The organism is Tardiphaga sp. OK246, assembly GCF_900188215.1.
GTDB lineage: Bacteria > Pseudomonadota > Alphaproteobacteria > Rhizobiales > Xanthobacteraceae > Tardiphaga > Tardiphaga robiniae.
In genome coordinates, this window is record NZ_FZOX01000002.1 from 793,200 (window position 1) to 1,017,038 (window position 223,839).

Genomic DNA, 223,839 nt, shown 5'->3' on the forward strand with positions numbered 1-223,839 from the left:
CCGACGCTGCAGCGCGTGCTGGATTCGATGGAGTTCAGCGCCGCCGTCGTCCGCAACGCAACCTGGGACATCGTGGCCTGGAATCGCGCCGCGCTGGCCGTGCTTGGCGACTATCCGAACATCGCGCCCGAAGACCGCAACGTCCTGCGTATCCTGTTCTGTCGTCCGAATGTCCGCGCCAAGATGCCTGACTGGGAGAATGATGCACGTTTCGCCGTGGCGGCATTTCGCGCCGACATCACGCGCAGCGGCGCATCAAAACGCGCCCAGACATTGATCGATGAACTGTGCCGGATCAGCCCCGACTTCGCAGCCATGTGGCATGACAACGACGTCAGCAGCTATGGCGAAGGCAAGAAGCATGTGAACCATCCCGAGGTCGGGCCATTCACGATGAGCTATTCGACATTTTCGGTCGATGGCCAGCCGAATTTGGGCATGGTGGTCTATACGCCGGAGACGGCTGCAGATGCCGAGCGGATGAAGGCGCTGATCGCGGCGAAAGGCCCATAACTCGTCATTCCGGGGCGCATGCGGCGACAGCCGCGGGCGAACCCGGAACCTCGAAGTGTGACTCACAATGAGATTCCAGGTTCGCGTGCGCGAAAGTGCGCCCGCGCCCCGGAATGACGAGTTTCTTGCTACGGATATTTCGGCAGCAACCCATGCGCGGCGAAGCCGCCATCGACATTGAGAATGTGGCCGGTGACGAAGCTCGACTTGCTGTCATCCAGCAGGAACATCGCGGCACCAGCGACCTCCTCCGGTTCGGCATAACGCCGCTGCGGCACCACCTGCATCCAGCCTTCCCGCGTTGCCACCGTATGCATCTCCTGCACCATGGGCGTCTCGAACGGGCCCGGCGCAATGGCGTTGACGCGGATCTTCAATGGCGCCAGTTCGCAGGCCATTACCTGGGTCAGCGTGACGACGCCGCCTTTGGATGCGCCATAGGCCGAGCGCTCGATATTGCCGCGCAGCCCCGACACCGACGCCACATTCACGATGGCGCCGCCGCCATGAGCCTTCATCAGCCGCGCAGCTTCCTTGGCAACGGCAAAGGTGCCGACCAGATTGATGTCGAGGATCTCGCGAAACAGTTTCACCGAAGTCTCAAAGAACGGCACCTGACGGCCGATACCCGCAGAATTCACCAGGCCACGCACCGGGCCGAAACCGGCTTCGCAGTCCTTCAGGCCAGCCATCACGGCGTCTTCATTGGCCACATCCATGACAACGGTTTTGGTCACACCGACTTTGATGGCGTCGACCTGGGCCTTGGCGGCATCCAGAGCAGGCTGGGTGAGGTCGGCAAGCAGCACTTTCCAGCCCTCACCCACGGCCGCCTTGGCGATTGCCAAACCGATTCCCGATGCGCCGCCGGTGATGATCGCTACGCCGTGATCCCTATTCATATGCTGTCCTTGCGTTTCCTCCACCGGTCCTGGCTGCCGGCGGCTTCAGTCGCGCGATGCTTCCCACAAATTCGCGCGGCGCAAAAGCCGTGCGCGGGCGTCCTCTATTGGGCCTTGGCCTTTGGTCGCACGGCGAAAAGGCTTGACCGGGCAGCCCGGGCATGATGACCAGACGGCAAGGGGCCCTTGGGCCTCACAAAGGCAAACAAAGAAGTGGTTGGGAGAAACAAAATGACGATTTCACGCCGGACATTGCTGAAGGCATCGGCCGCCGCGACCGCGTTTGGCGGCGTCAGCATGCCGTTCATCGCGCGCGCGCAGCAGGCCGAATACATCTACAAATACGCGAATAACCTGCCCGATACGCATCCGATGAACATTCGCGCCCGCGAGATGTCGGCGGCGATCAAGACCGAGACCAATGGCAAGGTTGATCTGCAGGTATTCCCGAACAACCAGCTTGGCTCCGACACCGACATGCTGAGCCAGATCCGCTCCGGCGGCGTCGAGTTCTTCACACTGTCCGGCCTGATCCTGGCCACCCTCGTCCCCGCCGCCTCTATCAACGGCATCGGCTTCGCCTTCCCGAATTACGACACGGTCTGGAAGGCCATGGACGGCGATCTTGGCGCCTATATCCGCAAGGAGATCACCAAGGCCAATCTCGTGGTCATGGACAAGATCTGGGACAACGGTTTTCGCGAAATCACCTCGTCCTCCAAACCGATCAAGAGCCCGGACGACCTGAAGGGCTTCAAGATCCGCGTGCCGGTGTCGCCGCTCTGGACCTCGATGTTCAAGGCGTTCGACAGTGCGCCCGCCTCGATCAACATCAGCGAAGTCTATTCGGCGATGCAGACCAAGGTGGTCGAAGGTCAGGAAAATCCGCTGGCGATCATCTCGACGGCGAAGTTCTACGAAGTGCAGAAGTTCTGCTCGCTGACCAACCACATGTGGGACGGCTACTGGTTCCTGGCCAACCGCCGTGCCTGGGAGAAGCTGCCGGCCGATCTGCGCGACATCGTCGCCAAGAACATCAATGCCGCCGGCATGAAGGAGCGCGAAGACGTCGCCAAGCTCAACGCCAATCTGCGCGGCGAACTGGAATCCAAGGGCCTCGCCTTCAATGAGCTCGAGCCCGGCCCGTTCCGCGACAAGTTGAAGTCGGCCGGCTTCTACAAGGAATGGCAGGGCAAGTATGGCGACGAAGCCTGGGCCATCCTTGAGAAGGCCGTCGGCAAGCTCGGCTGATCGGAACCATTATGGCCGTGCATGACATCTCCGCCCTCGAAAGCGGGGCGTCCAGCGTGGAGAGGGTGCCCCTCTCCCGCCGCGACGCCATCCTGACATCCATCGACCGCACCCTCGGCCATCTGGTCGAGATTCCCGCGGCGCTGCTGGTGGTGGCGGAGGTGATCATCCTGTTCATTGGCGTGGTCGCCCGTTACGGTTTCCACCGTCCGCTGATCTGGTCGGACGAACTGTCCTCGATCCTGTTCCTGTGGCTCGCCATGCTCGGTTCCGCCGTTGCGTTCCGGCGCGGCGAGCATATGCGGATGACCGCGCTTGTGGCGTCGGTCGGTCCCCGGATGTGGGCCTTTCTCGACGTCGTCGGGACCTCTGCGGCGCTCGCGTTTCTCCTGATGATCGTCGCTCCGTCCTTTGAATACGCCTATGAAGAGAGCTACATCACGACGCCTGCACTGCAGATCGCCAACAGCTTCCGCGCGGCCGCGCTGCCGGTCGGCATCTCGCTGATGATCGTCTTCGCGCTGCTGCGGCTTGTGCGCTACGGCCAGGTTCGCACCGTGCTGACGGCGCTCGGCACCGTGGTGGCGATCATCGGCCTGTTCTGGCTCGCCGAGCCGCTGTTGCGCACGCTCGGCAATCTCAACCTGATCATCTTCTTCGTCGGCGTCGTGGCGCTGTGCGTGTTCGCCGGCGTGCCCATTGCCTTCGGTTTTGGCCTCGCGATCTTCGGCTATATGGCGCTGACCACACGGACGCCGATGATGGTGCTGGTCGGCCGCATGGACGAGGGCATGAGCCATCTCATCCTGCTGTCTGTCCCGCTGTTCGTGTTCCTGGGCTTGCTGATCGAGATGACCGGCATGGCCCGCGCCATGGTCGCGTTCCTTGCCAGCCTGCTCGGCCATGTCCGCGGCGGCCTGCATTATGTCCTGATCGGCGCGATGTATCTCGTCTCCGGCATTTCCGGCTCCAAGGCCGCCGACATGGCCGCCGTGGCGCCGGTGCTATTCCCGGAAATGAAGGCGCGCGGCGCCAAGCCGGGCGATCTCGTCGCCCTGCTCTCGGCGACCGGCGCGCAGACCGAAACCATTCCGCCAAGCCTCGTGCTGATCACCATCGGCTCGGTCACCGGCGTCTCGATCTCGGCGCTGTTTACCGGCGGCTTGCTGCCGGGCGTCGTGCTGGCGATCACACTCGGCGCGTTGGTGTGGTGGCGCTATCGCGGCGAGGACCTGAGCCATGTGAAGCGGGCGTCCGGGCGCGACATCTTCAAGGCCTTCATTATCTCGGTGCCGGCCATCGCGCTGCCCTTCGTGATCCGCGCTGCCGTGGTCGAGGGTGTGGCGACCGCCACCGAGGTGTCCACCATCGGCATCGTCTATGCCGTGCTCGCGGGCCTGTTGATCTATCGTCAGTTCGACTGGAACCGGCTGAAGCCGATGCTGGTCGATACGGCCTGCCTCTCCGGCGCAATCCTGCTGATCATCGGAACCGCGACCGGCATGGCCTGGGGCCTGACCCAGTCCGGCTTCTCGCGCTCGCTGGCCGCGGCCATGACGGGCCTGCCGGGCGGCGGTGCCACCTTCATCGCGGTCTCCATCGTGGCCTTTGTGATCCTTGGCAGCGTGCTCGAAGGCATCCCCGCCATCGTGCTGTTCGGGCCGCTGCTGTTCCCGATCGCGCGGCTGGTCGGCGTCCACGAGGTCCACTATGCGATGGTCGTCATCCTCGCCATGGGCATCGGACTGTTCGCGCCGCCCTTCGGCGTGGGCTACTATGCCGCCTGCGCTATCGGCCGTGTCGATCCAGCAGAAGGCATCCGGCCGATTCTTGGTTATCTGCTGGCGCTGCTGATTGGCCTGATCATCGTCGCGATCTTCCCATGGATATCGATCGGATTCCTCTAAGTGACGTCAAATCAGCGTGTTGAAGCCTCAACCTCATGTAATTTTAGAAGATCATTCCTGCGATAAACTGATAAGTGAGATATTCGTTACAACTCACTGATCCAAATACGAGAGGGCCACTATGATCCCGGATCAAGGCGCCTACAGCGTCGGCCTCGACCAGACTCCGGCCAACTTCGTGCCGCTGTCGCCACTGAGTTTTCTCAAACGCAGCGCGGCGGTTTATCCAGACCTCACCAGCACCGTCTATGAGGGACGCCGTTTCACCTGGGCGCAAACCTATGAACGCTGCCGGCGCTTTGCCTCGTTCCTGACGGGGCGCGGCATCGGACGGGGCGACACCGTCGCGGCGATGCTGCCGAACCTGCCGGCGATGAACGAAGCCCACTTCGCCGTGCCCATGGCCGGCGCCGTCCTCAACGCCTTGAACATCCGGCTCGACGCCGCGGCCATCGCGTTTCAGCTCGACCATGGCGGCGCCAGGCTGCTGCTGGTCGACCCTGAATTCTCCGGCGTGATCACCGAGGCCCTCGGCCTGATGACCGGACCGAAGCCGTCCGTGATTGACGTCGACGACGCGTCGTTCGCCGGTGGCCAGCGAATCGGAGAGCTCGAATACGAGACCGCCCTTGCCGAAGGCAGTCCCGATTTCACCAGCGCCTTTCCGCTCGACGAATGGGACGCCATCGCGCTCGGCTACACCTCGGGAACCACCGGCAATCCGAAAGGCGTGGTGACCCATCACCGCGGCGCCTACCTCAACGCGGTCTCCAACATTCTCGCAGCCGGCCTCGGCCAGCATCCGGTCTATCTCTGGACCCTGCCGATGTTCCACTGCAACGGCTGGTGCTTCCCCTGGACGGTCGCGGCGAGTGCCGGCGTCAATGTCTGCCTGCGCAAGGTCGACCCGACCAAGATCTTCGCGCTGATGCGCGAGCACGGCGTCACCCACATGTCCGGCGCACCGATCGTCTACAACACGCTGATCAATGCGCCGGATGCGCCGATCTATTCGGGCGGGCCTCTCGTGCAGGGCTCGATCGCTGGCGCACCGCCGCCGATGGCGGTGCTGTCGGGTGCCGAGAAGATCGGCATCAAGCTGACTCACGTTTACGGCCTGACCGAGGTCTATGGCCCCGCCTCGGTCTGCGCCGAGCAGCCCGGCTGGGACGTCCTGCCCGCGGATGAACGTGCCAACCTGAAGCGCCGCCAGGGCGTGCCCTATCACCTGCAGGAAGCCGTGACGGTGATCGATCCCGAAACGATGCTGGAAGTGCCGCACGACGGCGAGACCATTGGCGAGGTCATGTTCCGGGGCAATATCGTGATGAAGGGCTATCTGAAGAACGAGAAGGCCACCAAGGAGGCCTTCGAAGGCGGCTGGTTCCACACCGGCGATCTCGGCGTGCTCGACGCTGCCGGCTACGTGACCATCAAGGACCGCTCCAAGGACATCATCATCTCCGGCGGCGAGAACATCTCGTCAGTGGAAGTCGAGGACGTACTCTACAAACACCCGGCCGTGCTGTTCGCGGCCGTGGTCGCCAAGCCCGATGCGAAATGGGGCGAAGTGCCGTGCGCTTTCGTCGAGCTGAAGACCAATGCCGAGGCGACGGAAGCCGACATCATCGCGTTCTGCCGCGCGCAAATGCCGGGCTTCAAGACGCCGAAGGCCGTGGTGTTCGGCGTGATCCCGAAAACGTCGACAGGCAAAATCCAGAAGTTCCTGCTGCGGGATCAGGTGAAGTCGACGGGATCGTTCAGCGCATAAACTCGTCGTTCCGGGGCGCGGACGCCGTTAGGCGGTAGCGAACCCGGAACCTCGGCATGGGAGTCTCCGTGGAGCCAAGCGACATCGAGATTCCGGGTTCGCTCGCCGCCGGCGAGCACCCCGGAACAACAGTTTGGCGCTACCAAGAGGTCGCATCCATGACGCAGAACTTCGCCGCAATCATTCTCGGCGGGACCGGGCAAGTCGGTGGTGCAGCCGTCGCGGAACTACTGGCAATTCCCCAGTGCCGGGAAGTGGTGATGATCACCAGACTGCCCATCACCGCGCGATCGCGAGTGCGCAACGTCGTTCTCGATACCGGCGCTGCTGACTTTGCTGAGCGCACTGCCGCCCTTGCCCGTGAAGTTTTAAGCCAGGGTCCCGTCAGCGCCGTGAGCTGTGTGGGTGTCGGTTCGGGATCGATGCGGTGGAGCGAAGAGGAGCTGAAGCGCCTTGAACTCGGCGTTGTCGGCGCCTTCGCGCGTGGCTGCCGTGACGCCGGCATCGCCCAGTTCTGCCTGCTGTCTGCAGTAGGAAGCACAGCTCAAAGCCGGTTTCGCTATGTCCGCGTCATGGGTATGAAGGAAGACAATGTGCGCAACGTCGGTTTTACCCGCCTCGCGATCTTCCAGCCCGGCATTATTGTCGGCAACGCGCATACCCCGGCCTGGGTCGGTTGGCTGGGACGTCTCGTGCCTGGTCGGTTTGGCAATGTCGATCAGCGTGACATCGGCCGTTCAATCGCTGCCGAGATCGCCCTGCATCACCGCGAGACCGGCGTCGTGATCCTTGAGAACGCCGCCATGAAAGCGCTCGCTGCTCAAATTACTCCACCGTCAGTCTGATCCCGTCATAGGCGGGGACCACACTCTCCGGCAGTATCGCCTTTACCGCCTCGTAATCCACATCCGCCGTCATATTGGTGATCACCGTCCGCTTCGGCTTGAAGCGGTCGCGCCAGCGCAGCGCATCACTGATGCTGAAATGGCTGGGATGCTGCGTATAGCGCAGCCCATCGACGATCCAGAGATCGAGACCTTCGAGCGCCGGCCAGCTCTCTTCCGGGATGTCGTTGAGATCAGGCGTATAGGCGGTGTTGTCGATCCGGTAGCCCAGCGCCGGGATGTTGCCATGCTGGACCAGGAACGGCGTCAGCGTCAGGTCGCCGCCCTTCCCGGTGATGGTTCGGCTCTCACCAGCCTCGATGCTGACGCGGTCGAGGATCGGCGGATAGTCGCTGCCGGGAGGCGACTGAAAGCAGTAGCCGAAGCGCAGCATGATATCCGTCGCCGTCGAGGCGTTCATATAGACCGGGATACGCTTGCGGCGCTTCAGCACCACTGAGCGGAGGTCGTCCATGCCGTGGGTCTGGTCCGCATGCTCATGCGTCAGGAAGACTGCATCGATGTCATCGACATCGGCGTCGATGAGCTGCTCGCGCAGGTCCGGCGAGGTGTCGATCACAACGCGCGTGACGCCCTCGGGCCCGATCCGCTCCGCCATCATCGAACAACGACGGCGACGATTCCTGGGATTGGCGGGATCGCAGGCGCCCCAGCCCAGCGCCGGGCGCGGCACACCCGCCGAGGATCCCGAGCCGAGAATGGTGAGCACCAGCGTCATGCCGGCACGCCAGTGCCAGGGCCGCTCCCGGCGGACGCCTTGCTGAACAGGCGAAAGAAGTTCTCTGTGGTCTGCCGCGACAGTTCTTCGAGCGACACGCCTCGCGTTTCCGCGAGCACCTTCGCCGTCTCGACCACATAAGATGGCTCGTTGCGCTTGCCGCGCCATTTGCCGGGCGCCAGATACGGCGCATCGGTTTCGACCATGATGCGGTCGGCGGGCAGCTCTGCCGCGAGATCGCGCAGCTCCTGCGACTTCTTGAAGGTGATGATGCCGGTGAAGGAGATCGACAGACCCATGTCGATGGCCTTCATCGCCAACTCCCGTCCGCCGGTGTAGCAATGCAGCACCGCCTTGAACGCGCCCTTCGCCATCTCCTCTGCGAGAATGGCGCCGCACTGCTCATCCGCCTCGCGGGTATGGATCACCAGCGGCAGACCGGTCGCACGCGCCGCGGCGATATGGGCGCGAAAGCCGCGCTCCTGCGCGCCGGACGATTCATGCTCGTAGAAATTATCGAGCCCGGCTTCGCCGAGAGCAATGACCTTCGGATGTTTCGTCAGTTCGATCAGTTCTTCGGCGGGAATGCCGTCTTCCTCGTCGGCATTGTGCGGATGGGTGCCGACCGAGCAATAGACGTTCGGAAAGCGCTCCGCGATCGCGAGCAGCGCCGGCAGGCGGCGCACCCGCGTCGAGATGGTCACGAGCTTGCCGACGCCGGCGGCTTCGGCACGCGCCACTATACCGTCGAGATCTTCGGCGAAATCGGGAAAATCGAGATGGCAGTGGCTATCGACAAGCATCGTTGAACTCAGGTCGCAGCGGCGGGCTCGACATAGCGCGGGAATACGCCGGTCGGAGTCGGCAGTTGCGTTCCAGCCTTGATGCGGTTGGCCAATGCCGTGAAGTCGCGTTCGCCATCGGGGATGCCAAGCACATCGAGTAGCTTCGCACATGACGCCGGCATTACCGGCTGCGCCAGGATCGCGACCTGCCGCACGACTTCGGCGGTCACGTAGAGCACCGTGGCCTGCTTCTTCGGATCGGTCTTGGCGAGCGCCCACGGCGCCTCGCCCGCGAAATAGCGGTTGGCTTCGGCGACCACGGCCCAGACCGCATTTAGCGCCTGATGGATCTGCTGCGTCGCCATCGCGGTGCGCGCGAGCTCCAGCATGCCGTCGGCCTGCGCCAGGATGGCCTTGTCGTTGTCGCTGAAGTCGCCGGGCTCGGGCAGCACGCCGCCATACTGCTTGGCGATCATCGACAGCGAGCGCTGCGCGAGATTGCCGAGATCGTTGGCGAGGTCAGCATTGGTGCGATTGACGATGGCTTCGTGATTGTAGCTGCCGTCCTGCCCGAACGAGACTTCACGCATGAAGAAATAGCGCATCTGATCGACGCCATATTGCTGCGCCATGCCGATCGGATCGACCACGTTGCCGACCGACTTCGACATCTTCTCACCGCGGTTGAGCAGGAAGCCGTGACTGAAAACGCGATGCGGGACGTCGACGCCTGCCGCCATCAGGAATGCAGGCCAGTACACCGCGTGAAAGCGAACGATATCCTTGCCGATCACATGCAGATTCGCAGGCCAGTAGCGCTTGAAGCTTTCGCCATCGACATCCGGATAGCCGGCTGCCGTGATGTAGTTGGTCAGCGCATCGATCCAGACATACATCACATGGCCGGGCGCACCCGGCACCTTGATGCCCCAGTCGAACGTGGTCCGCGAAATCGACAGATCCTGCAGGCCGCCCTTGACGAAACTCGTCACTTCGTTGAGACGCTCGCGCGGCAACACGAAGTCCGGAACGCGCGCGTATAGATCGAGCAGCTTGTCCTGGTAGGCGGACAGACGGAAGAAATAAGTTTCCTCCTCGGTCCACTCGACCGGCGAGCCGAGCGGCTCACGCCGCACGCCATCGTCGCCGAGCGTCGTTTCCGCTTCGTCGAAATAGGCTTCCTGGCGAACCGAGTACCAGCCGGCATATTTGTCGAGATAGATGGCGCCAGCCTTCTCGAGCGCGACCCACAGCGCCTGAACGGAGCGCTCATGGCGCTTCTCGGTGGTGCGAATGTAGTCGTCATAGGAAATGTTGAGCGCGACATCCATCTCGCGAAAACGCGCCGAATTCCGGTCGGCCAGTTCGAGCGGGGTCAGGCCTTCCTTGACGGCGGTCTGCTGCATCTTCAGACCATGCTCATCCGTTCCGGTCAGGAAACGGACGTCGTAACCGTCGAGCCTCTGGAAGCGGGCAATCGTGTCGGTCGCCATGACCGTATAGGCATGACCGATATGCGGCACGCCATTGGGATAGAAGATCGGCGTTGTCAGAAAATACGCCGGTCGGGTTGCATCGGTTGCAGATGTCATGGCTGACTTTACGGACCTTGAATAAGACGATCTTGGTGAAGCGCGGATCGGCTGAAACCAGTCTCGCAGCGATCAGCGCGTTGCTTCCGCGAGCAGTCCAAACACCGAGAAAACCAGCGGTTTTCGCTCGAGATTGTAGGATTCGGTCTCGCGCGCGGCTCGGTTGATCTTTTCCCATACCTCCGCCAACCGCGCAAGGCGGGGCAGATTGGCGTTGGCATTGGCATCGTCCGCCCGCATGCGCTCGCCGATCCAGCGGTCGACACTGTCGACAAAGGCGCCGAGCGCGACACGGTCACTGGTCCCCAGCGCATCCCCCAGCGCATGCAGCTCGCGTGGATCGACATGGGGCAGCGTATTCAGCAGCGAGGCGGTGCGCTGGTGCAGTTTCAGCGCGCCGCCGCCGAGTAGATTCAGAGCGCGCGACACACTGCCTTCGGAGGCTTCAGCGACCTCTTTGAGCAAGGGATCGCTGGTTTCGATCTCGCCGGCCTGCGACGTGGCGCGGGTCACGTCGGCAACGGAAAGCGGACGCAGCGCCAGCTTGCGACAGCGCGACTGGATGGTCGGCAACACGCGCGCCTGCGCATGTGTCACCAGCAGGAATAGCGAACGCAGCGGCGGCTCTTCAAGCACCTTCAGCAGCGCGTTGGCAGCGTTGGCATTCAACTCGTCGACTGTATCGACGATACAGACACGCCAGCCGTCAACGGCGGCGGTCGAGCCGAAGAACGATACGGTCTGCCGGGTCTCATCGACAGTGATGACCGTGCGCATCACGCCCTTGTCGTTGAGCGAACGTTCCAGCGTCAGCAGGCCGCCATGGGATTCGGCGGCGACCTGGCGCACGACCGGATGCATCGGATCGAGACCGAGCGATGTTGCGGATTGCACTTGCGGCGATGTGGGATCGCGATGCGCCAGTACGAAACGCGCCATGCGATAGGCCAAAGTCGCCTTGCCGATGCCCTGCGGACCGCCGATCAGCCAGGCATGCGGAATGCGGCCGCCGCGATAGGCGTTGAGCAGCGTGGCCTCGGCATCCTGATGACCGAACAGCGCGGTTGTTTCGCGCGGATGGGGAACCGAGATCGTCTGCTCGGATGACTTTGCGCTCATGCCGAAGTGACCTCGTGGTTCGACGGCGTCAGAAGGCGTCGGCGCAACACGCCCCAGATATTGTTCGATACGATCTTTGGATCTGCATTGGCGTCGATCAGTATGCAGCGTTGCGGTTCATCGGCTGCGATCTGCCGGAACGCGTCACGCAGCCCCTGATGAAAGGCGATGCCCTCGGCCTCGAACCTGTCGGGCACATCATTGCCACGCCGCGCTGCTGCGCGCCGCATGCCGATCGACACCGGGATATCGAGAATGACAGTAAGATCCGGTTTGAGCCTCCCGATGGTGACGCGCTCCATCGCATTGAGCAGTTCCGGCGAGACATGGCCGAGCCGGCCCTGATAGGCGCGCGTCGAATCCGAGAAGCGATCACACAGCACCCAGATGCCCTGCTCCAGCGCCGGCGCAATCACCGCATGGACATGGTCGTCGCGCGCCGCGGCAAACAGCAGCGTCTCGGCTTCGGGGCCGAGCAGTTTGCCCATGCCCGAGAGCACCACATGGCGGATGATCTCGGCACCGGGCGAACCGCCGGGCTCGCGGGTGACGATGACGCGCTTGCCTTCCGCCTCGAGCCGGTCAGCCAGAATCTTGATCTGGGTCGATTTGCCGGCGCCCTCGCCGCCCTCGAAACTGACGAAGCGCCCGCGCGGCGGCGGTGTCGTGGGCGTGTCCGTCATGTCAGAGCTTCTCGGCGCCGGCGCGGAACAGTCCGATCACCAGCTCACCGGCGCCGTCCACGGCGCGCCGCATGGTCGATCCCGTGCCGACCGCGGCCGCCGTATAGAGCGGCGTCTCGACGGCGATATTGGCGCCGCGCCAGACCTTGATCACGCCGACCGGCTGACCGGGCTCGATGGGCGCACGCACGGGGCCCTTGTAGACGACGCGAGCGATCAGCTTGTCGGTGCCGTTCTTCTGCACCATCACCTTGACCGGCTCCTTGGCCGAGAGCGCGACCGAGCGGCTCTCGCCGCCAAACACCTTGGCGAAGCCGACGGTCTGGTCGGCTGCGAACAGCGTGCGGGCCTCGAAATTCTTGAAACCCCACTCCAGCAGCTTCTTCGCCTCGGTCGCACGATCGTCCGGATCGTCCAGACCGTTGATCACCACGATCAGCCGCATGCCGTCGCGGATGGCCGAGCCGACCATGCCGTAGCCACCATCCTTGGTGTAGCCGGTCTTGAAACCGTCAGCGCCGTCCAGCGTCGCCAGCAACGGATTGCGGTTCTGCTGGCGGATCTTGTTCCAGGTGAATTCGCGCTCGCCGAACAGTTTGTAGAATTCGGGATAGGTGCGAACGATATGTCGGGCGAGCAGACCAAGCTCGCGCACCGTCATCTTGTTGCCAGCGTCCGGCAGACCGTTGGAATTGGCGAAGGTGGATTTCGGCATGCCCAGCGCACGCGCCCGTGCCGTCATCTTCTCGGCAAAGGCCGCCTCGCCGCCTGCAATGCCCTCCGCCAGGATCATGCAAGAGTCGTTGCCGCTCTGGATGATGGCGCCGCGCAAGAGATCAGCGACCGGCACACGGCTGTTGATGGCAGCGAACATGGTCGATGCGCCTGCCGGCGCGCCGCCCTTGCGCCAGGAATTCTCGCTGACGCGGTATTCGTCCGTGAGCTTGATGTCGCCGCGGGTCAGCGCGTCGAACACCAGTTCGACGGTCATCAGCTTCATCATGCTGGAGGGCGCGCGGAGCTCATCCGCATTCTTCTCGAACAGCACGCTGCCGGAGCCGGCCTCGATCAGGATCGCGGTCGGCGCATCGGTGTCGTAACCGCCGTCCTCGACGACCTTCTTGGCGCCCTGCACGCTCTGGTTCGCAGCCTGCGCTGTTGGGCCGAGGACGACGCCAAACGCCACCAGCGCAGCCAGCAGCGTCCGCCAGCTCCGCGCGGCGAATTGCGGTCGTTTCAAGGGGATGGAGCCAGATGCCATGTGCTGTCCTGAGTGCTCAGGTCTTAACAGGATCACCGATGGCAAACAACGCGAAGGTGCAACGCAGATCAGCGCGCCATACTGCGCCCGTCTGGTGTCGGTCGTGAACGACGAACCGGCTTAGTAGAGACCGCGGCCGGACAGGATAGCCTGGGCGCCGCGCGCATCGACCGTGCCGTCATCCGGCTCGGCAGGCGCCGCATATGCGGCGTTGCTCTCATAGGACACCGCGCGGTGGTTCTCGCTCATCCGCGGTGCCGATGCCGTGCGCATGCGGCTCGACGCCGACATTTCCGACGTCGAACGGATCGACGCCACATCGGCCGAGGTATTGCCGAGCGAATACGGGCGGCCCTCCGGCAGAGGGACATCGCGCGAGACAACACGACCACCCTGCATGTCGGGCACGAAAGAGCGCGCCGAGGCGACACGCACCAGCGATGGCGACGGTGCCGGCTCACCGGTGCGCAGAGTGGCAACGAGCTGGCGATCGTCCGACCCTTCCAGCGGCGCGCGGCCGACATATTCGACGCGAACCTTGGCGGTGCCGTTACCCTTGAATTCGAGCAGTTCGGCGGCCTTGTTCGAGACGTCGATCAGGCGGTTGCCGTGATACGGGCCGCGATCGTTGACGCGAACGATCAGCGACTTGCCGTTATAGACGTTGGTCACGCGGGCATAGCTCGGTATCGGCAGCGTCGGATGGGCCGCGGTGAGCGAGGCCATGTCGAACACTTCGCCATTGGCTGTCAGACGGCCATGAAACGCGTCGCCATACCAGGAGGCGATGCCTTCAGCGCGGTAATTGATGTTCTCTTCCGGCACATAGAGCTTGCCGGCGACGGTGTAGGGCTTGCCGACACGGTAGGTGCCGCCGCCTTTGGGAACCGGCTCGCCCATCCCGACGACCCGAGGACTGCTCGAGACGCCATATTTCGGATCGAGGCGGCTGAAGCTGGTGGTGGAGGAGGAACAATTGGCCAGCGCCAGACAGGCGCTGATGGCCGCTGCTGCCTGAACAGCCTGGCCGAGTCGGTTTGACCCACGAATCCCCATACGCCCCAATACCATTCCAGCGGCCGCCTGCCCATCTCCGGGCATCCCCACGGCCAAAATCCCGATGCAGCCCACTTCCGCATCAAGTGGTGAATATATCGCAGCCGGATCGCGGCGGAAATGGGGAGAGCCCCGGTATGGTAAACAGAGCATGTGGGTTTTCAGCCCGCACGCCGGGTGTCGCTCGCACCGCACACGTCGCGCTAGAAGTTCCTCTTGCGATCGGTGAGATGGCACCGTGATTGTGTTCAACCACTTCAGAACACGCGCATTTTTTCCGGGATCGACGCTTACATATTTACCCCGGATTCAGACGAGCTTCGTAGCGTGCACCACTATGAAAAACCTCATCAAGCGATTTATCGCAGACGAAACCGGCGCCACGGCCATCGAATATGGACTGATTGCCGCCGGCATTGCCCTCGCCATCATTGCCGTCATCAACGGTATGGGCACCAAACTCAATGGCAAGTTCACATCGATCAACTCGTCACTGAAGTGACGACCTGACGATCCATTCTCACTCCCCGCGCCGCCACGGCGCGCGGAGTTCTCCCTCAAGTTACGTCTCGCACGATCAATCGTACCACTCGCGGCGGATATACGGGCCGTACAACACGTCCTGACGCCAGCGATAGACCTGCACCAGCAGGCCGCCGACACCGGCAACAACACTCAGCAACAACAAGGTCTCAATCACCACAAAGCCCCCGGCATTCTCGTTGGGCACAGCGATACATGGTGATTTTTAAGATCCCCGCTGCGGTTTGTTTTGAATTTGCGGCCCGCCGCTAACGGAGATTAATTTCCGCAACTCGCTCCCCCGTCCGTTTCAACTATTTGTTAGTTGAATGATCACGCATGATTTGGATTTGATAGCGGAACGCGCTGACGCGATTCCTGGCGGGACTCTTGCGGCGGGATGTTGGGGATGGAGATGGACGTTTCAAGGACGGACTGCGGCGGGATCACCGGTGCAGGAGAGTACAGGTTTCGCGATGGCCACCTGATCGTGACGCTCTACCAGATCGCGATCTGGGCCGAACATCCCGAAGCCATCTTCACCGTTGTTACATCGCGCTTCCACAACAGCATGAAGCTCTATGTGCTCGGGTCATGGCGCCTGCCGAATGCTGCAACGTCGAGTGAGCAGCCACCTGCTCCCGCTAGTGCGGAAGGAATGTCGCTGCATTGATCACGGTGACGACCGCGAAAGCCATCACCCATAGCGGCCAGACGGGCGCCTGCGCCCGCGGGCGGAACTGTCGGGGAACGCCGAAATTGCGTGCCATTGCCTGCTCCATTGCATCGACCGAACGACACTGAATGTGAGCATGCATTCTGTTAAAATTGCGTCGTGGCTTCGGCTATAATTTGTGCGTCCACGGCAAGCATAGCCTCGGCGCGCGACGCTTCGTGGCGACGCGGAGTGAGCTGGCAGCGAAGCTGGACCCCATCGCATCGTGACGATGGATACCTGCCGACTATCAGACGCACATGCTGCCGGTAAGGTTGATTGGTTAGGTTAAACCGGTAATTGCATTGACCGCACCTGCAGCCTTGCTCAATTGCCGGCATGATCGACGATGACGACAGCTATGAGTTGAATGACCAGGGCATCCGGGTACTGATCGGGCTGACTATGGAAGAGACTGCGGAATTCACCCGCCTCGACGGCACCATCGGTCACGGCCGCCCGCCTGGGATCTCGCTCGAACAATGGGCCCATGCCGAAGACCGGCGCTGGCTCGAACTCTATCAGAAACACGAAAATGCGCGGCAGCCGTTCCTGCAGGCCGGCAAGACCAGGCACTGAGCGCACGGAAGCGCTATTCTCCGACACCGCAAACTAGAAGCCTAGGCAAATTAAAAGCCGCGCCAACCCGAAGGTTGACGCGGCCATGGCCGTTCTGTTGCAAGGTGGACCTACCCCGAACGGTTACGCCGCGAGGCGCACTTCGTTCATGCGAACGTTATCGTTTGCATTTAGGTTTTGACCCGATAACGGCGGTATCATGCCGAGCACAATTCACAACTTCTTCGCGGCCATCGATCCTGTTTCGCCCCCGCCTGAGCAGCCCGTGCATTTCACCATCCGGCGAAATCGACCTCACCTGGATGAGATCGCGAGCTGCTGAGGTGGAGGCGCCGGGTACTGCCCCCGGGTCTGCCCGCAGTCCATTGAGAGGTTCAGCGCCATCGTCTTGCGACGAACCAGATATAGGCGCGATCTCAGGCGAAATCTAGGCTCGGTCCGCCCTGCTTTCCGGGCGGAATGCCGCTGGCCGCTAGCCCTTCTTGGCGGAACTCTTTTTGGTAGCGGTCTTTTTGGCAGCGCGCTTGGCCGCCTCTGCCTTGGCCGGCTTTTCTTTAGGTGCCGTGATCTTTGCGGGTTTGGCTTCGGCAACCGGTGCTTCGACCGGCGGCAATTCCACAGCCTGAGGCCCTGAACCCTGTGTCTCGACGGTCAGAAGCTCGACCGCCGGCTTCCCGGCAGGCTTCGCAGCAGCCACCTTCTTCACCGCAGGCGCAGGCTTGCTCTCCGCGGGCGCGGCAGCCTTGCCGACCTCCTTGATCAGCCGCTGCGCGGCTTCGAATTTGGCCTCGCGCATCGCACGCAAGGCGTCGGCGCGCGGCGTCGGGTTTGCCATGTTGGTCTCCGTCCTCAGAATCGTCAGGCTTTGCTTAGCACGCCCGGCGCCCGGCACCGACCGGCCCTAGGGAATCCCCGTGTTTGATGATTTCAGCCCCGGACAGCCGCCCCGGCGCAATCCTCTCTTTCCCTCGGCAGGCCGCTTTGCTAAGCGCTGTCCCACGACGGAAAGGTGGCCGAGTGGTTTAAGGCAGCGGTCTTGAAAACCGCCGTGCCTGCAAGGGTACCGTGGGTTCGAATCCCACCCTTTCCGCCAAACACCTTTTCAACCTGCTGATATAATTGATAAATATAGAGATTCTTCTTTCTGCCCTAATATGTGCCCCAAACATCTGCATTAAGTGGGAGCCGCGATGTCCACTCGATTTTTCATGGTCGGAGTGTTGTTAGCGTTGCTGATTCCAACGCCGACCTTTGCTCAAGAACAACCGCTGGTCCGGTTGCCACCGAAGCTCACTAGCCCAACTCTCGGCTATAAGAACGGCACTCTAGGCGATACCGGCCGCGATATGAATGTTGGCGGGTGGCTAGTATTGAATGGCGCGGTTTTTCTAAACTCAGAATACCCTGACCTCGCAGCTACACTGAGGGAAGCTTACGCTTCAACCGGGTACACGCCGCCCGATCCTGACAGAACCATGCTGGTTAATGAACCTCATCAAACGAAGCCAAATGGAGAAATTGTGCGCGGCGCGGCGATATGCCCCTCGCGGGCCCTCTGCGGCGACTACGTCGGCACTATTCAACCGTTCGACCTCGACGCTTCGCTCTAAAGAAGAGAACCCGCCGGGGACGAATCAGGCGGAAAGTATGCGAACGTACGACTACGAACGATTCAAGGGAGAAAGCCATGGCGAAAGCGCCAAACGATGTCACTGGTCGAAACGTGTTCGAGAGCGCGCAACGCATTATGTCTGAGGGTACAGGTCAGGCTCGCGCTATTCCTGACGCCGTAATGGTCGAAAGTGTTAAGCAGCCCAACATCGAACCATCGCCCTCAAATCATGAACTGCTGACGCGCGCGTTAGATCTGCTCCAATCCATTGATCGACGCCTCGCAAATATCGAGAAGCAGGGCTGAATAGAAGAGGCCCGCCGGTTGGTCCCGGCGGGCGCCTGCCTATTGCTGGAGCGACTTAGGCCGCGATCGTCGTAAGCGTCTCGAAGTTGCGATGGAGAAAATGCTCCCAAGGTTTGCCCATGCGCACCTTGCCGGCTTTTGTGTCCGCAAGATCAACATCATCCAGGAGACCGTCGGGCCAGCGGCGCGGCAGCGGTCTCATTGCTGCCTAATGGCACAATCCGAATTGAGATCCACGCTGTCCCGATGGAGAAGCGATATTGGGATGATGGTGGCGACGATGAAGAGATCGCGGTCATCTGATCCAGTTTGCACCTGGCGCGCTGTCGCGTGCTCATCCCTGCCTGTTTCAACAGCCGTAACTGAGGATTGAGAATGGAGAAACAGTCAAAGGATCAGCCATCGAGAGGCCGTCCGTCTTGGATCAATTTACGCTCAATCGGAAACTCTGGACCGGCTCGGGCCGCTATTCTGGTGCCCGTGATCGGCTATCTAATCATTCTCAACTCCACACTGGTCGAATATTTGCGATTACACGGGATTGAACCAACCGGGTCTCTAACCATCTCGGACCGACTTTGGGACAGTAAAATATATCTCCTGTACTTCGGCCTGACGTTCTTCGGCATTGGCTCAGCAATTTATCAATGGAAATGTCCGCATTTCGTGAAGAAGTATGCGGACTGGACGGAGTATGTCGCTGGCACACGTCCGCATATCGAGACCGGTAATATCGGAACCTGGGCAAAACTAGTCGGCGCAGACTTAAACACTGATCGCACTAGAGCATTTTCGCGATCAGATGATGAACTGCTTAAACGCTACCTACAAACAAACTTTCTCAATATGTCATTCGCGCATCCATTTTGGCGGGCTGTGGTTGCAAGTTGCTTTGTTATTGGGTTCGCACTCTTGACTATACCATCAGCAATGACAGCAGCGCGGGTGGCGGGGGCGCTTATTTCTTCGATGACTAGGTAATTTTAAGCGCTTCGCGCACCTATCTACTTGCGGTAGCATCTGATTCCAACCGGGAGTCAGTGATGTCCGACAATCCCTATGAAAAATCGATCGAGGAAGGCGCGAAAGCCGCCGGCAAGTTCTTGGACGTCGTGAAAAGCGTTTCACCGGCTGTTGGAGATCTCTACGGGTTAGCAATCGGAGATCGTGTTCACGGATGGCGACAGCGCCACATAGATGCTGTTACCCGCAAAACCAAACGTATTCTAGAAGAGCGTGACGTCGAAGCTCAGGAGATACCGGAGCAAATAGCTCTTCCTCTCATAGAGGCAGCGCAAGGGGAGCCCCGAGAAGAACTTCAAGACTTGTACGCGAGGCTACTAGCGAACGCTATGGACCCTGCCAGTGCTGACAATGTGAGGCCAGAGTTCATCCAAACGGTGAAAGAACTACAACCAATCGACCTACGCATTTTATTGGGGGTCAGCACCTACAAAAGTCCGAACGAACAGCTTCCGCTAATTAATGAAATCTCGAAGGGTCTAGACCTGAGAGAGGCTGCTGCGGCGCTAGCTATTGCAAACCTTGAGCGGCTCAGTTGCGTGAGGCGGGTTGGCGGAGGTCAATATCTAGCCCTTTCTGAATATGGCCGCGAGTTTCTGATTGCAGTAAAAGCTTGAGCTTGGCTCACCAAAATGCCCTCCGCGCGATTCACGAGTCGCAACAAATCAATGTGACGCCGGACCTTCTCGCCCCTTAACGATCGGATAGCCTCGCGCGTCATGCGTGAGGCTCACTTTTCGGGCCGCGTTCGCCTCGCCGCACTCATCGCGAAATTGCTGCTGGATCACCTCTATTTCGAGGTCGTCGTCATCCGTGTGATTGCCAGAGAGGATCGCAGTGTGCTGGCGCGCTATAGCGTCGTATAGGGTGTTCTGCCATTGCTGAGCATGCTTGGCGTTCTTCCAGCCGGGCTTGTTGGCCTCGATGTAGCGTTTAGCGCACTCTGAGAACGTCAGGCCTGCGTCGGTATTGGGGCGGGTCTCAATTGGGTCTAGGCCCTGCGCAACGTTCTGACGGGCATCCGCGGCCAATTCGCGGGCTTTGGCTAACGAGACGCTGGTGAAACTACCCAGCCCCATCTCCCGCGACCGGCCCCGGAGCTTGAACAGGAAAACCCAGCGCTTGCCGCCATTGTCGGAAATCGAGAGATATAGCCCGCCGCCATCGCCATGCCGGCCACTGCGCTTCTCAGCCGCGACACCCCTCGCACTTAGCTTGTTCAGCGTCCTCGCCATCTCTGCCCCAAATCATGCCCCAAACGATAACCGTGATTTGGAGGCACACCAAGGGGCAAACAGAAACAGTCAGAAGTTTATGCCCTTGTATTATAGGAGCTTTATGGGATGGCCCGGAGTTTGAGGAAGCGTTAGGAAAGACACCTTAGGGTGACACCCCTTCCGCCATTTGCCGTATCATCCTCTGTCGGACGACATGATCGATCAATCCGAGCCAACGACGCCCGCTGAAACACTCGGCGCTCTCAAGCCGCCGCGCTGCGCGATGTGCAGGGCGCGGATGACATTGCTGGCTAGCGAGCCGGATAAAGCCGGCGGCGACAGATGCACTTTCGCCTGCCCGAAATGCGAATTCGTGAAGACCAAGATCGTCGGCGGCGCGCCCGATCTCAGCCGCCACAGGCCGCCCAAAAAAACACGACAGCCCCAGACACGTTAGGCCGCTTGAGGGATCACCGCGGCGGCTGTGTTGCTGCCGGGAGCGGAGCGCCGCCGACCGAGATGGCACCGACGGGACGATCGGCTGGACGCTTCCGCGGCGCCGTGGGTGCCGGGCGCGCGGCCACTGGCGCAGCCGGAGCTGCGGCCATGGGCGCTGGCGCCGCAGCGGCTGGAGCCGGAGCTGCAAGAACGCCCCTGCCCTGCAGCGTATCGATCTTGGCGGTTAGTCCGACGACCTGGGTCGTGAGGCCCTGGATCTGATCGGACAGGCGCTTCAACTCTGTCTGCTGCGCCGTCAGCAATTCGGTAGCAGCCTGGATCGAGCTTCCGGTCTGCTGCTGGAACGCCGCGAAATCAGTCGCGCTGACGCTGCCCTCCGCCGCGCTCGCCAACACCGGGGCGCTATCTCTGGGGCCAGTGCTTCCTGTCACGGCCTGTGCCATGTCGGTCAGTGCGTCGTGGTAGTTCAGCCAGAGATATCCACCGCCGCCAGCGAGGATCAACAGCACGACGATAACTCCGAACGGGCCGAACGACCTGCGCTTGCGCAGCGGCACGGGGGGCGGCCCGACATTGATCTCGTTATTGAACGTATCGGCCACTGGAGATCCTCACTTGCGACGTCCGATCCTGCGGCTCGGGGAGCGAGACAACCGGCGCGATTCCTTAGAGGCGTATGTAAGCAAAAAATCCACTGAGGTGAACTGCTGCGACTCGGTCATCCCCCATGTCGCCTCATCATGCCCGCGCTGATACGCCTTCAGCGCCCGTTAACCCTGCGCCGGACTGGCGTCGTCTCGCCGGCGCCGCATTGTCATCGCCGTTGCGCCGCGATCGCTCCGCGCAACTGCGTAAAATGTTGCAACGACGCATCACTACAGCTCCGAATGAAAAGCCGACCGCGAATCTCTTTGACTGTGCGGCCCCCCGTGCCGTCTGTAGTTCGCGGGGGAATAAGGACCACCACGATGATTGAGACCGTCACTGCACTCTTCGGATTTCTCAGCGCCGGCATTCTGGCCGCTCACGCCTATGACGGTTACCGCGCCCGCTTCTAAGCGCGCGACGATTTCGCGACACGGCCGCTCAGCCACCTCGCAACTCGGCTAGTTGGTGCGCCTGCAGCCACTGCGCTGCTCTGATCGAGACATTCGGCTTCGATGAAAGCTGTCTCCGACGAAACAAGACTGAAACACGATTCTCCAGAACCGCTTTGAACGCGCCCGACGAGGGCAGCGACTGATGGGCAGGGACACAGCAAAGCGCTCGCGCGCCCACCCAATGGAGAAGATCTATGTTTCGCAAAGTTACCCTCGGACTGATCGCTGCAGCCTCGCTCGGTGTAGCCGCCCTCGCCCCCAGCGCTGCATCGGCCCATAGCTGGCATGTCGGTGGCTGGCACGGTGGATGGGGTGGCTACGGTCACCACGCCTTCTACGGCGGCCCGACCTTCTATGTCGGCGGCCTGACCGATGGCTGCCTGCAGCGCCGCGTGGTGGAAACCCGCCGTGGGCCGCGCGTCCGGACGGTCAACGTCTGCGCCTACTGATCACACCAAGTTACGCAAAGCCCGGCCGCCCAACGGCCGGGCTTTTTGCTGCCGTACTCAGGTATTGTTCTGCTTCTGTTGCCCACCGGTGACAGCCAAGGTCAGCGTTTCCAGCTAAAGCTTGTGTCGAATTCGCTCAATATCTTCAGAGCGATGGAAGGTCCTGGATGCGAACCCTTTGGCTGGCCGCGATCATCGCAGCGTCGGGCGCGGTGAATGCCGCTGCCGCCGACCTGCAGTCGCGCGTCTGGACCAAGACGCCCGCGACGACCGAAGCAGGCTATAGCTGGGGCGGCTGGTATGTCGGCGGCAACGCCGGCGGTTCCTGGGGCCAGAGCAACGTCTCCAACGCTTTCGTCAATGGCACCGCGCCGATCGCAAACCAGCAGGCAATTGCGGCTGCCTCGCCGCGGCTCAATCCCGATGGCTTCGCCGGCGGCGGTCAGGTCGGCTACAATCATCAGGTGGACCGCTGGTTGTTTGGCGTCGAGGCCGACGCAAACTATTTCGGCCTGAAGCAGTCGCGCGGTTTCACCGCGCCCTTCCCGGCCGGCGGTTCGTTCAGCACCACAAATTCCGTCACGAGTGATTGGCTGGTCACGCTGCGCCCGCGCGTTGGCTACACGGTCGATCGTACGCTTTTCTACGCAACCGGCGGCCTCGCGCTCACCGAGTTGAATTTCGCCTCCTCGCTAACCGACACGACTGGCCAGAACGAAACCGCGTCGCTGTCAAAGACCGTAGCGGGATGGACGGTCGGCGCCGGTATCGAACACGCGTTCACCAAAAACTGGTCGGCGAAGGTCGAATATCTCCATACCGATTTCGGCAAGCAATCGGTCTCGGCTCCGACCTTCACCGGACCAGGCGCTGCCACCGGTATCATTGCCCACGATATCGACCTGAAGACCAATACGGTACGCGGCGGACTGAACTATCATTTCGGCGGCCCGTCGGTCGCGCGCTACTGATCGCTGCAAAGATCTCTAAACAAAAGGCCCTCGCTAGCGAGGGCCTTTTGTTTGGAGATGCGTGCGCCGGTCAGCCGGTCATCGCCAAAACGCGACTTTCGACCGGATACGGCTCCACGGTGATCGTCCAGCGCAGTGGCCAGCAGGTCAGATCCGGACGAACGGCGTGAACATAGCCGTTGACGAAAACGCTGTCGGCATCGTCGCTGAATCGCTCGTCGATCAACTCGCCATGAAGATGCGCCATCCGGCAGCGGCGCATCTGCGCGTATTTCGTCGTTTCGTATTTGGCCAAATCGGGCCTCCCCAACGTCGCAATGTCCCCATCGGGAACTTTGGGCGACTCGCGGTTAACAAAGCCTCAAGCGAATCCGCGACGGTATCGGGCTGGAGTGCGCGTATCAAAAATGCGCAAAGCCCCCGACTTTCGTCGATTCGATTCACGGCTGCTTCAAGAATGCAGAACAGTGTGGCGCCAATATTATTGGAGCGTCCCATGTTCATGATCGCGAGCATTCTGACGGTCGCTGCCGGTGTGTTTTACGCAGCGAGTATCAACAACAGCGGATGGGCGATGCAGGTGTGCCGCTACGGCGACATATTCTGCATGAACCCGTCATGGCTTGTCATCGCCGCCGTCCTGTCCATCATCTGGGCATTCTTTTTGCGCGTCGATCGACTGTAACCGTTCGATCAGCAGACGACCTGGTCCGCAACGAGTTCAGCGGGCTTGAGGTGTTGCCGGCGCGGCGCCAAACGCAGCGATTTCGACGCGGCACAATGTGGACAGCCAAAGGTGCGAATTTCACCACCCTCGTCGTCCGTCTCGATCTTGATCAGATAAACTTGGGTCCTGCAGCCCGAACATTTCAGATGTTCGGTGCGAATGTTATCGTTCAGATGAACTCTGCGGGTGCCGGACATCTGCAGTCTCCGAAAACCGATGACAGCCTGCCCAGATTATCGCGTTTTCACGCAATGCCGAGCGCCGAAACAGACAACCTGTAATTGCTCAAAAGAATCTCTGCGCCCTTAAGGAATCGCCGCCGTATTGAGCTACCGTGTTCCGGCAGGATTATCCAGATTGCGGGTTCCACGCGATACGTCTTTTCACGCAGTTTAGAGTATATCTAAATTCTTCGATTGCGGTTCATCGTCACACAACTATAGATATTGATGGATCGATCTGCTCGACGACCCTGGAATGTCGCAATGCACAAGCGATATCAGCCGCTCAATATCCCCATCGAGATCGTTCGCACGGTGGTGGCGATCGCGGAAACCGGCAGCCTGACCAAGGCTGCCGAACGGCTGGGCCTGAGCCAACCCGCTGTCAGTTCCCAAATCAAGCGCATTCAGACCATGGTGGGAGGCAACCTCTTCACCAAAACGGTCAACGGCACGACGGCTACCCAGCTCGGAAAGCTGGTGCTGCATCAGGCGAGACGGATTCTGGAAGCCAACGACCAGATGTTGCGTATTGGCGGCGTGGCGCATCTTCCGCAACCTATCCGGTTTGGATTGAGCACCCTGTTCGTGCAGGATTTCTTCAGCCATCAGACCTCCCAAAGCCTGGCCGATCTGGTCATTCACACTGACAACTCGGTGGGCATCACCAAAGGCCTGATCGACGGCTATATCGATATCGCGTACATTCTCGAAAATCCGGAAATGAGCAGCGAGATATCGCACCTGATCGTCAACGAGGCCGATGAGGAGTTCGTTTGGGTGCGCGCAAAGGACTTCGTCCTCAGTTCGGGCGCGCCGATCCCCATTCTGACATGGCCGGGCGATGATCTGATGATCCGGACCCTGACGCGCCACGGTCTGTCCTACAAGATCGTATTCAACAGTCCCGACTATCACGCCAAGTTGGCGGCTGTGGAAAGCGGCATCGGCATCACCGCGATCCCGAAGCGGATGATTCCGCCTACACTTGTCTGGGCGCAGGAATATTACCTGCCGCACCTGCCGCCCGTCAAAGCGTTGCTGTGCGCGCGTTCGAACCTGGAAACAATGCAGAGCACGGAATTGCTCAACGCGATCTCGTCACGCTTTTTCAAATCGCCGGCCATGGTGAACCTGTAGCTCAACCATGATCGTGAGCCCGGCCGCAATCCCATCCGCAGTCAGCGTGGCACGAGATAGTGTTCGTCCCATTCGCTGCGCGGCACCTCGGTGCCGAGCTGATAGGCGAAGGATTTGACGTCGAGCCCGTCAGGCGTGGTCTCGCAGACATAGGACAGCCTGTACCACTTGCCCCCGCTGCGGATGGCGCCGCCCGGCGCTTTGATCTGGTTGCCTCGAATGACCGGATCGGCAAACGCGTAGGCAACGAACTCGTCCGGCTTGTATCCCTTGTGCTCGCGGCCCACGGAGCCCATCGCACGCGCATCGCAACGCTGCTCCAGACGGGTTTCCGGCGACAGTTTGAGCATCTGATCGGTCCGGGACGACGCTGCATGTAGGGGAGATTGGGCAGCGATGCCGATAAAGGCAATAACTGCGAACACTAGTTTTCTCATTGCCTTAGGCCAGTTACCTTATTTGACTTGCGAGGTTTTTGTGGCGCGAACCTATCATGTTCGCACGTGCAAAAAACCCCGCTCGTGTTACCGGCGGGGTTTCAAATTCGGGATCGTCAGCCGATCCGTTTGAATGTCAGCAACTGATGAAATTCCGAGGGCGAGAACCGGCGGCCGCCGAGACCGGAGATACTGACCCGCCAACCCGCATCGTTGAGCGTCCGGGCCTGCGCGACGGCGACGTCCGGAATGATCCGGTGCGTCACCATGCTCTGATCATTGCGCGTCGCGTGGATGGTGAAGATATCGCCCCGCCGCGAAGCCGCAGGGATATCGGCTGCTTCAAGATCACTGTCAGAGAACACGGTCGCCAACGCCAGCCTCCATCATCAGTCAAAGCCCGATGTGATTGTGCAGCGCACGTGGTTAACCAATTATTACAACAGCGCACGCGCCGTCAGGATTTGAAGACGCCCGTGATCTTGTTCCAGAGCGATGAGCCGTCGTCGTTATCGTGTTTCGACCGGTCAGGCTGCGTCACACTCACAGGATCCGAAGCCGGGAAACTGTCCTTCAGGCCGGTCTTGAGTTCCTCAGACGTTTTGCGATCAGCACGCGCTGCCTCCTTCACGCCAACAGCGTATTTGTCGTGGGGTGCGGGATCGAATTTCTCAGCCATGATCGTCTCCTTCATCTGAAGAAGGAAAAACGTCCCCGTGGCCAAGAGGTTCCTCTCTGCGGCGATTAGTCGAGACCGCGCTCGCGGCTGAGGCCGACCATCTCCTGAATGAACAGAGCCTTCTGCTTGTCATCCAGCGTGGCGAATAGCGGCTCCGCGGCATCGGCAACGGCGCGCTGATCGACGGCCCGGTCGTTGAGGAACTGAGCCTCGTTGCGCATCTGCTCGATGATGTCATCCGGCGGATCGCGCTTGGCGCGGGCAATACGCAGTTTCAGACGCTCCGCGCCGTTATTGCCGAGCGTATGCATGGCGTTGCTAAAACCGGCCCAGTTCTTTTCCTGCTCCGGCGTCAGGTTGAGCGACGTCTTGATACGGCTAGTGTTGGCGTCGCTACTCGCGACGATCTGCTCGGCGGTCAGTTCCGGCTCCGCCGCGGGTTGAGAGCCCTTCTTGCCCTTCTTGGCGGCCTTGGTTTGTTTGGCGCTCGACTGCCCGCCCACGGGACCGCGAACATTGTTCGAGGGCACGCCCAGGACGCCGCCAACAACGCCCACGACGCCGCCGATCGCACCACCCAAAACACCGCCGATCGGCCCAGCCGCACGATTGCCGTCTCTTGCACCCTGCTGCACGCCCTGCACCAGCCCCTGCGCATGGACCGCTGCGGAATTTCCGAGCAGCAGAACGGCGGCGACGCACAGCACATGGCGCAGCGGTCGATGCGTGCGCTTGGGCAAATTCATTCTGGTCATCATCGTCTCCTCACCGCAATTTCGCGGCGCAGCAAATCACTTGTGATCATCAGCAACCATAGTGGCTTCAACACGGCCAAGTCCACACGCCACGTCTCCGCCAATGGTAGACCTCATCGAGCCAAGCCTGTTAGATAACGCCCGCGTGGCCACTGGCGGGTGCGCAACAACGTAGAATGCTTCAAGGGGTGGAAATGGCGACCAACAAGAAGAAACTTCTGATCACCGAGTCGATGTCGACCCAGGGAATGGACCTGTTCAATGCACGCGATGACATCGAAGTGGTCAAGTTCAGCAATCTGATTTCCGCTGCCGACTACATCAAGCTGATTGAGCAACACGCACCGGTGCACGGCACCGCGCTCGGCGCCACGCGGTTCGGCGAGTCCGAACTCGAAGCCTGCAAGGACATGAAGGTGGTGGCGCGCATCGGCGTCGGCTACGACGCGGTCGATGTACCGGCGCTGTCCAAGCGCAAGGTGCCGCTGATGATCGCTGGCACCGCCAACTCGCCCTCGGTTGCGGAACAGGCGCTGTTCATGATGCTGACGCTCGCCAAGCGCGCAGTCGAACTGCACGCCATGGTCAAGGAAGGCAAATGGGCGTCGCGTTTCGGAGCGCTGCCATTCGACCTGTTCGGCAAGACCGTGCTGGTGGTCGGCTTCGGCCGCATCGGCACCCGCACCGCCAAGCGCTGCCAGGCGATGGAAATGAATGTGCTGGTCTATGACCCCTATGTCTCGGCCGATACAATCAAGGCTGCCGGCTGCGAGCCTGTCAGCGATCTCGACGCGGCCCTGCCGCGCGCCGATTTTGTCAGCCTGCATTGCCCGAAGACTCCGGAGACGACCGGCCTGTTCAACGCTGCGCGGATCGCCCGCATGAAGCCGTCGGCCTATCTCATCAATACCGCGCGTGGCGGCATCATCGTCGAGGCCGCGCTGCATGACGCGCTGGTCTCGGGCAAGCTCGCCGGTGCCGGCCTCGATGTGTTCGAGGCCGAACCGCCGCCGCTCGGTCATGCGCTGTTCGAACTGCCGAACGTGATCATCGCGCCGCATGTCGCCGGCGTGACGCGTGAAGCACTCGACCGCATGGGCGCGCAAACCGCGCGCAACATGCTCAGCGTGCTCGACGGCGAGCCGATCAAGCAAAATGCCGTCAACGCGGACGTGTTCGGCTGAACCGTCGATTGCTGGCGCGGATGATTGATCCGCGCTAGCACTGCCGCAGTCCTCACCAGAGTACCCCGCGATGGCATTCAAGGAATACGGCGATCACGACGCGCTCGGCCTTGCCGGGCTGGTGCGCAGCAAGCAGGTCAGCCCGCGCGAACTGCTCGATGAGGCGGTGGCGCGCACCGAGCGCGTCAATTCCCGGATCAACGCTGTCGTGGTGCGCCATGAGGACTATGCGCAGCGCCAGATCGACGAGGGGTTGCCCGACGGGCCGTTCACCGGCGTGCCATTCCTGCTGAAAGATCTCGAACTCCTCGACGGCACGCGCACGACCTTCGGGGCCAGTCTCTACAAGGACTTCGTCGCCGATCACACCGGCACCCTCGCCCAGCGCTTTCTCAAGGCCGGCCTGACGATATTCGGCAAGAGTGCGAGCCCCGAATTCGGGCTGATGCCGACGACGGAATGCCGGCTGCATGGACCGACGCGCAATCCGTGGAATACCAATCATGCATCGGGCGGCTCGTCCGGGGGCGCGGCAGCTGCCGTGGCTGCACGGATCCTGCCAGTCGCCCATGCCAGCGATGGCGGCGGTTCGATCCGTATTCCAGCCTCGGCCTGCGGCGTGTTCGGTCTGAAGCCGACCCGCGCTCGCAATCCGACAGGTCCTGACAAGGCCGAAGGCTGGGGCGGCTTTTCCTGCGGCCACGTCGTCAGCATCAGCGTACGCGACAGCGCCGCGATGCTCGATGCTGTTCACGGGCCCGAACTTACCAGCCCCTATATGGCGCCCGCACCGGAACGTCCCTTCCTCCATGAAGTCAGCCGTGGTCCCGGCAGGCTGCGCATCTTCTTCACCGACAAGTCGCCCTATGGCGATGCAATCGATCCCGAAGTCGCCGCTGCCGTCCGCGATGTCGCCAGGTTACTCGAAGCACAGGGGCATCATGTCGAAGAACGCGCGCCGGTGTTGCCGCTCGACCCTGCGCAAGTGATTGCGGCGATCGTGTCGGCCAATACGGCGGTTACCGTGCAGTTCGCGGAGAAGAAGTTCGGCCGCCCGATGACCTCGGATGATTTCGAGAAACTCACACTCGGCAGCGCACACAATGCCCGCAAGGCAAGCGCAGTCGACTACGTGACAGCACTGCAGAACGCATTCCAGATCTCCCGCAGCGTCACCGAATTCTTTACCGGCTGCGATATCTTCCTGTCGCCGACGCTCTGCACACCGCCGATCAGGATCGGCGAGATCGACACGATGTCGGACGATCTCGGCCATGTGGCGCCTTTGCTGCGCCGCTACATGCCAGGCACCAGTATGGCCAATATGACCGGCCAGCCGTCCATGTCGGTGCCCCTGGCCTGGAGCAGCAAAGGCCTGCCGATCGGTATGATGTTCACGGCGCATTTCGGCGACGAGGCCATGCTGTTCCGTCTGGCCGGGCAACTCGAGCAGATCCAGCCCTGGAAAGACAGGCGCCCGCCGATCTCTGCCTAAAAACAGCCACAGCGATTACCAAAATGAAACCACAGCCGATTACATATCGGCCTATGTGGACGTTGCGTAATTGCGGGGAGGCGCATTTCAATGACCCAGAACGATCCGACCGATCACGCCCTCGCGGCCATTGCGAGCATTCTCGACCGCAAGGAAGCGGAATCGCAAGTGGCCGAACACAGCGACACCGAGCCCGCTTCGATTACCGTCGTCACTGAAACCGTGGTCACCGAGACTGTATCCGTCATGGTCGCCGCCGAGCCCGAAGCGCCGCTCGTCGAACACGAGTCACCCTCCACGGCTCCCGAGGCCCTCGAGGTCGATGGCTACTCCCGTCTCGGTCCGGGTCCGCTCGATGCCATCCGCTTTCGCTGGACCGCACGCCGCGACGACGATGGCCAGTATTTCGTCGATGAAACCATCGGCAGTTCACGTCCGATTTCGTCAGGCCCGATGCCGCGTGACGAAATCATCGATTTCATCGATGGGCGCGAGCGCGCCGCCCGCGATCGTTTCGAGACGCTGAAGAGCCAGATGACCGTGGGCAGCAGCGCCTCGCGCTACAGCGACTACTGACGAAAGCCAGGCTTCGGGCGACGCCGCCGCCAAGCGGCGGCGTTTGGCTTGTCAGGCAGCCTCAAGCAGAAGATGTCCGGCGCAGGATTGAACCACTTCTTCAGTCGGCGCCACACACCAAAGCAATTGCAATTCCCCCTAAGTGACGCGGATCAAGCGTTCGGGCGCATCCGCGGCTCGGTTCAGGGTCAGGATTTCAACCGCTTTGGAGGACACATGAAGCCGCTCTTCGCCCTCGCCGCCATCCTGCTGACCAGCACCGCCGCTCAGGCTGGCGACAGCTACTCGTTCGACATCGGTGGCCGCACCATTACCATCGAAGCGCCAAGCGACTGCAATTCGACGGACTGCATCTCGGTTTCCATTCCCGGCGTCTACGAATATGGCACCAAGCGCAGCAAGCGCGAGCGTGACCGCGAGACGCGCGAGCAGGCCCCCAACACTCCGCGATCCGAACAGACGGCCAAGCCTGTGGAGACGCAGAAGCCCGTTGTCGCCCCAAAGGAGGCGGCAGCTCCGGCGACACCTGTCACGCCATCCGTCGCGGTGGTCCCGCAGCCTGCCCCGGCTCCCGCGCCTGCCGAGAAATCTGCGCCCCCTACGGTCATCGCCAACGCACCGCCCACAGATCCAGTCAACAAGCAGGATGCGCCCGCACCGGTTACGTCTGCCGCCGCGGCAACGCCGCTCGGCATCTGGATGACCGAGAAGAAGGAAGGCAAGGTTCGCATCGAACAATGCGGCGCCAATCTGTGCGGCTATTCGATGAATGCCAAGACCGAGGCCAATGGGGAGAAGGTGCTGATCAACATGAAGCCCGGCAACAACAAATGGGCGGGAAAGATCTTCGATCCGAACAGCGGCAGCACCTACGAATCGACCATCGCTCTGAAGGGCAGTGACACGCTGCGTGTTCAGGGCTGTGCCTTCGGTGGCATGTTCTGCGGCGGACAGACCTGGACGCGGGTGAACTGATCCCAGCAGACGCGCTCGTCGATTGAAAGGTCCGACATCCCCTGTAAGCTGATCGTAACGCGGTGCGCCCCTGAACGGTGCGCTCCGCGATACAAACGGGGGAGACGTCATGATCCGGATCATCGCCGCCTGGCTGGCGGCCTGTCTGCTGCTTGCCGCGCCCTTGCAGGCACAGACGCCGACCCCTGCGCCCTCACCGTCCCGCCTCGACGATATCATTGCCCGGGGGACGCTGCGTATTGGATTGACCGGCGACTACATGCCGTTCAGCGCGTTCGATCCTGTCACGACATCGTTCAAGGGCTTCGACGTCGAGATGGCGGAGGCGCTCGGAAAAGCACTCGGCGTCAAGGTCGACTATGTGAAGACCAGCTGGCCAAAACTGTCAGCGGACTTTGCGGCAGACCAGTTCGATGTGGTGATGGGCGGCGTGTCGATCACCCTGGACCGGCAGAAGAAGGGCATGTTCTCGATACCCATCATGCGCGAGGGCAAGACGCCGATCGCGCGCTGCGCCGATGCAGGGAAATTCGGCACGCTCGCGGAGATAGATCGGCCAGGTATCAAGGTGATCGTGAATCCGGGCGGCACCAATGAGCGCTTTGCACGGACGCATATCAAATCAGCCGAGATCACCGTCTTCAACGACAATACCCGCATCTTCGACGAGATCGCACAGGGCCGTGCCGACCTGATGATGACCGATGCGTCTGAGACCCGCTATCAGCAGAAGCTGCATCGCGGCGTGCTCTGCGCTGTGCACCCGGACACGCCGTTCGATTTTGCCGAGAAGGCCTATTGGCTCCAGCGCGATGTGGCGCTGAAGGCCTTCGTCGATCAGTGGCTGCACATCATGCAGGAAGACGGCAGTTTCCGTGCGACCGTCAACCGCTGGTTCGAGTGACCGAAGGCAATCGGCGCGCCGGACACTAAGCCGGCACACGCGATGTGACGGCACTATCCATTACGGAACGCGTAACCGTATCCATTCAGCGCCGGCGCGCCGCCGAGATGTGCATAGAGCACCTTGGATCCTTCAGGGAAGTAACCCTTCTGCACGAGGTCGATCATCCCCTGCATCGATTTCCCTTCATAGACTTGGTCGGTGATCATGCCCTCCAGACGCGCGCAGAGACGGATGGCGTCCTTGGTCTCTTCCGATGGTACGCCATAGACGGGATAGGCGTAGTCCTCGATCAGCACCACATCATCCTCGACGAGGTCTTTGCCTAATTTGACCAGCTTGGCGGTGTTCTGCGCGATCTCAAGTACCTGCGCCTTGGTCTGAGCCGGTGTGAAAGAGGCGTCGATACCAATGACCCTGCGCTGACGATCGTCCTTGGCGAAACCTACCAGCATGCCTGCATGGGTCGAACCTGTAACCGTGCAAACGACGATGTAGTCGAACGCGAAGCCGAGTTCCTTCTCCTGCGCCCGGACTTCTTCGGCGAAGCCGACATAGCCGAGCCCACCGAATTTGTGCACGGAGGCACCGGCCGGAATGGCGTAGGGTTTGCCGCCCTTGGCCTTCACATCTTCGATCGCCTCTTCCCAGCTATGGCGGATGCCGATGTCAAAGCCTTCGTCGACGAGCTGCACATCCGCCCCCATGATCCGGCTGAGCATGATATTGCCGACACGGTCGTAGACGGCGTCCTCATGCGGCACCCAGCTCTCCTGCACCAGCCGGCACTTCATGCCGATCTTGGCTGCAACGGCCGCGACCATGCGCGTGTGATTGGACTGTACGCCGCCGATCGATACCAGCGTATCGGCGTTCGACGCGATGGCATCGGGGATGATGTATTCGAGCTTGCGCAGCTTGTTGCCGCCATAGGCCAGACCGGAATTGCAGTCCTCGCGCTTGGCGTAGAGTTCGACCTTACCGCCGAGATGGGCCGAGAGCTTCTCCAGCTTCTCGATATAGGTGGGTCCAAAGGTGAGCGGGTAGCGTTCGAAGCCTTCGAGCATGTGACACCTGTTGTCGTGAAAACTGGCGGTACAGCTAGCATTTTCGGTGCGGAAGGTGCTTTCAAAGATATGGCTGTGCTCTGCTATATATCGTACCATATCCATCTAAACTGGAAGTAAGACGCATTAAATTCTAAAACTTCGGAAGATTCTTTCATGGCAGAAAATCTGGATAAAATTGGACTTCGCATGCTGCATTTGCTGCAGAAAGACGGGCGTCTGAGCAATGCTGATCTGGCGGCCAAGGTGAATGTCAGTCCCGCCACCTGTCATCGCCGCACGCAGCAGCTGTTTGACGAAGGCTATATCAGGAACACACGTGCCATCATTGCGCCCGAGAAGGTCAACCGCGGCGCGCTGGTCATGGTCGGTGTCGTGCTCGATCGCTCGACGCCGGAAAGCTTTGCAGTGTTTGAAAAGGCGGTGGCCAAACTGAAATTTGTTCTCGATTGCCACCTGGTCGCCGGCGACTTCGACTATTTCCTGAAAATCCGCGTCGGCGACATGGCCGATTTCAATCGTATCCACGGCACGCAGCTCATCGCACTGCCCGGCGTCCGTCAGACCCGGACCTTTTTCGTCATGAAAGAGGTGGTGGACAATGCGCCGCTAGACTTTTGAACCCGGCGTCGTCCTCGTACCCGGCAATGCCTAGCCGTGCTAGCCGACCGGCTTCGCATATTGTTCGTCGCTGACCTTTTCCATCCAATCCGCGGTCTTGCCGTCGAGCGCTTCCTGCATGGCGATATGGGTCATGCCAGTGGTCGGCGCCGCGCCGTGCCAGTGTTTCTCGCCCGGTGGAATCCAGACGGTGTCGCCCGGCTTGATCTCGACGACCGGCTCGCCTTCGGTCTGAAAGCGCCCAACGCCCGCGATGACATAGAGCGTCTGCCCGAACGGATGGGTGTGCCAGGCGGTGCGTGCGCCGGGCTCAAAGCTGACGCGGAATGTCACCAGCCGCGCCGGCGCTTCGGCGACAATGACCGGGTCCTGCCAGACCGTGCCCGTGAAGTATTCCTCTGGCGCCCTTTTGGTCGGGCGCGAACCTGCGGGGAAAAGCTTCATGGCACGGTCTCCAATCTCTGGCCCTCATGGTGAGGAGGCGCGCAGCGCCGTCTCGAACCATGAGGGATGAACACTCCCTCGCCCTTCGAGACGCGGCCAAGCGGCCGCTCCTCAGGATGAGGGTATTGAGTTGGTTGATTACTTCTTCGACGCGGCGTAGCGCGCCTTGGTCTCGGCATTCATCGGATACAGGCCGGGCAGCGTGGCGCCGTTATTCACCTCGTTGACGATCCAGGCTTCCATGCGCTCCTGCTCTGCGCCTTCGGCGAGAATGAGATCGAGGAAGGCCTTCGGGATCACGACAGCGCCGTCCTGGTCGGCAACGATGACGTCGTCCGGGAAGATGGCAACGCCGCCGCAACCGATCGGTTCACCCCAGCCGACAAAGGTCAGACCGGCAACCGACGGCGGAGCGGCATAGCCGTCGCACCAGACCGGTAGATTGGTGCCGAGCACGCCTTCGATGTCACGCACCACGCCGTCGGTGATCAGCGCAGCAACGCCGCGCTTCTGCATGCGGGCGCAGAGAATGTCGCCGAAGATGCCGGCATCGGTGATGCCCATGGCATCGACCACAGCGATACAGCCTTCCGGCATGGCTTCAATGGCGGTGCGGGTCGAGATCGGCGACGACCATGACTCGGGCGTGGCGAGATCCTCGCGTGCCGGCACAAAACGCAGCGTAAAGGCCGGACCGACGAGACGGGGCTGACCGGGGCGCAGCGGCTTGGCGCCGCGCAGCCAGACATTGCGCAGGCCCTTCTTCAGGAGAACGGTGGTGATGGTCGCGGTGGTGACCTTCGACAGGGTGGCAATGGCTTCGGGTGTCAGGGACATACGCAGGGCTCTTCAGGTCAGAGGGTGCAGGACGTTGGACTTACGGCGGCGCATCTTGCGGTGGAATGCCAGCGCGTCAAGGGCTGCTGCTTCAAAGCGCCATGCAATGTGATGAAACCTCTGCGATCAGTACGGCTTATCGCCAACATGCGTATTAATTTATTGAAGATGCACGGCTATTTTCAGATTGCGAATTCCACTCGCTGGTAAAACGCGCTATGCATGGTCGTCCAATACTGACGTTGTGAGGCCATGGTCGCAGCTCTCTCCCCGCCCCGCATCCTCCCCAGTGGCGATGCTGCCATCACCGTCGAATTCAGCCGCACCATCGACGAGGAAGCCAACCGCCGGGTGCTGGCGCTCGACAAACTCGTCGCGTCGGCCGGCCTTGCTGCCGTCACCGAAACCGTGCCGACCTATCGCTCCCTGCTGGTGCATTACGATCCGCTGCAGATCGGCTTCGACGCTTTGGGTGAGAAACTGACCGAACTGGCGCTGCAGCCGCTGCCCGAGGCCAAGGCGGCACGGCGTTGGCGCATCCCCGTCGCCTATGGCGGCGAAAACGGCATCGATCTCGAAGACGTCGCAAAGGCGCTCAACATCACGCCGGACGAAGTGGTCGCACGCCATGTGGGCGGCGACTACAAAGTGGCGATGATCGGCTTCACGCCGGGCTGGTCCTATCTCAGCGGGCTGCCGAGCTCGATGCAGATGTCGCGCCGGCAGAATCCCCGGCTGCTGACGCCGCCCGGCACGATCTCCATCGGCGGCATCCAGACCGGCGTGCAATGCCTCGCCGGCCCGAGCGGCTGGCATCTCTTAGGGCGGACCGCCGTGCGCACTTATCAGCTTGGCCGCGATCCGACATTTCTTCTGGAGCCTGGCGATGCCATCACCTTCGCCGCCGTCGACGAGAAGACCTTTGCCGAGCAGGACCGCGCAGCCGAAGCCGGTGCATTCGTCGCGGAGCTGATCGCGTCATGAGCAAGCTCATCGTCACATCAGTCAGTCCCGGCACGTCGGTGCAGGATGTCGGTCGCTTCGGCGCGCAGCGCTATGGTCTGGTGCCATCGGGCGCCGTCGATCGACTGGCAATGGCCGCCGCCAATGCCCTGCTCGGCAACACGCTGTTCGCCGCCACCATTGAACTCGGCCCGCTCAATTCGATCTTCACGGCCAAGGGCGGCGCCGTGCGTGTGTCGCTGACCGGCGCAACACGGCCGGCGGATATCGCGGGCACGCCCTTCAACGTCAATACATCCGTCACGCTGGCCGATGGCGAGAGCCTCAATCTCGGCGTCGCCCGCGCCGGCACCTTCGGCTATCTCGCGATCGAAGGCGGCGTGCGCGGCGAGCCGATGTTCGGCAGCCTGGCCGTGAACGCCCGCGCCGGTCTCGGCAGTCCCTATCCGCGCCCGCTGCAGGCCGGTGACGAATTGCTGGTGGCGGCTGCGAGCAGCGCCAACGAGAAGCGCATCGATTTGCCTGCGCCGGCCGAAGGTCCGATCCGCGTGGTGCTTGGACCACAAGACGATGAATTCGGTGACGCCAAAGAATTGTTCCTCAGCAGCGAGTGGAAGATCTCGGCGACCAGCGACCGTATGGGCTATCGCCTCGAAGGTCCCGTCATTAAACATCTGCACGGGCACAACATCGTTTCCGACGGCACCGTGAACGGCTCGATCCAGGTACCCGGCAACGGCCAGCCCATCGTGCTGATGCCCGACCGGGGCACGTCGGGCGGCTATCCGAAGATCGCCACGGTGATCTCGACGGATCTCGGCCGGTTCGGCCAGACCCAGCCGGGCCGCGCTTTCCGCTTTAAAGCCATCACCATGGCCGAGGCGCAGGCGGAATATCGCGCCTTCGCCGAGCTGCTGCAGAGCCTGCCCGGTCGTGTCCATGATTCCAACATCCTGATGTTGGACATCAAGGCGCTGCTGTCGTCCAATGTCGCTGGTGTCGCCGTCAGTGCAACCGATGACAATACGTGGCAGGCACCGCAGACGGCAGACGCGCAAGACTGATTTCGAATCCTACTCACGAAAGAGCACGACTATGGCGACCATCGATCTGAACTGCGACCTCGGCGAAAGCTTCGGCATGTGGGAGATGGGCAACGACGCCGCGATGATCGACCTCGCGTCCTCCGTGAACATCGCCTGCGGCTATCACGCGGGCGACGCCGATGTGATGCGCAAGACGGTGCAGCTCGCCAAGGCGCGCAACGTCAAGATCGGCGCGCATCCCGGCTATCGCGACCTGCACGGTTTCGGCCGCCGGCCTATCGTCGGTCTCACCGCACTCGAGATCGAGAACCTGATCGCGTACCAGATCGGCGCCTTGCAGGCGATCGCCGCCATGGAAGGCTACAAGGTCACCCATGTGAAAGCTCACGGCGCGATCTCCAACGTCGCTTGCGAGGACGACATGACCGCCCGCGCCATCGCCGCCGGCATCAAGGCCGTCAACCGCAATCTGACCTTCGTGGTGCTGGCGAATTCCAAACTTGTAACTGCCGGCGAAGCCGCCGGACTCCCTCTGGCACATGAAGTATTCGCCGACCGCGCCTATGAGGACAACGGCAATCTCGTCTCGCGGAAGAAGCCCGGCGCGGTACTGCATGATCCGGTGATGGTTGCTAATCGTGTGGTGAAGATGGCACAGACCGGCGAAGTCATCTCGATCACTGGCAAGGTGATCAAGATGAAGATGGACACCGTGTGCATTCACGGCGACACGCCGGGAGCCGTCGAACTTGGACGCCATGTGCGAGATGGGCTGAAGGCGGCGGGGATCGATGTGGCGCCGTTCAAGACGGCGCTTTAGAACTCCATCGTCATTCCGGGGCGCGTGCGACTTCGCACGCGAACCCGGAATCTCGAGATGAGACCGTCTCTCGGCCGCACGCTACGTCGAGCCGATGAACATATCGGGATTCCGGGTTCGCCCGCGCAAGGTGCGCGGCCGCCCCGGAATGACGAGATTGGGGCTACCAATCGTTCAACATCCCCTCATGTGGCAGTCCCTCGATCGGGCATTCCTCCACACCAACCGTCGGCCGCGTGAAGGCTTCGACATTCTCCCGCGCCTTGTCGGGATTGTTGACCCAGTTTGCATAGAAATCGAACGGACACGCCGCGACACCCTTGTTGCTTTCGCCGGAATTGATCGTGCCGGTATAGCCGCGATGCAGCAGCTTGAAGAGATGGTTCTCCGACTGCCCGGTGCGTCGCGCGTCGCGGATCAATGATTTCGACAGTGCCGCATATTGAATGCCATAGTCTTCTTCGCCGCATTCGCCGAGCGTGCGGCCATCGAAACCGATGATCGCCGAATGGCCGAAATACGAATAGACGCCGTCGAAGCCTGAGGCATTGGCAACGGCAACATAAGTATTGTTGGCCCAGGCCATCGCCTTGGCCATCAGCACCTGCTGATCCTTCGCTGGATACATGTAGCCTTGGCAGCGCACGATCAGTTCGGCGCCCTTCATGGCGCAGTCGCGCCAGATTTCGGGATAGTTGCCGTCATCGCAGATGATCAGCGAAATCTTCAGGCCCTTCGGCCCCTCGGAGACATAAGTGCAATTGCCGGGATACCAGCCTTCGATGGGCACCCATGGCATGATCTTGCGATATTTCTGAACGATCTCGCCCTGATCGTTCATCAGGATCAGCGTGTTGTACGGCGCCTTGTGCGGATGCTGCTCATGGCGTTCGCCGGTCAGCGAGAACACGCCCCAGACCTTGGCCTTGCGGCAGGCCTCCGCGAAAATCTCGGTTTCCTCGCCGGGTACGATCGAGGCGGTCTCGTACATTTCCTTGGAGTCGTACATGATGCCCTGGGTCGAATATTCCGGGAACACCACCAGATCCATGCCGGGCAGACCGATCTTCATGCCGACGATCATGTCGGCGATCTTCTGCGCATTGGCCAGCACCTCGGCCTTCGTGTGAAGCCGCGGCATCTTGTAATTCACGACGGCGACGCCGACCGCGTCCTTGCTGGATGAAATATCGCCGTGATGCATCTGCGCTGGTCTCCGTTGCCGGGCGATGGTGGGCCGACGGAGGGAGACCGGGAATACGTGGATTTACGGATGTGCGGGTTGTGGCTCTGGCGACAGCGAGACGTCCTCGATGCAAACACCGTCATGGCCGGGCTTGTCCCGGCCATCCACGCCTTTACTGCTTGCGGCACAGACGTGGATGCCCGGGACAAGCCCGGGCATGACAGAGTTTAAGTAGCAATTTCCGGGTCTGGATCGAGAGTCTACAGCCCCGCACCCTTCCCGATGGCATCGTTGAACGATCGATCCACGATCGCATTGGCATCGAGCTTCTGCTTGATCAGTCCGCTGCGCAGATAGAGATCGATCGTCTTCTGCTCATCCGCGGCGACGCCATCGTCGATCGGTGCGATGCGGATTTGTGCGCGGGTCAGCCAGTTCAGCGGCACCGACGGCGCCACGTTCATCAGCTTGCCCCAAGTCTGCGCATAGGCGTCCGCGTTCTTCAGCGCCCAGGCGCGGGCTGCGGTGAGGCGGCGGAGATAGTCCTCGAGCTCGGCATGCTTGTCGCGGATCGCATTCGGCGTCGCCACGACAAAGCTCAGCCCCGATGTCAGGCCTTCGGCATTGAGCAGGACGCGCGACTGGAACAGCACCTCTTCCTGGCTCACATAAGGCTCCCAGGTCGACCACGCATCGACCGAGCCGCGGGTATAAGCGACCTTGGCATCCGACGGAGCGAGGAACACGATCTGCACATCGCTCGCCGTCCAGCCCTTTTGTTCCAGCGCGGCGAGAATGAGCTGATGCCCGATCGAGCCGCGGCCGGTGGCGATCTTCTTGCCCTTCAGATCGTCGAAGCTCTTGATCGTCGAGTCCTTCGGTACCAGCACGGCGAGACCGTCGCCGGTCTGCCGGATCGCGCCGATTGCCTTGACCGGCACATTGGCCGCCGCGGCAAACGTAAAGGGCGCATCGCCGACCAGCCCGCTATCGAGCGCGCCGGCACCGAGCGCTTCCAGCAGCGGCGCTGCCGCGGCGAATTCCTTCCACTCGATCTTGTAGGGCACATCCTTGAGCACGCCGGATGCTTCCATCACGGCGCGCGCATTGCCTTTCTGGTCGCCGACGATCAGCGTCGTCTCGGCATGCGCCGAAGATGCGAAGGCCGCGAGGATCAGGCCGGCGGCGAGGATGAGCCGTTTCATGCTGCGACAACTCCCTTGGCGGCATCACGCGCCGCAATCAGTTCGCGGGTGCGCGGGATCAGTTCGCGGCCATAATCGATGGCGTCGATCAGGGGATCGAAGCCGCGGATCAGGAAATGGCTGACGCCGAGATCGTAGTAATCGGCGAACACTTCGGCGACCTGCTCAGGCGTGCCGACCAGCGCGGTGGTGTTGCTGTTCGCGCCGGTGAGCGCCGCCATCTCGGTCCACAGCCGCTTGTCGATGCGGGTGCCCTGTTCGGCCAGCGCCAGCAGGCGCTTTGCGCCGGCAGTGGCATGGCCATCGGCCGGCTTGCGATAGCCGGTCTTGTCCTGCAGCGCGGTGGCGCGGGCGAGAATGTCGTCGGCCTTGGCCCAGGCCTTCTCCTCGGTGTCGGCGATGATCGGGCGCACCGACAGGCTGAAGCGCGGCGCCGGACGGCCGTATTTCGCAGCAGCAGCACGTACGCGGCCAGTGACGTCGCGGACTTGCGCATAGGATTCCCCCCACAGCGCGAACGTATCGGCATGCTTGCCCGACACGTCAATTGCCGCGTCCGACGCGCCGCCGACGAAGACGTGGATCGGCACGGTCGGCTTCACCTGCGAGAAGCCGCCCTCGACCTGATAGTATTTGCCGTTGTAATCGAATGGTTTCTCGCTCGTCCATTCCTGCTTGATGATATCGAGCCATTCGCTGGTGCGGGCGTAACGCTCGTCCTTGTCGTCGAGCGTATTGCCGTCCTGCCGCAGCTCCTTGGCATTGCCGCCGGTGATGACATGCAGCGAGACGCGGCCGTTGTGGAAATTCTCGATGGTGGCGAGCTGGCGCGCCAGCACCGTCGGCGCGGTGAAACCCGGACGCTGCGCGATCATCATCTTCAGCTTCTCGGTGACGCCGAGCGCATGCTGAGCAACCTGCAGGCCGTCCGGTATGGTCGAATGGAAGGCGAGCAGCGCGCGATCGAAGCCGGCGAGCTCATGCGCCTTCGCGACGGTTTCGATATAGCTGGGATCGAGCACCGGGCCGGAGCGCACGCGGGTCTCGGATGCGTCATTGTTGGTGATGAAGCCGATGAATTCGACGGACATGGTTGTCTCCACTTCCTGCTGTTGTTCAGATGCCGAGCGCGATGCGTCCGGCGGAAATCCTGGTGCTGTCGTCCTGCGGCGTGTGCACGCGGCCACACAGCACGTCGCGATAATGCCGCTCCAGCGGATTGGCGCGGGTCAGTCCGTGATTGCTGGTCAGCGACAGCGCGTCCTCGACAGCGGCCACGGCATTATTGGTCACCGTGAGTTTGAGGATGTTCGCCTCGATCGGCGTCAGTGCGACGCCGTCATCGATGTCCCGTGCGAAAGTGTCGAGCAGGCGCGCATTGACTGCGAGCTTTGCCTCGATGCCGCCCACGATCTCCTGCGCCCGCGGCAGAGTCGCCAGCGGCGCGCCGAGGCTTGAGGGCGTGCGGGTCTTGAGAAAGTCGATCAGCCAGTCGCGAGCAGCGCGTGCAACGCCGTCATAGACGGCGCCCACCAGCACAGCCTGGATGGTCGCCTGCGACACATCCGGCGCACCCCAATCACCGGGACGGCGCAGATCCACTTCATGGTCGAGCGGAAGGAGCACGTCGTCGAACACGACGTCATGGCTGCCGCTGGCGCGCAGACCGAGGTGATCCCATGTCTCGACGATCTCCGTGCCTGGCAGCCCAGCCGGCACAAGGAAGATGCCAACGCGCACATCCGGCTCGTCTGTCTTCGCCCATACAGTGTACCATTTGAGGATCGGCGCACCGGTCGAATAGATCTTGCGGCCGGTAATGCGCCAGCCTTCGGCCGTGCGCTTCGCTGTGGTTTGAGGCAGACCGCCCCGCGATGGCGATCCCTGATCGGGCTCGACGCGCAACGCGTTGATCAGCGCAGAGCCATTCACGGCGTCGCGCGACACGCGCTGCGCCAGATGCGCAGGCCAGTTGCCGTTCCGCGTGATGACCAGATGGTGGATATAGTGCATCGCCAATACAAGCGCGGTCGCGGCATCGGCCTTGCCAACCGCGTTTACGACGCGCGCAGCCTCGCGCACCCCGGCGCCCACGCCGCCCAGCGCCTTTGGCACCGGCAGCGCCAGAAGGCCCGCCTCGGACAGTTCCTGAAAATTCTCGAATGGAAAACTTGCCGCACGATCATGCGATGGCGCACGTTCCGCAAAGCCCGGAACGAGCAAATTAACTCTGTCGATAATGCTGGGAACCGCGTCCATATCGTATTGCTTTCGGCTTCTCTAACCCTAGAGAATGCCGTTCGGCAGGCGTTACAAGCGGTACCCGGAAATAACGACAGCGGGACTGATGGGCCTCAGGCCCACAGGTGAAAATTCTCCCCGGCGACCTTAGGCGAGAATTTTATTCGCGCGATTTTGAAGCCCGATTCAGGAATCTGCCGCCTTGCCCCGACTGCCGGCGATATGGCTCGTGAGCTTCTGCGTCACCTCGCGCCGCAACGCGTTGAATTCGGGCGATGCGACATCGCGCGGACGCGGCAGATCGACCTCGATTTCGCAATCGATCCGGCCCGGCCCCGCCGACATCACGATGACGCGATCCGCCAGCATCACGGCTTCCTCGACCGAATGGGTCACGAAAATCACCGTGAGGCCGGTGGTACGCCAGATCTCGACGAGTTCCTCCTGCAGCTTGCTGCGCGTCAGCGCATCCAGCGCGCCGAACGGCTCGTCCATCAGCAGCACGTCGGTGTCGTTGCTGAGCACGCGCGCGATGGCGACGCGTTGCTTCATGCCGCCGGAAAGCTGGTGCGGATAGCGATCGGCAAAGGCCGTCAGCCCGACCATGGCCATGAACTTGTCGGTGAGCTCGCCCACGACCTTGCTCGCGACACGGCGATGTTTGGGGCCGAAGCCGATATTGTCGCGAACCGTGAGCCATGGAAACAGCGCGTAATCCTGGAACACCATGCCGCGATCTGGCCCCGGCTTGTCGACCGGAAAGCCGTACATGGTGACCGAGCCCTCAGTCGCCTTCTCGAAGCCGGCGACGATACGCAGCAATGTGGATTTGCCGCAACCGGACGCGCCGAGCAGGCAAACGAACTCGCCTTTGCGGATGGTCAGATTGACAGCGCGCAACGCCTCGACCGGACCGTTGGAGGCTTGATAGATTTTCCTGACGTCGCTGACCTCGAGGATATCAGGCGCAATTGTCGTCGGTCGATCAAGCATGATGCTGCGGGCTCCACCGGAGGAAGTAGTTGCTGAGCATCAGCAGGATGCGATCCGACACGAATCCAGTGATGCCGATGATGATCATGCCGGTGATCACGAGATCGGTGCGCGACAGTGTGCGGCCATCCATGATGACAGCGCCGAGCCCTTCGGGCACGCCGGTCATTTCGCCCACCACGATCAGTATCCAAGCGAAACCGGCACCGAGACGAAGGCCGTTGAAGATGCTCGGTAGCGCTGCCGGTAAAACGACGGAGCGGAACTGCTGCGCGCCGCTGCAGCCGAGCATTTCCGCAGCCTCGAACAGCCTGACATCGACGGATCGCACCCCGAAAACCGTATTGAGCAGGATCGGAAAGAACGCGCCGAGAAACACCAGGAAGATAGCCGCGCGCGGACCTAGTCCGAAGAAGATCATCGACAGCGGCAGCCATGCCGTGACCGGGATCGGCCGCAGCAGCGACAGCGTGGGATCGAGCAGCTTGCGCAGCAGCGGCATGCGCCCGATCATCAGCCCGAGCGGAATGCCGACCGCCGCCGCACAGAGAAAGCCGCCATAGACACGCTGCACGCTTTTCCAGAAATGGATCGGCAGGCTGGCGCTGTAGGCGTCGTCATAGATTCCGCCGAAAGCGAAATCCCACATCATGATCGCGACGCCATATGGTGACGGCACCAGCCGCGTGCCGGTCCAGCGCACCATGACGTCCCAAATCACCATCAAGCAGACCGGCACGATCAGCGCGAGCGCAACTGTGCGCGCCCGCTGCACGCCCTGCCCGCGCTTCCCGGCCGCAGGCACCGGCGGGATTTCCGCTGCCGGCGCAAGCTGTACGCTGTTGGACGTATCGTCCATCGTGCTTTGCAGGCTCACAACGCGCTCACGTGGCCGCCAGCGCCTTCACGAAGCTCGCATCGATGAAGGTCTTGTAGTCAGGCAACTGCCGGATCTGCTTCTTGGACAGCATCTGGCCGCCGTAATATTCCGCCTGCTTCATGAACTGGTCGTCGATATTCCAGGTCAGCTCCACATTGGGTGCGGCCTTCTCGATCGACGGCTTCTGCTGGCCGAGCTTCTGCATGGCGATGGCGATGAAGGCCTCGCGGTCCTTCATAGCATATTCGCTGGCCAGGCGGTGGGTCTTGAGCAGCGCCTTGACGAGGTCGGGGTCTTTCTCGATCAGTTCGCGGCGCGTGGCCAGTACCATGTTCAGCGAACCGGTCGGCGTGGTGTAGGGATATTCAACGATCTGACCGACGCCATTGGCGAGGCTGATGCCCGGACCGGGCTCGGCGCCCACATAGGCGTCGATGTCGCCTCGGGCGAGCGCCGGCGCCATGTCGCTGAACGACAGACGGACGGACTCGACGTCCTTCACCGTCATGCCTTCGGCGGAGAGACGATCGAGGATCACGACTTCCTGGGTCGAGCCCGGCAGGATCGCGACTTTCTTGCCCTTCAGGTCCTTGATCGTATTGATCCCGGAATCCTTCTTGGCGACAACCGCCATGCCGCGATTGCAGGCAGACGCGATGACGACGACCGGCTCGCCATTTGCGCCGCCGAGCGTCGCCGCAGCAAAACCGAAGATGCCGAAATCGACAGTGCCGGTCACGACGGCGTTCTTGCCGTCGGTCGGGGTTTCAAACGGGATCACCTCGAACTTGACGCCATCAGGCGCGAATTTCTCGTAGAAATACGGCGTGACGCCGTGAATGAGCTTCAGCGTTCCGATCTTGACCACGCGGTCAGCGGCGAAGGCCTTGATGCTGGTCGTGGACAGCGCCGCGGCAATGGCCGTCAGGCGGATGAAATCACGTCGGTTGGTGCTGTACATGTCGTTCCCTTGGGCTGAACCGTGTGTCAGCTCAAAAGGAATGCAATAACCATGCCTCGTATACAGCTATCGGTGGAGCGTGCCCTCGCCCGCAACGGACCATATTCGGGAGGAGCTCACCACGTCGCGTCCAGCCCGAGCAGTCCCAGGATCTGCCGTCGCAGCTCAGCCAGATGCGGATCGCCGCGATGGCGCGGATAGGGCCGGTCGACCGTGATATCCGCCGTTACCCGCGCGGGACGATCGCTGAACACGATGACGCGGTTGGCGAGAAACAGCGCCTCCTCCACGTCATGAGTCACCAGCAGTGCCGTGAAGCCGTTGCGCTGCCACAGCGAGACCAGTTCGGCCTGCATGGTGATGCGCGTCAGCGAATCCAGTTTGCCGAGCGGCTCATCCAGCACGAGGATGCGCGGATCGTTGACCAACGCCCTTGCAAGCGCGACACGCTGTGCCATGCCGCCCGAGAGCTGATGCGGATAGGCCTTCCGGAAGGCTCCGAGGCCGACGAGGTCGATCGCCGCATCGACGCGGTGACGCTGCGTCTTGAGCACGCCCTGCGCTTCCAGCCCGAGCGCGACATTGTCCCAGACCGTCCGCCACGGAAACAGCGTCGGATCCTGAAACACCACGACGCGGGACGGATACGGTCCGGTGATGGCGACGCTGTCTTCTTCCAGCGTGCCGGCACGCGGCGGCTCGAGGCCCGCCACCAACCGCAGGAGGGTAGACTTGCCGCAGCCGGACGGGCCAAGCAGCGCCACGAACTCGCCGGGTGCGACGGATATGCTGACGTCGTCGAGCACCGGCAACACGCTGCCATCGATGTCGAAGGCGTGGCTGACACCCTTGATGTCGAGCGACGCGCCGGTCGCTACGGGCTGAAACGGCTTTGCCAGCGCTACCATTTGACGACACCCTTCTGCCAGACCAGCAGGCGGTCGCGCACCTTGAACAGCAGCGTGATGGCGCCGGAGCAAAGCAACGACATCACGATCAGCGCCGCATACATGTTGTTGTAGGACGCCCAGCCCTGCGCCCATTGCAGATAGAAGCCAAGCCCGGCCTTGACGCCGATCATCTCGGCCACGACCAGCACGGCGAAGGATGCGCCGAGCCCCATGAACAGACCGACAAACACATGCGGGAGCGCCGCGGGGATCGCAACCTTGGTCACCAGGAAAGACGGTTTTGCGCCAAGCGTTCGTGCGACGTCGTAATAGGCGGTGCTGACGCTGGCCACGCCCGACCAGGTCAGCACTGTCACCGGAAAGCCGGTGGCCAGCGCGATCAGAAACGTGCTGGCGCTCCAGGCGGACGGGAACGTGAAGAACGCAATCGGCAGCCAGGCCGTCGCCGGCAATGGTCCGATGAAGCGCAGGATCGGATGCACCCAGTAACCCGCGAGCCGCGACCAGCCGATGGAGACGCCGGTAAGGAAGCCTACGGCGGCGCCGATGAAGTAGCCGCCAAGCTGCAGCTTCACCGAGGCGAAGGCGCTGTCCAGCAGTTTCGGCAGGTCGTCGGTATAGACCTCGACGATCGACTGCGGCGGCGGAAAGAACGGCAGCGGCAGCCAGCCGAATTTTGCCGTTGCAAGCTCCCACAGCGTCAGGAACGCTCCCAAGGCAAACAGCCAGGGCGCGCGCCGCTGCACGCCATCGCCGAATTTGCCGAGCGCTGCCTGCGCCGTGGTCGCAATCGCGATGCCGCCAGCAATCGCGAATGCCGTATAGGCTACAGCCTCGGTGCGTGGCCAGTCGCCGATATCTGGCCATCGCAGGCACGACAGGCCGAAAGCCAGCCAAGCGAGCCCTGCCCCGATCCCCGTGATACTGAAACGAAGCTTGCTGACGAATTGAAGTCCACCATCGCCAGCAATCAGCGCGGTCTCGCGGTCACCGCCAAGCGATGCGATCTCAGACGCGGAATACGTCGGCATAGATGCGCTCCGCGAATTTGGTGGTGTCGGTTGACGGCTTGAACACGGAAACCGTCTTGAGATCGTCAGCGTAGGATTTCAGCTCGCGCTTCAGCGCATCGCCGACGGGATGGTGATGATGGGTGTGATACTTCACCATGCCCAGCAGATCTTCGATGGTCGCATTCTTCGGCGCATAGGGCTGGAACGACTTCGCAGCCTTCTCCGGATTCTGCGATGCGAACATCGCAGCATCGAGCAGCGCCTGCGTCAGGCCGCGCGCGACCAGTGGATCGTCACGCAGCAGGCTGCCGCGCACGCCGACGATGCAGCAACTGATATCCTTGTAGGGGCCATCGAGATTGGAGCCGACTTCCTTCAGCTCGCCGTCCTTGAGCCAGAGATAGGCCAGCGGATCGGAGGCGAGCCCGATCTGTGCTTCGCCCTTCTCCACGGCGAGCCGCACCAGGTTGCCGGGATATTGCCGCCACTCGACGTCCTTGTCCGGATTAAGTCCGGCTTTCGCGAGCTGGATCGAGAAGAAGTTCTTGTCGGGGCCGGCCATATCGCCGACGGCGATGGTCTTGCCCTTGAAATCCGCAACGCTCTTCACTTCTGACTTCGCCGGCGCCAGCGCGCGCAGGCAGCCGCCATGGGTGCCGGCGACGATCTTGACGTCGAAGCCCTGTTCCAGCGGCTTCAGCCAGCGCAGCGCCATACCCAGGCCCGCATCGGATTTCCCGGTGGCAATAGCTTCGAGAAGCTGGTCCGTCGAGCCGCTGTAATTGACCAACTCGACGTCAAGGTTCTGCTTCTGGAAGAAGCCATGATCGATGGCGACCGGCAGCGGCGCAAGGCAGACCGCGCCGGCATTCCAGGAGAGCTTCAATTTGCGCGGTGCACCGGTGAGCACGGGCGCCTCCGATGCGGTCCTGCAGATCGGAAATTCGGAAAAATCGATGGGTGGCGCCTGCCGAAACGGAAACGCCTGCGCGCCCCATACGCCGAGTGGCGCGGCCAGTGCGGCTGCAGCGCCGCCGCGCAGCAGCGACCGGCGATCCATCAGCGGCTTGCGGTTGTGATCATCGTTCGACATCTGGTCTCCTTGCGATCGGCGCAGCGCTGCCCATGGCCGCAACGCATGGTGTTGCGGCTCGCGCTGATGCGATGGTCAATGTGTTGAGTGGAAGCTCAGCCGTGAGAGTCCGACGACTCCCGCCCCTGTGATTTCAATGGTACGAGGATGCGCAGCGCGGCGGCTTCGGTCAATAAAATGGTATTTTGAATGTCGCGCAGGATGGAGAGATTATCTCCAATGAGAGCAGCGCCGGGAGAGAACGCAATTTATCGCTGAGGAAGCGTTCTACTGATGACGCAGTTGAAGCAAAACAGTTCTCTCGCAAACGCGCGCTCCCCTCATGGTGAGGAGGCGCGAAGCGCCGTCTCGAACCGTGAGATGCCGGCGCTCAGAGTCTGCGGCCATCCTTCGAGACGCCCGCTAACGGCGGGCTCCTCAGGATGAGGGCTAGAGATATCAATATACGTCGAGCTGAAATCGTCCCTTCTTCTTCAACTCACTGACGAACATCACCGCTTCATCAGTCGAACGCGCGCCATGCTGGGCGGCGATATCGACCAGTGCCCGCTCCACATCCTTGGCCATGCGCTTGGCATCGCCGCAGACATAGACATGGGCGCCTTCGGCGAGCCAGGTCCAGACATCGCGGCCGACCTCGCGCATGCGGTCCTGCACGTAGAACTTCTCGCCGGCGTCGCGCGACCAGGCCAGCGACAACCGTGTGAGGAAGCCTTCGGTCTTCATGCCATTGAGCTCGTCGGCATAGAAGAAATCCGAGGCGCTGCGCTGATGGCCGAAGAATAGCCAGTTCTTGCCCGGCGCCTTGGTGGCCTTGCGGTCGTGCAGGAACGCCCTGAACGGCGCGATGCCGGTGCCCGGCCCCACCATAATGATCGGTGTCTCCGGATTTTCCGGGAGCGCAAAACCATGCGCCTTCTGGACATAGACCTTGAGCTCGTCGCCGGGCTGGATGCGATCGGCGAGGAAACTCGACGCAAGACCGTGACGCTTGCGCTTACCGACCATGTAACGAACGATATCGACGGTGAGCGACAGCCGGCCCGGCGTCGCGTTGTGCGATGACGAGATCGAGTAGAGCCGCGGCTGCAGTGGCTCCAGCGCCTCGATGAAAGCTTCCGGATGCGGACGCACGCCGGAGAATTTCTGCAGCGCCGCCATCACGTCGAGCGTCGCGGCATCACCATCGGGGTCCTCGCCCTGGGCCAGTGCGCGTGCCTTGGCACGCTGCGCCCCGCCGGTGAGATAGGACATCAGCTCGAACAGGCTATCCGGTGCCGGGGCCAGCGAGACGTCGTATTGCAGCACCTCACGCAGCGTCTTGCCGCGCACTTCCGTCATATGCGACGCGCCGAGCAGAGCGATGATCTGGTCGACGTGACCGAGATCGTTCGACGCAAAGATGCCGAAACTGTCGCCGACGACGTAATCGAGCCCACAGCCCGACAGATCGAAATCGATATGCCAGGTCTCTTTCTCCGAGCCTTTGCCATTGAGCAGGCGGCGGCCGAGAAACACGGCGGGTGCGGGATTGTCGCGCGAGCGTCCGAGCGTCGACGGATCCGGCGCAGCAACTTCGACCGGCTCCGCAGCAGCAGTCGTCGCTGCTGCCGCGGGCGCAGCACCCGCCGGTGCCTTGTCGAGCTCTTCATAGAGCGACTTCAGCATCCGTGCGGTTTCCTTGCCGCCGGGCACGCAGAGATTCAGCCGCGCCTCTGCCTTGGAGGCGATTGCGTCGGAATAGTCGTTGCAGTTATAGCCGCACTGGCCGCAATCCTGCTGCGCCATCGCCGCCATCATCTTGCGACGAACCGGCTTGCCCTCGGCGAGCTTCATGCGATCGGCGATCGGCATGGTCTGATCATGCCACGGCGCACCGTCGTCCTCTTCCATGATGGCGGCGCCCTGCTCGGCCGACAACGGCGCTGGGCCATCGGACAAAAGCCCGGCGAAGAAGCCGTTCAGCCAGGAGCGTTGTGCTTCCGAGAACGGCGCAGACGCAGGAATGATCTCGAGTTTGGGCGGCGGCGTCATCTGGTTCATGCGGACACCTGTTCATCAGCGAGCTTGCGCAACGAAGCCGCGTCGTGACGGCGCGAGAAAGTGAGGAAAGTTTCATCCGGCGACGCGCGGTGGGCGAGATAGGCTTTCAGCAGCCGCTCGACGACGATAGGCGCGTCCTCGGACTTCACGTTCTGATAGACCTCCTGCCCGACATCGGCCTGCGGGCCGAAACCGCCGCCGGTGAAGATGTGGAAGCCATCCAGCGTATCGTCGCTGTCATCGACGGGGATACGCGCGCCGATCATGCCGATGTCGCTGATGTAATGCTGCGCGCAGGAATGATGGCAGCCGGTGAGATGGATGTTGATCGGCGTATCGACCTCGACGCGAGTATCGCACCATTCGGCGATGTTTGTTGCCGTGCGTTTGGTATCCGCATTGCCGAATTTGCAACCGGCGCGGCCGGTGCAGGCGATCAGGCCGGCGCGGATCTCGGTGGTCTTGATGGCAAGGCCGAGCGCTTCGATGGCTGCAGTCGCCAGCGCAACATTCGCGTCTTTCACACCGGGGATCAGCAGATTCTGCCACACCGTGAGGCGGATATCGCCGTCGCCGAGATCGGCCGCAATCTTCGAAAGCCCCCGCATCTGATCGGTCGTCACCTTGCCCAGCGGCAACACGACGCCGATCCAGTTCAGGCCATCCTGCTTCTGCTTGTGCACGCCGATATGCGCCGTGCGGTCGAAGCTTGGGCGCGGCAGCAACGCGTCCGCCGGAACGCGGGTAAACGGCGCGCCGAGCTTCTCCTCGACGATGGTCAGAAACTTCTCCATGCCCATGCCGTCGATCACGTATTTCAGCCGCGCCTTCAGCCGGTTGGTACGGTCGCCGAGATCGATGAAGACGCGCACGATGGCGTCGGAGACCTTGGTGGCGTCCTCCGGTCTTACGATGATGCCGGTATCGGTGGCGAAATCCTTGTGGCCGGTGATGCCGCCGATGCCGAGTTTGAACCAGACGCCGGGCGCGACGCCGAAGCCATCCTTCACTTCGACTGCCTGAAAGGCGATGTCGTTGGTGTCTTCCAGCACGGCGATCTTGCCGGCGCCGTCGAAGGCGACATTGAATTTGCGCGGCAAGCCATAGAGCGTGCGGTCATTGAGGATGTGATAGTGCCACTCGCGCGCATAGGGCCGCGTGTCCAGCAGTTCCTGCGGGTCGATGCCGGCGGTCGGCGTGCCCGTGACGTTGCGGATGTTGTCGGCCCCGGAGCCGCGTGAGCACAGACCGAGATCCTGGATGCCCTCGATCAGCTTCACGGCATTTTTCGGCGGAATCTCGCGCACCTGCAGATTGGCGCGCGTGGTCACATGGGAAAACGGACCGCAGAGCTCGTCACTGAGATCGGCAAGACCCGCAAGCTGCCAGTGCTTCATGATGCCGTTCGGGATCCGAAGCCGGCACATATAGGAGTCCTGCGTCGGCCCCACATAGAAGATGCCGTAATAGCGCCACCGAAAATTGTCGGCCGGCGATGGCCGCGCATCGATGGCGGCCTGATCGCGCAGCCGCGGATAGGCGTCGAACGGATGTTCCTCGCGCTTCCATTTCTCCTGCTCAACCAGCTTCTTGCCCGATGCAATCGTGCGATCCTGCGCCTTGATATGCGGCGCATCCGGTCCGGTCGGCTCCGCATTGGCTTTGGCTGACGCGCCGCCGCCGAGACCCTTGCCGACACGGTTGATCTGCAGGCCGGTCGAGAAGCCTTCGAGGTAGCGCTTCTGTTCGTCAGTAAAGTCGATGGAGAGCGTTTCAATTTTCATGCGGGACGAAGCTCCTGCGGGCCACAGCGTGGCTTCAACGGGGATAAGGATCGCGGACCGCACAGGCTCAGGTCGGCGCGTCGCGCCGGCTTGAATTCTGGAAGCGATCCGATCAGCCTCGTTGCTGCGGAAATCCATCTGAACTGGCCGGCGGGCATCAGCGAACGCCGGTTGGCTAGAGACATTCAAGTCTCGTGCCAGACCGTCATCGGGAGAAAAATATCAATAAATCAGGGGATTGAGGTCGGGGTCGGTTGGAACAGGACCATTCGGTGCCAGCGTTTGTGCACCGCACGCTCAATAATTAGACGGCGGGAACGTCAATGGCAGCTATCGTTGCGAAGGGCCCGCGCGACGAAGCCATCCAGCCTGGGCTCGTGGCCATTCGGATTGCCGCCTCGGTAAGAGGAAAGCTGGCGAACCAGCTTTCCTTGACCTCATCATGAGATGCAAAAGTGAGCGCGGGCCTAGGCGGCGTGGACAAATTTGAGCCAGCATCTGGCGGTGGCGAGATGGACCATTCCGAGGAAACTGCTGGCCAGTTGGCCTTAGCGGGTGGCGATGGCGCGGTTGACCTTCAGGTGACCGAACATGCGTTCGATGCGATTGCGCTGCTTGCTGGAAACGCAGTTCAACCGGACGAACCGGTGCCCACACAAAAAACTGCTTGACGATAACAAGACGACCGGTCATATATTTACTCATGCCTAGACCAGCCAATCTTGAAACGCGATCGCGCCTCCTCGAAAAGGGAGGAGACCTTGTGAGCACCCGCGGCTTCAACGCCACGGGCGTGCAGGAGATCACCGCGGCAGCCGGCGTGCCCAAGGGGTCGTTCTATAATTACTTTGACAGCAAGGAAGCCTTCGCCGTCGCGGTACTGACCGAATATTGGGAGGCGGTTGTCGCTGAGTATGGGCCCATTTTGAATCAACGCCGGACGCCGCCCTTGTCGCGCATCGCGCGCTATTTCGCCGGGCTTGCCGAGTTTCACGAGCGCCGCCGTTACGCAGTCGGCTGCCTGATCGGGAACATGGCGCTGGAGGTCACGCCGACGAGCGAGGATGTACGGATCAAGCTTGCGGCGATCTATCGCGAGTGGTCGGCCGCGCTCGCCTCATGCTTGCGGGAAGCGCAGGAGAAAGGAGAATTGTCGGCCGGAAAGGATCTAGGGCAGCTCGCCGTCGCGCTAATCGACACGTTCGAAGGGGCGGTCATGCGGGCCAAGGTCGAACGCAGCCGGGCGCCCTTCGACAGCTTCGAACGCTTTGTTTTGCCCTCTTTTCTGACTTAAACATTTTGACCAATTTATAGACGACTGGTCATTTTTATTTACCGGATCATTGCTGGAACGCCGCGCCAGCGAGCGATGACTCTCATCCGCGGCTAATTGAAAGGAACTGAACAATGCCTACGATCACTACTACAGACGGCGTGAACATCTTCTACAAGGATTGGGGATCAGGTCAGCCGATCGTTTTCAGCCACGGCTGGCCGCTGTCGGCGGACGACTGGGACGCCCAAATGACCTTCTTCCTTCGCCACGGCTACCGGGTGATCGCCCACGACCGGCGCGGCCACGGCCGGTCCGACCAGCCCAGCACCGGCAACGACATGGACCACTGGGTTGCCGACCTCGCGGCGCTGACTGAACACCTCGACCTGCGCGACGCTATCCATATCGGGCACTCGACAGGTGGCGGTGAGGTGGCTCGCTATGTCGCGCGCCACCAGGAGCGCGTCGCGAAGGCGGTGCTGGTCGCTTCACTGACGCCGAACATGTATCGGAGCGAGGACAACCCGTCCGGTCAACCGCCGGAGTGGTTCGAAGCGATCCGGGCAGGCGTGCTCGGCAACCGGGCGGAGTTCTTCCGTTTCGTTCCTGAGAATCCGTTCTACGGCTACAACCTAGACGGGGCCAAGCCTTCTGAGGCAGTCATCGCGAACTGGTGGCGCCAAGGCATGGCCGGCGGTGCCCTCGCTCACTACGCGACTGTCGACTCTTGGCTCGAAGATTATACCGAAGACCTCAAGAAGATCACCGTGCCGGTGCTGGTGATGCATGGCGAGGCTGATCAAGTCGTTCCGTTCGCAAGTTCCGTGCCGCGTGCGGTCGACGTGCTTAAGCAGGGGTCGCTGAAGACTTATCCCGGCTACCCCCATGGCATGCTAACCACACATGCGGATGTCCTCAACCTCGACCTGCTCTCTTTCATCAGGTCTTGACGACATCTCTGATCCATCATCGTCTATAGTAGCATGTCGGTTTATAAATTGAGGAGGGTTCGGGTTTCGTCGTAGTGACGAAGGAACGAAAAGGAAGCTCGAACCCTCCTCGAAAATTCGTCGGCCAAGGCCCCTATCGAAGCGGCGGCCCTGGCAGCGTTGCTCGGCCTTGACGGAGGTCCACTCCACCGTCGGCTTTGCGCCCCCTGCCCGCCCAGGGGCGCTTGAAGGGCAAACGTGGCATGTGGGATTTGTCCACGCCGCCTAAGCCGTTAGACCGCCTCGAACGCCGCCAGATGAGCGGCTCCGTCGTCCAGCACTTGCGTCTGTCGCAGCATGTCCTCGATGCCATCTATCGCGCGCCCCACATCGACCGTTGACGTGTCGATCCGCAGCTCGACCGTCTCCGGCGCCTGATAGTCGTTGGCGATACCGGTGAAGCCCGGCAGGTCGCCGGCGCGGGCCTTGGCGTAATGCCCCTTGGGATCGCGCTGCTCGCAGATCTCCGCCGGAGTCGCGACATAGATCTCGCGAAATGCAGTATCGACCGCACTGCGGGCCTCGGCGCGGTCGCCGCGCGAGGGTGAGACTGCCGCGACGATGGCGATATGACCGTTGCGAGCGAGATGGCCGGCCATCTCCGCCAGCCGCCGGACATTCTCGCTGCGATCGGCAGCGGAGAAGCCGAGGTCGCGATTGAGTCCGGCGCGCAGCGTATCGCCGTCGAGCAGGATCGGCGAACCACCTTTGGCGAACAGACGGTGCTCCAGCGCGCGCGCCAGCGTCGACTTGCCCGATCCCGGCAATCCCGTGAACCACACCACCGCGCCTTGATGGCGGTAGCGCGCCGAACGTTCCTCAGGCTGCAGTGCCGACTGCACCGGCACGATGTCCGATGACACGACGCGTTGGGCAGCATCGATGGACAGCACGAGACCGCCACCGGCGATCCGGCCGCCGACCTCGATCACGAGACGTCCGGTGCGCGGATTGTCGACATAGCGATCAGCGGCGACCGGTTGCGACAGTGCGATCTCGATTTCACCGACGTGATTGCGGGCGATCTGCTTGGTTTCGACACTGGCCAGTTCGCCGGGATCGATCGCCTTCTCGATCGCGACCACACGGCCGCGCACTTCGCGCACGCCGAGCCGCACCAGGATCGACGATCCCGCTGTCAGCGGCTGGTCGTGCAGCCAGAAGATCCGCGCCCGCAGTCGTCGTGTATCCGATGGCACCGCGCCCACATGCGCGATCACGTCGCCGCGCTCGACGAACAGTTCGCGGTCGAGCGTGATACCGACGGATCGCCCTGCCCCGTGCTCGCCTTCCAGCGGCATCGCCGACCAGCGCTCCACGCTCTTGATCTTCGCTCGCTTGCCAGCGGGCATGATCACCACGTCGTCGCCGACAGCCAGATGACCGGCCTCGATACGCCCGGCCACGATGCGCCGGTCGTCGAACTTGTAGATCGCCTGTACCGGTAGCCGCAGCGGCAATTCATCAAGCGCGAGTGCCGGCTTCAGCGCATCGAGCGCCCCCACGACGGTCGGCCCGCGATACCAGCCAATACGGTCGGTATGGGTGGCGACGCCATCGCCATCGCGCGCCGAAATCGGAATCACCGCAGCAGGCGTGACGCCGAGTTCGATGAGATGCGCCGAAATTTCGTCGCTGATCGCCTGAAAGCGCTCGGCGCTGAAATCGACGCGGTCCATCTTGTTGACGACAACGGCAACCTGCTTCACGCCCAGGAGATGCAGGAGATAGGCATGGCGTCGGGTCTGATCGCGCACGCCTTCCAGCGCATCGACGATCAGCACGGCGCCATCGGCCTGCGATGCGCCGGTGATCATGTTACGCAGAAACTCGGCGTGGCCGGGCGCGTCGATCAGAATGACGTCGCGCAATTTGGTGCGGAAGCGGATCTGCGTGGTATCGATGGTGATGCCCTGGTCACGCTCGGTCTGCAGCGCATCGAGCAGAAACGACCATTCGAACGGCATGCCGCGCCGGGCGCTCACCGCTTTCAGCATCTCCAGCTTGCCATCCGGCAAGCCGCCGGTCTCATGCAGCAGGCGACCGACCAGCGTCGACTTGCCATGATCCACATGACCGACGATGACGATGCGCAGTTGCGGGCGCGTGGTGCCGTTGGGCATTCCGAGCGAGGTCGGATTGACGGGTTTGGTCATGGCATCACCTCTACAGATAGCCGGCGACGCGCAGTCGCTCGAAGGCGTCTTCGGTCTCATGATCGAGTGCGCGGCCGGCGCGCTCGGGAATCGTGGTGCCGTCGAGCTCGACCAGGATTTCGGCAATCGTGCTGGCGGTGGATGCGACGGGATTGGTGATGTCGGCATCACCCAGCGAGCGGTAGCGCTTGCCGTCTTTGGCCAGATAGAGCGGGATGATCGGGATGTTTTCCCGCGCCGTGTAGGCCCAGATGTCGGCTTCGGTCCAATGCAGGATCGGATGAATGCGCAGATGCGCACCGGGCGGCGGCGATGCGTTGAACTGGTCCCAGAATTCCGGCGGCTGGTCGCGCACGTCCCATCCGCCCTCGACGCCGCGCGGCGAGAACACACGCTCCTTGGCGCGGGTCGCCTCTTCGTCCCGCCGAATACCGGCGATCAATCCGTCGAAGCCGTGCTTCGCCAACGCAAGTTTGAGGCCTTCGGTCTTGCGCGCTGCGGAGCGCGCCGCCGGCGGCAGTGTCGGATCGACACTATCGATCGACGGGCAATATTCGACGGTGAGGTCGAGTCCCCATTCCTTCGAATAGTGATCGCGGAAGGCGTACATCTCCGGAAACTTCTTGCCGGTATCGACATGCAGCGCGGGGAACGGTACGTGACCGAAGAACGCCTTGCGCGCCAGCCAGATCATGACGTTGGAGTCCTTGCCGAGCGACCACAGCAAGGCCAGCTTCTTCAGCCGGGCGAAGCCCTCGCGCAGGATGTAGATGCTCTGCGCTTCCAGTTGATCGAGGTGGTCCATCGATACCACGTCCGATCGGACGCGTTCGAGATTGGTCGACGTCATACGCCTTCTCCAGGTCCTCAAAACCGCCGTGAGATTCGCCGTTGCTCACGAAGCGGATACGCTCGGAGAAAGTGCATCTCTGGAACTCGATTTATGGGGTCAAAAAATCTAAACTGCGCTTCTCAAATAGAAAGAATATTTTTCTATTAAGAGGCGACAAACAACTGATATATAGAATCTTATTCCAGTCAAGCTGGATGTGTTGAGGAGTTCGAGATGCTGTCGCCCGGAGCCGTCGCAAGTGCTGTCCAATACGATCAGGCGCTGCAATCCGCCTCGCCCGCCGAGGTGATTGCTGCGGCACTTGATGTCGTCGGCCGCGATAGACTCGCGCTGGTATCGTCGTTTGGCACGGAGTCTGCGGCGTTGCTGAAGGTGATGGCCGATGTCGATCCCGCCATCCCCGTGCTGTTTCTCGACACCGGCTGGATGTTCGAGGAGACACTCGCCTATCGCGACCAACTGATCCTGACGCTGGGCCTGCGCGACGTCCGAACGATCCGCCCCGCAGCGGAAGCGCTTGCCGCTCACGACAGCGACGGGGATCTGTGGTCGTCCGATCCCGACACCTGCTGCCGGATCCGGAAGGTCGAGCCGCTGGCGCAGGCGCTGACGCCGTTCAGCGCCTGGATCAACGGCCGCAAACGATTTCAGGGCGCATCGCGCGCCGTCATTCCCGTCGTCGAGGACGATGGTTCAAAATTGAAATTCAATCCATTCGCCAATGTCACGCCGGACGAGATCGGGCTGATCTATGCGTCGGCGAAGCTGCCGCCACATCCGCTCATAGCCTCAGGCTTTGCGTCGGTCGGCTGCATGCCCTGCACGTCCCGCACCGCGCCTGGCGAGGACCCCCGCGCCGGCCGCTGGCGCGGCCGCGCTAAAACGGAATGCGGCATCCACACATCGGCGAACTGACGCCGCCGCTACGACTTCATATGCGCGATCTCGAACGCAGCGAGATGGGCAGCGATGTTGCTCGGATCGAATGGCGGTCCAGCGAAGGCGCCAACCGCGTCGGGCACATCAGTCAGAGCGCTGCCGGTGATACCGAGCGCGGCATCGTAGAGGTCGGGGCGGAACACACCCTGTGCGATCTTCAGCGCCTCGGGGCTGATCGCGGCCTGTCCCCAGCGCACCATCTGGGTATAGAGCCAGGCAGCCTGAACCGGATCGGGACGCCCGGCTCCTTCGCGGCCGACCAGCAGATAGCGCCCGCTCTCGCGCATGGTGCCATCCGGTGAAATCTTCAGCCGGCCATCCAGCGTCCGCAGCAGGACCTCCGGCGAGACGCCGATATATTGGGGCTTGGCGAGAATCGCCGCGATCTCATTGCGGTTCTCCGGGGCCTCGATGAAGGCAGCCGCGCTCACATGCGCCCGGGTGAGTGCCGCCACGGTGTCCGGGTTCTTCTCCGCCCAGTTCTGCCTCATCGCCAGCACCTTCTCGGCAGCGCGCAGCAGGATGTCGGAGACGAAATGCAGAATATGGCCGACGCCGAGATCGACCGCGACAGAATTCCAGGGCGCGCCGACACAGAACGCATCGACGTGACCGTTGGCAAGACTGTCGACCATGTAAGGCGGCGGCAGCACCACGAGACGGACGTCCTCATCGGGATCGACGCCGCCAGCCGCCATCCAGAAACGGAGCTGGTAATTATGCGTCGAGAACGGAAACGTCATGCCGAAGGTTAGGGGATCGGCGCCGGCACGGGCACGCGCGACGACCACGCGGCGCAGCGCCTGCGCGGTGGCCATCGGATCGGTCGGGTCACCGTCGAGTTCCGACATCAGCGCCGCATGTAACGCCGGCGAGACGGTAATGGCATTACCGTTGATGCCGAGATTGAACGACGCCACGATCGGCACTTTCACGTGCCCAAGCCCGAGGCTGGACGCGATGGCAACGGGCGCCAGCAGATGCGCCGCTTCGAACAGGCCGATATTCAGCTTGTCGCGGACATTCGACCACGACACTTCCCGGACCAGTTCGACGTTCAGCCCCTCGGCCTTCGTGAATCCCTTGTCGACCGCGACAATCAGGGCGGCGGCGTCGGCCAGCGGGATGAAGCCGATGCGAAGCGGGTGGTCGATCATTTCAGCAACTCCGCTGCGGTGATGATCGACTGCGCGATCTCACCGATTTTCTTCTTTTCACGCATCGCCGTGGATCGCAGCAATACGTAAGCCTCTTCTTCATTGAGGCCCTTGAGCTTCATCACGATGCCCTTCGCGCGGTCGATGATCTTGCGCTCCTCCAGCGCCGACTTGGTGCGCTCGAGCTCGTCCTGCAGTTTGGAGAAGGCATTGAAACGGGAGATGCAGAGATCGAGGATCGGTTTGATCCGCTCCTTCTTCAGCCCGTCCACGATGTAAGACGATACCCCCGCCTCGACCGACGCCCGCGCCGACTCGGCGTCGCTCTGGTCGACGAACATGGCGACCGGCCGGCGCACCGCGCGGGACACCTGGAACATTTGTTCCAGCACGTCGCGGCTGGGGTTTTCGAGGTCGATGACGATAACGTCCGGATCCAGGGCATAAATCCGGGCCAGCAGGTTATGCATCTCCCGGATATGCTGGACGTCCACATAGCCAGCCTCCCGCAGCCCTTCCTCAAGGATCGCGGCCCGGATCGGGCTTTCGTCGACGATAACGATTTTGGGCGACTGGTCGGCAGGCATCGGGCACTCACATGGATGCAGCATACCCATAGCACGCCCGCGCACGGCTTAAAGCCTTGTAATTATGGGCAAATGGGACTACCTGCTGCCTCTCAATCAGGCAGATCGAATATGCAACAGGCCGCCGCGCCCAAAATCTCCTTTGTCTCGCTGGGATGCCCGAAGGCCCTGGTGGATTCCGAGCGCATCATCACGCGCCTGCGGGCCGAAGGTTACGAACTCGCCCGCAAGCACGACGGCGCCGACATCGTCATCGTCAACACCTGCGGCTTTCTCGACAGCGCCAAGGCGGAGTCGCTAGGCGCCATCGGCGAAGCCATGGCGCAGAACGGCAAGGTCATTGTCACCGGCTGCATGGGCGCCGAGCCCGAGCAGATCGAAGCCGCCTATCCCAACCTGCTGTCGATCACCGGGCCGCAGCAATATGAAAGCGTGCTCGACGCCGTGCATCGGGCGCTGCCGCCGGTGCACAATCCGCACATCGATCTGGTACCTCCGCAGGGCATCAAGCTGACGCCGCGGCACTACGCCTATCTGAAAATTTCCGAAGGCTGCAACAACCGCTGCACCTTCTGCATCATCCCGAAGCTCCGCGGCGATCTCGTTTCGCGTCCCGCCAATGAAGTCCTGCTCGAAGCCGAGAAGCTGGTGAAGGCCGGCGTCAAGGAATTGCTGGTCGTGTCGCAGGACACCTCGGCTTACGGCGTCGATATCAAATATGCGACGAGCCCGTGGAAGGACCGTGAGGTCCGCGCCAAGTTCTATGATCTCGCCAAGGAGCTGGGCGAGCTCGGCGCCTGGGTGCGGCTGCAATATGTTTACCCGTATCCGCATGTCGACGAAGTCATCGGCTTGATGAATGCCAACAAGAATGTGCTGCCCTATCTCGACATCCCGTTCCAGCATGCCGCGCCGGACGTGCTCAAGGCGATGAAGCGCCCGGCCGCGCAGGACAAGACACTCGCCCGCATCAAGACGTGGCGCGAGGAATGCCCCGATCTGACATTGCGCTCGACCTTCATCGTCGGCTTCCCCGGCGAGACCGAAAGTGATTTCCAGTATCTGCTCGACTGGCTCGAGGAAGCGCAGATCGACCGCGTCGGCGCGTTCAAATACGAGTCCGTAGCGGGCGCGACCTCCAACGCCATCGCCAATGCGGTGCCTGAAGAAATCAAGCAGCAGCGCTGGAATGCGTTGATGGAGCGCCAGCAGAAAATCTCGGCGCGCCGCTTGAAGCGTAAAGTCGGAACGCGCCAGCAGATCATCATCGACGAGGTCGGCCCGACCGTGTCGAAGGGCCGCTCGAAGGCGGACGCTCCCGATATCGACGGTTCGGTCTACATCACGGCACGCCGGCCGCTGAAGGTCGGCGAGATCGTCACGGCCAAGATCGAACGCGCGGATGCGTATGATCTGCACGGGACGGTGGCAGGGTTCTGAACGCGTAACTAAAACACCGCCATGCCCGGGCTTGTCCCGGGCATCCACGTCTCTACTTCCTGGTGGCCAAGACGTAGATGGCCGGGACATCTAGCGAAGCCGCGCTTCGCGCTTTGCCCGGCCATGACGAACGTTAGCAATGAGACTGTGGCAAAGCCACCCGCCTCACACCTTCAAGATCACCGCGCCGGTGGTCTTGCGTGCTTCCAGATCCACATGCGCCTTGGCCGCATCCTTCAGCGCATAAGCGTGATTGATCGGCACATGCAGCTTGCCGTCGATCACAGCCGAGAACAGCGTGTCGGCGCCCTCCAGCAATTCAGAGCGCTTGGCGACATAGTCGTTCAGCTTCGGACGCGTCGCGAACAGCGAGCCGTGATTGTTGAGTTCGGCAATCGCGAATGGCGGTACAGGGCCAGAGGCATTGCCGAACGACACCCACATGCCACGCGGCTTCAAGCATGACAGCGAGCCCGGATAGGTGGTCTTGCCAACGCCGTCATAGACGACATCGCAGAGTTCGTTACGGCTGATCTGCTTCACGCGATCGACGAAGTTCTCTTCGTTGTAATAGATGACGTGATCGCAGCCATTGGCCAGCGCCAACTCGCCCTTCTCTTTCGAACCGACGGTGCCGATCACATGCGCACCCATGGCCTTGGCCCACTGGCAGGCGAGCAGACCGATGCCGCCCGCTGCGGCGTGGATCAGCACGCGGTGATGCGGCTCGACCTTGAAAGTCTTGTGCAGCAGATACCAGACCGTGAGGCCCTTGAGCATCAGCACGGCACCCTGCTCGTGGGTGATGCGATCGGGCAGCTTCACCAGCCGGTCGGCGGCAAACACGCGCTCGGTGGCATAGCTGCCGAGGGCCGAATAATAGGCGACGCGGTCGCCGGGATGAAAGCCGGTGACGCCCGGACCGACCTCGATCACTTCGCCCGAGGCCTCATTACCGGCAATGAACGGCAGCTGCGGCGCCTTGTAGAGGCCGCTGCGGAAGTATGTATCGATAAAATTGACACCGATGGCATGCTGGCGGATGCGCACCTCGCCCGCAGCCGGTGCCGGGACCTGCACGTCTTCATAAGTGAGGACTTCGGGTCCACCGATCTCATGGACGCGGACGGCTTTGGTCATCGTTCAATCTCCCTGAGTGACTTTGGTCTCAAGCGATAACCGACAGCCGCGTGATGTCAACCTGTGCCCGGCTGGGCCCGCTTTCGGCGGTTGCGCTTCGCCAGCACGTTGAACAACTCGACCGCCGCCGAGAACAGGATGGCGAAATAGATGTAACCGCGCGGGATGTGGAATTTGAATCCATCCGCCATCAGCGAGACACCGATCAGCACCAGGAAGGCCAGCGCCAACATCTTGGTAGTCGGATATTGCGCCACGAAGCGTGCCACGGGTCCGGACGATACATACATCACCGCACAGGCGATGATGACGGCGGCAACCATGATCTCGATGTCCTGTGCCATGCCGATCGCAGTGATGATGGAGTCGAGCGAGAACACGAGATCAACGACGATAACCTGCAGGATCACCCAGGCAAAGGCGTTCGGTGCCGGCTTCTCGTTGCCGGGTCCCTCGCGCGCCTCGACCTCGGCATGAATCTCGTGCGTTGCCTTGGCGATCAGGAACAGACCGCCACCGATCAGGATCAGATCGCGCCAGGAGAATGCGAGGCCTCTCACCGTGATGACGGGTTCGGTCAGGCCGATCAGCCAGACGAGGACACTCAGCAGGATGATGCGGAACACCAGCGCCAGCGCGAGACCGATCTGGCGTGCGCGGGTGGCCTGCGGCTCCGGCAGCCGCGACACCAGCACTGACAGGAAAATCACATTGTCGATACCAAGTACGATTTCGAGCGCGGTCAGCGTCAAGAGCGCGGCCCAGGCTTCGGGGCTGGAAAACAGTTCGATCATGATTTGGAGGGCCTCATGAGGCGGATGACGGCGTCACCGCAGACAATGTAAAAAGCGATCGCGCAGAGCGCTACCGTAATAGGCAAAGCAACAGCGAAGTTCTGTATCAGCGTGATGACGGCCAGCACAGCCCATATCGCCATCAGCGACAGGTTCAACCGGCGCAGACGCGTCACGCGAACGGGATGCAGCACATGCACCGGCACAAAGGTCAGGACAATCAGCGCCAGCATCGCAAGGCTGGCTATGACGGGTGATGGTTGCAGCAGGAACAGATAGAACGCCGCCCCATTCCACAGTGCCGGAAAACCGCGAAAGTGGTTGTCGTCGGTCTTCATGCGCTTGTCGGCAAAATATAGTGCGCTGGTGATGACGATCCCGGCACCGAGCAACACCGCCGTCCACGGCACCAACAGACCGGAGGCCGCGATCGCATAGGCCGGCACGAACACGTAAGTGAGGAAGTCGACCACGAAATCGAGCGCATCGCCCGACCAATCCGGCAACACGCGGCCGACGTCGAAGTGTCGGGCGATCGGGCCATCGAGCCCGTCAATGATCAGCGCCAAACCGAGCCAGCCGAACATCACAGCCCATTCGCCGCGCACGGCGCTCATCATGGCAATGAGTGCCACGCCGGCACCGAGCGCAGTAAAGATGTGAACCGAGAACGCCGCCGCGCGCGCGGATCGTGATGACGACGGGAGTTGGTCCGGACTCGAAGCGGTCATGTGCCAGGAATTGCTAGCAGGAATCCGCCCGATTTGCACAGGCACCGATGCGGCACTCGGCCGCCCGATCACGCGGGAACGATTCCGCGGCGCGTAAGGCTTGAAAATACCGGGCCAAAGGCCGATGGTCCGGCCATGACCGAGACCCCTGTTTCCACCTCCATCTATGATGTCGCCGTTGTCGGCGGCGGTCCTGCCGGCCTTGCTGCAGCCCTCGCGCTGGCCGAGACCGGCGCCCGTACCGCCCTCGTCGCCCGCCGCGTCCCCTATGGCGACAACCGCACCACCGCGCTGCTGGGCGGCTCCGTCGCGTTTCTGGAAAGCCTCGATGTCTGGTGCCGCTGCGCCGACAAGGCGGCTGCGCTGACGACCATGCGGCTGGTGGACGACACGGGCCGGCTGATCCGTGCCCCCGAAGTCAAATTCGTCTGCAGCGAGATCGGCCTCGAGACCTTCGGCTACAATATCGAGAACCGCGAATTGATGATCGCGCTCGAAGCGCGCGCCGCGGAATTGACCAATCTCATTCGCATCGATGACGAAGCCGATACGGTCTCGCCGGACGAGATGCAGGTTCAGGTCCGCACGCGACAAGGCAAGGTCCTGGTGGCGCGGCTGATCGTCGGCGCCGATGGCCGCCAATCCCTGTGCCGCGAGGCAGCGGGCATTTCAGTCAAGCGACGCGCGCTTGACCAGACCGCGCTGACCTTCAACATCACGCATAGCCGGCCGCACAAGAACATGTCGACGGAGTTTCACACCCCCGCCGGTCCCTGCGTGTTCGTGCCCCTGCCCGGCAATCGCTCCAGCGTCGTCTGGGTCAACAAGCCCCGGGATGCCGAGCGCCTGATGGCATTGAGCAACGAGGCATTGTCGGACGCCGCCGAGAAACAATCGCATTCGATCCTCGGCCGGGTTCAGGTCGAGCCGGGTCGACACACGTTCCCGCTGGCAATCGAGCAGCCCGCACAGCTAGCAAAGAACCGCATCGTACTGGTCGGCGAAGCCGCGCATGTGGTGCCGCCGATCGGTGCGCAGGGTCTCAATCTTGGCCTGCGCGATGCCGGCGATATCGCTGACGTCGTTCGCGATGCCGGCATGAATGGCGCGGATATCGGGGCAGCGCCGGTGCTGGCGCGTTTCGAGCAGATACGCCGCAGCGATATCTCCTCGCGTACCTTCGCTATCGATATGGCTAACCGCTCGCTGCTGAGCGATCTCCTACCGATGCAGGTGATCCGCGCGGCCGGCATGCATGCGATGGGGTCTATAGGCCCGTTGCGCCGCCTTGCGATGCGCGAGGGCCTGTCGCCATCGTGGCGCAAGAGTGCTTCCTAGAGATCTCGCGCGTCCTAAGGAAACGCGATCTGGCCGGTCTTCAGGAAATACATCACCGAGGTCAGCGTCAGCACGGACACGAAGGTGCCGAGCAGCACCGCGACCGATGCAGGCTCGATCCAGCTGTCATATTGCCGCGCGATCACGAACACGTTCAGCGCCGGCGGCAAGGAGGCGAGCAGCACGGCCGTCGCGGCCCATACCGGCGGGAACGGCCCGAGCAGCAACATCAGGCCGAACACGATTAGCGGATGGATGAGCAGCTTGATGAAGATCAGACCAGGCACCTCCCACGGCACGCGCCCCAGCGGCCGCAAGGCAACCGTCACACCGAGCGCGAATAGCGCAACGGGCGCAGCAGAATTCTGCAGGAACAGCAGCATGCCGTCGATGGCGACCGGCATCTGGATGTGAAACGCCGCGACGAAGGCGCCGAGATAGGCTGCGACGATCAGCGGATGCAGCACGATGTGCTTGATGACGATGCCGATGGTCGGCAGCAGCGGACGCTTGTCGCCTGAGGTCAGCGCCATCATCAGCGGCGCGATCGAGAACAGGAAGATGCTGTCGAAACAGAACACCAAAGCGGTCGGCACCGCCGCTTTCGGCCCGAGCACCGCCAGCGCGAGCCCCGGTCCCATATAGCCGATATTGCCGTAGCCGCCGGCGAGCCCGGCCATCCCGGCCTCGCGCATGGTCAGCCGGCCCAGGAATTTACCGGTGCCGACCGACAGAAAGAACGCCGTCGCAGTCGCCAGCGTGGTCCCGATCACAAAGGGCAGATTGTTGAGTTCCTCGAACGGCGTCTTGGCCATGATCCGGAAGAACAGTGCCGGCAGCGACACATACAGAAGGAAAAAATTCATCCAGGCGAGGCCCGTTTCGGGCAGGTTCTTCACCTTGCCGCAGGCGAAGCCGATGAAGATCAGCCCGAAATACGGCAGTGCAAGATTGAGGACGTCCATCATGTCAGGCGTGTTTTTCTTGGTTCTTGGCCCGGCGGGCGGGATAGCGGGGAGCGGCCTGCGGCTGTCTTAATTCCGTCGTTTGCCTCTAGCATCGGCCACAATCCTGGTCTATTCGACCAGAATGATTAAAGCGCGGACCGCCAAATTCCAGATTGGACAGATCGTCCGCCACCGGATCTTTTCGTTCCGGGGGGTGGTGTTCGACATCGATCCGGAATTCAACAACACCGAAGAATGGTGGCTGTCGATCCCCGAAGACGTTCGTCCGAACAAGGACCAGCCATTTTACCACCTGCTGGCCGAGAATTCTGAGTCGGAATACGTCGCTTATGTCTCCGAGCAGAACCTGCTTCCCGATGAATCCGGCGAGCCGATCCGGCACTCCCAGGTCGCCGAGATCTTCATCAAGGACAAGTCCGGCAGCTACCGGCCACGCAATCCGTCGCTGAATTAGCCCGCTTAACGTTTCACGCCTCTCCCTCGTCCGTCATTGCGAGGAGCACTTGCGACGAAGCAATCCAGCTTTTGGCTTGCTGGATTGCTTCGCTGCGCTCGCAATGACGTGGATGGGTCAACACCTCAACCCAACAAAAAAGGCGCTCATTTCTGAGCGCCTTTTCGTTTGTCTGTTGAACCAGCTTACTTGGCGGCTGGATTGGCCGGGGCCGCCGGTGCTGCACCAGCTGCCGGCTGCTGGGCTTCGAGCTTGGCGCGGGCTTCCGCAGCGCGCTTCTGCAGCTCTTCCTGCAGCTTCTTCTGGGTTTCTTCGAACACCTTCGGATCGGTCGGCGGGCCGTCATAGGCCTTGGCGAATTCGGCCAGCGGCAGCGGCAGCGTCAGCGGTGCGCCGTTGGAGTTGATCGCCTGCACGATCAGGTTCTGGCCCTTCTTGAGATTGGCCAGGAGCTCCGGGGTGACTTCGTAATCCGACATACAGCCGTTTGCGAAGCAGATCACATAGGGGCTCTGCGCCGGGGCATTGCTGTCCACGATCACGCGGGTGCCGTGCACGAGCTGCATGCCGAGCGGCAGCGTCACGCGCAGGATCTTCTTCGGTTCGCCTTCCGGCTCGATGATGACGGCGGCGATGACGGGCTGGCCCGACTCGATGCGGCCGTCCTTGCCGGTGAAGCAGACCTGCTTGGCATTGGCGTCCTGGCCCTTGAGGCAGAACTTGGTCCACGGCGCGTAGATCAGCTGAACCTGCTGATCGGCCGGCGGCGCGCCTGCGGCCGGCGCCTGGGCGGCGGGAGCGGCCGGGGCAGCAGCCTTCGGAGCGGCCTTCGGGGCAGCCTTGGGCGCAGCAGCCTTCGGCGCTGCGGCAGGCGGCGCAGCAGGCGCGGGAGCCTGCGCATGTGCAACCGGAGCGATCAACGTGGCGGTCAAGGCCGTCGCCGCCAGAAGCGCGAAGCCCCGCCCGCGCGGCAGAACCGACGCAGCCAAGAGACGGAAATTCATTTCGGAAAACCCTTTCTGAACGGAGGCGCTCATATCCCGGAGGCGGCGCTGACAGTCACCCGTTGGCGGGTGTCTCGGTGCCAATTAAGGCCGTTACGTGACAGGCCGCGCCGTCCTCGTCAATTGTCCGCTTTCAATACAGCGGCCGACGAAAAGATCAATGGCGCCAGCCCTATTTGATGCATGGCACAGGTTCGGGGTGGGCAGCCATGGTAAAGTTCCTCTGTGAAATCAACCGAATCAAATCGCACACATGCACGGGGTCTTTCGACCCTGTCCAAAGTGATCGCGGCGCTGGCCTGCTGGATAGCTCTGGCCGCCCCAGTGGCCGATTCCGCACAGGCCGATCCCGGCCACGCGATCGCCATGCACGGCGCCCCGGCCCTGCCACCCGATTTCAGGCAGATGCCCTATGCCAATCCCGACGCGCCGAAAGGCGGCCGCATGGTCCAGGGCGTGCTCGGCACTTTCGACAGTCTCAATCCCTTCATCGTCCGGGGCATCGCGGTGCCGCAGATGCGCGGCTATGTCATCGAAAGCCTGATGACCCGCGGCCAGGACGAGGCCTTCACGCTTTACGGCCTGCTCGCCGAGAGCGTCGAAACCGACGATACCAGAAGCTTCGTCACCTTCCGGATCAATCCCAGGGCCCAATTCTCCGACGGCAAACCCGTCCTGGCTGCAGACGTGCTGTTCTCCTGGCAGCTGCTGCGCGACAAGGGCCGGCCCAATCACCGGCAGTATTATTCGAAAGTGGCCAAGGCCGAGGCGCTGGATGAGCGCACGGTCCGCTTCGACTTCGGCGGCCAGGCGGATCGCGAATTGCCGCTGATCCTCGGGCTGATGCCGGTGCTGCCGAAACACGCCGTCAATCCCGACACGTTCGAGGAAACCTCGATGGCGCCGCCGCTGGGCTCCGGGCCCTATACGGTGACGGGTGTGAAACCCGGCGCGGCGGTGACCCTCACCCGCAATCCCGCTTATTGGGGCCGCGATCTGCCGATCAATCGCGGGCTGTGGAATTTCGACGAGATCCGCCTCGACTACTATCGCGAGGCCAACACCCATTTCGAAGCCTTCAAGCGCGGCCTCTACGACTTCCGCGTCGAGAACGAACCGCTGCGCTGGCACGACGGCTACACATTCCCCGCCGCCACGTCCGGCGAAGTGATCCGCGACAGCATCAAGACCGGCCTGCCGAAGCCGTCGGAATTTCTGGTGTTCAACACGCGGCGACTGATGTTCGCCGATATTCGCGTACGTCAGGCGCTGACGCTGCTATTCGATTTCGAATGGATCAACCGCACCTACTTCTTCGGCCTCTATGCCCGCTCGGCCGGTTTCTTCGCAGGCTCGGATCTCTCCGCTTATATGCGCGCCGCGGATGATCGCGAACGGACCCTGCTGCAGCCCTACGCCTCAAATATAGCCGCCAATATTCTCGATGGCAGCTACCGCTTGCCGGTCAGCGATGGCTCGGGCCGTGACCGTCCCGCGCTGCGCACTGCGCTGGCGTTGCTAAAGGATGCCGGCTACGTGCTCGATAACAACGTGCTGCGGCGGCAGTCGGACAAAACGCCCCTCGCCTTCGAGATCCTCGTCACCACCCGCGATCAGGAACGCATCGCGCTGGCCTATGCACGCGATCTCAAGCGCGCCGGCATCATCGCCAGTATTCGCTCCATCGATTCCGTGCAGTTCGACCAGCGCCGCATCAATTTCGAATTCGACATGATCCAGAACCGCTGGGACCAGTCGCTGTCGCCGGGCAACGAGCAGTCATTCTACTGGGGCTCGGAAGCCGCCGACAATCCCGGCACCCGCAACTATATGGGCGCGAAGAATCCCGCGGTCGACGCCATGATCTCCGCCATGCTGGAGGCCCGCGACCACGGCCCCTTCGTCGATGCCGTCCGCGCCATGGACCGCGCACTGATCGCAGGTTTCTACGCTATCCCGCTCTACTATGTCGGCGAGCAATGGATTGCCCGATGGAATCGGATAGAACGACCTTCGACCATCGCACTCTCCGGCTATTTGCCGGAGACCTGGTGGGCCAGAACGCTGCCAGCTTCGCCGCCGAACCGGAAGTGACACCGTGACCTCACCCACGCCGAATGCCTCGCCCACCCTCGACGGCCTGTTTCGTCGCATCCTCAGCCGGCAGCCGCAGGCGCTGGCGCTGGTCGACCCCGCCGACAAGCTGCGCATCACCGCAACCGAGCCGCAGCGGCTGACCTTTGCGGACGCCGACCGGGCGATCTCGGCGCTGACGGCGCATTTCATGGAGGCCGGCCTCCCCGCCAATTCGGTCATCGCCGTCCAGCTGCCGAACACCGTTGAATTCGTGCTGACCGTGCTGGCTGCACATCGCGCCGGCCTCGTCGTCGCGCTGCTGCCGCAGCTCTGGCGCCAGGCCGACCTGACCATGGCCCTGAATCGCTGCAGCGCGCGTGCGCTAGTGACGTCGAGCAAGATCGATGGCGTCAGCCATGCCGACCTGATCATGAACGCTGCGGCTGAAGCCTTCTCGATCCGCTATGTCGGTGGCTTCGGCAGCGATCTGCCGGAAGGCATGACCCCGCTCGACGCCGTATTGACCGGCGAATTCGCCGAACCCACGCCGGTGACGCAGGACGCCCGCCGCGCGGCCATCGTCTCCTTCGATGTCACGTCCGATGGCTTCCGCGCGGTGCCGCGCACGCATCTCAATCTGATCTCCGGTGGTCTTGCCGTGTTCCTGGAAAGCGGCATGCCACAGGGCGCCACGATCATGTCGGCGATGGTGCCGTCCTCTTTCGCCAGTATCGCCTCGTCGCTGGTGACCTGGCTGCTCTCCGGCGGCGTGCTCGCTTTGCATCATCCGTTCGACAATGCGGTGCTGGAACGTAGCATCGCTGCCAATGCCTGCGACGTGCTGCTGGCGCCCGCGCCGCTGGCGCAGCGTCTCGCCGAAGGCGGATTGCTGGATCGTTCGCCCGTGCTGCGCTACGTGCTCGGCCTCTGGCGCGCGCCTGAACAGGTCGCGGCTTCGCCGGCGTGGCCCGGCTCGCAGGCCTCGTTCACCGACGTCTATCTGTTCGGCGAAGCCGGCCTGTTCGGCGCCGTCCGCGGCGACGACGGCATGCCCGTCGCCATCATGCCGGGCCCGCACGGCGCACCGCGTGCCCAGCAAGGCTCCTCCATTGCCGGCGATATCATGCTGACGCCCAGGGGCACGCTGGGCCTCCGCGGCCCGATGGTACCGGTGCTGGCCTATACGGCCCAGGCCGACGCCAGCAACGCGCTGATCCCCGCCCAGCCGCTCGATTATGTCGATACCGGCTATATGGCCCGGCTCGACCGCGCGACCGGCGCGATCAATATCACCGCTCCGCCCTCGGGCATCATGGCCGTCGGCGGCTATCGCTTTCTGGCGCAGGACCTCAACGAATGGGCCAAGCGGCTCGGCGAGAATGCGATGCTGACTGCGCTGCCAGATCGTCTCAGCGGCTACCGCCTCGCCGGCCGCGCCAGCAATAACGGCCGCGCCCGCGACGCCCTGACAGAACTCGGCCTCAATCCGCTGATGGTCGAAGCCTTCCGCGACCGTGCCGCAGCCGACTGAGCGAGCAAAAGCGATCCTGAAAATGCGAGCGATCTCATTGACTCTGCATTAAGGACGTCGGGCTAGCCTGCCGCGATCAGTTTCGCGTAGAGGTTCAGCTCAAGCATGTCCGACCAGGCCACGATCGTCGCCGTCTCCAACCAGCAGCCGGCCGCGTTTGCGACAGCCCTGGCGGAGAGCAACATCTTCCCGGTTGTCGATGCGACATGGGCCGAGGCGCTGGATGCAGTGGCCCGGGTCCAGCCGGCCGCCGTCGTGGTGTCGGCCTCCGCTGGCGACATGCCGACCTTCCAGGCGCTGGCGAAGCGCCTTGGCGCCAAGCAACCTTACGTGCCGCTGATCGCGATCGATCCCGCCACGGACTTGCCGGGCCATGCGATCCCGCTCACGCAGACTGACGGCAATTTCGATCGACTCAGCGCGCGGCTGCGCAATGCGCTGCGTGTGCGCACGCTGCATGCCACCGTCATGCGACGCCTGACCGCCGAAAACCTGCATCGTATGTCCCTGCAGTCGGACCCGCTGGACGATGCGACGGTGATGCTGATCGGCCGCGGCGGGGGTTATGCCGCGCTGTCGGTTGCGCTCGGCGAACGCGTCGGCGTGGTCGGCGCGCTCAGCATCGAGGCTGCCGCCAAGCATCTCAATGCGCGCGACCTCGACGGCATCGTCATCGGCGAGGGCTTCAGCACGCGCGTCGTTGATGCGTTTCTCACTGTCCTCACCGAGGACGCACGCTTCCGCAATCTGCCCGTTGTCGTCACCGTGCCCGGCCTGACGCCGAGCTACGATCTCGCCAATCTCGAAATGGTCGCCGGAGACGCCGACACCGTCGCGGCCACGGCGCTGCCGCTGCTGCGCCAACACGCCTTCGAGGCGCGTCTCGGCCGCACCTTGAAGTCGATCGAGTCCGACGGGCTGCTCGATCCCGCTACCGGCCTGCTGACGACGGCAGCCTTCGAACGCGATATCGCAACCGCCGTCTATCACACGCAAACCCGCGGCGGCGGATTGTCGATGGCCCGGTTCTCATTCGACAATATCCCGCTACGTGCGCAGCGCGACGCTGCGCGGATCATCAGCCGGCTGATGCGGCGGATGGACTTCGGCACGCTGCAGAGTGACGGCTCGATCGTGGTCGCTTTCGCCGAAACCGACCAGCGCAACGCCCATATGATCGCCAGGCGGCTCTCCAGCGTGATGAAGCACACCATGCACGGACCCAAGCGCGATGCGCGCAACGATCCCCACGTCACGGTGATCACGATGGAGCCAACGGATACCGCGAAGTCGCTGCTGGCGCGCCTGCATGGCGAGGACGCGCAGCGCGTAGCGTCTTAGTTCCAGAAATAAAATCAGGAACGAAGTATCGAACGTCGCATTGTAGGTGCATCTGCAATGGAGACAACGATAATGAAAAAGCTCGCACTGATCACCGCTTCCCTCGCCCTTCTCGCCACGCCGGTTCTGGCGCAGTCGGCAGTCACGACAGGCGCTGCACCCGCCGAGGCAAAGTTCTCGACCGTCTCCAAGGAGGAGATGTTCTCGTCCAAGCTCAAGGGCCTGAACATCACCAACCAGAAGGATGAGACGATCGGCGAGATCAGCGATCTCGCAATCAAGAACAATCAGGTCGACGCGCTGATCCTGTCGGTCGGCGGCTTCCTCGGCATGGGCGAACACTATGTCGCAGTCTCGCCGGCTTCGGTGAAGGTGAGCCTGAACAAGGACAACAAGTGGGTGGCGTCGATGAACACCACCAAGGAGGCCCTGAAGGCCGCTCCGGAATTCAAGTATCCGAAGTAAGCGTCGCGTAGTTCAACGAACGGCCGTCGGCAGCAATGCCGGCGGCTGTCTTGTTTTGCGGCATGCTCTGTCCTCATCCTGAGGAGCCGCACTTTGGCGGCGTCTCGAAGGATGCGTGTTCGGCGCTGACTTCGCAGCCATCCTTCGAGACGCAGCGCCATCGGCGCTGCTCCTCAGGATGAGGACGGAGCGAAAGCGCCTAAGCCGCCTTCTTGCTCTCCGCGAGCCCCGCCAGAGCGCGCAGGATTTCTGTTGCGCCTTCGAGACGTTCTTCCGGTGTTCCCCAATCCTGCAGGAACACCACCTTCATATCTGGGCGCACCTTCGCGGCCTGGCCATACTGCTTGATGAAGAATACCAGCCTGTCCGGCTGCGCGAACGAGTTGTCGCGGAACGAGATGACAACGCCCTTCGGACCGGCATCGACCTTCTCGACATTGGCGCGGCGGCAATACGCCTTGATGGCCGCGATCTTGAACAGATAGCGCACCTCGTCAGGCAGCACGCCGAAACGGTCGCGCAATTCGGCCGCGAAGGCTGCAATCTCATCGTCGGTTTCGAGATCGGCGAGCCGGCGATACAGCGACAGCCGCACCGCAAGATCGGCGACGAAGTCGTCGGGGATCATCACCGGCATGCCGAGCGTGATGGTCGGCGACCACCTGTCGGCGACCGGCTCGGAGATACCCGACTTGAGCGCCAGGATCGCCTCTTCCAGCATCGACTGATACAGCTCGAAGCCGACTTCCTTGATATGACCGGACTGCTCTTCGCCGAGCAGATTGCCGGCGCCGCGAATATCCAGATCGTGCGAGGCGAGCTGGAAGCCGGCGCCGAGGTTCTCCAGCGACTGCAGCACTTTCAAACGGCGTTCCGCCTGGCCGGTGATCTTGTGCGTCGACGGCAGCGTGAACAGCGCATAAGCGCGCAGCTTGGAGCGGCCGACACGGCCACGGAGCTGATAGAGCTGCGCGAGACCGAACATGTCGGCACGGTGAATGATGAGCGTGTTGGCGTTGGGAATATCGAGACCCGACTCCACGATCGTGGTGGACAGCAGGATGTCGTATTTGCCGTCATAGAACGCCGACATGATGTCTTCGATGACCGTTGGCGCCATCTGGCCATGGGCCACGGCGACCTTCATCTCCGGCACATGCTTGTCGAGGAAGTCCTTCACCTCGGCGAGATCGTCGATGCGCGGCACCACATAGAACGCCTGCCCGCCACGATAGCGCTCACGCAGCAGCGCTTCGCGGATCATCAAGGGATCATGCGGAGCCACGAAAGTGCGCACCGCCAGACGATCGACCGGCGCCGAGGCGATGATCGACAGGTCACGTACGCCGGTCAGCGCGAGCTGCAGCGTGCGCGGGATCGGCGTGGCCGACAGCGTCAGCACATGGACATTGGCGCGGAGCTGCTTCAGCCGTTCCTTATGCGTCACGCCGAAGTGCTGCTCCTCGTCAACCACGACGAGGCCGAGGTCCTTGAACTTGATCGACTTGCCGAGCAGCGCATGCGTGCCCACGACGATGTCGATGGAACCATCTGCAAGGCCCTTCTTGGTCGCCGTCAGCTCTTTCGGCGCTACCAGCCTTGAGGCCTGCGCGACATTCACCGGAAAACCCTTGAAGCGCTCGGTGAAGTTCTTCGCGTGCTGACGCGCCAGCAGCGTGGTCGGCACCACGACGGCGACCTGCTTGCCTTCCATGGCCACGGCGAAGGTCGCGCGCATGGCCACTTCCGTTTTGCCGAAGCCGACATCGCCGCAGATCAGGCGATCCATCGGCTTGCCATGTTCGAGATCGTGCAGCGCGGCGTTGATCGCGGTCTGCTGGTCCTCGGTTTCCTCATAGGGAAAGCGCGCGCAGAATTCGTCATACTGCTCGCGCGGTACGACGATCCGCTCGGTCTCGCGCAGATGCCGCTCGGCGGCGATCTTGATGAGTTCGCCGGCAATTTCCTGGATGCGGTTCTTGAGCTTGGCCTTGCGGGCCTGCCAGCCAGAGCCGCCGAGCTTGTCGAGCTCGACATTGGTCGCGTCGGAGCCATAGCGCGACAGCAGTTCGATATTCTCGACCGGCAGAAACAGCTTGGTCTCGTTGGCGTAGCGCAGTTCAAGACAGTCATGCGGTGCGCCGCCGACCTGCAACGTCTGCAGCCCGACGAAACGGCCGATGCCGTGCTCCACATGGACCACGACGTCACCGGCAGCGAGACTCGTCACTTCCGAGATGAAATTGTCGAGCTTGCGGCTCGCCTTGCGCGGCCGTACCAGGCGGTCGCCAAGGATGTCTTGTTCGCTGATAACAGCGATCTGGTCGGTCTCGAAACCGGATTCCATGCCGACCACGGCCAGCATGGTCTCGTTGCGGGGCGTCGCCTGCACCGCGCGCCAGGAATTCACCATCTGCTGGTTGAGCAGCTTGTGGTCCTTCAGCATGCTCGCCATGCGGTCGCGCGAGCCCTCGCTCCACAGCGCGACGACGACCTTCTTGCGCTCCGCCTGCAACGCCCCAATATGCGCGACCACGCGCTCGAACACGTTCACATTGGCGTCGGCCCGCTCCGGCGCGAAATTGCGGCCTGCCCGTGCACCCGCGTCGACCACGCCCGGCGTGCCGTCCGGCACGGCGAACGGCGACAACCGCGCCATTGCGAGATCTTCCAACCGTTTGTGCCATTCGCTGTCGGTGAGATAGAGCCGGTCCGGCGGCAGCGGCTTGTAGATCGCGCCGCCGCCGGGGATGCCCATGGCTTCGCGGCGCGCCTCGTAATAATCGCCGATCTGCTTGAAGCGTTCGGTGGCGGCATCTTCGCCCTGCGGCTCGATGGCGACCGGCGTGCCCGGCAGATAATCGAACAGCGTGTCCATGCGGTCCTGAAACAGCGGCAGCCAGTGCTCCATGCCGGGATGACGGCGACCTTCGCTGACCGCTTCATAAAGCTGGTCGTCGCGCTCCGGCGCGCCGAATTGCGCGACATAGCCCATGCGGAAGCGGCGGATAGTTTCGGTGATGAGCTGGAATTCAGACACCGGCACCAGATCCAGCGCGCGCATATCCATCAGCGTGCGTTGCGTCTCGGCATCGAAGGCCCGGATCGATTCCAGACTGTCGCCGAAGAAGTCGAACCGCACCGGCTGGTCGAGGCCCGCCGGAAACAGATCGAGGATGCCGCCGCGCACGGCATATTCGCCGGGCTCGCGCACCGTACCGGAGCGGGTGTAGCCGTTGTGTTCAAGCCAGGCGACGATGGAGTCCATCGGCACCACATGGCCGGGCGCGACAGACAGCGCCTGCGCCGCGACGATCTCGCGGGCCGGCACGCGCTGCACGACGGCGTTGACCGTGGTCAGCACGATCATCGGCTTGTCGCTGCCGGTGAGGCGCGACAGCCGCGCCAGCGTGGTCATGCGATGCGCGAGAATGCCGCCATGGGGCGAGACGCGGTCGTAGGGCTGGCAGTCCCAGGCCGGGAATTGCAGCACCGGCAAATCCGGCGCGAAGAATTCAAGCGAGCGCGCCAATTGCTGCATGCGCGGCCCGTCACGGCAGATCACGGTCAGGCTGACCGCAGGCGGCTTCGGCTTGGCCGCAACCGCGCGTGCCAGATCGGCAACGATCAGGCCTTCGGCACCCTCGGCGACATTGGCAAAGGTCAGCGCACGGCCGGGCGCAAGCTGTGCGGCCGGCGAGGCAACGGGGGATTTCATAGAGGCTTGTCCAGATTCCGGAACAGCTTGATGCGCTCGAACAGCGGCGTGCGGTACTGCTCGTCCAATTGGGTATCACCGACGAAGGCCGGATAAAGCTCGGGGTCTTCCAGGCCGATCAGGTCTTCGAGCTGCTTGAGTTCGAGGTCCGCCAGAATGCCGATCTCGGCATCCGCGAAACGGCCCAGAATGAGATCCATCTCGCGCGTGCCGCGGTGCCAGCACCGGAACAGCAGCCGCTTGCGGCGGTCATCCAGGCCGTTGCTCGATCGTGTCGTTCCCGTCATCTGTCCATCCCGCCCAAAGCCCGCAAACGCAGAAAGCCCGGACGTGCCGGGCAGGCTCATATAGCCTCCGCTTCCGCCCCTGTCAGCACCTCATAACGCATTGCTTTCGCCTTGAAATGCATCCAAGTCTCGCAAATACCGTAGCTCTCTCGCCGTGCTGGCCACCTGAGTCGTCCTGATGCGCCCTGAAGTGCTCAATCCCCTGTTCGTCCCGGTCACCAGCATGTCCGGCATCGGGCCGAAGCAGGACAAGCTGCTGCGCTTCCTGCTGGACCGCGCCGAGACGCCGCGCATCGTTGATCTGCTGCTGCATCTGCCGGTGAGCGTGATCGACCGCCGCGACAGGCCGAAGATCAACGAGGCCGAGATCGGCGCCATGGTGACCCTCGAAGTCATTGTCGATCGCCATCGCGAGCCGCCGCCCGGCCGCTCCCGCGCGCCGCATCTGGTCTATGCCCACGACGACACCGGCACGGTGATCCTGACCTATTTTCGGACGTATCCGGGCCAGATCGAGAAGCTGCTGCCGGTCGGCGAGAAGCGCTACGTCTCCGGCACAACGCAGCTGTTCGACGGCATGCTGCAGATCACCCATCCCGACCGCGTGGTCGACGAGGAGGGCTTCGCCAAACTCACGGGCATCGACGCGGTCTATCCGCTGACCCAGGGCCTCGCGATCACTTCGCTGCGCAAGGCCATCGCGCAGGCGCTGACCAAGCTGCCGGCGCTGCCGGAATGGATCAGCCCGGAAGTCATCCGGCGTTGCAAGTTCCCAACGCTGGCGGAGGCGTTGCAGCGCGTCCATGTGCCGGTCGAGATCACCGACGTCCTGCCGGAAGGCCCGTTCTGGTCGCGTCTCGCTTTCGATGAATTGCTCGCCGGCCAACTGGCACTGGCGCTGGTACGCGCGCAGCTCCGTCGTCCCGCCGGCGATCGCAATGCTGGCGATGGCCACATCCGCCGCAAGATCATCGACGCCCTGCCCTATGCGCTGACGCAATCGCAGCAGCAGGCGACCGCAGCCATTGCCGATGATCTCACCAAGCCGCTCCGCATGCTGCGGCTGCTGCAAGGCGATGTCGGCTCGGGCAAGACCGTCGTGGCGCTGCTTGCCGCTGCGGCCGCCGCCGAGGTCGGCAAGCAGACAGCCTTGATGGCGCCGACGGAAATTCTCGCGCGCCAGCACATCAAGACCATCACGCCGCTGGCCGAACGCGCAGGCCTACGCGTCGCCATCCTCACCGGCCGCGAGAAAGGCCGCGAACGCAAGGATATCCTCGCGCGGCTTGCCGCCGGCGAGATCGACTTCATCGTCGGCACGCATGCGCTCATTCAGGACGATGTGGAATTCAAGGCGCTCGCACTGGCTGTCGTCGACGAGCAGCACCGCTTCGGCGTTCGCGAACGTCTCACGCTCACCAACAAGGGCAGCGCGGTGGATGTGCTGGTGCTGTCGGCGACGCCGATCCCGCGCACGCTGGTGCTGACTTACTTTGGCGACATGGACATTTCCGAACTACGCGAAAAGCCCGCGGGCCGCCAGCCGATCGAGACCCGCACCATGTCGGCAAGCCGGCTGCAGGAAGTCATCGACGGCATCGGCCGCGCCGTGGACAACGGCAAGCTGATCTACTGGATCGTGCCGCTGGTCGAAGAGTCCGAAATGGATGGCCCGAAACTCACCAATGCGGAAGAGCGCTTCGAGAGCCTGCAGCAGCGGTTCGGCGACAAGGTTGGCATCGTACATGGCCGGATGAAGGGGGCGGAGAAGGATGCGGCGATGGCACGCTTCGCTGCCGGCGAGACCCAGATACTGGTCGCCACGACCGTCGTCGAAGTCGGCGTCGACGTGCCTGCCGCGACCATCATGGTGATCGAGAATGCCGAGCGCTTCGGTCTTGCCCAGTTGCACCAGCTCCGCGGCCGTATCGGGCGCGGCTCGGAGGCGTCCACATGCCTCCTGCTCTATCGCGAACCGCTCGGCGAGATCGCCACCAAACGCCTGAAGGTGATCAAGGACTCCACTGACGGTTTTCGCATTGCCGAGGAAGACCTCAAGCTGCGCGGCGAAGGCGACGTATTGGGAACGCGTCAGAGCGGCATGCCCGGCTTCCGCATCGCGCGGTCGGAGGTTCATGCACAGCTGATCACGCAGGCGCGCGACGAAGCGCTGCGGATCCTGCAGGACAATCCGAAACTCACGGGCGAGCGCGGCGAGGCGCTGCGCTGCCTGCTGTATCTCTATGAGCGCGACGAAGCGATCCCGCTGATCGGTGCAGGATAGTCGCTCCGATCAGCTTCGTAACGTTGACGCAATGTTCCCCACCTAGGTTCGACGCTTGGCTTGAGGCGAAAGGGTAGTTGTGTGCGCGTGCTTCTCGTCGAGGATGAACCGGAAATGGCAGCGGCGCTCGCGGCCGCGCTCAAGGGCCACGATATGGTGGTCGACCGCGTGGCGACGATCGGCATGGCCGAGGAGGCTCTGCTCACCAACAGCTATGGAGCCATCCTGCTCGATCGCCAGTTGCCCGACGGCGACGGGCTCACGCTGATACCCAAATTAAGAGCGAGTGGCGTGCAGGCGCCCATCATCGTGTTGACGGCGCGGGGCGACCTCGCCGATCGCGTGGCCGGGTTGGATACCGGCGCCGACGACTATCTCGGCAAGCCATTTGCAATCGAGGAACTGTTGGCGCGGCTGCGCGCCGTGCTGCGCCGGCCAAGCGATATGCCGGCCGAAGTCCTCCAACTCGGTCGCCTCGCCTACAGTGCCGAGCACCGCCAGGCGAGCGTCGCCGGTGTCGCCCTCACCTTGCCGCGTCGTGAGTTGCTGGTGCTCGAAACGCTGCTGCGGCGCTCCGGCCGAACCGTCCCGCGGTCCGCGCTCGAAGAAGCGGTCTACGGCTTCGACGACGAAATCCAGTCCAACGCCCTCGACACCCATGTCTCGCGCCTTCGCCGCAAACTGGCCGATGCCAGCGCGGATGTAGAAATTCACGCCATTCGTGGCATCGGCTACCTGATCAAGCGCACACCATGAACCGAATTCGCGGCAAGTCATTGCGATGGTTGTTGGTCAGCCGACTCGTCGGCCTGCAGGCGTTGATGCTGACCGGACTGGTGTTGACGATCGTGGGTGTGTTGTGGGGCGGCGGCTATATCGTCTCACTGGAGCCCGAAGACGAGACCATCAATGTGATCGAAAACGCCATCGCGCGTGACCAGGCCGGCGCCATAATCCTGCGCGACACGCCCGCGCTGGCGCGGCAGCGCGCCAGGATGCCCGAGCTGTGGTTTCTCGTCAGGGACAAGGACGGCCATCGTGTCTCGCAAGGCAATGTACCGCCCGAATTCGCGCGCATAGGCGATGCGCTCGATGACGTCGGCCAGGCCCGTCTCGGCTGGAATATCGGCGATGCCCCGCGCGCAACGGCACGCATGCGCTGGGTCGGCAGCGCCGCAGGCCGCGTTCAAATTCTCACCGGCTCCGGAGGCACCGTGCCCTGGCACCGCGTCGCCGCCGCCATCGCAACGCTGTTTCTCAGCGTGGTACTGCCGATTCTCGCCGTGATGGCCCTGACGACTCTCGTTGCCACGCCCATCGTGGTCAGACGCGCGCTGCTCGGTCTCGGCCACGCGGCAGCGCAGGCCAAACGGATCGACACCGACAAACGCGGCGCGCGCCTCACGCTGGACCAGGTGCCCAACGAGATCGTTCCGCTGGTCGTGGCCATCAACGATGCGCTGCGCCGCCTCGACGAAGGCTTCGATCGTCGCCAGCGCTTTCTGGTCGATGCCGCCCACGAATTGCGAACGCCGATTGCCATTCTGCAAACCCGGATCGAGTCGACCGAACCCGGACCGCATACGACGCGTTTGATCGAGGATGTCCGCCGTCTGTCGACGCTCGCCGACCAGCTGCTGGACACCGAACGGTTGAAGCAGACAGCCGCGCCGCAGTCGGATATCGACCTCGTCGAGGTCGCGCAGCATGTGACGTCGGATCTTGCGCCGCTCGCCATCGCGGCAGGATACGAGATCGCCTTCGAGAGCAGCGTGAAGCAGGCCCCCTTGTCAGGAGATCAGGGGGCACTGGAGCGCGCACTCGCGAACCTGATTCACAATGCGATCGAATACGGTGGACGTCGCGGAAAAATCGTTGTCAGCGTCACCGCGTCTTCGGTCTCGGTGACCGATGAAGGCCCCGGCATCCCGCTGAACGATCGCGAACGCGTCTTCGAGCCGTTCTACCGCCTCAATAGCGGCTCGCGCGGCGCCGGCCTCGGACTCAATCTGGTTCGCGAGATCGTTCGGCTCCATGACGGCATGATCGATATTCAGGACGGCCCGAATGGTGGCACGCGCGTCACCATGGCCTTCGGCAGGCGGCATGCCCAACGCTAGCAGCGATGCACGTTGAATATCGCCGCCGCTTTATTGCAGCGTCAAAGACATCACGTCATGTTCTCTCAATCTCCACTGCACATACCCATGACACTGCCGACGACCGTCGGTGTCGATGCATTTGCAATGGATAGTTCACATGACTGCAAACGGCCTCCTGCTCTTCTTCCGATCGCTCGCCTCAGCCCCCCGAACCGTCGGGGCAATTGCGCCGTCGGGGTCTGCCCTCGCCAACATGATCACCCGCGATATCAACGGCGCGACCGGCAAGGTGCTCGAACTCGGCCCCGGCACCGGCGTCTTTACGAAAGCACTGCTGAAGCAAGGTGTGAAGGAAGGCGATTTGACGCTCATCGAATATGGCTCCGACTTCATGCGGCTGTTGCAGCAGCGATTTCCGCGTGCGCGCGTGCTATGGATGGACGCTTCATGGATCGCGCCGCAAAAGGTGTTCGAACCCGCGACGTTCGGCGCCGTCGTCAGCGGACTTCCGTTGCTGAACATGGCACAAAACAAGGTCGACGCGATCCTGGCCGGTGTTTTCAACAGCCTCCGCTCCGACGGCGTAATGTATCAGTTCACCTACGGCGTCCGCTGTCCGATCAGTCATCTGCAACTCCAACAATTCGGCCTCGAGGCGTCCTGTGTCGGTCGCGTTCTGATGAACGTTCCGCCAGCCTCGGTCTATCGCATCACGCGGCGCCAGTCCGCCGTCCAGGTGGCAGAATGAGCGTGATGGCCACAGAACTATCCGATCTTCTGATTAACTGCGTTCATGTCGGCCCAATCGGGATCATCGGGCTTGGCATCGCCGAGAAGCTGTTTCCGTTCGTGCCGTCTTACGTCGCGTTCGTGGTCATCGGCATCGTCGTCGCTGCAAAGCAGAGCGATCTCGCTTCAGCCATCCTGGCGCTCGCGATCGGCTCGACGGCCGGTTCGCTGTGCTGGTATGGCGCTGGCCTGATCCTGGGAGAACGACGCAGCGCGACATTCGTGAGACGCTTCGGTCCCTATATCGGACTGACCTCTGCGCGCTACCAGCGCGCAGCGGGTGCATTTCAACGAAACCTGTTCGTGATCCTCGCGGTCGGCCAGACGCTGCCCGTGATCCGAGTCTATATGGCGATCCCCGCCGGGGTGCTCGGCGTATCCCTCCCGCAATTTCTGCTGGGAACGTTTATCGGCAGTCTCGCATGGGCCGGGCCACTGCTCGCCCTCGGCTTCTGGATCGGGGACACCAGTTCGGACCCGGCATCTGCGGCGCTGATCGTCGTGGCGACATTGATCGGACTGGAAGCGCTGATCGTATGGGGCTGGCGCCGCTTCAACCGGCGCACATCACGACGCCGTCCGGCAGCCAGCTAGAACTATGTCATGGCCAAAACGGCCGCCCGAAGCGGGCTGGACTGAGCCCGGAATCTCGATCCAAGCTCGTCATTCCGGGGCGCGGCCGGCACTTGCCGGTCGCGAACCTCAGCCATTCCACTTGGAATGGTGGGGAATCCCGGAGTGTCTGGCTCTACGGTGACTCCCATGTCGGGATTCCGGGTTCGGTCCCGTCGCCTTCGGCGCCGCTCCCGCCCCGGAATGACAGTTTGGGGCGGCGCAAAGCGCCTAAACATTTCTTCCTATCTTCCATTGACACCATCCCCATAAGGTTTATATTCCCCTCCGTCCGGCCCCACCGAGAGGGGCGATCGCGATCGTCACGTTCGCGGGGCAGGATGCGGTGGACGCCGGAGATGCGGCGTCACGCGGTTCATGGGGAACGTCTGTCTTCGGGCAGGACGGATCTGCGCCAGCACTGCCACTGGCAAGGACACGGCCGACCTTGGGATGGAAAGAGCCCTGGACAGTGTGACGGACGACCAAATCGAAACGCGTTCGGCCTAGTCGCTTGAGGCTCCCTTCCCATCGCCTTGGGACTTTAATTCGCGATCGGAGCGTTCGTCGAGGCAAAGTGCAAGCAACCGAAAAAACACCGCATGCGGAACGTCGGGCAATCGCTCGGCGCCTCCGAAAGTCCTGATGCACTCTCAATTGCGGAAGACCGCATCGCATCAGGCCCAAGGGTGCAACGGGCACCTGGCGTTCCGCACGCCCTCTCACAAGGGGGCGGGAATGCAAAGGACGACGGCGCCCCCGCGCCGCAAACAATGGGGGCGATGACGCATGTCTGAAGAGCGGTGGCTGTTTGAAATTCGAAGAAGCTGAGACGCGCAGGCGGTCGCGATATCCCTCCCCCAAGCAGCGAAGCTGCGCAGTGGGGTCTGGCGGACGAATTCGTCCGCCATGGTCGGCCGATAGGCCGGGGTGGGGTCTCTCCCCATGCGAGGACAGCGTTCGTGGCACCACCCCACCCGTCTCGACCGCTCCGCGGTCGATCCACCCTCCCCACTGCGCGGCTTCGCCGCTTGAGGGAGGGAAAGAAAGCTCTACGACCTAATCCACCTGTGCTGGCTGCTTCGCTGGCGGAGCATTCGCGATACCCGCTGCCGTTGCCATCTGCGCCAATGCCGCGATCTTCTTCTGCGAATCTGAACCTGGCTGGACGACGCCCGCCGACATGATCAGCGTCGCGGCATCCTCGGCGGACATGTCGATGTCGATGATCTTGCTCTTCGGCACATAGAAGAAGAATCCCGTCGTCGGATTCGGCGCGCAGGGCAGGAACACCGAGATGTGTTCCTCCTGCCCCGGCAGGCTCTTCGCCACTTCGGTGCTCGGCGGCTGCGAGATCAGCACGATCGACCACATGCCCGGCGACGGAAACTCGACGAGGCCCACTTTACGGAAACTCGATCCCGAACCCGAGAACAGCGTCTCGAACACCTGCTTCAGCCCGCGATAGATCGCGCGCACCACCGGCATGCGGCCAAGCAGATTCTCGCCGAGATCGACCAGCGAGCGACCGATCAGGTTGGCGGTGAGGAAACCCAGCAGGGTCAGCGCCACGAAAGCGACGATCAGGCCGGAGCCCGGAATACCGTAAGGCAGGTATTGTTCGGGCCGATAGGCCTCCGGTACCAGCGGCCGCACGATCGCATCGACCCAGGTGACGAACCACCAGGTGAGGTAAAAGGTAATCGCGACCGGACCGGCAACGATCAGGCCGGTGAGGAAATAGTTGCGGATCCGGGCCATGAAGCCGCGCGGCGCCTCGGGCGGCGGGTCGCCAACGGGCGGGGTCAACGGCAAATCGGGGCGTTCCATCAGCGTTTCAAATCCATCTGGCGCGGCGCGCGAAACCGCGCCGTCAGTCCTTATGGGTATCCTAGCAGGATTTCGCCAGTGCGGGGGAAGCCACTTGGCGGCGCCAGGCGGCCAAACCGGCCGCCTGCGACAATCTTGCCGCTCCGCCGGCCTATTCCACCGTGACCGACTTGGCCAGATTGCGGGGCTGGTCGACGTCAGTGCCCATCACCACGGCGGTGTGATAGGCGAGCAACTGCACCGGCACGGCATAGACCAGCGGCGTGAATGCTGCGTCCATGTCCGGCATTACAATGGTCACCATGGAGTCCACGGTGGCCTCCTCCGCGCCCTTGGCGTCGGTCATCAGAATGATGTTGCCGCCGCGCGCTGCGACCTCCTGCATGTTCGACACGGTCTTGTCGAACACCCGGTCATAAGGCGCGATCACGACCACCGGCATGGTCTCGTCGATCAGCGCGATCGGACCATGCTTGAGTTCGCCGGCCGCGTAACCCTCAGCGTGGATGTAGGAGATTTCCTTCAGCTTCAGCGCGCCCTCCAGTGCCAGCGGATAACTGGTGCCGCGGCCGAGATAGAGCACGTCCTTCGACTTGGCGATGTCGCGCGCCAGCTTCTCGATCGCAGCTTCGTGCGTCAGCGCGTCGGTCATCAGACGGGGGACCTTGACGAGACCGTGAACCAGTTTGGCTTCGTCGGCGTCGGACAGCTCGCCGCGGGCCTTGCCGGCTGCGATCGCAAGCGTCGCAAGCGCCATCAGTTGGCAGGTGAAAGCCTTGGTAGAAGCCACGCCGATTTCCGGACCAGCCAGTGTCGGCATCACGGTCTCGCTCTCGCGTGCAATGGTCGAGGTCGTGACGTTGACGACAGCGAGCGTGTGCATGCCCTGCTCTTTGGCGTAACGCAGCGCTGCCAGCGTATCGGCCGTCTCGCCAGACTGTGAGATGAAGATCGCCAGATCACCCTTGCGTACTGGGGCTTCGCGATAGCGGAATTCAGAGGCCACATCGACTTCGACCGGCACGCGCGCAAAGCGTTCGAACCAGTATTTAGCGATGAAACCCGCGTAGCTCGCAGTGCCGCAGGCGGTGATCGAAATGCGCTGGATGTCCTTGAAGTCGAACGGCAGCGTCATCGGCAGCGCAACGCGCTCGTTCGCCAGATCGACATAACGCGCCAACGTGTGACCGACGACTTCGGGTTGCTCGTGAATTTCCTTGGCCATGAAGTGGCGATAGTTGGCCTTGTCGACCATAAAGGCCGACGCGCCGGATTTCAGCACGTCGCGCTTCACGACCTTGCCGGATTCATCGTGGATCTCGCAGCCCTTGCGGGTCAGCACCACCCAGTCACCGTCTTCGAGATAGCTGATGTCGTCGGTGAACGGCGCCAGCGCAATCGCGTCGGAGCCAAGATACATCTCGCCGTCACCATAGCCGACTGCAAGCGGCGAGCCTTTGCGGGCGCCGATCATCAGGTTGTCGTGATCCTTGAACACGAAAGCCAATGCGAACGCGCCTTTCAGGCGCGGCAGCGCCTGCTTCACAGCTTCGACCGGCGATGCGCCCTTCTGCAGATAGGAACTGACGAGATGCGCGACGACTTCGGTGTCGGTCTCACTCGCGAATTTGGCGCCGCCCTTTTCGAGCTCGAGGCGCAATTCGCGGAAATTCTCGATGATGCCGTTGTGCACGACCGCGACGCCTTCGGCGGCGTGCGGATGCGCGTTGGCTTCGGTCGGCTTGCCATGCGTCGCCCAGCGCGTGTGACCGATGCCGATATGACCTGCGAGCGGCGACTTGCCGAGCTTGGCTTCGAGATTCTTCAGCTTGCCTTCGGCGCGGCGGCGATCGATATGCGCGCCTTCCAGCGTGGCGACGCCAGCGGAATCGTAGCCGCGATATTCGAGGCGCTTCAGCGAGTCCACGATCTGGTCAGCAACCGGACCGCGTCCCAAAATTCCGACGATGCCGCACATGCGGGGTTATCTCTCCAAGTGGTATCAAATTGCCCAGAAATACTGGAACTCTCTTAGCGAGAATCGCAAATCGACTGTTACTCAATAATTATTGCCGATTGAGACAAGTTACCGCGGTTGTAGGGGCATTTTGCGCGACGCGTTTAACAAACCATCAACGTGTTTGCGGAAGCATCTACGCCTGACCGGAGTAGACGTCCATGTGGGAGGAGCGAGACCCCAGAGCCCCCCGATCGATCGCCGGATCACGGCTGCGACATGTCGAGATGTCGCAGAGCAAACTGGCGCATTGGCCGCCGCCGCAGCGTGATATTGCGGTCAAACCGCATGTCGCCGAGCCCCATACGCCGCAGGAAGAAATTGTCGCCAAGCGTCCGATCCGTCGTGGCTGGCATCTGAAGACCCCAGTGACCTAACGTCATCGCGAACACCGCGCGCTCACTTCGGCTTCTTGTTCGCCGCGTTCTTGTCGCGGAAGCGCTTGCCCCAGCCTTCCTTCATCGACACTTCGTTGCGCTCTACCGCAAGCGCATCGTCCGGCACGTCGCGGGTGATCACTGAGCCCGAACCGATGTAAGCGCCGGCCCCGATCTTCACCGGCGCGACCAGCGACGAATTCGAACCGACAAAGGCACCGGCACCGATGATCGTCTTGCTCTTGTTGAAGCCATCGTAATTGCAGGTGATGGTGCCTGCGCCGATATTGGCGCCGGCGCCGATATGCGTATCGCCGACATAGGTCAGGTGGTTGACCTTCACGCCCGCTTCCAGAATGGCCGCCTTGGCTTCAACGAAGTTGCCGATGCGCGCGCCCTCGCCGACCGACGTTCCCGGCCGGATGCGTGCGTAAGGACCGATCGAGGCCTTCTTGCCGATGGCCGCCTGCACGATATGCGAGAAGGCGTGAATGACAGCGCCGTCAGCGATACTGACGCCGGGCCCGATCACGACATACTGCTCGATGATGACGTCGTTACCAAACGTCGTATCGGCCGCGAGATGCACGGTTTCCGGCGCGACGATGGTCACGCCCGCGTCGAGCGCGGCCTTGCGCAGCCTTGCCTGCATGATCGCTTCGGCTTCCGCGAGCTGTGCCTTGGTGTTGATGCCGCGGACTTCATCCTCACTGGTCTCGATCACACTCGCCCGCAATCCCATGCTGCGCACGATCTCCACGGCGTCGGTGAGATAGTATTCGCCCTTGCTGTTGGACGTGCCGATCTGCTCGATGATCGTGAGCGCGGTCTTGCCGGCGAATGCCATAACGCCGGCATTGCAGAGGTCCACCTCGCGTTCGGCCGGTGTAGCATCCGCATGTTCACGGATCGCGACGAGCTGATCGCCTTCGATCAGGAGCCGGCCATAACCGGTCGGATCGGCCGCACGAAAGCCGAGCACGGTCAGCGCAGCACCTGCCTTCAAGGGCGCACGCAGGCGCTCGAACGTCTCGGCCGAAATCAGCGGCGTGTCGCCGAAGGCGATCAGCAGATCGTCCGCGCCCTTTGCAATGGCGTCCTTTGCCGCCAGCACGGCATGGGCGGTGCCAAGACGCTCGTGCTGAACGAATGTTGCGGCATCGGGCCGCACCCGCCTGGCCTCATCCGCCACGTCCTGACGATCGGGACCGACAACGACGGCCAGTGCAGAGCCTGCGCCATGAGGCGCCGCCGCGAGCACATGGCCCAGCAGCGACTGGCTGGCGACCTGATGCAGCACTTTCGGCGTCGAGGACCGCATCCGCGTTCCCTCGCCGGCCGCGAGCACGATGGTGAGGCTGGTTCTGCCCGTCATCCGAATCCCCGTTGTGGCGGCGCTCATGCGCCGCGGCCGTCTTAAATGGTTTTGGGCCAATCTGGAAACCGGTTTGGCTCGCCGTGTGGCCCGACAACCTCAGGTTCCCGCCGGTTTCCTGATAATGTTGAACTGTGATTCGCAGGGGCGATGGGGCGACGCAGACGTCGAATGGCGGATAAGCACGACAAGTGGGCCGATACTCTCTCAGCCGAGCATAGCGGCTGGCTGACCGGATTTCTGGCTGAGGAAGACAAGGTCGACCGCCGCATGATGTGGCGGCTGGGCTCCTGGGGCGTTGCCGCCGTGGGTGCGGTGGTGGTTGCCATTCTGGCCAGCCAGTCGCAGGTCCAGTTGCGCCGCGATCAGGTCGCCACATCCGACACCTTTGCGCGGCAGGCCCAGCAGATCCAGCTCGTCGCCAAAGAGACCCAGGCCGAGGCCCGGCGCCTGACGCTGGCCATCGAGACGCTCAACAGCGACCGTGACCGGCTCTATGCCCGCGTCACCTCCGTCGAACAGGGACTGGATTCAGTCACCGGATCGATCAAGCGCCAGACCACTCCAACACCGACAGCCGCCACAACGACGCCAGCACCAACGCCGCAGCCACCTGCCACCGCATCCGTCGTTGCCCCGCCGGCAGCCACCGAGCCAAAGCCGGTGGCAGAGCTTCCGAGCATTCCGTCGACGCCGGTCATCGGTCCCGTGGCTGCGATCACGCCGCCTGTCGAAACGACACCCACCAAACCGGCGCAAGCAGCGGCTTCATCGACAATCAATCCACCAGCCTCTGCGCCGCTCGTTGCATGGAAATCGATGACGGCGCCGCCCGATGCCGCGGCCGCCAAATTGAGCGAACCGGCACCGACCATCGAAACTCCTCCGACCGCTCCGGAGACAACGGCATCGGTCCAACCGGCCGCGCCCGAGCCCGCCCCCGTAGCCGTCGAAGCCGTGGCGACGCCGGTCGCCCGCACGGAGTTCGGCGTCGATATCGGCGGCGCCAATTCGGTGGACGGCCTGCGCGCGATCTGGCGCGGCATGTCCAAGTCTCGCGCGCTGAACGGACTGCGCCCAATCATGATGGTGAAGGAACGCCCGACCGGACTCGGCATGCAACTGCGCCTCGTCGCCGGCCCGCTCAGCGACGCTGCAGCCGCCGCGAAGATCTGCGCCGTGCTGACCGAGAGCAGCCGGCCCTGTGAGACGTCGATCTTCGACGGTCAGCGCCTTGCTATGAAGGCCGAGACGGCGCCCGCGGAAGTTGCGCCTGCACCAGCCAGACCGGCGCCACGCAGGCGCGCCGCGCCGAAGCCACAGGAACGCACCGAACAAGCGCCGCCGCCCAAGCCCGTTGAAGAAGTTGCGCCGCCGAAGCCGCAATCGTCGCTGACCTCGTTCCTGGGTCTGCGTTAAGGACCAAAAGATCAGATTTTCAATCTCTTGGCGTGCGCGGCTAAAGTGTTATCTAGGTCCGACCTCTCACCGCGACCGCATGCCGGGTTGTTCCGCACCGCGTTTTGAACCATGGTTTCCGCATGAAAAAAGATCCGTTCAAGCTCACCGCCCGTCAGGTGCAATGGCTTCTCATCGTCGGCTTCCTGTCGGTCGGCTACGCCATCTATCTGCGTTATCTGGCCATCGAATTGTCGACGACGGCGCTCGCCTGCGACGCCGGCCTGCAGAGCACCCTGTGCAAGAGCCGGCTGGTGATGACCTATCTGTTCAAGAATTCGGTGTTCGGCATCGCCGCGATCGTCATTGCGACGCTGAATCTGCTGCGGCCATCGATCGTGCTGATCACTGTCGCACTGATCGCAGCCGGTTTCGGGATCGTGCTCTATAACGTTGCCCTGTCGGGCATCGCGATCGGCCTGCTCATTCTGGGCTTTGCGCGGCCCGCGCCCGCCACAGCGTGACGCCGAACAGCAGATAGATCGCGCAGGTCCACAGCGACTGCCAGTTATCCGGCCCTTCGTTGAAGCCGATATACACGGCCGACAGCACGAGCACTCCGGCAAACACCGACTCGGCGATCGGCCGCACACCTTCCTGCGGACGGTTGACGGCCATCAGTCCCGCAAACGGCACCACCGCCATGGTCAGCGCCGCGAACGGAAAGTCGCGGTAACGCGGATCAAACACGAAACCGAGCGCGGTCTCAGCGCCGATCAGCGCCGCCACAGCCAGGGTCAGCCCGAGCAGAACAGTCGACCACGAACGGGCCAGGAACCGGCTCGGTCCGACCAGTTGGAGGAAGGTCGGTAGCGAGCGGCCGGACATCGTCGCATACGCGCACAGCAGCGGCGACGCGACACCGGCAGCCAGCAGCGCGCTCCACTGGATCCAGCGGCCGACGCCATAGCTTTCATAGATCAGCTTGTCTGCGGCAACGCCCAGCAGGACGCCGGCCACCGTGGCCGATACGGCAACGGTCAGCCAGGCCGACGGACGCGGCGACCATGGCCGTCGACGAAGCGTCAACATGCCCGTCACTAAAACCAGGAAGCTCAGGCCCATGCCGAGCCCCATCTGCAGCTTCCACGACGGATAATTGGTAATCGGAACGCCCGGTGGATACTTCAATTCGCGCGGCTGATCGTAGATCAGGCCCCAATAGCCGCCGACTGTACCTTCAAGGTCGCGCTTCCACGGCTGGTCATAGGCTTCGATCAGATTGACACGGAATCCCTCGCGCTTGGCCAGATCGAGGATTTCGGACACGACCCGTGCCTGATTGGTGCGCGACGGCAACGCGCCATCACGCATCCGCCCGGCGCTCGGCCAACCTGTTTCGCCGATCAGGATTTCCTTGGATGGGAACGCCACCGCGAGACGCTTGCGGATCGAGTCCACATGGGCGGCGGCGCTCTTCGCGCGAATCGGAAAGTCCTCCCAATAGGGCAGGATGTGGATCGTGACGAAATCGACCGCGTCATAGATCTCGCGATTCTTCAGCCAGAACTCCCAGACATCGGCATAGGTCACGGGGATCTTGCCGACCTGCGCCTTCACCGAGCGGATATTGCCGACGAGATCGGCCGCCGTCATCTCGCCGCGCAACAGCACCTCGTTGCCAACGACCACGCTGGTGATCACGTTCGGAAAGCGCTTGGTGAGATCGACGACGCCGGCGATCTGCGCCAGGTTCTTGAGCCGGTTGCTCCCGAGCCATACGCCCTGAATGACCTTCAGTCCGACCTTGCCGGCCAGTTCCGGCACCTGATCAAGGCCGTTATCGATCGAATAGGTCCGCACGCATTTGGTGATCTGCGCCAGCTGCGCCATGTCGGCGGCAATCTGGCTCGCCGGAATGATGGCGGTCGAGTTCAGCGGCGTTTGCTCGCCGCGGAACGGCGCATAGGAGACGCATTCCAATTTGGCGGCAGGATCAATCGGCGCGCGCACCAGCGTGACCGGCGTGGCGAGCCACCACCAAACCGCTGCGATCGTACCAAGGGAAAGGATGAGAAGCGCCAGCGGCGTGCGGGTGGAAATTGGTTCCGTCCTCCAAAGTCGTCCGTCGATTAGCCGGTCATCGCCAATCTGCCAAGTGCGTCATGCCGGCAATCACGGACTTGTCGGCCCGACACGCCACGAAAATCAGACAAACTTCCGGCGTTGCTGGACAAAATCAAAAATGTCCGTCATGGGATTCAGCCGTGGTCGCCGCCGTATTGGGGGCCCATTTGAACGGCATCTGGCGAGGGCGTCAGAACTGCCTGGCAGCCAACTTATCGGGGACTTTATGCGTCGACTGGTGTTCGGGTTCCAATCTGCGGTTCTGCGTTGTCTCGCCGTTCCAGGCCTTGCTCTGCTGCTGGGTGTTGGCTGCGCGTTGGCCCAGAGCGGCCCAGTTCGCGCACAGGATCAGAAGCCTGCGGCAAATGCGCCCGTGACGCCTGCCGACGTTGCCCGTGAGAGCCAGAAGAAGTCTGACGAATTCGTCGAGGCGACCCAGGCGATCAATGGTCCTGCTGGCAATCCCGAATGCGTCTGGCTTGGCCGCCGCGTCGTGGTGCTGATGTGGCGCGACGATCTCGACACTGCGTTCCGTCACCTCGATCTCTACGACCGATTCGGCTGCCCCGGCGGTCATGTGCAGGCGACGTTCCGCTGTCTGGTCAAATTCGGACCGCTAATTGATCCGAAAATCGCTGACAGTCTCAACAGCCGCGTCCATGGCTGCTGGATCAATCCGAATGCGCAGCCGCAGCCTGCCGCGCTGAGCCAGCCGGCAACACCTGCGCCTGCCGGTGGCGGCGCAGCGCCGGCAGCCGCTCCGCAGCCGGACGCCAAACCGCCTGCTGAAGCGCCGAAGTAATGTGGCGCGCTCTGTTCAGGCGGCATTCAGCTGGCGGCGCCTAATCGCATTTGAATAATGGTGCCGCCCTCAAAAGGCCACGGCAGCGTATGAGTTGTTAATTCGTGTGGCGGATATAGTCTCCGTTACCGTTGTACTGGTCGGACCTCGGGGACGGGTCCGCTTCCCGGCCACGCTCGCCCCGTTATGGTTCAGTTGCGATGCGCGCTGTCGTCGCCGTTTTATTGTTCGTGACCGCCGTTCATGCCGCCCTATGGGGCGTATTGCGCGAGAAGCAGGAAGCTCCCGATTTCAAGGGCATGATTCCCAGCCTTTCCTATGCGCCGTTCGAGGGCACGGCGCATCCCGACGTGGACAACATTCCGACCGTCGAGAAGATTCGCGCCGACCTCAAAAAGCTGTCGACCATCACCCGTGCCATCCGTCTGTATTCGTCGACCGGCGGCGTCGAAATGGTGCCCGCCATCGCCAACGAGTTCGGCCTCAAGGTCACCGTCGGCGCCTGGATCGACAAGAACGCGGATCGCAACGAGCGCGAAATTGCCTCCGCCGTTGAGCTGGCGAAGAAGAACCCGAACGTCATCGGCATCGTGGTCGGCAACGAAACGCTGTATCGCGATGAACTCAAGCTCGAGGACCTCGTCGAATATATCCGCCGGGTAAAGCGCCAGGTCACGGTTCCCGTCACGACCGGTGAAATCTGGAACATCTGGCGCGACAATCCGCAGCTCGCCTCGTCGGTGGACTTTATCGCCGCGCACATCCTGCCCTATTGGGAAAACTTCACCGACACCCAGGCCGTCGACCAGGCTGTCCACCTCTACGGCGTGCTGCGCGAGACCTTTCCCGGCAAACGCATCGTGATCGCGGAATTCGGCTGGCCGAGCGAAGGCTATAATCTGCGCAGGGCCGTGCCCGGCCCGTTCAAGCAGGCCGTCGTGCTGCGCAACTTCGTGACCCGCGCCGAAGCGATCGGCATGGACTACAACATCGTCGAAGCCATCGATCAGCCCTGGAAATTCTTCGAAGGCGGCGTCGGCCCCTATTGGGGCGTTCTCAACGCCTCGCGTGAGCCGAAATTCCCATGGACCGGTCCGGTCGTGGATCCGGACCACTGGAAGAACGCTAGTATTGCGCTTCTGGTTGGCATCCTGCTGTCGCTGCCGATCCTGCAGATCGTTGGCGCGACAGCGATGCAGGCTCTCGTGCTCTCGGCCGCAGCCAATGCCGTTGGCGCCTGGGCGGCAACCATCTTCGCCTATCAGCAGACCCACTATTTCGTCTGGGGATCGGCCTTCGCCCTCTCACTCGGCTGCATCCTGCTGATCCCGCTGCTCCTGATCGCATTGGCGCGCATCGAGGAGATTGCGGCCATCGCCTTCGGCCGGAAGCCATTGCGGCTGCTGACAGCCGAACGCAGCGAAAAGCTGCGTGCCGCTGCAGACGCCGAACAGAAATACCCGAAGGTGTCGATCCACATTCCGGCCTATCGGGAACAGCCGGACATGCTGAAGCTGACATTGGACGCGGTCGCCCGGCTCGACTATCCGAATTTCGAATGCGTGGTGATCATCAACAACACGCCGGATCCGGCCTATTGGCAGCCGATCCAGGATCATTGCCGCATGCTCGGCGAGCGGTTCATCTTCATCAATGCGGAGAAGGTCGAAGGCTTCAAGGCCGGCGCCCTGCGCATCGCCATGGACCGCACCGCGGCGGATGCCGAGGTGATCGGCATCATCGACGCCGACTATGTGGTGGAGCCGAACTGGCTGAAGGATCTCGTCCCAGCCTTCAACGATCCGCGTGTCGGCCTCGTGCAGGCGCCGCAGGACCACCGCGACGGCGACCGTTCATTGATGCACTACATCATGAACGGCGAATATGCCGGGTTCTTCGACATCGGCATGGTCCAGCGCAACGAGGCCAATGCGATCATCGTCCATGGCACCATGTGCCTCATTCGTCGCTCCGCGATGGACATGGCGGGCGGCTGGGCCGGCGACACCATCTGCGAGGACTCGGATCTCGGCCTCGCCATCATGCAGCATGGCTGGCTGACGCATTACACGAAGGAACGTTACGGCTACGGCGTGCTGCCGGACACCTATGAGGCGTTCAAGAAACAGCGTCATCGCTGGGCCTATGGCGGCTTCCAGATCATCAAGAAGCACTGGCGCCGTTTCATGCCCGGCGCGAGCCGCATGACCCAGGACCAGAAGCGCGAATTCGGCATGGGCTGGCTGAACTGGCTCGGCGCCGAAAGCCTCGGCGTCGTGGTGGCGATCCTCAACATCATCTGGGTGCCGATCATCGCCTTCGCCGATATCGCCATCCCCGACAAGATCCTGACGCTGCCGATCATCGCGTCATTCGTGGTGTCGCTGGCGCACTTCATCGTCTTGTACCGGCTGCGCGTGAAGATCGGCCTGTGGCAGATGCTGGGCGCGATGATCGCCGCCATGTCGGTGCAGTGGACCGTGTCGCGCGCCGTCGCCGATGGCCTGATCAAGGATCACCTGCCCTTCACCGTGACCTCCAAGGGCGGCAAGTCGACCATGTCGATCGAATTCCAGGCGTTCTGGGAAGCGGTGATCGGTGTGCTTCTGTTGATCAGCTGCGGCGTGCTGGTGTTTTCCAACAACTCCAAGCAGGTCACCGAGATCTACATCTTCGCTGGCGTGCTGGTGCTGCAGAGCCTGCCGTTCCTGTCGGCGGTGATGATTGCCATCCTGGAGAATTCGCGCGCCAATGACTTCCAGTGGTGGCGCAACACGACGGTCCGCACGGCCGAGCTGATCGGCCTTCGCCCGGTGGCGATGCCGCCGATCGACGTGTCCCGTCCCGAGGCCCAGCGCGAAGCAAGCTGAACCGCGCCAATGGGGGGCGGTTCATGTCCATAACATCAAGCCCTGCCCTTGACCCCGGCGGACCCGCCTTTTACACAGCCGGTCACGCGATACGCTGCATTGCGGGCGCCATCGCGGCCGTGGCTGATCGGCCTCACCGCGCCCCGCAAGGGTCGGTTTCCTCCGTTTAGCTTCGTCAATACGGCACTTTAGGGCGGGTAGCTCAGTGGTAGAGCATTCGACTTTTAATCGACTGGTCGAGGGTTCGATCCCCTCCCCGCCCACCATCGCCGCAATGAGCCACGCCGGAACTTCCGGTTTTCACACCATCCTCAGCCTCTGAACACCGGACAATCGAACATGCGGATTACCCTCGTCGGCTCCAAACACTTCGGCGTCACGACCCTCGATATGCTGAAGACCCACAATGTCGAGATCGCGTCCGTGGTGGTTGCAGATGCCGAGGACCGTCTCGCCGCAGCCGCCAAGGCTGCCGGCATCCCGGTGACCGTTCAGGCCAATCCGAAGCTCGTCGTGGCCTCCGAGATCGCCGAGGGCACCGAGCTGATCATCACGGCGCACAGCCACGCCCGCATCGGCAAGGATGCGCTCGCCGCAGCCAGCCTTGGCGGCATTGGCTACCATCCGTCACTGTTGCCCCGTCACCGTGGCATCGCTGCCGTGGAATGGACCATCAAGGAAGGCGATCCGATCGCCGGCGGCACCATCTATCACCTTGCCGATGTCATGGACGGTGGCGCCATCGCCGCGCAGGAATGGTGCTTCGTGAAAAAAGGCGAAACCGCTCGCGAACTTTGGGAGCGCGCGTTGGCGCCGCTGGGCCTCAAGCTGCTCGGCGAGGTCGTGGACTTCGCGACTGTCCACAAGCGTTTGCCCGCAACCTACCAGGACGAGCAATTCGCGACCAATGCGCCAAAATTGGCCTAGAAGCCTCCAAAACCGGTTAAAAAGGCGCCGGAACCCGCCCGAATCAACCAAATCTGTCAATAAAGGGAACCAATTTGCCCGTCGCGGCTTGCATCCCGTGAGTTGTTTTGGGTCTATGCGGCAACGCAGCAAATTTTGGACACATTACCCCCCAATAAGGTGGCCATCACAACACCGAGGATTTGATTCAATGCGTTTTGACCGCATCCGTTCCGCCTTGTCCGTTTCGCTGATTGCCAGCGCAGCGTTGATTTCGGCTCCTTCGTTCGCAGCCGACAATGCCTATGACGGGCTCTGGAATGTGACCATCGTTACCAAGACCGGCAGCTGCGAGCCGACGGCTCGCTATCCGTTGACCGTCACCGAAGGCCGCATCACTGCGCCCGGCGCCGACGTCAACGGCAAGGTTGGCCGCGAAGGCACCGTACGCGTATCGATCGGACCTGCTTTCGCCAACGGCCAGCTGTCCGGCAACACCGGATCGGGCAAGTGGAACGGCGCCTCGGGCGGCGTCCCCTGCAGCGGTCGGTGGGAAGCTTCGCGTCAGTAATCCCCAACCAGGAATGCTCCTCATGATGCCTACCTCGACCTCTCCGCGTTCGCTCGTTCGGACCGCGGTGCTCTGCGCGGCGCTCGGTCTGACGTCTGCGTCGGCATATGCCCAGTCAGCGCCGTTCGCCGGTATGGCCGGTGTGTGGTCGGGCAACGGGACGATCTCACTCGAGGACGGCTCCAAGGAGCGCATTCGCTGCAAGGCGACCTATGCCGTGAGCGGCGACGGCGCGGGACTGAACCAGTCCCTGCTCTGCGCCAGCGACAGCTACAAGTTCGAGCTGAAGAGCGACGTGAAGGCCAGAGGCGGCGAGCTGTCTGGCAGCTGGGCTGAGACGACCCGCGGCGTGACAGGGTCGCTTGAGGGCCGGGCAACCGCCGGCAAGTTCAATGTTGACGTTTCATCGCCAGCCTTCAGCGCGAAGCTGATCCTGACGACGACCGGCAACAAGCAGCAGGTCTCGATCACCTCCGAAGGCCAGTTCAGGGGCGCCAGCATTTCGCTCAGCCGCAGCTGATCGTTCCGCATGTTTGGAATTCGAACCCCGGTTGTTTCAAACAACCGGGGTTTTGTTTTGCTTCCATGCCTCTGCCGAAGAGCGTCCGGGACCACCCGCCCGCAACGCAGCCCCACCGGATTCGTCCGTTGCAAAGCCCGGCGATGTCGCCGATAGAGCCAGTTCTAAGGCTGACACCGCTGCGTGAATCGTTGCAGCGCAAGAAACTGGTTCTCAGGGATTATGGATCGCCCCCCGTCGAAGGCCCGCGCCGCGCTGTGGATGTCCGGCTGGCTGCTTCTGATGCTGTTCGTCGCCATCGGCGGTCGCGAGACGCTGCGCGAACTCAATGTCTTCCAGGTGATGGAGATCCGATCCGTCTTCGGCTTCGTCATGCTGTTGCCGATCCTGTATTTCAACGGCGGCTTTCGCGCCATGAAGACCACACGGCCGCTGGCGCATGTGTCGCGCAACCTCGTGCATTACGGCGCGCAGCTCGGCTGGTTCTACGCACTTACGCTCATTCCCCTGAGCCAGCTCGTCTCCATCGAGTTCACCATGCCGATCTGGATCGCGATCATGGCGGCGTTCTTTCTCGGCGAGCGTATGACGATCTGGAAGATCGTCGCCATCGTGCTCGGCCTGATCGGCGTGATCGTCATCGTTCGCCCGACCACCGGCGTCGTCAATCCCGGTCAGCTGATCGCGCTGGCCGCCGCATTCGGCTTCGGCATCTCGATCACATTGATCAAGTCACTGACGCGCACGGACAGCGCGCTGAAGATCATCTTCTGGATGATCGTGGTGCAGTCGGTGGCCGGCGTTTTCCCCGCGCTATACTCCTGGCAGTGGCCATCGGCCTATGTCTGGGGCTGGCTTGTCGTGGTCGCCTTCTGCGGGACGTTTTCTCACTTCTGCATGGCGCGCGCGATGCTCTATGCCGATGCGACGGTGGTCGTGCCGATGGACTTTCTGCGCGTACCACTCAGTGCCACCATCGGATGGTTACTATACTCTGAACGGCTCGACATGTTCACACTGCTCGGCGCAGCTCTCATTCTCGCCGGCAACACGCTGAACCTGCTCAGTACCGATCGACCGCCTATCCGTGCGACTGCCTGACGCATCGGGTTCCCCTTTTTCGATTTTATTCTCCGAGTGCGTGTCTCGACATTTTGGCGCACGCCCGCAATTGGTACTTTTCCCAATGTGTCTAGGGTCGAATGACCGGATTCGTGGGGGAGATCGTATCGTGCGCCATTTCGCTTTTGCCCTGTCTGCGCTGTCCATCCTGTTCAGCGCGGATGTAGCGCTTGCCGACAAGCGCGTCGCTTTCGTCGTTGGCAATGGCAGCTACAAGAATGTCGATCCGTTGCCGAACCCGCCGATCGACGCGAAGGCCATGGCCAGCGCGCTACGCAATGTCGGCTTCGACGTCATCGAAGGATCGAACCTGACGCGCGACGGCATGACCGAAAAGCTGCTCGACTTCGGCCGCAAGGCGCAGGGCGCCGATGTCGCGGTGTTCTTCTATGCCGGCCACGGTATCTCGGTGAACAACATCAACTACCTTTTGCCGATCGATGCCAATCTGAAGTCGGAGATGGACGTCAAGCTCGGCGCAGCGATCAATGTCGAGACCACCCTCGACCAGACCATGGGCGATGCCAAGGTGAAGCTGGTGTTCCTCGATGCCTGCCGCGACAATCCGTTTGCCGCCAAGATCCGCTCTAGCGGATCTGCCACGCGCAGCGTCGCGGTGTCGTCCGGTCTCGCGGAGATGAAATCCGGCGAAGGCACGCTGATCGCATTCGCCACCAGCCCCGGCCAGACCGCCCTCGACGGCAAGAGCGGAAGCAACAGCCCGTTCACCCGCGCGCTGCTCAACAACATCACCACGCCCGGCGCCGAGATCCAGCAGGCGATGACGAAAGTGCGCGCGCAGGTGCAGGACGAAACCAACAAAGGCCAGCTACCCTGGGGCCACACCAATCTGATCGGCGCAGTCTATCTCAATCCGGACGTTCAGGCGCAGGTCGCCGTCGCCGCGGCCAGCCCCACCGCCACCATGCCCGCGGCGGCCACCGCCGGCTCCGATGTCGAGCTTGAGTTCTGGCGCTCGATCAAGGACTCGAACCGGCCGGAGGAACTGAACGCCTACATCTCGATGTACCCGAACGGCCAGTTCAAGCCGCTCGCCCTCGCCCGCATCGCCGCGCTACAGGAAGCCGCGACGGCCCCGCGTACTGCTGCGCCGGGCGTGGACAAGGCCGTGTTTACCGAGCAAGCCAACCAGCTCACCGAGGACAAGATCGGTCTAGACAAGGTCAAGCGGCGCGACGTGCAGCGCCGTCTCAACGGCCTTGGCTTCGACACCCAGGCGACCGGCAGCTTCGATGCCGGGACCCGTGGCGTGATTACGCGCTGGCAGGCGGCACGCGGTTACCCGACGTCGGGCTATCTCAACAAGGTCCAGCATGCCGCACTGCTCACCGAGGTCGTCGCGCTGAAGGAGGAACCGGCACCAGCACCGAAGCCGGTGCGCCGCCAGGTGCAACAGCAGACCTATGAGGAAGCGCCCGTGGTCCGGCGCCAGGCTGCGCCCGCCCCCGCCCCGGCCATCGATCCTGCCGGTCCCGGCCGGTTCATTGGCGGCGTCGTTGGCGGCTTCCTGAACCGCTAAGCCCGCTACCTGGAGCGGCAGCCTACTTGCCTGCCGCCTTGCGCAGCGCGTCGTTCATGCGGTCCTGCCAGCCCGGGCCGTCCTGCTGGAAATATTCCAGCACATCCTGATCGATCCGCAACGACACCAGTTCGCGCACGCCGGGAACGGCGGCCTTGGCGACCGGTGCCTCGACCGGCTTCGTGGTGGTCTTCTTGAACGCCGCCTCCGCCTCGGTGCGGGCATCCTGGAGCGTGCGCGGGCGTCGCGGGGGCTGTGCCATCTCGGTCAGATTCCTTCCAACATTGCCGTCGAGAGATAGCGCCCGCTGAGCGGCTGCACAATCGCTTCCACGGTGTCGCCGAAGATGCGTCCACACAAGGGCGCGATATGGCGGCTACTCGCCTCTGCTGCACGACCGGCAATGTCAGCAAATTTTACAAATGTCATTCATCGTAACAGGCGCATTCTTCGTGACGCACGTGGCATCGCACAAAGGTGACCGCGCTGCGGCACAAACATGCGCTGACTTAAAAAACTTCAAAGCAACGCATTTGTGTTGCGACACGGTCAAATAAATCAGATTAGGATCGTGTCATGTCCGATGAGACGACGAAGGAGGTCACGATGTCAGCATCAGCTGAAGTCCGTACGACCAAAACGTCCCATCCCGCGCCGCGTGGCAGTGATCTTCCGACCTGCCCGGTTTGTGCCGACTCGATGATTGCTGCCGAGGCGTCGGCCTTTCTCACCGACGACGTCGTCAGCTATCTCTGGACCTGCGATACATGCGGCTATGGTTTCGTGACCAAGCACGCCTTTCGCCGGACGGTCTGCAACTGTTGAGGCCGGGCTAGTGTGTCCATCCCGCACACTCTTTTGTCCATGAATCAGCGTCTCGCATGTCCACGGACGCCTAAAGACGGGATTGGCCGAATTAAAGCCCGCCGAGAGCGGCGGGTCTTAGAATTTACGAGTTCATCGCAAAAGCGGAATTTCGTGAGGCCTCCGCCGCCTGTTCCCGGCACCGCTCTCGCCAGTGCAACGCGAGAACGTCATAAGTTGGGGAGAGTTGATCGAGGATACGTTCGGGACAAAGATCGAGGACAGGCCCCTCTTCCTCGGCCATATCCTTCAGACGATAGCGGTCAGGCCCAGCTTCTGAATCGTGCTGCAGGAGGAGAACGACCGCCTGCACCGTCCCCGCCTCGGCGTTCTCAACCGCCGCGTAACCGACGGCGGCATAGTTGCCCTCGTTGATCCCCGTCATCTCGATATCGACGACCTTGCCGTATCGGCGAGCGACCCATGCGTTCATCGCCTCGGTCAGCGAACTTTCAATCCTGATGTCTTCGTAGCTCATATTGTCCTCCCATTCCTGGGATGATGATCGCTGTCAGCGAAGCAAGCCACGACACTACGACGTGGGCCTGAGTGATCCATCTCGAAATTATGGAAACTGAGCGCTAAATACGTGCAACATTTGAGGGAATTGCTCCCGTGCCGCGTGGCAATTCATTCATCATAGAGGCGCCCAAGCGGAACGACGCGACGGTTCGAAGCGGGCCCCGGGCGGCCCCGCGAACGTTCCGCCACCACTCATTGATGCCATTGTCTATGCCCAAAGGATGCCGACCATCAATCATGGCGTCGCTTTTTGCGCTTCTGACGCTTTATCATCGAAGGCTGTTTTATCAGCCAGGAAGAGGCCGACGGAGCGATGCAGACGGAAGCCGTCTTAGCGTCTCCTCTTTGGTAACGGGATCGCGACCTAAAACGGGCGGCGCACGTCTAACTATGAGACGGCCTATTCAATTTGGGAATGCACCCGCGCTTGCAGGCGAATGTCCTGAATGAGGGGCTCTACGTTGTTCAATTCGTAGAACCTAACCTGATGTTGCTTCATCATTTCATCGACTGCGCGCACAAAAGCAGAAGGCTGCTTTGCTAAGTCGCCCACAACGATAAGCTGATTGGGAGAACCAAGCTTTTGAGAGTGGCGCCGCAGCCACTGGCCCTCAATTGCTCTTTTACTGGCCTGGGCAAGTGCGTCTGCAGAGTCGGCATTTAATCGGACTGCGTCGATAAGGTTGTATGCACCATTTTGATACGCGTATGGTGCGTCGATAACCACACCTTCCGGAAGTTTTACGGGCTGCGGCTTTTCGACAAGTAGCGAGACCCCCGCCTTTTCGAACTTTTTCCTAAGTTCGACCTGAACTTTAGGAAGTCTGATCCCAATCTCATTCTCTCCGACGAGCATATGGAATAGCTCATCCAGTTCCTTTTCCGGATCCGCAAAAGCCGCGGGCAAGATTTTCGAAATGCGCATCTTGTTTGCCCGCAGTTTTGCGAAGCTTTCTATCTTTTCGATGTTCCAGTTTTCCAGAATTTCAACCTTGATCCTCTGCTCGAACGCCTCCTTTAAGACATCGAAAGAGCTCGCCGGTTGTTTTCCAAAAAGTCTCTCGACCCGCTTTAGCCCTTGGCTGTATTTAATGCCCACGAACTTTTGGCTTGGAGCAACGAGCAGGACGCCGATATTCACGAACTCAAACCGCTCCGGGAGCGGGCTGAATTGCAAAAGAGCGTAATATCCTTGCATCGCTGACATAGCGCCTATTCCAAACATAGCCCGGGCTCATCCAAGAGCTTCCCCGGTATGAACTCTGCGACCTTATTGGCCCTTGCACAAATTAAATGACACCAAGCGGCTTTGATCGAACCTGAAATCCCCCATTGCTGAGGGATTGAACCAAGCACTTCTTGGACGACGTTGGTGTCTATTTGACGGAGACGGGCGACTGCTGCCTGTACCGCATCCGGGCGGATATAGGCACTGAATTCGGGAAAGTTCCCGTAGATTCGCTCATCATCCAGCAAATGGGGCTGCCCAAGCTCGTCTTCAAGCGTTCCTTCAACAAAGCAGTGTGAGTGGTCAAAGACCACTATTTGGAACTTTCGTCCCGAAGGAGTGAAGAATAGGTTATCACGATTGTAAGGGGTATTTTGCGGGTCGGGCGGGCAACGGTCCGCATTTCTTATCCACGTGTCGAATACGACCAACTTAGAGATGTCTTCCGGATTATGCAGTCGACTAAGAAACACGTCGCCACCGTCGGCCGTTAGTCCGTCGATCTCTTTCGAGATAAACGCCGGCCCGTGGAGCATATACCCTCGCTCAATCATCGGGACGTCTAGATCGACCAACTGGACTATCGCGAAAGGCGGCGTTTTTAGACCTAACCAACGAGCGAGCTCAGCGGCAACCAATTCAGTCGCAAGGGCGACGGGACCCGCAGGGTTACCCATACCTTTAAGGAAGCCAATTCCCTCGTCGGTAGCAACTTTGGCCGCTCGCGTGCTCGTGCGGAGGGGCTCAATAACACGCTTCACCAGAGTGGGTCTCCACTCGACCCCACATTGCAGCATTTCCCATCCCCATAGCCTTTTTGCCTTATAGGACATGCTTCCAAAGATGGCGAGGGCGCTAAACTTATAGTTGTTCGTATAAACGGGATACTCCCGGCAACTGCGCAACCCTCCTCCCGCGCCATCGCCGAAGCCACGGCGGATGAAGGGCTCGTCGAAATCACCGTGTTCCACGGGTCCACTGCGGCTGAGGGAAGAGACCAGTACCCGAAAATTCAACCTCAGCGGACTCGACTTTTGTTCTTCTTATGTTCTAGTTGGGGGCATGAGTGACAGACCCGCAAGCTGGCGCATGCCGACGCCCAAACAGATGGAAAAGCTGGTTTCCAAGCCGGGTCGCTCGGCCGAGCCGCCTATTCCGGCGCCCGGCCCCACCGACGATCTGCCGGAGGCGTATTGGGATTCCATCATCCGGGATCCGCGCGGACAGATCCGCACCGGCGTCCCCATCCAGCAGCGACGTCTCTCGGAAATTCCGCGGCATGTCCTCCGAGTGTTCTGCCGCCGCTGTGATCGCATCGTGGAAATTCAGACCGTGGATGCGGTGCGTATCTACGGGGCCCATGCGGTCTGGAAAGACGTGGGCATGAAGCTGCTCGACAACGGCTGCCAGGAACGCACGGGACGCCTTGAGGAGGACGGCTGCTGGCCGTCATTTGAGACAACCTAGCGCTTTTGATTTTTCATTTTTTGACCGTCACGCTTGGACGCCCATATGGCTCCGAAATATCACCCCACGCCCCTGTCAGGCGGCGACCGCAAGGCTCTCAACAAAGAGCTGACTAAGGCGCGTGGCGTGACGCTAATGCTTGCACGTCAGTCGGACGAATTGCGCGCAAAGGGTGAAGCCCTGATCCGGGAAGCCGACAGGCTGTCCTGCGAAAGCTGGAACGAGCGCATGTGGGCGGACGGCGAGCCGATTGATCCGTCCCCGACCGTCAATCAGGCACTGAACGGCGGCTTTCCGTGGCTCGAGATTGAATGTTCAAGATGCCGGGCCAAGCGCGACGTCAGCCTGGCAGAGCTCCCCCATGTCGACACGACATGCATCCACGACCTCGCGACCCGCCTGCGCTGCCAGCGGTGTGCGAAAGGCGCCAAGAGACCGCTGGCGACATTGCTGCAGTTGGCGCCCAGCTCACGGCATGGTGTGGAGACGCCATGATGCCTGAACTGACACGGCGGCGCACCGATGATCGTTTTGAGACCTGGGAAATCTGGTACGGCGACGTGCAGGTCGGCACCATTCGGCCTGCACGACTGGGACCCCACTCCCGAGAGGTAGTGCATCTGGAAATGGTCTTGCGGCTTTTATCTGGTCCATGCTGGCGAATGTTACAGCGGCGAATCGCTCGACTTCGAAACAGCCCGCGCCGCCTTTTGATGCTGCGTGGGGCATACATGAAGAGACCATGGCTCATATTGAACACATCACCGGACGAGCACCGGGCACGTAATCGATAGGAACGCGCATGTGCAATTTGTATTCGATGACGAAGAACCAAGACGCCATCCGCCGGCTGTTCTCCTTCGACATCGACAGCACCGGAAAACTTGCCTGCAACGCCCGGCATCTTTCCAGACTATCCGGCCCCGATCCTGCGCAACAAGGCGGATGCGACCGAACTGACGCTCGCACGCTGGGGCACGCCCTCCTCACAATTCGCACAAATGCAGGCCCCAAGAAGCGCGCCGCAAAACTCACGGATAAGTCGGCCAGATCTAAAAGTACTGTTCATCACCGGCTACGCGGAAAACGCTGCCGTAGGCAACGGCCAGCTTGCCCCCGGCATGGCGGTGCTGACCAAGCCATTCCCCATGGAAACCATGGCAGCCCGCATACTCAATGAGCCGCCGTCAAAATCGACTATCAGCACCATGTCTCGCTCTTCCAAGAGGCTTCCCTTCTGGAAATCGACGGTGCGTTCGCCTTTGTTCACGCTGGGGTCAATCCGGAACGCCCCATCGACAATCAAGAGCGCACCGACCGCCCTTCAATCAGGGAAACATCCTTCGCAAACCCCAAGCCCTTGTCCCATATCGTTGTACATGGGCACAGCATTACGGACGCGCGACGCCCACTCGTGACCCACAATCGCATCGCGTTGGACACCGGGGGCATATGGGACCGGGCACCTGACGACGCCCATCATCGACCCTGTGTCGGCTTCGCTGGAGTTCGCCTGGACCTCCCAATCGGATTCCAATATCACGGTCGAGTTCATTGATCCTGACGTCACGAGCGTTCCGGAAGGTCTCCAAGGCCACTTAGAATGGATCGATGCGCCGCAATCGGCGCGATAGCACGAACAGGATTCTAACGATGGAGACGCCGGAAGGCTTCGAAGAACGCGTCAATTATCGAGAGCGCTACCAGGGCAGCACGCTGAACTTCCTTGGGCGCCCCGCATTTCTGAGGTACGATTTTTGCGAATTTGTGAAATGCACCATTCTGATCGACGAGCGAACGGAGAAGCTCGCGATCACGAACTGCGTCTTCGAAGACTGCAACATCGATACATTGCCGTCCGATGATCGAAGGTTTCTGATTTTTCGGGATAACGTTTTTAAACTCCCGATAGAGGAGCGGAGAACCTCATTCGAAAAGCGTTTGGCGGAAGCGCTCGCAGTCAGAGGTCGCCGACTTGAAGATGGTGGGTAACCTGAATGCCCCCCAACCTTGATTAGTTCGGCTGGGCAACTGCGAGCAATACAGCGCTAACGGCGAATGCGCGTTTTCTCTAGAGCTCGCTTCTATCTGACATACCCGCCCTCGAAGGCTCGCCCAAGTCGTCGCGTGACGTTCCGTCGGTGAAGTCTCAGGTTACCGTCTGAATTCGTCCAGAAGGCTGCCGGGCAGATTAGACGGCGGCATCTGATCGCGATAATGCGCGAGAACCTGAAGCCGAATAGCCGACGACAGATTTCCCTGATGCCTGTTGCGATCAATCTCGCTAACTAGATCCGACAGCGTGACGCTGCGTGCACCGGCGATCTCTTTCATGCCGCTCCAAAACGCCTCCTCCAAACTGACGCTCGTCTTATGACCGCCGATGACAATGGATCTCTTGGCTACCGGAGACTTCATACGATTGCTCCCTGGCTTTCCCCGCTCCATGGTAGGCTGGCTTAAAAGCTAACCTAAAAGCAGCTCCACTTCCAACAATACCTTCGTCTGCTCCATGCGGCGACCAAGTCCTATGCGATGACGCTGACCTACCTCTTGATGATCGCCAGCATGACCCTCTCCAGATCGTCAACTGATCTGCCGCGGGTTGATCGGAGGCTCTATTTACACGGCGATCGAGCTCAATCGAAATTCTGAGTCCCAATCGCGACAATCACGGAATTCACCGACGGATGGCCTACTTCACCATTCCATTCGACAGTGGATCGAACGAGGAAATCGCTTAGGCGATCTTCGTCCCAGGCCACGCGATCACTTGGCCAGATAATACCAGCCGATCACGCCCACCATCCTTAGCGGCATATGCTCGCCGCTTGGTACAGCGGTTGGTATAACGGGCTCGCGAAGAAACATTTTGCGCACATCACCAGAGCCAAGTCCGGTGAACATCAGCTCATCTTGTATTGCAAAGCGCACCCTGACCTCAAGGTCATCCAAGCCATAGATACGCTGCTCGCCAAGGAAAAATAGCGGCGCCAGGCTCGCGCGATCGTCGCGTGTCTGAAGGGGCGTGTTTCAGGGATCGCGGCTGTTTGATTCAGGGATTCTCCTGATGGACCGCGACCTCCCCGATAGCGACGATCCTCACGTTAACAATGAGCATCTGGAGGATAAAATGCGTATAGACGTCAGGTCTTTTCATCGCATCGCGACCGCTGGAGCGGTGGCCATCGCGATGATCGCAATGGCAACGTCGCCCGGTCACGCGCAGCAAGCCAAGAAAGGCAAGAAAGCCAGTGCGGATAGCACGTATTCAATTCGTGAGAAGTGTATTGCCAAAGCACAGGCCGCCTATCCCGACACAGGACTCGGCACCGCCACCGTCATGACCCAGCGCACCGGCGTCTATGCCGATTGTGCGAAGAGCGCAGGCATCAGGCCGTAGGCGAAAGCAGCCCGGCGACGATCAACGCCGCGCTCCCCGCAAAACGTGGATCCGAGATACTCGGATCCATCGCGTCTGCGGACAAAAAACGTGCCCCATAGGAAAGTCCGAGGTCAACGGTCCTGATAGCGGACGCCGAGCCCATTCAGTTCGTCGATCCGGGTCCTTCAGGTCCTCACAACGCACCTAAAGCCGATATGGCATGTGGACGTGTCAATCGGCTCGGCATGGCGGGCCGCAGGTCGATAGCGGCGGCAATAGTTTGGCGCGCAAAGGTGCGAGCCTCCCTTCAGGACCTTGCGGGGAATGCGTATCGCGGGTTGGTTCGGATCGAAGCTACCTTCGACCACTCCTCCACGGGGATTGGTCGGAATGCAGCAGGCCTTCGTCGGGTCGGCATGGTGCTTTGGTGCATACCAGTCCGAGGTCCACTCCCAGACATTTCCGATCATATCATGCAGGCCGTAGCCGTTTGGCGGAAAGGCCGAGATGGGTGACGTTCGCTCGAAGCCGTCAGTCGCGAGATTGTCTATGGGAAAGACGCCTTGCCAAGTGTTGGCCATGTGCCGCCCTTGCGGCGTGAATTCGTCGCCCCACGCAAACTCAGCACCATCAAGTCCGCCCCGCGCCGCGAACTCCCATTCGGCTTCGGTCGGTAGATCGCGTCCTCGCCATTCCGCATAAGCTTGCGCGTCCGCAAACGCGACGTGAACCACGGGGTGATCGTCGAGATCTGCGATGTCGCTTCCAGGCCCGTAAGGATGCCTCCAGTCAGCACCTTTGAGGAACGACCACCACTGCCCCCAGTCGGCCAGCCCGGCGACCGCAGACGGCTTCTGAAAGACCAGCGAGCCGGCGTACAACATTTCCGGAAGCGCTCCGGGATATTGCTCGATGTGCGGGACAATTTCAGCGACGGTGACATGACCGGTTTCGGTAACGAACTTGCGGAACTGCGCGTTCGTAACCGGCGCTTTTTCGATCATGAATGGATCGACCCTCACGCGATGGACTGGTGCTTCCTCAGGATATCGGTCGTCCGTCCCCATGCGGAATTCTCCGCCCGGCACCTCGATCAGTTCATCTGCAACGAATTCAACGGTTCGGTCGAGCGCATCTATCGTCATCATTGCTCCGAATGCGGATGGACGATGAAAATGGAGCCTGGCCTGTTGATCGTCTATCAGGGAAAACCCTGAATATCGACGTCGCCTTACGGCTCGATGATCCTGTTCCGGATGGCGTATCTCACCAATGCCGCGGTCGACGTCGCGTCGATCTTCTTCATCGCCGCGGAACGTTGCGACTCAACGGTCTTGATGCTGACGTTCAGTAGTGCGCTAATGTCGCGGTTGCTGTTTCCTTCCGCGATCAACTGGACAACGATCCGTTCGCGGGGCGACAGCAAGGGCACCACCCTGTCGGTTTCCTTCTCGATGTAGGAATCCAGCATCCGCTCCGACAGACGACCGGTGAAGAAGGGTTTTCGGGCGGCCAAAGATTCGATGGCCGAAATCAGGTACTGCTTCGCGTCAGATTTGAGAAGGAACGCGCGGGCGCCGGCCGCCAGAGCCTGGGTGATGATCTCGTCCGTATCATGCATGGTGAACATCAGAACTTCGGTTCTGCGAAGGCGGGATCTCACTTGGCGGGTCACCTCCACCCCATTCATCACCGGAAGAGCATAATCAGTGATGAGGATGTCCGGCTTCGTTGCCAGCGCCAGGTTGACGGCCGTCTTTCCATCTTCAGCCTCGCCGACGACCTCCCAGCCCGGATGGTGCTCCACGATCGCGCGCAATCCCGACCGGACGACATCGTGGTCGTCCGCGATAAGAATGCGCACCACTGCTGCCGCGTCTGGCAAAGCTATCTCCGAACTCGGTCGCGATGCCGCCGAGGTTAGTGAAGTTCCTTGATCGCGCGAATTCGTGGAAACCCTGATATCGGCAGGGTCGCACCCTGAATTTGCTCGGCGCACTAGCATCGGGCTACCCGGCTAAATCAGACATGGCGTTGAGACCGGAAGGCATCGGAAGCCGTGAAAAGACGAGGGTCCCTCGTCCCGAAGATCGAAGCTTCAAGCAACCGCCGAATTGGTTAGCACGCGCTCGCATTCCGGATATGCCTATGCCGGGCTTGGCCAGCTTGCCGTTGGGATCTTTCGCAAGACCGATGCCGTCGTCGGACACACTTAGGGAAACCCTGGACGCACTGACCGTCACGGCGACGTCCACGGATTTGGCGCAAGCATGCCGGTGTACATTCGCCATTGCCTCCTGGACGATACGCAAGATCGCACGCTTGAGGGGCAGAGGCAGCGCTTCCAAAGGTCCTGTGGTTCGCAGGGCAGCATGGATGTCCGTCCGGGACGAATAACCTGCAACAAAGCGAGCTAGCGTTGGTCGCAGACCGTCCTCGTCGAGTGCTCGTGGGTACAGCAAGTAGCTGACCGAGCGAATCTCTCGCTGAGCCTCCGCTATGGATTTCTCTACGGAAGCGATGATCGAGCCCTCTCGCTTTCCATCCATTCGATCGCGAAGCACCATCAAGTTCAAGCTCGCCGCGGTAAGGTGTTGCACCGTGGAATCGTGCAGCTCGGCCGCATAACGCTGCCGCTCTTTCTCTTGCAGGTTGACGAGCCGGACAGCCATATTGTCAACTTCGTCGAGTGCCGTCTCGAGTTCAGTGACGTCATCACGTGCGACGAGGATACGCTTCCAGCGACCTGCGTCCATGCACGACACGTGAAGACGGTAGTTACGGTAGCCGCCGAATGCTCTCGCTCGAAAATTGAATTGAAAATCCTTCTGCCTCCCGGCGATCACGTCCATCACGCCCAGACGGTATGCATGAAGTTGAGACCTGACAGGCTTGAGTGTGTGGAGTTCAAGATAAGGCACGCCTATCCCGTTATCCTGGCAGTACTTACCTGAATTCCTCATGAATTCATGCCAGGCACGGTTTGCGACCAAAACGACACCCGCCTCGTCGAGTATCGCGATCTCCGAAGTCATGACGTCCAGCGCGGAATTGAGTAATTCTTTCGCCTTCAGTCCAGCTAATTCAGCCGTTTTGCGATCAGTGATGTCGCGAAAAAGTATCGCGGTTTCCGTACCTATTGGATAGAAATCAGCTTCAACCCACCGTCCCGGTTGCGTGGCACTGGGGGTTTCGATCCGCTGCTGCTGGCGGCTCTCGATGAGTTCTCTCAACTCAGCTCGGTCGATCCGCCCCGCCTTCTCGAACAGCTTGAAAATATTGCAACCGACGAGTTTTTCAAGCCGGGGGCCTACCCACCTCGCCGCTGCGGGATTGATCTCGGAGATATTGAAGTCACGGTCGATCTGCAGGTAGCAGTCAGACATTTTGTCCAAGATGGACCGAAGCTTGTCGCCGCTTTCCGAGAAGGTTCGCGCGGAAACCAATCGATCGGAAACGATTTGAAGGGCCTCGTTCATTGCGTTGCCTTTCAGTGTTCTTGTTATTATTTTAAATCAAGTTGCTTCTCTAGCGTGCAGTGCAATCGGTTACCCGCAATGGTATCTCAGTCGGGCTAGTCGGGTAAACGGTTTTTGCTAACGCACGCGATGATTTTTTGGTGCAGCGACAAATAACCGCATTCAAATCTTTGATGCCGCGTTCGTGTCGCTTGCCAATCCGTCAGCGGTGAACTCAGCGCGCGCCGTGAAGCGCAACGACACCAATGTAAGAGCGACGTAATCGCCCTGCGTGATAGGTCGCGATGGCGTCGTCAGGATACGCGTCGAGAAATGCATCGAGACCGGCCAATGCCTCTGGCGCATCCGCATTCACCATCGCCGCGTATAACCTATCCCACTCCCTGCAAAAGGCTGCTTCGGCTTCCGTGTGCGGCCCGCGACGGCAACGCAGTTCAAATATAGCGAACGAGTCCGTGAAGCCCTTCGGTTTTATATTGTCAACGCGTCGAAAGACGAAGCCCGAAACCGCGGCGTTTCGGACAGCTTCGCTGACGAGTACCGACGTTCCGTAGTTCTTGTTCAGATTTTCCAGCCTGGACGCCAGATTCACCGTGGCACCCAGAGCAGTGAAATTCATTCGGTCAGCAGACCCGATGTTGCCGACTAGAGCTTCGCCAACATGCAAGCCGAAGCGGGTTTCGTATGCAGGCCATCCCTCTTGCGCAAATGCCCGGTTCAAGTCCCGGTTGGCATCCAGGCAATCAAGAATCGCGCCGCACGCCTTGACAACGTGGCCGGCATCTTCGGACGGTGCGTTCCAAATTGCCATCACCGCATCGCCGATGAACTTATCGACTACTCCGCCGGTCTCCATGATCGCATGTGAGAGTGCCGCGAAGTACCGAGAGGTAAAAATCATCACCTGTTCCGGATCGGCTCGCTCTGTAATTGCTGTAAAGTTCGCGACATCGGTGAACAGAACCGTTATCTCACGCCGACTTCCTCCCAGCGTCATGTCGCTTCGGGATTCGACAAGTTGCTGTACAAGACGCCGCGGTACGAACTTCGAGAACGTCTGGACAACGGAGCGCAAGGTGTGAACCGAGCGCCCTAGATTATCGATCTCGCGTATGACGGATCGCAACTGGGGTCCGTCGGTTCCGGCAAAATGCTGGATGCGGTCGGTTTCCGCCGCGAGTTCTCGCAGTCGCCGAGACATCATGGAGCCGATCCAGAACACGAAAGGAACCATGCCGACGACGAAGGCAAGCGTGAGCAGGAAAAGCTTGCGTCTCTCCTGTTCGATCTCGGAGAAAAATTCATCCAGCGGCGCCATCACGACGAGGCGTAGATTTGCGGACCCGGCGGTCTTGATCGACTGGAAGGCGGCCGCGTACCTCCTGCCGTTGACGCTACTGAAGACCTGACCTGCAGAACCGCCTCGCCGCCAGGCATCGATGGCCCCGCTGACGCCTGTTGTGTCGATTTCGGCAAGCCTCGGCAGCTCGACGCCCGATGTGAAAGAGGATTGCGCCGCGACACGGTCGCCGAGCCCCGGATAGACAATGACACGGTCGTCATCATCGAACAGGAATGCCTTTCCCGAAGGTCCGAGCTGCTGGCGACGTAACAGCGCTTCGGCTTCTGTCAACATGACATCCCCGGCAACGACCCCGCTCCGTCCACGTTGACTGGCCGCTCTGACCGTGTAACCCGGGTGGCCGGTTGCGTGGAAAATGTAAGGATCGGTCAGGATTCCCGCGCCTGGATCATGGGCCCCCTTGTACCAGGGGCGTTCGCGCGGATCGTAGTTCGTGGGTTCTTCTATTTGCGACAGCGTGACCAAGTCGTCCGACAGGAAGGTGACGTTTCCAATGCGGGCTTTGGTCGCCGATGACATCGGATCTATCGTCAGCAACCTGAATTTTGTTTGCTCGGGAGCGGCTAGCCTTTTCCGATAATCAGGCCCGGCTCGGTCGATGACGTCCATCTGGATGAAGCTGCCGTCATCGTAACCTACATAAGCATTGTATAGGTGCTCGTTGTTACGCAACATCGCCGCCATCAATGCGTAAAGGCGCGGGTTGTTGGCGATCTCCGCGGTCTGTATCGAAGGCAATTGCCGGAGGACCTCAAGGATGTCGTGAACGTCCTTGAACTGGGCGTCAATTCTGTCGGCCGTGTGCTCGGCAACACGGGCGAGAAATGTTGCTGCCGCCGATTCCGTAATTGCCGTCACACGTCGGAAGCTGAGATAGACGAGCGTCAGGCCGACGACCAGAAGCACAGCGACGAAGAGAGTGATAATTGACGCCCGGAATCCGACGCTAACGCCACGGCTCGCCGGGTCCGTTGTTCCGACGCTCTTGTTGCTCACATTGGCACCATCCGTCTCGGGCCGTGAAGCCCGCTGTCGCGCTAGAAGTTAAGGGCAGCGCCAGTATAGCCTTCCGTAGGCGTCCACGGCCTGAACGCACGTCCGCGCAGGAGCCACGACGACAGGAGCCACAGCCGCAGCGGCGCCTGCGGCGGCACCGACGGCCACGGCCCGTCTTGTCGTCCTCCGTGCCACCCCTGCGTAGCTGAGAGGCGTCAGAGGGCGGCCGATGACTGCCTCGGCGCTGCTGACGAAGCTACTCCGAACGGTGACTGAGGCGGGATCGCCCGCCAGCAGCCCCACGGCAAGAGCGCCGGATCCGAGGATCGTTTTGAGGATCACCTTAGTCGTCGTCATTTGCCTGCTCCTTGCGTGATCTGACTGTTCTGAGTCGCCTGCGGCACCTCATCCATGTCCTGAAGGGCCGACATATCGACCTTCCTCACTCCGGCCGGTGGGTTAAAAGAAAACGCATCGGACGAAGCGCCAGCGTCAGTATTCCAGTCTTTGAACCGCAACGTGTATTGCGGCGCTCCGGTCACGGCCTTGCTGGTGATGATGTATTTGCGCGGGATCGGCTTATCGCCCGCCTCAATCCAGACTTGCCAATCCACGTCTGGATTACGAAAGGCGAGATGGTCGCAATCCTTGCCGTCGATCACGCCGCGGCCAATGTGCTTGACCTCAACGACGTCGGACATCAATTCGTCGTATCCGCGCGCCAGGAGCAGATCCGCTCCCGGAACGTCGAGGCCGGCTTCGTCGCGCAGACGGCCAACCAATTGACCGATCGTACCCGGCGCTTCCCATTGTGCGTATACGCCAGCATTGCGCCCGAACACGGTGAAGGTCTTGCCGTCGAACACGAACTCTGCGTCGGTGTAACCGCCGGTACGCGTGACACGCATGGAATCCGGTCGGCTAAGTTTCAATTGGCCCGATGCCGTGAACTGGATCTTTTGCAGTGCCGGTGTCACGACCTCGATATCGGAGTCATAGGCAATGTTAAGATTCTTCTGGCTGGCGACGTAGTCAAACATATTGCGCAGAACTTTCTCGCCTTCCTGCGCGCTGGCGAGAGGTGCCGAGGCCATCATTGCCAGCAGCGCCAGACTTGCTGTCCGCAAGTATCGGGTCTTGTTTGCGATCGATCGATGATCAGCCATTCTCGGCGTCCTTTCGGGTAAGGAAGGTTGGGACATTTGCAAAATCTTCAAGGACAGGCGTCCCAGAAGCCCTGCGTCTTCGATGGGTCCGTGTAATACCAGCACATGTTGGGTGCGGGAGCCGCGCCCGCCCAAGCCACCGCCGTGGCAGCGCCGACGAAGCCAATTGCGGCTCCAGCGGCGATTGCGCCACCCGGACGCCACCAATAACCCGTGGGGCGTGCCCAGCGTACCCCTCCGCCGTTCCAACCGGGCCGCACGACGCCCGCACTGCGTCGCACGGCCACGCCTCCGCGTGGTCCGACGACGGCCGCGCCTCTCCGATAGGCGACGCCTCCGCGAGGGCCTACCGCCACACCGCTCCGACGCACCGCCATGCCGCCGCGGCGCACCATGACCGGCGTGACGTCCGTCACCTCTGTCCGGAACGATGAGATGGCACTGGACAGTGTCCCGGCCTGCGCCGGCGATTGCGCCGCGGCGAACGCGACCAACAATAGGAACAAGGCGCGAGTGGCCATGTCGTCCTCCGTTCGGAATGTTTGGGCTCTCGGCCCGATGATCGAATGAACAGTCGTACGACGGGGATTGGAGTGCCATTAGGCAACTCCCGCTATTCCCAGGGGGGAAACCCTGAAATTCGGCGGAGAAATGTGAAAATGGCGGATCGCGTCAGAATGAGACGACGTAGTTCAATATCGCCGTCTGTCGCATCAGCACCTTGCGCACGAAATGCGTCACCTTGAGCCGATCGGTGAAGATCGCAGCATCGCCAGCGCTTCCCGCCGGAAGCGAGCGGGCGAAGATTGCATCGTCGAGCACGATGCGCGCGATGAAGGGGGCTGCTTGGATAGCATTCGGCGTTGTGGCCGTTCCGGATGTCTGCACCTGGCCCGTCGAGATCGCCTGCAGTATTGTCTCGACCTTTCCCGTGTAAATCATACCCGGCATGAATTTGAACGTCACCTCGACGTCCTGCCCCCTTCTTATATAGCGTGCATTGTTCTGAGCGATCTCAACACCGATGATGGTCTGCGAGGTGTCGATGAACGCCATGACCGGTGCCAGCGACAGGTTGGATACCCGGGCCCCCCTGCGCAATCCGACGTTCGTGACGTAGCCGTCGGCAGGCGCGGTTACCGTTGTCTTCTTCAGATTCCAGGCAGCGCCTTCAAGCTGAGCCTTTAACTGATCCACTTCGGACTGTCGCTGTTCCACGTCGAACCCGCGTCCGGAATCCCGCGCGAACAAGGTTGTCATCTGAGCGAGTCGAGTTTCAGCAAGCTTCAGTTGTGCTTCGATCGCCTTGACTTGCGCACCGTAGGGCGTGGGATCGATCCGGAACAAAACGTCGCCAGCCTTCAATTGAACGTTGGCGGCAACTGGCACTTCGGCGACTTCGCCGGAAACTTCCGGAACGATGGCCACTGAATTTCGCACCACGACAGCCGAGCCCTGTGGAGCTCCCCATCCCATCGGGACCAGGATTCCAAATATCACCACCAGCAAAACCATGAATGGCGACAGCTTCCAGAACAGGTTGAACCTGATGACCCGGAAATGAACCAGCAGGAAGAGCAACACCAAGTACGTGTTGATGATCGCGGCGCCCATCACGACCGCTCACTGTCTCGACGACATGGCACATCGACGTATGCCCATAGGAATGCAATGGGCCACAGCGCAAAACCACAAATCAAGGTTATCCAGCCTGCTGCCGTCACGGCCTCCGCCCACGGATGGTGGCGCGTACGCGCGATATGTCCCGGTAGCCACCCCACGATGCACAGCACCCCGACCACGCTGGCGACTACGACAAGGAGGACGATCCACGCGAAGATATCGAGTCCGGACATGAAACTCACCTATTTCTCGGGAGGGAAGATCGTTTTCCAGTCCATCTTCATATTGACGACGGTCCAACCCTTCGCCGCGGCTTCATCGAGCGCCTTGTCCAGTTTCCCGATCTTCGATTCACGGTCGTAGGCATACTCGCGGTCAGGATCGGTATGCCGGACAATACCGAGGAATCGCGCTCCCTGGCCGCCCGCTGTCCATTGCAGCATTTGCAAGTCGCCGTCGGAGTTGCCGAAAGCAAAGATGGGCCGTCGTCCGATGAAGCGGTTGATGCCCACAGGCTTGCCGGGGCCGTCATCAACGAATTCAATCTTGGCGATCTTTTTCAGTTCTGGTTTGCCGTTCTGGTCGAAGCCGAACTGGACAACGCCCGATGAGCCGACCACCTGCTCCGGCGGAATTCCGTAAACCGTTTCGACCCAAGGCCGCATGAATTCGACCCCGCCGCCGGACACGATGAATGTCTTGAATCCGTTGGCGCGCAAGTAGGAGAGTAACTCCAGCATCGGCTGATATACGAGTTCCGTATAGAGACGCTTGAAGCGTGGATGTCGCGCCTTCGATGTCCAATCGAGTACGTTTTGTCGGAAGACCTCCGTCGTCATGCCCGTATGCGATGCCGCGACGATGTCGAGGACTCCACTCTTACCGAACCGTGCAAAACCCTTCATATCGCCCTGAAGAAGGCTCTTGAACGGCTCCTTTTGCCTCCACTCGGGGCGCTGCGGCGCCATCCTCTGAATCTCGTCGAGGGCGAACGCCATCTGGAAATAGACCGGTTGCTCAGGCCAAAGCGTACCGTCGTTGTCGAATGTGGCTACACGCTCGGCCGACGGCACAAAATCCGGCCCGCCCTGCGTTGTGACGCGCGTCACGAAATCGATGATAGCCTTCTTGGGCGGGCCATCATTCCATGACGGAAGCGGGTCAGTTTGCGCATTGGCCGTTTGGACATCGTGTCCGGAGATGCCGACGAGAAGCAGCAGGAACAGCACGAATCGTCGCGTGAGCAGCTTCATTTCAACATCTCCGCTTCTTGGGGGACATGGACCGCACTTGGAACGGCCGTCCAATCTGGATTGAGATGAGGCAGCGTATGTTTTCGACGAGGCGAACGGGTCCGGCGGAAGCTCCTCCGTGCAGTAACAAGAGCGCCTTCAAGCGAGGTGGCAGTCCAGCCGTCAGTCGGTAGGCGGCCAGAGAACAGATCACGGTTTAGGCGTTCGATCTCATTCGTGAGGGCCGCCCCGCCGAATTTTCTGGCCCAGTCGGATATCGGCCCGATGCGGGCGACAGCTGCCCAGCCTTCCAGCGCCCGATACACGACAATCCGGTCGTTGCTACGACACGATGCCCGTAACCGTTTGAAGACCGCGGCCTCTCCCTGTTGGTACGCGTTCATTTTGGTTTTGACGAAGGCAATCACTCGCGACAGAATCCGCATATAAGCACACGCGAACGCTACGGCGATGACGAGTAGCATCGCGAGGATCCTCGGGAGCCAAGATTTCCAATCGATCGAGCCTGACGCGGAACGTTTCAGTTCAGCTTCCGGCGAGATCGCCGTGTTTGGTTCTGAACCTACGGCGACGCTGAAATGCCTGCCCGGTGCGCTTGCAATCTGGACTTTGCCGTTTTCGGCGTCGTACCAGTGTTGAATGACAGCGGGGAGTTCATATTCCCCGGCTTTGACGAACTGGTAGGTGACGCGGTCGATCCGCCGCCCCCCGGCAAAATTCCTGCCGTCTTTTCTCTCGTCGGATAGCACCGGATCGCGCCGATAAAATTTAGCTCCGTCGGGAGCATTCAATTGCGTAGGCGGTATCATCATCGCCTGCATCCCCGATGCAAACACGGTTACCGTTCGCGACACGGCATCTCCGACCTTCAACCCGTCATTGTCCGGCTCCCAGGTCTGCGTGATCTCCAAGGGGGACAAAGGCAACGGTCCATCCGGCCCCGTCGCGCCTAAAGGCAACACGGCCTCGAATGTCTGCTGCGGAATCCGAACGGAAGCTTGCGTCGCCTGCCCTGGCACCGCAGCATAGGAAAAGGTGATGGCGACTTCCGGAACGGCAAATCGCCCCGACTGCATGGGCACAACCTCGTACTTTTTCCAAATGCCCGAATAGGATTCGCCGTCAATCGTTTCGCTGAAATTCATGGCGCTGTCCTCGGACAACGAGACGATGGCACCGGAAATATCGAGACTGGGGAACTGCGGCGCCGACATGAAAAACTTCGGTACCAGCACCTCGACTTTAATGTCTATCCGCGCACCTGCCATATAGGGCGAACCCGGCGGCATGATCATCCGCGCAAGCGGTTCTGCCGCATGTGCCGACGAACACTGGAGCGCGATCACAAGACCAAGGCGCACACATCGCGACATCATTCCGATTTCTCCTGCGCTTCGATGGAGAAACGCCGCGCCAAGAGATCCGTCGGCGAAACCTGGATATTGCGCATCCACACTTCTGCGGTCTGCCGTCCGACATCGACTACGCTCTTCTTCCCTTTTTCACCCTTGTCGTCGAACTTGAATTGATCTGGCCTGTCGTCTAGCTCGTTGCTGTCCTGCTCGTCATTCTTCGGCTTCGCGGCGATTGCGTCCTGGACGACTTTCAGGTTGTCCTTGGCCTCTTGCCAATCAGGGCGCTCCCTGATGGCTTCTTCGTAGGCGGCAACTGCCTGTGACAACTTGCCAAGGCGAGCGAGCGCATTGCCTTGGTCAAAGCGAGCTTCGGCACTATCGACCCGCGCAAAGGCCTCGGCAGCTCGGTCGAATTGGCCCAAGCGATAAAGTGCGACGCCCTTCCACATTGGATCGACAAACGTGTCGGCAGCTTTCCCGAAGTCACCGCGGTCATATGCGAGCCTCCCCTGCTGGTCAGGCGATAGCCATAAATCCGTAAATGAGCGTTCCGCGGCTTGGGCCGTGGATTGCAGCATCAACGCGGCCAGAAGGGCTGCGGCTGACCAGCGAATTGTCCAGCCCTGCCGGAACCATAACGCTCCTAAAAGCGTGATCGGGATCATCAGCCACCAACCAATGTCCTGCCAACGAGTGCCAGCATCCGTTTGCGCCTGAAGCAGGTGGGAAGCCGCGCGTCGAGCGATCCATTGAACGTCCTGATCATCCGCCGTTATTGAGGCCAGACGAATTCCCGCTCCGCTCCTAAGGCGTTGCAGGGCCTCGACATCGAAATTGGCACCGCCGTTTGATGTTTCGCCTGCCCTGCCGATGCCCAGTATCATGAGTTCGTTACGTCCGGCATGGCGTGCAAAAGCCTCGAACGCCTCCGGCTCGACGCCGTCGGTCATGAAGAGGATCGTTCCCGGAACTGTTTCCCGTGCCAAGCCCGCCTCAATGGTAGCGAGCGCCTTCGTGGTGTTTTTCCCGGAAACCGGCATTATCCCGGTTTTCAGGGCATCCACGTAGGTGCCGATCAGCTTCTTGTCATCGGTCAGCGGAAGGACCATGTGCGCCGAACCGGCATAGACGAACAACGCGGTCCGCGCGCCTTGCCGTACTTCGAGAAGGTCCTTCACCTTAAGCTTCGCGCGTTCCAGCCTCGACGGTGCAATATCCGTCGAATCCATGGTCTGCGAGAGATCAATCGCAATGGCGAGAGGTGCGATATCTGCGACAAACGGCGACCGCTCATGCTGCCATGTCGGGCCAGCCGCTGCGATCGCGCCGAGAACGAGTAATAGAATCGTGAGGTGGACCGGGCGGATGCGCGCGCCGACGCGCCTTTCGACGAGAAGGTGATCGAGCAGATGCGGAGCGATCGCATGTTGCCACTTGGTCCGCATGTCCTGCCGATGCGAGACGATCCATCCGAGCGCGGCCGCAACAGGCAGCAACAGCAGCCATGCGGGGCGCAGGAAATGAAAGTCGCCGATCATGGCGCGGCCACGCGTCGCGGAGCGCGCGACGTCGTCCAGAGCCACATTAGCAGATGATAAGCGGTCAACAGCGCCAGAGCTGCGCCGAGCGGATAGTGGAAAAGTTCGCGGCGTGGCCGCCATGACAGCGTCGTCGCGTTAGATGGCGTGATGCGGTCGAGCGTCGCGTAGACTTTTTCCAGCTCACTCTGGTCCTGTCCAAAGAAATACTGGCCGCCCGTCGTCGCCGCAACCTTCTCCAACGCCAAGGCATCAAGCTTGTCTTCACCGACCGCATCGGGGTTCCCGATCCCGACCGTATGGATGCGAATTCCGTTCTGTTTGGCGATATCGGCGGCTCGGTCGAGCGGCATCTTGCTGGCCGTGTCGTTGCCGTCGGTCAAAGCGACCAAAACCTTCTCCGGAGCCTTGCTGTCGGCGAACATCTTGATTGCCAGGCCTATTGCATCGCCAAGTGCCGTGCGTGGCCCCGCCATACCCGGTATGGCGCCCGCGATCATCGTCTCGACCGTGACGTGATCGAGGGTGAATGGCGCTTCCGGATAAGGCGCGTCCCCAAACACGATCATCCCGACACGGTCGTCCGTCCGACGCTTCACGAAATCCGCAACAACGCTGCGAACTGCTTCCACGCGCGGTATCAATGCGCCCCCAGAGTTCTTGAAGTCGCGGGTGTCCATCGATTGCGACAAGTCAAGCGCCAGCAGGAGGTCGCGGGCGGGCTGCACCTTCCGTATCGGTGGATCCACATATTGCGGACGCGCCAGTGCGATCACGACCAGAGTCCAGCAGACTGGAGCCAGCAGCCGTTCAGGCCAGTTCGTTGTCGGAATTAAAGCGCCGCGGCTCGGGACCGCACCGGACGCATGCGCGACCTCGTTGAAGAACGGAAGGCGGATCGAAGCCGTTTCCTCACGATACGGCGGCAACAGCCACCAGATGAGGAGCGGTAACGGCAGCAACGCTAACAGCCATGGATATTCCAGGTTATACATTGTGGCTTCCGATCCATTGGCGTGCGGCCTCCGTTATCTCCCGCGCGTGGATGACATTCACGACAGGCTGTCGTCCCGAGTATTCGCGTTCTTCAAGAAATGACGCCGCCACTTCGGAGAGACCGTATCGTCCGGCGTGCGCTCGCAAGAATGCGACCCATCGCGTTCCCGACAGTGAAGCCACCTCGGCGCGCGGCCAGCCGCCCAAGGCCGCACGCTTCAACAAGCGAGCTATGTCCGTCAGCGCCGCGCCGCGTTCGCGATCATCAAGTAAGCGCACCTCGATCCGATCAAGTTCAGCTAGCGCTTCGCGCCTATATCCATCAGCACGATATCTCCGGACGGCGCGCAGAGCCGCCCAGATGATGACAGTCAACACAATGCCGCCGAGCACCGCCCATCCGGAGGTCTGCGGCGTCCATGGCACCGGCGACGGCATCCAGATGTCGGTCAGCTTCTGCAGTGCCGCCCGGGTCGTCGCGTCCATCGTTACGGCGGCGTCGGCCATGTCAGCGTCCCCGCCCCTGCCGCGTCACCTGTCCGAGCAGCCGACGCATCTGCGGCGCCACCTCCTCTGCGGCCGATATCGGCAGGACCATGACGCCGAGCTCGCGGTGCCAAGCGAGGATTTCCTTCGCCCGGACGTCCGCGAAATCGGCGAGAGACTGTCGCGTATTGCGGCTCGTCAGCCCCAGTTCGACTTGAAGATCGCCGTCGCTGACAACAATGACTCCTGATGGCGGCAGTTTCAAAAGGAACGGATCGTAGACAAGTACGGCGATCACGTCATTCGTTCCGGCCATCCGCAACAGAACATCGTGGGTGTGTCCATCATGCCCGTCGAAATCGCTGACGATGACCACGAGGTGTTCGTGCCTGGCAATGCCTGCGACCGCATCAAGTGAGACGTTGAGTTGCGCCGGAGTGCGGACATCGGTGCCGCCCGCGCTTAGACGTTTGTTTGCACCGGCGATGGCAGTTGCCAGTCGCATCACGGCTTCGCGGCTACGATGCGGCCGGGTTGTTTCGATCTGCGTATCGCCGAAGATCAAACCGCCGACCCTGTCACCCTGCCCTAAGGAGCGCCACGCGACGAGCGCGGCTACCTCGGCCGCCGCCACGGATTTGGTGGATCGCACGGAACCGAAGAACATGTTGATCCGCTGGTCGACGACGACGATGGTCGGTCGGTCCTTCTCCTCGGTATAGACGCGAATATAGGGCTTTCCGGTCCGAGCGGTGACATGCCAATCCATCGTCCGGATGTCGTCGCCGGGCAGGTATTTCCGTAATTCTTCGAATGCGAGACCGCGCCCGCGGACGCGCGAACCGTGACGACCGGACAACAGGCTGTGAACCGGCTGACGGCGCAGAAAGCTGAAGTCGCGTGCGGCGGTTTCGAAAGCCGCCAATGCGTCCACTGACGTATAGGCGCTTCCGTTCGTCGGCTCTGCGGATAGCCGCTGGTCAATGGACCCTTTAGGTCGTCGCGCGGCAGCAAGTGAGAAGCGCATCTTTTGCCCCTCAGGAAACGGCGACGCGCTCGACGATGCGGTCGATCGCCTGATCGGCCGTTACGCCTGCGGCGTGCGCGTCGTAAGAGAGGACCAGCCGGTGCCGGAAGATATCATGGACCACGCTACGGACATCATCCGGCGTTACGAAATCCCTTCCGCGCAGCCAGGCATGCGCCCTTGAAACCTTGTCCAGCCCGATCGCTCCACGCGGACTCGCGCCGATCTGTATCCACTTCCCGAGATCCGCATCGAGCTTCTCGGGGTAACGAGTGGCGAACACCAGGGCCACGATGTAGCGGTCGACGGCATCGGCAACGTTTACCGAATGAACCTCGTTACGGGCGTCGAGTACGACCTGCTGCGGCAATCGTTCAACAGCGGCCGTCGCCGACTTGGTGCCGCTCTCCTCCTCGCGCACCAGGCGCATGATGTCGCCCTCGGATTTCTCGTCCGTGTAGCCGACTTGGACATGCATGAGAAAACGGTCGAGTTGAGCTTCCGGAAGCGGATAGGTGCCCTCCTGCTCGATCGGATTCTGGGTGGCCATCACCATGAACACTGGAGGCAGCGGATGCGTTTCGCCCGCGACGGTAACGTGCCGTTCCTCCATCGCTTCCAGCAACGCCGACTGCACCTTCGCGGGCGCCCGGTTGACTTCGTCGGCGAGAACGAGATTGGCGAAGATCGGTCCCTCCTGGAATTTGAACTCGCCCTTTCCAGCGTCGGTGAAATACACCTCCGAACCAGTGATGTCGGATGGAAGCAAATCCGGTGTGAATTGAATTCGCGAAAACCGCGCGTCGATGTTTTTCGATAGGCTCTTAATCGCCCGAGTCTTGGCGAGTCCAGGAAGTCCCTCGACCAGCAGATTTCCGTTGCTGAGCAGCCCGAGAACCAAGCGATCAACCATCTCGTCCTGTCCAATGATTGATTTCGCGATCCGAGCCTTCAGCGCGAGAACAGCATCATGGGTCGAAGTCCCCGGGGACTGCCTTACTTCGCTGGTCACCGCGGCGTCGGACACGGTCATCATCTTCCTTCACGTTTCGATATCAAACCGCTTGAGTTTCCGGGCACGACCCTGACGCATCAGGATGTCGTTGACCGTATGCAAAGTTCCGAGACGGCAGGCGGCGGGCAGTCCCGCCGCCGAACGACCTCACTTTTCAAGGCCCCTCGCCTTGAATGACTGGTCAATGGCTTTGTTCACCTGTGCCCGCACGCCTTCGATGTTGAAGCTGGCTGGGCGTTGACTGGGCGGATACTCAACAAACGTCTGCAGGAAGGCGGCTGCCTTCAGTTGTCCCTTTACGAGGAGAAAATCGTTTCTGGCCAAAAAATCGTAATACTGGTCCGATACCACGTCGGCCCGTTCGTAAGGGTCCATCCGAAGATTGAAGATCTTTGGAACGCGCAGCGGCGTAAAAGGGTTCGACCAGACAATCATGCCGCCAGGCTGCCTCTGTTCGTGGAAGACGATCTTCCAATTGTCGTAGCGCATGGCGACGAGGTCGCCGTCGTCGTTGAAATAGTAGAAATCAGACCTAGCGCTGGTCGGAGACTTCCCGGTCAGATAGTCGAGCTGGTTATAACCATCGAGATGGTTCTTGAAGGTCGTGGAATTTCCCTGCGGCTGCCAACCTTTAAGCAACCGGTCCTTCACGTCAGCATCGCCAGCTACCGCCAGAAGGGTCGGAAACCAGTCCAGACCGGAAACGATGCCATTGGCCACCTCTCCAGCCTTGATCTTGCCGGGCCAGCGAACCATGGCGGGGACGCGGAATGCGCCTTCCCAATTCGTGTCCTTCTCACTTCGGAACGGAGTAGACGCCGCGTCTGGCCATGACCATTGATTTGGACCGTTGTCGGTTGTGTAAACGACGATCGTGTCATCCGCGATTCCGAGATCGTCGAGCGTTTTGAGCAGCCTTCCCACATGTCCGTCATGCTCGACCATGCCATCCGCATATTCGTTTCCGGGCATGCCACTCTGGCCGATCATGGACGGACGGACGTGGGTGAATGCGTGCATCCGCGTCGCGTTCATCCATGTGAAAAACGGCTTTCCTGCCCGCACCTGTCGCGTGATGAAATCGATGGCCGCATTGGACGTCTCGTCGTCGATCGTCTCCATGCGCTTCTTGGTCAGCGCACCGGTATCCTCGATCTTTCCGTCGGCCGTGGCCCGAATTACGCCGCGCACCGAATATGCTTTCATAAACTCCGGATCGTTCTTCGGAAAAGTCGGGTTCTCAGGCTCTTCTTCCGCATTCAGGTGGTATAGATTGCCGAAGAATTCGTCGAAGCCATGATTAGTGGGGAGATACTCGTCCTTGTCTCCAAGATGGTTCTTGCCGAATTGCCCTGTTGCGTAGCCCAGAGGCTTGAGCGCCTGGGCAATGGTGATGTCGCCCTTCTGCAGGCCGACGGGAGCACCAGGCGCGCCGACCTTCGAGAGACCGGTGCGCAGACATGACTGACCGGTGATGAATGTGGACCGTCCAGCCGTGCAACTGTTCTCCGCATAGTAGTCGGTGAACATCATGCCTTCCTTGGCAATGCGGTCGATATTCGGCGTCTTGTACCCGACGAGACCGAAGGTGTACGCGCTGATGTTAGTCTGACCGACGTCGTCGCCGAAGATGACTAGGATGTTGGGTCGTTTGGTCGGTGCTCCCGGTTGCGTGGCGACGGGCGCTGGCTGGGGTGCCTTTTGTGCCTGCCCTTGCGCTCCTTGCGTCATCGCTGCGGTTGCGAACAGTGCCGACGTGCCCAACAAGATATCTCGGCGATTGACGGATTTCTTGTCCTTCTTGGCCGATGAGGCAGCCTTGCGCGCTTCGTCGTCGGTCTTTCCGCTCATTTCAGACTCCATTTTCCGATCAGGATTTGGGCCATGCGAAAGATGCTCGGATGTTTCGGGACGGCACTCTTTGGCTTCATGAGCGGACTTCCGATGGCCCGCGATCATGTGCCGCCGCTTCTCAAGCTGATATAGGGTCTTCACCCCAAAGACGCCTTCGCATAACCCCTAACAATCGATCCGAGAGGCTTGGCGATCGACGTTCGACATCGTGAGACTCGGCCGCCATTGCGCCCCAAGGCCCGGCGTCCCAGCAAGTGTCGCTCTCGCGCAACAACCGTTCTATACTTGACCGGATGGGCGATAAATAGGGTTTTCCCTGATAGCAAAACGGCAGAGAATCCAGATGCTTCGGGTTCGGCCGTGGATGATCGGCAGTGCGTTCAAGATACGCGGTCAAAAGGATGGAGAAGAGCACCTTTTCCCACATCCGCTGATCTCGTTTCGATCTGAATTCTCCTGCCCAGTGGAGTCCTGCAATGCGTTTTCGCGTATCTGCCCTCGTAACCGCCGCCGCATTGCTATGCGCCAACGACTCCCCGGTGATGGCAGCCGAAGGTGGTGTCGGTGTCTTTCTCTTGGGATCGCACGCAACCGGCGCAGGCATTACACCGCCTCCGGGCGTCTTCTTCCAGAATGACGTCTATTTTTACGATGGGAAACTGAGCGGCGGCCGTACCCTGCCCACAGGCGGACTTCTGGTGGCGAACGTTTCGGCGCAGAGCTGGATCGAACTGCCGACGACGCTTTGGGTCACGCCAGCAAAAATTCTCGGCGGTGATCTCGCGTTCTCACTGACGGTTCCCGTCGGTCAACCGCGCGTCAATGCTGATCTTCTGGTGAACTCGCAGCGCTTTGGACCTCTCGGCGTCAGTGTGACGGACTCGCAGGCCAATCTCAGTGACTTTTTCCTGCAGTCCTTCGTCGGTTGGCACTCGGGCAATTTTCACTGGCAGCTCGGCGTCGGGGGGGTGATCCCATCGGGGACTTATGTTGCGGGGCAACTTTCGAATGCCTCGCTCAACAGGCCAGCGCTTGACGTGTTCGGCACCGTGACGTGGCTCGATCCCACCATCGGCTGGGATCTGTCCGCCGCGATGGGTGTCACGTTCAACCAGACCAACACGGCCACGGACTATAAAAGCGGGGACGAATTCCACCTTGAATGGGCGGCGACCAAGTACATCACCAAGGAATTCACGCTCGGGCTCGTCGGATATTATTATCAGCAACTGACGGCCGACTCAGGCACGGGTGCGCGACTGGGTGCCTTCGAAGGGCGCGTCGTCGCGCTGGGCGGGTCTATCGGATACACATTCGAGATCGGCAAGCTTCCGGTCTCGACGCGCCTGAAGGTTTACCGCGAATTCGAAGCTGTGAACCGTATGGAAGGCACCGCTGGATACTTCACCGTATCCGTCCCCCTTGCCCTGGATACGAACGCCGTCGCGATTACCCAGGGGCGATCCATCAAAGCTAAATTCTAGGATCCCTGCTCGATGTTCTCGATGCACAAGGCTTCGGGTCAACCAGGACCAAACGGCTGAAATACTGGAGAACGGGGACGCCGGTGGACGCCGATCAGCTCCTGGCCATGATCGCCGATATCGGGAAAGGACGCCTCAGCGCGAAGCTCGCCAAGAAGGCTGGCGGGTTCGCGCCCCCGGACTACATCGGTAATGCCATCAAATTCGTGGTGGATCGTGTTCAGTGAACGGGCCTGGCAGCGCGCCTCGTCGACCATCAGCGCAATCCGGAACAGACGGCGGCCATTAATGAGCCGGAGCACTGCGTCGTGCTGGCGGGCACTGGCAGCGGGAAGACCAAGACTCTACACGGTCACGAATGCCCTCATCGAAGCAAACCCATGTCCGCTCGCCCAGCTTGCACCATCTGACGATGTCCGAAATCGAGTTAAGGCATTCAAGGAGCAGGAACTCCAATGGATGACCAAGCTGTTGGGCGACATCGCCTGTCACCAACTCGTCCCACGCCTCGTTATCCAGCGCAGCAGCAACGGTCACGAGCCCGCTATCGAAGATCACTTGCCTAAACAGATATGTGAGGTGGTCTCGCTCGGCTTGGCTGTAGCCTTCAAATTCATCACGGCCAGCCCGGCATGGCGATAGATGAAAGTGTTCGCGTCGGGTTGGGGAAAGCTCTTAGAAGAGCCTCTGCCGGACAAGCGGTTCCTAAAACAATTCCACTGAGCTTCCGTGCCCAGCACACCGCCGATGGCATGACCGGCGAGCCCGCATGCGTTCCGCTGTCGTCGAAGAATGCTCCCAACATTTCTGCTCTTTCAATTGGCAGACCAGCAAGGTTATCGCAGACCCTTGAAGGCCAACCAGGAGCCCCCCACAACCACCAAAGGGGTCCATAGCGATATGACGAACAGGTACACATAGCTCGGCCATTTGCCGTAGGCCTTGACCAGCACCGGCACGTGGTCGAGCAGTTCGCCCAGGCCCGGTCTTATGAGGGGTACCTTCATGGCCTTCAATCCCACATCCCGCTTTGACAAGGTGCAAAATCCCTTCGCCAAATGCTCAACCGCGAACGTACCGGGTTCTCGCTCCAAAATTTGGAGAAGTCTGCCAACGCCGCTGGCGATTTCTGCCAAATCCCTTTGTCCGATCGGTCCCAATCTTTGTCCGTAAATCGCCAAACGCCCGCAACGCACCAGACACGGTAAGGCGTATGGCGGAGCGTCAACCGCAACAACGCACCGGCTTTTTGGCAGTCTATCTGGGCAAGCTAAAAACTAGCTTAAGAAAGCGTTACCAACAGGTTTTCCTAAGCTTTTTCATGCACTTGCCACTAAAGAACATGCGCATGTTCCCCTGGATGGCTGGAAAGGTCGAGAGATATTGTCAACCGCCGGTACCATGACGAATCCAGGTGATCGCAATTAATTGCACGAACCGCCGGCCCGCCGGACATCTGCCAGCGCATACACGTTGATGACCCGATAACCAGGCACGTGCCACTTCTCCGTCCGCCATCCCGCCGTCTGAGCCAGGCCGTGCCCGACCTCCGGCTGCACGCCCACCTTCCCCGCATCAACAAAACCTACTCGGACAGCCGTGCACGGGCTCACCTGCAGCATCACCGGTCTACCTGATGTCGAATCTCACCACCCGAAGGGCTCAGCTGGGGTACCGGCATGGGGCTGAAGGCGCCGGATGAAACCGCCATTCCGCTTTGCCCGAAAATCCACGACGAATATCATCGTATCGGCGTGAAGAGTTGGGAAGCAAAGTATGGCTCTCACGAGGAGCACCTACGGAAAACGTGGCGCAAACTCAATTGGCAGATCGAGTTGTAGCTCAGTCCTCGTTTGTCATCAGCACCTGTTCCTTTTGGAAGGTGCGGTCGGTGCGATAATAGCTGTCGTGGAATTCTTCGCCGTCACCGGCAAATCCGCCGTACAGCCCATACTCATTTAGGTCTTTGAAATAAAATCCCACGCGAATTTCTGCGAAGTGATCGACGTGGAATGCGGACAAGTGTGCCGTGTCAAACAACAGATCGCCGTTCTTCGCCTTCCAGAACTGCCCCTCGTGTTCGCGGAAGTTATACTCCCGCATGCCCGTCTTAATGCGTTGGTAAAGTCGGGTGTCGCTCTCCAGCGTGGCTGATGCGACCTTGGCCTTGTCTTCATTCTTCGACGACCGCCACAGAAAGAAGACGCCCACGAGCGCCAGCAGTACGATAACCGACCAGTCCATGCCCGCCCCCAAGTTTGCCGTGATAGTGGCAGCCCGCGGCGGCTAGAACCAGCGATACGACGCAACCAGGAAAATGACGAGGAAGCACGCGGCTCCGATGCCAAGCACCCCTTCGGCGCTGATATCAAACCCTAGAACTTTGATTTGGAACTTCGGCGGGCGATTCATGACACAGCTCTCCATATAGCTTGGATTTCTGTGACAGTTGCAGGCCGCAAAGAGTCAGTTGCACTTTCCCAAACACAGTGCAAGCAGGATAACTGAGAGTCGTTCGCACTTAATACGGCGGGCGCTTCATAAGCTCGGGCAAGCGCGAGATGCCTTTAGCAATCCGCCGCGCCTCATCACGCGACAAAGACGCACTGGCATATTGGTAGTTGCGTGCGTGCAGATCTTCCCGATGAAGAATGACGCAAATCATCCTTCACCCGGAAGCAATCGTCGCTGCTGTCCTCCACCACCCACGGCGCCGGAAACCGCCGAAGGTTTTCCATTACATCCTGCGCTGGTCTGGGACGCCTCGAATGGGCTTGCCGCTGGCGTAAGACCGCTGCTTAAGCCGCTCCTCACCATTAAGCCGGTCGCGCTCTTCGCAAAGGGCATCGACCTTGTCCTGCATCCGTCCCAGGAGGGGGGCAGCAGACCCGGTACTGATGCCTGCCCGCTGTAGGGAGTTGATGTCCTTCTGCTGCCGCTTGATCTGCACGCGCATGTGCTCGATCTCGGCCTTGATGTGGTCGAGTCCCATGGTCCAACCCCTGAATGATGCCCTATAGAACAAAACAAGAACATGTCAGTCAAGGGCTTGGGAGTGGGGACAGACGGAACAAAGCGGAAACTTGCCCTTGAATGGAACCCACAACCACGGGATACAAAGAGACTGTTTTACAACATCTGATTCGCACCTCTAGTTTGGAACCGGGTAAATGGCAAAGAATACTGGGAAAGCGAGCGGCACCTCCCGCATCCGCTTCATCATGGTCGAAGCCGAAATCGCGGACGACCAACTTCAATCTGTCACTCAAGCAATTACGAATGCCCTGCGGGGCCCGAGCGCCGTAACGAAACGCATTGCGCCTGCCACTCCACACTTGAACGGCAACGGCGCGGACCACGACGAGCCCGAAGTAGATGAGGTGGAGGACATCGACGCTGTCGATGTGACGCCTGCCGCACCCCGCATGAGATCGGCGCGTAAATCGCCCAAGGCTCCCGACATCGTCGATATCGAAATGAATGAGCCCCTATCCTTTGAGGATTTCGCGAAGGGTAAGGACGATGGCAGCCAGCATAAGAAGTACATGATTGCCGCTGCGTGGCTGCACGACCACCGTGACACGCCCCTCATCACCGACGGCCACATCTACACCTGCTTCAGGTCGATTGGCTGGTCTACGTCCATCACCGATTTCGGGCAGCCGCTACGCGAACTCAAGGGGCGCAAGTTCTTCACGACGCCCGAACGCGGGCACTACGCAATCAATCATATCGGTTTGGATTACGTGAATAAGAAGCTCGCCAATGGTCCTAAGTGATCTGGCCAACCAAGTTCCTGGTTTCGACAAGCTGCCGCTCAGAGAGAGAATAAAGCTGATTGGCTGGTTCCTCCACACGCATGAGGGGAAGGAGCACTTCCACTCAGACCATATCCGTGCGTGTTATAAAACCCTCCATCTCGCAACGACCGAGAACATTGGCCAATGTCTGATGAGAATGGCCAGTTATAACAAGCCAGACTTGGTTCGGGAGAAACAAGGATTTAAGCTTACGCGCCCGGTGCGAAACCAATTTGATGCAAAGTACGGTGTTCATCACAGCGTCGTCGCCGTCGATAAAATCCTGACCGACCTCCCAGCAAAGGTCCCATCGGTCGAAGAACGCGCTTTCCTGCAGGAGGCCTTGACGTGCTACCGCTCGAAAGCCTATCGGGCCTGCATTGTCATGGTTTGGAATCTTGCCTACGCCCACCTGGTCGACTGGATTTTGAAGGACCCGCAGCGGCTGGCCGATTTTAACGCGACGATTCCGAAGCGGTATCCGAGCTTCAAAACCCTTCAGGTCACCAAGTACGACGACTTTCGCGATGAGCTGAAGGAGAGCAAGGTTATCGATATCGCCAGCAGCGCCGGGCTGATCAACGACGACATCTACAAGATCTTGAAGGCGAAGCTGGACCGGCGGAACATCGTGGCGCACCCCTCCACCGTGGTGGTGGTCCAACATCAGGCCGACGACACTATCAGCGAGCTGGTAAACAACGTGGTGCTGGAACTCACCTAGTCGAACCGCGTATGCGGAGGCCAAAGGTCAACGACTTCCTTCCTGCGAGCAGGCGCGGAGGCGGCGCCTGCAAGCGTACCTGACGGCACTCCTCGAAAAACATCTCAAGCAGCTCGAACAACTCAAGCTGGTTGAACTCCTTCATTCCTGACGTCTTCCGCCTCCACTTCGATGGGAGAGGCCTAACGAGGGCGCCTGAATCCCCTTACACCAAGGAACGTGAACAACAAGATCGTTGCTCAGCATACGACCAATGGATCAAATGCCACGGAGTTTGCAAGACCGTTCTTCAGAAAATGGTGGTCTCTGGCGATTGCCAAAATGCGAAGACGTCGCGACGTGCTGCCTTCCCTTTTGCCGCGATGAGGGAATGCTGTGAACAATTCGACAATCTATGCGATCGGGGACGTTCATGGTTGCTCCGATCTCCTCGCTCGCTTGGTCGACTTCATCGCCAACCATGCCGAACGCAATCGTCGCATTCCGCTGATCTTCTTCCTCGGTGATATTGTGGATCGGGGACACCACCCGCTCGGGGCGATGATCATCGTTCAAGACTGTATCCAACGATGGCCGGGCAGCCGCCTTTTTCGCGGAAATCACGAGCAAATGTTTCTCGAGCTGCTCGACAACCCCGGCGACGAGCATTTGAAAAACAGATTCATACGCAACGGAGGTTATAACACCCTCCGATCTTTTATCGGATACGACGATCCCCATACCGCGGAAGAGATTGCCGATGTCGCAGTTCGCCACGCGCATCATGTAAGTCTGATGAGGCGAGCATCGCTGATTGAGATCGTGGGACGATATGCGTTCGTACATGCCGGTATTGATCCGCACGTCGCCATCGGGGAGCAGAGCGAGAAAGATATGATGTGGATCAGAGAGAAATTTCTCGATTACGTGGGGCCGCTCTCACACATCATCGTCCACGGCCATACGATGCTTGAGCCACCACGACCCGTCGTCACCGAAAACCGTATATCATTGGACACGGGTGCTTATCATTCCGGCGTGCTTTCGATGGCCATCATCGATCCCGAAACGGACGCGGTCGAATTCTACGCGACGAATTGCGATGGCTCTGTCCACGCGGTTGAACCGCTGCGTTTAGACCGCGGTAAGGAAATGCATTGACGGTTCACACCCCACGGACAAGAGTGCGGAGTGTCAGAAAAGTCGGCATATCAATCGCCGAGCGCCGCGGCCTAAGATAAGTTTTCGCCTCCCACCTCCGCCCCAAATGTGTGTCTCCGTTTTTTGTGCGTGTCGCCACAGGGAATTTCCCCCAGCTTTGTACATGGCGATAGCGCCGGGTTAAGACTGACTTCGCAGACAGCCCACTACCCTGCGCAATCGAATTCCAATATCATTGTCGAATTCATTGAGCGCGACGTCATGTACACTTAAGGGCCGCGTATCCCCTTGCCAATCATGCCGATGAATTCAAAGCGGATACCTGCAGCCTCAAATGTTCGCTGAAGAGCGACAAGCGTGTCTGTATAAGGCACCGATCTACCAAGTTCATAACGAGCGATCGAACGCTTCGATATCCCCGCTCGCGCCGAGAGCTCATCCTGGCTCCATCCGAGCCAAGCGCGGGCGGCCCTCATCTGCGCAGGCGTCACCATCGCGGCAGCATTAACCATAAGTGAATCCCACAAATGACAACTTTGGCGGCCCGTGGTATAGTTAAGGCGCGATTAACCGACGCTTGTGCGCGCAGCACAAGAACGCTCCATTCAACAACCCCGACTGATCGTAACGCTAAAACCTTGCCAAGGATTTAGTGGCGGACGAATCCTGTCCGCCGGACTCGTAAAGCTGGATTCGTAACGTGAATCCTAACCATCGTTTTCGTATCGCCTGAAATCCGTTCAATCCTACCGAACATCTCGTGAGGGACAACGCATGCTGTCGATCAAGATGAAGACCGCCTCCATTGGAAGGATTCACCGGCAACCGGGCGGACCGGAGGGAAGACCGCCGATTACCGCACTGCCGCACGCAGCAGCGAATTCGCCTGTCAGGTGGTGGCGCACACGCGGGCCGCTTTCATTCTCGCGCAAGGATCTTGCTCCGCTAAGAAGATGCCTGATCAGAACAACGATTATCGCCGAACCAGAATGGATCGAGGCAGCCACGGGGGACGCGGTATCCGCAATCGCCGTTGGCATTAGGCTGCTCCATAGCCAGGTCATCGGCGCCGCAGAAATTGATCTCGCGCTCTCTTCCGTGCTGGCATGCGCAATAGAAGGTGACGCCACCTCGCCCATACTGATTTCGTCGGCCTTGCGGCGGCGATCAAAAGTCGATCCGGCATGTCGTCGCCTCAGCGAGCTTTGGCTGGATGCAAGGTTCTGACGACTAACGTGTCCGACAAGTGCGCTGCCGATATCGATTCTCAGAACCATTGACAATCGACCGGTAAGGCTTTCGCAGCCCATTATCGAAGGCAATCTCTACTGGTTTCGACCATTTCCAGCGCGGCGGAGTTTCCTCCCCCGACTTGCCCTTCATCGAATTTCACAAAGTGTCCTTCGTCACCGAGTGATGCGGGACCACAAGAGGCGGAGCTATGTCATGGCTAGTCTGATTAAAGATCGTTCCCCTAGTCCCCAACTCGATGTCGAGATCACTCTCCTGCGTGAATTACTGCGCGATCTTGAGCGCATTCGAGCTGGGCAACACCCCGGGCGGCGAGTGCTGGACGACGCACCCGTCTTGGAGAACTGGGAGACGACTGTGCGCACCGAACCATGTCTCACGGGTATCGTCCACGGCCATCCGCGGATCCGGGACCGACGAACGACCATCACTTCACAGCTTTGGCTGCTGGCGCCGACGCTTGGATATGCGCGAACGCTGTCCCGATTTTATGCCTTGGGCGAGCCTGCCTTCGGGCCAGAGGACCGTCACTGACCGTCGCCGCATTTACTCGTTCGTCAGAGGTTCGGAGTTGTCCATGAACAAGCAGAAGTCCGCAGATCTGTCGCGGCGTCATGTTAGAATTCGCCCCCAGAACGCCGCCGCACTGATCGCACGCAACCTTATCATTCGCGGGTTGCGCCAGCACGATTTTCATCATGCCTTACGCGGCAGGCCAGCATTCGTCGGTTTCGTCGTCCATCGCGCGGAAGATATCGAGGTATTCGCCAACGAGAGCCTATTACTTTTGCGGGAAACTACGGAGAAGAAAACGATCTATGACGTAATGGCGTGGGAGAATGCGCGAAAGGTCCCGAACACCAACGATATAGTTCAAACGTTGTCGGACAAAGGCATCGTGTTCGGATTCGCCTCGGACCGAACGGATATGCCTGCCGCATTCCGGAGCCTCGCCGATGGGATCGTCACATTGGACGCTGTCGATGAACGCGCAGTTTCCGCAGCGTTTCAAACTCTTTTCCATAGCACACCGCTCACCAGCGTCCTCTGCGCGGCGGCCACCCTCCCGATCGATGTACTGAACATCTGCCTGCAACGAGGGATTACTCTGCGGCAAGCCACTGGTCGGATCCAGAGATACCTGTCTGCCTCCAAGGAGTCGCCGATCACGGTCGCCTCCAACCATCCTCGCCTCGAGAATATGGCCGGACTCGGAGAAGTGGCGGACTGGGGAAAGTCGCTGGCAAGAGATATCCGGGACTATCGCGAGCGGCGCATCCCGTGGAGCGACGTCGATCGCGGAGTCCTGGTTAGTGGTCCTTCCGGAACCGGGAAAACGATGTTTGCAAGAGCCTTAGCCAACACCTGCGGCGTTCCCGTGCATGTCCATTCCCTTGCGAGGTGGCAAGCACGGGGTCATCTCGGCGACCTGCTGAAAGCGATGCGCGCCGCCTTCAACGAAGCTGTCAAATCTGCGCCAAACATCCTGTTCATCGACGAGATCGATGCTGTAGGAGATCGCAGAGATCTCAGCGGGCCACATGAGAAATACTCTCGGGAAGTGGTGAACGCTCTGTTAGAATGTCTCGACGGCGCGGAAGCGAGGGAAGGCGTCGTCGTCGTTGCGGCGACAAACTACCCGGAAAAGGTTGATCCGGCCCTTCTCAGACCCGGGCGCCTTGACAGACACCTCCGGATTCCTTTGCCGGATTGTCAGTCGCGCCTGAGCATTCTGCGCTATCACCTCGGTCATGACTTGCCGGATGTCGATCTTGCCGATATCGCGATCCACCTTGGGGGCGCGACCGGCGCAATCATCGAACAGGTGGTCCGTGATGCACGCAGGCGCGCGCGACATGCCCACCGGCCAATGACGACCGCTGATCTCGAGGATGGCCTTCCTTCTCGCATCCGTCTGTCGGAGGCCGCCCTTCGACGCATGTGTGTTCACGAGGCCGGGCATGCGTTAGTCGGGAGCCTGTTGAGCTCTGAATCTGGAAGCACCCTGATCGACATCCGGGTGATGCAAGAGATCACGCAACAGAATACTGGCGGACAGACGACGTTTCGCCGAACACCTGGCTTTGATCGATCGAGGGCAAGCTATCTCGCTGAAATCACCACCCTGCTCGCCGGTCTCGCTGCCGAAGACGTCGTGCTGGGTGGCCACGCAGATGGTGCTGGAGGAGAAGAAAACTCAGACATTCACCTCGCGACGATCTTGGCGGCACGGATGGACGCGTCGCTTGGGCTGGGCGGAAGTCTAGTCTACCTAACTTCGGACAACCCAGCGGAAATCCTCGCACAAGTTCGTCGCGATAGTCATCTCCGTCGTCAGGTTCACGCTAGGCTAAAGGCGTGCGCTCATCGCGCGCGAACGATCATAGGCCGGAACACACGGGCACTTGAACTGCTTGAGGCCTGTCTTGCGCGTCGGGGACACCTGTCTGCAACGGATGTTTCCGCTCTGCTCGAAAACAATCCCGATAATTTTTCATCGAATTGTGATTGCGAAAGTGCCGATCAAGTAACCTAAAACAACTCGAATTCTTGCGCTAAAATCGCTGCCGCCGTATTTGAGCACCACCGACGAACTTGCCTTGTGCGAACATCTACTTCCCGCATTGCGAGAGAACAGCAGCCGATCACCAACTGCGGTGATCATGACCAGAGGAGGCACAATATGTTCAACGCATTCGTTCACGCCTCCATCGGTGGTTCGTTCCACGTCAAATCGGCGATCCTCAACATATCGGCCTGACGGTCTGGCGGCTTGCCGCCAGCGTTGTCGAATGAAGGCTATCCGGCGCTCCCTGCGTCCGGACGAGGAGATATCGCCGTGATCAACAGCAACCATCGTTTTGACGACCTCATAGCCAGCTGACGTCGCGGCAAACTCCGCGACGTCACTGCATCTTCGATCAACTCACCAAAATCGAAATCAGCACTCAAGCCGGTCGGGAATGGATTCCCGGGAACGCTTGAGGTCCGTCTGGAGGTCACTGTGAACTACGACAACCCGCCCGCCCCTTCCCTCGCATCTCGCTTCCCCGCACTGAAGTCGCGCGAGACCTGTCGCGGCTTCGCCATCGTTCAGAACCGCATTGTCCATTTTGAGAGTCATCTCGAACTGGTGGTCCTGTTCATGCTGGCGCTGCGTCCGGAGACCGCAAAGATCATCGAGCAGCCGACGGCTATCACCTATCGTGATGGCGACGTCCTGCGCCGTCACACGTTCGACTTCCTCGTGATCACCCGCGACGGACGCCACATCTATGTGGCGGTGAAGCCTGCCGCACGCGTCGAGCGTTCGCGGATCAAGCGCACGCTCGGCCTCATCGTCGCGCAGTTGCCGCCCAACTCGAACATTTCGGTTCACTTGGTAACGGATGCCGATTTCGCCTACGCGGATCGCTATAACGCAACCCAGGCCTTCGACTTCTGCCGTTTCCCGAACAAGGAACACGACGAAAAGATGGCAACGATCGCTGCCGAGATCGTAGGTTCCGCACGCATCGCAGATCTGGTGGCGTTCAGCGGCCTGGGCGCTATGGGATTCCGTTCGATCGTTCGCCTCATCGTGAATGGTCAGTTGGCAGCAGTGCATCCCGGTGAGCGCATTACTTACGCCTCGCTCGTTCGTTCGGCACCTGCAGTGGCTCCCTCCAGAACCTAACTACCCTCAAGCTCGTCCGATCACCAACAACATGCGTCAGCCCATCGGCTGACGCATCAGGCCCCTGCGTCATTTTTTTGGAGACGACCGTCATGAAGATCATCATCGCCCCCCACGACCGCATCATCCTGAAGAACAGCGAGCGCCGCGTCGCCGAGCAGACTCCACTCGGCTACATTCTTGTTCGCGCTCACGAGAAGGTAGAGCTGCGCGAGGAGTTCACGCATAAGCAGATCAAGGAGCTGATCGATGCCGGAGAGATGAGCATCGACAGGAATTGGTACGAGTCCGGCCGCGCGAACGCCCGTCTTCTCGCAGGCGTTAACACCCTGTCGGACCTTCCCGCCGCGGAAGTCTTCGAGATGCGCCGCCGCGAATACTTCGTTACGAACTTCCTCAAGCGCGAGGCCGCCGACAAGGCCGTCAAGCGCACGGACGAGTGCATCAAGGATGCAATCGCGAAGATCGAGGAAGCCCGGCCCAAGCTGGAGGCCCATTGCAACCGTCCCAATCCGGATGAATGGCCGAAGCGGCCTTCCGCGCGCTCGCTCCGTCGCTGGCTGAAGCAGTACGAAAAACACGGTGCGAATACCCTTGCGCTGCGCAACAAGTTTCGCTTCTGCGGCAACCGCATCTCCAACATGGACCCGGAGATGCTCCGTGTGTTGATCAAGCACGCCGTCTCGTATTGCAACTTGGAGCGGCCGACCGTCAACCTTATCTACAAGACGATGCAGGCGGAGATCGCGGCACTCAATGTCGATCGTGAGGCAAACGGCCTGCCCCGCTACGCGTGCCCCGGAAAGGAAACTCTTTCCCGGAAGATCAAGAGCCTCAACGCGTTCGAGGTTTACGCCAGCCGTTATGGGATTGCCAACGCCCGGACCAAGTTCGCCATGGTCAGTGGCGGCCTCGACGTCACCCGCCCCCTCCAGCACGTGCAGATCGACGAATGGACGATCCAGTTGCACACGATCGCGAGCGCCCTTGGGCTCGATGAACTCATGACGGAAGAAGACCGCAAGTACCTGCAGACCCAGCGTCTTAAGGTGTGCCTCATTCTCGACGTTGCAACGCGCTGTGTTCTCGGCTTTCGAATTTCTTCCCGCTCGGACCACCAGACCGCCATCGCAACGTTGTCGATGGCTGTCACCGATAAAAATTCGATCGCAGCGGCGGCCGGTTGCAAGTCCGATTGGCCGATGCAGGGACCGCCGAGCCTTGCCTCGCCCGACGCCGGTTCGATGTTCTTGCATGAGGCATTCCACAACGTGCTCGCAACCTGCGGCATCGTCTATGAAAACGCCCCCGCCGGACTTTCCCACCTCCGCGGGCACGTGGAGCGGGTGTTCGGTACCATGCACACCAGCCTGATGCCGCACTTCACCGGACGCTCGTTCAGTAACGTCGTTGATAAGGGCGAGTACAAGGCCGAAGAACGGGCATCCATCTTTTCTGCACAACTGCCCCAGATTTTCACCCGCTGGGTGGTCGATGTCTATCATCACACTCCCCACTCGGGACTGGAAGGCAAAACGCCTTACAACGCCTGGAAGGATCTCGTCGAAGAATTCGGTGTGAACGCCTGCCCGACCCCGCACCAGCGCCGCAACATCTTCGGGGTCGAACTGGAGCGTGCCCTCGACCAGAGCGGCGTCGTCATGGCTGGCAACCAGTACCATTCCAAGGAGCTCCACGCTTGGTACGAGCAGGTCGGCTCCTGCGAACTTAAGGTCCGCTTCGACGCATCGGACATCGGCCATGTCTCGGTCTGGTTCGGAAACGGCTGGAATGCAGTCCCGTCCATCCGCGAGGGGCTTCGTGGCATGGACCTGCACACCTGGACGGAGATCGTCACGGATCTCAAGCGACGTCACCAGGCAGGTGCTCGCGTGAACGAACATATCGTCCACGCCGCAATCCGCGACATTGCCAAGATGGCCAAGCATGCCATGCACGTCACTGCAATCTCCGCGGATCGCCCGACCAAGGAAGAGCTGAACCACGTCGAGGCCACCCTGGCTCTCGGGTTCAAGATCGTCAGCGATCAGGCATCCTCCACGAAGCCCGCGGGCGACATTCTCGGATCCGCCTTCCCCGCGGCGCACGACGACGGTCAGCCTACCACTTCCGCCGTTGTCACTGCCGACGCGACCGCTCCGACTCCGCTGCCTTCTATCACTCCCCCTGGCGCCGATGACCTGGCGGACGAGGCTTGGGGCGATCTCGAAGACTAACCACCTTTTCTCGCCGACCCGCCGTGCAACCGCGCGGCGGGACCCAACCAAGGACCGGATGACCATGACCACCCACGTTTCGCCGCCCGCCCGCACCGATTCCGTCGCGCTTCTCTACGCCGACGCCGCAAGCACCCAGAACTTCACCGTCATGGAAACTATCCGTGCGAAGTTCCTGAAGACCGCCCGTGATGCCCATCTGTCAACTGCCATGGGGACGTTGATTGCCAACGCCGTGCAGCGGGAGAACACCAATCTCCCGCCCTCTTTCGAGAATCGCGGCCGCGGCAGCGGTCTCGTGCTCGTCGGCCCGACCGGTGTCGGCAAGTCCAAGTCGCTCGAGCGCTATTTCAACACGCATCCGGTGCTGGCCGGCTACGCCGATCCCGCTTCCGCCTCGCCGCTGGTTAGTGTTTCCGTCCCCAGCCCGTGCACCTCTATGCAGCTCGCTCGCGCGCTCCTGAGGGCGACCGGATACGCACTCGAGCGTGACATGGCTGCCCATCGCCTGTGGGAAAAGGCGTTTGATCGTCTGCAGGCCATGCGCAAGTTCATCGTCCATTTCGACGAGATGCAGCACGTCGTCCACAACATGCCGGAGAAGGACCTCCAGCAGATGGCCGACACGCTCAAGAACGCGATGTACAATCGTCGGATCACTTTGATCCTGTCCGGCGTCGCTACTCTCGTGCCGTTCGTCCAGCACGATGCGCAGCTCTTTCGCCGCTTGGCCATCCTGCCTTTCGAGGGCATTACCCCCGAAAAACACGACGACATCCGCCGGATGGTCGGCACCTACGTGAACGCCGCCGGTCTCGCGGACTTCCGCAGATCCGAAATCGACAACGCCGACTTCATCGCCCGCCTTTCCCGCGCGGCATTGAAAGCCTACGGCTATTCGATCGTGCTGACCCAATTGGCAATCGAGAATGCCCTCGAAAACGGCTCCGATCAGCTGACCAACGAACACTTTGCGACCGTTTTCGCCAAGAAGACCTCGTTCAGCGCTGATCGCAATCCTTTCCTCGCAGCGAACTGGCACATGATCGACTGCGCCAAGATGTTCGAAAAGGCGGTGGAAGCTCCCCCGCCCGCTCCCATCAGCCGCAAGCGCAAGGCAAAATCGTAATGACTCTCGCTCTCGCTTTGACGATTCCTCTCATGGACGATGAGCCGACGATCTACTTTGCCTCGCGTCTGGCTGCACGCAACTTCCAAGATGGCCGCAAGCTTGGCTCCGACATGGCTTTTCGGTTCATCGCCTTGGAGCGCGGGTGTCACAAGGCGATCGCCCAACTCGCCGAAGTCAGCGGAGCCGATTTCGATCGGCTCCTCCGGAATTCGCCGAAACCGATGGGCGGGAATCTCGATCTCGGCGGACAGGAATTGGGCGTAAAGTCCCGGCATCTGTCTCGTCTCTTCATTTGTCCGGCATGTCTGCAGGCAGATGTTGATCGCGGAGACCTGGACCCCACGGTCGCCATCCGCAGTCGTATTCAATGGACGTTGCGAGCCATCGGGACCTGTATTGACCACGGAATCGCGCTGACGCCAGTGGCGGAAGAAAAGAACCAGCATATCCGCCACGATTGGACGAAGCTCGTTGCTCCGATCTTGAAGGATCTGCCTGCGCTCATGGACCGCGCGGTCCGTCGGCCTGCATCGAAGCTTGAGCTTTACCTTGTCGACCGTTTGAACAACGGCACTGCTGGTTCTTGGCTCGACCGCCTTCCCTTCTTTGCCGCCGAACAGACCGCTCATTTGTTCGGATGCGCGGCGCTTTTTGGAAACGCCGCAGTTCGCGACCTCAACGATGAACAGAAGTACGCCGCCGGCGACGCCGGTTTCGAAATCGTCCGAAACGGCTCGGTCGGAATCGAAAATTTCCTTTCCAAGCTGCACGCCAAGTTTGTTCCGAATAACAAAAACTTCTCCCCTTATCGTGCGTATGGTCGTGTTTACACACGCTTGTCTCTTCTTGCGGACGATCCGGCCTTTCGAGAAGTCCGTGACATCGTCGTCGAACATGCGCCCTCCAAGTTTCCTCTCGGGCCGGGTGACGAGATTATGGGAGTGGGCATCAACGCACGACAATTTCATTCAGTGTGGTCGCTCTCCAAACAGTTCCGATGCTCGTGGAAGCGCATCGAACACATCATGATTGCTGCTGGCTTTTCCGTGAACCGGCAACCCAACGGCCAGGAAGCTATGTTTGAGGCGAGCCAAGCCGAAGCTACGGTCGAGCGCGCAATGCAATCCGTCTCGTTGCTGGAAGCGCAGGAGCGACTCGGCGCATCTGAAAGCATCATGAACGCCGTTCTTGATAGCGGGCGTCTGAAGCGGCATCGGGTCGATCAAGGATATCACGGGTTACGCTTTTATAGCGATGATTTGGACGAATTTTTGCAGATCCTAATGGACGGCACCGAACCGGTGATCCAACCCACTTCAGAGATGGTCACCCTCAAGAGCGCAACGGCTCGAACCCGATGTAAGATCGCGAAGATCATCCGGATGATCATTGACAAAAAGCTTAGGTGGGTCGGGCACCATGTCGGCTTGACGGGATTGGCATCACTTTTGGTATATCCCGCTGACGTGGCTGCAGCTTTGGGAAGAACTCCGCCAGAAGGATTGTCTGTTCCGGAAGCGAGCCAGAAGCTTCGCATCGCTCCTCCGACCTTGCGTAAGTTGGCCGCACTTCATCTCATTGCGAGCCGAAAGGTCCTTGATCCGTTAAGCGGCCTGAGCCGGCTCAGATTTTCTACAGCGGACGTCGACCGCTTTGACGAACAGTATGTTACCCTTTGGAATCTTAGCAAGAAGCTCAGCCGAGGGGTAACACGATTGCGCCGTGAATTGGACGCTTTGAACGTCATGCCTGTTCCAGGAATGGACGGTCTCCATTCAACATTTTACCTCCGGTCGGACGTCGCAATCTATCGCTGACCTCCGCGTCACGATCTAAAGCTCCCGATCAGGGGGCTTTTTTTGTGCCCTTCGCATTTTCGATGGTCACACTTGTCTAGGAATGGCGGACATACCCCGGAGAAACTGGAAAAGCCTGTGCTGAAAAATCAATGACTTACAGTCCGTCTAATGGACACACTAGACTGGCGCGCACAGCAACTAGCGCTGTTCGCGCGGGCCAGCGTGAACCGATCTTGGATTGCTCCGCGATCCGAGGAAGCCACCGATTGTGACTATCACATTCACCGTGCCTCTGCTTGCCCGCCGAGGGCTGCTTTCCACGCGGATGGCACAACCAAAACGCCCAGTAAGGCGAACGCTGCCAGTATCGCCCATGCGTCATTGACGCTCCAAACAAAAGCAGCCGCTCGCGCCGAGGCTCAGCATATCATCTCGACCGGCGTCTACGTTGGCGCAGCATCGGCACGCGTCAAGGTCAGCAATCTGCGCAAACGATTTCTGCACCGTCACGCGTGCACCAAGTAACGACCACGCCGCAGTCACACCTTCGCCATTTCTGATGTTCCCAAGCCGTGCTAACCAGCTATCGGGTCTACAGCGGAGAAGCCGTCTCTCGGGTCGAGGGGATACCCGCACTGGAGTCGGTCATGACCGGTCAAATTCCCTTCTTCGTGCCTAAGCGCACGATCACCGCTAGTGAGGTCGCGGGCATCGCGGGCTTACTTTTTGTTACAAAAGATTTCCTCATTTCGGCTGGTGCGGCGCTAGAGACAGCGCGCCGCGGCGAGCTCAGCTATATGGACAATCACAAGTATCTTGAGGCCTTGAGGCAGACGAATGCAGGCGCTTGTCTCGTCTCCCCGCGCTTCAGCGCATCCGTTCCAAAGGAGACCTACTCTTTTGTGACACCTCAGCCGTATTTGATTTACTCGAGGATCCTCGCGTTGCTCTATCCAGGAGCGGCTATCCCGGGGTCACTCTTCGAGACCGACGGCATTTCTCCAAACGCCACGATTCATGCTTCGGCCATGATCGATTGCGGGGCTACCATCGATCCCGGTGCAGTAATCGGTCCCCGGGCCAGGATCGGTGAACGCACTTATATCGGGTCAAACGTCGTGATCGGCCCGGACGTCACCATCGGGAGCCATAGCTCGGTCGGCGCCGGCGCTATCATCGCGCACGCAACTGTCGGCAATCACGTCATTGTCCATCCAGGCGTATCGATCGGGCAGGACGGCTTCGGATTCGTGCCTGACAAAGGCGGACATATAAAAATACTCCAGGTCGGAGGCGTCATTATTGAGGACTGCGTCGAAATAGGCGCAAACACGACCATCGATCGCGGGTCGACCCGTAACACGTTTATCGGCGAAGGCACGAAGCTCGATAACCTCGTACAAGTCGCCCACAACGTGACGATTGGCAGGCACTGCCTCATCGCCGCGCAAGTCGGAATTGCCGGGTCCGCAACTCTCGGGAGTTTTGTTGCAATAGGCGGCCAGACCGGAATTGCTCCTCATCTGACGATCGGCGACGGCGCACAGATAGCCGGTGCAAGCGGCGTCACGCGCGACGTGCCCACAGGAGAGCGATGGGCAGGATTCCCAGCTCGCCCGAGCCGCAGGTTTTTCCGGCAATACAAGGCCATGGAAATGCTTGCGGCCGGTGACCGCGAGACAAACGATTGATGAACCTGCAAACCACCGGACCTGGCTGCCGGCCGAGGCACGGATGATCGACTGGCCGGTGAAGTCGGAACCGGTGAAGGCGACCTAGTTGACCTCCGGTTACCGCGGCGGAATGTCGCCGCGTGCCCAGCCCTCGCGCGTATGCGCCCGAAACTCTTCGAACGTTCCGGCCTCGATGGCTGCGCGGATGCCCTGCATCAGGCTCTGGTAATAGGCGATGTTGATTTCCGACAGCAGCATCGCGCCGAGGGTCTCACCTGATCGCACCAGATGATGCAGATAGGCGCGCGAATAGTCTCGCGCGGCCGGCCAGGTGCTCTCTTCGTCCAGCGGACGCGGATCATCCTGATGCCGCGCATTGCGCATATTGATCTGACCGTAGCGTGTGAAGGCCATGCCGTGGCGGCCGTTACGCGTCGGCATCACGCAGTCGAACATGTCGACGCCGCGCGCCACCGCTTCCAGCATGTCATCCGGCGTGCCGACACCCATCAGATAGCGCGGCCGGTCCGAGGGGAGGATCGGAACCACCTCCTCGATCATCGCCAGCATCACCGCCTGCGGTTCGCCCACGGCAAGACCGCCGATCGCATAGCCATGAAAGCCGATATCGATCAGCCCCTGTGCGCTGGCGCGGCGCAGTTCCGGCACATCGCCTCCCTGCGCGATGCCGAACAGCATGTAACCGTCAGGCGCCGTCTCGAAGGCGCGCTTGCAGCGCTCGGCCCAGCGCAGCGACAACTGCATCGCGCGGTCGATATCGGCATGTTCCGCTGGCAGCCGGACGCATTCGTCGAGCTGCATCGCGATGTCCGAATTCAGCAGCCGCTGGATCTCGATGGCGCGCTCCGGGGTCAGTTCGAACTTCGCACCGTCGATATGTGAGCGGAACGTGACGCCCTGCTCCGTCACCTTGCGCAGCTGCGCCAGCGACATCACCTGGAAGCCGCCGGAGTCGGTTAGCATCGGACCATTCCAGGTCGTGAATTTCTGCAGGCCGCCGAACGACGCGACGCGTTCGGCACCGGGACGCAGCATCAGGTGATAGGTGTTGCCCAGCACGATATCGGCGCCGGCATCGCGCACATCGCGCCAGTGCAGGCTCTTCATCGCACCGAGGGTGCCGACCGGCATGAAGGCCGGTGTGCGCACCACGCCATGCGGCGTCGTCAGCTGGCCCCTGCGTGCCGTGCCGTCAGTGTGCAGCAGTTCGAAATGATTGGCGACGGTCATTGATTGCGTGTGTCCCGAAACAGCAGACTGGCGTCGCCGTATGAATAGAAACGATAGCCGGTCGCGATGGCATGGGCATAGGCCTGCTTCATCGTATCCATGCCGGCAAAGGCGGAGACCAGCATGAACAGCGTCGAACGCGGCAGATGGAAATTGGTGAGCATGATATCGACGGCGCGGAAGCGATAACCGGGCGTGATGAAGATCGCAGTCTCGTCGGCGAACGGATGAATAACGCCGTCCTCGGACGTCGCGCTTTCCAGCAGACGCATTGAGGTTGTGCCAACGGCAACCACGCGTCCGCCGGCCGCATGCGCTGCGTTCAACGCATCCGCCGTTGCGCGCGAGATCGTACCCCACTCGGAATGCATCTTGTGCTCGGCGGTGTCGTCGACCTTCACCGGCAGGAACGTCCCTGCTCCGACATGCAGCGTGATGCGATGCAGGCCGACGCCCCGCGCCTTCAGAGCGGCTTCCAGTGCCGGCGTGAAATGCAGTCCCGCCGTCGGTGCGGCGACGGCGCCGTCATTGGCGGCGAACATGGTTTGATAATCGGCCGTGTCACGCTCGTCCGGAGCGCGTTTTCCGGCTATGTAAGGCGGCAGCGGCGGCGCGCCGAGTTCGGCGATCGCCTGATCCAGCGCCGGGCCGTGAAACGAGAAAGAGAAGATGATCTCGCCGGCGTCGCCCTTCTGCTCGACCTGGGCGTCGAGATGTCCGAGCAGGCAGACGCGGCCTTCATTGCCGAAGCGCACCGTATCGCCTTCGACGAGCTTCTTTGCAGGCCGTACCAGCGCCTGCCAGCGCGAACCGTCGAGGCGCTTGATCAGCGTCACATCGATCTTCGGTTCGGTCTCGCGGCCGATGCGACGGCCGCTGAGCTGCGCCGAGATAACCCTGGTGTCATTGACGACCAGCTGATCGCCGGGCTTCAGCCAGGTCGGCAGATCCGAGACGACATGATCCTGCACGCCGATACCCGGCTGAACGACAAGTAGCCGCGCGGCGTCGCGCGGGCTGGCAGGCCGCAGCGCAATGTTCTCAGGCGGAAGTTCGAAATCGAAGATATCGGTACGCATGGGTTTGTAGTTATTCCCACTCCGTCATGGCCGGGCTTATCCCGGCCATCCACGCCTTGGTGTTGATGCCTATAAAACGTGGATGCCCGGGACAACTAGCGAAGTTCGCTTCGCGCTGCCCCGGGCATGACGAACGTGAGGGAGGAGCTTAACTTAGGCAGCCGCGTCGGCAGCCATATGCGCCTTGACGATCTTGTCGGGGTTCTGCACCGGCTCGCCGCGCTTGATCTTGTCGACGTTCTCCATGCCTTCGGTGACCTTGCCCCAGACAGTGTACTGCTTGTTGAGGAACGACGCGTCGTCGAAGCAGATGAAGAACTGGCTGTCGCCGGAATCCGGGCTGGCCGCGCGGGCCATCGACAGCGTGCCACGCACATGCGGCTCGTTATTGAATTCGGCCTTCAGCTTCTTGCCCGAACCGCCGGTGCCGGTGCCCTGCGGACAGCCGGTCTGCGCCATGAAGCCGTCGATGACACGGTGGAAGACGATACCGTCGTAGAAGCCTTCGCGCACGAGCTCCTTGATACGGGCGACATGGCCCGGTGCCAGATCCGGGCGCATCTCGATGGTGACGGGACCCTGGGTGGTTTCAAGGATCAAAGTATTCTCGGTAACAGCCATGCTCGTCTCTCTACTGGTTTGGGTTGGTTTCGGCGGTCGTCAAACCGCACTCGGAAGGGGCGTCCAGCGACCGCGTCGCCAAGGCCCCCGGTAAATGGCATCGGCGTGCAATGTTGCAATGTCTCCATCACAGCCGTTCGGTAGGCAACGCTGTCGGCCTCGGAGGCATCCGGCGTCTCGAAGGTAATTCGCGGCCTTCCGAGAAGTTCACCGGATCGCTTGAAGCTGAACAGTACCGTGATCTCCATGCCCGGATGGCCTCGCGGCAAGGCAGGCGGATGCCAGCACGCTTTCAGCCTTCCGAACATGCCCTCCAGCGTACTCACGGCGTCAGATTGCCCCGACGCCGGATGCGCCTGAAGGACGCCAGACAGCAATGATGCCGCGAGCAGAGCAATCACCCTGCATCGCGGCATCATGATGCTCACTTGATGTCGGAAGCGACCTGAACCTTGACCATCTTGTCAGGGTCGGTCACGGCACCACTGGCCGAGCCGGGAGGCGCCTTCTTGAGCTTGTCCACCACGTCCATGCCAGCGACGACGTCGCCAACCACGGTGTATTTGCCGTTCAGCGACGAACCTTCGGCGAACATAATGAAGAACTGCGAATTGGCCGAATCCGGATCGCCGGCACGTGCCATGCCAACAACGCCGCGCTTGTACGGCACCTGCGAGAATTCGGCCTTCAGGTTCGGATACTTCGATCCGCCGGTGCCGTTGAAGTTCTTGCCATCACCGGTCTGCGCCATGAAGCCGTCCATCACGCGGTGGAACGGTACGTTGTTGTAGTAGCCTTCGCGGGCGAGCAGCTTGATGCGCTCGGCGTGCTGCGGGGCGATATCGGTGCGCAGCTTGATGATGATCCGGCCCTTGGTCGTGTCGATCACGACCGAATTGGCCTTGTCGAGGCCAGCCGGAAGGGCTGCCGGAGCCTGCGCGAAAGCGGGAGCCGCGAACATCAGCGCGGCAGCAAGTGCGACTATACGGATCATGGAAACTCCGGATCAGAGAAAGCCGGTCAGCCGGCGTTTGATTAAGCGGCGAATTTGGACTTGAGGCTCTTGGCAACCGCGTCCGGAACGAAAGCCGAAACGTCGCCGCCCATGGCGGCGATTTGCCGGACCAGTGTGGCGGTGATCGGGCGGACGCTCACCGAGGCCGGAAGAAATACCGTCTGCACATCCGGCGCCATGGTCTCGTTCATGCCGACGATCTGCATCTCGTAATCGAGATCGGTGCCGTCGCGCAGCCCGCGGATCATGATGGTCGCACCGATCTGCTGCGCCAGTGTGGTGGTGAGATTGTCATAGGTCGTGCAGTCGAATTCGCAGCCGGCGGCCGAGGCCAGCGGTCCGAACACCTGCTTCACCATCTCCAGCCGCTCGTCCGTCGAGAACAGCGGCTTCTTGCCGGGGTGCACGCCGATCGCGACCACGAGCTTGTCGCACAGGCCAACGGCATGGCGGACCACATCGAGATGGCCATTGGTGACGGGATCGAATGAACCGGGATAAAGCGCGATACGGGGCATTCCCCCTCCTACCCCGCCCCCGTTCGAGCCGCAAGCCGACTTGGTTCCGCCCGCGGGGGCCGAATGGCCGATGTTTATTTTCGGACAGGGCTCGAACCGGATGCCGGGTCAGCGCGTCTACTGGGTACGCAGCAACGATATTGAAAACATTGGGCTTTCGAGCCTCATGTGTCGTTATGCGCGTACGGACGAAACACAAACCGGGCCGGATGAAACCACTTTGCCCGGACACGACAACTTCCTGAAACCAGGCCTGATTAATCAGGCAAGCACAGGAAGCGACAAACAAACCGGGCCAAAACGGCCCGAATGACAGGGGACCGTCATGATCAAGACTCTCTCAGCAGTTGCCGTCGCAGCTTTCATCGCAGCCGCCCTCACCGTTCTGCCGGGCTTTGCGCCGAAGGTCGAGGCGTCGGTGCCGGTGGCCCTCGCCAAGGCCGACCGCCTGGACATCCACACGGTAGGTCGCAACTGCTCCGAGCAGGCTTGGCCGAACTTCGAGGCCTCCTGCCTGCGTAACGCAGCCAGCAAGACGATCACTGTCCGCGAAGTCCGCCTCGTGACCACCGAGCGTCGCTAAGCGGCAAAGGATACCGCACCCCGGTCAGAGCCGGGGTGTACTGATACTTAATCCGGGCAATCGAACTACACTCCCCCAACGCGCGCGATGCATAGTTCAGTGAAATTCTCGCGACAGCTACTTCAACTAATTTCATAGCAATTCGCGACGCAACGTCGCAGACTGCCGGTCAAGCGCGATCGTGAAAGCGCGAGTCCCGTGAGGGCTGCCAGTGACCGCCATCCCAGCCGCATCGCCAGGCCACTCTGGCGGACTTCCTCTCACGGCAACGATCGGCGCGCTCGGCGTCGTCTATGGCGATATCGGCACCAGCCCCCTTTACGCATTGAAGGAAGCCGTGAAGGCAGCGGCCCATGGCGGGCCTCTCACGTCCGAAGCAACGCTCGGCGTAGTGTCGCTGATCCTCTGGGCGTTGATCCTCATTATCTCCCTGAAATACGCGCTTCTAATTCTGCGCGCCGACAATCGCGGCGAAGGCGGCATCGTCGCGCTGTTGGCACTGCTCCACGCGCGCAACGCAGAGCCGGGTACATGGCGCATACATCTGCTGGTCGTCGGCCTCGTTGGTGCCGCCCTGCTCTATGGCGATGGCGCCATCACGCCGGCGATCTCGGTGCTTTCAGCCATTGAAGGCCTTAAGGTCGATGCACCGTCGCTTGCGCCGGCCGTGGTGCCGCTCACCGTCATCATTCTGATCGGGCTGTTTCTGATGCAGAGCAAGGGCACCGGTTTCATCGGCGGCATCTTCGGACCAGTGATGCTGGGCTGGTTTGCCGTGCTCGCGCTGCTCGGCATCCATGGCATCGTGCAATCGCCCGGCGTGCTCGCTGCCGTCAGTCCGCTCTATGCCTTCGAATTCCTGATCCATCAGGACTTTCACATCAGCTTTGCCATTCTCGGCGCTGCCTTCCTTGCCGTGACCGGCGGCGAAGCGATGTATGCCGATATGGGCCATTTCGGCCGGATGCCGATCAGGCTCGCCTGGTTTGCCATCGCCCTGCCGGCGCTGGTGCTGAACTATTTCGGCCAGGCGGGACTTCTGATCGCCGACCCGACCGCCATCAACAATCCGTTCTATCAACTGGCGCCGGACTGGCTGCACTACCCGCTGGTGGCTTTTGCCACCGTCGCGACGGTGATCGCCTCGCAAGCTATCATCTCCGGTGTGTTCTCGCTGACGCAGCAATCGATCCAGCTCGGCTTCCTGCCGAGGATGCAGATCCGGCACACCACCAGCCACGCCATGGGCCAGATCTATGTGCCGCTGGTGAACTGGCTGCTGGCGGCGGCGACACTGGCCGCCGTGCTCAGCTTCGGCACATCGGACGCGCTGGCAGGCGCCTATGGCATCGCGGTATCGCTGCTGATGGCGATCACCACGCTGCTCGCGGCATTGGTCGCACTGCAATGGGGCTATCCGCCGCTTCTCGTCGTGTCGGTGAATGGCTTCTTCTTCATCATCGATTGCATCTTCTTCGCCGCCAATTCCACGAAGCTGTTCGAAGGCGGCTGGTTTCCGCTGTTCTTGGCGGCTGCTGTGGCGTTCCTGATGCTGACATGGCGCAGCGGCGTCAAACTCGTTGAAAGCGCCCGCGCCAAACTGCGTCAACCCGAAGAGGACCTGATCGAGACGGCCGTGAGTCGCTGCCATGCGCGCCTCAATGGCACCGCGGTGTTCCTGGCATCCATGCCGAATGGCGTGCCGCTGGCACTGACGCAATTCGTCAAGCACAACCACGTCCTACATGAGCGCGTCATTCTGGTGACTGTGCTGATCTCCGAAGTGCCGCGCGTCCCGGATGCCGATCGCGCCGAGATTATCGAAGTCATTGAAGGGATCACGCGCGTCATCCTGCATTACGGCTTCATGCAATATCCAACGATTTCCGACGGGCTCGGCCTGGCCTCCGAACAGGGTAAGCTGCCCGGCATCGACCTCGCCGAGATCACCTATTACATCGGCCGGGAGACCATCATTCCCAGCGACAAGGTCGCCGGGATGGCGGTGTGGCGCGAAACCGTATTCGCGTTCCTCCAGCGCAACGCCGAGCGCTCCGCGGCGTTCTTCGGCGTGCCGACCAAGCAGGTCGTCGAATTCGGCACCGAGATCGAGATTTAAGCCGCGCGCGACTTAAGCCTCGGCCGGCCGCGACTGCTCGCAGCAGGCCTGGCCGAACGTCGAGGTCTGCCTGCCTGCGCTCTAGCGACCCACGCCCGCAAGGCGCGGAGCCTCTGCGAAACACGCGATGAGCATTTCGGTGAGGACTCGTACCTTTCGAGGGGGATGCTGACTTGGCGGGCGGATGACATAGACACCTGCCGGTGGCGGCGGATGGCGTGTCATGACCGGAACAAGCGTTCCCGAGGCGACATCGTCATGGGTGATGCCATCGGGGAGCCAAGCGATGCCCAGTCCTGCCAATGCTGCGGCGCGGAGAGCCGTGCCGTTATCGGCTTTGAAGCGCCCTTGCGGGCGCACCGTGATTGTCTTGTCGCCATCCATGAATTGCCAGGCTTCTGTGCCCTGCATGAGAGCCTGATGCGCAACGAGGTCGTCCGGCGTCTCGGGGGAACCATGCGCTGCGATATAGTCCGGGCTGGCGACCAGTTTTCCATAGATTGGCCCGACGTGTCGCGCGATCAGGTTGGAGTCCGGAAGATAGCCAACCCGGATGGCGCAATCGAAACCTTCTGCGATGAGATCAACGAAGCGATCACTGTAGACGCTATGGATGTGGAGCTGCGGGTGCCGTCGCGCCATGTCCGCAAGCACGGGAGCTAAGTGCGTTGGGCCGAAAGTCAGCGGCACGGCAATGCGCAAGCGGCCGCAAAGCTCACCATCAGGCAGGAGCAATTCCCTGGCCGCGTCGATCTCGGCGCAAGCTCGCGCTGCATGATCGCGAAACGCGACTCCCGCTTCGGTGAGCGCAGCGCCGCGCGTGGTTCGTGCGAGAAGCTGCACGCCAAGTTCCGCTTCAATGCGAGCAAGCTGCCGACTGACGATCGACTTGGAGACGCTGAGCCGACGCGCAGCGGGCGAAACGCCCCCGGCATCGGCAACTTCCACGAATGTCCTGAGCGCTTCGATATCCAATTCGGCGTTCCCCATTCCGCAACACAGCTTGCCACGGAAGGGCACTACCTCATCAAGCCCAAGAACGGCAATACCCCCTCGAGACAGCGCCGCCGTTGGCGCATGTCCCATCAAGAAGACCAATCTCACTCACAACGGCACCAGAGGATATATTCATGACCTTTCGTAATGGCCTTGCGTCGCTCCTTCGTCCCGAAGACTCGGTCCTCATTCTGATCGACCACCAGCCCTACCAGCTCGCCAACGTGAACAGCCATGAACCGCAGATGGTGATCAACAATACGGCGGGCCTGGCGAAGGCCGCCAAGGCGTTCGGCGTTCCCACCATCCTGACCTCGGTGCTCGCCGAGCGTGGCGGTCTCTTATTCCCTCAGATCACCGACGTGTTCCCCGGCCAGGAGGTGATCGACCGGACCTTCATCAACACCTGGGAAGACCCGAAGGCGGTGGACGCCGTCAAGGCAACGGGCCGCAAGCAATTGATCATCGCGGGCCTGTGGACTGAGATCTGCGTCGCGATGCCGACGATCCAGGCCCTCGGCGAGGGCTGGGACGTAACGGTCGTCACCGATGCCTCGGGCGCCGTTTCGGTCGAGGCCCATCAGGTCGCCATCCAGCGCATGATCGCGGCCGGCGCCAACATGATGACCTGGCTGGCAGTGGCCGCCGAATGGCAGCGCGACTGGGCGCGGGCTGAGAGTGCCGCCAAGCTAACGGAAGTGATGACGCAGCATGCAGGCGGCAGCGGCATTGCGGATCTGTGGGAGCAACAGCTGCTCAATACGCCGGTGCCGAAGAGCGCAGGCGCATAGCGCCGAAAACCTCTTTCGACCGAGCAAGCGCGAGGTGTTGGGTTCTCGCTTCGCTCAACCCATCCCGCACATCACATACATAAAAGAAAAACCCGCGGCATGACCGCGGGTTTTTTATCAACGTGCCAGCCGCTGCGGAGAGCCTCAGCCCTCCGCCACCGGCACACCGTTGCCATTCTCGCCCTCTTCGCCCTCGCCCGCCTCGCCGATATGCTCGACCGACACGACGTGCTCGTCGTCAGCCGTGTTGAACACGATGACGCCCTGGGTCGAACGGCCGGCAATGCGGATACCTTCCACCGGGCAGCGGATGAGCTGGCCCTTGTCGGTGACAAGCATGATCTGGTCGCTGTCCTCGACCGGGAACGAAGCGATCAGCTTGCCATTACGGTTGTTGACCGACATGGCGACGATGCCCTTACCGCCGCGGCCGGTGGTGCGGTACTCGAACGACGAGGTCCGCTTGCCATAGCCGTTTTCGCTGATGGTCAGCACGAACTGCTCGGACGCCGACATCTCGACATAGCGCTGCTCGCCGAGTTCGATGGCTCCCGTCGCCTCTTCGGTCTCCACGGCAGCCGCCGCTTCGTCCGCAACATCGGCACGCTCCTCGGCGCCGCCGCGACGTACCGCATTGGCACGACGCAGATAGGCCGCGCGTTCGTCGGAATTGGCCTCGAGGTGGCGCAGGATGGTGAGCGAGATCAGCTTGTCGCCGTCCGCCAGCGAGATGCCGCGCACGCCCATGGAGCTGCGGCCCTGGAACACACGGACGTCAGTCACCGGGAAACGGATGCACTGGCCGCCGGCAGCGGTCAGCAGCACGTCATCATGCTCGGTAGCGATCTGCACATCGACGATCGCTTCGCCCTCATCGAGCTTCATCGCGATGATGCCGGAGCGCCTGACATCGACGAAGTCAGAGAGCTTGTTGCGGCGGACATTGCCGCCGGTGGTCGCGAACATCACGTCGAGGGTTTCCCACGTCGCCTCGTCCTCAGGCAGCGGCATGATCGTGGTGATGCGTTCGCCCTGCTCCAGCGGCAGGATGTTGATCATCGCCTTGCCGCGGCCGTTTGGCGGCGCGATCGGCAGACGCCAGACCTTTTCCTTATAGACCTGGCCGCGCGACGAGAAGAACAGCACCGGCGTATGGGTCGAGGCCACGAACAGACGCGAGACAAAATCCTCGTCGCGCGTCGCCATGCCGGAGCGGCCCTTGCCGCCGCGGCGCTGCGCCCGATAGGTCGAGAGCGGCACGCGCTTGACGTAGCCATGATGCGACACCGTCACCACCATGTCTTCGCGCTGGATCAGGTCTTCGTCTTCGACCTCGCCCTCCTGCTCCATGATGACGGTCTTGCGCGGCGTCGCGAATTCCAACTTCACCGCGCCGAGCTCGTCCTTGATGATGCCCTGGACGCGCGCTCGCGAACGCAGGATCTCCAGATAGTCCGCAATCTCGACGGCGAGCTTGTCCAGCTCGTCGGAGATTTCTTCGCGACCCAGAGCTGTCAAGCGAGCCAGTCGCAGATCGAGAATGGCCTTGGCCTGTTCGAAGGACAGCCGCGCGGTGCCGTCTTCCTCGAGGCGATGACGCGGATCGTCGATCAGCATCATCATCGTTGCCACATCCTGCGCGGGCCAATGACGCTCCATCAGGATGTCACGTGCAGTGGCCGGATCCGGCGAAGTACGAATGACACGGATGACCTCGTCGATATTCGCCACTGCAATCGCGAGGCCGACGAGGATATGCGCGCGGTCGCGCGCCTTGTTGAGCAGGAACTTGGTACGGCGCGTGACGACCTGTTCGCGGAACGCGACGAAGATCGTCAGCAGGTCCTTCAGGTTCATCAGCAACGGGCGGCCAGTGTCGAGCGCCACCATGTTGGCGCCGAAATTGGTCTGCAGCGGCGTGAACTTGTAAAGCTGGTTGAGCACCACCTCCGGCACCGCGTCCCGCTTCAATTCGACGACGACGCGAAAACCGTCGCGGTCGGATTCGTCGCGTAGATCGGAAATGCCTTCGATCTTCTTGTCGCGCACCAGTTCGGCAATGCGCTCCACCATGGTGGCCTTGTTCACCTGGTAGGGAATTTCCGAGACGATGATCGCTTCGCGGTCCTTGCGCGTCGGCTCGATCGAGACCTTGCCGCGCATAACGATGGAGCCGCGGCCGGTGTGATAGGCCGTACGAATTCCGGCGCGACCGAGAATTATACCACCCGTCGGGAAATCCGGACCCGGGATGATCTTGTTCAGATCGTCAATGGAGAGTGACGGATCGTCGATCAGCGCAACGCAGGCGTCGATGACTTCGCCGAGATTGTGCGGCGGGATGTTGGTGGCCATGCCGACGGCAATGCCGCCGCCGCCATTCACCAGCAGATTCGGAAACTTCGCCGGCAGCACGCGTGGCTCGCGGAACGAGCCGTCATAGTTGTCCTGATAGTCGACGGTGTCCTTGTCGAGATCGTCGAGCAGCGACTGCGCGATCTTGGTCAGGCGCGACTCGGTATAACGCATGGCCGCGGCCTGATCGCCATCCACCGAACCGAAATTGCCCTGACCGTCGATCAGCGGCACGCGCATCGAGAAGTCCTGCGCCATGCGGACCATGGCGTCATAGACCGACTGGTCGCCGTGCGGATGATACTTACCGATGACGTCGCCGACGGTTCGCGCCGACTTGCGATACGGCTTGTTCCACTCGAAGCCGTTCTCGTACATCGCATAGAGAATGCGACGATGCACAGGCTTCAAGCCGTCGCGCGCATCCGGCAGCGCACGCGCCACGATCACGCTCATGGCGTAATCGAGATACGAACGCTTCATCTCATCGAGGATGGATACGGGACGAATATCCGAGGGGGCCGGTGGCTCCCCAGGCTTCTGGTCTTCAGTGTCGGACAAGGATGATTTCCGGTCAGGTTTTGCTGGGAATCATATAGCGCATCGCGCGGCTTCAAGCCACCCCGCAGACAACGCCCGTGGCTCTATTTTCCTGCTGATTTTTCAAATGCTTACGGGAGCTGTACAGGGCTTGTGAAGTGGCCCCGAATAAGCCAGCCCGAACCCGCCGAATCTTGCGGAAATCATGCGCCCGTCTTGCAGCAATCTAGCGACCGAACACCACGGTGTGCATGACCCGGCCGGGCACGAGGGTGAACACACCGGCGATCACCAGGGCGCCGGCGAAGATCGAAATCATAGTGATGGCATGCGCCCTGACGCGGTGCCGGCGTGCGGCGACCACTCCGACCACCAGCATCACCGGCGCGATGATCGACAGCAGGTGGATCGGGCTCCATATGTCCCAGAGCCGATAGCTGTGGCCATGAATCCAGAACGAGCTGATCGCGACAGTGGCGAGCAGCGCCACCCAGATCCAGCCGAGCGTTCTGTGTGGCAGCGTGCCCTTGGGCACGATCAATTGAACGACACCCAGCACGAATGCGACCATGGCCGCAAAAGCATGCAGCGGGATTGGAGCGGCGGCATCAAGCAGCGGCTGCAGCGACATGGTGGCCCTCGCGTTCAGGAGGCAGCGTCAGCTCACCATCGCAGAAATCTTTCCATTGTAAAGATCATATTGCCGCCACGTTGCCGCAGCTAACCGTCCCCTCAAAAAAGCAAAACGCGCTGCGAGCAATCAGCTCACAGCGCGCGATGCAGAAGTTCAGGACGTCCTGACAGCAGATCAGAAGGGTTATATGTGGTTATGGACGTGATGCGTGAGGCGGTCGAGGAGCGCGCCGGTGACCGAGGCTGGATTCCGGGATATCTCCGGGTCGCGCCTGGCGGACGGCTGCACCTTGTTTCGTGCGCGCCTCACGGGCTGATCGTGGCTGAATGGTTGGTTTCGGACGCAAGGCTCTCCGAGACAGGGGACCGCGCTAGTCGAGGCGACCCAAAGTATCCATGCCTCGCTCCGGGCGGACCGGGGCTCGACCACGCAATGATTCAAATCGTGAGCGAGCGTCAGATGCTGCCACCAGGCCCCCGTGCGAAATGTTGAGATCCATCAAGTTCATAGTTGCCAGCTAATCCAGTGGTTTGGCTTTTATCGCCTTGGTCACCCAGGGCGGTCTCATTGATATGCTCTCCCAGGACTCGCGTGATGACCTTATCGAAATTGAGGGGGTCGGCACCGTCGACTTGTATCAAGGACCATCCGTCCCGGCGCAAGCACTCGCCGATCTCCCTTGAGATATTGGCCTGCTTCAAGCCCCTGTCCACGCCGAGTTCGAACAGGAGGACTTCGATGAGCGGCTGGTGCGCATGCCGATCCGTAAGACGGCGGCGCAACGTTTCCTGCGGCGCATCGAGCTGGACAAGCAGGTCCGGTCGCGGCAGGAACGCTAGGCAGTCACGAACCACGTCAATGCTTGGAGTTCGCGCCAGCAAAACCAGCGCACACAATGCCTGGATCAGGCCTTCTTCAAAAATGAAGTAACCTTCCGATTCCTGCGCTTTACGCCAAGATTCGCACAGTAGAGCGATGTCGACCTTCATGCGCCATGACCATGTGCGGCTTCGTAGCGGGATTGATGCTAGAAGCCGCGCCGCGACACCGTCCTTCGGCAGGGTCGATAGCAAGACAGGACCGGAGGTGGCAATCTTTCTGCCAATACGCCCAATGCCATGGCGCGTCTCCGGGCCGTCATCCTGGGCCGACGCATATTCAATCAGGCGATAACCGTTCACTGTCTTCAGGTTGATGCCTTCTTGCGCCAGCCCCCGGCAGAGGCCGCGAAGAAGTGTGGTCTTGCCTGCACCAGGCGGCCCAAATAACTCGATGATCATGGTGGAATGCCCAGCGCCTCGGAACAAGCTGTCATTTACCTGCAGGTCAGAGCTTAGCCGGATTACAAACCACACCAACGTTCATTTGAATGACTGTTCGGATCCGCGGACTGCCGCCCGTCGACTAGTCGGATCACGCCTGCCGCTCCGTTCCGGCATCGTGCGAATGCATGAAGACGCCGTCCCGACATCGAGGTTAGCGTCGGCGGACTCGAGGGACATATCCTTATGCTCAACGGAGACACGTTCAGCTATCGCGCGAGCCACCAGTCGGTTGATGTCGTTGCCGACTACGTCAGCACCTTCGAGGTGGGCCATTGCGCGGCATTGTGGCGGGACGTCGAACAGCCCTTGCTCGAAAGCATTCTGCGCCGGCTCGGAGGGCCACAGCGAACAAGCCTCGACTTCGCCTGCGGAACCGGACGCATTGCGAAGGTCGCCGCTCGGTTGTTCGGCTCGGTTGTCGGGGTCGATGTGTCAGAAGCGATGCTTTCGGCAGCTTCGGTGCCAGACAACGTGACGCTGCTATGCGTCGACGTCACCAAGGTTCCTCTCGAACAGACATTTGACGTTGCCACCGCATTTCGGTTCTTCTTGAATGCAGAAGACACGCTTAGGCGCGACGCATTGCGGGCGATCTATCGGCATCTTCGCAACGACGGCGTATTGGTGTGCAATATCCAGCTCAATGCAACGTCACCCATCGGGTCGTTCAGTCGTGTCCTGAACTGGGCATATCCGAGCAGACCTCGACACACCCTGACTTTGTATCAATTTTCAAGCCTGCTGTCGGATGAGGGATTTGAGGTCGTGGAGAGCACGTATTACGGCTATCTCCCGCGACCGGGCCGGTTGTTTCCACATCTCTGCGAGGCGCTGATCGAGCCATTCGAAAAGGCGTGCCGGAGGCTCAAGGTGCCGGGATTATTGGCGGAGAGTTTTATTGTCGCGGCGCGAAAGCGGGAACGCCTGTTTCCTCAGGTGCAGGACCCTCGGCGAATCGTGCAGGCACCAACAACCTCTTGAGGTTCGGGAGCATGATCATCGAGTTCTTTGGCCCGGCAGCCGCAGGAAAGACCACCTTCGCCCACGCGCTGTGCAAGCGGCTCAACGAGCGCGGCCATCATGCGAATGTTGTGCTCAGCTAGCCCAAGGGTCCGGCAGCCCGCTCTCCCTATCCAAGAGAAGCCCAAACCTCTCGCCGCCCTCCATTACAACGGGCTTTACGCGAAATCGGCTGGCAATGCGTTGATTTATCAAACGAAAGCCCCCTTGTTTACACAAGCGGGCCCCACAGAATCTGATTCGAGTCTCGTCGGCAATCCGGAAGCTGAAAAACGCTAAGTCATTGAAGAAGCGACGAAAGCGTTTTTTAGTTTACACACAGCTCCAACCAACAGTCAGAACGGGATGTCGTCATCCATGTCGCTGCCGCGGCCACCACCGCCGGCCGGTGCCGCCACGCGGCGCTGCGGCGGAGCGCTCGACTGGCCGCCGCCGAAGCTGTCGCCCATGTCATCGCCGCCGTAACCGCCGCCACCACCCGCGCCACCGCCCTTGCCGTCGAGCATGGTCAGCGTCGAGTTGAAGCCCTGCAGCACGATCTCGGTGGAGTATTTCTCGACACCCTGCGGATCAGTCCATTTGCGGGTCTGCAGCGCGCCTTCGATATAAACCTTGGCGCCCTTCTTCAGATACTGCTCGGCGACCTTGGCGAGACCTTCGCTGAAGATCACGACACGATGCCACTCGGTCTTTTCCTTGCGCTCGCCGGTGCCCTTGTCGCGCCAGGTATCCGAGGTCGCGACGGTCAGGTTGACGACCGGGTTGCCGTTCTGCATCCGGCGGACTTCTGGATCCTTGCCGAGATTGCCGACCAAAATCACCTTGTTGACGCTACCCGCCATGCCACTCTCCTACTCTCGAATCTGAATTGCTGATTGGGCGCCGGCGCAGGCCCTGGCCCGCGCGCAAACGCCGCTGATGATGGGACCCTATACGGTCCGCGCTCCCGCGCAGGCCCCCGCGACCGGGTTATCCACGATCTCTTATATGATCGTCCTCCCATATAGCATGTTCCATTTTTGTTCTCAAGGACACCCCTTGGCGAATTGTTGGGCGACGACGAAGTGCCGAGTCGTCGCTGTCGCGTCTGAGTCGAGCAATAGTGGAACCCGAAGGGAACCGCGCCCGGTCAAAATTCATATACCTTTCATTAACTTAGAAACGGCCAAACATCGAAGACGAGTGTGCTATTTGGGTGACGGACTTTTTGGCAGACTTGCGTATATTTCGATCACTGAATTGCATTTGGCGCTTGCGCCGGGACACGAGGCTTCGCCGACGCGAAGCAATTTTGGGGAGAATTCACATGAAGAAGTTTCTTTTGGGCACCGTTGCCTTGATCGCTCTGGGCGCTTCGGTTCCGGCAATGGCTGCTGACTTGGCCGCTCGTCCCTATACCAAGGCTCCGGCTTATGTTCCCGCCCCGATCTACAACTGGACCGGTTTCTACATCGGCGGTCACGTCGGCGGCGCGTTCAACGGTTCGAACGGCTTCGGCGGCACCTCCGACAATTCGGATGGCCGTTTCCTCGGCGGTGTGCAGATCGGCTATGACTACCAGTTCGCTCCGAACTGGGTGTTCGGCATCGAAGGTCAGTACAGCTGGGTTGGTTCGAACAACACCAATGTCGCTTTCGTTCCGGCTGGCGTCACCTACAACCTGAACCAGAAGGGCCTCGCCTCGGTCACCGGTCGCATCGGTTACACTTGGGGTCCGGCACTGCTCTACGTGAAGGGCGGCTACGCTTACTCCGACTACAGCGAATCGCTGGTCACCACCGCTGGCGCCGTTCCGGTGGCCTTCGCAGCCGGCACCAAGCATGACGGTTACACCGTCGGCGCCGGCCTCGAATACCTGTTCACCCAGAACTGGTCGGGCAAGGTTGAGTACCAGTACTACGACTTCGGCAAGACCACCTTCGCTGCTCCGTCGCCGGTTGGCATCATCGGCCTGTCGTCCCGCAACGACGAGCACACCGTCAAGGCTGGCCTGAACTACCGCTTCAACTGGGGTGGCCCGGTCGTCGCGAAGTACTGAGCTTCGCGCCTGATTTCAGGCTCTTGATTACGGAAAGGCCGGCGGAAACGCCGGCCTTTTTCGTTTGGCTGGAAGCCCGGATTCCGGAGAGATTAAGAGCTAACCCATCGCCTTCGGTTGAATACTACCCACGACTGTAGCGCGCGAATTTTCACGCAACTATTGCGTTTGTTTTTCTCCGTTGCAAGGAAGGCACAGCCTGATTGCCTGAATCGCGCTAGGGTTGAAACACTCACAAGGGGAGCATGCCATGAAGAAAATTCTGCTCGCATCCGCCGCCCTCGCTGTTCTCGGCTCGGCAACGTCCGCTTCTGCGGCCGATCTCGCAGCACGGCCCTATACCAAGGCGCCTCCGATGATCGCCGTCGTCTATGACTGGACCGGTTTCTATATCGGCGGCAACGGCGGTTGGGGAACGAGCCGCAAATGCTGGGACACGACCCAGGTTCTCGGTGCCGCACTGGCCTTCAGCGAGGGATGCCATGACGCAAGCGGCGGCACGGCTGGCGGTCAGATCGGCTATCGCTGGCAGAGCACCGCTTGGGTGTTCGGTCTGGAAGCACAGGGCAACTGGGCAGACTTCAAGGGCTCGAATGTCAGCCAGCTCGTACTCGGTACGACCGGCAACCGGTCCAAGATCGAAGCCTTCGGCCTGTTCACTGGCCAGATCGGTTACGCCTGGAACAACACCCTTCTTTACGTGAAGGGCGGCGCTGCCGTGACGAGCGACAAGTATCAGGGCTACACCGTGGGAACCAATGTCGTATTCGATAACGCTAAGGAAACCCGCTGGGGCGGTACGGTTGGCGTTGGCCTGGAATATGGCTTCACGCCAAACTGGTCCTTCGCGGTCGAATACGACCATCTGTTCATGGAGACCAGCAGCAACAGCTTCACCGCTGTGACACTTCCTGTGACCTCGCGCATCGATCGCATCAGCCAGGACGTCGACGTCGTCATCGCCCGCATCAACTACAAGTGGGGCGGCCCTGTCATCGCCAAGTACTGAGACGAGTACTGAGAACTGCGACCGCCTTCCCTCATTCCGACAAACTTAGCCCGGCCTCGCGCCGGGCTTTTTGCTGGCGCCTCGCTCAGACCTGACGCGCTTCCGATTGGCAGTCCATTGGCATGAGCCCGATACCGGAAGACCTTTCCTGCGCAGGCCGTTCGATTTGCAGCCTTGCCTCGCAACCCCTCCGCCAACAAACCGTTGATCGTTGCTGTGGAGCACTGGAAATCCGTCCTCGTTCTTCCTATGTTCCGATGACAATCAATCGGCGTTGATCCCGGCCCGGCCGGCGGTGCGCGCCCGGATGAGCGCGCCTCGCGCGCTGGGGAATTGCCTGTTATGGACGAGATCATCAAGGCGAAGCGGCAGCAGGCCGCCGCGAACATGCGCAGCATCACCATCCGCGGCGCCCGCGAGCACAATCTCAAGAATGTCGACCTGACCATCCCGCGCGACAAGCTGGTGGTGTTCACCGGCCTGTCCGGCTCCGGCAAGTCGTCACTCGCCTTCGACACGATCTATGCCGAAGGCCAGCGCCGTTATGTGGAGTCGCTGTCGGCCTACGCCCGGCAATTCCTCGAGATGATGCAGAAGCCGGATGTCGACCAGATCGACGGCCTGTCGCCCGCCATCTCCATCGAGCAGAAGACTACCTCGAAGAACCCACGCTCGACGGTCGGCACCGTCACCGAGATCTACGATTATATGCGCCTGCTGTGGGCGCGCGTCGGCATTCCCTATTCACCTGCGACCGGCCTGCCGATCGAAAGCCAGACCGTGTCGATGATGGTCGACCGCGTGCTGGCGCTGCCGGAAGGCACGCGGCTGTATCTGCTTGCGCCCGTGGTGCGCGGCCGCAAGGGCGAGTATCGCAAGGAGCTGGCCGAATATCTCAAGAAGGGTTTTCAGCGCGTCAAGATCGACGGCACCTTCCATGAACTCGCTGAAGCACCCGTACTCGACAAGAAGTTTCCGCATGACATCGACGTCGTCGTCGATCGCATCGTTGTCAGGCCGGATATCGGCCAGCGCCTCGCGGAAAGTTTTGAGACGGCACTGAAGCTCGCCGAAGGTCTCGCTGTCATCGAATATGCCGATGCACCAACCGCTCCCGCGGAAGACAAGAAGTCCGACAAGAAGGTCGCGAAGATTCACGACAAGACAGGTGCCGAGCGCATCCTGTTTTCCGAGAAGTTCGCCTGCCCCGTCTCCGGCTTCACTATCCCCGAGATCGAACCGCGCCTGTTCTCTTTCAACAACCCCTATGGCGCCTGTCCGAAATGCGGTGGCCTCGGTGTCGAGCAGACCATCGATGCCGATCTCGTCATTCCCGACAAGGAACTGACACTGCGCAAGGGCGCCATCGCGCCCTGGGCTAAGTCGTCGTCTCCCTATTACGTGCAGACGCTGACGGCACTCGGCAAGTTCTACAAGTTCACCCTCGACACCAAATGGAAGGACCTGCCGAAGAAGACGCAGAACGCCATCCTGCACGGCTCCGGCGATGACGAGATCAAGTTCTCCTATGAAGACGGCGTGCGCTCCTACGACACCAAGAAGCCGTTCGAGGGCGTCGTCACCAATATCGACCGCCGCTTCCGCGAGACCGAGAGCGAATGGGCGCGCGAAGAACTCGGCAAGTATTTTTCCGACGTGCCCTGCGATGCCTGCGAGGGTTATCGACTGAAGCCCGAAGCGCTCAGTGTGAAGATCGGCGGCAAGCATATCGGCAACATCTCGGAAATGTCGGTGCGCAAGGCTGGCGACTGGTTCGAGTCCGTGCCGGATCTGCTCAACAAGCAGCAGAACGAGATCGCCGTCCGCATCCTCAAGGAAATCCGCGAGCGCCTCTCCTTCCTGCTCGATGTCGGCCTCAACTATCTCACGCTGGCGCGCTCATCCGGCACGCTGTCCGGCGGCGAGAGCCAGCGTATTCGCCTGGCGTCCCAGATCGGCTCCGGCCTCACCGGCGTGCTCTATGTGCTCGACGAGCCGTCAATCGGCCTGCATCAGCGCGACAATGCACGCCTGCTGGATACGCTGCGGCGGCTGCGCGATCTCGGCAATACCGTGATCGTGGTCGAGCATGACGAGGACGCGGTGATCGCGGCCGACTACGTCGTGGACGTCGGCCCCGGCGCCGGCACCCATGGCGGCAACATCGTCGCCCAGGGCACGCCACAAGAGGTGATGAAGAATCCGAAGTCGCTGACCGGAAAATATCTCACCGGCGAAATGTCGGTGCCGGTGCCAGAGCGTCGGCCGCCGAACCATCGCCGCACCATCAAGGTCATCAATGCGCGTGGCAACAATCTCAAGAACGTCTCGGCGGAAGTCCCGCTTGGCCTATTCACCGCGGTGACTGGCGTCTCCGGTGGCGGCAAGTCGACGCTGCTGATCGACACGCTCTACAAGGCCATCGCACGCAAGCTCAACGGCGCCAGCGAAGGCGCCGCGCCGCATGACCGCATCGAGGGCCTGGAGCATATCGACAAGATCATCGAGATCGACCAGTCGCCGATCGGCCGCACGCCACGTTCCAATCCGGCGACCTATACCGGCGCCTTCACGCCGATCCGCGAATGGTTTGCCGGCCTGCCGGAATCCAAGGCGCGCGGCTATGAGGCCGGCCGCTTTTCGTTCAACGTCAAGGGCGGCCGCTGCGAGGCGTGCCAGGGCGACGGCGTCATCAAGATCGAGATGCACTTCCTGCCCGACGTCTATGTCACTTGCGACACCTGCAAGGGCAAGCGCTACAACCGCGAAACGCTGGAAGTGCTGTTCAAGGGCAAGTCGATCGCCGACGTGCTCGACATGACCGTGGAAGAAGCCGCTGACTTCTTCAAGGCAGTGCCGCGCGTGCGCGAGACCTTCAAGACGCTGCATCGCGTTGGTCTGGATTACATCCATGTCGGCCAGCAGGCGACGACGCTATCCGGCGGCGAAGCGCAGCGCGTGAAACTCGCCAAGGAGCTGAGCAAGCGTGCCACCGGCCGCACGCTCTACATTCTCGACGAGCCGACCACGGGACTCCACTTCCACGACGTCGCCAAACTGCTGGAAGTGCTGCACGAGCTGGTGGCGCAGGGAAATACGGTGGTGGTCATCGAGCACAATCTCGAAGTCATCAAGACCGCCGACTGGGTCATCGACCTCGGCCCCGAAGGCGGCGACGGCGGCGGTGAAATCGTCGCCTGGGGTCCGCCGGAAGACATCGTGAAGGCGCCGCGCAGCTATACGGGCAAGTTCCTGAAGCCAGTGCTGGAAAAGGCGGGGAAGCCGAAGAAGCGGAAGCAGACGAGCGAAGCGGCGGAGTAGCTCCATCTCTTCCTCGCGTCACGACCGGGTTCAACCCAGTCGTGATGGCTTACGCCCGCTGACTTTTGCGAGAACCTTATCGCTTTTTGGGTGCTTGAAAATATGCAACATCATAACTTCATCTTGAATAGCGGCGATCAAAATTCCTTCGAATATTTTTCGATCAACGAATAGCAAGCGATCATCGCGCTTTTTATAGGAATTTACGAAGAAGCCGACCATAATATCGTTTTTATCTACAACAGCTATGAATATGTAGCTGTGCATTACTTCGCTCATTAAATCGAAGCAACTTAGCGTAGCTACCTCTGACTTTTTCATGTCGTATTCAACGCTTGGATCAGATACTCCTGAAAATCGAGAAACACGATCTGATAGCCGTCGAAACGGACGGTGCGCTGCGCAGCGTATTGAGCGATCACGTAAAGCATCGGTGACCTTGCGGTTTTCCATAAGCTTCCTCAGCACGAAAGCCGACAAGAAGACCGCTCTCTCGACGTAAAATGCGCCCCTATTTGAACCAACCTTGCTGGACCATCTTTGAAGCGCCTCGAGATGGCGCTTAATCTCCACCTTCCAGGGATAACTCTCGAATATCATTTGCGCTTCGCCTTTGCTCCCGAATGTTCACCTCAGCCCCGTCCCGTGGCACCGCTGGCACTTCACCACCTTCTCGCCCTTCTTCAGCAGGCCCTTGCCTTCGCAATTCTTGCACTTCTGCTTCTTCTTGGTGTTAGGGCCTTTCTGGTTCGGTCTATCGTCTGCCATGAGGGCCTCCTGCGGGTGATATGAAATGGCAATGACGGACTTAGCACGCTTGCGTGCGGCTCGTGCATCGTTTCGCCGCGCGAATGCGGGTTGAAAACCGGGTCTGATGGGATCATCCTTGCGACGGGTCGCATATCGGCCACGACTCAGACGAGAACCAGCCCGTGACCGCCACTGCCAAACATCCAGCCGAGACCGAGACCCCGGCCACCGCCCCGCCCGCCAGCCATGCCCTATAAGCTCGCCATCTTCGATTTCGACGGCACGCTGTCCGACAGCTTTTCGTGGTTCCTCAGCGTCATCAATTCCGTCGCCGACAAACACAAGTTTCAGCGCGTCGAACGCGACCGCATCGACGAGTTGCGGAGCGTCGGCGCCGGTGAGCTGATCCGGCTGCTCGGTGTCGCCAAATGGCGGATCCCGTTGATTGCGCGCGACATGCGCAAGCGCAAGGCGCAGCAGATCGACCGCATTTCGCTGTTCCCAGGCGTCGACCGCATGTTCTGTGAATTGAAGGCGCGTGGCATGACGATTGCGATCGTCAGCTCCGATAGCGAGGACAATGTCCGACACGTGCTCGGCGATCTCGATCAGCACGTCGCCTATTTCGCCTGCGGCGCCGGCCTGTTCGGCAAGACGGCGAAATTCCAGCGCATCCTTGAACTCACCGGCATCTCTGTCGATGACACGATCAGCATCGGCGACGAGATCCGCGATATCGACGCTGCACGCGAGGCCGGAATCGATTTCGGCGCGGTGACGTGGGGCTATACCAGCGGAGCGGCCCTGAAAGCGCGCACGCCGAATTATGTGTTTTCCCGGATCGACGAAGTCATCGCGACGCTGGCTGTGCCAGGACGCTAACGGCCGGCCAAAGACAGACGAAACCCGCCGGCCTCACGACAAGACCGGCGGGCTGATCGCTTGTTGTCACTGCCCGTGCTGGGCCATTTCCCCATCACTCAAATCCCAGTCCTGCCACAACTGCAGTGCTGCCAGCAGCACCACGAGACCGCCGAGGCAGGTATGGATGAATCTGAGCATGCCGTCGCCGGAATAACCAAAGAAAAGCGGCGAAGCGATCAGCCACAGACCGAGAATGATCGCGGCCACCTCCTCCCAGCGTTGCAGCGCGACATACTCAAGCTGCGCAAGGCCAAATACCAGGACGCCAACCGCCACCGTGTTAATGATTATGGCGCTGGGGGTCCCCCCGGTATATTGATGACCGTTCTGCGTAGGAAACCAGGGCGAAAGCGCAATCAGAACGCCAAGCGCCATGCCAAACCAGTCTTCCCACGTGCGATGCGTACCGAGAAACCGAGAGTCTGACATCGTGACCTCCTCCAAAAGAGGCATACGTCAGCGGCCGTTGGCATGACACTCCAACTGTCAAACGACCGATCCGGCCGCTTCGGGGCGTATGTCTACAATTGACGTAGGAACCCGCTTTGCCTTTGCAAGGCCACGCCAAAGCCATTTTTCACAGCGCGCAGAACGGCAAAGAGCCCCGCGCGACGACACGGATTTCCCCTGTCAGAGAAGCATGCGGTGGCTGCATTGCACCCGTTTAGAAATGACTGCTACCTTCTCCAGGATACCTGTGAATGGAATGAGAATGAGCAACGCGGTTTATAACAATACTTCGCTTCACCGTTTCGAACTTGCCGTCGACGGCCATATCGCTTTTTCCGAATATACCCGGACGTCCGATACCATCACCTTCGTCCACACCGTCGTGCCAGAGGAATTGGGCGGCAGGGGTATCGGCTCACAGCTTGCCCGCGGCGCGCTCGATACCGTGCGTGCACAGGGATTGAAGGTCGTGGCGCAGTGCCCCTTCATCGCGGCATATATCGCGAAACATGCGGACTATCAGGATTTGCTGAAAGACGCGGCATGACCGGCGTTCGCGACAACAAGGCGCTCAATCGCTTCGAGCTGGATGTCGGCGACTCCGTCGCCTTTGCGAATTATCGCCGTGCCGGCGATCGCGTCATCATCACGCATACCGAGACGCCGCCTGCCCTGCGCGGCCGCGGCATCGCGTCAGAACTGGTCAAGGGCGCGCTCGGATTGATCCGTGCGAATGGGCTGAAGGTCGTGGCGGGTTGCTCGTTTGTGGTGGACTATCTTCACCAGCATCCGGACTATGCGGACCTGGTCGGCTAGCCACACACGTCTTTCCGGGGCGCGAGCGCGACTTGGCGATCGCGAACCCGGAATCTGGAAATGTTTTGAGTTCTCATTGCATCGGGATTCCGGGTCTGCGCTTTAGTCGGCTCTGCCGACTTGCGCGCATCCCGGAATGACAAGTGTGTGGCAAAACCTCAAACGACCTTGATCGACATGTCCGGCAAGCCCTGGATCTTGCAAAGCAGCACGTCGCCTTTCACGACCGGGCCGACATTCTCCGGTGTGCCGGAATAGATGATGTCGCCAGCCTTCAGCTCGAAGGCGTCCGAGAGTTTCGATATCTGCTCGGCGACGCTCCAGATCATCTTGTCGAGGTCGGAGGTCTGTTTCACCGTGCCATTCACCGCAAGCGAGATCGGACCCTTGGTCATGTGGCCGGTCTTGCTGACCGGATGGATCGGGCCGATGACTGCGGCGTGGTCAAAACTCTTGCCGATCTCCCATGGCTTCTTCTCGTCGCCCATGGCGCGCTGCAGATCGCGGCGCGTCATGTCGAGTCCGACAGCATAGCCGTAGACATGGTCGAGCGCCTTATCGACGGGGATATTGGTGCCGCCGGATTTCAGCGCGGCGACGAGTTCGACCTCGTAATGATAGTTCTTGGTGAGCGACGGATACGGGTGATCGGCGACCTCGCCGATCTTGACGTTCTGGATCGCATCGGTCGGCTTCTGGAAGAAGAACGGCGGTTCGCGCGTCGGGTCCGATCCCATCTCGCGGGAATGCGCTGCGTAATTGCGGCCGATGCAATAGATGCGGCGCACCGGAAACACGTCGGTCTCGCCGACGATGGGAATCGTCACCGTCGCGACCGAGAATATGCCCTTGGGACCGGACTGCGCCTGAGCGGCCTCGCCCGCCAATGCGCTGCCAGCCAGGGCAACGGCACCGGTGGTCAGAATCGTTCTGCGGTTGATGGGGTCCATGGCGCTTCTCCTCGTATGTTTTGTCTTGTTTTCTGGTCTTGTATTTATGCGTGCTGGTATACCACAGCAAAAAGGCCCGCGCGAGCGCGGGCCTTTAACTCCGTCCCAAATGGGAAGTTTAGTGCTTGATGTCGGCCGGCAGCTTGCCGCCATTGGCAGCGAGCTTGGTCATCATCTGCTTGTGCAGCCAGATGTTCATGCTGGCGGAATCGCTGGTGTCACCGGTGTAGCCGAGCTCCTTGGCGAGATCCTTGCGGGCCGACAGGCTGGAGTCGATGTCGAGCGCCTTCATCAGGTCGACGATCGAGGTCTTCCATTCCAGCTTCTCGCCCTTGGCCGCCACGGCCTTGTCGAGGATCGCAGCAACGTCAACACTGTCCATCGGCGCGGCGCCTGCGGGAGCCGAACCGCCGGCGGCCGGCGCGGCATCAGGGGATGCTGCACTGGCGCTGGTGCCGAAAATCGCGCCCATGATCTTTCCGAAAATGCTCATATGTCGCTCCCAATAGCTTTCGTGACAGATTGAAGAATTCGTGCCGTGTTTGGTTCCGGCAGCACCAGCCGGTTCATACTTGTATCCGCCCACCACTCGCTTGCCAATGCGACGCGATAGACTGCGGGGAAGAGTCGTTCCAAGCCGACTGCCCAAACCAACCGTCCAAGCCAGTTGGCAAAGTCATCGACAGACCGTTTGACGTCGGTAGCAAGGTCCGACTGAATTGAGGCAAAAGCCCGGCCGCTGCATTGCAGCGCTGTGAATGTCGGACGACATTTTCACCGAAGCGTGAGCCACGGCGCTAGGTGCTGAGCACGCCGCAAGGCTGGCAGCTCATCATCGTCAATGGCGCAGCGACGAGTAACGTGGACCCGATAGTCTGATCTCGCCCAATGACGGCCTCTCGCAGAATTGTGCGAGAGGCCGTCATGCTGTTCTGATATCACTGCGCAAGCCTTGTTTTGGCCGTGGTTCACCGGAAGGCTTATCGCGCAATATCGTCGCGACATTATTTCACGATCGAATGAGAGCCTTGAGACCATGCGCGCCCTGCTTTGTACGTTCCTGCTTGGTACAGTCCTGATCTCGCCGCTAGCGCCGGCCGTTGCTGCGCCGTCCTGCGGCACCGGCAGTTTCGATGGTTGGCTCGCCGCCTTCAAGACGGAAGCCGTCGGCAAGGGCATTTCGCAGAAGACCGTCGATACGGCACTGACCGGCGTCACCCTCGACAACAGCGTATTGTCGCGCGATCGCGGCCAGCAGGTCTTCAAACAAAGCTTCGAGGAATTTTCCGGGCGCATGGTGCCACCAAGGCTGCGTCGCGGCAGCGAAATGCTGAAGCGTTACGGCTCGGTACTCGGGCGCATTGAACAGCAATATGGGGTGCCCGGTCCGGTGCTGGTGGCGATCTGGGGATTGGAGACCGACTATGGCGTGAACGTCGGTAAATTCCCGACCATCCGTGCCATCGCGTCGCTCGCATATGATTGTCGACGCGCCGAGATGTTTCGCGGTGAATTGCTCGATGCCCTGCGCATCGTCGACCGCGGCGACCTCGCGCCTGCCGAGATGCATGGCGCCTGGGCCGGCGAAATCGGCCAGACGCAATTCATGCCATCGTCCTACCTGAAATTCGCTGTCGACTTCGACGGCAATGGCCATCGCGACCTGCTGCGCAGCGCGCCCGACGTGCTGGCCTCAACGGCAAACTACCTCGCCAGCTATGGCTGGAAACGCGATCAGGATTTTGCGCCCGGCACCGCAAACTTCGCGGTCATCCAGCAGTGGAACAAGAGCGAGGTCTATTCAAAGACCATCGCCACTTTCGCCAGTCAGCTCGCCAAAGAACCATAAGCTCGCATGGGATGATGGAAGGGCCGTCCGCTCCTCAGCAAGCGGCCCCTCCCGTGATCTCTTACTTCGTCATGCCGACATGCATGGCCCTGGTCAGATGGACCGCACACACGCCCATCTTGTTGTCGAGCAACGCGGTCTGCGCATCCGTCATTTCCTTGAACGCAACCCACTTCGCATCGCCGTCCGGCATCGCTTCGACGGCGGTTTCGGTTTTCAGCAGGTTGCTGCCGCTGCAGCCTTCCATACGTGCAGCCGAAGCCGGCACCGTAGCGAACACAACAGCAGCCATGGCGGCCGCTCCCAGTAATCTTGTGATCATCTTGTTTGTCCTTCGCAACAGAACCGACGCCATTGCCGGATTCTGTAGAAGGAATTGATACGTCCCGCTGCGATCCAGGAAATAACAGCCGCAGTGAATTGAATGTGAGCCGGTTGTGATCGCCACCAAGAACACTCAACTTTTTGGCGCTTCAGACATCACGAGCAACAAACTTACACAAATGTAATTCGCGCGCGTTTACTGACGTCGCAGCATCGGCCTTTTGATGTGCCTCGGGAGGCCAACAGCGACCGCGTTTCGCGCAGGACATCGAGTTGCATATGTATTTGCCTTCACGCATGCAGTTTAGAGAAAAGTCGCCCCGCAAGCCTCACGTAAGGATGATTTACTGTTCATTCCTAATACTCGTATGCGAATCACGCATAGCGACGCCAGACAGGAACTTACGAGGAACCGCCGAGTGCGCTGGCTGATTGAGGTCAGAAAGGCTTCATCGCGCCGGTTCAGCCGGCGGCATCCGGCTGAGCTTTGGAACACCTCCAAACGCATGATTTAACTGACTAATTAACAGCTATGATCATCTCTAAAGGTGCCTCAATACGCACTGTGCCCGCAAAATCACCTCCCAGCGCCAAGAGGTTAATCATTCCTTGCGCGAGCTATGCAGTCCTTGACTAGCTGCATCGCAACATCTCGACTGCTGCACTGCGATATTGTCACCTATATTCACTTCAACAGCGAAGCACCTCGCAAGAGATGAATCGCTTAACGAAGGAGAACTCAAATGCTGCTTTCATTCATCCGCATGATCCAGGCGTTCCGCGACTATCAGCGCAACGTTGCCGAACTCTCCCAGCTCAGCGATCGCGAGCTTTCCGACATCGGTCTCGACCGTTCGGACATTCCGCGTGTTGCTTCTGGCGCCTATAACGGCTGATCCGTCAGGTCTATCTGTCCTGCCTGACGTTTCACGGATTGCGCCCGCCTCGCGCGGGCGCAATCGTGGTTCCCTGAAGACACCGTCTTCGGAGCCAGACACCTTCGAACCAAAGCGGCTTCAAAGCTTTGGCTAACCGGCCGAATTTCCGCGAAGCGAATTCCACTTCGCGCCGAAACGCGCTACATGCGGGGCCATGACAACAGCCCCAAACCCAGACGACTGCGTCCATGTGATCGGCGCGGGCCTCGCTGGCTCGGAAGCCGCTTGGCAAGTCGCCAATGCCGGCATTCCCGTAATCTTGCACGAGATGCGGCCGCACCAGATGACCGACGCCCATCGCACCGATGGCCTCGCCGAGCTGGTCTGCTCCAATTCCTTCCGTTCTGACGATGCGCTCAACAACGCTGTCGGCCTGCTGCACGCCGAGATGCGCAAGCTGGGCTCGCTGATCATGCGCTGCGCCGATGCCAACCAGGTGCCCGCCGGTGGCGCACTGGCAGTGGATCGCGACGGCTTCTCCGATGCCGTGACCAAGGCGCTGAACGACCACCCGCTCATCACCATCGACCGCGCCGAAGTCGCCGGCCTGCCGCCTTCCGACTGGCGCAATGTCATCGTCGCGACAGGGCCATTGACCTCCGCAGCGCTCGCAGACGGCATTCGTGGGCTGACCGACGAGAACGCGCTGGCCTTCTTCGATGCCATCGCACCGATCGTTCATAAAGACTCGATCGACATGGAGATCGCCTGGTTCCAGTCGCGCTACGACAAGGTCGGGCCCGGCGGCACCGGCGCCGACTACATCAACTGCCCGATGACCCACGAGCAGTATGACGCCTTCATCGATGCGCTGCTGGCGGGCGAAAAGACCGACTTCAAGGAATGGGAAACCAACACGCCGTATTTCGACGGCTGCCTGCCCATCGAAGTGATGGCCGAGCGCGGCCGCGAGACGCTGCGTCACGGCCCGATGAAGCCTGTCGGCCTCACCAACCCCAGGGATCCGCTGGTGAAGCCCTATGCCATCGTGCAACTGCGCCAGGACAACAAGCTCGGCACGCTCTACAACATCGTCGGTTTCCAGACGAAGCTGAAATACGGCCCGCAGCAGCAGGCGCTGCGCATGATCCCCGGCCTGCAGAATGCTGAATTCGCACGGCTTGGCGGCCTGCATCGCAACACCTTCCTGAATTCGCCAAAGCTGCTCGACGAGCAACTCCGCCTGAAGGCGCAACCGCGGCTGCGTTTCGCCGGCCAGATGACCGGCTGCGAAGGCTATGTGGAGTCCGCCAGCGTCGGCCTGATTGCCGGCCTCTACGCGGCGGCCGATGCCAAGCGCCAGTCGCTGGCGCCCCCGCCCGTGACGACAGCGCTGGGCTCGTTGCTCGGCCACATCACCGGCGGCCATATCGAAACCGTCGACGCAGGCCCGCGCTCTTTCCAGCCGATGAACATCAATTTCGGCCTGTTCCCGCCGCTGGCTCAGGCGCCTACCAAGAAGCCCGACGGCTCGCGGCTGCGCGGCAATGAGAAGACCGTTGCCAAGAAGCAGGCGATGAGCGTGCGGGCGCTGGCCGACATGGATGACTGGATTGCCGCCAGCCTGCCCGTTGCAGCCGCGGCATGACGCCGGCGATTTGAATTTCAGGATTGTTCGATGAGTTTGCCGCCACAGGACGCCGCTGCGCTGTCCAAGACCTGGACCGAAGGCGTGTTGCTGAAACGCGACGTGTTCTCGACCGTCGAGCGCGGCCGCTATCGCACGTCATCGGGCGAAGTCGATGCGGTGCTGCGGCGGCTCGATCAGGTGCCGTGGTGGTCATATCTGCTGGCGCTGCATCTGTTCACGCGAGAACGCCGCGCACTGACGCTGGCGCGCGATCTGCGCGTCGGGCCTGAATTGCTCTGGGCCGGCGACCGCGCGCTGGTGCGCGGCTTCATCGACGGCGTCGCACTGCATCTCGCCAAGCCGCATCACGATGCGCGCTATTTCAAATCCGCGAAGCTGGCGCTGCGCAAGCTGCATCGCATGGGCGTGTGCCATAACGATCTCGCCAAGGAACAGAACTGGCTGCGCGGCAGCGATGGCCTCGCCTACGTCACCGACTTCCAGCTCGCGGTCTGTTTCAAGTCTCGCAGCCAGCTGTTTCGTATCGCCGCCTATGAAGATCTGCGTCACCTCCTGAAGCACAAGCGCACTTACGCGCCAGAACTGCTAACGCCGAAGGAAAAGGCGATCCTGTCGAAGAAGTCGCTGCCAGCGCGGATCTGGCTGATGACCGGCAAGAAGGTCTATCGCGCCATCACCCGCGGCATCTTCAACTTCACCGACCGCGAGGGCGGCGGCAAGCGTCTGGTCAACGACGCCCCCCCTCTGCTCGAGATCATCAAACAGAACCCGGCGGTGCGCGACGCGTCGATCGTCGCCTTTGCCGACCGGCGCACCGGCGTCGGGCTCTATGCATTCGTGGAAGCCGATGACGTCGCGCTGGAAACGAAGCTGCAGGGTGAGTTAGCCGCCGCCAAGGGCGCGAAGCCGCCGGAGCATCTGCAGGTCGTCGCAGCCCTGCCCCGCGACGCCTCAGGCCGCATTCGCACCGAGGTACTGCAGCTCGTCGCGATGAACCAAGTCGATCTGCTGGAGCCGCTGATGACCAGCGACGCCGACCGCGCATTCCTGAAGGGCATTCTGGAGTCGCGGAAGAACCTGCGCGACCGTTTCAACTTCGAGACGACAGACCAGAAGCTGACGTCACACTGAGCGCGAGGCGCGCCAGAGCGTCCACAGGGTCCGCAGCCGCGATCTGACATGGAGCTCGAACGGATCGTGATCCGCTCGGGCCATTTGCGCCAGATCGTGCTTCACCAGCGCCATGGGCAGGAACGCCGCGCGCGCCGCCGGCGACACATCGGCGAGCATTCCCTGCGCTGTCGCGAGCTGCTCCTGCGCGCCTGATATCAGCCGATCCAGCGTTGTACGGATGCCCGGTGTCATCTTGCCGGCAAAGATCTGATCGGCGCTGCTGCCGTTCTGCAGGAGCATGTCCCGCGGAATGAACAACTGCCGCCGCATCGTGTCATAGGGCAGACGCGTAATGATCCACGCGACGCCTTGGGCCAGCCCGGCATGCTCGGCGACATGAGCGCTGGCCTCAGACCCGTCGCCAAGGATCTTGGCCGATGAGAACAACAGTGTCCCGAGCGTGTCGCGAAAGTGGCTCTCGAGCAGCGCGAGATCCGGCATCGGGTCGTTGTAGAGATCGAAGATGTGCACATCGATCAGCTTGGACAGCCTGTCGACGGAAAGATCGTGCGCGCGGATCGCCAGAAGTAATTCGGCAGCAACGGGGTTCTGTTCGACATCGCCATGACCTGCGCCGGCCAGCATATCGGTCCACCATTGCAACCGGATCTCGCCAGGCAATGGCTGTTTCACGAGCTCGCGGACGCGGGTAATTTCCGTATTGAACGCATAGAGCGCCAGCAGCGAACGGCGCTTGTCGGCAGGCACGAATAAGGTCGCCGCGTAGCGGTCAAAGTCGTGGCTGCGCACCAACTCCGCGCAGAAAGCCGCGGAGCTCTGATCAGCACCACTCATGGCACCGCGATCAGCGCAGCGGCAACGCGGCGGCGCTCGCCCAACATGACATTATAGGTGCGGATCGCCGGGCCGGTTTGCATCGCGTCGATCACCACGTGAAGATTGCGCAAGGCGTTGCGAAGATCGTTCGGGACGATCCAGACCTCGTTGCCGGTGCCGATGATCAGCGTGTCGATGCCTGCCGCGCCTTCGAACACGCGTCGCAGCGAATGGCGGTCAATGTCACTAGCCTTGGTGACCGACCACGCCCACACCGCATCGGGCAGGCACAGCAGCGAGCCCTGATGCGACATGGTGTCAAAGTGGAAGCCGCCCTTGCCGTAAGCTTCGATGGCGGCCGAGCGCGGAAGGTGCGGCGCTTCGGGATCGACCGGCATCTCAGGGCTTCGGCTTCGCGGCTGGCTTGTCGGCGTCTTCGCGGTGTTCGCCGACGCCGAGATAGATCAGCAGCGGCGCCGCGATGAAGATCGAGGTGTAGGTGCCGACCAGCACGACGCCGAAGATCATGACCGCCGTGAAGGAGTGGATCGCCTGGCCGCCAAACGCGTAGAGCGCCAGCAGCGCCAGCGTCACGGTGACGTGGGTGATGATTGAACGCGACAGCGTCGAATTGATCGACTCGTTCAGCAGCTCCGGCATCGGCATCTTCTTGTAGCGACGCAGAATCTCGCGAATACGATCGTAGATGACCACGGTGTCATTCAGCGAATAACCGAGAATGGTCAGCAGCGCCGCAATACTGGTGAGATCGAAGTCGACCTGCGTGATCGACATGAAGCCGATCGTCAGCACGATATCGTGGACGTTGGCGATCATGGCGCCCAAGGCGAACTGCCATTCGAAGCGGAACCAGAGATAGATCAGGATGCCCATGATCGCGACGATCAGGCCGAGCATGCCGTAAGCCAGCAATTCGCCGGAGACGCGCGGACCCACCACTTCGACGCGGCGATATTCGACGCTGTCACCGAGGGCTGCACGAACCTTCTGAACGGCGGCCTGCTGCGCGGCATCGCCACCCGGCTGTTCGGCGAGACGGATCAGCACGTCGGCCGCGCCGCCGAACTGCTGCAGCTGCACGTCGCCGAGTTGCAGGGCGGCGAGCGTCGAGCGCATCGCGCTGATATCGGCCGTACCGGATTTGGCCTGGACTTCGAGCAGCGTGCCACCCTTGAAGTCGATGCCGAAATTCAGTCCGTGCGTGAAGAACAGCACGATGGCGAGGATCGACAGCAGCGCCGAGATCGGGAACGAGATGCGGCGGAAGCGCGTGAAATCGAACTTCGTATCGTCGGGGACGATGCGGAGCGACGGCAACAGATCGAAGATCGCCACGATCGACAGAATGACGATCAGCGCGCCCAGACCTGCCAGAACCATTTGTGTCGTTGTCAAAATCTGCTCCGTAAACTCAAATCGGCACGCTGGTCGGCCGCTTCCACCTGACCCAGCCGGCGACGATCAGACGGGTCACGGTGAAGGCCGTGAAAACCGTTGTGATGATGCCAATGCCAAAGGTCACGGCGAAGCCGCGGACCGGTCCGGTGCCGATGTAAAACAGCACCGCAGCGGCGATGAAGGTCGTAATGTTGGAATCCAGAATGGTCGCCAGCGCGCGCTTGAAGCCGGCATCGATCGCCGAAATGGCGGTGCGGCCGGCGCGCAATTCCTCGCGGATGCGCTCATAGATCAGCACGTTGGAGTCCACGGCGATGCCGACCGTCAGCACGATGCCGGCGATGCCGGGCAGTGTCAGCGTGGCGTTGAGCAGCGACAGAATACCGAAAATCATCAGAACGTTGATGGTCACCGCGATGTTGGCGAACAGGCCGAACAGGCGGTAGGTCAGCAGCATGAAGACGATGACGAGGATCGACCCGACATAGGCCGCAAGCTCACCCTTGGCGATCGAGTCGGCGCCAAGGCCGGGGCCAACGGTACGCTCCTCGATGATGCTGAGCGGCGCAGGCAGCGCGCCGGCACGCAGCAGGATCGCGAGATCATTGGCGCCCTGCACCGTAAAGCTGCCGGAGATCTGGCCAGAGCCGCCGGTGATCGGCTCGCGAATGACCGGGGCGGAGACCACTTCGTTATCGAGCACAATGGCGAAGGGCAGATTGACGTTCTTCACCGTGGCATCGGCGAACTTGCGGGCGCCGGACGTGTTGAAGCGGAAGGAGACGATCGGCTCGTTGGTGCGCTGATCGAAGCCCGGCTGCGCATCGGTCAGGTCAGCGCCCGAGACCAGCACTTCCTTCTTCACGAGATACGGCGTCTTCGGAGATTGCGAGCTCATCAGGAGTTCGGAGTCCGGCGGCACCCTGCCTTGCGCCTGCTCGGCCGGGAGCGAGGTGTCGACCATGCGGAAGTCGAGCTTCGCCGTCTTGCCCAGCAATTCCTTGAGACGGGTCGGATCCTGCAGACCCGGCACCTGCACCAGGATGCGGTCGAGACCCTGACGCTGGATCAGCGGTTCGACGGTGCCAAGTTCGTTGACGCGGCGCTCGACGATCTGAATCGACTGTTCGACCGACTGGCGGATGCGGTCATTGATCGCTGCCGGCGGCACCGAGAGACGGATCACGCCGTTGCCCGCGTCCGACACTTCCAGGCTGCGCTGGCCGCTTTGCCCCATCAAGCCGCCGAGCGGCTGTGACAGTTCACGCAGCTTGGTGAGCGCAGTCTGATACTCGGTGTCCTTGGTGATACGGACTTCGACATTGTCGCCGCGAACGCCAAGGCCGGTATAGACGATCTTGGCATCACGCAGTGTGCGGCGGACGTCGTCGCGCACCTGATCGAGCTTGTCCTTCTTGACCGAATTGGCATCGACTTCGAGCAGGATGTGCGAGCCACCTTGCAAGTCGAGGCCCAGCACCAGATGGCGCTGCGCCCATTTCGGCCAGGTTTTCACGGTGGCTTCGGGGAAGAAATTCGGAACCGCGCACAGGCAGACCACGAGCGCCGTCAGAATGACCGCCAGCGCCTTCCACCGCGTGAAATACAACATCGAAATGATCCGTCAGATTCTTGAAATGGCGACGCGCAAACGCGTCAGCTCGCGGCCGTGTCGTCCTTGGCATCAGCCTTGTCCGCCTTCTCCTTGGCGGGCTCACCCTTGGTGCGCACGCCTGAGATCATCGTGCGGAGCTGACGTACGCGAACGCCTTCAGCGAGTTCGAACTCGACCTGCTCGTCATCGACCACCTTGGTGACCTTGCCGACGAGACCGCCCGAGGTGACGATGGTGTCGCCACGACGGATGTTCTTCACCATCTCGGCGTGGTCCTTCACCTTCTTCTGCTGCGGACGCAGAATCAGGAAATACATGATCACGAAGATCAGCGCGAAAGGCAGCAGCGACATCAGCATGCTGTTGGTGTCGCCGCCGGCTGCAGCCTGGGCAAACGCAGGGGTAATGAACATCGGAAGTCCTCGTGAACGCTGGGGAATAACCGGCGACGCGTCGGCGTTCGGCCGGTTTGGGTAAATTCGCGCGGACTATAGCGGCCGGCGTCCCAATTGCAACGCCGGTAAACCCTCTGATTTGTCTGCGATTTGTACCGCTTGCGGATGTGTTCCGGGCTCGATATGGGTGCGCGCCGAGGAAAGTCAAAAATGTCAAAAAAGCCCAATAAAACAAGCCGCCGCCCTGCCAAAAAGGCTCCCGCGACCCGCCCGACGAAGACCGCGGCAAAACGTCCGCGACCAGCCGCCGCTCCCCCGATGGAGGAGCGGATCGCGCTCGCCCTCGAAGCAATTGCCGCGGGTATGGCTGCCACGGCGCCGAAGCGCTCCAATGCCGATTCTCTGGCCAGCGCCGAGGCCTTCATCTGGCATCCCGACGGCCGCCTGGCTCCCGTACCGAAGGTCAGCCGGGTCGATATTGGCCTGCTGCAGGGCATCAATCAGCAGGTCGACACCCTGATCGAGAACACCCGGCGTTTCGCCAACGGCCTGCCGGCCAACAACGCGCTGCTCTGGGGCGCGCGCGGCATGGGCAAGTCATCACTCGTCAAGGCCGCGCATGCCTCGGTCAATGCCAGCAAGTCCGTCGCCGGCCGCCTCAAGCTGGTCGAGATCCATCGCGAGGACATCGAGAGCCTGCCGGCGCTGATGGAACAGATCCGCGCCTCGGATTTCTATTTCATCGTGTTCTGCGATGATCTGTCTTTCGACGGCAACGATGCGTCCTACAAGTCGCTTAAGGCTGTACTCGAAGGCGGCATCGAAGGCCGGCCGGACAACGTGATCCTCTATGCGACCTCGAACCGCCGCCATCTTCTGGCGCGCGAGATGATCGAGAACGAACGCTCGACCGCGATCAATCCCGGCGAAGCCGTCGAGGAGAAGGTGTCGCTGTCGGATCGTTTCGGCCTCTGGCTCGGCTTCCACAAATGCAGCCAGGACGAATATCTCGACATGGTGCGCGGCTATTGCAGCCACTATGGCCTCAAGACCGACGCCGCCGAGCTGGAGCGAGACGCATTGGAATGGTCGACCACCCGTGGCTCGCGCTCAGGTCGCGTGGCCTGGCAATTCGTACAGGAACTCGCAGGACGCCTGGGCGTGAAGCTGGCCACAAAGTAAAGGCAAGTGCCGCCCCGTCATGACAACGGGGCGGCATTCGACTCGCCCTAGGCGAGGCTTCGCAACTCACGTGCCGCCGCGACCATATTCACGAGCGCAGGCCGCACCTCCTCCCATTTGCGGGTCTTCAGCCCGCAATCGGGATTGATCCAGAGCTGGGAGTCCGCCAGCCGCTGCCGTGCAAGCTTGAGCAGATCGACCATATCGCGCGTTTCAGGCACCCGCGGCGAGTGGATGTCATAGACCCCGGGACCTATCTCGTTCGGGTACTTGTAGGTCCTGAACGCATCGAGCAGTTCCATCTTCGAACGTGACGTTTCGATGGAGATCACATCGGCATCCATGGCACCGATCGCATCGATGATGTCGTTGAACTCCGAGTAGCACATATGCGTATGGATCTGCGTGTCATCCCGCACGCCTGACGAACAGATGCGGAAGCTCTCCACGGCCCAATCGAGATAGGACTTCCATTCCGATTTGCGCAGCGGAAGCCCTTCGCGGAGTGCCGCTTCGTCGATCTGGATCATACCGGCGCCAGCCTTTTCCAGATCGGCCACCTCATCGCGTATCGCGAGCGCGATCTGGCGACACGCGACTTCGCGGGGAATGTCGTCACGCACGAACGACCAGTTCAGGATCGTGACAGGCCCTGTCAGCATGGCCTTCATCGGACGTTCGGTGAGCGACTGTGAGTACTGCCACCATTCGACGGTCATCGGATGCGGCCGGGACACGTCGCCGAACAGCACAGGTGGCCGCACGCAGCGGGAGCCATAGGATTGCACCCAGCCATGCTTGGTGAAGGCGAAGCCGGAAAGTTGCTCACCAAAATACTGCACCATGTCGTTGCGCTCGAACTCGCCATGCACCAGCACGTCGAGGCCGATATTCTCCTGCCAGCGCACCGCCCTCGCCGTCTGGTTCTGCAGGAACGTCTTGTAGGCAGCATCGCTGAGCGTGCCCCTGACATGGGCCCCGCGAGCGTTTCTCACTTCCGCGGTCTGCGGAAACGAGCCGATGGTCGTTGTCGGAAATGCCGGCAGTTTGAAGCGTCGGTGCTGTTCGGCAGCGCGCGTGGCAAAGTCACTGCCCCGACGACGCATGGTCGCGTCAACAGAGGCGACGCGTTTGGCGACCGCAAGATCGTGGATCTTCGACGACGCCAGTCGCGCAGCCGCCGCGGCATCCGACGCGGCAAGCGTTGCAGCGACATCAGCGCGGCTGCCAGCCAGCGCTGCTCCAAGTGCGGCCAGCTCTTCCATCTTCTGGATCGAAAAAGCCAGCCAGCTTTTGACGTCCGGATCGAGATCAGTCTCAAGGCTGAGATCGATCGGCACATGTAGCAGCGAACACGACGGCGCGAGCTCAACGCGATCCCTCCCCAAGAGATCGACCATGGGTTCCAGACTATCGAGCAGACTGGACAGATCGGATCGCCAGATATTGCGGCCATCGATCACGCCCAGCGAGAGGATCATGTCCTTCCGCGCCTTCGCAGCGACTTCATCGAACTGGTCCTGCGCGCGGACCAGATCGAGATGAAGCCCGGCGACGGGAAGCGACAGGGCCAAATCGAGGTTGTCGCCCAGCTCACCAAAATACGTGTTCAGCATGATCCTGAGTTGCGGAACCGCTTCGGCAAAAGCCGCATATGTCTTTTGCAGCGCCTGCCGGGCCGGCGCGTCGAGATCGAGCACCAGACATGGCTCATCCAGTTGCACCCACTCGGCGCCGCTATCGGCTAGTTCCCCGAGCACCTCGACGTAAACAGGCAGCAATCTGTCGAGCAGTGTCACCGGATCGAATGACGCATCCGCGCTCTTGGCCAGTTTCAGATAGGTCACAGGCCCGACTAGCACGGGTCGTGTCTGATAACCCAGCGATCTCGCCTCCTCGTACTCCTTGATCGGCTTGCGCGATGCGAGACTGAAGGTCTGATCCTGCGCCAGTTCAGGCACCATGAAGTGGTAGTTGGTATCAAACCACTTGGTCATCTCCTGTGCTGGTGCGCCTTGCGACGTGTCACGCGCATGAGAGCCGTGTGTACAGGCCTCGTCATGCGCGGCGCCTTGTGATCCACGTGCCATGGCAAAATAGGTCGCGAAGGAAACGTCTCCTCCCTTCCAGCCATAGACTTTGGGAATGGCGCCTACCATGACGCTGGTATCGAGTACCTGATCGTAGAATGAGAAGTCGTTCGACGGCATGACCGTGATCCCGAGCGACTTCTGACGCGCCCAATTTGCGGCACGCAGCCCGACGCCGACATCGATCAGCGCATTCTCGTCGATTGCACCGGACCAATAGCTTTCCAGCGCCATCTTGAGCTCACGCCGCGGACCGATCCGTGGCGTGCCCAATGCAGCAACAGGAAGTGAAGTAGCTGATTTTGAAGAAGTAGACTTTGACACAGTAGACATGGCTTAACCCCAATGATTGGGGGCAAAAGGCCAAAGTGACACGTCTGGATTCCACGACGGCAGTCGCGGAATCGCAACCGCACCACCGGGACACCCCGCCCGAGGACGTTTATGTTGTCGAGGCAGGTCTCCTGGCTCGCGGGTCAATGCTGCTGTCCGGCCTTCCCAAAACCTTTGCAGGTCTCAGTGACTTTAATGGACAGCGGCTCACCGCTTACAGTTGCGGGGGCAGCTCCGGCCTTGGCTTAACGCCTCACCGGCTTCCCTCTTAGCTTCGGGCAAACCTTCCCGAAGAACCACGACATGTTCACATATGGGCAACATCGCGCGGCAGTCAACCGAGCTTGCGTGCGCAAGCTGCCCACTCGCAGCAGCGCGTTGAAGATTTCGGAGCTGGAGTGGGCCGCAGCCCCGAGATCAAACGCAGCAAGCCCGGCACGAGGCCGGGCTTGCTTAAATGCGAACTACACTTCGTGGATTGCGCTTACGCCCCGTTGAGGAACTGCAGCGGATCGACCGGCGACGAGCCCTTGCGGATTTCGAAGTGAAGCTGCGGCGAAGTAACCTCACCGGACTGGCCGGACTTGCCGATCACCTGACCGCGCTTGATGGTCTCGCCACGCTTCACCATCAGCTCACTCGCATGGGCATATGCGGTGACGTAGCCGTTGGAGTGACGAACGAGGACCAGATTGCCGTAGCCCTTCAGCTCGTTGCCAGAATAGGCAACGACGCCATCTTCGGCAGCCTTGATCGGCGTGCCTTCCGGCACGGCGACGTTGATGCCGTCGTTGGACTTGCCATTGGTCTTGGCGCCGTAGCCTGTGACCACGCGGCCGCGCACCGGCCAACGGAACGTCGGCAAAGCGCCGGTTGCGTCAGCGGCTTTAGTCGGCGATTCCGGCGCGATTTCCTCAGGCGTCGTCGTGGCACTTGCCAGACGGGCCTTCTGTGCGGGTTCGGCAGAAGCAACACGGGCCACGGCAGCGGACGTGACCGCGCCAGCCGGAGCAGCCGTCACGGCTGCGACGGGCGCAGCGAGCGGCGCGGCTGCAGGAGCTGCATTGGCCGTACGCGCGCCGGGTACCGTGATCTTGGAGCCGAGCTTCAACTGGGCAGTCGGCGCCAGACCATTGGCGCGCGCGAGTTCGGCCACCGGCACGTTGTTCCGGCGCGAGATGCTCATCAGTGTATCGCCGCGATTGACGAAATGCGTGGTCGACGCGCCGACGGCAGGTTTGCTCGGAGCAGCGGCAACGGCCGGAGTTGCCGCGGCGCCCTGGCGCGGAATGATCAGCGACTGGCCGGGCGACAGCGCGCGCGGCCCCTTGTAGCCATTGGCCTGCAGGATCGCAGCCGACGAGACGTTGTAGCGCTTCGCCAGACCATCGAGCGTATCGCTGGTGCCGACGATGATCGAGGTGCCGCCATCACGGGCAAGGCCGTTGGTCGCTGCAACCGAGCGCGGCGCCGTGGAGCCGGTGGTTTCGATCGGCGCGCGTGCGGGCGGCGGCGTATACATACCGTTGCCGCCCCCGCTGACGGGAGCAGCCGACGCAACCGGACGAGCTGTCGGATAGGACTGCGGCGCCGAGATCGGCGGCGGCAAAGCCTGGGATTGATACTGCGGCTGCGGATTATAGGCCGGGCGCTGATATTGTGGCAGTTCCTGGCGCTCGACCGGCGCGCGCGGTGCGCGCTGCGGTACCGAGCCGGTGGTTTCGCCTTGCCAGCCAAAGCCACGGGACTGACCTGAGTCAAAATTTGGATTCTGAGATAGCCGTGTCTGCATGTCGGCGCTGCAGCCGGCAAAACCGATAGACATCAGCGCCAGCACCGCGACCTGCGGAGCGCGGCGCGAGTAAAGCAACTCGACAACGCTGGACATTGGTTACTCACTCATACGCAACAAACAACTGAATTGAGTAAACACCGTCTCCGTTACCAAGCCTTTAACCTTGCGACCAACACGTGACAGCCGTTCACGAACTTTTTTCAGAGTTCGCGCGCGATGCCCGGAAGTGCAGGCACGAAACGTACATCCACGAGCTCCTTTCGCTCCAATCCATCCCCGGTTTTGCGGATCCGGACCAGGGTCTGGACACCATTATGAGGACCAACCGGCGCAAGCAGAATACCCCCCTCCTCAAGCCGATCGGTCAGCGCCACCGGCACCTCCTCCACTGCGGCGGTCACGACGATCCGGTCAAACGATCCCAAATTGGCAGCCGGATTGAGGCCATCGCCGAGCATGACCTCGATATTGTGGAGACCGAGTGCCTCCAGCCGGGTCCGGGCGGCATCGGCCAGCGTGCGATAACGCTCAATGCTGAGCACGTCGCGGACAAGCTTTGACAGGATCGCGGCCTGGTAGCCCGATCCCGTGCCGACCTCCAGCACACGGTGACCAGCATTCAATTGCAGCTGTTCGGTCATATAGGCCACCACGAAGGGCTGGCTGATGGTCTGACCGCAGGCAATGGCCAAGGCCGTATCGCGCCAGGCGTGGGCGCGATCGTTCGGCTCGACGAAGCGATCACGCGGAATATCCTCCATTGCGCGCAGCACCAGCCGATCGCTGATCCCACGGCGCCGCAGACCAAGCTGAAAGGTCATCTGTTCAGGCGGCTGTCCGACGGTAATCATGGAAATGCCTCACGCAGCACAGGTTAGAAACACTCTCGATCTAGCAAAGATAGATTGATGTATTTCTGCGATCGGAACCGGGATAGCCTAACGACAACTTTTATTGTTCCGCACGCGGAACCAGCAACATACCAGCCTGTTATGGGCGGGGCGCTGAAATCCTGATCTTGCTCTATCTGGTACCGAACACGCGACTGCGTCTTTGGGTCACGAAAATGGCAATGCGTCGAGATTGCGTTCAACCCGGGAATTTGCGATTTTGTTCAGAGGATTGGGGCAAGGAAACCGGCCATGACTGCAACGAACCCGCCGGGCGGCTCCGTCTTCCTGGTCGAAGACGAGGTCATGATCCGCATGATGGTCGCCGATATGCTCGAGGAACTCGGCTACAGCGTGGCCGCCGAAGCCGGTGACATCAACGAAGCGATCAAACTGGCTGGTACTGCCAAATTCGACATTGCGATCCTCGACGTCAACGTCAACGGCAAGGTGATTTCGCCGGTCGCCGAGGTGATCGCATCGCGCAACCGCCCGTTCATCTTCGCGACTGGTTACGGCGCGCAAGGCCTGCCGGAAGAATTTCGCGACCGCCCGACGCTGCAGAAGCCGTTCCAGATGGAAACGCTGGCGCAGGTGCTGTCGACGACGCTCAAGGGCGTCGCGGTCTAGGCGAGCACCCTCGCCTATCTCGAAATCTCAGCCGAGCGCCTTGGTCAGCGCTTCGGAGAATACATCATCCGTGCGATCGAGACGCAGCGGCGTGACGGAGACATAGCGCGCGGCAAGCGCTGCGAGATCGGTACCCTCCAGCGGGGCTTCCGCGGCGACGATGCGCTCGAAACCGATCCAGAAATACGGATTGTTGCGGCCATCCCGCCGCTCATCGACGCGCAGAAAGCCCTGATTGCGCTTGCCCTGACGGGTGACGACGACACCTTTCACCTCGTCGGCCGCGCAGGCCGGGAAGTTGACGTTGATGACGGTGTTCTTCGGCACGCTCGCCTTGATGACCTTGCGCAGCACGTCAGGTCCGAATTTCAGTGCGGTCTCCCATTGCGGATTGTGACGCGTTTCCATCGAGAATTCCTGGCTCAACGCCACCGACGGAATGCCGAGAATGGTGCCCTCGAGCGCACCGGCGATGGTACCGGAATAGACCACGTCCTCGGCAACGTTGCGGCCCTTGTTGACGCCGGACAATACGAGATCGGGCTGCTTGTCTTTCAGAATATGACGCGCGCCCATAATGACACAGTCGGTCGGCGTGCCGCGCACGGCATAGTGCCGCGGGCCGACTTCGCGCAGTCGCAACGGATCGTTCAGCGACAATGAATGCGACACACCGGACTGATCGAGCTCGGGCGCCACCACCCAGACATCATCGGACAATTCCTTGGCGATCTGCTCGATGATCTTCAGGCCGGGGGCGTGAATGCCGTCGTCATTGGTGCAGAGAATGCGCATTCGTGAGGTGCCTTTTCGATCGGGAGGGCCGCTGGCCGGCACCGGTTTTTGCCAGCATGTGCCCGCTTTTGCCACCCCCATTTTGGGCGCTGCTCGTGCGCTGCCGAGGGCTGTCTCGAAGGCGATTTTTCCCGCGAGCCGGAACATTTCGGCGTCGCCGCGATTTCCTATCCAGGTAGGTGAGTGCCAATTGCGTCTGAAGCATGCGCGCTCGACCCGGATGGCCTTGGTCGCAGCGCCCCACAGGGCGACGGAGATGGCGAAACAGCTCGAACGGGTGTTGATCATCGGATTGCCGGCGATCGTGGTTGTCGCCCTGACGGGGTGGCTGCTGCTTCCCAGATTGGCCGAGACCAAGCCCGATCTCACCCTCAATACGGCGGTGATGGCAACTATGCCCGACGAGTTGAGTGAGGAGGACTTTGCCAAACCCACGTCTTCACAACTCGTCAGCGTCCCCGACGCCGCGGAGCTCAACCGTCTCAGCCTCTCCCGCCAATCGTTTCGCCGCGGCGGCCTCGGTTCCAGGGCGCTGATGACTTTCACCGTCCGCAACGCCAACGACTATCCGGTCAAGGACCTCGAAATCGCCTGTGCCTTCCGCAGCCGGGATGGACGCTATGTGACGGAGCGTCGCCGCGTCATCGCGGAGACTGTCAGCACGAAAAGCCGCAAGGCGTTTCCGATGACGCATATGGGCTTTGTCAACATAAAAGCCGAGAAAGCCAAATGCGCGCTGGTGACCGCCAGCCGCGCGTGAGCAGCTGGCCGCGACGACGCCTAGCCGGCCTGAACTACCTTGAGGCCGCCCATATAAGGCTGCAGCACATCCGGCACGGCAATCGAGCCGTCTTCCTGCTGATAGTTTTCCATCACGGCGATCAGCGCGCGGCCGACAGCTGTGCCCGAGCCGTTCAACGTATGGACAAAGCGCGGCTTGCCATCCGGCCCGCGCGAGCGCGCATCCATGCGCCGCGCCTGGAAATCGCCGCAGACCGAACAGGACGAAATCTCGCGGTAAGCACCGCCCTCGCCCTGGCCCGGCATCCAGACCTCGATGTCGTAGGTCTTCTGCGCAGCAAAACCCATGTCGCCAGTACACAGCGTCATCACGCGGTAATGCAGGCCAAGCCGGCGCAGCACTTCCTCGGCGCAGGACAGCATGCGCTCATGCTCGTTCTTGCTCTCCTCGGGTGTGGTGATCGAGACCAGTTCAACTTTGGTGAATTGATGCTGGCGGATCATGCCGCGCGTATCACGGCCGGCAGCACCAGCCTCGGCACGGAAGCACGGTGTCAGCGCCGTCATGCGTAGCGGCAGTTCTTTTTCGTCGAGGATGGATTCACGGACGAGGTTGGTGAGCGGGACTTCAGCGGTCGGGATCAGCCAGTAACCTTGCCCTTCACTACCGATCGCTCCAGCAGCGAACTGATCGTCGCGAAACTTCGGCAACTGCGCGGTGCCAAACATCGCATCATCGCGCACTAAGAGCGGTGGATTCACTTCTGTATAGCCGTGCTCATTCGTATGCAGATCGAGCATGAACTGCCCGATGGCACGCTCCAGCCGTGCAAGGCCTTTCTTGAGCACGACGAAGCGTGCGCCCGAGAGTTTGGCCGCGGCCTCGAAATCCATGAAGCCCATGGCTTCGCCGATATCGTAATGAGCTTTCGGCGTGAACGCGTAGTTGCGCCTGGCGCCAAAGTGATGACGCTCAACATTGCCGTGTTCGTCGACCCCCTCAGGCACTTCGTCGAGTGGCAGATTCGGGATTTCGGCAAGCGCGACCTTGAGCTTATCCTCGGCGTCCTTCACCGCGGCTTCCATCGCCGGCATCGTCGTCTTGAGTTCGGTGACCTCAGCCATCAGCGCATTGGCGCGCACCTCGTCCTTGGTCTTCTTGGCCTCGCCGATTTCCTTCGAGGCTGCATTGCGCCGGGCTTGCGCCTGCTCGGACGCAACGATCGCGGTCCGGCGCGCTTCATCGATCGCCAGCAGCGATACCGACAGCGGCGCCAGTCCCCGCCGCTTCAGCGCAGCGTCGAAAGCTTCGGGATTGTCGCGGATCGATTTAATGTCGTGCATGACGGGATTCCTGAGCGAAAGCGGCTCTGAGTACCCCGAATAGCCGACATTTGGAACATGAAATGGGCCAGCGGCCCGTTAATGCATGCGCTGGAGAGCCGCCAATATACCGATGCCAACCGCGACGATGCCGCCAAGACGTAACGTCATCTGCAGTGAAGATTTCTCGATGGCGGCCTGCAAATCATTCCGTGTGGCAAGCAATCTAGACTCCAGGTCCAACTTCACTCCAAGCAAGTCAGATTTCGTCACTAGCTCGGTCATGATGAAATCCCGTGCCGCTTCGGCGTGTGCCTCGGCCTGCTTATCCGCGATCCCCGCTTCGCGGAGACGCTTCGAATAGCCGAGTGTATCAAATGCAAAGGCCACAATCACCTCCCCAGCACAAGACCAAACACAACCCAAAGTAGATTGCCGAAGTTGTGATTGCAAGGAGGCGACGCCCCTACTCCGCCGGCGTCACGTCCGTGCCGGTCCCCGCCGCAGCCTTGGCAGCAGCGGCCTTGGCGGCGTTCTTCTCAACCATGCTGACCGCGATGATCGAACCTTCGTAGAGGATCAGCAGCGGGATCGCGAGGGAGGCCTGGCTGATCACATCGGGCGGCGTCAGCACGGCCGCGATAACGAAAGCGATGACGATGAAGTAGCGGCGCTTTTCGCGCAGCTGCTTCGACGTGAGGATGCCGATGCGGCCAAGCAGTGTCAGGATGACGGGGAGCTGGAAGGCGATGCCGAAGGCGAAGATCAACGACATCATCAGCGAGAGATATTCGCCGACCTTGGGCAGCAGCGCGATCTGCGCTGTATCGGAGCTTCCGGTCTGCTGCATGCCCAGCGAGAACCGGATCAGCATCGGCAGCACAAGGAAATAGACCAGCAGCGAGCCCAGCGCAAAGAAGAACGGCGTCGCGATCAGGTAAGGCAGAAACGCGCCCTTCTCGTGCTTGTAGAGGCCGGGCGCCACGAACATGTAGATCTGCGCGGCGATCACGGGGAACGAGATGAAGCCGGCGCCGAACATCGCGAGCTTCAACTGGGTCAGGAAGTATTCCAGCAGCGCGGTGTAGATGAACTTCGAATTCTCCGGGCCGGCCACCCATACGAACGGCCAGACCAGCACGTTGTAGATCTGCTTGGCGAAGAAGAAGCAGAAGATGAAGGCCACGGCGAATGCCAGCAGCGCCTTGATCAGCCGCGACCGCAGCTCGATCAGGTGATCCATCAAGGGAGCCTTGGAGGCTTCGATATCTTCGGCACTCATGACGCTTTGGCGTCCTTCAGAACATCGGGACCGGCCGCGTCGGGGGCTGCTGCGCCATCATGGGCGGCAGCGGGAGTTTCGACCGGCGACGGCTGCACTTCCCGGGTAACGGCCAGTGGTTCGTTCACTGCAGCAGTTTCCTGCGCATGCGTCTCGGCCTCAACGAAGGTCTCGGGTGTAGGCGGCTCGGGCGTGGTGGGCACGGCCGGAGGCGTGTCGAGATCGTCAGCCTTGTCGATGGCCATATCGACTGAAGAATTGGCGTCGCTGACGTCCTTGGTCAGCGAGGTCATGATGTTGTTGGTGGTGAAGCCGGAAGCGACATCCTTCACGTCGTCGAAGGCCTTTTTGACGTCGGCCATTTCGGCTTCGCGCATCGCCTCGTTGAACTGGCCCTGGAATTCCGAGGCCATCTTGCGGGCCTTGCCCATCCACTGCCCGACCATGCGCAGCACGCCGGGCAGTTCTTTCGGGCCGATGGCAATCAGCGCGACGACCGCGATGACGACCAGTTCACTCCACCCGATATCGAACATGAAAAAATCCGCTCACGCGGGGCTGGATGTGCCCGCGTCTCCTTCAATGGCCGCCGCGATCCCCAAGGACAATCCCTTCGGAACCTCAGACAACCTTGCTGCCGACGTCCGTACGGTTGGCGGTCGGCGCCGGCGGGGTCTGGTCGATGGTGCGGACCGGCTCGGTCGGCTTGTCTGCCGGCTTGTCGTCGTCCGCCATGCCCTTCTTGAAGGCCTTGATACCCTGCGCAACGTCGCCCATCAGGTCGGAAATCTTGCCGCGCCCGAACAACAGCAGGACCACTCCGATCACGACGATCCAGTGCCAAATGCTGAGTGAACCCATCCTGCTAACCCTCCAAACACGCGGCCAGTCGCCCGGCCTGATCTGACCGGAACGTAGGCTGCGGGGGTGTCAAAAACAAGGACTTAACCCTCGTGGAATCGCGGATGTCGCGGCGCAATGCCGCGAGCGTTAATGCCGCGATCAGTGCTTGCGGTCGTCGTCCCGGTCGGTTGCGTCCGGCTCAGCGTCATCCGGCTCATCTTCGTCCTGATCGTCCTCGTCGAGCTCGTCGTCTTCCGCGTCGTCGGAATCGTCTTCATCGTCGTCGAGTTCGGCCGTTTCGGGCTCAGCGGTCTCGTCTTCATCCGACTCGGGCTCTGCGACTTCAGCCGCTTCGGCCTCGCCTTGCTCGGGCTCGATCACGTCGAGATCGCGCGCTTCAAGTTCCGCGACCTCGGCTGCTTCGCTCTCTGGCTCCACGACATCTGCCGTTTCAGTGAATTCGGCCTTGGCCTCGGCAAATGCCTGGGCCTCACCAGCGTATCCGACAGTCCCGGCTTCGGGTTCCTTGAGCTGCAGTTCGGGGAATTCCGGATCGGGTGCCGACAGCGCCAGTTCCAGTTCGCCGCCCTCCAGCGGATCCTCGTCCTCGCGGAGCGTTGGATCGTCGGACGGATTGGGCACGCTGAAGCCGGACGGCAGCCGCGAATCCAAGAGACCAGTGCCCTTGAGTTCCTCAAGACCCGGCAGATCGCCGAGTGCCTCCAGGCTGAACTGCGACAGGAAGCTCTCGGTGGTGCCGAAAGTCAGCGGCCGGCCCGGCGTCTTGCGACGGCCACGCGGCTTGATCCAGCCGGTTTCCAGCAGCACGTCGAGCGTGCCCTTGGAGGTGATGACGCCGCGAATGTCTTCGATTTCGGCGCGGGTCACCGGCTGGTGATAGGCAACGATGGCGAGCACTTCGATCGCCGCACGCGACAGCTTGCGGGTTTCGGTGGTCTCGCGGGTCATCAGCCAGGACAGGTCACCGGCGGTGCGGAACGTCCACTTATTGGCGACACGGACCAGATTGACGCCACGCATGGCGTAATCGGCCTGCAACTGCGCCAGTGCCGCCTTGATATCGACGCCATCCGGCATGCGCTTGGCCAGCGCGGATTGGTCGAGCGGCTCGGTGGATGCGAACAACAGCGCTTCGAGCAGGCGCAATTCTTCTGGGCGCGCCTCCGACTGGACCTCGGTCTGTCCCTCGGACTGCACGATCTGATCCTCGACATCGTCGATGCGTTTCTCGGCGAGGCTTGCCATGTCTGGATCTCCTTCTTCCACTTACTCGGCCGGAACTTCCGGCTCCACCTGCACAGGCTGGGCGATGTGCTTGCGGAAATACAAAGGCGCGAATGCTTCTTTCTGGCTGAGGTCGAGCGTGCCCTCACGGACCAGTTCAAGCGCAGCTGCAAAACTCGAGGCCATCACCGTCGCGCGCTGCGCGGGGTCGGCGACATAGGCCAGCAGATATTCGTCGAGGCGGCTCCAGTCCTCTGCCATGCCGACCAACCGTTCCAGCGAGGCGCGCGCTTCGCTCAGCGACCAGACGGTGCGCTTGGCGAGATGGACGCGCGTCAGCACGCGAGCCTGGCGCTGGGTCGCATAGGCCGATAGCAGATCGTAAAGCGTCGCCGTGAAGCGCGGATGCTTCACCTCGGCGATCGACTCGGGAACGCCGCGCGGAAAGATGTCGCGGTTGAGCTGCGGCCGGGTCATCAGCCTGTTCGAGGCTTCGCGGATGGCCTCGAGGCGGCGCAGCCGGTTGGCCAGCGCGGTCGCCATATCCTCGGCGCTCGGGCCTTCGCCCGGCACGGTCGTATCCGGTAGCAGCAGGCGCGACTTCAGGAATGCCAGCCACGCCGCCATCACCAGATAGTCGGCCGCCAGTTCCAGACGGATCTTCCGCGCGGCTTCGATGAACAGCAGATACTGGTCAGCCAGCGCGAGGATCGAAATCTTGTGCAGGTCGACCTTTTGTTGCCGCGCAAGCGCGAGCAGCAGGTCGAGCGGGCCTTCGTAACCTTCGACGTCGACGACCAGCGCCGGCTCGTCGTCGGGAACGACCTCGGCCGGCAGTCCGGTTTCAAACGACAAAATCTCAGCGCTCATGCACTTGCTCCTGCTCGAGCGATCAAGGCGTCCAGTTCCGCGCGTCCGGCGGCGCGGTCGAACGGCTGCGGCTGACGGCGGGCGGCGACCGCCGCCCTGGCGCGCTCAAGCGCCTTCCCGGCCAGAACCGGGGTCTCGCTGACGACGTCGCGCATCTCGTCCAGCTTGCCGTTGCAATGCAGGACCATGTCGCACCCGGCGCTGACGATCGCCCGCGTGCGTTCCGCGATCGATCCCGCCAGAGCATTCATGGACACGTCATCACTCATCAACAAACCTTGGAACCCGATACTGCCGCGAATCACCTGCTCGATGATTGTCGCAGAAGTCGTGGCCGGTTGGGTGGCGTCCAGAGCGCTAAACACAACATGTGCAGTCATCGCCATCGGCAGGTCGGCGAGCGGACGAAACGCTTCGAAATCAGAGGCTTCGAGCTCACTCTTCGCGTTATCCACGATCGGCAATTTGAAATGGGTGTCGGCCGTGGCCCGACCATGGCCGGGAATGTGTTTGAGGACCGGTAGAATGCCACCTTGCGACAGACCGTCGGTCACGGCGCGGGCAATAATCGCGACCTTGCCGGGCTCGGTGCCATAGGCGCGATTGCCGATCACGGCATCAGCGCCCTCCACCGGGACGTCTGCCAGCGGCAGGCAATCAACGGTGATGCCGAGGTCCACAAGGTCACTCGCAATGAGCCGTGAGCTGAGCCAGGCCGCCCTGAGACCTGCTTCCGGGTCGGCGTCGTAGAGCACGCTGAACACCGCGCCGGGCGGATAGACCGGCCAATGCGGCGGTCCCAGACGCTGCACACGCCCGCCTTCTTGGTCGATCAGGACCGGCGCATCGAGATCACCGGTCGTGTTGCGAAATTCTTCTACAAGTCGAGCAACTTGGGCGGGATTATCGACATTACGCTTGAAGAGAATGAAGCCCCACGGCCGTTCCACGCGCAGAAATGCGCGCTCTTCAGCGGTCAGCTCCAGCCCAGATACACCGGTGATGAATGCGCGTGTGCTCATGGGGCCGATTAGCCCCCATCAACGCCCAGGGTCAAGGAAACGGCCGTTAATTCCTTTGGACGACGCACTGTCCGCCGGCAGATTTCAGGTTCCCGCAGACCTGTGAGGCTTCTTCCTGCGAGCTGAACGGTCCGACCATGGCCCGATAATAGGTCCCCTTGTCGCCAAGGTCGGCCTTCTTGATCAACGGCGCACGCGATCCCAACACCGAGGGGAACTTGGTCTGCAGGGCACGGAACGACGCCTGCGCATCGCCCTCCGACCGCTGGGACGATACCTGGACCACATAGCCGCCGCCGGAGGCGACCGGGGCCGCCTGCTGGGTCGGGTTGGTCGAGGCCATACGGGAGGGCGCCGGAGGAGCGGCTGCAGCCGGAGGCGCGGCCTGCGGCGACAGCGACATCGGGGCATTGGCCGATGCGTTGGCATTGGCATTGATCGCGCGCGGTGCCGCAGCGGGCGCGGCTGCAGGAGTCGCGGCCGGAGCGGCGATGCGGGCCGGCGCCTGACGCGCGGCCGGTGTGGCCCCGGCGTCGGACTGGTCACCCTTGACGGCGAAAGTACGGATCTTGCGGGGCTCATCGCCCTGCATCGCGCCATTGCCGACCATCGGCTTGTTGGATGGCGACACGCTGGCGGTGGATGGCGGGTTGGCGTTCTGGTTCAGCGGCGGGAACACCACACGCGGACCAGCCTTGGTGGCATCCTGCACGTTGACGGGCTGCTCTTCGCGCGACACCAATCGCTCGGGGGCTGCGCCGCCGAGACGATCTTGAATCGGCTTGCCGTCGGCCGCGGCTGTCGCCGACGGCGGGACGATCTTGTTCGGACCGGGCTCGGCCTTGATCACCGGCGGTTCGCCGGTGCGCGCCGATCCCATAAATGTACGATAGGCGAAGGCAGCACCGGTACCCACTACGGCCAGCGCCAGCACGATGGCAACGGTCGCCATGCCACCGCGGCGCTTCGGCGCCTCTTCCTGCTCGGCATAGCCGTCCTGATAGGCGTAGGGATCATCCTGATACTGATCGTCGTGCGGATGCTGGGCCTGTGTGCCATCGGCGTGGCCATACAGCGCATCGTCATAACGATTGGGATCATGCGGCGCGTGAGCCTGGTCGTACTGGCCCTGATAATCCTGCGCCTGATGATCCGTATGCGCGGCAAATGCTGGCGCCTGATGATAATCGGCCTCCGGCTGCAGATGCTGCGGCTCCTGATGCTGAGCGCCGTAACGCTGCACCGGATGAAGATTCTCGAATTCCTGCTGCTGCGGCTCATGGGCTGCCGCACGCTGCATCCACGGCGGCGGGCCGGGCTGCGCGGGTTCTTCCTCATATTCCGGCTCGTCCTGATAGGCCGGTTCAGCCTGGCGCGGCGCGGGCGCCGGGCGGCTGTTGCTCGCGAACGGGTCGGTTTGCCCGATCAGCCGCGCGAGTTCGGCGAGCGGATCGCCCTCGCCCTTCGTCCGCGATTGAGCGTCGCGGCCGTAATCGTCATCCGCTGGGAAAGGTCGGTTCTGGTATCGATTAGCCATTGTGATGTCGCATCCCCTTCGGGAAAGCCGCCAACCCGCTTTTCAAACGAAACAGCTGCTATCAAGAACCACCCACAGATCCCCATGTGAGCGGCCGTCCCCTGTCTACCGCATCTCGTCCGGTGCGGTGACGCCGAGAACGGCGAGGCCCGAAGCCAGGACTGAGACGACGCTCTGGACGAGTGCCAATCGCGCTTTGGTAAGTTCTGCATCATTAGTGATAATGAAGCGTAAATGAGGCATATCGCGTCCGCGCGTCCAGAGCGCATGAAATTCGCTGGCGAGATCATACAGATAGAAAGCTATGCGGTGCGGCTCATGCGCCGTGGCCGCAGATTCTATCATCCGTGGGTACAATGCTAACTGCCGCATCAGGCCCAGCTCGGCGATATCGTCGAGCCGCTCCATCACCGCGTCTTTCAGATAAGCAATGCGCGCCTCGGTTTCCAGAGGCAGGTCGGTCAGCATTTCCCGCGCATTGCGGAAGATCGAATGGCCGCGGGCATGGCCGTACTGCACGTAGAAAACCGGATTGTCCTTGGACTGCTCGATCACTTTGGCGAGGTCGAAATCCAGCACCGCGTCGTTCTTGCGGAACAGCATCATGAAACGCACGGCGTCGGAGCCGACCTCGTCGACCACCTCGCGCAGGGTAACGAAATCGCCGGAGCGCTTCGACATCTTCACCGGCTCGCCATTGCGCAACAGCTTCACAAGCTGCACGATCTTGACGTCGAGTTCGGCCTTCCCTGCCGTTACCGCCTTGATCGCCGCCTGCACACGCTTGATGTAGCCGCCGTGATCGGCGCCCCAGACGTCGACCATGTTGAGGAAGCCGCGGTCGAACTTGGTCTTGTGATAGGCGATATCGGACGCAAAATACGTGTAGCCGCCGTCCGACTTCAGAAGCGGGCGATCGACGTCGTCACCATAGGCGGTGGCGCGGAACAGGGTCTGCTCGCGGTCTTCGTAGTCGTCGATCGGTTTCCCCTTCGGCGGCGGCAGCCGGCCGATATAGACGTCACCCTTGCCGCGCAGGAATTCGATCGTTGCGCCGACCATGTCGGTACCGCCATCGATCAGCGAACGCTCGGAGAAGAACACTTCGTGGGAGATGTTCAGCGCGGCGAGATCGCCCTTGATCATCTCCATCATCATGGAAATGGCCTTGGCGCGCGTGATCGGCAACCACTTGTCCTCGGGCATCTGGTTCAGCGCAGCGCCGTACTCAGCCACGAGCGCCTGCCCCACCGGCACCAGATAGTCGCCGGGATACAAGCCTTCCGGAATATCGCCGATGGCTTCGCCGAGCGCCTCACGGTAACGCAAATGCGCGGAGCGCGCGAGTACGTCGACCTGCGCACCGGCGTCGTTGATGTAGTATTCGCGGGTAACGTCATAACCGGCGCAATCGAGCAGACTCGCCAGCGCATCGCCGAATACGGCGCCGCGGCAATGGCCAACATGCATCGGTCCCGTCGGATTGGCCGACACGTATTCGACATTGACCTTCTCACCGGCTCCGACGGCACTCCGGCCATACGAGGCACCGTCGCGCAGCACCGCGCGCAGCGCATCGGCCCAGGCCGACGACTTCAGCGTGAGATTGATGAAGCCGGGTCCGGCGACATCCACCGACGTCACCAGATCGTCTTCGCGCAGCTTCGCAGCGATAGCGTCAGCCAGATCGCGCGGCTTGGCTTTCGCCTCTTTCGCCAGCACCATCGCGGCATTGCTCGCCATGTCGCCATGCGACGCATCCTTGGTCGGCTCGACGACGACGCGCGACAGATCGATGCCGGCGGGCAACACGCCTTCACTGACGAGGGCGTTGCAGATCGCGTGAACGCGCGCAAGCACGTTGGCAAACAGATGCGGGGACGGAGCGGTGGTGGCCATGGCGGTACGGGAACCAGAACTTGCGCCGGATCATTCCGGCTGGATTTGTATCAGGAGGATGGATAGCGGTTTGGTTTGCGTTCCGCTGCATTTTGTTTGAATTCAAGCAAATGCAAGGCAACGGAAATTACAAATATTTAAGCCCTGAAAGGCACTTAGACGTGTCGCCTAACGCAATTCGGGGGTCGAGTCAAAGAGCCGGATATGTTCGGTGATGGCAAAACGATCGGTCATCCCGGCAATGAAATTGCCGATCCGGCGCGCCTGTTCGCCGTCCGATTCCGGCTCAGCCCCCTCAGGTGGTAGCCATTCGGCCGGCAAATCCTCGGGCGCGCGCTGATAGCGCGCGAACAGATCGGTGACGAGACATTCCGCCTCTACCATCACCCGCATGACACGCTCATGGCGATACATGTGCTGCCAGAGGAAGGCCTTGATCCCAGCCTCGGCTTCTGCTGCGTTAGCACGAAACGCGACGAGCTTGCGCCCGCAGCGGCGAATGTCCTCCGCGGATTTCGGCAACACCGCGCCTAGCCGTTGCTCCGTCTCACCGACGACCGCACCGATCAGATAGGAAATCAGCTCGCGCACCAGTTCGGCGCCGCGGCGGCTCTCGTCGAGACCGGGATAGCGCCCATCGATCTCTGTGATCATGCCTTGCGTCAGCGGCATCGCCTTGAGGTCATCGACGGTGAACAGCCCTGCGCGCAGTCCGTCATCGATGTCATGAGCGTTGTAAGCGATATCATCGGCAATCGCCGCGACCTGAGCTTCCAGCGAAGCGAAGCTCGACAGCTCCAGATCAAAGGTGCGGTCATATTCGGTGATCCCGAACGGCACGCCATGGGTGGCATAACGTCCCACAGGGGCGCCTAACGCGTCCGTTAGCGGCCCGTTGTGCTTGACGATGCCTTCGAGGGTTTCCCAGGTCAGATTGAGGCCATCGAACTCGGGATACCGATGTTCCAGTGACGTGACGAGGCGCAGAGTCTGAGCGTTATGATCGAAGCCGCCATGGGCCTCGAGACAGGCATCCAGCGCCCGCTCGCCGGCATGACCGAATGGCGGATGGCCGATGTCATGGGCCAGCGCCAGGGTCTCGGTCAGGTCCTCGTCGAGGCCCAGTTGCCGGGCCACGGCGCGGGCAATCTGCGCCACTTCCAACGTGTGGGTGAGTCGGGTGCGGTAATGATCGCCCTCATGGAACACGAAGACCTGAGTCTTGTGCTTGAGCCGGCGAAACGCGGTCGAGTGGATGACCCGGTCGCAATCCCGGCGAAACGCGCTACGGGTCCGGCTCGGAGCCTCGGAAAACAGCCGTCCGCGGCTGCGATCGGGGTCGCAGGCATAGGGTGCGCGGGGAGCAGCCATTCCGACCGACACGGCGTGTTTATCCTTGATCCAATTGATTCCTGAGCCTGCCGCACTTAACTATGGGAAGCGGCAGATTCAAATGGTTCGAATCCTGCCAGGAGAGCCAGATATGACCGACACTGCAGTCACCGAGGCCCCCCTCACCGTCAGCGCGCGTGCTGCGCGCCGGATCGGCGAGATCCTCAAGACCGAAGGCAGCGGCGCCATGCTCCGCGTGTCGGTCGAAGGCGGCGGCTGCTCCGGCTTCCAGTACAAGTTCGACGTCGAGCGCGCCAAGGCGGACGACGACATCCTGATCGAACGTGACAGCGCCGTGGTGCTGGTCGACCCCTCCTCAGCACCGTTCCTGGCCGGCTCCGAACTCGACTTCGTCGATGACCTGATCGGCGCCTCGTTCCGCGTCGTCAATCCGAACGCGACGGCGTCCTGCGGCTGCGGGACCAGCTTCTCGATCTGACCTCTATTCGGGCTCTTTTAGATCGGTCTATTTCTCGGCGAACAGCGCCCGCGCATTGCCGTGCGCGATCTGTTTAGCGACCGCCGGCGGCAGTTGCGCCAGCCATGCGCGATAGCCATCCATGATATCGCCATAGCTCGCCCAGCGTTCCGGCACCCAGGTGTCGGAGCCCAGCAGGAAGCGATCGGGGTAGCGCTCGAATAGCACGCGCCATTGCGGCGTCAGTTTGCCTGATCCGTCCACGATGCCGCTGCGGTAAGACAATTCACCCCACAGTTTCGGGTATTTTACCAGCATCGCTGCGACACGGTCCGGCGCGAGGCTGAAGCCGGTATGTGCCCAGATAATCTGCGCACGCGGATTGTGCCGCATCAGAATCTCGACCGCTTCGTCGTCGGCATGGGCGTGCAAATAGAGATTGTTGGCGACGGCAAAGTCGACGGTCTTCTTGACCATCTCGGTATCGGCCGCCTTGCCGGTCAGATGGAATTCGCCGACACCGCGATAGTAGCCGCGCTTGAACTCCTCCTGCACGAGATCGAAGATTACGGGATCGTTGAACCAGCTGCCGATATCGGCGCGCACGCGATACGGCCGGATGAACGGCACGACCTGCAGATCGCCTGCCTTGCCACTGGCCTTGCCGTCCATCAGCACATGGGTGCCGGTGTTCGGGCGGCTGGTGGCGAGAATGCCGGTGACGCGATTCTTCCTGAAAACCTCCAGCACTTCGTCGGGCTGATAATACGGCTTCGGCTCCCAGTTGTAATGCATATGGGCGTCGAAGATTTCGATCCGATCGTCGGCGCGCAGGGGCGCGACAACGAGTGCGGCCAGCAAAGCGGCCGCAGTGAGTGTTCTCACCGGCATCGAAGACACCCTATTCCGCCGCCACGACGCGCGGACGATCGTCGTGGTCTTCTTCGTCGAGCTGCGGCTGCAGCTTGCGCTTCAGCTTACGGTCGATGCGGTCAAGATAGATGTAGATCACGGGCGTGATGAACAGCGTCAGCAATTGGGAGACACACAGACCGCCGACCACCGCAACGCCGAGCGGCTGGCGTAGTTCGGCACCAGCGCCTGCACCAAGCGCGATCGGCAGCGTGCCGAAGATTGCCGCGAAGGTGGTCATCATGATGGGGCGGAAACGCAGCAACGCAGCTTCGCGGATCGCGTGTTCGGCCGACAGGCCGACGCGGCGACGCTCAAGTGCGAAGTCGACCATCATGATCGCGTTCTTCTTGACGATGCCGACCAGCATGACGATGCCAATCATGGCAATGACCGACATTTCCATCTTGAACAGCATCAGCGTCAGGATCGCGCCAATACCCGCCGATGGCAGGCCGGAGATGATCGTGATCGGATGGATAAAGCTCTCGTAGAGGATGCCGAGGATCACGAAGGCCGCGAACACGGCGGCGAGGATCAGAACGCCCTGCCCGCGCAATGAATCCTGGAACACCTGCGCCGTGCCGGAGAAGCCGGTGGCGATAGTCACCGGCAGTTTGGAATCCGCCTCGATTTGCGTGATCTGGTCGACCGCATAACCCAGCGAATAGCCGGGCAGCAGGTTGAACGAGATCGTCACCGCCGGCTGCTGACCCTGATGGTTGATCTGCAGCGGCCCGACCGTTGGCACCAGACGCGCGACCGCGCTCAGCGGAATGGTCTGATTGTTCGACGTCTTCATATAGAGCTTGGAGAGGTCGCTCGGATCAATCCGGAACTGCGGCTGTGCTTCCAGAATGATCTGATAGTCGTTGGTCGGCATATAGATGGTGCCGACCTGACGCGAGCCGAACGCATTATAGAGCTGGTTACGAACCTGATCGACGGTGACGCCGTAGACCGCCGCCTTTTCGCGGTCGATATCGACCGTCATTTGCGGGTTCTTGATGTATAGGTCGGTGGTCACATCGAGCAGGCCCGGCACCTTGGCGATGCGGTCGCGCATCTCCGGCGATACGCGATACAGCGTGTCGGTGTCGCTGCCCTGAAGCACGTATTGATACTGGCTCTTCGACGGCCGGCCGCCGATGTTCAGGTTCTGGATGCTCTGGAAGAAGGCCTGCAAGCCAGGAACGGCCAACGACTTCTGGCGCAGCCGCGTCATCACCACCTGCGCGGGATCACGATCCTGGCGCGGTTTCAGCGCAACGAACAGACGACCATAATTCGCCGTCGCATTCGGGCCGCCGGAGCCCACGGTGCTGTTGATGTATTCGACGGCAGGATCGGATTTCAGCAGATCAGCAAGCGCCTGCTGCCGCGCACTCATCGCTTCGAAGGACGTATCGGTTGCGGCTTCGGTCGTACCGGTCAGGAACCCGGTATCCTCCTGCGGGAAGAAGCCCTTTGGTACGATGTTGTAGAGATAGACGGTGCCGCCGAGGGTCGCGAGCGTCACCACCAGCATGATGCCCTTGTGCGCGAGCACGCGATCGAGCGCCCATTCGTAACCGCGCAGCCAGGCCGCAAATATGCGCTCGAAACCGCGCAGGATGAAATTCTCCTTGTGCTCGGGATTGTGCGCCTTGAGCACGCGCGCGCAGAGCATGGGCGTTAGCGTCAGCGACACGAAGCCGGAGACGATGATCGCCACCGCGATCGTCACCGCGAATTCACGGAACACGCGGCCGACAATTCCGCCCATCAGCAGCACGGGAATGAACACCGCGATCAGCGAGAAGGTGATCGAGACGATGGTGAAACCGATTTCGCGTGCGCCCTTCAGCGCCGCGTCGAACGGCTTCATGCCGAGCTCGATGTGTCGGACGATATTCTCCAGCATGACGATGGCGTCGTCGACAACGAAGCCGACGGACAGTGTCAACGCCAGCAGCGTCATGTTGTTGATGGAGTAGTCCAGCATGTACATCGCGGCGCATGTGCCGAAGATCGAGATCGGCACCGCCAGTGCGGGGATCAAGGTCGCTGAGGCTGAGCGCAGGAACAGGAAGATCACGAAGATCACCAGCACCACGGCGATCAGCAATGTCTCCTCGACGTCGGCGACGGCTTCGCGGACCGAGATCGAGCGGTCCATCATCATATTGACTTCGACCGATGGCGGCAATTGCGCGCGCAGCGACGGCAGCTTGGCGCGGACGCCGTCGACCACAGCGACCGTGTTGGCGTCGGGCTGCTTCTGGATCGCCAGCACGATGGCGCGCTCGCCATTCAACCAGGTCGCGACCTTGTCGTTTTCGACAGCGTCATAGATCTTGGCGACTTCGTTCAGCTTGACCGGCGAGCCGTTGCGCCAGGCAACAACGACCTGGCCGTAGTCGGCGGCCTTGGACATCTGTCCGGATGCCTGCAGCGAGATATCCTGCTTCGGTCCGTTCAGAGTTCCGACCGGCGTCGAGGAGTTCGCGCGTGACACCGCCGTACGGATATCTTCAAGCGACAATCCACGAGCCGCCGCAGCTTCAGGATCGGCCTGGACGCGAATGGCGAATTTCTGCGTGCCATAGATCAGCACCTGCGCCACGCCGGGAATCTGCGACAGCGCCTGCCCGATGGTGATATCGCCAAATTCATTGACGGCCGAGAGCGGCAGCGTCGATGAACTCAGCGCAATGAACAGCACCGGGAAATCGCCAGGGTTCACCTTGCGGAAACTCGGCGGGATCGTCATTTCGATCGGCAACCGGCGCTGTGCGATCGTCAGCGCAGTCTGCACGTCCAGCGCCGCCGCATCGATATTGCGGTTAAGATCGAACTGAATGATGATCTGGGTCGTTCCCTGCGACGAGCTCGACGACATCGAAGAGATACCGGCGATGGTCGAGAGCTGACGCTCGATGATGCCGGCGACCGAGGCCGCCATCGTGTCGGCGCTGGCGCCTGGCAGGGTCGCCGTCACCGCGATGGTCGGAAAGTCCACTTTCGGAAGCGCCGACACCGGCAGCAGCCGGAAACCGAAAATGCCAAACGCGATGATCGTCGCCGTGATGAGCGTGGTCATCACAGGGCGACGGATGCAGAGCTCCGAGAGAGTCATGTTTTATGCCCCGGCCTTGCGAGCCCGGGCTTCGACCCGTGTGCCTTGTGTCAGCAAGAGCTGGCCGTCGACGACGACGTCCTCATCCCCTTTTAAACCCGACGAGATCACCGAAATCCCCTGGAAGGTCCGATCGACTTCGACAGGCTGAACACGGGCGACGCCGTCCTTCACCATGAAGACGAAGTTCCCGGTCTGGCTGCGCTGCACGGCCACGGTGGGCACAACAACGCCGTCCTCGGTGCGCACGATCAATTTGGTCTGTACCAGAATGCCCGGCCACAGGGTTTCGTTCGGATTGCTCATGATGCCGCGCACAGTGACCATGCCGGTGGTGGAATCCACAGTGTTTTCCACCATCGCCACCTTGCCGGTTTCAGAACGGCCGCTGTTCGGGATGGTCGCAATGACCGAGGTCGATCCCGCCGCCATCGCTTCGCGCAGATCGCCAAGCACACGTTGCGGAATGGCGAAGGAGACATAGACCGGAGCCATCTGATTGATGGTGGCGAGCGGCGCCGTATCAGCCGGGCGCACGAAATTGCCGACCTTCACATTGGCTGCACTGATCCGGCCGGAGAACGGCGCGCGAATGATGGTGTAGCTCTTCTGGACCTTGAGATTATCGAGCGCCGACTGATCGGCCCGGATGGTTCCGGCCAGGATATCGGATTGGGTCTTGGCATTATCGACGCTCACCTGGGTGGTCGCGCCCTTCCCGATCAGATCGGTAAAGCGCCGCACGTCGCGTTCCGCACCGGCCAGTTGGGCCTGATCGCGGGCCAGCGTGCCTTCGGCCTGCTCGATCTGGGCATCAATCTGCCGCGAATCGAGGGTGAACAGCAGATCGCCTTCCTTGACCTTGGCGCCGTCTTCAAAATGCACCGAGGTGATGGTGGTTTCCACCCGCGACTTGAGCGCGACACTCGAAATCGGCGTTACTGTACCGATCGAATCGACATCGACCGGAACCGGTTTGCGTTCCGCCTTGGCAATCTCGACCGCAACGATCCGCGCGCGCTGCGGGGCCTGTGCATTGGTGTTGCCACCGGTCCACGAGGAGCGCGTCGTGTAGGCCGCAACCGCGGCAGCGCCGACGAGAACGAGTAGAGCGATCGATGTGCGTTTCTTCATATGGTCCATGTCACCTGGTACAGAAGATCGGGTCGCCCCCGTTTCCCGCCCATGGCAGCTTTAAAGACAGCGTCTGTGCGCTTTAGGCTTAAAGCTTATCATGTTGGCAGGGATGATGGTATGCCACGTTGACGTATTTTTGCCATTGTTGTTACCGGAATCCCATCAGATGAGAATTGCCACCTGGAATGTGAATTCTGTCCGCCAGCGACTGGACCATCTGGTGACGTGGCTGCGCGACTGCTCACCGGACATCGTCTGCCTGCAGGAGATCAAATGCCTCGATGAGGCGTTTCCGCGCGAGCCCATCGAGGCGCTCGGTTACAATGTCGTCACCCACGGCCAGAAGACCTTCAACGGTGTTGCCCTGCTCTCGAAATATCCGCTGGAGGAAGCCACGCCCCGGCTGGCGGGCGACGACGAGGATCTCCATGCGCGCTTCATCGAAGGCGTAGTGTCGCTGAAATCCGGGGTGGTCAGGGTTGCCTGCCTGTATCTGCCCAACGGCAATCCGGTCGATACCGAGAAGTATCCCTACAAGCTGAAATGGATGTCGCGGCTGCAGGAATTCACCAAGCTGCGGCTGAAGACCGAGGAGCCGTTGATTCTCGCCGGCGACTTCAACGTCATCCCGGCGGCGGCCGACGCCTATAATCCGGCGGCCTGGATCAATGACGCGCTGTTCAAGCCGGAAACCCGCGCGAGCTTCCAAACCCTGCTCGGATTGGGGATGACCGACGCCCTGCGCTCCGTCACCGACGAACCCGGCCAGTACACGTTCTGGGATTATCAGGCCGGCGCCTGGCAGAAGAACTGGGGCATCCGCATCGACCACCTGCTGCTATCGCCGCAGGCCAGCGACAAGCTGATCGACGTCGGGATCGACAAATATGTGCGCGCCTGGGAGAAGCCGAGCGATCACGTGCCGGTGTGGGTCGATCTGGATCTTGAAGCGGCGTAAAGGCCGGTCGCCAAGCGCTCCCCAAACACAAATTGTCATCGCCCGGCTTGACCGGGCGATCCAGCAAACGCCCGGGGCAACGTTCCGAGACGGCGCCTGACGCGAGCACTCGTTGATAATTAATAATGAAGGCTGGCGATTACTGGGTCACCCGGTCAAGCCGGGTGACGACAGTCGAGTGTGAGGTAATCGCGCTCGGAAACGGTCGCTTAGTCCGGGACAACCCTCAGTCCCGTTTGCCGGACACCCAGTGCTCGAGCATCTGCAGCGCCATGGCGCGGTCGTCTTCGGAGGCCTTGGCGATCGCCTTGTTGTAGCTATCGCGGATCCAGGTGTCGTCCGGGCCGGCATTGTCGCGGGCCAGCGTCAGCCACATCAGGCCGCGCGCCATCTGCCGTGGCAGCGATTCACCGTTGAACAGCATCTGGCCAAGCAACGCCTGCGCCTGGTGCTGGCCCTTCTGCGCAGCAAGGCCAAGCCAGCGGGCACCATATTTGGTGTCGCGCGGGGTACCGATGCCCTTCAGATACAGCCGGGCCAGATCGTATTGTGCGTCGGCATTGCCGAAATAGGACGCAGCGTAGGAGAACATCTCGCGCGCGCGTTCGGTGTCGGCCTTGATCTTCGAATTCGGAATGCCGTCGAGGTAATAGCGACCGAGCGCCACGAAGGCGTTGGCGACGATGGTGGCCTGCGGCGCGGACGGCGAGTCCTCGGCGTGGGCATTGGCGATACGGCTGAAATATTCGAAGGCGCGCAGGTCGTCCTGTGCCACACCGTTACCGTCGGCATACATCCGGCCGAGCTTCCACTGGGCGATCGGATGACCGCCTTCGGCGGCATATTGGAGCGCAGTCAGCGAGGTGTCAGGCTTGGCGGACTTCTTCAAGACCGGAGCAGCACCGGGAATGGTCGTTACAACTGGCAGGGCCGCGTCGCTGCTGCCAACGGGCGCACCGTCAAAGGCAAAGGCCGGCGCGGCCACTGACGCGGCAACCAAAGCAAACGCTACAAAAATGGTACGCTCAACTATCCGCATAACAGTATTTCTCGTGGGCCCGGCCGGTTTGGGTCACGGCGCAACCAATGGCCGATCCAACCTGCTGGGCATATGTCCACAGCGTCCCTGACATATGGTTAGTCGCGCGACGCTTCCGTTTGGTCGGGTGCGCGGCCAATTCTTTGTCGGTCAATTTTACGTTAAGGCAGCCCTCACCGGTTTCGCACCCGATGGTGCTACCGCCCATCGATTCGAAGGTGTCAGGAGCCAGAGTCCCCTTCGATCCAACAAGGTCACCAATAACGGCGATCAGCTTGTCGGCAGAACGAATGACGTCCTGATGGGAATTCCGCGTCACGGGCTTCATTTTCTCCGCGATCATCTGCCCCGTCGCAGTGAGGCACGCTCCCTGCGACCGGCTGTGATCGAGCAATGTCGTCTTCAGCAACAGTATGTCGGCAACTTCCAATATGTCTTTGGCGACATAACGGCTCACCCGCTTCAAATCGGTGCCATATGGTGTCTTTTTGAAGATTTCGACGGTGCGAGATTCTTGCGCGCGCAGCACTGGGCCGGCGATGAACCGTTCGCGCCGCAGCGTCGCCAGACTCGTCGCGCAGGGGAGCGCGCCACGCGACGCCTGCTCCCGGCCCTCCGTCATAAGACGGCTAGGCAAACGCGACTTGATGTTCGTCTTGGCGTTCATCGCGAACCTGGTTTCTCAGGCCGCTTCGGCGATCCGGGACAATCCCACTGACATCCCGCCGATCAACAAAGCGCTCCAGCCTTCTGGCTGGTGAGAAATGATTTCACGAAGGCGTGTGGCCAAATAGCGGCGGTTACAATACCCACAGCACGACAGGGTTAAATCTTGGGGGGACTGTGGCAAGCAAGCAACATTTGTGGCGCACCGGCAACCCTTTTGAGCGAGGCTAAAATCGCTGCCGCTTACCGGAAAGTCAGCGCAAGGCCGACTTTTCCATCCGTTGCCGATCTCAACGTCCGGCGGGCGCGGAGGTGGCACCACCGTAGACCAGCCCGGGATAAACACCGCGGACGAGCACAGGATCACGGCCCCAGCCCGGGTAATAGGCGAAGGCATCGCGTGAGTCGCCATAGGTTGTGACGGCCTGCGGTTGAGCATGCCGGTGTGCAGAGCGCTGCTCTGCCCCAGTGGCGACACCGGACATTATCAGAGCAATGAGGGCCGAAGCCGCGGCAGTGGTGATCGTTGTTTTCATGAAAACCTCCCTGATTTAGCGTCACTCGGAAATGACAGCACTTGCGCCTTGGACGCATTCGCGTCTGACCTTGACGGCAGATAACGTCGGGAGACCGGAACGTAAGCCCGCCGCAACTTCACGATGCAGCGATCAAAATTATCGATCGGAAATGCTTTCGACTACGTATTCAGCACGCGCCCATAGGCGTCGAGCACGGCTTCCTTCATCGTCTCCGAGATGGTCGGATGCGGGAAGATGGTGTGGAAGAGCTCTTCCTCGGTGGTCTCCAGGTTCATGGCGACCACAAAGCCCTGGATCATCTCGACGACCTCAGCGCCGACCATATGGGCGCCGAGCAGCTGGCCAGTCTTCTTGTCGAAGATCACCTTCACCATGCCCTGGTCCTCGCCCTGGGCGATGGCCTTGCCATTGGCGACGAAGGGGAAGCGGCCGACGCGGATGTCCTTGCCGGCTTCCTTTGCCTTGGCTTCGGTGAGACCGACCGAGGCCACCTGCGGATGGCAATAGGTGCAGCCCGGGATCAGCGACTTGTCCATTGCATGCGGGTTCATCCCCTTGATCGCCTCGACGCAGATCACGCCCTCATGCTCGGCCTTGTGGGCCAGCATCGGCGGACCGGCGACGTCGCCGATGGCATAGATGCCGGGCACATTGGTCTTGCCGTATTTGTCGATCACGATACAGCCGCGCTCGGTCTTCACGCCGAGCTTCTCAAGGCCAAAGCCTTCGATATTGCCGACCACACCGACCGCCGAGATGACGCGATCGACGGTGAGTCGCTGGGTAGCCCCCTTGCCATCCTCGATGGTCACGGTGACCGAATCCGACTTCTTGTCGAGCTTGGTCACCTTCGCGCCGGACATGATCTTGATGCCCTGCTTCTCGAACTGTTTGCGGGCGAAACCGGCGATCTCGGCGTCTTCGACTGGCAGGATCTGCGGCAGCACCTCGACTACGGTCACGTCGGCGCCCATGGTCTTGTAGAACGATGCGAATTCGATGCCGATGGCGCCGGAGCCGACCACCAGCAGCGACTTCGGCATCTTGTCGGGGTTCATGGCCTCGAAATAGGTCCAGACAAGCTTCTTGTCGGGCTCGAGACCCGGCAGCACGCGCGGCCGGGCGCCGGTGGCGACGATGATATGCTTGGCAGTATAGCTGCCTGCCCCGAGCGCGCCCTTGGGTGCTGCGGCTTCCGTCTTCTTGACAGTGAATTTGCCCGGCGCATCCAGGGTCGCGTCGCCCCAGATGATCGAGATCTTGTTCTTGTTCATCAGATATTCGACGCCGCCGCTGAGGCGCTTCACGACGCCGCGCGAGCGCGCGATCACGGCCTTGATGTCGAACGTCACGTTGTCCGCCGACAGGCCATAATCCTTGGCATGCTGCATGTAGTGATAGATTTCCGCCGAGCGCAGCAGCGCCTTGGTCGGGATACAGCCCCAGTTATTGCAGATGCCGCCGAGATAGGCCTTCTCGACGATCGCTGTCTTGAAGCCGAGCTGCGCGGCCCGAATGGCCGTCACATAGCCGCCGGGACCGGAGCCGATGACGACGACGTCGAAGGAATTATCAGCCATGAGTTACTCGCTCTTTCTTCCCTCTCCCCTTGTGGGAGAGGGTGGATGCGCGCCGTCAGGCGCGCAGACGGGTGAGGGGTAATGCTGGGCAGCGTCGAGAATGGCTTCGAGCACCATTTCCGAGCGCTGCAGAATGTCGTTGTTCCAGAAGCGCAGGGTGCGAAATCCGCGCTCCTTCAGATCTCGGTCTCGTTGTTGGTCTCTCGTACTCTCCGCATGCTGGCTGCCATCGGCTCCCACGATCAAACGACGTTCGAACGACACGAAATCCGCGATCCAAGGACCAATCGGCACCTGCCGGCGAAATTTTAGATTTGTCAGACGACGGGATCGCAGCAGGCGCCACAGCGTCTTTTCAGTCTCGGTCGCATTCGCTCGCAGCGATTTGGCGAACGCGCGCTTCTGATAGGACACCGGCTGGTGCATACCCCTCACCCGTCTCGACCGCTGCGCGGTCGATCCACCCTCTCCCACAAGGGGAGAGGGAAGAAAGAACTGCGTTACTACACCACCATCATCACCGGATTTTCGATCAACTTCTTGAATGCCGTGATCAGTTCCGCGCCGAGCGCGCCGTCAATGGCGCGGTGGTCGCAGGACAGGGTCACGCTCATGATGGTTGCAGCGACGATCTGGCCATTGCGCACCACGGCCCGTTCCTCGCCCGTGCCAACCGCAAGGATCGACGACTGCGGCGGATTGATCACCGCCGTGAAGTCCTTGATGCCGAACATGCCGAGATTGGACACGGATGACGCGCCGCCCTGGTATTCGTTAGGTTTGAGCTTCTTGGCCTTGGCGCGCGCGGCAAGTTCCTTCATCTCGTTGGAGATTGCCGAAATCGACTTGATCTCGGCCTGGCGGATGATCGGCGTGATCAGGCCGAACGGCAGCGCCACCGCGACGCCGATGTCGGAATGCTTATGACGGAGCATCGCTGCTTCCGTCCACGACACGTTCGCTTCCGGAATCTTCTGCAGCGCGATGGCCATCGCCTTGATGACGAAATCGTTGACCGAGAGCTTGTAGAGTGGCTTGCCCTCCGCGTTCTTGCCGGCCGCAGCATTGATCTCCTCCCGCGCGGAGGAGAGCTTGCCGAGATCGCAGTCGACGGTGAGATAGAAGGTCGGCATCGAGTTGGTCGCGGCGGTGAGACGCTGCGCAATCGTGCGGCGCATCGAGTCATGCGGCACGCTCTCGTAAGCGCCCTGCTCGTACAGCCCGAGAATCTGCTGATCGGACATTGCAGGCGCACCGATCGCTCCAGTTGCACCTGCTGGAGTGCCGGCAGCCGCGGCTGCTGGTTTGAGGCCCTGACCGGACTTCGCCTTTTCGACATCCGCGGCGACCACACGGCCATGTGGACCCGATCCGTTGATACGACCAAGTTCGATGCCGGCGTCCTTGGCGAGACGACGCGCCAGCGGTGATGAGAATACGCGCGCGCCATTGCTCTGTGCGGCGGCCGGCTGCGGAGCTGGCGCAGCGGCCGGTGCCGGTGCTTTCGCTGCGGAAGCAGCAGCCGGCGCAGGTGCAGCAGCTGCAGGCTTCGGCGCGGGAGCTTCGGCAGCAGGCGCGGGCTTCGGCTTGTCAGCCCCTGCCCCCGAACTCGCGGCCTTCACGTCCTCGCCGTCGGCGGCGAGCACCGCGATCACGGCGTTCACAGCAACATCTTGCGTACCTTCCGCCACCAGGATCTTGGCGATTGTGCCTTCGTCGACGGCTTCGACTTCCATCGTCGCCTTGTCGGTCTCGATCTCCGCGATCACGTCGCCAGACTTGACCTTGTCGCCCTCCTTCTTGAGCCACTTGGCAAGGTTGCCCTTTTCCATGGTGGGCGACAGCGCAGGCATCAGAATGTTGATTGGCATTGTCAGTGACCTTGTTGCGACCGCGGCGTGGTGTTGCCCATGTCAGTCGGACGCGCGATTTCAGCTTCGAACATTTCGACGATGCGGTTCAGCGCCTCGTCCTCGGAATAGTTGGCCTCACGCGCATAGGCGCGTGCGGCATGGCGCGCGATATCGACCAGCAGGAGCCCCCACATATCGGGCTCCTCGAAGGCGCGCATGAAGGCGATGGACAGCCCGCCATCCAGCACGAACGCGCGCAACACCTCGGTGGCGTCCTCGCGATCCATGACATCCGGCGGCAGTGGCTGTTCCTTCGGACCTGCCATGGTTCACCGATAGCAAACGGCTTTGGCCGCAGCCACGACGTCGGCCACCGACGGCAGCGCCAGCTTTTCGAGATTGGCGGCGTAAGGCATCGGCACGTCCTTGCCCGACACGCGCGCGACCGGCGCATCGAGATAGTCGAACGCATGCTCCATGATGCGTGCGGCGATTTCGGCGCCCACACCCGACTGTTGCCAGCCTTCTTCCACCGTCACGGCGCGCGATGTTTTCTTCACGGACTCGATGATGGTGTCGGTGTCGAGTGGACGCAGCGTGCGCAGGTCGATGACCTCCGCCTCGATGCCTTCCTTGGCGAGTTCTTCGGCAGCCTTCAGGGCATAGGTCATGCCGTTCGACCACGAGATCAGCGTCACATCTTTGCCGACACGTGCGACCTTGGCCTTGCCAATCGGCACGATGTAGTCGTCGAGCTTCGGCACCTCGCCGGAATGCCCGTAAAGCATTTCGTTTTCGAGGAAGATCACCGGGTTCGGATCGCGGATTGCGGATTTGAGCAAGCCCTTGTAGTCGGCGGCGCTATAGGGTGCGACGACCTTGAGGCCCGGGATCTGCGAATACCAGGCCGAGTAGTCCTGGCTGTGCTGGGCACCGACGCGCGCCGCAGCGCCGTTCGGGCCGCGGAAGACGATCTGACAGGTCATCTGGCCGCCGGACATGTAGAGCGTCTTGGCAGCGGAGTTGATGATCTGGTCGATCGCCTGCATGGCGAAGTTGAAGGTCATGAATTCGACGATCGGCTTCAGGCCAGACATCGCCGCACCGACGCCGACACCGGCGAAGCCGTGTTCGGTGATCGGCGTGTCGATGACACGGCGTGCGCCGAATTCCTGCAGCAGGTTCTGGGTCACCTTGTAGGCGCCCTGATATTCGGCGACTTCCTCGCCCATGATGAAGACGTCTTCATCCCTGCGCATTTCCTCGGCCATCGCGTCGCGTAGCGCTTCGCGGATGGTCATGGTCACCATCTCGGTGCCTTCAGGAATTTCGGGATCGGGCTGGATCGAAGCCGTCGGAGCTGCCGGCGCAGCAGCTTCTTCCTTCGGAGCCGGAGCGGATTTGGCTTCCGCGGCAGGCGGCGCGGATTCTGCGGCCTTCTCCTGCTTCGCCGGGGCCGGTGCGCTCGCCGCAGCAGATGCGTCTTCGCCGTCAGCGAGGATGGTTGCTATCGGCGTGTTGACCGCGACATCGTTGGTCCCTTCCGGGATCAGGATCTTGCCGAGCGTCCCTTCATCGGTCGCTTCGACTTCCATCGTCGCTTTGTCGGTTTCGATTTCGGCGATCACATCGCCGGACTTGATCGTGTCGCCTTCCTTCTTGAGCCATTTGGAGAGGTTGCCTTTCTCCATGGTCGGGGACAGCGCGGGCATCAGAACTTGAATGGCCATTATAACTCCAGATCGGTCTTTAAGCCGCGCGCTTAGCGGTACACATCGGTGTAAAGTTCGGATGCATCGGGCTCAGGGTCCTGCTGCGCGAAATCCGCCGATGCGTTGACGATGTCACGCACCTCGGCGTCGATCGCCTTGAGGTCCTGCTCGGTCACGTCAGCGGCCAGCAGACGGTTGCGCACCTGCTCGATCGGGTCCTGGTCGTGGCGAACCTTGTCCACTTCCTCGCGGGTCCGGTATTTGGCCGGATCGGACATCGAGTGACCGCGATAGCGATAGGTCTGCATTTCCAGAATGAACGGACCCTTGCCGGCGCGGCACCAAGCGACTGCACGGTCACCGGCGGCCTTCACGGCGCGGACGTCCATGCCGTCGACCTGCTCGCCCGGAATGTTGAAGGAGATGCCGCGCTTGGAGAAGTCGGTCTGAGCCGAGGAGCGCGTCACCGAGGTACCCATGGCGTAGCGGTTGTTCTCGATGACGTAGATCACGGGGAGCTTCCACAGCTCCGCCATGTTGAAGCTCTCATAGACCTGGCCCTGGTTCGACGCGCCGTCGCCAAAGTAAGCGAGGCTGACGAGATCATTGCCGCGGTAACGGTTGGCGAAAGCGAGACCTGTACCGAGCGACACCTGCGCGCCGACGATGCCATGACCGCCGTAGAAGTTCTTCTCGCGGCTGAACATGTGCATGGAGCCACCCTTGCCCTTGGAGTAGCCGCCCTTGCGCCCCGTCAGCTCGGCCATGACGCCCTTGGCGTCCATGCCACAGGCCAGCATGTGACCATGGTCGCGATAGCCGGTGATGACCTGATCTCCGTCCTTCAATGCCATCTGCATGCCGACGACGATGGCTTCCTGGCCGATATAGAGATGGCAGAAACCGCCAATCGCGCCCATGCCGTAGAGCTGGCCAGCCTTCTCCTCGAAACGTCGGATCAGCAGCATGTCGCGAAGCGCGTGCATCTCCTGATCGCGGGTGAAATCTGGCGGCGATGACGGGGTTGCGCCATTGCTCGTTGCCTGCCCTGCGGGAGCGACGCTTTTCTTCGGTGCGGCCATGAAAATTCCGGATGCGAGAGTGAATGGCCCTTCCTACTCCAAGTGCTTGCGGCTTGAAAGGGATTGCGTCGCGCGGAATGCCACACGGTTGTTTCGCACTGCAGCGAAGGCGCGAAACTTTCGAAATCGAATTGGATCGGTTTTGTAATTTGAGGAATGAAAGCGCCTGTCGTGGTCACGTTGCCGTCACGATGAGCAGGCGCGAGCGATCCATAGCTTTGATGCAAAGCTGTGTTGCTTCATGCGAGGACGACTCGCCGCCGAAGAGAGAATCTTAGTTTGGCTTGATGACCTTCACGAGGTCGCGCGGATGCGCGTAGTCGAGCTGGTAGCGCGCGCGCTCGTCGAGCATGTCGGGATCGAGTCCACCAGATCGCAGCAACGCCACGCGCTGCTCGGCCTTGGTGCGTTCCTTCTTCAACTGTACCAGTTCGGAGGTCAGCGCGACGATCTCCTGGTCGAGCTCCTGGCGGGCGTTGAGGCCATATTTGCCGGTATAGGCATTGACCCCGAAATAGCTGATCATCATCGCCGCCAGTGCATAGAGCACGAGCCCGGTGAGGATCGATTTGAGGCGGGTATGCTTGACCATTCCCGAAAATGCGACGGCCCGGTTAAGGCGAACCTAACAACCGGGCCGCAACCTGAATTTGCGCGGGTTATTTCTTCAGCTTGTCGACCCAGGCGGCGAAGGCGTCGATATAGGCCTGCAGCACCGGCCGGATCGATTCCTTGACGATCTCGCCCTGTTCGCTGAACGCGTCGCCGACGGCATTCAGATAGATTTCAGGCTGTTGCATGATGGGACCGACAATCCCCGGCAGGGTTTGGCGCAGGCTAAGGGCAGCACCCAGGCCACCGATCGGACCGGGCGAGCTAACCACGATGCCGGTGGGCTTGCCGAGAAACGAGCTCTTGCCATAGGGCCGCGAACCGACGTCGATGGCGTTTTTCAGGACACCCGAAACTGAGCGGTTATATTCCGGAGAGACAAACAGTACCGCATCCGAGGCCTGGATCGCTTCGCGGAACTTGACCCAGTCGGCCGGCGGCGCGGCTTCCAGGTCCTGATTGAAGAATGACAGCTCGTTCAGCGTGATGACGTTCAGCTTCAGCGACGGCGGCGCCAGCTGGGCGAGTGCATTCGCAACCTTGAGCGAGAACGACTGTTTGCGGAGGCTGCCGACAATGACGGCAACGCTGTAGGTGGCCATGAGATATCCCCTGAATAACTGCTTCCAAAAAGCGCGGAGCGCATCTGGAACCTGTCACCTATCCCGGCAAAAGATGCAAGTGCATGGATTGTATTTGACGGCCGTAATCGTGCCGAACCGGCACGTCCGCCTCGCCCGCCCAAACACATCTTCGTTATGCTGATATCGCTCAAATGGATGACGCGGGGATCGCCGCTGTGATCGAACCTGCGGAGAGTGCTGCGCGACAAACCACGTAAGCCAGTCCCGACTGATCTGCGACGTCTGGCCAGGCTGCTCGAATTCGACCGTCGCAATTTGCGGGGCTTCCGATGCGCAACCTTGGTCTTGTGGCTTCCGTAGTCTTCGCCTTGAGCTTGCTCAGTCAGTCGGCCTTAGCCGCCGACAAGCGCGTCGCACTGGTGATCGGCAATTCGGCCTACCAGAACGTCGTCAAGCTCGCCAATCCGGCCAACGACGCCGCGGCGATGACCGAGACCTTGAAGACCGCTAATTTCGACATTGTCGAAGCCCGACGGGATCTGAAGGCGACCGAGATGCGCCGGGCCCTGCGCGATTTCGCGGACAAGGCGCGCGATGCGGACGTTGCTCTGGTCTATTTCGCCGGCCACGGCATCGAGGTCGATGGCACCAATTACCTGATTCCGGTCGACGCACTGCTGGAACGCGACACCGATGTCTATGACGAGGCGTTCTCGCTGGAGCGCATCCTGGTGACCATTGAGCCCGCGAAGAAGCTGCGGCTGGTGATCCTCGATGCCTGCCGCGACAACCCCTTCATCAAGAATATGAAGCGCACCACGGCATCCCGGGCGATCGCCCGCGGCCTCGCCAAGGTGGAGCCGACCAGCCCCAACACGCTGATCGCCTATTCGGCCAAGGCCGGCTCGACGGCGCTGGACGGCGACAGCAAGAACAGCCCCTTCACGGCCGCGCTGGTCCGCCACATCGCGACGCCTGGCCTCGACCTCCGCAAGGCCTTCGGCTTCATCCGCGACGACGTCATGAAGAACACCAGCAACCGCCAGGAACCGTATGTCTACGGTTCGCTCGGCGGCGACGACGTGCCGCTGGTCCCGGTGGCTGCCGTCGCCACGTCGCCCGCCGTCAGTGTCCAGGCCGAAACCCGCCGCGACTACGAGCTGGCTTTGCAGCTTGCGACCAGAGACGGCTGGAACGCGTTCCTGACCCAGCACCCCGACGGCTTCTATGCGTCGCTGGCCAAATCCCAACTCGCGAAGCTCGCAGCCGAGGACGCCCATACCGCTGCTGCGGAGAAAGCCCGCCTCGCCGTTGAAGAGAAAGCCCGTCTGGCTGCCGAAGGCGCCAGGAAGGCCGAACAGACCAAGGCAGCGGCCGATGCCAAGACCGCCGAGGATGCCCGGATCGCTGCCGAGAAACTCAAGACCGCCGAGCAGGAACGCGCCGCCGCCGGCGAGCGCGCCCGCGCGGCAGCGGAAGCCAGGGTCGATGCCGGCAAGCTGGACACGCCTGCCGCCGGACCGCAGTTGGCGACACTCCCCGCCCCCACGGCCGATGTGTCCCGAACACCCGCGCCAGCCGATCTACCCCGTCAGGTCCAGGTCGAGCTTCAGCGGGTGGGCTGCCTGCAGGGATCAGTCGACAACTCATGGACTGTGGCTTCCCGCAAGTCGCTCGAACGCTTCAATCGCTACGCCTCGACCAAGTTCGATGCCAAGGCGGCCAGCACCGATGCGCTCGAGGCGATCAAGGCCAAATCTGCACGGGTCTGCCCGCTGGTCTGTGCGCATGGTTCAGAGGCGGACGGCGACCGCTGCGTGAAAATCGTATGCCGCGCCGGCACGTTCCTGAATGACGACAATGAATGTGAGAAGAAGCGCAACCGCAACGAGGCCAAACGCAACGCGCCGCGCCGCGAGCGCGATGAGCTTGATCGCCCGCAAATTCAGGCCCGCTCGCCGCGCGCACAGCCGTCCAGCCAGATCGTCTGCGACAATGCCGGCTGCCGTCCGGTGCGTCCCGGCTGCCGCTTGGTGTCGCGCGACATGCGCATCGGCCTCACCAATGTCGAGGTGTGCAACTGACGACGTGCTTGCCTGACAGGATCGCAAGCGACATTCTGACGATCCAAGTTTGCAAGCCGGAGCCATCATCGTGACCATCGAATTTCTCATCACCTCGCTGATCGTGGTGGCGTCGCCGGGCACTGGCGCCCTTTACACACTGGCAACCGGATTTTCGCGCGGAGGCCGCAGCAGCGTCGTCGCCGCGTTCGGTTGCACGCTCGGCATCGTTCCGCATATGGCCGCCGCGATCCTTGGTCTCGCAGCACTGCTGCACACCAGCGCCTTGGCGTTTCAGGTGTTCAAATATGTCGGCGTCGCCTACCTGCTCTATATGGCCTGGAAGACGCTGCAGGAGCATGGCGCGCTGAAGGTGGAAGCCGACAACAGCGCGCAGTCCACGCTGCAGGTGATAACCACAGCGATCCTGATCAACATCCTCAATCCGAAACTGTCGATCTTCTTCCTCGCCTTCCTGCCGCAGTTCCTCAGTGCTGACGAGGCGCATCCGCTGTCACAGATGCTGCTGCTCAGCGCGGTATTCATGCTGATGACTTTCGTGGTGTTTGCGCTCTACGGCCTGTTCGCTGCGTCGATCCGCAACCACGTCATCACACGGCCACGGGTGCTGACCTGGATGCGACGCACTTTTGCCGGCGCGTTTGCCGCGCTCGGTGCCAAGCTGGCTTTCGCGGATCGCTGACGCCCCTACTCCAGCCGTTCGACATTGCGCAGCGTCGGGAACAGCCGCATCCACAGCAACGCGATGGCAACGGTCCCGAGGCCACCGATCAGGGCGGCGGGCACAGTGCCGAACAGTGCGGCGGTGACGCCGCTCTCGAACTGGCCGAGCTGGTTCGAGGTATTGATGAACAGGTAGTTCACTGCACCGACCCGGCCGCGCATGTCGTCCGGGGTCGCGAGCTGCACCAGCGAGAAACGGATCACCACGCTGACTGTATCGGCCGCGCCGAGTACCGCGAGCGCGGCGACCGACAACCACAGCCATTGCGACACTGCGAACACCGCTGTCGCAAGGCCGAAGATAATGACGGCCTGGAACATCCGCATGCCCACCCGGCGGTTGATCGAGTAGCGCGTGAGCACCACAGTCGTCAGCAGTGCACCAACTGCAGGGGCGGCGCGCATGAGGCCGAGACCCCACGGACCAGTCTGCAGAATGTCGCGCGCGTAGATCGGGAGAAGCGCGGTGGCGCCGCCGAGCAGCACCGCGAACAGATCGAGCGAAATGGTGCCGAGGATCGCCGGATTGCTGCGCACGAAGCCCACGCCGGCAAACAAAGTCCGCAGCGACGGCGGATCCTTCACCGCCACCTCGCGCGCCAATTTGATGGCGCTGTTGAGCGCGCCGCCGATTAGCCAGAATGCCGCCATCAGCACATAGGGCGTCGACGGCGACAGCGCGTACGCGATGCCGCCGAGCGCGGGGCCGCAAATCATCGCCACCTGAAACACGCCGGTGGAAAGTGCTGTCGCTTTTTGCAGGCGACCTTCCGGTACGACGCCGGGCAGCAGCGCCGAACCGGCCGGCGCCTCGAACGCGGTCGCCGCGCCGATCACCACCAGCGCCACGAAAATCTGCGGCACCGTAATCCAGCCGGCATAAGTACCCCAGGCGAGCAGGATCGCCGTCAGCCCCTGCAGCATCTGGCAGATCTGCACCACCCGGCGGCGATCATAGCGGTCGGCGATATGGCCCGCGACGAAGACCAGCGCCAGCATCGGCACGAATTGCGCGAGGCCGACCATGCCGAGCTGGAACGCGCTGCCGGTCAGATCATAGATCTGCCAGCCAACCGCAACCGCGGCGATCTGCGAGGCGAAGCGCGAGAAGCTGCGCGATACCATGTAGTACAGATACGGCGGATGGCGCAGCAAAAGCCGCGCGCCATCCGTAACCACGCCGGCAGACTGATCGGCGAGTGTCATCCCGGCATGTTCGGATTGATCAGATACTTCTCGCCGGTGGCGCGCTTCGCATAGGCCCGGAGATTGTCGAGCTGCAAGACGCCTTCGAGCGAAATCACCTTGGTGTAGTGACTGGCGAAGGTGGTCTTGAGTTCGGCGACCACGCGGGCACGGAGCTTCGCGGCATCAGCAGCGCCGATCTTCTGCAGGAACGGAAACAGCAGCCACCCACCCATGCCCCAGGCCATCCCGGCAGGGACGAATTCGATTGGGCGTAGATCCAGCCGGCCATAGACGTAGACCTGCTTGTGGGTCGTCGAGCCATAGCGGCTGTAGACCTTCATCGCCTTGACGGCGGCGACTTCCATCGCCTGCAGGATCTGGCCCTGCAGCTTGCCGCCACCGGTGGCGTCGAAGGCCAGCGTGGCATTGGTGGCAATCAATGCGGCAGTCAGATCTTCCATGAAGGCCGGCGACGTCGAGTTGCAGACATATTTCGCGCCGATGCCGCGCAGCAGTTTCTCCTGCTCCTCGCTGCGAACGATGTTGACGAGATCGATGCCGTCCTTCTGGCAGATCTTGTTGAGCATCTGGCCGAGATTGGACGCGGCGGCCGTATGCACCAGCGCCGTGTGCCCTTCCCGCTTCATGGTCTCGACCATGCCGAGCGAGGTCAGCGGATTGACGAAGCAGGATGCGCCCTCGGTGGCCGTCGTGCCCTCGGGCAGCGGCAGACATTCCTTGGCCTTGATGACGCGATACTGCGCATACATCGCGCCGCCGATCATCGCGACGGTCTTGCCGAGCAGCGCTTGCGCGGCCTCGGACGATCCGGCCTTCACCACCATGCCGGCGCCCTCATTGCCGACCGCCATCGACTCGTCGAGACGGCCGCCCATCGCTTTCATATTGGCCTGCGGGACGGTTGCTGTGACAACCGAGGACGCGCCGGAGCCGGAGGCTTTCGCGCTGGCCGGATCGGCCGCGCCGAGCAGGAGACCGAGATCCGACGGGTTGATCGGCGCGGCCTCGATGCGCACGACGACCTCGTCGGGGCCCGGCGCCGGGATTGCCACCTGCTGCAGCGAGATTTCCAGTTCTCCGCTGCTTTTGATGAGCGAGCGCAGTTCAAGTCCGGATGTGATGTCAGTCATGGTCGGTCCCCCTCAATCTGTCCGGCGGTCTGGTGCCGCGTCAGTAGATGCCCGGAATGATACGCTTGGTTTCACGCATATAGGCCCGGTAGTCGTCGCCGAATGCCTCGATCAGCATCCGCTCTTCATAGTCGATGCGGGTGAAGAACAGGATCGCGATCGCGACCAGCCCGCCCAGCGCGGCCATGGCATTCGGCAGCAGGAATGCCTGCGCCAGTGCCCACAACCAGAACGAGGCATACATCGGATGGCGGATGCTGCGATAGACGCCGGCACGCACGATCTGGTGAGCCTCGCGGATTTCCAGGCTGGCCGACCATTGCCGGCCGAGATCCTTGTGCGACCGGCGAAACAGCCAGAGCGACAGCACATAGAGTGCAGCGCCAACCACGACCGCCGCATAATTCAGCTGATAGTTCAGCGCGGCCGGCCAGCCGGTCACCAGCCAGATCAGCGGTACCACGAACAGGCCGATGGTGGCGATCGCCAGCAGGATGCGTTCACGGCTCCAGCCGACCGCGCGCAGCGTCGCCGTGCGGCGAGCCTTGCGCGCATAGGGGTAGCGAATGATGAACCAGGCGATCAGACCGATCGCCCAGACATATGTTCCAAGAAGTGACGCGGTCATTGTCGTCCGATCAGGCCATCATGCGGCATTCACGGATGCCCCGGCTTGCGATTGAGAGGATGTGATCTTGGACAGCGGCATGTCCAGCAGCGCGCCATCCGCACTGAAGCGTTTGAGGCCGCCTTCGCCCGCGGTGATCTCGTCGAACGGCAGAGGACCGCAGATCACCATGCAATAGTCGTAGGGCGCACGGCACTGATTGCCCATCACCATCTGATAATGGATGCGCATGAAGCTGAAGCGATAGCGCTTGAACTGCTCCATGCCCATCATGGCATGCATCTGGACGCGGCGGATGTTCGGCCTGCCCTCGTCGCGATCGCGGCTGCGGCGCTTCAAGGTCACAGGATCGAAGCGATAGAAACTGATGACGTCGTCGCGGGCGTGATATTCGGTCCAGCGGATCGCCGGCGTGTCGGCGACGAGGCGCGTTGCCGTGCGTACGCTCTTGCCGGCCGGATGCAACGCGAATTTCGGGATGGTCGCGCTCACTGTCATCACACAAATGGTCGGGCCGTGTTTGGTGAGATCCGGGTCGAGCGCGAGTGCGCGGGCCACCGCCTCCATCACCAACGCCGCACCAAGGCAATGCCCGACGATGACGATCTCGTCGACATCGGCCTTCTGCGCGCGGGCCACGATTACCCTGGCGAATTCATCGACGCGCGCCGTCATCTTCGGGCGCTGGCCATGAACATACTGTCGCGAGAAAATCCAGTCGTCGAACACATGATTGATCGGCTTCCGCCAGCCGTAATGGTGCAACAGCGCTGTGAAGACGGCCGCAGCGACAATCGCGCCGGCGATCCATGCGGCGGCACCATTCATGCCAAACAGCCAGGTCAGCCCATAGCCTACTGCTGCGCCAGATGCAGCAAAGCCCGCGATCCACAGATAGGAGAACAGGAAGAAGCCGGCATATTTCCAGCTCGCATAGAAGAAGCGGAACAGGGTTCCCGTCACCAGCCAGTCGCCCAGCGTAACGAAGGCGGCGCCCAATCGCGACAGCATGCTTCGGGAGTGATCCTGCAGGATCAGGTCATCCCAGCGCAGCATCTCGTAGGTGGTTTCGGTCTTCCAGTTAGGTCCGGAGGTCTCGGCCCGCCAGGATGCGCTCACATCCGTAGCGTCAAGCACGCCGGACGCCTTCGCGGACACGCTCCA

Annotated in this window: 223 protein-coding genes, 2 tRNA genes, 1 other RNA gene, 2 pseudogenes and 1 riboswitch (2 of these 229 running past the window's edge); of the genes and pseudogenes, 94 read left to right on the forward strand and 134 right to left on the reverse strand. The window is 61.2% G+C overall.

Annotated features, from left to right (window positions below):
* On the forward strand, positions 1 to 513 hold the 3' portion of the coding sequence (locus tag CHC01_RS11095) for a helix-turn-helix transcriptional regulator (protein WP_089264326.1). Its footprint begins 336 nt before the window's first position; the window shows 513 of its 849 coding nt (coding positions 337-849); its start codon lies beyond the left edge, outside the window; the stop codon is at positions 511 to 513.
* 128 nt (positions 514 to 641) lie between these two features.
* Here CHC01_RS11095 and CHC01_RS11100 read toward each other — a convergent pair whose 3' ends face one another.
* Positions 642 to 1,415 (reverse strand): SDR family NAD(P)-dependent oxidoreductase, encoded by a 774-nt coding sequence (locus CHC01_RS11100; RefSeq protein WP_089264701.1) that lies wholly within the window; start codon positions 1,413 to 1,415, stop codon positions 642 to 644.
* 231 nt (positions 1,416 to 1,646) lie between these two features.
* On the opposite strand from CHC01_RS11100, the gene CHC01_RS11105 reads away from it, so the two are divergent.
* From CHC01_RS11105 to CHC01_RS11120, 4 genes are all read left to right on the forward strand, one after another.
* A complete protein-coding gene (locus tag CHC01_RS11105) occupies positions 1,647 to 2,666 on the forward strand; it encodes a TRAP transporter substrate-binding protein (RefSeq protein ID WP_089264327.1) in 1,020 nt (339 codons plus the stop codon).
* Positions 2,667 to 2,677: 11 nt separating this feature from the next.
* Positions 2,678 to 4,573: a TRAP transporter large permease gene (locus CHC01_RS11110; RefSeq protein ID WP_089264328.1), complete on the forward strand. Its 1,896-nt coding sequence runs from the start codon at positions 2,678 to 2,680 to the stop codon at positions 4,571 to 4,573.
* 121 nt (positions 4,574 to 4,694) lie between these two features.
* Positions 4,695 to 6,344, forward strand: a complete 1,650-nt coding sequence (locus CHC01_RS11115; protein ID WP_089264329.1) for an acyl-CoA synthetase — start codon at positions 4,695 to 4,697, stop codon at positions 6,342 to 6,344.
* A gap of 56 nt (positions 6,345 to 6,400) precedes the next feature.
* On the forward strand, positions 6,401 to 7,189 hold the full coding sequence (locus tag CHC01_RS11120) for a Rossmann-fold NAD(P)-binding domain-containing protein (RefSeq protein ID WP_244558304.1): 789 nt from the start codon (positions 6,401 to 6,403) through the stop codon (positions 7,187 to 7,189).
* Here the strand turns inward: CHC01_RS11120 and CHC01_RS11125 are convergent.
* The 7 genes from CHC01_RS11125 to CHC01_RS11155 all read right to left on the reverse strand — a co-directional run bounded on the left by CHC01_RS11125 (position 7,170) and on the right by CHC01_RS11155 (position 14,463).
* Positions 7,170 to 7,967, reverse strand: a complete 798-nt coding sequence (locus CHC01_RS11125; RefSeq protein WP_089264330.1) for an MBL fold metallo-hydrolase — start codon at positions 7,965 to 7,967, stop codon at positions 7,170 to 7,172. The two genes, CHC01_RS11120 and CHC01_RS11125, sit on opposite strands and share 20 nt — an antisense overlap.
* Positions 7,964 to 8,770 (reverse strand): TatD family hydrolase, encoded by an 807-nt coding sequence (locus CHC01_RS11130; RefSeq protein ID WP_089264331.1) that lies wholly within the window; start codon positions 8,768 to 8,770, stop codon positions 7,964 to 7,966. Before CHC01_RS11130 ends, CHC01_RS11125 begins: the two co-directional genes overlap by 4 nt.
* A gap of 8 nt (positions 8,771 to 8,778) precedes the next feature.
* Positions 8,779 to 10,344, reverse strand: a complete 1,566-nt coding sequence (gene metG, locus CHC01_RS11135; protein ID WP_089264332.1) for a methionine--tRNA ligase — start codon at positions 10,342 to 10,344, stop codon at positions 8,779 to 8,781.
* Positions 10,345 to 10,416: 72 nt separating this feature from the next.
* On the reverse strand, positions 10,417 to 11,463 hold the full coding sequence (locus tag CHC01_RS11140; RefSeq protein ID WP_089264333.1) for a DNA polymerase III subunit delta': 1,047 nt from the start codon (positions 11,461 to 11,463) through the stop codon (positions 10,417 to 10,419).
* Positions 11,460 to 12,146, reverse strand: a complete 687-nt coding sequence (gene tmk, locus CHC01_RS11145) for a dTMP kinase (protein ID WP_089264334.1) — start codon at positions 12,144 to 12,146, stop codon at positions 11,460 to 11,462. Before tmk ends, CHC01_RS11140 begins: the two co-directional genes overlap by 4 nt.
* A gap of 1 nt (position 12,147) precedes the next feature.
* Positions 12,148 to 13,407, reverse strand: coding sequence for a D-alanyl-D-alanine carboxypeptidase family protein (locus tag CHC01_RS11150; RefSeq protein WP_089264335.1), 1,260 nt, complete (start codon positions 13,405 to 13,407; stop codon positions 12,148 to 12,150).
* Between the two features lie 120 nt (positions 13,408 to 13,527).
* Positions 13,528 to 14,463, reverse strand: coding sequence for a septal ring lytic transglycosylase RlpA family protein (locus CHC01_RS11155; RefSeq protein ID WP_089264336.1), 936 nt, complete (start codon positions 14,461 to 14,463; stop codon positions 13,528 to 13,530).
* Between the two features lie 337 nt (positions 14,464 to 14,800).
* On the opposite strand from CHC01_RS11155, the gene CHC01_RS11160 reads away from it, so the two are divergent.
* Positions 14,801 to 14,965 carry a Flp family type IVb pilin gene (locus CHC01_RS11160; protein WP_089264337.1) on the forward strand — a complete coding sequence of 55 codons (165 nt, stop codon included), beginning with the start codon at positions 14,801 to 14,803 and terminating at the stop codon, positions 14,963 to 14,965.
* Positions 14,966 to 15,040: 75 nt separating this feature from the next.
* Here the strand turns inward: CHC01_RS11160 and CHC01_RS33310 are convergent, their stop codons facing one another.
* Positions 15,041 to 15,163, reverse strand: a complete 123-nt coding sequence (locus tag CHC01_RS33310; RefSeq protein WP_276509758.1) for a hypothetical protein — start codon at positions 15,161 to 15,163, stop codon at positions 15,041 to 15,043.
* Between the two features lie 237 nt (positions 15,164 to 15,400).
* Here CHC01_RS33310 and CHC01_RS11165 point away from each other — a divergent pair, with 237 nt between their 5' ends.
* Both CHC01_RS11165 and CHC01_RS11170 read left to right on the forward strand, forming a co-directional pair.
* Positions 15,401 to 15,658, forward strand: a complete 258-nt coding sequence (locus CHC01_RS11165) for a hypothetical protein (protein WP_141137084.1) — start codon at positions 15,401 to 15,403, stop codon at positions 15,656 to 15,658.
* A gap of 381 nt (positions 15,659 to 16,039) precedes the next feature.
* On the forward strand, positions 16,040 to 16,279 hold the full coding sequence (locus CHC01_RS11170; protein ID WP_089264339.1) for a hypothetical protein: 240 nt from the start codon (positions 16,040 to 16,042) through the stop codon (positions 16,277 to 16,279).
* A gap of 81 nt (positions 16,280 to 16,360) precedes the next feature.
* On the opposite strand, the gene ssrA is transcribed toward CHC01_RS11170, so the two are convergent.
* Positions 16,361 to 16,713, reverse strand: a transfer-messenger RNA (tmRNA) gene (gene ssrA, locus CHC01_RS11175).
* Between the two features lie 38 nt (positions 16,714 to 16,751).
* Entirely contained in the window at positions 16,752 to 17,114 is a 363-nt protein-coding gene (locus CHC01_RS11180) for a hypothetical protein (RefSeq protein ID WP_089264340.1), read from the reverse strand.
* A gap of 168 nt (positions 17,115 to 17,282) precedes the next feature.
* Here CHC01_RS11180 and CHC01_RS11185 point away from each other — a divergent pair.
* The 5 genes from CHC01_RS11185 (at position 17,283) to CHC01_RS11200 (ending at position 19,837) form a co-directional block, all read left to right on the forward strand.
* Positions 17,283 to 17,372 (forward strand) — tRNA-Ser (locus tag CHC01_RS11185).
* Positions 17,373 to 17,469: 97 nt separating this feature from the next.
* Complete coding sequence (locus CHC01_RS11190) at positions 17,470 to 17,889, forward strand: tail fiber protein (protein WP_089264341.1); 420 nt, start codon at positions 17,470 to 17,472, stop codon at positions 17,887 to 17,889.
* Positions 17,890 to 17,966: 77 nt separating this feature from the next.
* A complete protein-coding gene (locus CHC01_RS11195) occupies positions 17,967 to 18,197 on the forward strand; it encodes a hypothetical protein (RefSeq protein ID WP_089264342.1) in 231 nt (76 codons plus the stop codon).
* Positions 18,198 to 18,572: 375 nt separating this feature from the next.
* A complete protein-coding gene (locus tag CHC01_RS31900) occupies positions 18,573 to 19,178 on the forward strand; it encodes a hypothetical protein (protein ID WP_141137085.1) in 606 nt (201 codons plus the stop codon).
* 62 nt (positions 19,179 to 19,240) lie between these two features.
* Positions 19,241 to 19,837, forward strand: a complete 597-nt coding sequence (locus CHC01_RS11200; protein ID WP_089264343.1) for an Abi-alpha family protein — start codon at positions 19,241 to 19,243, stop codon at positions 19,835 to 19,837.
* A gap of 48 nt (positions 19,838 to 19,885) precedes the next feature.
* On the opposite strand, the gene CHC01_RS11205 is transcribed toward CHC01_RS11200, so the two are convergent.
* Positions 19,886 to 20,455, reverse strand: a complete 570-nt coding sequence (locus CHC01_RS11205; RefSeq protein WP_089264344.1) for an Arm DNA-binding domain-containing protein — start codon at positions 20,453 to 20,455, stop codon at positions 19,886 to 19,888.
* Positions 20,456 to 20,907: 452 nt separating this feature from the next.
* The gene (locus tag CHC01_RS11215) at positions 20,908 to 21,498 is read right to left on the reverse strand and encodes a hypothetical protein (RefSeq protein WP_089264346.1); all 591 of its coding nucleotides are present in this window, start codon (positions 21,496 to 21,498) and stop codon (positions 20,908 to 20,910) included.
* Between the two features lie 692 nt (positions 21,499 to 22,190).
* Between CHC01_RS11215 and CHC01_RS11220 the strand changes: the two genes are divergently transcribed.
* Both CHC01_RS11220 and CHC01_RS11225 read left to right on the forward strand, forming a co-directional pair.
* Entirely contained in the window at positions 22,191 to 22,445 is a 255-nt protein-coding gene (locus CHC01_RS11220) for a hypothetical protein (RefSeq protein ID WP_089264347.1), read from the forward strand.
* Between the two features lie 167 nt (positions 22,446 to 22,612).
* Positions 22,613 to 23,416, forward strand: coding sequence for an outer membrane protein (locus CHC01_RS11225; protein ID WP_089264348.1), 804 nt, complete (start codon positions 22,613 to 22,615; stop codon positions 23,414 to 23,416).
* A gap of 70 nt (positions 23,417 to 23,486) precedes the next feature.
* Here CHC01_RS11225 and CHC01_RS32485 read toward each other — a convergent pair whose 3' ends face one another.
* Complete coding sequence (locus tag CHC01_RS32485) at positions 23,487 to 23,711, reverse strand: hypothetical protein (protein ID WP_068731744.1); 225 nt, start codon at positions 23,709 to 23,711, stop codon at positions 23,487 to 23,489.
* Between the two features lie 201 nt (positions 23,712 to 23,912).
* Between CHC01_RS32485 and CHC01_RS11235 the strand changes: the two genes are divergently transcribed.
* A complete protein-coding gene (locus CHC01_RS11235; RefSeq protein ID WP_089264349.1) occupies positions 23,913 to 24,101 on the forward strand; it encodes a hypothetical protein in 189 nt (62 codons plus the stop codon).
* A gap of 8 nt (positions 24,102 to 24,109) precedes the next feature.
* Here the strand turns inward: CHC01_RS11235 and CHC01_RS11240 are convergent, their stop codons facing one another.
* Positions 24,110 to 24,340 carry a hypothetical protein gene (locus tag CHC01_RS11240; protein ID WP_089264350.1) on the reverse strand — a complete coding sequence of 77 codons (231 nt, stop codon included), beginning with the start codon at positions 24,338 to 24,340 and terminating at the stop codon, positions 24,110 to 24,112.
* 288 nt (positions 24,341 to 24,628) lie between these two features.
* Between CHC01_RS11240 and CHC01_RS11245 the strand changes: the two genes are divergently transcribed.
* Entirely contained in the window at positions 24,629 to 25,504 is an 876-nt protein-coding gene (locus CHC01_RS11245) for a LysR family transcriptional regulator (RefSeq protein ID WP_089264351.1), read from the forward strand.
* A gap of 41 nt (positions 25,505 to 25,545) precedes the next feature.
* Here the strand turns inward: CHC01_RS11245 and CHC01_RS11250 are convergent, their stop codons facing one another.
* The 4 genes from CHC01_RS11250 to CHC01_RS11265 form a co-directional block, all read right to left on the reverse strand.
* Positions 25,546 to 25,929, reverse strand: a complete 384-nt coding sequence (locus CHC01_RS11250) for a DUF930 domain-containing protein (RefSeq protein WP_244558305.1) — start codon at positions 25,927 to 25,929, stop codon at positions 25,546 to 25,548.
* Between the two features lie 128 nt (positions 25,930 to 26,057).
* Positions 26,058 to 26,315, reverse strand: a complete 258-nt coding sequence (locus CHC01_RS11255) for a hypothetical protein (RefSeq protein WP_089264353.1) — start codon at positions 26,313 to 26,315, stop codon at positions 26,058 to 26,060.
* Between the two features lie 83 nt (positions 26,316 to 26,398).
* Complete coding sequence (locus CHC01_RS11260) at positions 26,399 to 26,620, reverse strand: hypothetical protein (protein ID WP_089264703.1); 222 nt, start codon at positions 26,618 to 26,620, stop codon at positions 26,399 to 26,401.
* A 65-nt stretch (positions 26,621 to 26,685) separates the two neighbouring features.
* A complete protein-coding gene (locus CHC01_RS11265; RefSeq protein ID WP_439063856.1) occupies positions 26,686 to 27,375 on the reverse strand; it encodes a Spy/CpxP family protein refolding chaperone in 690 nt (229 codons plus the stop codon).
* 194 nt (positions 27,376 to 27,569) lie between these two features.
* Between CHC01_RS11265 and CHC01_RS11270 the strand changes: the two genes are divergently transcribed.
* From CHC01_RS11270 to CHC01_RS11290, 5 genes are all read left to right on the forward strand, one after another.
* On the forward strand, positions 27,570 to 28,559 hold the full coding sequence (locus tag CHC01_RS11270) for a hydroxyacid dehydrogenase (protein WP_089264355.1): 990 nt from the start codon (positions 27,570 to 27,572) through the stop codon (positions 28,557 to 28,559).
* 70 nt (positions 28,560 to 28,629) lie between these two features.
* Entirely contained in the window at positions 28,630 to 30,054 is a 1,425-nt protein-coding gene (locus CHC01_RS11275) for an amidase (protein ID WP_089264356.1), read from the forward strand.
* A gap of 90 nt (positions 30,055 to 30,144) precedes the next feature.
* Entirely contained in the window at positions 30,145 to 30,630 is a 486-nt protein-coding gene (locus CHC01_RS11280) for a hypothetical protein (RefSeq protein ID WP_089264357.1), read from the forward strand.
* Positions 30,631 to 30,846: 216 nt separating this feature from the next.
* The gene (locus CHC01_RS11285) at positions 30,847 to 31,605 is read left to right on the forward strand and encodes a DUF2147 domain-containing protein (RefSeq protein WP_089264358.1); all 759 of its coding nucleotides are present in this window, start codon (positions 30,847 to 30,849) and stop codon (positions 31,603 to 31,605) included.
* Between the two features lie 109 nt (positions 31,606 to 31,714).
* Complete coding sequence (locus tag CHC01_RS11290) at positions 31,715 to 32,509, forward strand: transporter substrate-binding domain-containing protein (RefSeq protein WP_089264359.1); 795 nt, start codon at positions 31,715 to 31,717, stop codon at positions 32,507 to 32,509.
* A gap of 53 nt (positions 32,510 to 32,562) precedes the next feature.
* Here the strand turns inward: CHC01_RS11290 and CHC01_RS11295 are convergent, their stop codons facing one another.
* Positions 32,563 to 33,576, reverse strand: coding sequence for a 1-aminocyclopropane-1-carboxylate deaminase (locus CHC01_RS11295; RefSeq protein ID WP_089264360.1), 1,014 nt, complete (start codon positions 33,574 to 33,576; stop codon positions 32,563 to 32,565).
* A gap of 156 nt (positions 33,577 to 33,732) precedes the next feature.
* Between CHC01_RS11295 and CHC01_RS11300 the strand changes: the two genes are divergently transcribed.
* Entirely contained in the window at positions 33,733 to 34,197 is a 465-nt protein-coding gene (locus CHC01_RS11300; RefSeq protein ID WP_089264361.1) for an Lrp/AsnC family transcriptional regulator, read from the forward strand.
* 39 nt (positions 34,198 to 34,236) lie between these two features.
* On the opposite strand, the gene CHC01_RS11305 is transcribed toward CHC01_RS11300, so the two are convergent.
* Positions 34,237 to 34,641: a (R)-mandelonitrile lyase gene (locus CHC01_RS11305; RefSeq protein ID WP_089264362.1), complete on the reverse strand. Its 405-nt coding sequence runs from the start codon at positions 34,639 to 34,641 to the stop codon at positions 34,237 to 34,239.
* A 138-nt stretch (positions 34,642 to 34,779) separates the two neighbouring features.
* Positions 34,780 to 35,478, reverse strand: coding sequence for a ribonuclease activity regulator RraA (locus CHC01_RS11310; protein ID WP_089264363.1), 699 nt, complete (start codon positions 35,476 to 35,478; stop codon positions 34,780 to 34,782).
* Positions 35,479 to 35,730: 252 nt separating this feature from the next.
* Between CHC01_RS11310 and pxpB the strand changes: the two genes are divergently transcribed.
* From pxpB to CHC01_RS11325, 3 genes are read left to right on the forward strand one after another with little or no spacing between them, the layout of a single operon-like run.
* A complete protein-coding gene (gene pxpB / locus CHC01_RS11315) occupies positions 35,731 to 36,462 on the forward strand; it encodes a 5-oxoprolinase subunit PxpB (protein WP_089264364.1) in 732 nt (243 codons plus the stop codon).
* Entirely contained in the window at positions 36,459 to 37,505 is a 1,047-nt protein-coding gene (locus tag CHC01_RS11320) for a 5-oxoprolinase subunit C family protein (RefSeq protein WP_089264365.1), read from the forward strand. The genes pxpB and CHC01_RS11320 overlap by 4 nt, the downstream gene beginning before the upstream one ends.
* A 31-nt stretch (positions 37,506 to 37,536) precedes the next feature.
* Positions 37,537 to 38,307: a LamB/YcsF family protein gene (locus CHC01_RS11325; RefSeq protein WP_089264366.1), complete on the forward strand. Its 771-nt coding sequence runs from the start codon at positions 37,537 to 37,539 to the stop codon at positions 38,305 to 38,307.
* A 163-nt stretch (positions 38,308 to 38,470) separates the two neighbouring features.
* Here CHC01_RS11325 and CHC01_RS11330 read toward each other — a convergent pair whose 3' ends face one another.
* The 13 genes and pseudogenes from CHC01_RS11330 to CHC01_RS33475 form a co-directional block, all read right to left on the reverse strand.
* Positions 38,471 to 39,511: an aliphatic amidase gene (locus CHC01_RS11330; RefSeq protein ID WP_089264367.1), complete on the reverse strand. Its 1,041-nt coding sequence runs from the start codon at positions 39,509 to 39,511 to the stop codon at positions 38,471 to 38,473.
* 242 nt (positions 39,512 to 39,753) lie between these two features.
* Complete coding sequence (locus tag CHC01_RS11335) at positions 39,754 to 40,698, reverse strand: ABC transporter substrate-binding protein (protein WP_089264368.1); 945 nt, start codon at positions 40,696 to 40,698, stop codon at positions 39,754 to 39,756.
* A complete protein-coding gene (locus CHC01_RS11340; RefSeq protein WP_089264369.1) occupies positions 40,695 to 41,789 on the reverse strand; it encodes an LLM class flavin-dependent oxidoreductase in 1,095 nt (364 codons plus the stop codon). The genes CHC01_RS11335 and CHC01_RS11340 overlap by 4 nt, the downstream gene beginning before the upstream one ends.
* Positions 41,790 to 41,814: 25 nt before the next feature.
* Positions 41,815 to 42,957, reverse strand: coding sequence for an acyl-CoA dehydrogenase family protein (locus tag CHC01_RS11345; RefSeq protein WP_089264370.1), 1,143 nt, complete (start codon positions 42,955 to 42,957; stop codon positions 41,815 to 41,817).
* A 168-nt stretch (positions 42,958 to 43,125) separates the two neighbouring features.
* Positions 43,126 to 43,932: an ABC transporter ATP-binding protein gene (locus CHC01_RS11350; RefSeq protein ID WP_089264371.1), complete on the reverse strand. Its 807-nt coding sequence runs from the start codon at positions 43,930 to 43,932 to the stop codon at positions 43,126 to 43,128.
* A complete protein-coding gene (locus tag CHC01_RS11355) occupies positions 43,925 to 44,791 on the reverse strand; it encodes an ABC transporter permease (protein WP_089264372.1) in 867 nt (288 codons plus the stop codon). Before CHC01_RS11355 ends, CHC01_RS11350 begins: the two co-directional genes overlap by 8 nt.
* A gap of 25 nt (positions 44,792 to 44,816) precedes the next feature.
* Positions 44,817 to 45,773: an ABC transporter substrate-binding protein gene (locus CHC01_RS11360; RefSeq protein ID WP_089264373.1), complete on the reverse strand. Its 957-nt coding sequence runs from the start codon at positions 45,771 to 45,773 to the stop codon at positions 44,817 to 44,819.
* A gap of 116 nt (positions 45,774 to 45,889) precedes the next feature.
* Positions 45,890 to 46,681 (reverse strand): ABC transporter ATP-binding protein, encoded by a 792-nt coding sequence (locus tag CHC01_RS11365; RefSeq protein ID WP_089264374.1) that lies wholly within the window; start codon positions 46,679 to 46,681, stop codon positions 45,890 to 45,892.
* Complete coding sequence (locus CHC01_RS11370; RefSeq protein ID WP_089264375.1) at positions 46,675 to 47,715, reverse strand: ABC transporter permease; 1,041 nt, start codon at positions 47,713 to 47,715, stop codon at positions 46,675 to 46,677. Before CHC01_RS11370 ends, CHC01_RS11365 begins: the two co-directional genes overlap by 7 nt.
* On the reverse strand, positions 47,693 to 48,790 hold the full coding sequence (locus CHC01_RS11375) for an ABC transporter substrate-binding protein (RefSeq protein ID WP_089264376.1): 1,098 nt from the start codon (positions 48,788 to 48,790) through the stop codon (positions 47,693 to 47,695). The genes CHC01_RS11370 and CHC01_RS11375 overlap by 23 nt, the downstream gene beginning before the upstream one ends.
* A 438-nt stretch (positions 48,791 to 49,228) precedes the next feature.
* Positions 49,229 to 50,833 (reverse strand): sulfite reductase subunit alpha, encoded by a 1,605-nt coding sequence (locus CHC01_RS11380; RefSeq protein WP_089264377.1) that lies wholly within the window; start codon positions 50,831 to 50,833, stop codon positions 49,229 to 49,231.
* Positions 50,830 to 52,617: a NirA family protein gene (locus CHC01_RS11385; RefSeq protein ID WP_089264704.1), complete on the reverse strand. Its 1,788-nt coding sequence runs from the start codon at positions 52,615 to 52,617 to the stop codon at positions 50,830 to 50,832. The genes CHC01_RS11380 and CHC01_RS11385 overlap by 4 nt, the downstream gene beginning before the upstream one ends.
* A 467-nt stretch (positions 52,618 to 53,084) precedes the next feature.
* Positions 53,085 to 53,234, reverse strand: a pseudogene (locus CHC01_RS33475) (transposase); the annotation flags it as partial.
* Between the two features lie 146 nt (positions 53,235 to 53,380).
* Between CHC01_RS33475 and CHC01_RS11390 the strand changes: the two are divergent.
* Together CHC01_RS11390 and CHC01_RS11395 are read left to right on the forward strand one after the other, a co-directional pair.
* Complete coding sequence (locus CHC01_RS11390; protein WP_244558306.1) at positions 53,381 to 53,911, forward strand: TetR/AcrR family transcriptional regulator; 531 nt, start codon at positions 53,381 to 53,383, stop codon at positions 53,909 to 53,911.
* Between the two features lie 113 nt (positions 53,912 to 54,024).
* Positions 54,025 to 54,843 carry an alpha/beta fold hydrolase gene (locus CHC01_RS11395; RefSeq protein ID WP_089264379.1) on the forward strand — a complete coding sequence of 273 codons (819 nt, stop codon included), beginning with the start codon at positions 54,025 to 54,027 and terminating at the stop codon, positions 54,841 to 54,843.
* A 272-nt stretch (positions 54,844 to 55,115) separates the two neighbouring features.
* Here CHC01_RS11395 and cysC read toward each other — a convergent pair whose 3' ends face one another.
* Complete coding sequence (gene cysC, locus CHC01_RS11400; protein ID WP_089264380.1) at positions 55,116 to 57,038, reverse strand: adenylyl-sulfate kinase; 1,923 nt, start codon at positions 57,036 to 57,038, stop codon at positions 55,116 to 55,118.
* A 10-nt stretch (positions 57,039 to 57,048) separates the two neighbouring features.
* Positions 57,049 to 57,888, reverse strand: a complete 840-nt coding sequence (gene cysD / locus CHC01_RS11405; RefSeq protein WP_068731681.1) for a sulfate adenylyltransferase subunit CysD — start codon at positions 57,886 to 57,888, stop codon at positions 57,049 to 57,051.
* 216 nt (positions 57,889 to 58,104) lie between these two features.
* On the opposite strand from cysD, the gene CHC01_RS11410 reads away from it, so the two are divergent.
* Positions 58,105 to 58,806 (forward strand): phosphoadenylyl-sulfate reductase, encoded by a 702-nt coding sequence (locus tag CHC01_RS11410; protein ID WP_089264381.1) that lies wholly within the window; start codon positions 58,105 to 58,107, stop codon positions 58,804 to 58,806.
* Positions 58,807 to 58,814: 8 nt separating this feature from the next.
* Here the strand turns inward: CHC01_RS11410 and CHC01_RS11415 are convergent, their stop codons facing one another.
* Positions 58,815 to 59,984: a CmpA/NrtA family ABC transporter substrate-binding protein gene (locus tag CHC01_RS11415; protein ID WP_089264705.1), complete on the reverse strand. Its 1,170-nt coding sequence runs from the start codon at positions 59,982 to 59,984 to the stop codon at positions 58,815 to 58,817.
* On the reverse strand, positions 59,984 to 60,574 hold the full coding sequence (locus tag CHC01_RS11420) for an ANTAR domain-containing response regulator (protein ID WP_089264382.1): 591 nt from the start codon (positions 60,572 to 60,574) through the stop codon (positions 59,984 to 59,986). The genes CHC01_RS11415 and CHC01_RS11420 overlap by 1 nt, the downstream gene beginning before the upstream one ends.
* A gap of 111 nt (positions 60,575 to 60,685) precedes the next feature.
* On the opposite strand from CHC01_RS11420, the gene rimO reads away from it, so the two are divergent.
* On the forward strand, positions 60,686 to 62,014 hold the full coding sequence (rimO, locus tag CHC01_RS11425) for a 30S ribosomal protein S12 methylthiotransferase RimO (protein ID WP_089264383.1): 1,329 nt from the start codon (positions 60,686 to 60,688) through the stop codon (positions 62,012 to 62,014).
* A gap of 165 nt (positions 62,015 to 62,179) precedes the next feature.
* On the opposite strand, the gene CHC01_RS11430 is transcribed toward rimO, so the two are convergent.
* From CHC01_RS11430 to pcsA, 3 genes are read right to left on the reverse strand one after another with little or no spacing between them, the layout of a single operon-like run.
* Positions 62,180 to 63,154 carry a quinone oxidoreductase family protein gene (locus CHC01_RS11430; RefSeq protein ID WP_068731670.1) on the reverse strand — a complete coding sequence of 325 codons (975 nt, stop codon included), beginning with the start codon at positions 63,152 to 63,154 and terminating at the stop codon, positions 62,180 to 62,182.
* A 56-nt stretch (positions 63,155 to 63,210) separates the two neighbouring features.
* Positions 63,211 to 63,948, reverse strand: a complete 738-nt coding sequence (locus CHC01_RS11435) for a TerC family protein (protein WP_089264384.1) — start codon at positions 63,946 to 63,948, stop codon at positions 63,211 to 63,213.
* The gene (pcsA, locus tag CHC01_RS11440) at positions 63,945 to 64,679 is read right to left on the reverse strand and encodes a phosphatidylcholine synthase (protein ID WP_089264385.1); all 735 of its coding nucleotides are present in this window, start codon (positions 64,677 to 64,679) and stop codon (positions 63,945 to 63,947) included. Before pcsA ends, CHC01_RS11435 begins: the two co-directional genes overlap by 4 nt.
* A 135-nt stretch (positions 64,680 to 64,814) precedes the next feature.
* Between pcsA and CHC01_RS11445 the strand changes: the two genes are divergently transcribed.
* Positions 64,815 to 66,017, forward strand: coding sequence for a UbiH/UbiF family hydroxylase (locus CHC01_RS11445; RefSeq protein ID WP_089264386.1), 1,203 nt, complete (start codon positions 64,815 to 64,817; stop codon positions 66,015 to 66,017).
* 14 nt (positions 66,018 to 66,031) lie between these two features.
* Here CHC01_RS11445 and CHC01_RS11450 read toward each other — a convergent pair whose 3' ends face one another.
* Positions 66,032 to 66,985: an AEC family transporter gene (locus CHC01_RS11450; RefSeq protein ID WP_089264387.1), complete on the reverse strand. Its 954-nt coding sequence runs from the start codon at positions 66,983 to 66,985 to the stop codon at positions 66,032 to 66,034.
* A 121-nt stretch (positions 66,986 to 67,106) separates the two neighbouring features.
* Between CHC01_RS11450 and hspQ the strand changes: the two genes are divergently transcribed.
* Positions 67,107 to 67,439: a heat shock protein HspQ gene (gene hspQ / locus CHC01_RS11455; RefSeq protein ID WP_089264388.1), complete on the forward strand. Its 333-nt coding sequence runs from the start codon at positions 67,107 to 67,109 to the stop codon at positions 67,437 to 67,439.
* 185 nt (positions 67,440 to 67,624) lie between these two features.
* Here hspQ and CHC01_RS11460 read toward each other — a convergent pair whose 3' ends face one another.
* A complete protein-coding gene (locus CHC01_RS11460; protein WP_068731658.1) occupies positions 67,625 to 68,443 on the reverse strand; it encodes an invasion associated locus B family protein in 819 nt (272 codons plus the stop codon).
* 294 nt (positions 68,444 to 68,737) lie between these two features.
* Between CHC01_RS11460 and CHC01_RS11465 the strand changes: the two genes are divergently transcribed.
* From CHC01_RS11465 to CHC01_RS11480, 4 genes are all read left to right on the forward strand, one after another.
* Positions 68,738 to 70,537, forward strand: a complete 1,800-nt coding sequence (locus CHC01_RS11465) for an extracellular solute-binding protein (RefSeq protein ID WP_244558337.1) — start codon at positions 68,738 to 68,740, stop codon at positions 70,535 to 70,537.
* A gap of 4 nt (positions 70,538 to 70,541) precedes the next feature.
* On the forward strand, positions 70,542 to 72,050 hold the full coding sequence (locus tag CHC01_RS11470; protein WP_089264389.1) for a class I adenylate-forming enzyme family protein: 1,509 nt from the start codon (positions 70,542 to 70,544) through the stop codon (positions 72,048 to 72,050).
* 105 nt (positions 72,051 to 72,155) lie between these two features.
* Entirely contained in the window at positions 72,156 to 73,391 is a 1,236-nt protein-coding gene (locus tag CHC01_RS11475) for a hypothetical protein (RefSeq protein ID WP_089264390.1), read from the forward strand.
* A 72-nt stretch (positions 73,392 to 73,463) separates the two neighbouring features.
* Positions 73,464 to 73,856, forward strand: coding sequence for a PRC-barrel domain-containing protein (locus CHC01_RS11480; protein WP_089264391.1), 393 nt, complete (start codon positions 73,464 to 73,466; stop codon positions 73,854 to 73,856).
* Positions 73,857 to 74,055: 199 nt separating this feature from the next.
* On the opposite strand, the gene mfd is transcribed toward CHC01_RS11480, so the two are convergent.
* Positions 74,056 to 77,574 carry a transcription-repair coupling factor gene (mfd, locus tag CHC01_RS11485; RefSeq protein ID WP_089264392.1) on the reverse strand — a complete coding sequence of 1,173 codons (3,519 nt, stop codon included), beginning with the start codon at positions 77,572 to 77,574 and terminating at the stop codon, positions 74,056 to 74,058.
* On the reverse strand, positions 77,571 to 77,861 hold the full coding sequence (locus CHC01_RS11490; protein ID WP_089264393.1) for an FAD assembly factor SdhE: 291 nt from the start codon (positions 77,859 to 77,861) through the stop codon (positions 77,571 to 77,573). Before CHC01_RS11490 ends, mfd begins: the two co-directional genes overlap by 4 nt.
* 178 nt (positions 77,862 to 78,039) lie before the next feature.
* On the opposite strand from CHC01_RS11490, the gene recG reads away from it, so the two are divergent.
* The 5 genes from recG (at position 78,040) to CHC01_RS11515 (ending at position 83,630) form a co-directional block, all read left to right on the forward strand.
* Positions 78,040 to 80,145 (forward strand): ATP-dependent DNA helicase RecG, encoded by a 2,106-nt coding sequence (recG, locus tag CHC01_RS11495; RefSeq protein ID WP_089264394.1) that lies wholly within the window; start codon positions 78,040 to 78,042, stop codon positions 80,143 to 80,145.
* An 81-nt stretch (positions 80,146 to 80,226) separates the two neighbouring features.
* Positions 80,227 to 80,901 carry a response regulator transcription factor gene (locus tag CHC01_RS11500; protein ID WP_089264395.1) on the forward strand — a complete coding sequence of 225 codons (675 nt, stop codon included), beginning with the start codon at positions 80,227 to 80,229 and terminating at the stop codon, positions 80,899 to 80,901.
* Positions 80,898 to 82,265: a sensor histidine kinase gene (locus CHC01_RS11505; protein WP_089264396.1), complete on the forward strand. Its 1,368-nt coding sequence runs from the start codon at positions 80,898 to 80,900 to the stop codon at positions 82,263 to 82,265. Before CHC01_RS11500 ends, CHC01_RS11505 begins: the two co-directional genes overlap by 4 nt.
* Positions 82,266 to 82,404: 139 nt before the next feature.
* On the forward strand, positions 82,405 to 82,995 hold the full coding sequence (locus CHC01_RS11510; RefSeq protein WP_089264397.1) for a class I SAM-dependent methyltransferase: 591 nt from the start codon (positions 82,405 to 82,407) through the stop codon (positions 82,993 to 82,995).
* Between the two features lie 5 nt (positions 82,996 to 83,000).
* Positions 83,001 to 83,630 carry a DedA family protein gene (locus CHC01_RS11515; protein ID WP_176454556.1) on the forward strand — a complete coding sequence of 210 codons (630 nt, stop codon included), beginning with the start codon at positions 83,001 to 83,003 and terminating at the stop codon, positions 83,628 to 83,630.
* A 1,077-nt stretch (positions 83,631 to 84,707) separates the two neighbouring features.
* On the opposite strand, the gene CHC01_RS11520 is transcribed toward CHC01_RS11515, so the two are convergent.
* On the reverse strand, positions 84,708 to 85,481 hold the full coding sequence (locus CHC01_RS11520; RefSeq protein WP_374725664.1) for a DUF502 domain-containing protein: 774 nt from the start codon (positions 85,479 to 85,481) through the stop codon (positions 84,708 to 84,710).
* A 148-nt stretch (positions 85,482 to 85,629) separates the two neighbouring features.
* Entirely contained in the window at positions 85,630 to 87,456 is a 1,827-nt protein-coding gene (gene glmS, locus CHC01_RS11525; protein ID WP_089264400.1) for a glutamine--fructose-6-phosphate transaminase (isomerizing), read from the reverse strand.
* A gap of 266 nt (positions 87,457 to 87,722) precedes the next feature.
* On the opposite strand from glmS, the gene CHC01_RS32495 reads away from it, so the two are divergent.
* Positions 87,723 to 87,872 (forward strand): hypothetical protein, encoded by a 150-nt coding sequence (locus CHC01_RS32495; protein WP_158550328.1) that lies wholly within the window; start codon positions 87,723 to 87,725, stop codon positions 87,870 to 87,872.
* 22 nt (positions 87,873 to 87,894) lie between these two features.
* On the opposite strand, the gene glmU is transcribed toward CHC01_RS32495, so the two are convergent.
* Positions 87,895 to 89,247, reverse strand: a complete 1,353-nt coding sequence (glmU, locus tag CHC01_RS11530) for a bifunctional UDP-N-acetylglucosamine diphosphorylase/glucosamine-1-phosphate N-acetyltransferase GlmU (RefSeq protein ID WP_089264401.1) — start codon at positions 89,245 to 89,247, stop codon at positions 87,895 to 87,897.
* Between the two features lie 171 nt (positions 89,248 to 89,418).
* Here glmU and CHC01_RS11535 point away from each other — a divergent pair, with 171 nt between their 5' ends.
* Positions 89,419 to 90,666, forward strand: coding sequence for a hypothetical protein (locus tag CHC01_RS11535; RefSeq protein ID WP_089264402.1), 1,248 nt, complete (start codon positions 89,419 to 89,421; stop codon positions 90,664 to 90,666).
* A 122-nt stretch (positions 90,667 to 90,788) separates the two neighbouring features.
* The gene (locus CHC01_RS11540; RefSeq protein WP_068730752.1) at positions 90,789 to 91,169 is read left to right on the forward strand and encodes a hypothetical protein; all 381 of its coding nucleotides are present in this window, start codon (positions 90,789 to 90,791) and stop codon (positions 91,167 to 91,169) included.
* On the opposite strand, the gene CHC01_RS11545 is transcribed toward CHC01_RS11540, so the two are convergent.
* Positions 91,129 to 92,778, reverse strand: a complete 1,650-nt coding sequence (locus CHC01_RS11545; protein ID WP_502695649.1) for a glycoside hydrolase family 17 protein — start codon at positions 92,776 to 92,778, stop codon at positions 91,129 to 91,131. The two genes, CHC01_RS11540 and CHC01_RS11545, sit on opposite strands and share 41 nt — an antisense overlap.
* 220 nt (positions 92,779 to 92,998) lie before the next feature.
* On the opposite strand from CHC01_RS11545, the gene CHC01_RS11550 reads away from it, so the two are divergent.
* From CHC01_RS11550 to CHC01_RS11585, 8 genes are all read left to right on the forward strand, one after another.
* A complete protein-coding gene (locus CHC01_RS11550; protein WP_089264404.1) occupies positions 92,999 to 93,574 on the forward strand; it encodes a beta-1-3, beta-1-6-glucan biosynthesis protein in 576 nt (191 codons plus the stop codon).
* Positions 93,575 to 93,774: 200 nt separating this feature from the next.
* Positions 93,775 to 96,444, forward strand: coding sequence for a glycosyltransferase (locus CHC01_RS11555; RefSeq protein ID WP_089264405.1), 2,670 nt, complete (start codon positions 93,775 to 93,777; stop codon positions 96,442 to 96,444).
* A 191-nt stretch (positions 96,445 to 96,635) separates the two neighbouring features.
* A tRNA-Lys gene (locus tag CHC01_RS11560) sits at positions 96,636 to 96,710 on the forward strand.
* A 73-nt stretch (positions 96,711 to 96,783) separates the two neighbouring features.
* Positions 96,784 to 97,371, forward strand: coding sequence for a formyltransferase family protein (locus tag CHC01_RS11565; protein WP_089264406.1), 588 nt, complete (start codon positions 96,784 to 96,786; stop codon positions 97,369 to 97,371).
* A 190-nt stretch (positions 97,372 to 97,561) separates the two neighbouring features.
* Positions 97,562 to 97,921: a hypothetical protein gene (locus CHC01_RS11570; protein WP_068730757.1), complete on the forward strand. Its 360-nt coding sequence runs from the start codon at positions 97,562 to 97,564 to the stop codon at positions 97,919 to 97,921.
* A 22-nt stretch (positions 97,922 to 97,943) separates the two neighbouring features.
* Positions 97,944 to 98,441 (forward strand): hypothetical protein, encoded by a 498-nt coding sequence (locus CHC01_RS11575; RefSeq protein ID WP_089264707.1) that lies wholly within the window; start codon positions 97,944 to 97,946, stop codon positions 98,439 to 98,441.
* 222 nt (positions 98,442 to 98,663) lie between these two features.
* Positions 98,664 to 99,542 carry a DMT family transporter gene (locus tag CHC01_RS11580; RefSeq protein ID WP_089264407.1) on the forward strand — a complete coding sequence of 293 codons (879 nt, stop codon included), beginning with the start codon at positions 98,664 to 98,666 and terminating at the stop codon, positions 99,540 to 99,542.
* Between the two features lie 130 nt (positions 99,543 to 99,672).
* Positions 99,673 to 101,103: a caspase family protein gene (locus tag CHC01_RS11585; protein ID WP_502695640.1), complete on the forward strand. Its 1,431-nt coding sequence runs from the start codon at positions 99,673 to 99,675 to the stop codon at positions 101,101 to 101,103.
* A 22-nt stretch (positions 101,104 to 101,125) separates the two neighbouring features.
* Here the strand turns inward: CHC01_RS11585 and CHC01_RS11590 are convergent, their stop codons facing one another.
* Positions 101,126 to 101,365, reverse strand: coding sequence for a BrnA antitoxin family protein (locus tag CHC01_RS11590; RefSeq protein WP_068730761.1), 240 nt, complete (start codon positions 101,363 to 101,365; stop codon positions 101,126 to 101,128).
* Between the two features lie 5 nt (positions 101,366 to 101,370).
* Positions 101,371 to 101,532 (reverse strand): hypothetical protein, encoded by a 162-nt coding sequence (locus CHC01_RS32865; RefSeq protein ID WP_210421664.1) that lies wholly within the window; start codon positions 101,530 to 101,532, stop codon positions 101,371 to 101,373.
* Positions 101,533 to 101,709: 177 nt separating this feature from the next.
* Between CHC01_RS32865 and CHC01_RS11595 the strand changes: the two genes are divergently transcribed.
* Positions 101,710 to 101,928, forward strand: a complete 219-nt coding sequence (locus CHC01_RS11595; RefSeq protein ID WP_089264708.1) for a helix-hairpin-helix domain-containing protein — start codon at positions 101,710 to 101,712, stop codon at positions 101,926 to 101,928.
* A 124-nt stretch (positions 101,929 to 102,052) separates the two neighbouring features.
* On the opposite strand, the gene CHC01_RS11600 is transcribed toward CHC01_RS11595, so the two are convergent.
* The 3 genes from CHC01_RS11600 to CHC01_RS11610 all read right to left on the reverse strand — a co-directional run bounded on the left by CHC01_RS11600 (position 102,053) and on the right by CHC01_RS11610 (position 104,688).
* Positions 102,053 to 102,445 (reverse strand): hypothetical protein, encoded by a 393-nt coding sequence (locus CHC01_RS11600; protein WP_089264409.1) that lies wholly within the window; start codon positions 102,443 to 102,445, stop codon positions 102,053 to 102,055.
* A 444-nt stretch (positions 102,446 to 102,889) separates the two neighbouring features.
* Positions 102,890 to 103,696: a DUF3037 domain-containing protein gene (locus CHC01_RS11605; protein ID WP_176454558.1), complete on the reverse strand. Its 807-nt coding sequence runs from the start codon at positions 103,694 to 103,696 to the stop codon at positions 102,890 to 102,892.
* A gap of 5 nt (positions 103,697 to 103,701) precedes the next feature.
* Positions 103,702 to 104,688, reverse strand: a complete 987-nt coding sequence (locus CHC01_RS11610; protein ID WP_089264411.1) for a HipA family kinase — start codon at positions 104,686 to 104,688, stop codon at positions 103,702 to 103,704.
* Between the two features lie 118 nt (positions 104,689 to 104,806).
* Here CHC01_RS11610 and CHC01_RS11615 point away from each other — a divergent pair, with 118 nt between their 5' ends.
* The 4 genes and pseudogenes from CHC01_RS11615 to CHC01_RS11635 all read left to right on the forward strand — a co-directional run bounded on the left by CHC01_RS11615 (position 104,807) and on the right by CHC01_RS11635 (position 107,176).
* A complete protein-coding gene (locus CHC01_RS11615; protein WP_244558307.1) occupies positions 104,807 to 105,184 on the forward strand; it encodes a hypothetical protein in 378 nt (125 codons plus the stop codon).
* A gap of 45 nt (positions 105,185 to 105,229) precedes the next feature.
* Entirely contained in the window at positions 105,230 to 105,679 is a 450-nt protein-coding gene (locus CHC01_RS11620) for a hypothetical protein (protein ID WP_089264413.1), read from the forward strand.
* 539 nt (positions 105,680 to 106,218) lie between these two features.
* Positions 106,219 to 106,356 (forward strand): annotated as a pseudogene (locus CHC01_RS33480) (response regulator); the annotation flags it as partial.
* 481 nt (positions 106,357 to 106,837) lie between these two features.
* On the forward strand, positions 106,838 to 107,176 hold the full coding sequence (locus CHC01_RS11635; protein ID WP_089264414.1) for a hypothetical protein: 339 nt from the start codon (positions 106,838 to 106,840) through the stop codon (positions 107,174 to 107,176).
* 162 nt (positions 107,177 to 107,338) lie between these two features.
* Here CHC01_RS11635 and CHC01_RS11640 read toward each other — a convergent pair whose 3' ends face one another.
* Entirely contained in the window at positions 107,339 to 107,602 is a 264-nt protein-coding gene (locus tag CHC01_RS11640; RefSeq protein WP_089264415.1) for a ribbon-helix-helix domain-containing protein, read from the reverse strand.
* Positions 107,603 to 107,953: 351 nt separating this feature from the next.
* Positions 107,954 to 108,139 carry a hypothetical protein gene (locus CHC01_RS32505; protein ID WP_176454560.1) on the reverse strand — a complete coding sequence of 62 codons (186 nt, stop codon included), beginning with the start codon at positions 108,137 to 108,139 and terminating at the stop codon, positions 107,954 to 107,956.
* 115 nt (positions 108,140 to 108,254) lie between these two features.
* Between CHC01_RS32505 and CHC01_RS11645 the strand changes: the two genes are divergently transcribed.
* The gene (locus tag CHC01_RS11645) at positions 108,255 to 108,587 is read left to right on the forward strand and encodes a hypothetical protein (RefSeq protein ID WP_141137086.1); all 333 of its coding nucleotides are present in this window, start codon (positions 108,255 to 108,257) and stop codon (positions 108,585 to 108,587) included.
* A gap of 167 nt (positions 108,588 to 108,754) precedes the next feature.
* On the opposite strand, the gene CHC01_RS11650 is transcribed toward CHC01_RS11645, so the two are convergent.
* From CHC01_RS11650 to CHC01_RS11730, 17 genes are all read right to left on the reverse strand, one after another.
* Positions 108,755 to 109,714, reverse strand: coding sequence for a formylglycine-generating enzyme family protein (locus tag CHC01_RS11650; RefSeq protein ID WP_502695641.1), 960 nt, complete (start codon positions 109,712 to 109,714; stop codon positions 108,755 to 108,757).
* Positions 109,715 to 109,800: 86 nt separating this feature from the next.
* On the reverse strand, positions 109,801 to 110,454 hold the full coding sequence (locus CHC01_RS11655) for a response regulator (protein WP_244558308.1): 654 nt from the start codon (positions 110,452 to 110,454) through the stop codon (positions 109,801 to 109,803).
* Between the two features lie 124 nt (positions 110,455 to 110,578).
* A complete protein-coding gene (locus tag CHC01_RS11660; RefSeq protein ID WP_089264419.1) occupies positions 110,579 to 112,048 on the reverse strand; it encodes a PAS domain-containing sensor histidine kinase in 1,470 nt (489 codons plus the stop codon).
* Positions 112,049 to 112,262: 214 nt separating this feature from the next.
* Positions 112,263 to 114,407, reverse strand: coding sequence for an adenylate/guanylate cyclase domain-containing protein (locus tag CHC01_RS11665; RefSeq protein ID WP_089264420.1), 2,145 nt, complete (start codon positions 114,405 to 114,407; stop codon positions 112,263 to 112,265).
* Between the two features lie 48 nt (positions 114,408 to 114,455).
* A complete protein-coding gene (locus CHC01_RS33030; RefSeq protein ID WP_502695642.1) occupies positions 114,456 to 114,764 on the reverse strand; it encodes a hypothetical protein in 309 nt (102 codons plus the stop codon).
* Entirely contained in the window at positions 114,761 to 115,624 is an 864-nt protein-coding gene (locus CHC01_RS11675; RefSeq protein WP_244558309.1) for a DUF2092 domain-containing protein, read from the reverse strand. Before CHC01_RS11675 ends, CHC01_RS33030 begins: the two co-directional genes overlap by 4 nt.
* Positions 115,621 to 116,094 carry a hypothetical protein gene (locus CHC01_RS33485; RefSeq protein ID WP_502695643.1) on the reverse strand — a complete coding sequence of 158 codons (474 nt, stop codon included), beginning with the start codon at positions 116,092 to 116,094 and terminating at the stop codon, positions 115,621 to 115,623. Before CHC01_RS33485 ends, CHC01_RS11675 begins: the two co-directional genes overlap by 4 nt.
* Before the next feature lie 151 nt (positions 116,095 to 116,245).
* Positions 116,246 to 117,187 (reverse strand): HlyD family secretion protein, encoded by a 942-nt coding sequence (locus CHC01_RS11685; protein ID WP_089264422.1) that lies wholly within the window; start codon positions 117,185 to 117,187, stop codon positions 116,246 to 116,248.
* Positions 117,187 to 117,429 (reverse strand): DUF3302 domain-containing protein, encoded by a 243-nt coding sequence (locus CHC01_RS11690; protein ID WP_089264423.1) that lies wholly within the window; start codon positions 117,427 to 117,429, stop codon positions 117,187 to 117,189. Before CHC01_RS11690 ends, CHC01_RS11685 begins: the two co-directional genes overlap by 1 nt.
* A gap of 9 nt (positions 117,430 to 117,438) precedes the next feature.
* Positions 117,439 to 118,449 carry an HAD family hydrolase gene (locus CHC01_RS11695; protein ID WP_089264424.1) on the reverse strand — a complete coding sequence of 337 codons (1,011 nt, stop codon included), beginning with the start codon at positions 118,447 to 118,449 and terminating at the stop codon, positions 117,439 to 117,441.
* Complete coding sequence (locus CHC01_RS11700) at positions 118,446 to 119,825, reverse strand: BatD family protein (RefSeq protein ID WP_089264425.1); 1,380 nt, start codon at positions 119,823 to 119,825, stop codon at positions 118,446 to 118,448. The genes CHC01_RS11695 and CHC01_RS11700 overlap by 4 nt, the downstream gene beginning before the upstream one ends.
* On the reverse strand, positions 119,822 to 121,342 hold the full coding sequence (locus CHC01_RS11705) for a vWA domain-containing protein (RefSeq protein WP_089264710.1): 1,521 nt from the start codon (positions 121,340 to 121,342) through the stop codon (positions 119,822 to 119,824). Before CHC01_RS11705 ends, CHC01_RS11700 begins: the two co-directional genes overlap by 4 nt.
* Positions 121,339 to 122,337: a VWA domain-containing protein gene (locus tag CHC01_RS11710; RefSeq protein ID WP_089264426.1), complete on the reverse strand. Its 999-nt coding sequence runs from the start codon at positions 122,335 to 122,337 to the stop codon at positions 121,339 to 121,341. The genes CHC01_RS11705 and CHC01_RS11710 overlap by 4 nt, the downstream gene beginning before the upstream one ends.
* Positions 122,330 to 122,845, reverse strand: coding sequence for a DUF4381 domain-containing protein (locus tag CHC01_RS11715; protein WP_089264427.1), 516 nt, complete (start codon positions 122,843 to 122,845; stop codon positions 122,330 to 122,332). Before CHC01_RS11715 ends, CHC01_RS11710 begins: the two co-directional genes overlap by 8 nt.
* Before the next feature lies 1 nt (position 122,846).
* Complete coding sequence (locus CHC01_RS11720; protein WP_089264428.1) at positions 122,847 to 123,851, reverse strand: DUF58 domain-containing protein; 1,005 nt, start codon at positions 123,849 to 123,851, stop codon at positions 122,847 to 122,849.
* Between the two features lie 10 nt (positions 123,852 to 123,861).
* Complete coding sequence (locus CHC01_RS11725; RefSeq protein WP_089264711.1) at positions 123,862 to 124,884, reverse strand: AAA family ATPase; 1,023 nt, start codon at positions 124,882 to 124,884, stop codon at positions 123,862 to 123,864.
* Positions 124,885 to 125,013: 129 nt separating this feature from the next.
* Positions 125,014 to 126,597 carry an arylsulfatase gene (locus CHC01_RS11730; protein WP_089264712.1) on the reverse strand — a complete coding sequence of 528 codons (1,584 nt, stop codon included), beginning with the start codon at positions 126,595 to 126,597 and terminating at the stop codon, positions 125,014 to 125,016.
* A gap of 599 nt (positions 126,598 to 127,196) precedes the next feature.
* On the opposite strand from CHC01_RS11730, the gene CHC01_RS11735 reads away from it, so the two are divergent.
* The 3 genes from CHC01_RS11735 (at position 127,197) to CHC01_RS31905 (ending at position 128,846) form a co-directional block, all read left to right on the forward strand.
* Positions 127,197 to 128,204: a SphA family protein gene (locus CHC01_RS11735; protein ID WP_089264429.1), complete on the forward strand. Its 1,008-nt coding sequence runs from the start codon at positions 127,197 to 127,199 to the stop codon at positions 128,202 to 128,204.
* Positions 128,205 to 128,287: 83 nt separating this feature from the next.
* A complete protein-coding gene (locus tag CHC01_RS32510; RefSeq protein WP_176454561.1) occupies positions 128,288 to 128,431 on the forward strand; it encodes a hypothetical protein in 144 nt (47 codons plus the stop codon).
* A gap of 232 nt (positions 128,432 to 128,663) precedes the next feature.
* Entirely contained in the window at positions 128,664 to 128,846 is a 183-nt protein-coding gene (locus tag CHC01_RS31905) for a hypothetical protein (RefSeq protein ID WP_141137087.1), read from the forward strand.
* Positions 128,847 to 129,040: 194 nt separating this feature from the next.
* Here CHC01_RS31905 and CHC01_RS32515 read toward each other — a convergent pair whose 3' ends face one another.
* Positions 129,041 to 129,211: a hypothetical protein gene (locus CHC01_RS32515; protein WP_176454562.1), complete on the reverse strand. Its 171-nt coding sequence runs from the start codon at positions 129,209 to 129,211 to the stop codon at positions 129,041 to 129,043.
* A 672-nt stretch (positions 129,212 to 129,883) separates the two neighbouring features.
* Between CHC01_RS32515 and CHC01_RS11755 the strand changes: the two genes are divergently transcribed.
* Positions 129,884 to 130,045: a DUF968 domain-containing protein gene (locus CHC01_RS11755; protein WP_089264433.1), complete on the forward strand. Its 162-nt coding sequence runs from the start codon at positions 129,884 to 129,886 to the stop codon at positions 130,043 to 130,045.
* A gap of 1 nt (position 130,046) precedes the next feature.
* Here the strand turns inward: CHC01_RS11755 and CHC01_RS11760 are convergent, their stop codons facing one another.
* From CHC01_RS11760 to CHC01_RS11770, 3 genes are all read right to left on the reverse strand, one after another.
* Positions 130,047 to 130,448: a hypothetical protein gene (locus CHC01_RS11760; RefSeq protein ID WP_089264434.1), complete on the reverse strand. Its 402-nt coding sequence runs from the start codon at positions 130,446 to 130,448 to the stop codon at positions 130,047 to 130,049.
* 42 nt (positions 130,449 to 130,490) lie between these two features.
* Positions 130,491 to 130,616, reverse strand: a complete 126-nt coding sequence (locus CHC01_RS33315; protein WP_283805450.1) for a hypothetical protein — start codon at positions 130,614 to 130,616, stop codon at positions 130,491 to 130,493.
* 325 nt (positions 130,617 to 130,941) lie between these two features.
* Positions 130,942 to 131,196, reverse strand: a complete 255-nt coding sequence (locus CHC01_RS11770) for a hypothetical protein (RefSeq protein WP_089264435.1) — start codon at positions 131,194 to 131,196, stop codon at positions 130,942 to 130,944.
* 178 nt (positions 131,197 to 131,374) lie between these two features.
* Between CHC01_RS11770 and CHC01_RS11775 the strand changes: the two genes are divergently transcribed.
* From CHC01_RS11775 to CHC01_RS11785, 3 genes are all read left to right on the forward strand, one after another.
* Positions 131,375 to 131,983, forward strand: coding sequence for a hypothetical protein (locus CHC01_RS11775; protein WP_089264436.1), 609 nt, complete (start codon positions 131,375 to 131,377; stop codon positions 131,981 to 131,983).
* Positions 131,970 to 132,728 carry a hypothetical protein gene (locus tag CHC01_RS11780; protein ID WP_089264437.1) on the forward strand — a complete coding sequence of 253 codons (759 nt, stop codon included), beginning with the start codon at positions 131,970 to 131,972 and terminating at the stop codon, positions 132,726 to 132,728. The genes CHC01_RS11775 and CHC01_RS11780 overlap by 14 nt, the downstream gene beginning before the upstream one ends.
* A gap of 375 nt (positions 132,729 to 133,103) precedes the next feature.
* Positions 133,104 to 133,868, forward strand: coding sequence for a metallophosphoesterase family protein (locus CHC01_RS11785; RefSeq protein WP_089264438.1), 765 nt, complete (start codon positions 133,104 to 133,106; stop codon positions 133,866 to 133,868).
* A 269-nt stretch (positions 133,869 to 134,137) separates the two neighbouring features.
* On the opposite strand, the gene CHC01_RS11790 is transcribed toward CHC01_RS11785, so the two are convergent.
* Positions 134,138 to 134,380 (reverse strand): helix-turn-helix domain-containing protein, encoded by a 243-nt coding sequence (locus CHC01_RS11790; RefSeq protein ID WP_089264439.1) that lies wholly within the window; start codon positions 134,378 to 134,380, stop codon positions 134,138 to 134,140.
* A 262-nt stretch (positions 134,381 to 134,642) separates the two neighbouring features.
* Here CHC01_RS11790 and CHC01_RS31910 point away from each other — a divergent pair, with 262 nt between their 5' ends.
* The 7 genes from CHC01_RS31910 (at position 134,643) to lpxD (ending at position 145,654) form a co-directional block, all read left to right on the forward strand.
* Positions 134,643 to 135,095, forward strand: a complete 453-nt coding sequence (locus tag CHC01_RS31910; protein WP_141137088.1) for a hypothetical protein — start codon at positions 134,643 to 134,645, stop codon at positions 135,093 to 135,095.
* Between the two features lie 601 nt (positions 135,096 to 135,696).
* Positions 135,697 to 137,655 (forward strand): AAA family ATPase, encoded by a 1,959-nt coding sequence (locus CHC01_RS11800; RefSeq protein WP_176454563.1) that lies wholly within the window; start codon positions 135,697 to 135,699, stop codon positions 137,653 to 137,655.
* 468 nt (positions 137,656 to 138,123) lie between these two features.
* Positions 138,124 to 138,795, forward strand: a complete 672-nt coding sequence (locus CHC01_RS11805; protein ID WP_089264441.1) for a TnsA endonuclease N-terminal domain-containing protein — start codon at positions 138,124 to 138,126, stop codon at positions 138,793 to 138,795.
* A gap of 92 nt (positions 138,796 to 138,887) precedes the next feature.
* Positions 138,888 to 141,032: a TnsB C-terminal domain-containing protein gene (locus CHC01_RS11810; RefSeq protein ID WP_089264442.1), complete on the forward strand. Its 2,145-nt coding sequence runs from the start codon at positions 138,888 to 138,890 to the stop codon at positions 141,030 to 141,032.
* 64 nt (positions 141,033 to 141,096) lie between these two features.
* Positions 141,097 to 142,161 carry an ATP-binding protein gene (locus tag CHC01_RS11815; RefSeq protein ID WP_176454564.1) on the forward strand — a complete coding sequence of 355 codons (1,065 nt, stop codon included), beginning with the start codon at positions 141,097 to 141,099 and terminating at the stop codon, positions 142,159 to 142,161.
* Positions 142,162 to 142,193: 32 nt separating this feature from the next.
* Positions 142,194 to 143,981, forward strand: coding sequence for a TniQ family protein (locus CHC01_RS11820; protein ID WP_176454565.1), 1,788 nt, complete (start codon positions 142,194 to 142,196; stop codon positions 143,979 to 143,981).
* Between the two features lie 629 nt (positions 143,982 to 144,610).
* A complete protein-coding gene (lpxD, locus tag CHC01_RS11825) occupies positions 144,611 to 145,654 on the forward strand; it encodes a UDP-3-O-(3-hydroxymyristoyl)glucosamine N-acyltransferase (protein WP_089264714.1) in 1,044 nt (347 codons plus the stop codon).
* A gap of 99 nt (positions 145,655 to 145,753) precedes the next feature.
* On the opposite strand, the gene tgt is transcribed toward lpxD, so the two are convergent.
* The 6 genes from tgt to coaD all read right to left on the reverse strand — a co-directional run bounded on the left by tgt (position 145,754) and on the right by coaD (position 150,120).
* Complete coding sequence (gene tgt / locus CHC01_RS11830) at positions 145,754 to 146,887, reverse strand: tRNA guanosine(34) transglycosylase Tgt (RefSeq protein ID WP_089264445.1); 1,134 nt, start codon at positions 146,885 to 146,887, stop codon at positions 145,754 to 145,756.
* On the reverse strand, positions 146,884 to 147,966 hold the full coding sequence (queA, locus tag CHC01_RS11835; protein WP_089264446.1) for a tRNA preQ1(34) S-adenosylmethionine ribosyltransferase-isomerase QueA: 1,083 nt from the start codon (positions 147,964 to 147,966) through the stop codon (positions 146,884 to 146,886). Before queA ends, tgt begins: the two co-directional genes overlap by 4 nt.
* A 153-nt stretch (positions 147,967 to 148,119) precedes the next feature.
* Entirely contained in the window at positions 148,120 to 148,587 is a 468-nt protein-coding gene (locus tag CHC01_RS11840) for a peptidylprolyl isomerase (protein WP_089264447.1), read from the reverse strand.
* Positions 148,563 to 149,006, reverse strand: coding sequence for a UCP034077 family protein (locus CHC01_RS33490; protein ID WP_089264715.1), 444 nt, complete (start codon positions 149,004 to 149,006; stop codon positions 148,563 to 148,565). Before CHC01_RS33490 ends, CHC01_RS11840 begins: the two co-directional genes overlap by 25 nt.
* A gap of 5 nt (positions 149,007 to 149,011) precedes the next feature.
* Positions 149,012 to 149,581, reverse strand: a complete 570-nt coding sequence (locus CHC01_RS11850; protein ID WP_089264448.1) for a peptidylprolyl isomerase — start codon at positions 149,579 to 149,581, stop codon at positions 149,012 to 149,014.
* 41 nt (positions 149,582 to 149,622) lie between these two features.
* Positions 149,623 to 150,120 carry a pantetheine-phosphate adenylyltransferase gene (gene coaD, locus CHC01_RS11855; RefSeq protein ID WP_089264449.1) on the reverse strand — a complete coding sequence of 166 codons (498 nt, stop codon included), beginning with the start codon at positions 150,118 to 150,120 and terminating at the stop codon, positions 149,623 to 149,625.
* Positions 150,121 to 150,190: 70 nt separating this feature from the next.
* On the opposite strand from coaD, the gene CHC01_RS31915 reads away from it, so the two are divergent.
* The 3 genes from CHC01_RS31915 to CHC01_RS11865 all read left to right on the forward strand — a co-directional run bounded on the left by CHC01_RS31915 (position 150,191) and on the right by CHC01_RS11865 (position 152,822).
* Complete coding sequence (locus CHC01_RS31915) at positions 150,191 to 150,433, forward strand: hypothetical protein (RefSeq protein ID WP_141137090.1); 243 nt, start codon at positions 150,191 to 150,193, stop codon at positions 150,431 to 150,433.
* A 12-nt stretch (positions 150,434 to 150,445) separates the two neighbouring features.
* Positions 150,446 to 150,703: a hypothetical protein gene (locus CHC01_RS11860; RefSeq protein WP_089264450.1), complete on the forward strand. Its 258-nt coding sequence runs from the start codon at positions 150,446 to 150,448 to the stop codon at positions 150,701 to 150,703.
* A gap of 211 nt (positions 150,704 to 150,914) precedes the next feature.
* Complete coding sequence (locus CHC01_RS11865) at positions 150,915 to 152,822, forward strand: potassium transporter Kup (protein WP_089264451.1); 1,908 nt, start codon at positions 150,915 to 150,917, stop codon at positions 152,820 to 152,822.
* Positions 152,823 to 152,903: 81 nt separating this feature from the next.
* On the opposite strand, the gene CHC01_RS11870 is transcribed toward CHC01_RS11865, so the two are convergent.
* Positions 152,904 to 153,797, reverse strand: coding sequence for a LysR family transcriptional regulator (locus CHC01_RS11870; protein ID WP_089264716.1), 894 nt, complete (start codon positions 153,795 to 153,797; stop codon positions 152,904 to 152,906).
* A gap of 155 nt (positions 153,798 to 153,952) precedes the next feature.
* Here CHC01_RS11870 and CHC01_RS11875 point away from each other — a divergent pair, with 155 nt between their 5' ends.
* Complete coding sequence (locus CHC01_RS11875; RefSeq protein WP_089264452.1) at positions 153,953 to 154,609, forward strand: hydrolase; 657 nt, start codon at positions 153,953 to 153,955, stop codon at positions 154,607 to 154,609.
* A 144-nt stretch (positions 154,610 to 154,753) separates the two neighbouring features.
* Here CHC01_RS11875 and gyrA read toward each other — a convergent pair whose 3' ends face one another.
* The 3 genes from gyrA to CHC01_RS11890 form a co-directional block, all read right to left on the reverse strand.
* Positions 154,754 to 157,525, reverse strand: coding sequence for a DNA gyrase subunit A (gyrA, locus tag CHC01_RS11880; RefSeq protein WP_089264453.1), 2,772 nt, complete (start codon positions 157,523 to 157,525; stop codon positions 154,754 to 154,756).
* A 205-nt stretch (positions 157,526 to 157,730) separates the two neighbouring features.
* Positions 157,731 to 158,135 carry a DUF2306 domain-containing protein gene (locus CHC01_RS11885; RefSeq protein ID WP_089264454.1) on the reverse strand — a complete coding sequence of 135 codons (405 nt, stop codon included), beginning with the start codon at positions 158,133 to 158,135 and terminating at the stop codon, positions 157,731 to 157,733.
* A gap of 458 nt (positions 158,136 to 158,593) precedes the next feature.
* Positions 158,594 to 159,418 (reverse strand): nucleoside/nucleotide kinase family protein, encoded by an 825-nt coding sequence (locus CHC01_RS11890; protein ID WP_244558312.1) that lies wholly within the window; start codon positions 159,416 to 159,418, stop codon positions 158,594 to 158,596.
* A gap of 228 nt (positions 159,419 to 159,646) precedes the next feature.
* Between CHC01_RS11890 and CHC01_RS11895 the strand changes: the two genes are divergently transcribed.
* Positions 159,647 to 160,444 (forward strand): class I SAM-dependent methyltransferase, encoded by a 798-nt coding sequence (locus CHC01_RS11895; protein ID WP_089264455.1) that lies wholly within the window; start codon positions 159,647 to 159,649, stop codon positions 160,442 to 160,444.
* Between the two features lie 374 nt (positions 160,445 to 160,818).
* Here the strand turns inward: CHC01_RS11895 and CHC01_RS11900 are convergent, their stop codons facing one another.
* Positions 160,819 to 161,325 carry a single-stranded DNA-binding protein gene (locus CHC01_RS11900; protein ID WP_089264456.1) on the reverse strand — a complete coding sequence of 169 codons (507 nt, stop codon included), beginning with the start codon at positions 161,323 to 161,325 and terminating at the stop codon, positions 160,819 to 160,821.
* Positions 161,326 to 161,789: 464 nt separating this feature from the next.
* On the opposite strand from CHC01_RS11900, the gene CHC01_RS11905 reads away from it, so the two are divergent.
* From CHC01_RS11905 to uvrA, 3 genes are all read left to right on the forward strand, one after another.
* A complete protein-coding gene (locus tag CHC01_RS11905; protein WP_089264457.1) occupies positions 161,790 to 162,521 on the forward strand; it encodes an outer membrane protein in 732 nt (243 codons plus the stop codon).
* Between the two features lie 250 nt (positions 162,522 to 162,771).
* A complete protein-coding gene (locus CHC01_RS11910; protein ID WP_089264458.1) occupies positions 162,772 to 163,530 on the forward strand; it encodes an outer membrane protein in 759 nt (252 codons plus the stop codon).
* A 342-nt stretch (positions 163,531 to 163,872) separates the two neighbouring features.
* Entirely contained in the window at positions 163,873 to 166,851 is a 2,979-nt protein-coding gene (gene uvrA / locus CHC01_RS11915; protein ID WP_089264459.1) for an excinuclease ABC subunit UvrA, read from the forward strand.
* 30 nt (positions 166,852 to 166,881) lie between these two features.
* Here uvrA and CHC01_RS11920 read toward each other — a convergent pair whose 3' ends face one another.
* Positions 166,882 to 167,304 (reverse strand): hypothetical protein, encoded by a 423-nt coding sequence (locus CHC01_RS11920; RefSeq protein WP_141137091.1) that lies wholly within the window; start codon positions 167,302 to 167,304, stop codon positions 166,882 to 166,884.
* A gap of 174 nt (positions 167,305 to 167,478) precedes the next feature.
* A complete protein-coding gene (locus CHC01_RS32520; protein WP_165826921.1) occupies positions 167,479 to 167,619 on the reverse strand; it encodes a hypothetical protein in 141 nt (46 codons plus the stop codon).
* 228 nt (positions 167,620 to 167,847) lie between these two features.
* On the opposite strand from CHC01_RS32520, the gene CHC01_RS11925 reads away from it, so the two are divergent.
* Positions 167,848 to 168,483, forward strand: a complete 636-nt coding sequence (locus CHC01_RS11925) for an HAD-IA family hydrolase (protein WP_089264461.1) — start codon at positions 167,848 to 167,850, stop codon at positions 168,481 to 168,483.
* 66 nt (positions 168,484 to 168,549) lie between these two features.
* Here CHC01_RS11925 and CHC01_RS11930 read toward each other — a convergent pair whose 3' ends face one another.
* Complete coding sequence (locus tag CHC01_RS11930; RefSeq protein ID WP_089264717.1) at positions 168,550 to 168,954, reverse strand: SPW repeat domain-containing protein; 405 nt, start codon at positions 168,952 to 168,954, stop codon at positions 168,550 to 168,552.
* Positions 168,955 to 169,237: 283 nt separating this feature from the next.
* On the opposite strand from CHC01_RS11930, the gene CHC01_RS11935 reads away from it, so the two are divergent.
* On the forward strand, positions 169,238 to 169,522 hold the full coding sequence (locus tag CHC01_RS11935) for a GNAT family N-acetyltransferase (RefSeq protein ID WP_089264462.1): 285 nt from the start codon (positions 169,238 to 169,240) through the stop codon (positions 169,520 to 169,522).
* Positions 169,519 to 169,791: a GNAT family N-acetyltransferase gene (locus tag CHC01_RS11940; RefSeq protein WP_089264463.1), complete on the forward strand. Its 273-nt coding sequence runs from the start codon at positions 169,519 to 169,521 to the stop codon at positions 169,789 to 169,791. Before CHC01_RS11935 ends, CHC01_RS11940 begins: the two co-directional genes overlap by 4 nt.
* A 158-nt stretch (positions 169,792 to 169,949) precedes the next feature.
* Here CHC01_RS11940 and CHC01_RS11945 read toward each other — a convergent pair whose 3' ends face one another.
* Both CHC01_RS11945 and CHC01_RS11950 read right to left on the reverse strand, forming a co-directional pair.
* Entirely contained in the window at positions 169,950 to 170,741 is a 792-nt protein-coding gene (locus tag CHC01_RS11945) for a fumarylacetoacetate hydrolase family protein (RefSeq protein ID WP_089264464.1), read from the reverse strand.
* Positions 170,742 to 170,859: 118 nt separating this feature from the next.
* A complete protein-coding gene (locus CHC01_RS11950) occupies positions 170,860 to 171,234 on the reverse strand; it encodes a DUF3597 domain-containing protein (protein ID WP_089264465.1) in 375 nt (124 codons plus the stop codon).
* A gap of 543 nt (positions 171,235 to 171,777) precedes the next feature.
* On the opposite strand from CHC01_RS11950, the gene CHC01_RS11955 reads away from it, so the two are divergent.
* Positions 171,778 to 172,590, forward strand: a complete 813-nt coding sequence (locus tag CHC01_RS11955; protein ID WP_089264466.1) for a lytic murein transglycosylase — start codon at positions 171,778 to 171,780, stop codon at positions 172,588 to 172,590.
* 61 nt (positions 172,591 to 172,651) lie between these two features.
* On the opposite strand, the gene CHC01_RS11960 is transcribed toward CHC01_RS11955, so the two are convergent.
* Entirely contained in the window at positions 172,652 to 172,882 is a 231-nt protein-coding gene (locus CHC01_RS11960) for a hypothetical protein (protein ID WP_320444061.1), read from the reverse strand.
* 775 nt (positions 172,883 to 173,657) lie between these two features.
* Here CHC01_RS11960 and CHC01_RS11965 point away from each other — a divergent pair.
* The 3 genes from CHC01_RS11965 to CHC01_RS11975 all read left to right on the forward strand — a co-directional run bounded on the left by CHC01_RS11965 (position 173,658) and on the right by CHC01_RS11975 (position 176,574).
* Positions 173,658 to 173,810 (forward strand): DUF1127 domain-containing protein, encoded by a 153-nt coding sequence (locus tag CHC01_RS11965; protein ID WP_081421766.1) that lies wholly within the window; start codon positions 173,658 to 173,660, stop codon positions 173,808 to 173,810.
* A gap of 196 nt (positions 173,811 to 174,006) precedes the next feature.
* The gene (gene trmFO, locus CHC01_RS11970; RefSeq protein WP_089264467.1) at positions 174,007 to 175,440 is read left to right on the forward strand and encodes a methylenetetrahydrofolate--tRNA-(uracil(54)-C(5))-methyltransferase (FADH(2)-oxidizing) TrmFO; all 1,434 of its coding nucleotides are present in this window, start codon (positions 174,007 to 174,009) and stop codon (positions 175,438 to 175,440) included.
* Between the two features lie 30 nt (positions 175,441 to 175,470).
* Positions 175,471 to 176,574, forward strand: a complete 1,104-nt coding sequence (locus tag CHC01_RS11975; protein ID WP_089264468.1) for a serine/threonine protein kinase — start codon at positions 175,471 to 175,473, stop codon at positions 176,572 to 176,574.
* Here CHC01_RS11975 and CHC01_RS11980 read toward each other — a convergent pair.
* The 5 genes from CHC01_RS11980 to yajC are packed head-to-tail and all read right to left on the reverse strand — an operon-like array spanning position 176,566 to position 180,840.
* Positions 176,566 to 177,411, reverse strand: a complete 846-nt coding sequence (locus CHC01_RS11980; RefSeq protein ID WP_089264469.1) for a phytoene/squalene synthase family protein — start codon at positions 177,409 to 177,411, stop codon at positions 176,566 to 176,568. The two genes, CHC01_RS11975 and CHC01_RS11980, sit on opposite strands and share 9 nt — an antisense overlap.
* Positions 177,408 to 177,791, reverse strand: a complete 384-nt coding sequence (locus CHC01_RS11985; RefSeq protein WP_089264470.1) for an Mth938-like domain-containing protein — start codon at positions 177,789 to 177,791, stop codon at positions 177,408 to 177,410. Before CHC01_RS11985 ends, CHC01_RS11980 begins: the two co-directional genes overlap by 4 nt.
* A 1-nt stretch (position 177,792) precedes the next feature.
* A complete protein-coding gene (gene secF / locus CHC01_RS11990; RefSeq protein WP_170849718.1) occupies positions 177,793 to 178,794 on the reverse strand; it encodes a protein translocase subunit SecF in 1,002 nt (333 codons plus the stop codon).
* A gap of 31 nt (positions 178,795 to 178,825) precedes the next feature.
* Positions 178,826 to 180,424 carry a protein translocase subunit SecD gene (secD, locus tag CHC01_RS11995; RefSeq protein WP_089264472.1) on the reverse strand — a complete coding sequence of 533 codons (1,599 nt, stop codon included), beginning with the start codon at positions 180,422 to 180,424 and terminating at the stop codon, positions 178,826 to 178,828.
* 44 nt (positions 180,425 to 180,468) lie between these two features.
* Positions 180,469 to 180,840 (reverse strand): preprotein translocase subunit YajC, encoded by a 372-nt coding sequence (gene yajC, locus CHC01_RS12000; RefSeq protein WP_089264473.1) that lies wholly within the window; start codon positions 180,838 to 180,840, stop codon positions 180,469 to 180,471.
* 192 nt (positions 180,841 to 181,032) lie between these two features.
* Here yajC and CHC01_RS12005 point away from each other — a divergent pair, with 192 nt between their 5' ends.
* Positions 181,033 to 182,004 (forward strand): ATP-binding protein, encoded by a 972-nt coding sequence (locus CHC01_RS12005; RefSeq protein ID WP_089264474.1) that lies wholly within the window; start codon positions 181,033 to 181,035, stop codon positions 182,002 to 182,004.
* 47 nt (positions 182,005 to 182,051) lie between these two features.
* Here the strand turns inward: CHC01_RS12005 and metE are convergent, their stop codons facing one another.
* The 3 genes from metE to CHC01_RS12020 all read right to left on the reverse strand — a co-directional run bounded on the left by metE (position 182,052) and on the right by CHC01_RS12020 (position 187,073).
* Entirely contained in the window at positions 182,052 to 184,427 is a 2,376-nt protein-coding gene (metE, locus tag CHC01_RS12010) for a 5-methyltetrahydropteroyltriglutamate--homocysteine S-methyltransferase (RefSeq protein ID WP_089264475.1), read from the reverse strand.
* A 104-nt stretch (positions 184,428 to 184,531) separates the two neighbouring features.
* A riboswitch (cobalamin riboswitch) is annotated at positions 184,532 to 184,743 on the reverse strand.
* 168 nt (positions 184,744 to 184,911) lie between these two features.
* Positions 184,912 to 186,315, reverse strand: coding sequence for a M23 family metallopeptidase (locus CHC01_RS12015; protein ID WP_089264476.1), 1,404 nt, complete (start codon positions 186,313 to 186,315; stop codon positions 184,912 to 184,914).
* 107 nt (positions 186,316 to 186,422) lie between these two features.
* A complete protein-coding gene (locus CHC01_RS12020; protein WP_244558313.1) occupies positions 186,423 to 187,073 on the reverse strand; it encodes a protein-L-isoaspartate(D-aspartate) O-methyltransferase in 651 nt (216 codons plus the stop codon).
* Between the two features lie 291 nt (positions 187,074 to 187,364).
* Between CHC01_RS12020 and CHC01_RS12025 the strand changes: the two genes are divergently transcribed.
* Complete coding sequence (locus tag CHC01_RS12025; protein WP_089264477.1) at positions 187,365 to 187,742, forward strand: response regulator; 378 nt, start codon at positions 187,365 to 187,367, stop codon at positions 187,740 to 187,742.
* Positions 187,743 to 187,769: 27 nt separating this feature from the next.
* On the opposite strand, the gene surE is transcribed toward CHC01_RS12025, so the two are convergent.
* Positions 187,770 to 188,537 (reverse strand): 5'/3'-nucleotidase SurE, encoded by a 768-nt coding sequence (gene surE, locus CHC01_RS12030; RefSeq protein ID WP_089264478.1) that lies wholly within the window; start codon positions 188,535 to 188,537, stop codon positions 187,770 to 187,772.
* Between surE and CHC01_RS12035 the strand changes: the two genes are divergently transcribed.
* The gene (locus CHC01_RS12035) at positions 188,530 to 189,297 is read left to right on the forward strand and encodes a hypothetical protein (protein WP_141137092.1); all 768 of its coding nucleotides are present in this window, start codon (positions 188,530 to 188,532) and stop codon (positions 189,295 to 189,297) included. The genes surE and CHC01_RS12035 overlap by 8 nt on opposite strands.
* Before the next feature lie 20 nt (positions 189,298 to 189,317).
* Here CHC01_RS12035 and serS read toward each other — a convergent pair whose 3' ends face one another.
* The 11 genes from serS to CHC01_RS12090 all read right to left on the reverse strand — a co-directional run bounded on the left by serS (position 189,318) and on the right by CHC01_RS12090 (position 200,670).
* Positions 189,318 to 190,622, reverse strand: coding sequence for a serine--tRNA ligase (gene serS / locus CHC01_RS12040; RefSeq protein ID WP_089264480.1), 1,305 nt, complete (start codon positions 190,620 to 190,622; stop codon positions 189,318 to 189,320).
* Positions 190,623 to 190,700: 78 nt separating this feature from the next.
* Positions 190,701 to 190,991 carry a hypothetical protein gene (locus CHC01_RS12045; protein WP_089264720.1) on the reverse strand — a complete coding sequence of 97 codons (291 nt, stop codon included), beginning with the start codon at positions 190,989 to 190,991 and terminating at the stop codon, positions 190,701 to 190,703.
* Between the two features lie 76 nt (positions 190,992 to 191,067).
* Complete coding sequence (tatC, locus tag CHC01_RS12050) at positions 191,068 to 191,883, reverse strand: twin-arginine translocase subunit TatC (RefSeq protein ID WP_089264481.1); 816 nt, start codon at positions 191,881 to 191,883, stop codon at positions 191,068 to 191,070.
* Complete coding sequence (gene tatB / locus CHC01_RS12055) at positions 191,880 to 192,419, reverse strand: Sec-independent protein translocase protein TatB (protein ID WP_089264482.1); 540 nt, start codon at positions 192,417 to 192,419, stop codon at positions 191,880 to 191,882. The genes tatC and tatB overlap by 4 nt, the downstream gene beginning before the upstream one ends.
* A gap of 85 nt (positions 192,420 to 192,504) precedes the next feature.
* Positions 192,505 to 192,744 carry a twin-arginine translocase TatA/TatE family subunit gene (locus tag CHC01_RS12060; RefSeq protein WP_068730798.1) on the reverse strand — a complete coding sequence of 80 codons (240 nt, stop codon included), beginning with the start codon at positions 192,742 to 192,744 and terminating at the stop codon, positions 192,505 to 192,507.
* A gap of 141 nt (positions 192,745 to 192,885) precedes the next feature.
* Positions 192,886 to 193,992, reverse strand: coding sequence for an SMC-Scp complex subunit ScpB (scpB, locus tag CHC01_RS12065; protein WP_089264483.1), 1,107 nt, complete (start codon positions 193,990 to 193,992; stop codon positions 192,886 to 192,888).
* 21 nt (positions 193,993 to 194,013) lie between these two features.
* On the reverse strand, positions 194,014 to 194,841 hold the full coding sequence (locus CHC01_RS12070) for a segregation and condensation protein A (protein ID WP_089264484.1): 828 nt from the start codon (positions 194,839 to 194,841) through the stop codon (positions 194,014 to 194,016).
* On the reverse strand, positions 194,838 to 195,863 hold the full coding sequence (gene nagZ, locus CHC01_RS12075; RefSeq protein ID WP_089264485.1) for a beta-N-acetylhexosaminidase: 1,026 nt from the start codon (positions 195,861 to 195,863) through the stop codon (positions 194,838 to 194,840). Before nagZ ends, CHC01_RS12070 begins: the two co-directional genes overlap by 4 nt.
* Before the next feature lie 46 nt (positions 195,864 to 195,909).
* Positions 195,910 to 197,400 (reverse strand): SPOR domain-containing protein, encoded by a 1,491-nt coding sequence (locus CHC01_RS12080; RefSeq protein WP_089264486.1) that lies wholly within the window; start codon positions 197,398 to 197,400, stop codon positions 195,910 to 195,912.
* Between the two features lie 105 nt (positions 197,401 to 197,505).
* Complete coding sequence (gene argS, locus CHC01_RS12085; protein ID WP_089264487.1) at positions 197,506 to 199,299, reverse strand: arginine--tRNA ligase; 1,794 nt, start codon at positions 199,297 to 199,299, stop codon at positions 197,506 to 197,508.
* A 168-nt stretch (positions 199,300 to 199,467) separates the two neighbouring features.
* Positions 199,468 to 200,670 carry a deoxyguanosinetriphosphate triphosphohydrolase gene (locus tag CHC01_RS12090; protein WP_244558340.1) on the reverse strand — a complete coding sequence of 401 codons (1,203 nt, stop codon included), beginning with the start codon at positions 200,668 to 200,670 and terminating at the stop codon, positions 199,468 to 199,470.
* A 112-nt stretch (positions 200,671 to 200,782) separates the two neighbouring features.
* On the opposite strand from CHC01_RS12090, the gene erpA reads away from it, so the two are divergent.
* Positions 200,783 to 201,130, forward strand: coding sequence for an iron-sulfur cluster insertion protein ErpA (gene erpA, locus CHC01_RS12095; RefSeq protein ID WP_089264489.1), 348 nt, complete (start codon positions 200,783 to 200,785; stop codon positions 201,128 to 201,130).
* Positions 201,131 to 201,157: 27 nt separating this feature from the next.
* On the opposite strand, the gene CHC01_RS12100 is transcribed toward erpA, so the two are convergent.
* The 3 genes from CHC01_RS12100 to CHC01_RS12110 are packed head-to-tail and all read right to left on the reverse strand — an operon-like array spanning position 201,158 to position 206,273.
* Positions 201,158 to 202,000 carry an amidohydrolase family protein gene (locus tag CHC01_RS12100; RefSeq protein WP_089264721.1) on the reverse strand — a complete coding sequence of 281 codons (843 nt, stop codon included), beginning with the start codon at positions 201,998 to 202,000 and terminating at the stop codon, positions 201,158 to 201,160.
* Positions 202,001 to 202,010: 10 nt separating this feature from the next.
* Entirely contained in the window at positions 202,011 to 205,139 is a 3,129-nt protein-coding gene (locus CHC01_RS12105; RefSeq protein WP_089264490.1) for an efflux RND transporter permease subunit, read from the reverse strand.
* Between the two features lie 3 nt (positions 205,140 to 205,142).
* Entirely contained in the window at positions 205,143 to 206,273 is a 1,131-nt protein-coding gene (locus CHC01_RS12110) for an efflux RND transporter periplasmic adaptor subunit (protein WP_089264722.1), read from the reverse strand.
* A gap of 169 nt (positions 206,274 to 206,442) precedes the next feature.
* On the opposite strand from CHC01_RS12110, the gene xth reads away from it, so the two are divergent.
* The gene (xth, locus tag CHC01_RS12115; protein WP_089264491.1) at positions 206,443 to 207,234 is read left to right on the forward strand and encodes an exodeoxyribonuclease III; all 792 of its coding nucleotides are present in this window, start codon (positions 206,443 to 206,445) and stop codon (positions 207,232 to 207,234) included.
* A 226-nt stretch (positions 207,235 to 207,460) separates the two neighbouring features.
* Here xth and CHC01_RS12120 read toward each other — a convergent pair whose 3' ends face one another.
* The 11 genes from CHC01_RS12120 to CHC01_RS12170 form a co-directional block, all read right to left on the reverse strand.
* Positions 207,461 to 208,273, reverse strand: coding sequence for a tetratricopeptide repeat protein (locus CHC01_RS12120; RefSeq protein WP_089264492.1), 813 nt, complete (start codon positions 208,271 to 208,273; stop codon positions 207,461 to 207,463).
* A complete protein-coding gene (locus tag CHC01_RS12125) occupies positions 208,260 to 208,940 on the reverse strand; it encodes a dihydroxy-acid dehydratase (protein WP_141137093.1) in 681 nt (226 codons plus the stop codon). The genes CHC01_RS12120 and CHC01_RS12125 overlap by 14 nt, the downstream gene beginning before the upstream one ends.
* A 289-nt stretch (positions 208,941 to 209,229) precedes the next feature.
* Positions 209,230 to 209,475, reverse strand: coding sequence for a hypothetical protein (locus CHC01_RS12130; RefSeq protein ID WP_089264494.1), 246 nt, complete (start codon positions 209,473 to 209,475; stop codon positions 209,230 to 209,232).
* Between the two features lie 161 nt (positions 209,476 to 209,636).
* On the reverse strand, positions 209,637 to 211,058 hold the full coding sequence (gene lpdA / locus CHC01_RS12135; protein ID WP_089264495.1) for a dihydrolipoyl dehydrogenase: 1,422 nt from the start codon (positions 211,056 to 211,058) through the stop codon (positions 209,637 to 209,639).
* 3 nt (positions 211,059 to 211,061) lie between these two features.
* Entirely contained in the window at positions 211,062 to 211,484 is a 423-nt protein-coding gene (locus CHC01_RS12140; RefSeq protein ID WP_089264496.1) for an endonuclease domain-containing protein, read from the reverse strand.
* Positions 211,485 to 211,561: 77 nt separating this feature from the next.
* Complete coding sequence (locus CHC01_RS12145) at positions 211,562 to 212,929, reverse strand: pyruvate dehydrogenase complex dihydrolipoamide acetyltransferase (RefSeq protein WP_089264497.1); 1,368 nt, start codon at positions 212,927 to 212,929, stop codon at positions 211,562 to 211,564.
* Between the two features lie 2 nt (positions 212,930 to 212,931).
* Complete coding sequence (locus CHC01_RS12150) at positions 212,932 to 213,237, reverse strand: DUF5076 domain-containing protein (RefSeq protein ID WP_068730814.1); 306 nt, start codon at positions 213,235 to 213,237, stop codon at positions 212,932 to 212,934.
* A gap of 3 nt (positions 213,238 to 213,240) precedes the next feature.
* Entirely contained in the window at positions 213,241 to 214,641 is a 1,401-nt protein-coding gene (locus CHC01_RS12155) for a pyruvate dehydrogenase complex E1 component subunit beta (RefSeq protein WP_089264498.1), read from the reverse strand.
* 32 nt (positions 214,642 to 214,673) lie between these two features.
* Positions 214,674 to 215,705, reverse strand: a complete 1,032-nt coding sequence (gene pdhA, locus CHC01_RS12160) for a pyruvate dehydrogenase (acetyl-transferring) E1 component subunit alpha (protein WP_089264499.1) — start codon at positions 215,703 to 215,705, stop codon at positions 214,674 to 214,676.
* A 274-nt stretch (positions 215,706 to 215,979) separates the two neighbouring features.
* A complete protein-coding gene (locus CHC01_RS12165; protein WP_068730817.1) occupies positions 215,980 to 216,297 on the reverse strand; it encodes an FtsB family cell division protein in 318 nt (105 codons plus the stop codon).
* 67 nt (positions 216,298 to 216,364) lie between these two features.
* Positions 216,365 to 216,919: an NADPH-dependent FMN reductase gene (locus CHC01_RS12170; RefSeq protein ID WP_089264500.1), complete on the reverse strand. Its 555-nt coding sequence runs from the start codon at positions 216,917 to 216,919 to the stop codon at positions 216,365 to 216,367.
* A 311-nt stretch (positions 216,920 to 217,230) separates the two neighbouring features.
* Here CHC01_RS12170 and CHC01_RS12175 point away from each other — a divergent pair, with 311 nt between their 5' ends.
* Positions 217,231 to 218,985: a caspase family protein gene (locus tag CHC01_RS12175; protein WP_089264501.1), complete on the forward strand. Its 1,755-nt coding sequence runs from the start codon at positions 217,231 to 217,233 to the stop codon at positions 218,983 to 218,985.
* Positions 218,986 to 219,055: 70 nt separating this feature from the next.
* Positions 219,056 to 219,667 (forward strand): LysE family translocator, encoded by a 612-nt coding sequence (locus tag CHC01_RS12180; protein ID WP_176454566.1) that lies wholly within the window; start codon positions 219,056 to 219,058, stop codon positions 219,665 to 219,667.
* Positions 219,668 to 219,672: 5 nt separating this feature from the next.
* Here CHC01_RS12180 and CHC01_RS12185 read toward each other — a convergent pair whose 3' ends face one another.
* The 4 genes in view from CHC01_RS12185 to CHC01_RS12200 are tightly spaced (at most 40 nt apart) and all read right to left on the reverse strand, a layout consistent with a single transcriptional unit that may run on beyond the window.
* Positions 219,673 to 220,914, reverse strand: coding sequence for an MFS transporter (locus CHC01_RS12185; protein ID WP_089264502.1), 1,242 nt, complete (start codon positions 220,912 to 220,914; stop codon positions 219,673 to 219,675).
* Entirely contained in the window at positions 220,911 to 222,047 is a 1,137-nt protein-coding gene (locus CHC01_RS12190; RefSeq protein ID WP_089264503.1) for a zinc-binding dehydrogenase, read from the reverse strand. Before CHC01_RS12190 ends, CHC01_RS12185 begins: the two co-directional genes overlap by 4 nt.
* A 40-nt stretch (positions 222,048 to 222,087) precedes the next feature.
* Positions 222,088 to 222,675, reverse strand: coding sequence for a protein-S-isoprenylcysteine O-methyltransferase (locus CHC01_RS12195; protein ID WP_089264504.1), 588 nt, complete (start codon positions 222,673 to 222,675; stop codon positions 222,088 to 222,090).
* A gap of 18 nt (positions 222,676 to 222,693) precedes the next feature.
* On the reverse strand, positions 222,694 to 223,839 hold the 3' portion of the coding sequence (locus CHC01_RS12200) for a hypothetical protein (protein ID WP_244558314.1). Its footprint extends 135 nt past the window's final position; 1,146 of the gene's 1,281 nt are visible here — the last part of the coding sequence; its start codon lies beyond the right edge, outside the window; it ends in the stop codon at positions 222,694 to 222,696.

What these genes read in the sequence shown, in the direction of transcription:
- CHC01_RS11100 (WP_089264701.1), bottom strand. Translation starts at nt 1,415, where the DNA reads ATGAATAGGGATCACGGCGTAGCGATCATCACCGGCGGCGCATCGGGA.
- CHC01_RS11105 (WP_089264327.1), top strand. Translation starts at nt 1,647, where the DNA reads ATGACGATTTCACGCCGGACATTGCTGAAGGCATCGGCCGCCGCGACC.
- CHC01_RS11110 (WP_089264328.1), top strand. Translation starts at nt 2,678, where the DNA reads ATGGCCGTGCATGACATCTCCGCCCTCGAAAGCGGGGCGTCCAGCGTG.
- CHC01_RS11115 (WP_089264329.1), top strand. Translation starts at nt 4,695, where the DNA reads ATGATCCCGGATCAAGGCGCCTACAGCGTCGGCCTCGACCAGACTCCG.
- CHC01_RS11120 (WP_244558304.1), top strand. Translation starts at nt 6,401, where the DNA reads ATGGGAGTCTCCGTGGAGCCAAGCGACATCGAGATTCCGGGTTCGCTC.
- CHC01_RS11125 (WP_089264330.1), bottom strand. Translation starts at nt 7,967, where the DNA reads ATGACGCTGGTGCTCACCATTCTCGGCTCGGGATCCTCGGCGGGTGTG.
- CHC01_RS11130 (WP_089264331.1), bottom strand. Translation starts at nt 8,770, where the DNA reads ATGCTTGTCGATAGCCACTGCCATCTCGATTTTCCCGATTTCGCCGAA.
- metG (WP_089264332.1), bottom strand. Translation starts at nt 10,344, where the DNA reads ATGACATCTGCAACCGATGCAACCCGACCGGCGTATTTTCTGACAACG.
- CHC01_RS11140 (WP_089264333.1), bottom strand. Translation starts at nt 11,463, where the DNA reads ATGAGCGCAAAGTCATCCGAGCAGACGATCTCGGTTCCCCATCCGCGC.
- tmk (WP_089264334.1), bottom strand. Translation starts at nt 12,146, where the DNA reads ATGACGGACACGCCCACGACACCGCCGCCGCGCGGGCGCTTCGTCAGT.
- CHC01_RS11150 (WP_089264335.1), bottom strand. Translation starts at nt 13,407, where the DNA reads ATGGCATCTGGCTCCATCCCCTTGAAACGACCGCAATTCGCCGCGCGG.
- CHC01_RS11155 (WP_089264336.1), bottom strand. Translation starts at nt 14,463, where the DNA reads ATGGGGATTCGTGGGTCAAACCGACTCGGCCAGGCTGTTCAGGCAGCA.
- CHC01_RS11160 (WP_089264337.1), top strand. Translation starts at nt 14,801, where the DNA reads ATGAAAAACCTCATCAAGCGATTTATCGCAGACGAAACCGGCGCCACG.
- CHC01_RS11165 (WP_141137084.1), top strand. Translation starts at nt 15,401, where the DNA reads ATGGACGTTTCAAGGACGGACTGCGGCGGGATCACCGGTGCAGGAGAG.
- CHC01_RS11170 (WP_089264339.1), top strand. Translation starts at nt 16,040, where the DNA reads ATGATCGACGATGACGACAGCTATGAGTTGAATGACCAGGGCATCCGG.
- CHC01_RS11180 (WP_089264340.1), bottom strand. Translation starts at nt 17,114, where the DNA reads ATGGCAAACCCGACGCCGCGCGCCGACGCCTTGCGTGCGATGCGCGAG.
- CHC01_RS11190 (WP_089264341.1), top strand. Translation starts at nt 17,470, where the DNA reads ATGTCCACTCGATTTTTCATGGTCGGAGTGTTGTTAGCGTTGCTGATT.
- CHC01_RS11195 (WP_089264342.1), top strand. Translation starts at nt 17,967, where the DNA reads ATGGCGAAAGCGCCAAACGATGTCACTGGTCGAAACGTGTTCGAGAGC.
- CHC01_RS31900 (WP_141137085.1), top strand. Translation starts at nt 18,573, where the DNA reads ATGGAGAAACAGTCAAAGGATCAGCCATCGAGAGGCCGTCCGTCTTGG.
- CHC01_RS11200 (WP_089264343.1), top strand. Translation starts at nt 19,241, where the DNA reads ATGTCCGACAATCCCTATGAAAAATCGATCGAGGAAGGCGCGAAAGCC.
- CHC01_RS11205 (WP_089264344.1), bottom strand. Translation starts at nt 20,455, where the DNA reads ATGGCGAGGACGCTGAACAAGCTAAGTGCGAGGGGTGTCGCGGCTGAG.
- CHC01_RS11220 (WP_089264347.1), top strand. Translation starts at nt 22,191, where the DNA reads ATGTTTCGCAAAGTTACCCTCGGACTGATCGCTGCAGCCTCGCTCGGT.
- CHC01_RS11225 (WP_089264348.1), top strand. Translation starts at nt 22,613, where the DNA reads ATGCGAACCCTTTGGCTGGCCGCGATCATCGCAGCGTCGGGCGCGGTG.
- CHC01_RS11235 (WP_089264349.1), top strand. Translation starts at nt 23,913, where the DNA reads ATGTTCATGATCGCGAGCATTCTGACGGTCGCTGCCGGTGTGTTTTAC.
- CHC01_RS11240 (WP_089264350.1), bottom strand. Translation starts at nt 24,340, where the DNA reads ATGTCCGGCACCCGCAGAGTTCATCTGAACGATAACATTCGCACCGAA.
- CHC01_RS11245 (WP_089264351.1), top strand. Translation starts at nt 24,629, where the DNA reads ATGCACAAGCGATATCAGCCGCTCAATATCCCCATCGAGATCGTTCGC.
- CHC01_RS11260 (WP_089264703.1), bottom strand. Translation starts at nt 26,620, where the DNA reads ATGGCTGAGAAATTCGATCCCGCACCCCACGACAAATACGCTGTTGGC.
- CHC01_RS11265 (WP_439063856.1), bottom strand. Translation starts at nt 27,375, where the DNA reads ATGACCAGAATGAATTTGCCCAAGCGCACGCATCGACCGCTGCGCCAT.
- CHC01_RS11270 (WP_089264355.1), top strand. Translation starts at nt 27,570, where the DNA reads ATGGCGACCAACAAGAAGAAACTTCTGATCACCGAGTCGATGTCGACC.
- CHC01_RS11275 (WP_089264356.1), top strand. Translation starts at nt 28,630, where the DNA reads ATGGCATTCAAGGAATACGGCGATCACGACGCGCTCGGCCTTGCCGGG.
- CHC01_RS11280 (WP_089264357.1), top strand. Translation starts at nt 30,145, where the DNA reads ATGACCCAGAACGATCCGACCGATCACGCCCTCGCGGCCATTGCGAGC.
- CHC01_RS11285 (WP_089264358.1), top strand. Translation starts at nt 30,847, where the DNA reads ATGAAGCCGCTCTTCGCCCTCGCCGCCATCCTGCTGACCAGCACCGCC.
- CHC01_RS11290 (WP_089264359.1), top strand. Translation starts at nt 31,715, where the DNA reads ATGATCCGGATCATCGCCGCCTGGCTGGCGGCCTGTCTGCTGCTTGCC.
- CHC01_RS11295 (WP_089264360.1), bottom strand. Translation starts at nt 33,576, where the DNA reads ATGCTCGAAGGCTTCGAACGCTACCCGCTCACCTTTGGACCCACCTAT.
- CHC01_RS11300 (WP_089264361.1), top strand. Translation starts at nt 33,733, where the DNA reads ATGGCAGAAAATCTGGATAAAATTGGACTTCGCATGCTGCATTTGCTG.
- CHC01_RS11305 (WP_089264362.1), bottom strand. Translation starts at nt 34,641, where the DNA reads ATGAAGCTTTTCCCCGCAGGTTCGCGCCCGACCAAAAGGGCGCCAGAG.
- CHC01_RS11310 (WP_089264363.1), bottom strand. Translation starts at nt 35,478, where the DNA reads ATGTCCCTGACACCCGAAGCCATTGCCACCCTGTCGAAGGTCACCACC.
- pxpB (WP_089264364.1), top strand. Translation starts at nt 35,731, where the DNA reads ATGGTCGCAGCTCTCTCCCCGCCCCGCATCCTCCCCAGTGGCGATGCT.
- CHC01_RS11320 (WP_089264365.1), top strand. Translation starts at nt 36,459, where the DNA reads ATGAGCAAGCTCATCGTCACATCAGTCAGTCCCGGCACGTCGGTGCAG.
- CHC01_RS11325 (WP_089264366.1), top strand. Translation starts at nt 37,537, where the DNA reads ATGGCGACCATCGATCTGAACTGCGACCTCGGCGAAAGCTTCGGCATG.
- CHC01_RS11330 (WP_089264367.1), bottom strand. Translation starts at nt 39,511, where the DNA reads ATGCATCACGGCGATATTTCATCCAGCAAGGACGCGGTCGGCGTCGCC.
- CHC01_RS11335 (WP_089264368.1), bottom strand. Translation starts at nt 40,698, where the DNA reads ATGAAACGGCTCATCCTCGCCGCCGGCCTGATCCTCGCGGCCTTCGCA.
- CHC01_RS11340 (WP_089264369.1), bottom strand. Translation starts at nt 41,789, where the DNA reads ATGTCCGTCGAATTCATCGGCTTCATCACCAACAATGACGCATCCGAG.
- CHC01_RS11345 (WP_089264370.1), bottom strand. Translation starts at nt 42,957, where the DNA reads ATGGACGCGGTTCCCAGCATTATCGACAGAGTTAATTTGCTCGTTCCG.
- CHC01_RS11350 (WP_089264371.1), bottom strand. Translation starts at nt 43,932, where the DNA reads ATGCTTGATCGACCGACGACAATTGCGCCTGATATCCTCGAGGTCAGC.
- CHC01_RS11355 (WP_089264372.1), bottom strand. Translation starts at nt 44,791, where the DNA reads ATGGACGATACGTCCAACAGCGTACAGCTTGCGCCGGCAGCGGAAATC.
- CHC01_RS11360 (WP_089264373.1), bottom strand. Translation starts at nt 45,773, where the DNA reads ATGTACAGCACCAACCGACGTGATTTCATCCGCCTGACGGCCATTGCC.
- CHC01_RS11365 (WP_089264374.1), bottom strand. Translation starts at nt 46,681, where the DNA reads ATGGTAGCGCTGGCAAAGCCGTTTCAGCCCGTAGCGACCGGCGCGTCG.
- CHC01_RS11370 (WP_089264375.1), bottom strand. Translation starts at nt 47,715, where the DNA reads ATGCCGACGTATTCCGCGTCTGAGATCGCATCGCTTGGCGGTGACCGC.
- CHC01_RS11375 (WP_089264376.1), bottom strand. Translation starts at nt 48,790, where the DNA reads ATGTCGAACGATGATCACAACCGCAAGCCGCTGATGGATCGCCGGTCG.
- CHC01_RS11380 (WP_089264377.1), bottom strand. Translation starts at nt 50,833, where the DNA reads ATGAACCAGATGACGCCGCCGCCCAAACTCGAGATCATTCCTGCGTCT.
- CHC01_RS11385 (WP_089264704.1), bottom strand. Translation starts at nt 52,617, where the DNA reads ATGAAAATTGAAACGCTCTCCATCGACTTTACTGACGAACAGAAGCGC.
- CHC01_RS11395 (WP_089264379.1), top strand. Translation starts at nt 54,025, where the DNA reads ATGCCTACGATCACTACTACAGACGGCGTGAACATCTTCTACAAGGAT.
- cysC (WP_089264380.1), bottom strand. Translation starts at nt 57,038, where the DNA reads ATGACCAAACCCGTCAATCCGACCTCGCTCGGAATGCCCAACGGCACC.
- cysD (WP_068731681.1), bottom strand. Translation starts at nt 57,888, where the DNA reads ATGACGTCGACCAATCTCGAACGCGTCCGATCGGACGTGGTATCGATG.
- CHC01_RS11410 (WP_089264381.1), top strand. Translation starts at nt 58,105, where the DNA reads ATGCTGTCGCCCGGAGCCGTCGCAAGTGCTGTCCAATACGATCAGGCG.
- CHC01_RS11420 (WP_089264382.1), bottom strand. Translation starts at nt 60,574, where the DNA reads ATGCCTGCCGACCAGTCGCCCAAAATCGTTATCGTCGACGAAAGCCCG.
- rimO (WP_089264383.1), top strand. Translation starts at nt 60,686, where the DNA reads ATGCAACAGGCCGCCGCGCCCAAAATCTCCTTTGTCTCGCTGGGATGC.
- CHC01_RS11430 (WP_068731670.1), bottom strand. Translation starts at nt 63,154, where the DNA reads ATGACCAAAGCCGTCCGCGTCCATGAGATCGGTGGACCCGAAGTCCTC.
- CHC01_RS11435 (WP_089264384.1), bottom strand. Translation starts at nt 63,948, where the DNA reads ATGATCGAACTGTTTTCCAGCCCCGAAGCCTGGGCCGCGCTCTTGACG.
- pcsA (WP_089264385.1), bottom strand. Translation starts at nt 64,679, where the DNA reads ATGACCGCTTCGAGTCCGGACCAACTCCCGTCGTCATCACGATCCGCG.
- CHC01_RS11445 (WP_089264386.1), top strand. Translation starts at nt 64,815, where the DNA reads ATGACCGAGACCCCTGTTTCCACCTCCATCTATGATGTCGCCGTTGTC.
- CHC01_RS11450 (WP_089264387.1), bottom strand. Translation starts at nt 66,985, where the DNA reads ATGATGGACGTCCTCAATCTTGCACTGCCGTATTTCGGGCTGATCTTC.
- hspQ (WP_089264388.1), top strand. Translation starts at nt 67,107, where the DNA reads ATGATTAAAGCGCGGACCGCCAAATTCCAGATTGGACAGATCGTCCGC.
- CHC01_RS11460 (WP_068731658.1), bottom strand. Translation starts at nt 68,443, where the DNA reads ATGAATTTCCGTCTCTTGGCTGCGTCGGTTCTGCCGCGCGGGCGGGGC.
- CHC01_RS11475 (WP_089264390.1), top strand. Translation starts at nt 72,156, where the DNA reads ATGTCCGACCAGGCCACGATCGTCGCCGTCTCCAACCAGCAGCCGGCC.
- CHC01_RS11480 (WP_089264391.1), top strand. Translation starts at nt 73,464, where the DNA reads ATGAAAAAGCTCGCACTGATCACCGCTTCCCTCGCCCTTCTCGCCACG.
- mfd (WP_089264392.1), bottom strand. Translation starts at nt 77,574, where the DNA reads ATGAAATCCCCCGTTGCCTCGCCGGCCGCACAGCTTGCGCCCGGCCGT.
- CHC01_RS11490 (WP_089264393.1), bottom strand. Translation starts at nt 77,861, where the DNA reads ATGACGGGAACGACACGATCGAGCAACGGCCTGGATGACCGCCGCAAG.
- recG (WP_089264394.1), top strand. Translation starts at nt 78,040, where the DNA reads ATGCGCCCTGAAGTGCTCAATCCCCTGTTCGTCCCGGTCACCAGCATG.
- CHC01_RS11505 (WP_089264396.1), top strand. Translation starts at nt 80,898, where the DNA reads ATGAACCGAATTCGCGGCAAGTCATTGCGATGGTTGTTGGTCAGCCGA.
- CHC01_RS11510 (WP_089264397.1), top strand. Translation starts at nt 82,405, where the DNA reads ATGACTGCAAACGGCCTCCTGCTCTTCTTCCGATCGCTCGCCTCAGCC.
- CHC01_RS11515 (WP_176454556.1), top strand. Translation starts at nt 83,001, where the DNA reads ATGGCCACAGAACTATCCGATCTTCTGATTAACTGCGTTCATGTCGGC.
- glmS (WP_089264400.1), bottom strand. Translation starts at nt 87,456, where the DNA reads ATGTGCGGCATCGTCGGAATTTTGGGACGCGGTCCGGTTGCTGACCAG.
- CHC01_RS32495 (WP_158550328.1), top strand. Translation starts at nt 87,723, where the DNA reads ATGTCGCAGAGCAAACTGGCGCATTGGCCGCCGCCGCAGCGTGATATT.
- glmU (WP_089264401.1), bottom strand. Translation starts at nt 89,247, where the DNA reads ATGACGGGCAGAACCAGCCTCACCATCGTGCTCGCGGCCGGCGAGGGA.
- CHC01_RS11535 (WP_089264402.1), top strand. Translation starts at nt 89,419, where the DNA reads ATGGCGGATAAGCACGACAAGTGGGCCGATACTCTCTCAGCCGAGCAT.
- CHC01_RS11540 (WP_068730752.1), top strand. Translation starts at nt 90,789, where the DNA reads ATGAAAAAAGATCCGTTCAAGCTCACCGCCCGTCAGGTGCAATGGCTT.
- CHC01_RS11550 (WP_089264404.1), top strand. Translation starts at nt 92,999, where the DNA reads ATGCGTCGACTGGTGTTCGGGTTCCAATCTGCGGTTCTGCGTTGTCTC.
- CHC01_RS11555 (WP_089264405.1), top strand. Translation starts at nt 93,775, where the DNA reads ATGCGCGCTGTCGTCGCCGTTTTATTGTTCGTGACCGCCGTTCATGCC.
- CHC01_RS11565 (WP_089264406.1), top strand. Translation starts at nt 96,784, where the DNA reads ATGCGGATTACCCTCGTCGGCTCCAAACACTTCGGCGTCACGACCCTC.
- CHC01_RS11570 (WP_068730757.1), top strand. Translation starts at nt 97,562, where the DNA reads ATGCGTTTTGACCGCATCCGTTCCGCCTTGTCCGTTTCGCTGATTGCC.
- CHC01_RS11575 (WP_089264707.1), top strand. Translation starts at nt 97,944, where the DNA reads ATGATGCCTACCTCGACCTCTCCGCGTTCGCTCGTTCGGACCGCGGTG.
- CHC01_RS11580 (WP_089264407.1), top strand. Translation starts at nt 98,664, where the DNA reads ATGGATCGCCCCCCGTCGAAGGCCCGCGCCGCGCTGTGGATGTCCGGC.
- CHC01_RS11590 (WP_068730761.1), bottom strand. Translation starts at nt 101,365, where the DNA reads ATGGCACAGCCCCCGCGACGCCCGCGCACGCTCCAGGATGCCCGCACC.
- CHC01_RS32865 (WP_210421664.1), bottom strand. Translation starts at nt 101,532, where the DNA reads ATGACATTTGTAAAATTTGCTGACATTGCCGGTCGTGCAGCAGAGGCG.
- CHC01_RS11595 (WP_089264708.1), top strand. Translation starts at nt 101,710, where the DNA reads ATGTCAGCATCAGCTGAAGTCCGTACGACCAAAACGTCCCATCCCGCG.
- CHC01_RS11600 (WP_089264409.1), bottom strand. Translation starts at nt 102,445, where the DNA reads ATGAGCTACGAAGACATCAGGATTGAAAGTTCGCTGACCGAGGCGATG.
- CHC01_RS11605 (WP_176454558.1), bottom strand. Translation starts at nt 103,696, where the DNA reads ATGTCAGCGATGCAAGGATATTACGCTCTTTTGCAATTCAGCCCGCTC.
- CHC01_RS11615 (WP_244558307.1), top strand. Translation starts at nt 104,807, where the DNA reads ATGCCGACGCCCAAACAGATGGAAAAGCTGGTTTCCAAGCCGGGTCGC.
- CHC01_RS11620 (WP_089264413.1), top strand. Translation starts at nt 105,230, where the DNA reads ATGGCTCCGAAATATCACCCCACGCCCCTGTCAGGCGGCGACCGCAAG.
- CHC01_RS11635 (WP_089264414.1), top strand. Translation starts at nt 106,838, where the DNA reads ATGGAGACGCCGGAAGGCTTCGAAGAACGCGTCAATTATCGAGAGCGC.
- CHC01_RS11640 (WP_089264415.1), bottom strand. Translation starts at nt 107,602, where the DNA reads ATGAAGTCTCCGGTAGCCAAGAGATCCATTGTCATCGGCGGTCATAAG.
- CHC01_RS11645 (WP_141137086.1), top strand. Translation starts at nt 108,255, where the DNA reads ATGGACCGCGACCTCCCCGATAGCGACGATCCTCACGTTAACAATGAG.
- CHC01_RS11650 (WP_502695641.1), bottom strand. Translation starts at nt 109,714, where the DNA reads ATGACGATAGATGCGCTCGACCGAACCGTTGAATTCGTTGCAGATGAA.
- CHC01_RS11660 (WP_089264419.1), bottom strand. Translation starts at nt 112,048, where the DNA reads ATGAACGAGGCCCTTCAAATCGTTTCCGATCGATTGGTTTCCGCGCGA.
- CHC01_RS33030 (WP_502695642.1), bottom strand. Translation starts at nt 114,764, where the DNA reads ATGACGACGACTAAGGTGATCCTCAAAACGATCCTCGGATCCGGCGCT.
- CHC01_RS33485 (WP_502695643.1), bottom strand. Translation starts at nt 116,094, where the DNA reads ATGGCCACTCGCGCCTTGTTCCTATTGTTGGTCGCGTTCGCCGCGGCG.
- CHC01_RS11685 (WP_089264422.1), bottom strand. Translation starts at nt 117,187, where the DNA reads ATGGGCGCCGCGATCATCAACACGTACTTGGTGTTGCTCTTCCTGCTG.
- CHC01_RS11690 (WP_089264423.1), bottom strand. Translation starts at nt 117,429, where the DNA reads ATGTCCGGACTCGATATCTTCGCGTGGATCGTCCTCCTTGTCGTAGTC.
- CHC01_RS11695 (WP_089264424.1), bottom strand. Translation starts at nt 118,449, where the DNA reads ATGAAGCTGCTCACGCGACGATTCGTGCTGTTCCTGCTGCTTCTCGTC.
- CHC01_RS11700 (WP_089264425.1), bottom strand. Translation starts at nt 119,825, where the DNA reads ATGATGTCGCGATGTGTGCGCCTTGGTCTTGTGATCGCGCTCCAGTGT.
- CHC01_RS11705 (WP_089264710.1), bottom strand. Translation starts at nt 121,342, where the DNA reads ATGATCGGCGACTTTCATTTCCTGCGCCCCGCATGGCTGCTGTTGCTG.
- CHC01_RS11710 (WP_089264426.1), bottom strand. Translation starts at nt 122,337, where the DNA reads ATGTATAACCTGGAATATCCATGGCTGTTAGCGTTGCTGCCGTTACCG.
- CHC01_RS11715 (WP_089264427.1), bottom strand. Translation starts at nt 122,845, where the DNA reads ATGGCCGACGCCGCCGTAACGATGGACGCGACGACCCGGGCGGCACTG.
- CHC01_RS11720 (WP_089264428.1), bottom strand. Translation starts at nt 123,851, where the DNA reads ATGCGCTTCTCACTTGCTGCCGCGCGACGACCTAAAGGGTCCATTGAC.
- CHC01_RS11725 (WP_089264711.1), bottom strand. Translation starts at nt 124,884, where the DNA reads ATGACCGTGTCCGACGCCGCGGTGACCAGCGAAGTAAGGCAGTCCCCG.
- CHC01_RS11730 (WP_089264712.1), bottom strand. Translation starts at nt 126,597, where the DNA reads ATGACGCAAGGAGCGCAAGGGCAGGCACAAAAGGCACCCCAGCCAGCG.
- CHC01_RS11735 (WP_089264429.1), top strand. Translation starts at nt 127,197, where the DNA reads ATGCGTTTTCGCGTATCTGCCCTCGTAACCGCCGCCGCATTGCTATGC.
- CHC01_RS31905 (WP_141137087.1), top strand. Translation starts at nt 128,664, where the DNA reads ATGACCAAGCTGTTGGGCGACATCGCCTGTCACCAACTCGTCCCACGC.
- CHC01_RS32515 (WP_176454562.1), bottom strand. Translation starts at nt 129,211, where the DNA reads ATGAAGGTACCCCTCATAAGACCGGGCCTGGGCGAACTGCTCGACCAC.
- CHC01_RS11755 (WP_089264433.1), top strand. Translation starts at nt 129,884, where the DNA reads ATGGGGCTGAAGGCGCCGGATGAAACCGCCATTCCGCTTTGCCCGAAA.
- CHC01_RS11760 (WP_089264434.1), bottom strand. Translation starts at nt 130,448, where the DNA reads ATGGACTGGTCGGTTATCGTACTGCTGGCGCTCGTGGGCGTCTTCTTT.
- CHC01_RS33315 (WP_283805450.1), bottom strand. Translation starts at nt 130,616, where the DNA reads ATGAATCGCCCGCCGAAGTTCCAAATCAAAGTTCTAGGGTTTGATATC.
- CHC01_RS11770 (WP_089264435.1), bottom strand. Translation starts at nt 131,196, where the DNA reads ATGGGACTCGACCACATCAAGGCCGAGATCGAGCACATGCGCGTGCAG.
- CHC01_RS11775 (WP_089264436.1), top strand. Translation starts at nt 131,375, where the DNA reads ATGGCAAAGAATACTGGGAAAGCGAGCGGCACCTCCCGCATCCGCTTC.
- CHC01_RS11780 (WP_089264437.1), top strand. Translation starts at nt 131,970, where the DNA reads ATGGTCCTAAGTGATCTGGCCAACCAAGTTCCTGGTTTCGACAAGCTG.
- CHC01_RS11790 (WP_089264439.1), bottom strand. Translation starts at nt 134,380, where the DNA reads ATGGTTAATGCTGCCGCGATGGTGACGCCTGCGCAGATGAGGGCCGCC.
- CHC01_RS31910 (WP_141137088.1), top strand. Translation starts at nt 134,643, where the DNA reads ATGCTGTCGATCAAGATGAAGACCGCCTCCATTGGAAGGATTCACCGG.
- CHC01_RS11800 (WP_176454563.1), top strand. Translation starts at nt 135,697, where the DNA reads ATGAACAAGCAGAAGTCCGCAGATCTGTCGCGGCGTCATGTTAGAATT.
- CHC01_RS11810 (WP_089264442.1), top strand. Translation starts at nt 138,888, where the DNA reads ATGAAGATCATCATCGCCCCCCACGACCGCATCATCCTGAAGAACAGC.
- CHC01_RS11815 (WP_176454564.1), top strand. Translation starts at nt 141,097, where the DNA reads ATGACCACCCACGTTTCGCCGCCCGCCCGCACCGATTCCGTCGCGCTT.
- CHC01_RS11820 (WP_176454565.1), top strand. Translation starts at nt 142,194, where the DNA reads ATGGACGATGAGCCGACGATCTACTTTGCCTCGCGTCTGGCTGCACGC.
- lpxD (WP_089264714.1), top strand. Translation starts at nt 144,611, where the DNA reads ATGACCGGTCAAATTCCCTTCTTCGTGCCTAAGCGCACGATCACCGCT.
- tgt (WP_089264445.1), bottom strand. Translation starts at nt 146,887, where the DNA reads ATGACCGTCGCCAATCATTTCGAACTGCTGCACACTGACGGCACGGCA.
- queA (WP_089264446.1), bottom strand. Translation starts at nt 147,966, where the DNA reads ATGCGTACCGATATCTTCGATTTCGAACTTCCGCCTGAGAACATTGCG.
- CHC01_RS11840 (WP_089264447.1), bottom strand. Translation starts at nt 148,587, where the DNA reads ATGGCTGTTACCGAGAATACTTTGATCCTTGAAACCACCCAGGGTCCC.
- CHC01_RS33490 (WP_089264715.1), bottom strand. Translation starts at nt 149,006, where the DNA reads ATGATGCCGCGATGCAGGGTGATTGCTCTGCTCGCGGCATCATTGCTG.
- CHC01_RS11850 (WP_089264448.1), bottom strand. Translation starts at nt 149,581, where the DNA reads ATGATCCGTATAGTCGCACTTGCTGCCGCGCTGATGTTCGCGGCTCCC.
- coaD (WP_089264449.1), bottom strand. Translation starts at nt 150,120, where the DNA reads ATGCCCCGTATCGCGCTTTATCCCGGTTCATTCGATCCCGTCACCAAT.
- CHC01_RS31915 (WP_141137090.1), top strand. Translation starts at nt 150,191, where the DNA reads ATGTTTATTTTCGGACAGGGCTCGAACCGGATGCCGGGTCAGCGCGTC.
- CHC01_RS11860 (WP_089264450.1), top strand. Translation starts at nt 150,446, where the DNA reads ATGATCAAGACTCTCTCAGCAGTTGCCGTCGCAGCTTTCATCGCAGCC.
- CHC01_RS11875 (WP_089264452.1), top strand. Translation starts at nt 153,953, where the DNA reads ATGACCTTTCGTAATGGCCTTGCGTCGCTCCTTCGTCCCGAAGACTCG.
- CHC01_RS11885 (WP_089264454.1), bottom strand. Translation starts at nt 158,135, where the DNA reads ATGTCGCTGCAGCCGCTGCTTGATGCCGCCGCTCCAATCCCGCTGCAT.
- CHC01_RS11890 (WP_244558312.1), bottom strand. Translation starts at nt 159,418, where the DNA reads ATGATCATCGAGTTATTTGGGCCGCCTGGTGCAGGCAAGACCACACTT.
- CHC01_RS11895 (WP_089264455.1), top strand. Translation starts at nt 159,647, where the DNA reads ATGCTCAACGGAGACACGTTCAGCTATCGCGCGAGCCACCAGTCGGTT.
- CHC01_RS11900 (WP_089264456.1), bottom strand. Translation starts at nt 161,325, where the DNA reads ATGGCGGGTAGCGTCAACAAGGTGATTTTGGTCGGCAATCTCGGCAAG.
- CHC01_RS11905 (WP_089264457.1), top strand. Translation starts at nt 161,790, where the DNA reads ATGAAGAAGTTTCTTTTGGGCACCGTTGCCTTGATCGCTCTGGGCGCT.
- CHC01_RS11910 (WP_089264458.1), top strand. Translation starts at nt 162,772, where the DNA reads ATGAAGAAAATTCTGCTCGCATCCGCCGCCCTCGCTGTTCTCGGCTCG.
- uvrA (WP_089264459.1), top strand. Translation starts at nt 163,873, where the DNA reads ATGGACGAGATCATCAAGGCGAAGCGGCAGCAGGCCGCCGCGAACATG.
- CHC01_RS11920 (WP_141137091.1), bottom strand. Translation starts at nt 167,304, where the DNA reads ATGGAAAACCGCAAGGTCACCGATGCTTTACGTGATCGCTCAATACGC.
- CHC01_RS32520 (WP_165826921.1), bottom strand. Translation starts at nt 167,619, where the DNA reads ATGGCAGACGATAGACCGAACCAGAAAGGCCCTAACACCAAGAAGAAG.
- CHC01_RS11925 (WP_089264461.1), top strand. Translation starts at nt 167,848, where the DNA reads ATGCCCTATAAGCTCGCCATCTTCGATTTCGACGGCACGCTGTCCGAC.
- CHC01_RS11930 (WP_089264717.1), bottom strand. Translation starts at nt 168,954, where the DNA reads ATGTCAGACTCTCGGTTTCTCGGTACGCATCGCACGTGGGAAGACTGG.
- CHC01_RS11935 (WP_089264462.1), top strand. Translation starts at nt 169,238, where the DNA reads ATGAGCAACGCGGTTTATAACAATACTTCGCTTCACCGTTTCGAACTT.
- CHC01_RS11940 (WP_089264463.1), top strand. Translation starts at nt 169,519, where the DNA reads ATGACCGGCGTTCGCGACAACAAGGCGCTCAATCGCTTCGAGCTGGAT.
- CHC01_RS11945 (WP_089264464.1), bottom strand. Translation starts at nt 170,741, where the DNA reads ATGGACCCCATCAACCGCAGAACGATTCTGACCACCGGTGCCGTTGCC.
- CHC01_RS11950 (WP_089264465.1), bottom strand. Translation starts at nt 171,234, where the DNA reads ATGAGCATTTTCGGAAAGATCATGGGCGCGATTTTCGGCACCAGCGCC.
- CHC01_RS11955 (WP_089264466.1), top strand. Translation starts at nt 171,778, where the DNA reads ATGCGCGCCCTGCTTTGTACGTTCCTGCTTGGTACAGTCCTGATCTCG.
- CHC01_RS11960 (WP_320444061.1), bottom strand. Translation starts at nt 172,882, where the DNA reads ATGGCTGCTGTTGTGTTCGCTACGGTGCCGGCTTCGGCTGCACGTATG.
- CHC01_RS11965 (WP_081421766.1), top strand. Translation starts at nt 173,658, where the DNA reads ATGCTGCTTTCATTCATCCGCATGATCCAGGCGTTCCGCGACTATCAG.
- trmFO (WP_089264467.1), top strand. Translation starts at nt 174,007, where the DNA reads ATGACAACAGCCCCAAACCCAGACGACTGCGTCCATGTGATCGGCGCG.
- CHC01_RS11975 (WP_089264468.1), top strand. Translation starts at nt 175,471, where the DNA reads ATGAGTTTGCCGCCACAGGACGCCGCTGCGCTGTCCAAGACCTGGACC.
- CHC01_RS11980 (WP_089264469.1), bottom strand. Translation starts at nt 177,411, where the DNA reads ATGAGTGGTGCTGATCAGAGCTCCGCGGCTTTCTGCGCGGAGTTGGTG.
- CHC01_RS11985 (WP_089264470.1), bottom strand. Translation starts at nt 177,791, where the DNA reads ATGCCGGTCGATCCCGAAGCGCCGCACCTTCCGCGCTCGGCCGCCATC.
- secF (WP_170849718.1), bottom strand. Translation starts at nt 178,794, where the DNA reads ATGGTTCTGGCAGGTCTGGGCGCGCTGATCGTCATTCTGTCGATCGTG.
- secD (WP_089264472.1), bottom strand. Translation starts at nt 180,424, where the DNA reads ATGTTGTATTTCACGCGGTGGAAGGCGCTGGCGGTCATTCTGACGGCG.
- yajC (WP_089264473.1), bottom strand. Translation starts at nt 180,840, where the DNA reads ATGTTCATTACCCCTGCGTTTGCCCAGGCTGCAGCCGGCGGCGACACC.
- CHC01_RS12005 (WP_089264474.1), top strand. Translation starts at nt 181,033, where the DNA reads ATGTCAAAAAAGCCCAATAAAACAAGCCGCCGCCCTGCCAAAAAGGCT.
- metE (WP_089264475.1), bottom strand. Translation starts at nt 184,427, where the DNA reads ATGTCTACTGTGTCAAAGTCTACTTCTTCAAAATCAGCTACTTCACTT.
- CHC01_RS12015 (WP_089264476.1), bottom strand. Translation starts at nt 186,315, where the DNA reads ATGTCCAGCGTTGTCGAGTTGCTTTACTCGCGCCGCGCTCCGCAGGTC.
- CHC01_RS12020 (WP_244558313.1), bottom strand. Translation starts at nt 187,073, where the DNA reads ATGATTACCGTCGGACAGCCGCCTGAACAGATGACCTTTCAGCTTGGT.
- CHC01_RS12025 (WP_089264477.1), top strand. Translation starts at nt 187,365, where the DNA reads ATGACTGCAACGAACCCGCCGGGCGGCTCCGTCTTCCTGGTCGAAGAC.
- CHC01_RS12035 (WP_141137092.1), top strand. Translation starts at nt 188,530, where the DNA reads ATGCGCATTCGTGAGGTGCCTTTTCGATCGGGAGGGCCGCTGGCCGGC.
- surE (WP_089264478.1), bottom strand. Translation starts at nt 188,537, where the DNA reads ATGCGCATTCTCTGCACCAATGACGACGGCATTCACGCCCCCGGCCTG.
- serS (WP_089264480.1), bottom strand. Translation starts at nt 190,622, where the DNA reads ATGCACGACATTAAATCGATCCGCGACAATCCCGAAGCTTTCGACGCT.
- tatC (WP_089264481.1), bottom strand. Translation starts at nt 191,883, where the DNA reads ATGAGTGCCGAAGATATCGAAGCCTCCAAGGCTCCCTTGATGGATCAC.
- tatB (WP_089264482.1), bottom strand. Translation starts at nt 192,419, where the DNA reads ATGTTCGATATCGGGTGGAGTGAACTGGTCGTCATCGCGGTCGTCGCG.
- CHC01_RS12060 (WP_068730798.1), bottom strand. Translation starts at nt 192,744, where the DNA reads ATGGGTTCACTCAGCATTTGGCACTGGATCGTCGTGATCGGAGTGGTC.
- scpB (WP_089264483.1), bottom strand. Translation starts at nt 193,992, where the DNA reads ATGGCAAGCCTCGCCGAGAAACGCATCGACGATGTCGAGGATCAGATC.
- CHC01_RS12070 (WP_089264484.1), bottom strand. Translation starts at nt 194,841, where the DNA reads ATGAGCGCTGAGATTTTGTCGTTTGAAACCGGACTGCCGGCCGAGGTC.
- nagZ (WP_089264485.1), bottom strand. Translation starts at nt 195,863, where the DNA reads ATGAGCACACGCGCATTCATCACCGGTGTATCTGGGCTGGAGCTGACC.
- CHC01_RS12080 (WP_089264486.1), bottom strand. Translation starts at nt 197,400, where the DNA reads ATGGCTAATCGATACCAGAACCGACCTTTCCCAGCGGATGACGATTAC.
- argS (WP_089264487.1), bottom strand. Translation starts at nt 199,299, where the DNA reads ATGGCCACCACCGCTCCGTCCCCGCATCTGTTTGCCAACGTGCTTGCG.
- CHC01_RS12090 (WP_244558340.1), bottom strand. Translation starts at nt 200,670, where the DNA reads ATGGCTGCTCCCCGCGCACCCTATGCCTGCGACCCCGATCGCAGCCGC.
- erpA (WP_089264489.1), top strand. Translation starts at nt 200,783, where the DNA reads ATGACCGACACTGCAGTCACCGAGGCCCCCCTCACCGTCAGCGCGCGT.
- CHC01_RS12100 (WP_089264721.1), bottom strand. Translation starts at nt 202,000, where the DNA reads ATGCCGGTGAGAACACTCACTGCGGCCGCTTTGCTGGCCGCACTCGTT.
- CHC01_RS12105 (WP_089264490.1), bottom strand. Translation starts at nt 205,139, where the DNA reads ATGACTCTCTCGGAGCTCTGCATCCGTCGCCCTGTGATGACCACGCTC.
- CHC01_RS12110 (WP_089264722.1), bottom strand. Translation starts at nt 206,273, where the DNA reads ATGAAGAAACGCACATCGATCGCTCTACTCGTTCTCGTCGGCGCTGCC.
- xth (WP_089264491.1), top strand. Translation starts at nt 206,443, where the DNA reads ATGAGAATTGCCACCTGGAATGTGAATTCTGTCCGCCAGCGACTGGAC.
- CHC01_RS12120 (WP_089264492.1), bottom strand. Translation starts at nt 208,273, where the DNA reads ATGCGGATAGTTGAGCGTACCATTTTTGTAGCGTTTGCTTTGGTTGCC.
- CHC01_RS12125 (WP_141137093.1), bottom strand. Translation starts at nt 208,940, where the DNA reads ATGAACGCCAAGACGAACATCAAGTCGCGTTTGCCTAGCCGTCTTATG.
- CHC01_RS12130 (WP_089264494.1), bottom strand. Translation starts at nt 209,475, where the DNA reads ATGAAAACAACGATCACCACTGCCGCGGCTTCGGCCCTCATTGCTCTG.
- lpdA (WP_089264495.1), bottom strand. Translation starts at nt 211,058, where the DNA reads ATGGCTGATAATTCCTTCGACGTCGTCGTCATCGGCTCCGGTCCCGGC.
- CHC01_RS12140 (WP_089264496.1), bottom strand. Translation starts at nt 211,484, where the DNA reads ATGCACCAGCCGGTGTCCTATCAGAAGCGCGCGTTCGCCAAATCGCTG.
- CHC01_RS12145 (WP_089264497.1), bottom strand. Translation starts at nt 212,929, where the DNA reads ATGCCAATCAACATTCTGATGCCTGCGCTGTCGCCCACCATGGAAAAG.
- CHC01_RS12150 (WP_068730814.1), bottom strand. Translation starts at nt 213,237, where the DNA reads ATGGCAGGTCCGAAGGAACAGCCACTGCCGCCGGATGTCATGGATCGC.
- CHC01_RS12155 (WP_089264498.1), bottom strand. Translation starts at nt 214,641, where the DNA reads ATGGCCATTCAAGTTCTGATGCCCGCGCTGTCCCCGACCATGGAGAAA.
- pdhA (WP_089264499.1), bottom strand. Translation starts at nt 215,705, where the DNA reads ATGGCCGCACCGAAGAAAAGCGTCGCTCCCGCAGGGCAGGCAACGAGC.
- CHC01_RS12165 (WP_068730817.1), bottom strand. Translation starts at nt 216,297, where the DNA reads ATGGTCAAGCATACCCGCCTCAAATCGATCCTCACCGGGCTCGTGCTC.
- CHC01_RS12170 (WP_089264500.1), bottom strand. Translation starts at nt 216,919, where the DNA reads ATGGCCACCTACAGCGTTGCCGTCATTGTCGGCAGCCTCCGCAAACAG.
- CHC01_RS12175 (WP_089264501.1), top strand. Translation starts at nt 217,231, where the DNA reads ATGCGCAACCTTGGTCTTGTGGCTTCCGTAGTCTTCGCCTTGAGCTTG.
- CHC01_RS12185 (WP_089264502.1), bottom strand. Translation starts at nt 220,914, where the DNA reads ATGACACTCGCCGATCAGTCTGCCGGCGTGGTTACGGATGGCGCGCGG.
- CHC01_RS12190 (WP_089264503.1), bottom strand. Translation starts at nt 222,047, where the DNA reads ATGACTGACATCACATCCGGACTTGAACTGCGCTCGCTCATCAAAAGC.
- CHC01_RS12195 (WP_089264504.1), bottom strand. Translation starts at nt 222,675, where the DNA reads ATGACCGCGTCACTTCTTGGAACATATGTCTGGGCGATCGGTCTGATC.